Below are 230686 nucleotides of genomic sequence, written 5' to 3' on the forward strand. Positions count from 1 at the left end.
GCACTCTTCTTCATCATCTCAAAGCTCTTCGGGGCAGCAGCGAAGCTCTTCCTCATTACGCTTATCCTGCAGCAGCTCGTCTTTGCTCCGATAGGGGTGCCGTATGTCGTCACGGTCCTCGGGGTCGTCGGTGTCATCTGGCTCTACACGCAGCGCGGTGGTATGGGTACGATCATCTGGACGGATGTCCTGCAGACGGTCTGCCTTGTGCTCACGCTGGGACTCATCGTCTATGTCGTCTCGGGACAGCTGGGCCTCAACCTCTCAGGTATCGTGCGCTTGGTCGGGGAAGATCCTCATAGCCGAGTCTTCTTCTTGGATGACTGGACGAGCCCGCAGTACTTCTGGAAGCAGTTCGTCAGCGGTATCTTCATTGTCATCGTGATGACGGGCTTGGATCAGAACATGATGCAGAAAAACCTCACGTGCCGTACACTCCGTGAGGCCCGTACAAATATGCTTACCTACGGCTTCGGCTTCCTTCCGCTGAACTATCTCTTCCTCGTCTTGGGGATTCTCCTCCTGCACTTCGGCGCAGCGCATGGCTTGACCCTGCCTGAGCGAGGAGATGATATACTGCCCTTCCTCGCTGCAGGGCACTTAGGTCCGTGGGTCCTGATCTTCTTCACGCTGGGTATTACTGCTGCTTCATTCTCCAATGCTGACTCGGCTCTGACCAGCCTCACGACTTCGGTCTGTACCGATCTCCTCGGTATGAAGCTCGAGGATGATGCGGTAGGGGAGCGCCGTCGCTGGTGGATTCATTTAGCGATGTGCGTGGCCTTCGCTCTCATGGTACTCCTCATCAGTCAGATCCAGCAGAGCTCCCTGCTGAAGACGATCTTCACAGCAGTCTCCTATACCTATGGGCCGCTCTTAGGACTCTTCGCTTTCGGGCTCTTCACACGCTGGGCGGTACGTGATCGCTTCACGCCCTATCTCTGTATCCTCTCTCCCTTTGTGAGCTACGGCGTCGCAGTGGCAGCGGAGAGCCTATGGGGCTATAAGGTCGGCTACGAGATCCTCCTATTCAATGGCTTATTTACCTTCCTCGGCTTGTGTCTCCTTCGTGACGGCAAGCGAGGTGAGGTCCACGTCTAATCAATCTTTTGTCTACAGATGAAGCAAACAAACATGCAGACCTCTGTCGCGCTACGCTTCCGGCGTATGACGCGCAAGAGCTACGGTGCCTTCAACACGATGCACCGTATCATCAACATCGGTACGCTTACCAGCCTGGCGCTGGCTTGCGCCTACACCTCCACCGTCAGTGCGCAGAATGTAGCTGCGTCTGAGCCTGAGTATAACCTCGGTGAGCCCGACAACGAGCTTACGGGGGTCACGGTCACGGCCTCTAAGACGGCTACCCCGCTGAATGAAGCTACGCGACTCGTCACCGTCATCTCGGCACGTGAGATCGCCCAGACCCCTGCGCGAAGTATCCAAGAGCTGCTGAACTATGTAGCGGGTATCGACGTCGCACAACGCGGTGCCCAAGGGGTACAGGCTGATGTCTCCATCCGTGGTGGCTCGCACGAGCAGATCGTCATCCTCCTCAATGGGGTCAATGTCAGCAGCAGTAAGTCGGGGCACCTAAGCTTCGATTTCCCTATCAACCTCTCGGATATCGAGCGTATCGAGGTGCTTCGTGGCCCCTCAGCTCTTATCTATGGGACAGGTGCTTTCTCGGGGGCTATCAACATCATCACCAAGCACAGCGCAGAGACCTCCCTCTATGCCAAGGCTACTGCGGGTATGCACCGCCTCGTGGGTGCAGAGCTCCGTGGAGCGATGACGTGGGGCAAGACGGAGAATAGCCTCTCGCTGAGCCGCCGCTCCAGCGCTGGCTACCGCACGAATACCGACTACGAGATCTATAATGCCCTCTGGCAAACACGCCTAAATCTCCCTGCGGAGAACAAGATGGATCTCCAGCTCGGCTACAATGAGAAAAAGTTCGGTGCCAACTCCTTCTATTCGGCTAAGTATCCCAATCAGTACGAGCATACCCAGCGTATGATCGCCTCGCTGCGTGGTGACCTTGGTGGTGAGCGCCTGCGTCTTCTCCCCACTATCTATTGGGATCGTGAGTACGACTGCTTCGAGCTGGTGCGTGGGACGACCTTCGGGCAGAACCACCATATCGTGAATAACTATGGTGCTGGGCTCATCGCCAACTACAGCTCCCTCCTCGGGACGACGACACTCGGTGGTGAGCTTCGCTATGAGGAGGTCATCGGGAATAAGCTCGGTACGCCACGCGCTAAGCCCGAGAGCTACTACACGAAGTTCGGTAGTCGAACGAATGTCAGCCTCAGTCTGGAGCATACAGTCAAGCTGGATAAGTGGCTGATCTCTGCTGGGGCACTTATGAGTCACAATACACTCCTCTCAGGGAAGTATATCTTCCTCCCTTCGGTGAGTGTGAACTATCATCCCCTTGATCGCTGGAGCTTCGTCGCTACTTGGAGTCGCTCGATGCGTCTGCCGACCTTGAACGACCTCTGGTACACCGACCCTGTCCACAAGCATGGAGACAATCTCCAGCCTGAGTATGCCCACTCCTTCGAGGCTATTGCGAAGTACCAGACCTCGCACGTAGAGGCGCACCTCTCTTACTTCTTGATGAAGGGGAGCAACCTCATTGACTGGGTGAAGTTCGACCCCACGGAGACGGCCTTCACCTCGCATAATATCGCTAAGCTTACGAACCAAGGTCTCGAAGCTGGGCTGGCTCTTCGCCTTGGCGAGTACCTGCCCTTCCTTGGTGATGCGGGACGTCTCAGCCTTGACTACCTCTATATGACGCAGCAGCATCGTGCTCCTGGTGTCGCAATGTCTAAGTATGCGCTGAACTATCTCCGCCACAAGTTCACGGCCCAGCTCGCACACAACGTCGGCTCTCGGATAGAAGCCCTTTGGGCGCTGCGCTATCAGGATCGTGTCAATCAAGCCAGTCCCTTTGCGACGCTTGACCTCAAGCTCGACTATCGCCTGACGAATCACCTCCGTGCTGGCCTCGAGCTGAATAATATCACTGACACGCAGTACGCTGATATCGCTGGCGTACCGCAGCCTGGCTTCTGGCTCTCGGGGAGTATCAGCTACAGTCTATAGGTACGCTCCCCCCTTTCTACGTTGATACGTCAAGCCCCCACCGAAGTGCATGAGATGCCTGAGGTTGGGGGCTTGCTTTATATGTCTGTTACATAGATGGATATGTGTGTAGTTATAGAGTGGGGTGCTATGAACCTATATAGATCACTAAAGCGACCAATATAGACCGAGACTGTGACCTATATAGCTCTCCCCACTGACCTATATGAGACTGTTGTCGCGAGTCCTGCCCTCTTTTTATTCTGCTGAGGCATCGCGCGCCCAGCTCCACGACACACCTCTCCGAAGAGATACACAAGCCCTTCGCCTTATCACGCGTATTCCTCTTATCCAGCGGAGGGAAAAGTGTCCTTCTCGTGAAGAAAAAAGCGCTTTCACGTAGTGGGATTTCTCTATCTATGCGCGTAGTCTTAAAGACCAGGCACGTAAATACAAATATCCACGTACGTAGATATTAGATCCACGTACGTAGCCTAAACTTATTTGCCACTCGTCCGCAACTTTTATCCCTACGCGGAGCAACAACCTATATATAGGTCACTTCACAAAGCTATATAGCTTTCTTCGCCATACTATATAGGTTCATAGCATCCACCTCAATGGAATGCTCTTGCTCGGATAATAGGGGAGGGGCTTATTCTTTACGCTTTGACCCGGGAGCTGTGCCGCGCACTCATGTAGCGCTGATCACTCCTCGTGGAGATGTGTGCAGGGGGAAGAGCAAGTGGCTGTGTGAGTCTACGGGTAGGAGCTGTTATCTTTTTGTATCTTTGCTCTATGTGCGCACGTCTGAAACTGCCCCGATTGATCTGGGGTGCATGTGGCACGAACCAAAGAGAATAGACTGATATATATAATAAGGTATAAGGACTGATGGGAAAGAATAACCTGATCTTCGGGATCCACCCACTTATCGAAGCCCTGGAGGCAGGTCGTGAGATTGATAAGATCTTACTCAAGCGCGGACTGCGTAGCAGCGAAGTGAGCCATATCATGGATGTGGCTAAGGAGCGTACGATCCCTGTGCAGATCGTCCCCGAGGAGCGCTTGACGCGTCTGACGCACAAGCAGCATCAGGGGGTCATCGCCTTTATCAGCGAGATCGAGTACACGCAGCTGGATCAGCTCATCCCGATGCTCTACGAAGAAGGACGCTCTCCCTTCGTAGTCCTCTTGGATGGGCTTACCGATGTGCGTAACTTCGGTGCCATCGCCCGTACGGCAGAGTGCGCTGGTGTGGATGCGATCATCATCCCCGAGCGAGGGAGCGTGTCGGTGACTGCCGATGCCGTCAAGACCTCTGCTGGGGCCCTCCACCGTATCCCCGTCTGCCGTGTCAGCTCGATACAGGCCGCTGTGACCCTCCTGCAAGAGAACGGTATCCAGATCGTCGCAGCCTCAGAGAAGGCCGTAGATATCTATACCGAGAGTGAGCTGTCGCTTCCCCTCGGTCTGGTCCTTGGGGCTGAAGATCACGGAGTGTCACAGGATGTCCTGCGCCGTGCTGATAAGATCGTCCGTATCCCCCAGGTCGGTGCTATCGGTTCGCTCAATGTCTCGGTCGCTGGCGGTATCCTCATCTATGAGGTCGTGCGTCAGGCTGGCCTCGGTGCTGAGTGATAGCCCCTTCATAATAGCTACTCTACACTATGCTCACTAAGATCTACGCTGACTCCCCCGACTATCGCTTGCTCACCGAGCTGGTCGATGAGCTCCGTCGTGGTGCGATCTTCATCTATCCCACGGCTTCGGGCTACGCCTACTGCTGTGACGCGCTTCATCAGCGTGCCATCGAGGAGATCTGTCGCCTAAAGAAGATTGACCCGAAGAAGAAGGCGCTCTCTATCGCCTGTGCTTCGCTGAGCCAGGTGTCAGAGTACTGTAAGATGAATGACCGCGCCTTCAAGTTCATCAAGGATCACGAGGTCAACTATACCTTCATCCTCCCAGCATCGGGTGCCCTGCCACGTATCTTCAAGCAGCGTCGTGAGGTGGGTGTCCGCCTTGCCCAGCATCCTATCGGCCGTCTTCTTGCCGAGCATTTAGGCAATCCACTGATCACCTCTTCGCTCCCCATAGAGGATGAGGACGAGCCCGAGTACTGCACCAATCCCGAGCTCATCGACGAGCGCTATGGGAATGCGGTCTACACGATCCTCGATGCTGGCGACATCCCGCTGGCTCCCTCGACGATCGTCGACTGCACAGAGGAGCCCTTCGAGGTACTCCGCTATGGCCATGGGCGCCTGGCCGATGAGGAGCCCTTACTCAAGAAAGATTAGACTACAGCATATCACTTATGTCGAAAGAATCTGAGCTTATAGCTTACTATACAGACGAAGATGTCGAGGAGCCTCGCCTCCGAGAGCGTGTCCTTCGCAACTGGATCCGTGAGGTCGCTTCTGGCTATGACCGTCGTGTCGGCGAGCTCTGCTACCAGTTCTGTGGTGATGAGCGCATCCTGCAGACCAATCAAGACTTTCTCGATCATGACTACTATACTGATATCATCACCTTCGACGAGAGTGAGGGGGATGTGATCTCGGGGGACATGCTCATCAGCCTTGATACGGTGCGTAGCAATGCCGAGCTCCTTGGCAACGAGTACGCCGAAGAGCTGCACCGTGTGATCATCCACGGTGTCCTCCATCTCTGCGGGCTCAAGGATAAGAGCCCCGAGGACGAGGAGCGCATGCGTGAGGCAGAGGATAAGGCCTTGATCCGACTGCATGAGTTGGTTGGTGAAGGGACGCCACTCTTTGACTAAAGTAATGGCTTCATCGTGCCTTGGTGCGGTGATAGGAAGCCGCTCCTCCTATCGTAGTTGCGGTATATTCCAGATAAAAGCCGTTTCTTTGTGGTATCATTGACTATCTGACCACTAAGTGAATTTAATCATCGATCAGGGAAACTCGGTCTGCAAAGTGGCCGTGGCGGATGGAGGTGAGCTCATCGCCCACTACTCCTTCCCTCAAGTTTCCCTACGAGAAGCTGGGGTCATCTTATCCGATCACCCAGCCCTGCAGGCGGCGATCTATAGCTCTGTCGCAGCTGTCGACAAGATGCTACTCGGCCTGCTCGCTGAGCGTATCCCCACCGTGCTGCAGGTCGACGAGCATATAGCCGTACCTGTAAGCGTGGCTTACGACCGCAAGCGCCTCGGTAGTGACCGTATCGCAGCTGTCGTCGGGGCACATGCTCTGGCACCCGAGGGTGTCAGCCTCTTGGTCATAGATCTGGGGACAGCGATCACCTATGAGCAGATCTCTCCTAAGGGAGAATATACCGGGGGGAATATCTCCCCAGGGCTCTATACCCGACTCAAGGCGCTGAATCACTTCACCTCGCGCCTACCGTTGATCCACGAGATCACGCCTCCCGTACGAGACTTCGGGCAGACGACCTCCGAGGCGATTACCTCAGGAGTGCTCCGTGGCGTGATCTATGAGATCAAGGGGTATATAGATGAAGCTAAGGCGGCAGACCCTAATGTCAAGGTCTACGTCACGGGGGGCGATGCTCCCCTCATCGAGCAGTACCTCCCCGAAGAGGTATGCGTGGAGCCCGACCTCGTCCTCTATGGACTGAATAAGATACTGGAGTACAACAGATGATAAAGCAGAAGAAGATCCTCAGCTACCTCCTCTCCGCAGGACTACTCACAGCTGGGACAGCAGGCGCCCTTAGCGCCCAGAGCAACTCAGACCGCTCGCCCTATAGTCGCTTCGGCTATGGGACACTCGGTATGCGCCAGACGGCTACGACACGAGCTCTCGGGGGTATCGGTGTGGGGCTGCGTGACGGCCTCGTCGTCAACCCCGCTAACCCTGCCTCCTATACCGCTGTCGACTCCATGACCTTCATCATGGATCTAGCAGTGTCGCTGCGTGGATCTCACCTCGCTGAAGGCGGGAATCGTGATAGCCGTGTCTTGGGTAACCTCGATTACGCTACGATCCTCTTCCCCGTGAGCCATCATATCGCGGTCAGTGCGGGGATCACTCCCTTCTCGACTGTGGGCTATCGCTTCGGTAGCCTCGAGAAGCTCCAGGGAGATAGCCAGAATAACTATCAACGTACCTATCTGGGACAGGGTGGCTTCAGCGACCTTTACCTCGGTGTAGCTGGTCGCATCGGTGGCTTTTCCCTCGGGGTGAATGGCTCTTATGTCTTCGGCTACACGACGCAGGAGCGTCAGGTATATATCGGGTCGGATGGTGCATCCAACCCCTTCTACCGCACGCAGCTCCAGCTCAAGGGCTTTAAGGCTGATATCGGTGCGCAGTACCAGCTGGATCTGGATCAGAAGAAGGGACGTAGCCTCGTCGTGGGTGCTACGTTCGCCCCTGAGATCAAGCTCCGCTCGACGCTCATCGATCAGCACTTCCTTAGTGCCGAGAATTCCAGCCAGCTTGTGCCTGAGTCCTCAGATACAATCACCTCACGTAGCCTCCACCATGTGCCTATGAGCTACTCGGTCGGTGCTACCTATCGCCATAGCGAGAGCCTCCTCGTCGGAGCAGGCTTCACCTACATGCAGTGGGCTAAGGCTACGGGCCTTGCCCAGGATGGTGCTGCACCTCGCGACCACTATCGTGTAGGCCTTGGTGCCGAGTGGATCCCCGATCCTCGTGGTCGTGGACTCTTCTCTCGCTCCCGCTATCGCTTTGGTCTGAGTGGGGCTAACTCCTATATGCTCGTCCCCACCTCCTCGGGTGAGCAGAAGGGCTACAATGAACTCACCGCATCGGTCGGTATCGGTATGCCGCTCATCGACCGTCGTTCGCTCGTCAATATTACCGTAGACTATAAGTACCTCACTCCTCAGGCCACCGGTATGGTGCGTGAGCACTCACTTGGCCTCACTGTGGGGATTCTCTTCAACGAGAACTGGTTCCGCAAGGCACGTATTAACTAAGTTATATAGCCTTGCTATGGACTATCCGCCGCTCTATATGGTGGAGGTCTACGGCCGACTATGCGCTAATCATTTACACACTAAAGACAAGAGACAATGAAACTGAACAGAATGATCCTGGTAGCAGCTCTCGGACTTCTCTCGACGGCTGCTTATGCCCAGACGGGTAGAGCTACAGGTACTCCTTTTGGCTCAGGTGAAGACAGCATCCGCTGCCGCCAAAGTATCAGCCTGCTGACCAGCTTTGGTAAGACGGCGAACTATGCCGACGCCTATGAGCATTGGCAGAAGGCATACGATAACTGCCCCGCAGCATCTAAGAATATATACATCATCGGTGCTAAGATCCTTCACTGGAAGCTTGGTCAGGCTAAGACTGCTGATGAAAAGAAGAAGATCCTCAATCAGCTGATGAAGCTCTATGACGACCGTATCACTTACTTCGGTGATGATGCTAAGGTCGGTACGCCTCAGATCCTGGCTGATAAGATCGAGGACTACAAGACGATCGCAGGTGCTGATGCAGACTTCACGCAGGTCTATCAGTGGGCTAAGCCTGTCGTAGAGCGCTACAAGGCTGAGTCGCCTATCCAGCTCCTCTACTACTATGTCTTCAGCTCGCGCCTCATCGCTTCTAAGGATCAGTCGAAGATTGATCAGTACATCAACGAGTATACGCAGGCTGCTGAGTACGCAGATGCCATCCTCGCTGCTGCAGAGACGGACGAAGCTAAGAAGGTCATCGAGACGTACAAGAATCAGATGGACACGGAGTTCGCTCAGAGCGGTCTGGCCAGCTGTGACAAGCTCGAGAAGACCTATACGGTAGAGAAGATCGATCAGCATAAGACGGATAAGACCTTCCTGCAGAATGTCCTTGCGCTCTTCCAGCGTGCAGGCTGCGATGGCAATGCTTCTGTACGTGCCGGTCGCTACCTCTTCGATATCGAGCCTTCGGTCACGGCGGCTATGGGTATCGCTGGTGAAGCTATCCGCGACAAGCGCTACGCTGAGGCTACGGAGTTCCTCAACAAAGCTATTGACTTGGCTAAGAACTCTTCTGACCGCCTCAAGTGCTACGAAGCACTCTTCCAGATCGCTCAGGTACAGCGCAACAGTGGCGCAGCTATCTCTTACGGGAACAAGATCCTCGCTGAGAATCCCCGCAATGGTCGCGTACTGCTCTATCTCGCTGAGCTCTCCGCTGGTAATGCTTCTCGCTACTATCCCGATGACAAGATCAAGCAGCGCTGCTACTACTATCTCGTCATCAATAAGCTCCGCCATGCTGCCAGCGTAGACCCCTCGGTCTCTGCTCAGGCTAACCGCGCTATCGCCAACTACTCTCGCTACCTCCCCTCTGCACAGGAGATCTTCATGCACCCCGATATCAAGAAGGGCTCTACGGTTAGCTTCGGTGGCGAAAGTGTCGTCATTCCCTAATTTACATAGCTCGCTCTATGTCTGATCTCCCTTCGCACTTAGGTGCAAGAGAGAGGGAAGAAGCCCTCCGCCGTCTGGATACTCCATCCAGACAGCGGGGGACTTCTCGTTCGTATCCCTTCGCCATGCTCTTTGTATTCTGCACGCTTTTCCTTTCGCTGGGGGCATGCAGCAAGAAGAAGGTCGAGGTGAAGAATCTGGCGGTCAATCCCGACTCGCTCTATACTGCACGTATGGTGGCGCTCAATACGCTCATCTCAGACTCTGGACTCATCCGCTATCGTATGACCGCTCCAGAGCTCCTGATCTATGAGCGTAATGATCGCAATGAGTGGGTCTTCCCACGTGGGCTTGTCCTACGCCCCTATGACCTCAAGAGCGGTAGTCAGGTCTTCATCAAGGCGGACTCCGCTATCCGTCGACCGCTCAAGGAAGAGTGGGAGCTCATCGGTCACGTCCATGTCCAGGGACCTGATGGGCAGCGCCTCAAGACGAAGCGTCTCTTTTGGCTTCGTGCTGAGAAGCGCCTCTATTCGGATGATACGACTTACTTCCTCACCCAAGGCAAGGAGCTTCGTGGCTCCCACTTCAATGCCAAGGACGATCTCAGCTGGTATGAGATCTACGACAACAAGGGCGCCTTTGACTACGACGAGAATAAGGCGACCTCACCTACTGCACCTGCAGCCCCACGGGCCGATACGCTGAAGCAAGCTCCCCATCTCTAAGCTCTTCAGCGCAGTGTGCTCTCACCATCGACGATGATTTACCTCTATATATTCCTCTGCCTAATTGCTTCGGCCTTCTTCTCTGGTATGGAGATCGCCTTCCTCTCTTCGGATAAGCTCCGTCTTGAGCTTGACCGAAGCCGTGGTGGTGTGTCGGCTCGGATCTTAGGTGTCTTCTACTCGCGTCCCGACCACTTCATCACGACGATGCTCCTGGGGAACAATGTTGCCCTCGTCATCTATGGTCTCTTGACCGCTGTGCTGATGGAGCCTTGGCTCAAGAGCCTCTTGGGCGAGAATGATGGGCTCATTCTCTTGGCGCAGTCGGTCCTCAGTACGCTGCTGATCCTTTTCGTCGGGGAGTTCCTCCCGAAGGTGACCTTCCGTGCTAACCCCAACCGCACGATGCGCTTCTTCGCAGGGATCCTCTTTCTCGTCTATCTCCTGCTCTATCCCTTTGCTTGGATCATCGGGCTGATCACGCGTGCGATTCTTTTCCTTGCTGGGCAGCGTACCTCGAGTGTGGCTATTCGCCCCCAGCTCTCTTCACTGGACCTCGAGTACTACCTCACGCATAGCTCGGACGATGGTCAGGCCTCGGGTATTGAGACGGAGGTGAAGATCATCCAAAATGCCATCTCCTTCTCGGGCCTTCAGGTGCGTGATTGCCTTCTGCCTCGTAATGAGATCGTCGGGGCAAGCATTGACTCGACGCGTGCGCATCTTGAGGAACTCTTCATCCGCACGGGACTCTCAAAGCTCATCGTCTATAAGGAGAATATCGACGAAGTCGTCGGCTACATCCATTCGAGTGAAATGTTCCGCGGTGACGACTGGCAGAAGCGCATCGTCTCAGCCCTCTTCGTCCCCGAGAGCATGCAAGCCAGCACGCTGATGCGCCTCTTGATGCAGAAAAAGAAGAGTATCGCAGTCGTCATCGACGAGCTTGGCGGTACGGCAGGTATGGTGACGCTTGAGGATATCGTCGAGGAGCTCTTCGGAGATATCGAGGATGAGCATGACCGTCAGAAGCGTGTAGCCAAGCGCCTTGATGATCGTACCTTCGTCTTCAGCGGACGTATGGAGATCGATGATATCAACGAGAAGTTTGGTCTGACACTCCCCGAGGATGAGGACTTCATGACTATCGCTGGCTACATCTTGTACCACCATCCCAGCATCCCTTCGCAGGGGCAGATCCTTGAGATCGGTGACCTGCGCTTTGAGATTCTCCGCTCCACATCGACGAAGATCGTCTTGGTCAAGATGACCCTCCCCGAGGCATAGTGCCTCCCTCCCTTCGCAAGGGTAAGCCATCACCCTACCGCTCACATGATCCTGTGGCGGTAGGGTGATGGCTTTTATTATTGACTGCTTGAGGGGGGCGATCAATGCATTCTTATTGAGGTCGTATTGTATGGGGTGGTGAAAGCTATATAGCTTCGTGATCATTCCTATATAGCTTTGCATGTATTCTTATATAGCTTTGCATGTATTCCTATATAGCTTTGCATGCGTTCCTATATAGGATTGAGCTGATTCCTATATAGCTTTACATGTATTCCTATATAGCTTTGCGCGCGTTCCTATATAGGATTGAGCTGATTCCTATATCGCTTTATGATCATTCCTATATAGGTCTACTTGCATTCTTATATGAGTCATCATGTGGATCCGTATCAATAAGGCGGCTGTCTATCGGTTGACTTTGTCTGATCCTCGGAGCTCTATGCTCACGGTCTATAGCGAGGAGTAGGGCCTTTCAGCAGAAGGGCCATGCCTCCTTCTAAGCTGGGATAGGACTGTCTTTGCCTGTAACGTGCCCGATATTATACCGTCTGCAGGGTTGCGGTATTGATGGAAATCACTATTTTTGCCCTGTAATCGATTTATTTATAATCAAACTACAATCAAAATGATGGACCTTTTTAAGAAGCTTCAGGGGCTTTTCGGGGGAGATAACTCTGCCGAAGCTATCGAGAAGCAGATGCAGAAGATGCAGGAGCAGATGCAAGCTGCTTTCGGTGGTGAAGAGACCAAGCGCGGCTGGCAGCCCGATGAAGGCGTCTACTATGCCAAGGGGGAGTACGACAATGCCGTCGAGTACAACAACGAGCTCATCTGCCTCTCCAACTATGGTCTCGACCAGATGGCGAAGATGAATGATGCCATGGATGCCAAGGATTACAACCGCGCTGAGTGGGTTCGCCTGGAGTGGATCGAAGATCTCAAGGGCCTGAGAGAGCAGGCTGCTGCACTCGGTGCCTATGATGGTGATGACCGTATGCTCAAGGCTCTCTATCAAGTCTTCGATGGCTGGGAAGCTCTGATGAAGGACGGCTACAAGACCCTCATCAAGATGCGTCTTGATGGCCTTCGTGGTACACCCGAAGAGCAGGCACAGCTCAAGAAGAATAATACCATCTTGGTGCGTCTCATCGATAACCTCAATGACGCGAGCGAGGAGTTCCTCGATGCTCACGGTGTCGGTGACTACGACTATGATGACGACGACGAGGATTAATCGTCGCTGAGCCACACGCTCACTTTCCCGCTTTACTATATAAGAGCAGCCTACTGCACCCCTCACTGAGGACTGTGCAGTAGGCTGCTCTTCTTGTATCAAGGTAGCTTGGCTACCCCTTCACTTGTAGAATCTTGGGCGCTGGCTCATGGAGGTAGCAGAGATAGCCCGAGACTTCAGTGTAGCCCATCTGACGAAGAAGCTCTATGTACTCACGGACTTGGCGGTGGTGACCCTTACGCTCCTCCCCAGACTTATAGTCTACGACCTCGATATGGTCATCGGGGTAGAAGATCACTCGGTCAGGACGGCGGCTGGTCTCCAGCTCTCCACCGATGATCGCACGCTCGTTGAAGATCTTCCCTGTGCCATCGAACCATCGGGCTGCTTCGGGGTGGTCTACGACAGCACGGAGCTGGGAGGAGAGCTCCTCAGCATGCTCGGCCTTGATATATCCATGATGTACGGCCTCGCTGATGGCGGGAGCTACATCGCTTGCGGTCTCGATCTCGGAGAGAATGAGGTGCAGTGTACGCCCATAGGCACGCTGGCTATCCTCAGAGAAGTACTCGAGTCCCTCACGAAGGATGGCTAAGCGCTTGTCAATAGGGTAGGAGCTTAGTGCACCTACCTGCAGAGCCGTAGCGCTATCCTCTTCGGAGTCAGAGTGCTTTTTCTTTGGTGCAGAAGTACTGTCACCTATAGGATCCTCCTTCATCGTCTGATGAGCGGGGAGGATCTCATGGAGAGCCTTGTCTTCTTCTACGGAGGCCAGGAAGAGGTCTTCTATCTTGGAGATCTTCTCCTCAGATGTTTCTTTCTTCTTTGACTTCTTCTTCCCAGACTCCTCTTCCTTGGTCTGCTGTGCTTCCTCCCGGATCCATATATGTAGCTCTTGCTTGGGACGTGTCGTCGCTACGTAGAGGAGGTTGAGTGAGTCCATCATGTTCTTGAGCTTCTCCTCAAAGTAGGGCTCAGCGAAGTAGCTCATCTGCAGCGTGTCAGTGTACTTCAGAGGGACGCTCGTCACCTGCGTTACCGTAAGCTCTTCGGTCTCGCTGATGTGGGGGATGGGGCACCACAGGATGTTCTCCTTGTTGCCGCTCAAGGCTTCATCCAGCTTCCAGCTGACGTCGGGGAGTAGGATGACGGGGAAGCCAAGCCCCTTGGACTTATGGATGGTCATCAGGGTGATGGCATCCTCAGCTGAGTTGTTGACAATGCTCTGCAGATGGCCTTTATCTTGCCAGTACTGGAGGAAGGTCGAGATATCTGCAGCCTCCTCTTGCTCCCAGCTATAGAGCATATCGAGGAGCTTGACGAGATAGGCGCCTTCGCCCTCGGGAAAGAGCTTCCCGTAGCGTGAGTTGATGATCTCGACGACTTCGTAGAGCCCTTGGCGCCCGAAGTCACGTAGCTCTTGTAGCTCGGCTTCGGATAGGTCTTCTTCCGCTTGCCCCGAGAGGGCGAGGACTTGGTGATAGGCTTCTTGGAGGACTGCTAATCGTAGTGGGATACTGGTATCCGCCAGATAGCTGAGTGCTGCGATGATGAAGCGTACGGAGTATGCGCGGTCGACGTGTAGAGCTTCCTCCGAGAGGAAGGGTAGGGAATAGCCCTCCAGTACGTCATCGGGAGCGTTGAGGAGAGTCTCCGCTACATTGGCTGCATGCGCCTTCGTACGAACGAGGATAGCGATGTCGGAGCAGCGATAGCCTCGCTTGAGTAGGTCGACGAGGACAAGCGGGAGTTGATCTAAGGCTCCGCTGGGTACTTCCTCTTCGGTGTCTGAAGTCTCTTCGCTGTCCTCTCCCTCTGTGGTGCTATCATCCTTCTTTTTGGGGGGAGCATAGCGATGGAGTACGACTTGCCCGAGACCTCGCTGTTGCTTTGGCTTAGGAGTATTCTGCTCCACGTCTTCATAGGCCTTGAGGAGGATGTCCAGCTCTGCATCCAGTCGGCTCTTGACTTCCTCTTGTCCTTCGGGGAAGCCGTAGCCCCTGACCTCGCTCCAGAGTGAATCGAAGACATTTCGGATGAGTGAGCAGAGCTGTGGGTAGAGGGCGTTGTTGAAGTCTACGATCTCGGGGACACTACGCCAGTTGTCCTCAAGGTTTTTGCACTCAGCAGAAGACGTGAAGTCCTCGGTGAGCTGTGTGGTCAGTAGGGTGCTGTCGGAGTTTCGGAAGCGGTAGATACTCTGCTTGGCATCACCGACGATGAGGCAGTCTTGGCCTTGGCTCTGAGCATTATCAAGGAGAGGCTTGAAGTTCTCATACTGCATACGACTCGTGTCCTGGAACTCGTCGATCATATGATGCTCGATGCGTGCTCCGATCCTCTCGTAGAGGAAGGGTGCATCATTATTGTCCTTCAGTAGCGCTTGGATGAGCGAAGGTGCATCAGAGATGAGCATAAGCTTGCCCTCTCGCTTGAGCTCTTGGAGGGCGTTGTCGATGTTGATCAGTATGCCATAGAGCCCCGCATATCGGTTGATCTGCTGGGCCGTAACGTAGATGGGGATGTGCTGGAAGTTGTAGTCGCTGAATTCCTTGAGGGCATCATAGATGCTGCTGAGGTGGGGCTTGATCTGCTCACGGATAGCCTGCTTGTTCTTTCCTACTAGCTTAGCCAGCATCGTTTCTGTGTCCGTAGCATCAAGGAACGCACGTAGGCGTGACCTTTCAGCAAAGGCACTTGACTTTTCGATGAGAGCACCTTGATTCCTTCGACAAGCGTAGATTGCTCCGAATACCCCAGTACTACCATTGCTCAAATCTTCTATTGCAACCCCAGACTTCTCCAGTGCATTGAGTGCTCTCTCTGCGAGGGCACTTAGTGCTTGTTTCCTGTCTTTGATGATCTTACGAGCTGCTTCACGAAGTTTCTTGACCTGCGCTTGGGAGGGGAATTCCTTGCCTGCACGTAGCTGCTTGACTGCTTCGTTCTCGAGCTGCTTGGCAAACTTGCTGAGCTGGTCTTCGATATTGTAGCCTTTCCCATCCTCGATCGCCTCGGTGGTTAGCTCACTAAGCCAAGCCTCAATCTCCTTGTCGCTCTTCTCTTGATCCTGTCGGGCTAAGACTTCGAGGACGGCCTGATGAAGGAGTTGGTCCGAGTCAAGCTGTACACGGAGTGCTCCAGCATGGCCCAGCTCGTAGGCGAAGGAGCGGACAACCTCTTGGAAGAATGAGTCGATGGTACGCACACGGAAGCTCGTGTACTCCAGCAGTAGGGCATGCAGCGTCGCATTGGCTCGCTCCTGTAGCTTCGCCTCCGAGATACCCAGCTCCCTGCATAGATCATCTGTGAATAGGGACTCCTCTGGGGTGCGTGCGAGGGTAGAGAGCTCAGCGACGATACGCCCCTTCATCTCAGCGGTGGCCTTCTTAGTGAAGGTCACCGCTTGGATAGTCGTGAAGTATCTGGGGTCGCCATTGCTGAGCATCAGACGCAGGAACTCGCGTGTGAGCGCGTGCGTCTTCCCCGATCCCGCCGAGGCGGTATATATCTTGAGGGACATGAGCTTGGGGTCGAAGCGTTAGTATTCGTCTGGGGTACTGGTCGTGTCGAGCTTCTCGTCGTCTCGCCCACGATTGTGGTAGTGACGGCGGAGAGGATTGCGCGTAGCCTCGTCGTAGCTGCGACGGTGGCGGTAGATGTCCAGTGCGCTGTAGATAGCCTCTCGCATCGAGGTGGGATCAGCGATACCCTTACCAGCGATGTCGTAGCCTGTACCATGGTCGGGGGATGTGCGTACGAAGCTGAGTCCCAGCGTGACGTTTACCCCTTCGTTCATATACAGCGCCTTGAAGGGAGCTAAGCCCTGATCGTGATACATAGCCAGGATGCCGTCGAAGGAATCTACACGCCCGCTGCCCCAGAAGCCGTCCCCAGGGAAGGGCCCAAAGGTGATGATGCCCGAGGTGAAAGCCTCCTCAATAGCGGGACGGATAATCGTATCCTCCTCGTTCCCCATAAGCCCCTTATCTCCTGCGTGGGGGTTAAGGCCAAGTACGGCAAGGCGTGGCTTCGTGATGCCGAAGTCTCGCTGTAGGCCAGCCTCGAGGAGGCGGAGCTTGCGGAGGATTAGTTCGCTCGAGAGTCGTGAGGCAATAGCACTCACTGGGATGTGTGTCGTAGCTAAGGCCACACGGCAGTCGCCCGAGGCGAGCACCATCAGTGATTCGCCAGGTGTGCGTGCTGCGATCGCCTCGAGGTAATCTGTATGCCCATTGAAGGGGAAGAGGTCGCGTGGCATCACGGCCTTATTGATGGGGGCTGTGACGAGGACGTCGCAGAGTCCCATGCGGATATCTGCCGTAGCACGCTCAAGGGCTTCGAAGGCAGCGCGCCCAGCCGCGTCGGTGGGCTGACCGATCTCTACCTGCTCACGTCCCGTGGTGCAGTCGAGGATATTCAGTACGCCGTCCTTGGCTTCGCTTGCCTGACGGATGACCTGCCAGGAGATATGCTCGAGGCCGAGGTGCGCCTTCCAGAAGTTTGCTACGTGCGAAGAGCCGTAGAGAATAGGGGTGAAGAGCTCAAGGATGCGCTCATCCTCAAAGATCTTTAGTACGACTTCATAGCCAATGCCATTGATATCGCCGTGGGTGATAGCTACCCGTATCTTGCGTGTACTCATTGTCAGACTATGGATTAGAAGCCCTTGGTGTAGCGAGCCTTGAGGATGATCCCTGGGTCAAAGGCCTTGACAGCGCTGGGGCGGAAGGAGTAGAGCGAAGACTCCATCATACGGATGAGGTGGAGCTTGTCCTCGTTGGGGCGGTAGACGAAGCCCTCGAAGACGTAGACCTTGCCGGCAGCCTTATCGACGACAGCATGGCTGACGAAGGGGCCACCCATCATCGCACCGCCCTCCATCTTCCATAGACCACGGAGCTCAGCACGTGCCAGCTCCTCATCGGGGAGCTGTACGCGGCGGTAGAGGAGGCCATAGTTCTGCTCGGTGCAGGGGTAGGAGCCTTCGAATTCGCCCGAGATGTTGGCCTTGAGTACGGAGTCACGCTTGGCGACCAGAGCGTCGAGGCTGATATCCTTGGGGCTGTGATAGGGGTAGGTGTAGACGAGGATGTCGTGGCGAGAGCGCATAGAGGAGTTGGACATCCAGAGGAAGTCCTTGCCGACGCGCTTATTGCGAATATCTTCGGGGACATTGACGCGATGAGCGAAGAGGCTATCAACAAGTTCGGTTGCCTTCTGGCTGTAGGTCTTAGCGATAACCTCACCGTAGAGGAAGAGCTCGTGACGAATGAAGAGGTTCATCAGTCCCTCGCCCTGAGTCTTGAGGTAGCTCTGTACCGAGTCAGCGCTGGGTGAGGTCATGCGTGCGACGATCTGCCCCTTCGCCCAGTCGTCATAGCTGTACTTCAGCGAGACCTTCGAGTAGCGCTGAGGGTCGATGTCGAGGAGGAAGATATTGCGAACGAGCTTCAGCGAGCCTTCGAAGGATGGGGTAGGGACACGCGAGATGCGCAGAGAAGGTTCGCTCTGAGGGAGTGCAGGGGCATCTTCTTCGAGTAGGTCATAGAGCTGCATCGCCATGGGGGACTCGAAGTAGTCCTTCTCCATGACGAGCATCAGCTCGCCTGGCTTCCCGATAGCGCTCTGCTGGAGTACAGAGGAGTTCTTGGAGGAGGATTTGCAGGAGCCGAAGGCTAATATGCTTGCGATGAGGGTGGGTAGGGCGAAGCCCATCCGATAGTTGATCTTCATAAGGCGTATGTTGCTTTGTCTATCGTGCTTATTTACAGTAAGACAAAGATAACCAAAGTGGCACAGACTACCGCAGGGAGTAGCTCTGTGCTATGACCATCCTTCTCGCCCTCTAAGAGAGGTGACTGCACGCTGATAATCATAAAAGATGTGAGAAGTGTCTAAGCGTGAGTGTATCTGTGTCTTATGAGAGGCGAAGAAGTGGGTCTCCATAGCTGGGTAAATGAACCTATATAGGTCAGCCTGCCGACCAATATGGGTACGGGGTCGGGCTATATAGGGATGTCGAAGAAAGCTATATAGCTTTGGACTGATCCCTATATAGCTTTGTGAAGTGACCTCTATTAGATTATTGCTCCGCGTAGGGATAAAAGTTGTGGACGAGTGGCAGAAATGTTTGAGCTACGTACGTGGATTTAATATCTACGTACGTGGATGTTTGGACTGACGTACCTGGTCTTTAAGACTACGTGCATAGACAGAAGAAAACCACTACGTGAAGGCGCTTTTTTCTTCGCAAAAACAGCACTTTTTCCTCCGCTGAATAAGAGGAATACTTGCGATAAGGTGAAGGGCTTGTGTATCACTTCGGAGAGGCATATCGGGGAGCTGGGCGTGCGATACCTTAGCAGAATAAATAGAAGTCGGGACTCGTGGCAACAGCCTCAATATGGGTTGCGAAGGGGGACAGTATAGCGGTGGTATGCAATCCCCATTGCGACGAAGTGATTCTCGATAAGGCTGCTTCCCCTCGCGCGCGTACATTTTCTCTCTATATGTGTAGAGGCGGGTAGCAAAGAGCTCTTGTGTGGTAGGGCTTCTACACTACCTATAAATACCGTACCTTTGCGGGACAAATAAAGTATCATATAATAGTAAGCAACAACGACACAATGACCTCTAAAGAGATTCGCGAGTCATATAAGTCTTTCTTCCAAAGTAAGGGCCACACGATCGTACCATCAGCTCCGATGGTGGTCAAGGGCGACCCTACCCTGATGTTTACGAACGCAGGGATGAACCAGTTCAAGGATATCATCCTCGGTAATGCCGAGATCAAGCATAGCCGCGTGGCGGACTCACAGAAGTGCCTTCGCGTAAGCGGTAAGCACAACGACCTTGAGGAGGTGGGCCATGATACGTACCACCACACGATGTTTGAGATGCTTGGGAACTGGTCCTTCGGAGATTACTTCAAGCACGAAGCTATTGACTGGGCTTGGGAATACTTGACGGAGGTACTTCACCTCTCCCCCGAGCGTCTCTATGTGACGGTCTTCGAGGGAGCTCCTGCTGAAGGCCTTGAGCGCGATGACGAGGCTGCCTCTATCTGGGCAAAGCACCTACCCGCCGAGCGTATCATCAACGGGAATAAGCACGACAACTTCTGGGAGATGGGTGACCAAGGTCCTTGCGGCCCTTGCTCCGAGATCCATATCGACATCCGCTCTGATGAAGAGCGTAAGGCCGTCGATGGCCTCACGCTGGTCAACCAGAGCCACCCTCAGGTCATCGAGATCTGGAACCTCGTCTTCATGCAGTACAACCGTAAGGCCGATGGCTCTCTCGAGCCACTGCCTAAGCGCGTCATCGATACGGGGATGGGCTTCGAGCGTCTCTGTATGGCTATGCAGGGGAAGACGTCGAACTATGATACCGATATCTTCACCCCGATGATCCAGGCTATCGCCACGCTCACGGGGATCGAATATGGTGCTGACCAGAAGTCGGATGTCGCTATGCGCGTCATCGCTGACCACATCCGTACGATTGCCTTCGCTATCACCGACGGTCAGCTTCCCTCCAACGCTAAGGCGGGCTATGTCATCCGCCGTATCCTACGCCGTGCTGTCCGCTACGGCTACACCTTCCTCGGTCGTCGTGAGGCCTTCATGTATAGCCTCCTGCCCGTACTCATCGAGACGATGGGCGATGCTTATCCCGAGCTTATCGCTGGTCGCGAGCTCATCGCTAAGGTGATGCGTGAGGAGGAAGAGAGCTTCCTGCGCACGCTGGAGACGGGTATTCGTCTGCTGGATAAGCAGATCGAGGAGGCGAAGAAGGCGGGTAAGACCGTCCTTGATGGGCACGATGCCTTCGTCCTCTATGATACCTACGGCTTCCCCCTCGACTTGACCGCCCTGATCCTCACCGAGCAGGGGCTGAGCGTCGACGAAGCGGGCTTTGATAAGGCTATGCAGGAGCAGAAGGAGCGTGCACGTAATGCCGCTGCTATCGATGCTGGTGACTGGCAGGTCGTCAATGATGGCTCTGCTGTACGCTTCGTCGGCTATGATACCCTCGAGTGCACCACGGAGATCCTGCGCTATCGTGAGGTGAAGCAGAAGAATGCTACCTTCTATCAGGTCGTCCTCTCTGAGACTCCCTTCTATGCAGAGATGGGTGGGCAGGTAGGTGATAAGGGCTTCCTCATCGCTGCCGATGGCACGAAGTACGAAGTCTTTGATACCAAGCGTGAGAACAACCTCGCTATCCACCTGATGAAGAAGCTTCCCGCTACGCTGGAGGGTGACTTCCGTGCCGTGGTTGACGAAGAGCGTCGTCATCGTATCGAGGCCAATCACTCTGCTACGCACCTCCTACACGAGGCCCTACGTGAAGTCCTCGGCTCACACGTCGAGCAGAAGGGGTCATTCGTCTCTGACGAGGTCCTGCGCTTTGACTTCGCTCACTTTGCGAAGGTCGAGCCCGAGCAGCTCCGTGCTGTCGAGCGTATCGTCGCAGCACGTATCCGTGCCTGCATCCCTCTACAGGAATACCGCGAGGTGCCCATTGACGAAGCTCGCGAGATGGGAGCTATGGCTCTCTTTGGTGAGAAGTATGGGGATCACGTTCGTGTCATTCGCTTTGGCTCTTCGACTGAGTTCTGTGGGGGTACGCACGTCGCCTCTACGGGTGTGATCGGTACGCTGCGCATCACGAGTGAGTCCTCCGTCGCCGCAGGTGTACGCCGTATCGAGGCTGTCACGGGTGCAGCTGCTGAGAACTACCTCTATGAGCAGGCTGATATGATCGATGCTATCCGCCAGCTCTTCAATAATAGCCCCCTGCTGATGACGGCTATCCGTAAGACCCTTGAGGAGAACGCCGAGCTCGGTAAGCAGGTAGGGGAGTACGTCCGTGAGCAAATCGCCAAGAAGAAGCGTCAGCTACTGGAGAAGCGTGTCGAGGTGGGCGGTGTACGCCTCTTCCTCGTCGAGAAGGAGGTTCCTGCTGAGATCATCAAGGATATCGCCTTCCAGATCGCAGGTGAGCTGCACGAGCCCTTCGTCTTTATCGCCGCTTGCGTAGAGCCCAGCTCTTCTAAGCCCAGCCTAACGCTGATGATCAGCAAGGATCTGGTAGAGTCAAGAGGCTGGAACGCTTCACAGCTCCTCCGTGCTGCTGCCAAGCATATCCAGGGTGGTGGCGGCGGTCAGCCTCACTTCGCTACGGCTGGTGGTAAGAATGTCGATGGGCTTAATGCCGCTGTCGAAGAGCTCCTCACGGCTATGGAGCTGAAGGCATAAGCCTACCCACTGTACGGATGATCATCGGTACACAGATACTCGATCGCAAGCTCCCCTCAGTCGCTGAGGGGCTGGCTTGCGATCGACTCTTTATCGTCCTGGAGGAGCGTGTCGCAGAGCTCCATCCCGACCTCCTCCCACAGCTGCAGTCCGCACTACCCGAGGCTACATACCGTACGCTGCGTGGTGGCGAGGAGTGCAAGACGACGGAGTCGCTGGGCCTCCTATGGACTTGGCTCAGCGAAGAGGGGGCTACTCGCCGTAGTGCCCTCGTCCTCATCGGTGGAGGAGCCCTACTTGACTTAGGGGGCTTAGCTGCCTCGACCTATATGCGTGGCATCATGACGGTCTATGTGCCGACAACACTGCTGGCGATGGTCGATGCCTCGGTAGGGGGGAAGACGGCGGTTGACTTCCTCGGAGTGAAGAACCTTATTGGCTCCTTCCACCCTGCCCGTGAGGTCATCGTCGATATTGACTTCCTGCGCACTCTCCCCTTGGAGGAACTCCTCTCAGGCTATGGTGAGGTCGTCAAGCATGCCACCCTTATGGGAGGAGAGGCCTGGCGAGAGGTCTGTCATATTGGCGACCCCGTTGGCCTTATGGATGACGAATGGCAGGCCCTCATTGAGAAGAGTATTGCCTACAAGACTTCCGTCGTGGAGGCTGATCCTACGGAGCGAGGGCTTCGTCGTATCCTAAATATCGGTCATACGGTAGGGCACGCACTGGAGGCCTACTCGCATCAGAATGAATTTCGCCGCACGCTCCCACATGGTGAGGCCGTAGTCTTTGGACTACTCATCGAGAGCTATATCACGATGCGCCAGCGTGGGACGAGCAAGGAGTACATCCGTCAGCTGATGACCTTGGCCCGTGAGCTCTACTCGCCCTTCTTCTATACCTGCAAGGATTACCCCGAACTGCTTCGTCTTATGCGGCATGATAAGAAGAACTCTGCGGGCACCATCACACTCATGGGCGTCATCGAGCCTGGAAATATCGAGGCGGTAGAGGTTGCGGATGAGGGAGTTATTAAGGAAGGGCTTGATTTTCTTCGCGAGACATTTGGTAGTTAGCCACCTTCTCCTTATCTTTGCAGCGCAAAAGGGACAAAGCCCAAGTGGTGAGTCTCCAAGAGCACTCGGGATGTAGCTCAGCCCGGTTAGAGTACTCGTCTGGGGGGCGAGTGGTCGCTGGTTCGAATCCAGTCATCCCGACTGAATATAATGCGAGTAGAAGTGGATCCACTTCTACTCGCATTGCTTTTAATAACCCCTGTATTAAGGTATAGCTATAGCGCTTCGCTCTCGGTGGAGGATCATGCGATGGTGCTTTACTCCTCTCTATCTATTACCTGCGCTATAAATCCCCCGTAATCTTTTGTATTTTTGTAGAGAGAACAAGCACTTATCACTCGGTGTGCAGGCCTCTGGCTGGCTACCGATCAAGGAAAAAGAATATATGTATCGCACTACTACCTGTGGCGCCCTGCGCCTCAGTAATGTCGGGGAGCAGGTGACGCTCGCTGGCTGGGTCCAGAAGGCTCGCCGTATGGGCGGGATGACCTTCATCGACCTTCGTGACCGCTATGGTATCACTCAGCTCGTCTTCAATGAAGCTCACGTAGGCGAGGCTCTCGTCTCAGAGGCAGAGAAGCTCGGCCGTGAGTACGTCATCCAGATCACGGGTGAGGTCACTGAGCGTGAGAGTAAGAATCCTAAGCTCCCTACGGGGGATATCGAGATCTCCGTCAAGACGCTGCGTGTACTCAATCCCGCAGAGGTGCCTCCCTTCACTATCGAAGACGATACCGATGGTGGGGACGACCTGCGTATGAAGTACCGCTACCTCGACCTGCGTCGTAGCTGCGTACGCTCCAATCTTGAGCTGCGTCACCGCTTCGCTCTCGCCGTGCGCCGCTATCTTGATGGTCAGGGCTTCCTCGAAGTAGAGACGCCTGTCCTCATTAAGTCTACGCCAGAGGGTGCTCGTGACTTCGTCGTGCCCTCCCGTATGAACCCTAACCAGTTCTACGCTCTGCCCCAGTCTCCTCAGACCTTCAAGCAGCTGCTGATGGTTAGTGGTTTTGACCGCTATTTCCAGATCGTCAAGTGCTTCCGTGACGAAGACCTTCGTGCGGACCGACAGCCTGAGTTCACTCAGATCGACTGTGAGATGAGCTTCGTCGAACAGGAAGATGTGCTGACGATCTTCGAGGGTATGACCCGCTATCTCTTCAAGGAGCTGCTTGATCTCGATATTCAGACGCCCTTCCCTCGTATGAGCTGGCACGATGCGATGAAGCGCTATGGCTCTGATAAGCCGGATACACGCTTCGGCATGGAGTTCGTCGAGCTCAAGGACGTGCTCTCCGGCCATGGCTTCTCCGTCTTCGATGATGCCGCCTATATCGGTGGTATCTGCGCTGAGGGTGCTGCAAGCTATACGCGTAAGCAGCTCGATGCTCTGACTGACTTTGTCAAGCGTCCGCAGATCGGTGCTAAGGGTATGGTCTATGCTCGTGTCGAAGCTGATGGCACGGTCAAGAGTAGTGTCGACAAGTTCTACAGTCAGGAGACGCTGCAGGAGCTGGCACGTGCGATGCAGGCTAAGCCTGGTGATCTGATCCTCATCCTCTCAGGTGATGATGCGATGAAGGTGCGTAAGCAGCTCTGCGAGCTTCGTCTTGAAGTGGGCAATCAGCTTGGTCTCCGCGATAAGACAAAGTTCTCCTGCCTCTGGGTGGTTGACTTCCCCCTCTTCGAGTGGGATGAAGAGACTCAGCGCTTCTACGCTATGCATCACCCCTTCACTTCTCCCAAGCCCGAGGACGTACCTATGCTCGAGACGGATCCAGGGGCTGTGCGCGCGAATGCCTACGATATGGTCATCAATGGTGTAGAAGTCGGTGGCGGCTCGATCCGTATCCACGACAGCAAGCTGCAGGCACGTATGTTCGACCTCTTAGGCTTCACTCCCGAGAAGGCACAGGAGCAGTTCGGCTTCCTCATGAATGCCTTCAAGTATGGTGCACCTCCTCATGGTGGTCTGGCCTATGGCTTGGATCGCTTTGTCTCCCTCTTCGCAGGGCTGGATAGTATCCGTGACTGCATCGCCTTCCCCAAGAATAATGCTGGGCGTGATGTGATGATCGATGCACCTTCGCTGATCGATCAGGAGCAGCTCGACGAGCTTTATCTCAGCCTTGTAACCCCGACGAAGTAGCCTAATCCCTTAGACTTATGGTATATCGCCTATTAATGCTCTCCGATGAGAATGACTTCTTCAAGAGAGAGCTTCAGATCGACTCCGAAGCCACCTTCCTTGAGTTGAATGACTTTATCCTCGACTCGCTGGGCTATGCTCGTGACGAGCTGACGACCTTCCACATCTGTGATGAGGAGTGGCAGAAGGAGCTTGAGATCACGATGATGGATATGGGAGCTTCTTCGGATGAGGATAGCTACCTGATGGCTGATACACGCTTGGAAGATCTGCTGGATCATAAGGGACAGCACCTCTTCTTTGTCTTCGATATGCTGAGCGAGCGTGGCTTCTTTATCGAGTTGGCAGAGCTAATCCCAGGCAAGAGTCTTGATAAGCCTGTCGTCACGAAGGCTGAGGGTAAGGCTCCTAAGCAGCTGGAGAGCATTGAGGTAGCAGCTTCCCGTCTGGCAACGCCTGCTACGGGTGAGCCATGGGATGACGAACTCTTCTCCGATGAATCCGTCGATGAAGGGGATATCGACCTTGAAGGCTTCGACATCGCTGATGCAGAGAGCCTCTACTAAGCAGGAGGATCTCCCTACACTTATCGTGCTTGTTGGCCCCACAGGGGTAGGCAAGACGGCGCTTAGTATTCGCCTCGCGCAATACTTCGATTGCAGCATCCTCTCGGCAGACTCTCGTCAGATCTTCCGTGAGATCCCTATAGGCACAGCAGCCCCCTCCGATGAGGAGCGGGCTGCTGTTCCTCATTATTTTGTCGGGACAAGGTCGGTCACAGAGCCATATAGTGCCGCTACCTTCGAGAGTGAAGTCCTGGAGCTCTTGCCTCAAGTCTTTGCTGAAAGTTCTTCTTCCACGGCACTTCTCTCCGGAGGCTCGATGATGTATGTCGATGCTGTCACGAAGGGAATTGATAGTATGCCAGACGTGCCCGAGGAGGTTCGCTCAGCTGTCTGGGAGCGCTATGCCGCGGAAGGGCTTGACGGAATCCTTGCGGAGCTGCGTCTCTTGGATTCTGTCTATTATAAGGCGGTTGATCCGAAGAACTACAAGCGTGTGCTCCATGGCTATGAGGTGTGTCTTGCTACAGGGCGCCCCTTCTCCTCTTTCCATACGGGGCAGCAGAAAGCTCGTCCCTTCCGTATCGTCAAGGTCGGCCTCACCCGAGATCGTGAGGAGCTCTACGAGCGAATTGATAAGCGCGTCGAGCTGATGATCGAGGCGGGTATGGTGGAGGAAGCCCAGCGAGTCTATCCACTTCGTAGCCTTAATGCGCTCAACACCGTGGGCTACAAGGAACTCTTCTCCTACTTTGATGGTGATATTGACTTTGTCGAGGCGGTGCGACTTATTCAGCGAAACAGCCGGCACTACGCTCGCAAGCAACTCTCTTGGTGGCGACGTGATCCCGAGATACGGTGGTTCCATCCCGATGCCTGGGAGGAGATAATTGCTTACATCCATCAATAGGGACTTTGTTCCAATATTAAGTATGGGGTGCATACCAATAGTGGTATGCACCCCATACTTATATTGCTTTAGTGGTGAGGCTATAGTGGTGAAGATCCCATACCAATAGGAGACTGTTGCCGAGAGTCCTGTCCCCTATTTAGAGTGCCAAGGCATCGCACGCTCAGTCCCCCCGATATGCCTCTCCGAAGTGATACGCACGCCCAGCTCCCCGATATACCTCTCCGAAGTGATACGCAAGCCCTTCGTCTTATAGCCAATATTCCTCTTATCCAGCGGAGGAAAAAGTACCATTCTCGTGAAGAAAAAGCACCTTGCCATAGTGGTTTTCCTGCATCTATGTACGTAGTCTTAAAGACCAGGCACGTCAATCTAAATATCCACGTACGTAGACATTAGATCCACGTACGTAGTCCAAACTTATCTGCCACTCGTCCGCAACTTTTATCCCTACGCGGAGCAACGACTAATATAGGTCTGCGGGGCGACCAGTATTGGTCGACGTGCGGATCACTATAGGTTCATAGTAGTGACCAATAGTGGTTGACTCATGAACCACTATTGGTTTGCACTACGAACAAGTAGTGGTATGTATCCCTCCCCTCGCAAGTATAGTCAGCAAGCCCCCTGATGCATGCAAATAGCCATGCGTCAGGGGGCTCTTTCTTTGCTCCTTTCGTGTGTGCATATCTTTTACTAAGTTTGTGGTAGACAACTGAATCTGAAGACATCGAGTCTACGCCACAAACGTCTTACCATAGCTCATAATACCATTATGAAGAAGCGAGCCCTTCATAGTCTATTCGCCTGTCTCTGTGAGAGCGCTCTCGCCTCATGCGGTAGTCTGCGGGCCCTCCACTTCGATCACGACGGAGCAAGGGAAAGTCCCGCAGTGGATACGAGCGACGTGCATCGGCTATGAGGTATTAAAGTTCCCTGTGGCATTACCATCTCTGAAATTCTAAACTACGTGTAAGTATGAATAAGATTATCCTGTGTATAGCCTTGTTGCTATACCAACTACAAGCTATTGGTCAGTCTCAGTCTCGCTATGACTGCCTATATGAGTACACTGTCAAGGCACCCAATGGTAACCGAGAGGTTTATTCTACAATCCTCCAAATTGGAAGCACTTCGGCACTGTTCTCAGATTACCTTGCATTTCAGCTGGATTCCCTACGACAGACGAAGTCTCCTGATGAACAAATCAAAATGGGTGAAGCACGTCTAAGGAAGTCTGCTTACTTCTTTGACCAAACTGTATTTCAGAACACCCCGAAAGGGAAACTCTCGGTCTATAGCACCATTATCCCAAACCACTATACTTATCAAGAGGATAAAGTCAATATGGTATGGGAGATAGATGACAGCAGTATGGATACAATAAGTGGTTATCCATGTCGTAAAGCTACAGCAGAGTATGGTGGTAGGTCTTGGGTAGCATGGTATGCTCCTGATATCCCTCTACAGTTTGGACCTTGGAAATTTACGAGCTTGCCAGGTCTAATCCTAAAGGTTTACGATAGCGAGCAGGTACATTGCTTCGAAGCTATCCAGCTGAGGAAAGCAAACTTAAACATAGTAGAACCTCAGTATGGGGATGTAATCTCCACTACCCGAACAAAATTCCTCAAAGCAAAGAATAGCTTTGAAGAGAATCCAATGGCTAATCTTCCGCCAGAAAGTATCGCGGACATGGTCGTTATAAAAGGAGAGTCTGGGGGACGTTCTATACTAATCAACGGAATGCAATTACGCCTAAGAGAAAATGGATATATCCCAATAGAAAAGGAGTGATTATGAAGCCTTGGCCTCGTCTATTGCTGTCTTTCACTCTTGCTGTAGTCTGGAGTATCTCAGTATCTGCTCAGACTTTGCTAAGTGGGGTTGTTATGGATGCTAGCAAGAACCCCATAGAGGGTGCTAGCATCCAGCTATCTATTGGGCAAAAAAAAACAGTAGCCATCTCTATTACAGATGAGCGAGGACAATTTAGTCTCTCTACAAAAGGCCAGGCTGACAGTCTCTATATCATTGTTAGTCATATCTCTTTTGAAAAGAAGAGTATAAGACTAGGGGCGGAGGCAAAAGATATCACGATAGTCCTCTCACCCCAACAGACAATCCTCAAGGAAGTGACCGTAAAGACCCCCTCTTTGACTCAAAGAGGAGACACTCTTACATATAGCCTCCGGGCATTCTCAGGGGAGGGAGACTACAGACTGAGGGATGCACTTAAGAAGCTCCCAGGGATAGATGTCGCAGAAAGTGGGAAAATAAAGTATCAGGGAAAGGAGATATCAAACTTCTATATCGAAGGTTTAGACCTATTGGGCGGTAAATATAACCTTGCAACTAATAATATTCCGTCGAGCTATGTGTCATCGGTACAAGTACTAAGCAATCACTCCGATGCCAAGATTGATAAAGGTGTACTGACCGATGACGTGGCACTTAATATAAGTCTAACCCAGAAAGCCAAAATTAAACCTGTCGGGAGCTATAGCCTTGTGGCGGGCATTGGGGAGAATGCTCTCTATCAAGCTTCTGGTTCGGGTATGATATTCAAGCCTCAAGTTCAAGTCATAGGGGTACTTAAGGCAGGGAATATTCAAGAGTTTGCAAACGATAATACTACAGATAATATAGCTAGTGAGAAGGCTTCAACCTTAGCATCAATGATTGTTGGTGACATATCGGGAGCTACCCCTCCCATCAAACGCGAGCGTTATATATTCCCTGGGGATTATTTGACAAGCCTTAGTACTATTGGCAAACTATCCGAAAATGCAACCTTGAGGGCTAATGTCGGCTATGGCTTCTCTCGAACACGCTATGAGTATGGTTACAACTTGGACTTTGTCGATTCTTCTCGCCCCAATATAACTATACAACAACAAACCACACCAACAGAACGAAAGCATACTCCATTCCTTGAGATAGAATACAAGAATAATGGCGATAGACGCTACGTCCAGAATAAGTTTTCGATAAAGGCGAGTTGTCTTAGCTCGGATATAGCAGAGACCTCGCCCTCGGTCCTTGGGAATTCTGGTCTAAAAGGTCGCTACAGGGATATTAGTTTCTCTGATGCTCTCTCTTTACGTTGGCGAAAGGGCAATACTCAGTGGGGGGTATCAAGTTTAGTTGGTTATTCAACTGCCCCGACAGCTCAGATTATGCTCTTATCAAATGGGCTCGAGCAGCTGGCAGCCAGTGAACAGTTTTTATCCAAGATTTCTTTATTTTCGTCCTATGAAGTAAAGAGGTCTCGTATAAGCTTCCCTATATCCATTCAGTACAAGAGAGACGAGCTCTCAACTCAATCTATCCATAGCACTATAGTCTCTAATGCTATCAATAACTTAAAGGGAGATAATCTTCTTCTGTCCTTCATCCCCGAATACGAGTACACGCATCCATTGCAGAAGTATGTATTTCGAGCGAGGTTGGACCTATCAAGTGATTATATTAATTATCGCAATATGGGAACTTGGCAGGCTCAACATAGGAAGACATATTTTAGATTCAACCCCTCGATTTATTTAAGCTATAAGCTTAATGCTCTGTCCGACCTCAGAGTGCAAGGTGCATACACTGAGGGGGTGGGTGCATTAACAGATTTGCTAACATCAGCAGTACAGAATAATATTATCTCGGCAAGTATAGGAAGTGGTATGCTTGCACAAACTAAAACTCTACATCTAAGTACAGACTATCGTTTTCGGTTACCTATAGAGATGTGGTTTTTCAATACGGGGGTCACCTATACCTACCAGCATAGAAATCTGATACCCTCCCAAACGATATCTTCAGGTTTGGTAAACACTTCTTATATCCCTCAGGACAATGGAATCAGTAACCTAAATATATTTGCCTCTCTCACCAAACAGATTCAAAGCCTTCACACGAAACTCTCATTGACGAGTATTTACAACCGTAGTAATCAGTCGATGATGCAGAATGGGGTTATTTATGAGTATGAAGGTGGTAGTTTTAGTCTGATGCCATCTGTTGTCTCAAAGCCACTTAAGTTCATTGAGATTAACTATACATATACGCTCAATAAAGGGTTTAGTCGCATAAAAAATAGGACACAATCATTAAGGGCACATACACACGACCTACGTATTGATTTAAAGCCTATGCCTAAGTGGAGCTTTAAGCTCGCCTCCGAGATGAACTCCAAAGAAATATCCCCAAGTCATTGGGCGAGACTTTGTATATTCGATATTGGATTTACTCACAGCAATAAGTCTCTACGCTATACTCTGGAACTCAATAATATCTTCAATGAACGAAGCTATAATTACTCTGTTTTCAGTGGGATAAATACCTATTCTTACTCTTATTCATTGAGAGGACGCGAGTTACTGTTATCAATTACTCTGACAATTTAAAGTCAAGTCCCGAAAATCGGAGTCTTTAAGCTGAGAAGTTTGAAGGAGGGAAGGGCAAGCTGTGAAGAGATGGCCTTGCGCAATGGGCTCAATAGTGCTTCATACCACGACCCTATATTGGAGCCTGCAGATATGCTCCGAAGGATAGCTATATAATTCGTATCTTTGCCACTACTTGTGGCCATTGTATAGATATGGAAGATCTACAAGTAAATGTTCACTGTACAACAATGATGAGAATCAGCCATTCCGTTATATATCGACTGAGCTTGGCTCTTGCTGCGGTTCTCCTTTTCGGAGGCCTTGAGGCTTTTGCCCAGGTGCTACGCAAGCCAACCTTTATGGATTATATCCGCATCTACGAAGCCGAGGCTAGACGTCAGATGAGTCGCCATGCGATCCCTGCCAGTATTACCTTGGCTCAGGGGCTTATAGAAACGGGTGCTGGGACGAGCACCTTGGCCCGAGATCACAATAACCACTTTGGTATCAAGTGTCACTCGACCTGGTCAGGTAAGCGTACCTACCGCCGAGATGACAACCCCAATGACTGCTTCCGTAGCTACCCTTCGGCGAAGGAGAGCTATGATGACCACTCTCAGTTCCTCAAGGCGCGTCGCTATCAGCGCCTCTTCGCTCTTCGCTACGACGACTATCGCGGTTGGGCTAAGGGCTTGCAGCTCTGCGGATATGCTACGAATAAGGGCTATGCAAATATGCTGATCAAGGTCATCGAGGACTATGAGCTTTATGCCTTTGACCGAGGCGAGTATCCTACGTGGTACTCAGGTCGTCCTGTGCCTGCTCGCCGTCCTGCTGAGGCACAGCGCAGCTATGACAGACCTATGCGCCCCTCCTATATCAGCTATGGCCTCCTCTATGTGCTCGCTGACCAGAATGATACCTATGAGCGTATCGCAGCTGACATGGGGATCTCCGCAAAGAAGCTGGCTAAGTACAATGATACTCCTGAGGACTATCCTCTTAATGAGGGAGACGTCGTCTACCTTGAGCCAAAGAATAAGGAGGCCTCTGCTCGCTACACTACCTATACCGTCCGCGTAGGGGACTCGATGCACGACATCTCCCAGCGCTATGGTATCCGACTTGATCGACTCTACAAACTCAATAATAAGGATGCTGACTACGCCCCCGAGGAAGGGGATGTGCTCCGCCTCCGCTAACCTTCACTCGGCACCAGACCCGACAAACTTATGAACGAGCGCTATATGCAGCGCGGCGTCTCAGCCTCCAAGGAGGATGTGCATGCTGCCATACGCAACGTAGACAAGGGCCTTTATCCTAAGGCTTTCTGTAAGGTCATCCCCGATATCCTCGGGGGAGATGAAGCCTATTGTAACATCATGCATGCAGATGGTGCGGGCACGAAGTCTTCGCTGGCCTACATCTATTGGCGTGAGACGGGTGACCTCTCTGTCTGGAAAGGTATCGCGCAGGATGCGCTGATCATGAACATTGACGACCTGCTGTGTGTAGGGGCCGTCGATGGCATCCTCGTCTCCTCGACGATTGGTCGCAACAAGCATCTCATCCCGGGTGAGGTCATCGCTGCGATCATCAATGGTACAGAGGAGCTCCTTGCTGAGCTTCGTGCTCAAGGTATTGGTGTCTATGCCACGGGTGGTGAGACGGCTGACGTCGGTGACCTCGTACGTACGATCATCGTAGATAGTACGGTCACCTGCCGCATGAAGCGCAGTGATGTCATCGACAACGCTCATATTCAGGCTGGTGATGTCATTGTTGGGCTGGCTTCCTTTGGGCAGTCCTCGTATGAGACCTCCTACAATGGGGGGATGGGGAGCAATGGGCTGACTTCTGCTCGTCATGATGTGCTGGAGCACTCACTCTCAAAGCGCTACCCTGAGAGCTACGACGCTGCTACGCCCGATGAGTTGGTCTACAGTGGCTCGAAGGCTCTTACCGAACCTATCGCTGGTACTCCACTGGATGCGGGTCGCCTGATCCTCTCTCCTACGCGTACCTATGCTCCGATCATCAAGGCAATTCTGGATGAGCTTCGTCCTGAGATCCATGGTATGGTACACTGCTCCGGTGGTGCTCAAACTAAGGTGCTACACTTCGTCGAAGGCAAGCACGTGATCAAGGATAATATGTTCGCTATTCCACCACTCTTCGAGTTGATCCAGAAGGAGAGTGGTACGCCTTGGGCAGAGATGTACAAGGTGTTTAATATGGGCCATCGTATGGAGCTCTACGTCTCCGCCGAGCATGCTGCCCGTATCATCGAGATCTCCGAGAGCTTCGGAGTACCAGCCCAGATCATCGGGCGTGTCGAAGCTGCAGAGAAGAATCACCTCACTATCCACTCCCCATTCGGAGTGCTTAACTATGAATAATAGCTATTCAATAGACCTAAATGGCAACGGAAAACGACCTGCTTAGCCGGATCGAAGGCTTGGAAATACGCTTCCAAGAGATCACTTCGCTTATCACCGCACCAGATATCATCGCCGATCAGAAGCGCTTCATGAAGCTCAGCAAAGAGTATCGTGATCTGGAGCGCATCCTTGATAAGGGTAAGGAATATCGTAACCTCCTCGGGAATATCCAGGAGGGGCGCGATACACTGGAGGCTGAGAGCGATCCAGAGCTCCGTGCGATGGCGCGTGAGATGATGCAGGAGGCTGAGCAGCGTATCCCTTCGCTCGAAGAGGAGATCAAGCTTCTCTTGATCCCTGCAGACCCTGAGGATGCGAAGAACGTCGTCATGGAGATCCGCGGCGGTACGGGCGGTGATGAAGCGGCTCTCTTCGCAGGTGACCTCTATAAGATGTATGTACGCTACTGCGAAGGCCGTGGCTGGACTACTGAGGTCACGAGCATGAGCGAGGGCACTGCTGGTGGCTACAAGGAAATCATCTTCACGGTCACGGGAGATGGCGTCTATGGGATCCTCAAGTATGAGAGCGGTGTGCACCGTGTGCAGCGTGTCCCAGAGACTGAGACTCAGGGACGTGTGCATACCTCCGCTGCTTCGGTAGCTGTGCTCCCAGAAGCTGAAGAAGTAGACGTCGTCCTTAATCCTGCTGATATCGAGATGCAGACTGCTCGCTCAGGTGGTGCTGGTGGGCAGAACGTCAATAAGGTCGAGACTAAGGTTCAGCTGACCCACAAGCCTACGGGTATCGTCGTCGTCTGTCAGCAGGCGCGTACGCAGCTGGCAAACCGAGAGCTCGCTATGCAGATGCTCCGTACGAAGCTCTACGATATCGAGCTTACCAAGCATAATGAAGAGATCGCGGCACGTCGTAAGACGATGGTCTCTACGGGGGACCGCTCAGCCAAGATCCGTACCTATAACTATCCTCAGGGGCGTGTGACCGATCACCGCATCAATCTCACCCTCTACAATCTCTCCGCTATTATGTCGGGAGAGATCCAACCCATCATTGACGAACTTATCATCGCCGAGAATATCGAGCGAATGAAGGAAGCCGCCCTCTAACACATCATCATTAGTACAGGTTAGAAGGGGGCTACCTCCTTATTTCTAACTCCATAGCATACCGAGATTATGACAAGAGACGAACTATTTGAGAACATCAAGAGGAAGAAGTCCTTCCTCTGTGTCGGGCTGGATACGGATGTCCGTAAGATCCCTCAGTTCCTCCTCGACGAGGATGATCCTATCTTCGCCTTCAATAAGCGGATCATCGATGCCACTGCGCACCTGTGCGTAGCCTACAAGCCCAACCTTGCTTTCTACGAAAGTATGGGTTCCTTCGGCTTGCAGGCCTTTGAGAAGACCGTTGCCTATATCCAGTCAGAGTATCCCGATCAGTTCATCATCGCTGATGCTAAGCGTGGTGATATCGGGAATACGAGCGATATGTATGCCCGCAGCTTCTTTGAGCACCTCAAGGTCGATGCCCTGACTGTGGCTCCCTATATGGGAAGTGACAGTGTCTTGCCCTTCCTCAAGTATGCTGGGCGCTGGGTGATCCTTCTTGCTCTTACCTCGAATGCCGGAGCAGCAGACTTCCAGATGCTCCCCGTCGATGGCGGTGAAGAGGCCCTCTTTGAGCGCGTCTTACGTACCAGTACCGAGTGGGGCAATAGCGATCAGCTGATGTATGTCGTCGGTGCGACTAAGGCTGATATGCTGGAGCGTGTACGTGCCATCGTACCCGATGCCTTCCTCCTGGTACCTGGCGTTGGCTCGCAGAACGGGAGCCTTGAGGATGTAGCTCGCTTTGGTCTGAATAGCCAGTGTGGTCTCCTTGTGAATGCCTCACGTAGTATCATCTATGCTGACAATACCGAGGCCTTTGCCAATGCAGCAGCTGCTGAGGCAGAGGCTCTACGTCGCCAGATGGCTGAGATCCTTATTAAGAGCAAGCTTATCGAGGCCTAAGCCTAGTCCGAGACAGACCTTATATGCAGTTTAGTGCCTCACAGATAGCCCCTCTCATCTCAGGCGTCATCGAAGGTGATGCCTCCGTCCTCGTTTCGAACTTCGGAAAGATCGAGTCGGCTCAGCCAGGTGATCTTGCCTTCTTGGCTAACCCTAAGTACGAATCCTTTGCTTATACGACGAAGGCCTCGATCCTGCTGGTGGCAAACACCTTTGCTCCCAAGCAGCCTGTTGCCTCGACACTCATCCGAGTAGAGGATCCCTATGCTGCCTTAGCTCAGCTGATGCAGCTGGTCGAGCAGCAGAGTGCTCCTCGTCTTCAAGGGATTTCGCCCAAGGCTCATATCGCTGATGATGTAGAGCTGGGTGAAGATGTCTATGTAGCTCCCTTTGCTGTCATTGAGCCCGGAGCTAAGATTGGTCGGGGCTGTCAGGTTCACTCCTTCGCCTATATTGGTCGTGGTGTCACGCTTGGTGAGGGGACGGTGATCTATCCTCAGGTTACCCTCTATCATGGCGTGCGAGTAGGTGCGCGCTGTATCATCCATGCAGGTGCTGTACTTGGATCAGATGGCTTTGGTTTTGCTCCCGAATCTGATGGCTATCATAAGATACCACAGCTGGGTAGCGTCTTAGTAGAGGATGATGTCGAGATCGGTGCCAATACGTGTATCGACCGAGCTGTCATGGATAATACGGTCATCCGTCGTGGGGTCAAGCTGGATAATCTCATCCAGATAGCTCACAACTGTGAGGTCGGTGAGCATACTGTGATGGCTTCGCAGGTTGGCTTGGCTGGCTCCTCGGCAGTGGGAAAGTGGTGTCGCTTTGGCGGACAGGTCGGTATCGGTGGACACCTCACTATCGGTGACCGCGTAGAGATGGCGGGGCAGACAGGCGTACTTGGCAATGTAGCTTCGGGTACGGCTCTCATGGGCTCTCCTGGGATGCCACTTCGCGAGGCGATGCGTAGCTTCGTTATCCAACCTAAGCTTCCCGATATGTACCGCCGCCTACAGGCACTTGAGAAAGAACTTGCAGAACTCAAACAACAACTATAAGAGCACGAGTATTATGACTAAGCAAAAGACATTAAAAGCTCCCTTCTCTCTCTCTGGGAAGGGCTTACATACAGGCCTTGATATTCAGATCACTCTCCTCCCTGCTCCTGCTGGGACGGGGCGTGTCATCCGTCGTGTTGACCTCGAAGGCACTCCTGAAATCCCTGCACTCTCTGAGTTCGTCAAGGGGACTGAGCGCGGTACTGTCTTGGTCAAGGGCGATGCCTCGGTAAGTACGGTAGAGCATGCTATGGCTGCTCTCTATGCTAAGGGGGTAGATAACTGCTACATCGAAGTCAATGCGCCTGAGTTTCCTATCCTTGATGGGAGCGCTCGTCTCTATGTTGAGGGTATTGATGCCGCTGGTCTTGAAGAGCAGGATCTCCCAGTAGAGCACTACATCGTCAAGCGTCGCCAGGAGGTCGTATCGGCTGATGGTCGCTCACGTATTGTCCTGCTTCCCGATAGTAAGTTCGGTGTCGACGTACATATCTCCTTTGACTCGCCTGTGCTGAGCAATCAGTTTGCTTCACTTGAAGACCTCGCTGACTTCGACAAAGAGATCGCTTCTTGCCGTACGTTCGTATTCGTCCGTGAAGTAGAGATGCTTCTCGCAAATAATCTGATCAAGGGTGGTGACCTGGACAATGCGCTTGTCATCTATGACGAGCCTATGGCTCAGGAGAACCTCGATAAGATCTGTGACCTTATGAAGGTCACACGTCGTACGGATCTCTCCCTTGGGTATATCAATAATGCTCCTATTATCTTCCCCAATGAGCCTGCTCGTCACAAGCTCCTCGATGTGCTTGGTGACCTCGCACTCATCGGTCGTCCTATCCGTGGTCGTATCTTGGCTTATTGCCCAGGGCATAAGATCAATAATGAGATGGGAGCTAAGATCCGTAAGGATATTAAGCTCAACGAAGCTCAGGCTCCTCTCTACGATCCCAATACGACACCTATTCTCGATGTCAACCGTATTCGTGAACTCCTCCCACACCGCTATCCCTTCCTGATGGTCGATAAGATCATCGAGATCGGTACGGACTATATCGTCGGTGTCAAGAGTGTTTCGGGCAATGAACCCTTCTTCCAGGGACACTTCCCCACGGAGCCTGTGATGCCAGGTGTTCTCCAGGTGGAGGCGATGGCACAGGTCGGTGGTCTCCTGGTACTTAATACGATCGAAGACCCCGAGAAATACTCGACTTACTTCATGAAGATTGACAACGTGAAGTTCCGTCAGAAGGTCGTCCCAGGTGATACTCTTGTCTTCAAGCTCCGTCTGCTCGGTGAGATCCGTCGTGGTGTAGCCAACATGCGCGGTCTTGCTTTCGTCGGCGAGAAGCTCGTCTGTGAGGCTGAGTTTATGGCGCAGGTCGCAAAGAATAAGTAAATACATCCACAAGAGCCTGCCGCCACTCCTTACCTCTAAATGAGAGGATAGGGTGTGCGCGGCTCTTGTCTATATACCTATATGTCTATGTCACATCCTAACATAAGCCCACTGGCAAGCGTCCATCCTGAAGCTAAGCTGGGTGAAGGTGTTATCGTCCATCCCTTCGCCGTCATCGAAGAGAATACCGAGATCGGGGAAGGTTGTATCATCGAGAGTCATGCCGTCATCAAGAGCGGAGCTCGTCTCGGTAAACATTGCCATATCCATTCGGGTGCAGTCATCGCTGGTATCCCTCAGGACCTCAAGTTCGTCGGTGAAGACAGTGTCGCTATCATCGGCGATCACACGATGGTGCGCGAGTGCGTGACGGTCAATCGTGGTACAGCTTCTCGCGGTAAGACGGTCGTCGGGAGCTACTGTCTCCTGATGGCTTACTCGCATGTCGCTCACGACTGTGTCCTTGGTGACCACGTCATCCTCGGTAATGCTACCCAGCTGGCTGGTGAAGTAGAGGTCGATGACTATGCTATCCTCAGTGGTGGTTCACTCGTCCATCAGTTCGTGCGTATCTCTAAGCACGTCATGATCCAAGGGGGATCTCGCGTGAACAAGGATATCCCTCCCTACACGCTCATTGGTCGTGACCCCATCGTCTACTGCGGTATCAATATCGTTGGGCTGCGTCGTCGTGGCTTTACTAATGAGCAGATCTTCCGCATCAACGATATCTACCGTACACTCTACCAGCGTGGGCTCAACAATAGTGAGGCTTTCCGTGTCATCGAGGAAGAGATCCCCGAGAGCTACGAGCGTAGTCTTATCCTCGACTTTGTACGTACCTCAGAGCGTGGTATCGTTCGCGGGACGATGGACTAATTGCTGTCACCACGTCAATAGGATATACTTATAAGCTTCCTCTACTCTCATGCAGAAGATTTATTCGGGCAAGCAGCTGGATATCCTCTATGCTCAGGCTGCTCAGTTGGATAAGCTAAGTGCGCAGGATCATATCGAGCGTGCGGCTGTAGCTTTTGAGCGTGAGCTCCTTCGTCACCATTCTCTCGGTGGTCGCTCGATTTATGTCTTTGCTGGTGCAGGTCGCTGTGGCGCCTATGCCCTGAGTATTGCCCAGATACTTTCACGTAGAGGGCATACGGTCTTTGCTTACCTCTTCTACCGTGGAGGGAAGCTCTCGTCCGAATGTGAAGCTGTTCGTGAGCGCCTCCCAAGGGATACCTTCCGCTTGGAAGAGGTATTTACGGACTTCACACCTCCTAAGATCGCCAGTGGAGACCTGATCATTGACGGGCTCTTCGGTGCAGATCTACAGACCCCTCTTTCGGATGGCTACGTGGCGCTGGTGAAATTCCTCAACGAATCCAGTGCTCCTATCGTGAGTATTGAGATGCCTTCGGGGCTCTTTGCCGAGGATAATTCGGGGAATAAGCTGGATAATGTCATCTGCGCAGAGCGCACGATCGCTTTTGACAGCCCGAAGCTCGCCTTCTTCTTTAGAGAGAATGAGCCTTATGTAGGAGCTTGGTCGTGCCTGTCGCTGGGGATTAGTCCGCAGGCACAGCATGGGATTGATACGGCTTATTACCACGTGCAGGATGCGGCACTCTCTCTGGCTCTGCAGAAGCGTCCTCGCTTCAGCATTGAGCTTCCACGAGAGAAGGCGCTTCTCTTGACTTATGTGAAGGGGCATATTGGGAAGACGCTCCTATCTGCTCGAGCTGCTTTCCGTGCGGGATGCAGTGAGCTTCATGCCTTAGTGCCTGCAGAGGAGGCACTGCCTCTCTCTCTTACCCTGCCCGAACTCTCGGTCTATACGCCGTCTCATGAGGCGAAACTGCTCGCGGGAATCAATGCTTATCGGACGGTCGTCATTGGGGAGGGCTTTGGTACAGATGAAGAAGCGCTCCATCTTTTAGAGAGTCTGCTTACTCCTTCGTATTCGCGGCCTTTCCTCTTGGAGGGAGATGGCATCGCACTACTCTCAAGCGATCGTAAGCTACTGAAGAAGCTCCCGAAGAATAGCATCCTGATCGCTTCGCATCAGGAGATGGATGCTATGTTCGGAGACTTCCGCTCCGATCGTGAGCGTCTGGAGCGTGCTCTCGAACTGGCTCGGGAATGCGATGTCTATGTCATACTTCGCGGCACTTACTCCGCAGTATGTGCTCCGACGGGAACGGCTTTCTTCGACACAACGGGGAATACCGGTCTCCAAACTCAAGGCGTTTCCAACGTCCTCGCTGGTGTGATCGCAGGGCTTCTGGGTCAAGGCTACCAATCGATCACAGCTGCAGTCTTGGGCCTTCACTTGGTGGGGCTGTCGGCAGAGCTTTATGCTGGTCGCTATTCTGAGCGCAGTCTCACGGCGACGAGCTTGATCGACCTCCTGGGAGAAGCTTATCATCAGCTCGAGGCTAAGTAAGCTTTCTCTTCCGAGTCATCGGACTTCAGATCGCGATATAAGAAAGGGCGTGATGCAGATAGCATCACGCCCTTCTCTATTTGCGGGTGAATGGTCAGCCTTTAGTCAAGGGGATGAACCATATCTTCGGGACGAACCCACTTGTCGAAGTCTTCTTCGCTGACATAGCCGAGGCGAAGGGCTTCTTCCTTGAGGGTAGTACCGTTGCGGTGTGCAGCGTTTGCGATCTCAGCAGCCTTGTAGTAGCCGATGTGGGTATTCAGAGCCGTGACGAGCATCAGGGAGTTATTGAGGAGCTCCTTGATACGTGGGTGGTTAGGCTCGATACCAGATACGCAGTGGATATCGAAGGATACTGCAGCATCACCGAGGAGCTGTGCGCTCTGCAGGAAGTTAGCTGCCATGACAGGCTTGAAGACATTCAGCTCGAAGTGGCCCTGCATACCGCCGACAGCGATAGCAGCATCGTTCCCGATGACCTGAGCGCAGACCATCGTCATCGCTTCGCACTGGGTAGGATTGACCTTACCGGGCATGATAGAAGACCCGGGTTCGTTAGCGGGGATGATGATTTCGCCGATACCGCTACGAGGACCTGAAGCGAGAAGACGAATATCATTGGCGATCTTATTGAGCGAAACGGCGATCTGCTTGAGTGCGCCGTGAGCTTCTACGATAGCATCGTGAGAGGCGAGAGCCTCAAACTTGTTCTGAGCCGTGACGAAGGGCAGGCCAGTGAACTCTGCGATGTGGCGAGCTACTACGACATCATAGCCCTTGGGCGTATTCAGACCCGTACCGACGGCAGTACCACCGAGAGCGAGTTCGGAAAGATGAGGCAGGGTATTCTCCAGAGCGCGGATGCCGAAAGCCAGCTGTGCAGCGTAGCCACTGAACTCCTGTCCGAGGGTCAGAGGCGTTGCGTCCATGAGGTGCGTACGGCCGATCTTCACGACGTCTGCCATTTCCTTGGCCTTCTTGTCGAGGGCTTTCTGGAGCTGGCGAAGGCCTGGGAGGGTCACTTCTACTACCTTCTTGTAGCAAGCGATGTGCATGCCGGTGGGGAAGGTGTCGTTGGATGACTGAGACTTATTGACGTCATCGTTGGGGAGGAGCGTCTTTTCGCCTTCGCCGATCTTCTTACCAGCGAGCTGGTGTGCGCGATTAGCGATGACTTCGTTGACGTTCATATTGCTCTGCGTACCTGAGCCCGTCTGCCAAATCACGAGAGGGAACTGATCGTCGAGCTTGCCTGCGAGGATCTCATCACAGACAGCTGCGATGAGGTCACGCTTCTCTACGGGCAGCACGCCAAGCTCATGGTTGGCGAAAGCGGCACCCTTCTTGAGGTAAGCGAAGCCACGGATGATGTCAAGTGGCATAGATGCGGGTTGACCGATCTTGAAGTTGTTGCGAGAGCGTTCGGTCTGCGCTCCCCAGAGCTTGTCTGCAGGCACCTGGACTTCACCCAGGGTGTCTTTTTCGATTCTGTAGTCCATACTATGATTGTATCACTAATGATGCGGGGGTGTCTACAGCGCGGCTATAGACTAAGACAAAAATACAAATAGATTTCTGTATTTCCTGCCCGAGAGCCGAATTTGATGGACCTGCGAAGGCTCCTCTTCGGGCGGGAAGGAATAAGGCTTTGCGTCGGGAGTAAAATGCCTTTCAGCGGGAAGTCATTGGCGCTCGCAGGGCGGGTCATATAACCCTCCGAAGAAAGTAATATAACTTCCGACCAAAAGTAATATAACATTCGTCGAAAAGTAATATAACATTTGACCGAAAGTAATATAACATTCGGCAGGAAGTAGAGGTACTTCTTCCGAGAAGTTAAGGTACTTCCTTTTAGAAGTAGAAGTACTTCCTCTGAAAAGTAGAGGTATTTCTTCCGAAAAGTAGAGGTATTTTCATTGAAAAGTAGAGGTATTTTCTGGAGCACCTCAAGACGCCCTTGGGCAAAGGCTCTTTGTGCCCCGTCCGAATGAGCTTGAACTGCCCCAACAAAATAAAGGTAGCCCCCCAACTCCAAGCGGTGAGTTGGGGGGCTACTTGCGCTGAGTCCCGTCGGGGGCTGCAGCGTCTATTTGCTCTTGAAGGTCTTACTTGTGAAGCCTTCAGCAGGGAATACGCCGTCTAAGACGAAGTACGTCCCGAACTTGAATCGGAAGTTATACTCGCCACGCTTGGAGAAAGACCAGGTGAACTTAGTGGTATCGATGCCGTCCCCCGTGATCCAGGCAGCCGATGAAGTGAGTTCTGTCCCGTATCTCAGGATAAAGAGGTAGTCTGTAGAGGAAGGATCGAACTGAGCTGCCTTGAGAGCCTGCGCCACGTCAGCGTAGGAGAAGTCCTTATTGGTATCAAGTACGACATCGAATGGGGCTTGTCCCTCGAAGACCGCAGGCTTCAGGCTGACCTTACTCTGCTTGATCGAGCGGTCATAGTCTTCTGCGTCCTTCTTGCGTGGCCCCAGAATGGCGTAGGTCCAGATGCAGGCCGCGGGTGTCAGGCTATTATAGCTCAGGTCAAGTGTCTCCAGTGCGGGGTAGCTTTCGCCCTCGACGAAGACGCTCTTGATGCTATTATTGGGCACGCGAAGACTTTCAAGCTGCTTGAGACCTTCGATGCGTAGCGTGGAAAGCTTGCCACGCTGGTCGTGGTCTTGAGCTGTCGCGCCACGCTTCAGCCCGATGATGAGGACGGACTGCAGGGAAGTGTAGGGGCGAAGATCAGCTTCGGCGAGCTCTTCATTCCCGCTGAGGTTGAGCGATTCGATACCAGAGGGGAGCTTGACCGAAGCCAGATTCGTCAGACGGTTGTGCGCCAGGCTGACGGTCTTGACCGAAGTGAAGGCCGAGAGATCGAGCGAAGCGATCTCATTCTCCTCAAGAGTGAGGCGCTTGAGCGAAGGAAGGGCGGAGAGGGTAGGGGCAGTTACCTTCGTGCCTTCGATAGTCAGCGCGCTGAGCTCCGAGCATTCGCTGATCTCAGCCTTAGTGATCCCCTCGGCATGACTGATGTCAAAGAGGCTGAGCTTCGGAAGAGCAGAGAGCTGAACGGATGTAGCTGATGAGGCTTCTACATGATGAAGCGTCAGGTAGCGCAGGTTGGGGTAGTCCTTTGCGGAGAAATTCAGGTTGGCGAACTTCGCATGGCTGGCCTTGAGCAAGTCGAGATTCGTGAGGCCGCTCAAGCTCACACCGCCCTGAAGCGTCGTGTGAAGGGGCTCGATGTAGAGGTCCGTGATGGCGGGAAGGCCTGAAAGCTCGAGCGAAGAAAGCTTCGGCAGGCGTTCAATAGCTTCGCCGGCGGCATTACGCATTTCTACAGGGAGCTTGAAGGAGCCATTATCATCGTTGGTGGTGGCGAGCTTGGGGAAGTCCTTTATGACGACACGCTCGAGCGACTCAAGAAGCTCATAGCTGAGCTGGCTGAGTGTGGCGGCCTGGCTACCTGCTGTACCCGTGAGGCTGAGATCACTGAGCTTCGGCAGGTGCTGCAGCTGTACCTTCTCGAGCTTGGGGGCAATGAGGGTGATATGTGTGAGCTCAGGCAGGAGGTCCGTCGAGAGGAAGTCGAGGGAAGTGATGGGCGAGAAGCCCTGCGTACCAGTCAGAAGCTGGAGGACGTGGTACTTGCCGTCGGTGCCTTTGATGAAGTTCACCGCCAGATGTGTCTGCGTCCACTTCGTCGGGTCATTGGAGGCGATGTCGGCTTCGAGGCCATTTCGCGAGAAGAGCTTACGAAGCGTCTCCAGCTCCGAGGGCACGATCTCATCGGTACTACTGGGCAGGGTGAGCTGATAGCTGATAGTTGGCATCACTTGCTCCTGCTTCTTGGTGTCTGGCTCATTGCCGTTCTCCTGCTTACAGGCGGGGAGTCCGAGGCAAAGTGCTAAGGCCAGACTCGTGAGGTAAGTATTGGTTCGTTTCATCCGTAGGATAGATATGTGTTGAGGAAAAAGAGACCGCCGCGGAGAGTGCCTCCACAGCGGGGCTACAAAGGTAGATGAAGTCCTCCCTCGGTGTCTATATCCGCAGGAAAATACCGATATGTGGTGACCTTAATGCCTCCAAAAGTCGTCCCTTCCTCCCCTCGAATGAGTAGGAAGTACTCTACTCTCGGAGCAAAGTCGAGGTACTTCCGAGAACTTTCTCAGGTACTTCCGGCTGCATTCTTAGGCACTTCTGCTTGCTTCTTTAGCTTCTTCCCACCGAGAGTAATTGGCAAAAGATGGGTGCTCTGCACAAAAAGCGTATCTTTGTGCTATATATCATTAATGGTTATTTAACAGATAAAGGAATCACAACTATGAGCTATAATCTCTTAGCAGGAAAGAAGGGGATCATCTTCGGTGCTCTCAACGAACAGTCCATCGCATGGCGCGTCGCAGAACGTGCTGTAGAAGAAGGCGCAGAAATCATCCTTACCAACACGGCTGTAGCTGTTCGTATGGGGCAGCTGAATGAGCTGGGCCAGAAGCTCAATGCTAAGGTCGTCCCCGCTGACGCTACGAAGGAAGAGGAACTCGAAGTAGTCTTCCAGGAAGCTATGAAGAGCTTCGGCAAGGTTGACTTCGTCCTCCACTCCATCGGTATGAGCCCCAACGTCCGTAAGGGCCGTGCTTACGATGATCTCGACTATAAGATGCTCCAGACGACCTTCGATATCTCAGCTGTATCTTTCCACAAGATGCTGCAAGTAGCTAAGAAGCTCGACGCTATCGCAGAAGGTGGCTCTGTCGTCGCTCTTACTTATATCGCTGCACAGCGTACCTTCGTCGGCTACAACGATATGGCTGATGCTAAGAGCCTCTTAGAGTCTATCGCTCGTAGCTTCGGTTACATCTACGGTCGTGACAAGGGTGTCCGTATCAATACCGTCTCTCAGTCTCCTACGGTCACGACTGCTGGTAGCGGTGTCAAGGGTATGTCTGACCTGCTCGACTTCGCAGAAGACCTCTCTCCTCTGGGTAATGCCGACGCTAACGACTGCGCAGACTACTGTATCACGCTCTTCAGCGACCTGACGCGCAAGATCACGATGCAGAATCTCTTCAACGATGGTGGCTTCAGCTCTATGGGTATGAGCGCTGCTGCTATCGAAGCCTTTGCTACGGGTCGCGCAAACCGCGAGAAGTAGTCCCCACAAACCGAAGAGGCTTTATACAGCTTTAGGCAATGATACTTCGCACAGAGAACCTCGTCAAGCGCTATCGCTCGCGTACGGTCGTCAACCACGTCTCGATACAAGTCGGACAGGGGGAGATCGTCGGGCTACTAGGCCCTAATGGTGCAGGGAAGACGACGACCTTCTACATGACGGTCGGGCTGGTCGTTCCTAACGAAGGGCGTATCTATCTCGATGACCAGGATATCACGAAGTATCCCGTCTACCGCCGAGCACAAGCAGGTATCGGTTATTTGGCTCAGGAAGCTTCGATCTACCGTAAGCTCAGTGTCGAGGATAATATCCTCTCGGTGCTGGAGCTGACGAATCGAACGAAGCAGGAGCAGCAGGCACGTCTTGAGGAGCTCATCGCTGAGTTCCGATTGGAAAAAGTCCGTACGAACGCTGGTAACCGCCTCTCGGGTGGTGAGCGCCGTCGTGCTGAGATCGCTCGCTGTCTGGCCATTGACCCGAAGTTCATCATGCTTGACGAGCCGTTCGCTGGTGTCGACCCTATTGCAGTGCAGGATATTCAGAGCATCGTAGCTCAGCTTCGCCACAAGAATATCGGCATCCTCATCACCGACCACAACGTCTACGAGACGCTCAGTATCACCGACCGTGCGTATCTCCTCTTTGAGGGGAAGGTACTCTTCGAGGGGACTGCTGAGGAGTTGGCCGAGAATGAGATCGTGCGTGAGAAGTACTTGGGTAAGGACTTCCAGCTACGACGTCGTACTTTCGATATCGATACGACGAAGGAATAGCCTTCGGCTTCTTCAAAAGTAGAAAACGATTAGCCCCCGATTCCAAGACTTTGGATCGGGGGCTAACTGCTTTTATATACATGCTATTTTGAGGGTTTTGATTTCCCTCCCATAGGTCTACTTAGCCGACTTCACTATAGGCTGTGAAACGAACCAGTACTGCTCCGCATTGCGACCAGTACTGGTAACTAATATCGACCAGTACTGCTCACGCTTCGGATCAGTACTGGTCGCTTCGCTGACCAGTACTGGTTCCTTTTTACACCTCTCAGTGGCGCAAACAAGTAAGCCCTATGTCACCAGCTTAGATGCTACTGGTGATATAGGGCTTGCTTTATTAGAGAGGGGGAGTCTTATCTCTTGAGAAGCTTCTTTCTTAGAGCGACGAGGGCACCCTTGGGTACTTCGTAGCGGTAGATGATCCCGACGAAAATAAGTAGCAAGAGTGTATTGGCTACCATACGGAGTATGGGAGCATCGGGGAGGGCTTGTGCGATGGCCCATTCAGAAGCGTAGAGTACGCCTGTAAGGAGCGTGTACAGTCCGAGTCGAGGCAGGTCGTAGTCCACGGGGTAGTAGTGCTGGCCGAGGGCGTAAGAGAAGAGCATCACGCCACCATTGGCTACTACTGATGCCCAAGCGCAGGCCATGAAGCCGTAGCGGGGAGCCAGCAGGACGATGAGTAGTACCGTCAGTACACAGCCTACGATCGAGAGGATAGCCCCCCAGTGTGTGCGGTCGGTGACCTTGTACCAGAGTGAGAGGTTGAAGTACACGCCGAACATTAACTGCCCTGCCATGATCCAAGGCACGACAGAGAGCCCAGGGTAATAGGCTGGTGCGATGAGAAGCTTCAAGATATCCATGTAGCTCATCACCGCCAGGAAGATAAAGAGCGTGAAGAGTACATAGTACGTCATCGACGAGGAGTAAGCTCGGCGAGCAGCATCCTCACCCTTCTTCTTCTCGGCGAAGATGAAGGGGTCATAAGCGTAGCGGAAGGCCTGCGTGAAGAGGACCATTACGACAGCCAGCTTGTAGCATGCTCCGTAGATACCCAGCTGTGCATTAGCGTAGTGGGAGTCCTCAAATAGAAGAGGGAAGAGAATCTTGTCGGCTTGGTTGTTGAAGTTGCCCGCTAAGCCTAAGAGGAGCATTGGCAGGGCATAGCGAAGCATGGAGCGAAGGAGCTTGCTGTCGAAGCGTCCCGTAGCCTTACGCAGGGTGGGGAGGAGCAGGAGGAATTGCAGGCCATTGCTCACCAGATTGATCCCGAAGATATAGTGCAGGGCGTGCTCTCTGGGATGGAGTTCTCCGAGGATAGGGATGTACTCACTAAGAGCAGGGACGCCGTAGAAGGCGAAGAGCGTCAGGAGGATGGTCACCCCGACGAAGCTCATACGCACGGTCATAAACCACCAAGGGCGCTGCTCGTAGCGGAGGTAGCCCAGCGGAATGGCCATGAAGGCATCGCTGGCAACGATGATGAGGAGGTAGCTCAGGAGATCCTTGTGCTCTGCGACGTGGAGCACTGTCGCTAAGGGATCGAGGAAGAGCCAGCCGAGTAGTACGAAAAGCGTGGAGGTTACCCCAAGTGACCATAGAGTCGTCGAATAGACGTCAGCAGGCTGCTCATGCTTGTTCGCAAAGCGGAAGAATGCCGTCTCCATCCCATAGGTGAGGATGATCATCAAGATAGCCGTCCAAGCATAGAGGTTAGTCATCTGCCCGAATTCCTCGGTGATGAGTACTCGGACGTAGACGAAGGTAAGGAGCCAATTCAGGAAGCGCCCGAACATGCTGCTCAGGCCATAGACTGCTGTATCCTTGATTAGTGAGGTAAGTGTACTACTCATTGTGGTGGTCGTATGCCCTTAGTAATTGTCGTCATCGAAGAAGCTCCCTGCTTGGCGGATGCGGGGCTTCCTCCCCAGATGACTATAAGCTAAGTCCGTGGCTTCACGGCCACGGGGCGTGCGCTTGATGAAGCCTTCCTTGATGAGGTAGGGTTCGTAGACTTCCTCCACCGTGCCAGGATCTTCGCCCAATGCGGTAGCGATCGTCGTCAGTCCAACGGGGCCACCAGCGAACTTATCGATGATCACTCCGAGAAGCTTATTGTCGATGTAGTCAAGCCCGTAGCGGTCGATATTTAAGGCCTCAAGGGCATAGCAAGCGATCTCCTTGGTGATACGACCGTCACCCTTGACTTGGGCGAAGTCACGCACACGGCGAAGTAGCGCATTAGCGATACGTGGCGTACCGCGACTGCGAGAGGCTACCTCGACGGCAGCACTGGTGACGCAGGGCGTCTGCAGGATATCTGCCGAGCGGTGGACAATGTCTGCGAGCGTCTCGATGTCGTAGTACTCCAGATGCAGATTGATACCGAAGCGAGCGCGCAGGGGGGCGGTCAAGAGCCCACTACGGGTCGTGGCGCCCACAAGCGTGAAGGGATTGAGGTCGATCTGTATGGAGCGTGCGCTGGGACCTTTATCCAGCATGATGTCGATGCGGTAGTCCTCCATAGCCGAGTAGAGGTATTCCTCCACGATGGGACTCAGGCGGTGGATCTCATCGATGAAGAGCACGTCATTGGGCTCAAGTGAGGTAAGAAGCCCAGCTAAGTCTCCAGGCTTGTCCAGCACTGGGCCTGAGGTGATCTTGATACCGACACCGAGTTCGGCTGCGATGATATGGGATAGGGTAGTCTTCCCGAGGCCTGGAGGGCCGTAGAGGAGGACGTGATCCAGTGCATCGGAGCGCATCTTCGCAGCCTGTACGAAGATCTTGAGGTTCTCTACCGCCTTGTCCTGCCCACGGAAGGTGTCGAAGGAGAGAGGGCGGAGTGCACGATCGATATCTTGCTCTTCTGTGGAGAGCGTAGACTGATCACGTATGTCGAAGCTATCGAGATCCGGCATGAGGCTATGGATGTGATGTGGAGTGAAGTGAGTCGAGGAATGTGAAGAGCGTGCGGTAGACCGTGGCGTAAGCGGTGGAGTCACTCGAGAGGAAAAGGTCGTGGAGGCCGTTGGGGATGCGGTGTGCCTCGACTTGAGGGCCAAGCTTCTTCCCGTAGCGCTGTATATCCTCTACGTCCAGCACGAGGTCAGCCTTACCGAAGGCTTCTTGCCATGCACCCTTAGCGCGGATACTCTTATCTGAGCTCATCAGGAGGATAGGCATCGGGAGTTGGAGACCACGTTGCACACGCTTATGCCCACGACGAATAGCACGAAGCCAGCCAAGGCGGATGGGATGTCCGTAGTCCTTCTTGAGATGCGTGTCGTAGTCCCATGGCCCGTGATATCGGGAGAGTAATGACTGAGCATAGAGGTCGGGTGACTTAGATACCCCACTGATGACCTTGCTTGGAGCTATACCCGCTGAAGCGGTCAGTAGGGGAAGGACAATCTTCTCCTCAGCCTTCGAGAAGTTGAAGTCAAAGAAAGGGCTATTGAGGATGAAGGCACGGATGTTATCTTGATTCTTCGTGTCAGCAAGATAAAGGGAGGTGATGAGCCCACCTGTCGAGTGTGCCATCAGATAGACCTCCTCGGCACCTTCCTCACGGATGATCTTCAGTGCTGCCCCCAGCTCCTCGTAGTACTCTCGTAGGTCTCGTACCTCGAAGACATCTTGATGAGGGAGGATAGAGCGCCCATATTTGCGTAGATCGAGAGCATAGAAGTCAATCCCATGCTGAGCGATACTATCTCCCATAGCGGCCTGGAAGAAGTAATCATTGTATCCGTGTACGTAGAGTAGGGCCCGCTTAGAGGGAGTAGTGCGGTCATGTCGTATGAGTGTAGCCGTGACAGCTCCTGCGTAGTCATCTCGCATCTGTAGTGTGCGCTGGCTGTAGCCTGAGATGCTATCAGCACGCCATTGTGCGGAGAGCTCCAGACCAAGTAGACTGCACGTGATGAGAAGGAGGAGGATATAGAGTCGTCGCTTCATACTATCTGTTTGTATTGACTTGAATGCAAAGATAACTTAAATCATGCCATGCCGTGGCGGTAGGCACCGCAGGAGCATAGCCTTTGGGCTAAAATAAAGCGAGCTATCCAGCCTCTGCTGGACAGCTCGCTATGGGAGTGATGTACTTCTTTAGACCGGTGGTTACGCCTTCTTGTTGATGAAGATGTGACCGAGAAAGCCGAGGACGACGAGTGTAAGACCCGTGCCTAGGAAGAGGTTAGCATTCTCTACCTGGTCCGTGAAGTAAGTGAAGAGCTGAAGAAGAGCCCCGATGAGCATCACGATGATACCGATATACTGCTTCATAATGTCTCTATGTACTATGGTTATGTGTATGTTCTCTATATGCAAAGTACGCAATAATTCCGTACATGACGAAACGCTTACAGAAGATAGCCCCGATACCCCATCTCTATGGAGATATCTGGGGGCTACTCTTGTGAAATTGCGACTCTGTGAAGGGGAGGGCGCAAGCCTCCTCTATTAGAAGCTAATTAGCGAGGACGACGCTCACCGCGGTCGGGGCGGGGACGACGCTCGGGCTCCTTATAGCCTTCGGGCTTGGGAAGCAGGGCACGACGGCTGAGCTTGAACTTACCCGTCTTCTGGTCGATGTCGATGAGCTTGACTTCGATCTGCTGACCTTCTTCGAGGCCCGTGTCTTCGATCTTTTCGTAGCGCTTCCAGTCGATCTCAGAGATGTGGAGCAGACCGTCCTTACCGGGGAGGAACTCTACGAAGCAGCCGTAAGGCATGACCGAAGAGATCTTACCCTGATAGACTTCGCCTACCTCAGGCATAGCAACGATACCCTTGATGAGGCCGACAGCCGTGTCGATAGCGTCCTTGTTGGAAGCACTGATTTCGACTACGCCGACGCCATCCACTTCTTCGATGCTGATAGAGGCACCGCTCTTCTCCTGCATACCCTGGATGATCTTACCACCAGGGCCGATGACTGCACCGATGAATTCCTTGCCGATACGCATGGTCACGATGCGAGGAGCATGGGGCTTGAGGTCTTCGCGAGTCTTGGGCTGAGCTTCAAGGATCTTACCGAGGATGTGCAGACGACCTTCGCGAGCCTGTGCCAGAGCACGCTCGAGGATTTCGTAGCTAAGACCATCGACCTTGATATCCATCTGAGTAGCGGTGATACCGTCAGCGGTACCCGTTACCTTGAAGTCCATATCACCGAGGTGGTCTTCGTCACCGAGGATGTCGGAGAGGATAGCGTAGTTTGTACCCTTGTTCTCAGAGATCAGACCCATGGCGATACCCGATACGGGCTTAGCGATGGGCACACCAGCGTCACGCAAAGCGAGCGTACCAGCACATACCGTAGCCATAGAAGAAGAGCCGTTAGACTCGAGGATGTCGGAGACGACACGGACTACGTAGGGGTACTGAGCGGGGAGCATGCGCTTGAGGGCGCGGTGAGCGAGGTTCCCGTGACCGATCTCACGACGGCCGACACCACGCTGTGGGCGAGCGTCACCGGTAGAGAAGGGAGGGAAGTTATAGTGGAGGAGGAAGCGTTCCTTACCGTAGTTGAGTACGTCATCGACGAGCTTCTCATCGCTCTTCGTACCCAGCGTGACCGTCGTCAGAGACTGCGTCTCACCACGGGTGAAGACTGCAGAGCCGTGAGGTCCGGGCAGGTAATCCGTTTCGATCCAGATAGGACGGATCTCGGTGGTCTTACGACCGTCAAGGCGCTTGCCTTCGTCGAGGATAGCACGGCGCATAGCTTCCTTTTCGACATCGTGGTAGTAGCGAGCGATGAGGGGAGCCTTCGTCTCGAGTTCCTCTTCGGTGAACTTAGCCTTGTATTCCTCTACGATAGCATCAAAGGCCTCAGCACGAGCGTGCTTGTCGGTACCCGATACAGCTACGGCGTAGGCCTTAGCATAGCAAGAGTCGTGTACATCCTTGCGCAGGTCTTCGTCGTTCTCTTCGTGGCAGTAGGTGCGCTTGACGAGCTTACCTACAGCTTCGCTGAGCTCGAGCTGAGCCTGGCACTGTACCTTAATGGCTTCGTGGGCTACCTTGATAGCCTCGAGCATTTCAGCTTCCTGGACTTCCTGCATTTCCCCTTCGACCATCATGATGTTATCGAGGGTAGCCCCTACCATGAGCTCGATATCAGCAGACTCAAGCTGCTCGAAGGTGGGGTTGATGATGAATTCGCCATTGACGCGGGCGACGCGTACCTCACTGATAGGACCGTTGAAGGGGATGTCCGATACGGCGAGGGCTGCAGAAGCAGCGAGCCCAGCCAGAGCATCAGGCATATCTACACCATCCGTAGAGAAGAGAATGACATTGACGAAGACTTCGGCATGGTAGTCATCTGGGAAGAGGGGACGCAGGGCACGGTCTACGAGACGGCAAGTAAGGATTTCATAGTCAGAAGCCTTGCCTTCGCGGCGCGTGAAGCCACCAGGGAAGCGACCGAAAGCGGCATACTTCTCCTTGTACTCGACCTGGAGGGGCATGAAGTCAACCCCAGGATTGGCATCCTTGGCTGCGCATACAGTGGCCAGCAGGACGGTATTCCCCATGCGAAGGGTTACGGAACCGTCAGCCTGCTTGGCTAATTTCCCTGTCTCGATGACGATCTCTCTACCATCGGGCAGTGTGATTGTTTTGCTAATTGGCTGTAGCATTATTGTTCTTTATTGATTGATAACACCTTTAATAGTCGGGACAAAGGTAGTCAAATAAACGGTACCAAGCGCCCCAGCTCTGCGATGTAGCCATACTCTTGGAGGGAATTCTTATCTGCTACCTTCCTGCTTACCTTTATTCAGCTCCTCGAGGTCAGGCGATTTTGCCATAACGGAAGGGGATCCAGTATGCCATGAGGCTCTTTATGAGCTTGATCAAAGAAGACTCATCTGCTGCTCAACTTCGGCTGTCGTATAGGCCTATGATACGAACCTATATTGGTCGCTGCTCTGACCTCTATTAGGTTGTTGCTGCGCATAGGGATAAAAGTTATGGACGAGTAGCAGATAAGTTTGGGCTACATACGTGGCTCTAATATCTACGTACGTGGATATTTGGACTGACGTGCCTGGTCTTTAAAACCACGTACGTAGATAGAGAAAAACCACTACAGGCAAACGCTTTTTCCTTCACAAGAAGGACACTTTTCCCTACGCTGAATAAGAGGAATACGCGCGGTAAGGCGAGGGGCTTGTGTATCTCTTCGGAGGGGCATATCGGGGAGCTGGGCGTGCTATGCCTTAGCACTCTAAAATAGAGGACAGCACTCTCCCGCAACAGTCTCATATTGTTTATCCCGCTTGGAGGAAATGGTCGTTGCACCTCTCTCAAACGAAAGCCCCCGCTTAGAGTTCGGCTTCTAAGCGGGGGCTATTCTATGCTAATAGTCGTGGTGAGTGAGAGGACTATTCTTCGTCCTTTCCTGCGAACTCCATCAAGTAGGCCTTGATGAACTCATCGATATCTCCGTCCATGACGGCGGTGACATTCGAGGTCTGGTAGCCTGTGCGGTGGTCCTTCACGCGGCGATCATCGAAGACGTAGCTGCGGATCTGGGCACCCCATTCGATTTTCTTCTTACCAGCCTCGACCTCGGCCTGCGCCTTGCGGCGACGCTCAAGCTCCTTGTCGTAGAGCTGAGAGCGTAGAAGGCGAAGGGCATTCTCTCGGTTGTCAGTCTGCGATCGGGTCTCAGTATTCTCGATGATGATCCCCTCTTCCTCGCCCGTGTCGGGGTCCTTGTACTTATATCGTAGGCGTACCCCAGTCTCGACCTTGTTGACGTTCTGCCCACCGGCACCACTGGAGCGGAAGGTGTCCCAACTCATATTGGCGGGATTGACCTCCACCTCGATGGTATCGTCTACCAGAGGTACGACGAAGACGGAGGCAAAGCTCGTCATGCGCTTCCCCTGCGCATTGTAGGGGGAGATACGCACCAGGCGGTGTACACCCGTCTCGCTTTTGAGGAAGCCATAAGCTTGATCACCCTCGACCTGCATGGTCATGGTCTTGATGCCAGCTTCATCGCCGTCCTGCCAGTTGGTGATTGTGGTCTTATACCCCTGCTTGTCACACCAGCGAGCGTACATACGGGCAAGCATTGAAGCCCAGTCTTGGCTCTCGGTACCGCCAGCTCCAGCGTTGATCTTGAGTACGGCTCCAAGGTTGTCTTCCTCGGCACGGAGCATATTCTTAAGCTCGACCTCTTCGAAGAGATGGATGGCACGCCTGTAGGCATCATCAACTTCCTCTTCGGTGGTGATCTCCTCCTTATAATACTCAAGGGCGAGGGCTACCTCCTCGATGAGACGCTCAGCTTCGTCGTAGTAGGCGATCCACTTGCGAAGGTCCTTGACCTTGCGCATCTGGGCTTCAGCACGGGTGCGATCTTCCCAGAAGGAAGGGTCTGCCGTGCGAAGCTCTTCTTCTTCTAATTGGATACGTCGGCTATCGACGTCAAAGATACCTCCTCAGCGCAGTCTTGCGCTCCAGCAGGGCATTGAGCTGGTCTGTCGTTATCATAGACTTCTATGTGATTGGTGAATAAATAGTCGGGGTGCGTTAGGCCTCCTTCTCCTCCAGCTCGAGCTGGCGCAGGGTGAGCAGGTCCATCTCTTCGATGAGCTCGCCTATACGCTCCGAGGCTTTCATCAGCTCTTCGTGTGAGAGCGTGCCTGTGGAGAGCTTGGCTTCGAGGGATGTCTTCTCCTCATCAAGCTGGGGAATACGCGCTGTGATCTCCTCCAGCTCTCGTCGCTCAGCATAGGTGAGGCGTGTGGGGCGGTTTGCCGTACGACGTGATTCTGCTGGCTGGGGGGCTGCTTTACGGGGCTGTGAAGCCTCCGCCTTTTGGCGCTCTTCCTCCTCGCGCTTTATGCGATAGAGGGTGTAGCTCCCTGGGAAGTCACGTACGACGCCTGCTCCCTCGAAGGTGAAGAGGTGGTTCACGACCTTGTCCATGAAGAAGCGGTCGTGGCTGACAATGAGTACGCAGCCTGCGAAGTCCGCGAGGTACTCCTCGAGTGCTTGTAGCGTGAGGATATCGAGGTCGTTCGTTGGTTCGTCAAGGACGAGGAAGTTCGGGCACGTGACGAGTACGGTGCACAGATAGAGTCTGCGCAGCTCGCCACCGCTGAGCTTCTCGACGGGGGTATATTGGCGCTCGGGAGGGAAGAGGAAGCGCGTAAGTATCTGGGAGGCGGAGAGGCGCTCTACTTGGGTGCTTCCTGCGGGGAGCTCAAAGTTCTCAGCGATTTCCTGCACGATGTCGATGACGCGCTTCTCGGGCGCGAAGGTCGGAGGCTCTTGGCTGTAGTAGCCGAAGCGTATAGTCTCTCCGATGTCAAAGTGCCCCGAGTCTGGCTCGATCTCGCCGAGGAGCATACGGAGGAAGGTGGTCTTACCGACACCGTTCTTACCGATGATACCGACCTTGTCATAGCGGCTGAAGACGTAGTTGAAGTCCTGCAGGAGTACCTTGTCGCCAAAGCGCTTATTGACGTGGTGCGCCTCGAAGATCTTCTTCCCGATGCGGGTCGATGAGGCGCCGAGCTGTACTTCGTCCGTGCGCTGAGCAGGGCGAGTCTTGGCCTCTAACTCATGGAAGGCATCGATGCGGTACTGTGCCTTCGTCCCGCGAGCTTGGGGCTGACGGCGCATCCACTCGAGCTCTCGTCGGTAGAGGTTGAGTGCGCGCTGACGGGACTGCTCCTCCTGCTCGTGACGCTCTTCGCGCTTGGCGAGGTAGTAGTCATAGTTCCCCTTATAGCGGTAGAGATGACCGCCATCAAGCTCGATGATCTGGTTGCAGACCCGGTCGAGGAAGTAGCGGTCATGGGTGATGAGTAAGAGACCCATCGTGGAGCGGGCGAGGTAGCTCTCGAGCCACTCGATGCTCTTGAGGTCAAGGTGGTTCGTCGGCTCATCGAGGAAGAGTAGGTCGGGCTGGCTGATGAGCGTACTCCCGAGGGCGATGCGTTTAGCCTCTCCACCAGAGAGACCCTTGACGGAGCGCTGGTAGTCGTGGATGCCGAGTGCACCCAGGATCTCCTTAGCACGCTGCTCATAGTGCCATGCTCCCTTGGCCTCCATCTCGGGCAGGAGACGCTCCATCGTCTGGTTATCCCCTGCCTCTACGGCTATCTCCCAAGCGAGGGTGAGTTGAGCTACGGGATCGTAGGGGCTGAAGCACGCCTCGAGTACCGTCCCCGTCTCGGGGAGATCGGGGAGCTGTGGTAGGAAGGCTTGCTTGATGTCACGCTCGTAGGTGATGGTTCCTGAGTCCTGAGGCTCTCTGCCGAGCAGGATACGCATGAGAGTGGACTTACCCGTACCATTGGGTGCGATGAGTCCGACCTTCTGCCCACGCTCGATGGAGAAGGAGATATCAGAGAAGAGGACACGGTCCCCGAAGCTCTTGGTGAGTCGCTCGACCTGAAGCATACTTAGTCTAAGGATTCGGGGGCCATGGGGACACCCTTCCAGTGCTCCTTGACTTCGGGTAGACGGCCAGCACCTACATAGCGTGAGGTATAGTAGGCGTTGTTGTTGAAGTTCTCAATGACGATACCGCGGCTACAGCTGCTGTGCATCATCTTGATGTTCCCATCCTCATTGCTGACGACCATAGCCACATGACCTACACGGTTGGCACTGCGGTTACGCCCCTTGAAGAAGAGGAGGTCACCGGGCTGAGGATCCTTGATATTATTCGCATAGACGGCGAGACCACTCGAGGAGCGAGGGATCTTGATGCCTTCGAGAGAATAGATGTAGCTGACGAAGCCTGAGCAGTCGAGGGGCCACTTAGCGACGCCTGAGGTGCGATAGCGTAGACCTAAGAGCTGCTGCCCATGGTCTACGACGGACTTGATGAGAGCGGGGGTGGAGGAGGCTATCTCCATCTTATCATAGGAGAAGCCACTGCCGCCACTGCGACGGCGATAGTGTGAGCCATAGCTGCGACTCCTTCCTGCAGCGTATCGTCTGCTGGAGCGCTTATGTCTTGATTTTCTAGGGGCGGGGGCTGGTGCAGGGGCTTGTAGCTCTGTAGTGAGCTCTAAGAGTGAAGCCTCCGTGTGCTGGGTGTGTGTCTCTGTGGTCAGAGCTCCGTCGTGGGTGGAGCTGAGGTCGGTGGCTCCTGCGGGTAGGGCAAGGAGGGTAGTGAGGGCTGCTACTACGAGTGTAGTGCATGACTTCTTGAATCGAATCATCCTGTCTTAACTTAGGTGAGGCAGGCTATCTCCCCCGTGTGGGAAGGACCTTAAACACCCGAGGTGGAGGGAGTCAGTATTTTACTTTGACTCCCTCCACGTCGGATGGGCTGTAGGCAAAAGATGCCTACAAGCAGAGAACGCTTTCGTTAGCAAAGATAGTATAATCTGCTGAAATAGACTTTGTTCGCTGCTTGAGGTGCGTGGTGCGGTGCCCTATCGGCGCTTGCTGATGATGATGGAGAAGTAGGGGAACTCCCGCTGGAGAATCTCATCCGTAGAGGAGGTGTTGTACTCCTTCGGCATACCTACGAACTCGAAGTAATGCCACTTGCGATCGGGATGCTGGGCGACGGCTGACTTGATCTCTGCTTCGCAGAGTGAGCCCTTCATCACGACGATGGTATGACGGCTCTGCCAAGCACGATCCCACTCCTCACGAGTAGCTTCGCCTGGGATGACTGTGCACTGCTCCTCGAGCTGCACGAGCTGACCTCCGAGACGGCCATTGCAGGCGATGAAGGCAGGTACTCCGCAGATCTGCTCTGTGGTGAAGCCCTCTTGCTCGATATGCTCTCCGATATAGGCGGAGGAGGAGTAGAAGCCACAGTCGCCCTCAGCGACGATGGCGATACGGGCACTGGGCTCAGCCTTCTGCTTCTCACAGGCCTCTCGGGCTACGATCTCGTAGGCCTCGAGGGCACCATCGCGGTCCTTGCTCATCGGGAGGTCGTAGAGCTGGATCTGCTCCTCGCGTATGCCGAGTGAGAGCATCATCTCGGCAGCCTTCGAGGCATGACGGCCCTTGCGTGAGACGGGGACGGGCGTGTAGATATAGTCGGCCTCGCGTAGGGTACGAAGGGCCTTGAGGGTGATGAGCTCTGGATCTCCAGGGCCCAGCGATACGAAGTGAATCATAGTTGAGGTAATGGGATACTATTGTCTGTAAGTAATCCAGCGCCATACCTCACGCATTGATGGCTTCTTGCCATACATGAGGATGCCGGTACGATAAATCTTCCCTGCGAGGGCACTCGTCAGGAAGACGGTGATATATAGTATAGCGAGGCTCAGAAGGGGCTGCCAGAGAGGTACATCGTAAGGCAGTCGTACCATCATCACCACGGGGGACGTTAAGGGGCAGAATGAAGCCCAGAAGGCGAGGGTGCCATCAGGATTGTCTACACTCCCCATACCTGCATACATAGAGAAGATGAGGAGGAGGAAGACAGGCATCATCATCTGTGATGCCTCTTCATCTGAGCTTACCAGCGAACTCAGAGCCGCGAGGATGGATGCATAGAAGAGGTAGCCACCCACGAAGAAGAGGATGAAGAATATCAGAATCTTTGCGAAGTTCACACCCTGCAGTACAGCGAAGAAGGTCGTGGCCTGGCTAAGGAATGAAGTTCCTCCTATGACTTCTGATTGGAAGAATGCCTGGGCGATCTGTGCTCCTACAAAGAACAAGATGGCCCAAATAGCGATCTGTAGGAGCCCCAAGAGACCTATCCCGATGATCTTGCCCAGCATAAGCTCTTGAGGGCGTACTGAGGAGATGATGACCTCGACGATACGATTCTTCTTCTCCTCCAGGACCCCCTGTAGCACCATACCTCCATAGGTCATCATGAAGAGGTAACTGAAGAATGAAAGGCCTATGCCGATGATGCTGGCTACAGTACTGGACGACGCATCGACATCCCCAGATTCGCCCCACTTATATGTGGAGACATGGAGCTTGACTTGGCTCTCCTGTATAGCTTCTTGTAGCTGGGGGATGTTGTACGAGCGGATCTTTTCCTCGGTGAGGTATCGGGAGAGCACCTCATTGATATAAGTTTCCAGCCCTTGTGGTAGCTGCTTGAAAGAGAAGAGGCTGATAGCTTTTGGGTCCTTCAAGAGATCATCTCGGATCTCGAGTATAGCCGTGATTGCCTCTTGGGAGGCTTCGCTGCGTAGACTGTCTAAGGGACGGTCTGAATTGACGAAGCTATAGCTGCCATTGTCTTGGAAGAGGGCTGCATAGCGACCCGTGTGGTCAAGGATAGCTACCTGCTGCTGGTGATCCACCTCGTTGATCGAGGATACAGCAGCTGGGACGAAGCCGAGGCCAATCATCAGGATAGGCATGACGAAGGTTATTACCCAGAAGGACTTCTTGCGGAGGCGCGTGGTGAATTCGCGCTCGATGATGAGGTGTAGCTTATTCATACCAGATACTATTTAGCTTGGACTGTTGCGAGGAAGATCTCATGCATCGAGGGGTATTCCAGCTCGATGCTCTGGAGGTGTATGGCAGAGGGGAGCTGAGCGATGATCGAGCGAAGCTCCTCCTCGGGCTGCAGCTGTACGCGCAGGACGTGGGAGTATTCGCGCTCTTCATGCTCCAGTATATTCAGACGAGATAGGTCAGTAGGGGAGATCTCTCCCTCATAGACGATACGTGCGGTATGAGAGCCGTGTGCTCGGCGTATCTCAGCTGTCTGACCCGAGAGGACGACTTCGGCACGGTTGATGAGCGTGATGTCATCACAAAGCTCTTCGACGCTCTGCATGTTGTGGGTGGAGAGCATAAGGGTCGTTCCCTTGGCCTTGAGGGCAAGGATCTCACGCTTGAGTACCTCGGCATTTACAGGGTCAAAGCCACTGAATGGCTCATCGAAGATCAGCAGGCGGGGCTCATGCACGACGGTCGTGACGAACTGGACCTTCTGCTGCATTCCCTTCGAGAGCTCTTCGACGCGCTTGCCCCACCAGGACGTGATCTCCAGACGCTCAAACCATTCCTTGACTCGCTGCTGGGCATCTGACTTGCTAAGCCCCTTGAGGCGTGCTAAGTAAATGGCCTGCTCACCGACCTTCATCTTGGGGTAGAGACCACGCTCCTCGGGGAGGTATCCGATATGGAAGAGGTCTTCCTCTCGCAGGGGGCGACCTTCGAGACGCACCTCTCCACTGTCGGGGGCTGTGATGCGATTGATGACACGGATGAGCGAACTCTTGCCTGCACCATTCGGCCCTAATAGCCCGAAGATGCGTCCTTCATGGGCACTCAGCGAGACCTCATTGAGGGCGGTATGCTCGCTGTAGCGCTTCGTCACGTGATCTACTTCTAAGTATGCCATAGTATACTGGGTTGTGTGTAAGAGGGGAGGAGCTTTGAATCCTCGAGGCTCCATAGCCCGATAGCAAAGATACGATATATCAATATACGGTATAGACCGAAGGTTGAGACGATCATAGCAGGGGGGCTTATGTTGCGATTCTCACCATACGGTGTAGCTCTTTCGGCGTGTAGTACGCCCGTCCTCCCATAGTAGCATCTCTCACTTGTGGTAGCGTGAGCCCCTCACTCCAATACGAGGATTTTTCTTATCCAACAGAGGGAAAATGGTCTTTCTGTGAATAAAAAAGTAGCCGCCCACAGTGGTTTCCCTTCGTCTACGTACGTAGTCTTAAAGACCACGTACGCAAATCCAAATGTCCACGCACGTAGATATTAGAGCCACGCACGTAGATCGAACTTATTAGCTATTTGTCCGCAACTAATTCTTGTACGTATAGGAGGTCATTCCACTACTGCTTCCAGCTGTTCACTCCGAAGGAATGATCTTCTTACAGCCCCAATAGGGGGCAGGGATTTCGAGGCGGTAGCTTCGTCCGCCTATTCTAATCGGTGATTAGCGCGCTAATAATTCGTATTTTTGTAAGAATAGTTAAGCGTCCTTTGCGAGGGGTAGAAGCCCCTCCTTCGCCCCGTATATTGCCTATTACTCAGCTTCGATGGCCCGTAAACTAAATAAGAAGACTTCGCCCACCACACCCGCCGACCGCCAAGATACGGCCGAGCATATCCTACTGCACCACGTACGTGTCAATAATCTCAAGGATATAGACCTCGAGATCCCCCGCGGGCAGCTTGTCGTCGTCACAGGCGTGAGTGGCTCGGGGAAGAGTTCGCTGGCCTTCGATACGCTCTATGCCGAGGGGCAGCGCCGCTATGTAGAGAGCCTCTCCTCGTATGCGCGTCAGTTCGTCGGGCGTATGGCAAAGCCCGAGGCCGACTGGATACGTGGTCTGCCACCTGCAATCGCTATCGAGCAGCGTGTCGTCAGCCGTAACCCCCGCTCGACCGTAGCTACCTCGACGGAGATCTACGAATATCTCCGTCTGCTCTATGCTCGCGTAGGGCATACAATCTCCCCCACGACAGGAGAAGAGGTGCGCAAGCATACGGTGAAGGATGTGCTGACCTACATCAAGTCGCTTCCCATAGGAAGTCGTGTCTATCTCATCGTCCCTCTGCATATCCCCTCAGGGCGCTCACTCGCGGCTCATCTGGAGATCCAGCTGCAGCAGGGGTATAGTCGTCTCTGGACGGAGGACGGCATCGTAGCTATCGAGGATGCGTTGCTGTGGAAGGATGATCGTGCCGAAGGGCTTTACCTGCTCATCGACCGCTTGGCTCTCAGTGAAGAGCTGGAGGCCGTGGATCGCCTTGGCGAATCCGTAGAGACCGCTTTCTTCGAGGGGCGAGGCATCTGCTCTCTGGCTATCGAGGAGATGAAGGATGGAGCGCGCCAACCCGTGCGCTTGCAGGAGTTCAGCAATATCTTCGAGGCTGATGGGCGAGTCTTCCAAGAGCCCAGCCCCGAGATGTTCAGCTTCAACAATCCTATCGGCGCTTGCCCCGAGTGCGAAGGCTTCGGTAAGGTCGTGGGTATTGACCACCGCTTAGTAATTCCCGACCCTACACTCTCGGTCTATGATGATGCCGTCGCCTGCTGGCGTGGGGTCGTCTCGTCGGAGTGGAAGCAGTTCTTCATCCGCTATGCCGAGAAGCTCCACTTCCCCATTCATCGCCCCTATGAGGAACTGACTGAGGAGCAGAAGGCCCAGCTGTGGGAGGGCGTCCCATCGAAGGAGTATGGTCCTATCGGGATCACGCCCTATTTCGACTACCTGCGTAGCCAGCTCCATAAGATTCAGAATCGCGTGCGTATCGCGCACTTCACGGGGAAGACGGTCTGCCCCTCTTGCCGTGGTGGCCGACTCAAGCCCGATGCCCTCTGCGTCCAAGTCGGAGGGAAGAATATCTCTGAGGTTGTCTCGATGACGCTCTGGGAAGCCCGTGACTTCTTCGATAATCTCCAGCTCCCCGAGGGAGAAGCTTTCATAGCAAAGCGCCTACTTCATGAGATCCGCTCTCGCTTGACCTTCCTCGATGAGGTCGGCTTGGGTTATCTGACCCTTGACCGACTCTCCAGCACCCTCTCTGGTGGGGAGAGCCAGCGAGTGACTCTCGCGACGCAGCTCGGAAGTAGTCTCGTAGGCTCGCTCTACGTCTTGGACGAACCGAGTATCGGCCTCCACCAGCGTGATACCGAGCGCCTCATCCGTGTCGTTCACCGTCTGAGAGACTTGGGCAATACAGTTGTCGTCGTCGAGCATGATGAGGAGATGATGCGTGCTGCCGACTATATCATCGACATCGGACCCGATGCCGGGCGCTATGGCGGTGAGGTCGTCTATGCTGGCCCTGCCTCCGAAATAACGAAGGAAACACCAGGCTATACGGCTGCCTACCTCACGGGGCGTGAGACCATTCCTCTGCCCTCGGTGCGCCGTCCATGGAATAGCTATATCGAGGTCGAGGGTGCGACGATGCACAACCTCAAGGACCTCACTGTGCGCTTCCCCCTACATACACTTACTGTCGTCAGTGGGGTCAGTGGATCGGGGAAGAGTACCCTGATGCGTGAGCTCTTCTACGAAGGTGTCTCTCGCCTGCTGAACAAGGAGCCGATGGACAACCTCGAGCTTCGTGGTATCTCGGGAGACCTGAGTGCCATCAGCCAGATCGAGTACGTCGACCAGAATAATATCGGCCGTAGCTCCCGCTCCAACCCCGTCACTTACGTCGGCGCCTTTGATACGATCCGTGAGCTGTACGCAGGCCTTCCCCTCTCGAAGCAGATGGGCTTCAAGCCCTATTACTTCTCCTTCAATAAGGAAGGCGGGCGATGCGAGACGTGCCAAGGGGCTGGCGTCATCACCATCGAGATGCAGTTCATGGCGGATATCACCTTGCCTTGTGAGGCTTGTCGCGGCTTGCGCTTCCGCAAGGAACTCTTGGAAGCCGAGTACTGCGGTGTAAATATCTCCCAGCTCCTGGATATGAGTGTCGATGAGGCGGTAGAATTCTTCGAGGCGAATAGTGCGTCCTCCAAGCTGACGGCGAAGATCATCGATCAGCTCCGTCCCCTGCAGCGTGTAGGCTTAGGCTATATCAAGCTGGGGCAGTCTGGCTCTACGCTCTCTGGTGGGGAGAATCAGCGTGTCAAGCTCGCTTACTACCTCGGGAAGGGGAAGAAGCTCCCCACGCTCTTCATCTTCGACGAACCGACGACGGGGCTACACTTCCACGATATCCGTACCCTGCTGGATGCTCTGCAAGCCCTCATCGATCAGGGACACTCGGTGATCGTCGTCGAGCATAACCTCGAGGTCATCCAAGCTGCCGACTGGGTCATCGATATGGGGCCAGAGGGTGGTAAGGCGGGTGGCTACATCGTCGCTGAAGGTACACCCGAGGAGGTCGCCTCTTGCGCAGAGTCCGCTACGGGTATGTATCTCAAGGAGCTTCTCAAGCAGAAGGTGAAGCAACACACCCGCAAGAAGTAGCGCTCCGCTTTGTAAAGACAAAGAAAAGGCTCGCCCCCTATCTCAGGTCACCGCATGGGTGCCTCAGATAGGGGGCGAGCCTTTATGGATATGTGATTAGTTAGAGCTTGCCGCCATTATCCTGGAGTGCCTTGTCAAGGAGCTTGTTGATCTCCTCACCACGGAGGTCACGAGCGACGATCTTGCCTGCGGGATTGAAGAGGATGATCTGAGGAATCCCTGCGATACCATAGAGCTCCGTAGCGTCGGTCTTATTGAAGATCTGAGGCCAAGTGATCTCAAGCTCCTTCATAGCCTTGAGGTGGTCTTCCATTTCGTCCCATACGACCGTGCCGAGGATGATGAGCCCCTTGTCGGTGTAAGTATCGCGTACCTTCTTCAGGTGAGCGATCTCACGACGGCAGGGACCGCACCATGAAGCCCAGAAGTCAACGAGGACATAGTGACCCTTGCCCACGTAGTCGCTGAGGCGAACGGCCTTGTTAGCGTCATCTACTCCCTCGAAGTCTACGAACTGTGCACCTGCCTGCGTAGCTTCTACACGGCGAAGGCGTTCGACCATCTTCGTAATGCTTTCTTCTGCACGGAGGCGATCACCGGCTTGCTGCAGGAGTGCTTCTGCCTTAGCGACGTTCACGTCTTCCATCCCAAGGAGGGTCTGAAGAGCAATGAGACCGATAGCATCGTTGGAGTGCTCCTTGAGGTCAGCTTCGGCGAGGGGCTTGATCTTGCCGTAGAACTCGTTGACGATCTTCTCTTGGGCTTCTTCCTTAGCCTTGTCGTCAAGGTTCTTGTCTGCGCGGATAGCCTTGAGTCGTCCTCTGGTCTCTGTCTCGAGGGCTTCGCGTGCCTTGGCCTTCTGTGCGTGCAGGTCATTCAGTGCCGTCCCTGTAGCAGCGATCGCAGCAAGGTCAGCCTTGATGATCCCTTCTTCGGGGATGAAGGAGAGGTTGTAAGATCTGGGGATGACCAGATGTGCGATGAGACCATCTTCAGCTACAGCTCGCTCCAGTGTGAATCGGCCATTGGCGATCTGGACGCTATCCGAAGCACCCTGACCGCTGGGCTTGTAGAGGTAGACCCACTGACCATTTGCGTCTGCGGGAGCTATCCCATCGATGCGGTAGTTGCCAGCCTTAGGCTGTGTGATGACGACCTTAGTGACCTTCCCCTTAGCGGGGCGCTTACGCTGAGCGACGGCTGGTAGGGCGACAGTCGTAGCCAGGGCAAAGAGCCCGAGGCGTATCCATTGATTTGTCTTCATATACTTGAGATTTGTCTTGTGTTAAAGGGAATGATTTTGCTCTTATCCTTAGGCTAAGATAGCGATAATCCTGCTACGTACGAAGGGTGCCTCCACAGGGATGTGTACTGGTTTTGCTATCGGCGGACCTTGACAATGAGCTTACTGATGGGACTTCCGTCCCCGATGAAGGGAGCATGACCATCCTCGGGGAAGAGGATGACGAAGTCTCCTGGGAGCAAGTCGACGTAGCTCGTCGGCTGATCATGGTAGAAGATGATGTCCTTCGACTCATCATAGGGGGCACGGGGGCTAAGGCATTTAGCACGGGGGAGCCAGCCGATGCGCTCGCGGCCCTCAAGGAGGATCTGGATGTCGATGTAGGATTCGTGCGCTTCGATCGGCTGCTCATCTTGGGGATTGGATGGAGCGTCTATTCGGTTGATGAAGAGTTCTTCGCCTCGGAGCTCCAAGCGCTGGGGCTCCATAGCCCGTAGGTCGTGACTCTTGATGTAGTCGAAGACCTCCTTAAAGTGAGGATGAAGGGACTCGTAGCGAGCGGACTCGTCGAGGGTACTGTGGATCATAGGGTGATTAATAATGTATGTGTTGTTGCTTGGCGTGTGGTCTTATCCCGCATGGGGAGTGGGAGCTCGCGTCATCAAGCTCATAACAAAGGTAGAAACTTCCCATTACTTCATCAAGCGTCGTTTGTGTCCGATTTGGGGGAGGACTACTTTCTATTTATTGTGCAGAAGGCTCGTAGAAGGCTGGGCTTGATTCCCTCCGAAAGGAAAGAATGTGAGGGCGCTGGACAGAACGTATACCCTTGCTGAGCGTAACGTATACCTATCGCGAGCAAAACGTATACGTTTCGAGCGTGAAACGTATACGTCTTGGGCATGAAACGTATACGTTTTGATCAGGGAACGTATACGTCCTCTTGGCGCAGGCCTTTCGCTTCGTAACTACATGGTACTTTGAAGGCATAGGGACATTGCCCAAGAGTCTTCGCCAGCCACTACAAGACGAAGCCACCCGACGTGATGCTATCGGCATCGCGTCGGGTGGCTTCATCTTGGGGAGAGGCTAATAGCGCTCGCTGGCGCTGGCCGAGAGGCAGAGGACGGGTAGGCTGATGCGGAAGGCGACGTGTGGTCGTGTCTTCTGCCAGTCATACCCAGCGAAGAGACCAAAGCGCGCCATGTCACCCCAGCCGATGGAGTAGCCGACCTCACTGAAGGCACGACCATCTCCGGTGAGGAGGTTGCGGGCATGGAGCGCATCATCCATACGGAAGAAGCCCCCGAAGCCCTTCGTGCGTGAGAGGAGGAAGCGATTCGAATAGAAGTTGACTTCCTGCGTCGTCCAGCTCTTTCCCCCAGTGAAGAAGGGGGGCAGGGTCGCCCAGTTATCCTTGAACGGCGTGCGGTCGATGACAGGTGCGAGGGCGAAGTACTTCTCATCGCTTGGGGAGAGATACTCCCGAGAGAGGTACGTGCCCGCATTGATCTTCAGGTCGATCTTATTGTCCTCGTCCAATGGGATCGTGCCACGGACGAAGGCTTCGAGCTGCTGGAAGCGGCTGTAAGGGACGGCCGAAGCGGACTGCGTGCTCCCATTTGGGTCGAAGGCCTGCTTATAGATGACCCCCAGCTCACGGCGATGGCCGATGGGAATGGGTATGCCCGACTCGCTACGATTGAGGAAAGAGGGAGCCCAAAGTACTTGCCCGGAAGCAAGCAGGGCACGATGGTGCTCCAAGGGGATCCCTACTTGTGGCTTGCGATCCTCGAAGAGCAGGGAGGTCGAGAGATCGAGGCTTTCGGTGAGCTGGATACGATTGCGCAGCTGGAGATAGTCCTTGACGAACGATGCGACGGGGCTATTTGCCGCAGGGAGTGCTCCGTAGTATCCGCGGTAGATCTCCTCGGGAGTGAGGTGGAAGGTCTCTCGTGAGGTGTGCCCGCCAGAGAGTACCATAAGTCCGTTGAGCTGGGGCGCGTAGTAGAGGAGCAGGTTGTGCTCGTGATACCAGTTGCGGCTCTTGAGTGCATAGTTGATAGAGGAGCGCAGGCGTATCGAGCGACCTTCTCCCAGCTTACGCGCTACGAGAACGCCATAGCCAAACCACTGGCCGTCGATCGAGTTCTTGGCCGTCAGGAGGTCAATGACCCCATCGATGCCAATGCGCCACTTCCCGAAGTCAAAGTCCTTCCCGCCCCCGATCTCAATGAGTGTCTGGAGGGGTCCCCCTGTACTGCTTGAGGGCTTTTGATTGCGAGCCATACTCGCTGCGACGGCATGGAGGAACTGATAGCCACGATTCTGATTATATGGGGCGACAGGCTCGTAGCGGAAGAAGCGGTCTATCATCGGGATGCCATACTTCGGGCGAGCCTCGTTGGCACGAACAAGCTCTCGGCGGAGTCCGTCAAGGGAGTCCAGACGCAAGCTATCCTGAGGAGTGAGTCCCGTCTGAGCTCTTAGAGGAGCCAGCGTGATGAGACTCAGTGCAAGAGCACCAAGCCAAGTGCAGTGTCGGTGGGGTATAGTGGGCGTATCGGGACTATGCTTGGAGGAAGAGCTCACCGAAGAACTGTGGACGATGGAAGGCGGGCTGAGCTTCTTCGATAGGAGCCCAGCTGAGGAAGTGAGGATGTGGGGTCTTGTCGCCGCACTTATATAGGTTGGCACGCAGCGACGTGGGGAGCTTCCCAGCTTCATAGCCCATCGTTGTCCAGGGGATGGCGACGGTGACTTCCCATGCTTGAGCACCCGTCAGCTCCAGCCCGTGCTGCCCGAGATGAGTAGCCCAGCGCTCGATGCTGGCGAACTCTTCCGAGCTGAGAAGCTCAGCTTCGGATGGGGACTGGTGGTGTGCAGCGTAGCATACCCCAGCAGCATTAAACTCGAAGTTAATATAGGCCTCGCCAGCTTCGCGCTGCATGAAGAACTCGACACAGCTGTCTTCGTGGACATAGTTCCCATCTCCAGGGGAGAGCGTGCGGAGGTCTTGGCCATCGACAACGTAGGTGATGTAGAGCGCCTTGGCATCATAGCCAAGATAAGCAGCTACGAGTGGGCGGTGAGGGAAGTCTGCACGCCAGTTCAGCGTATCGATATAGAGCACTTCACCTTGCTCTCGCAGGATGGGAGTGAACTCAGATAGGGTGTGTGCACCACGCTCAATACGGGGGATATAAGCTTGCTTCATAAGTTTTGTACAAGGATAAAAAGAGGGAGGGCTACGCAGGGGCTACTCAAAGAGTGAGGTGTAGATCCCTACGAGAGCTAAGATGATGAGTACGAGGGCTACGATGCGGTTGATCCATTCTAGACTCTTCATGCCAAAGCGGGCAGAGAGCTTCTTGACGATATAGGTCAGGATGACCCACCAGAGGAGGCAACCGATACCGATGCCCGCCATAGCTACAAAGAGCTCAACGAATTGGAGCTTCACAGCCCGAACGAACTCGAGTCGTGCGTACAGCGGGAGGAAGAGTAGGATGATGAAGGGATTGGAGAGCGTAAGAGCAAAGGCTCCAGATACCTTCTTCACGCTGTAGGCAGACTTGAGACGATGTGGGGGAGCGGGCGTATCGTCTTCGCTCGTCGAGACGTGTCGCGTGAGGAGGATGATACAGAAGCCCAAGATGAAGATACTCCCACCGAGTCTGAGTGAGCTACTGTACTGATCGAGGAGATTCAGTACGATCCCTACGCCCCAGTAGGCGATGAGGCCATAGACTAAGTCACTGAGGGTCGCTCCGAGGCCTACCAGCATCCCATCACGACGTCTGCCACGTGTCGTCTCTCTCATGCAGAGGAGACCTGTCGGCCCCATGGGAGCAGACACTAAGAGACCGATAAGTATACCTTTTGCGAATGTAAGGAGTAGCTCTAAGAGAAGCATAGGCAGATGATACTAATGGGATGGGGCACCAGCACGTAGTGTGCTTAGAAGCTCAGCAAGATCACTGTCGCTCTTGGCGGGTGGCAGTGTTGATAGAGCTCCGCAGAGATAATGGAGGAGGAAGTCCAGGGTAGCCTGTTGTTGCTCCTGTAAAGGTGCTGAGAGAAGTAGGGCAGCCGTATGAAGCTGGGGGAATACCTTTATCAATTCAGCTCGACCTTGCGGGGTGATGGTGACGAGGACACTGCGTCGGTCTCGCTCATCAGTGCGCTCTTCAGCCAGGCCCTTAGCTACTAAGCGACGGATGATCTCAGCACCCGAGGTCTTCTCCATTGCGTTGAGTGTATTCAGCTCGGTCTTGGTCTGGGGCTTGCCACTCATGAGGCTTGCCAAATAGGAGTATTCCTCTTCGCTCTGCAGGAGGTCGGAGGCCATGAGCGCACGCTTGATGTAGCCCTTAGAGTAGCGATGGAGAAGGCTTAGGTGGCGGGCGATGGATACCTCACGCTGCTGTCCCATGTTCGCTGGGCGCATCGTAGACGTGGGGCTTGCTTCCGAACCCTCTTGCATGCTCTGCACGAAGATGAGGAAGCTCTTCATGCTGAGCTCCTCATCGTTGGGGAAAGACTGCTCGAAAAGCTCGATGTAGTCCAGCAGTTCCGTTAGTAGTCGCTTACTCTTCATCACGGGCATGGAGGTAAGTCGCAATCTTAGGGATAGAGGTGTTGCGCAGAAGAACGGTCTTCTTCGCATCTAAGAGGTAAAGAGCACTACCGTGGCTTAGGTCATAGCGTCGCTGAGCTGTGATGAGCTTTGCGGAATCATAGCCCAGTGTTGCCCCAGACCAAAGGCTTCTGAGTGCTGAGTCTGGGCGTGTAGCTCCCGTATAGACGACCAACGGGCGTAGGTTCCTCTCCAGCACGAGGCGATAAAGAGCCTTGTGCCCATGGAGTGCTTCTGCCCACTGCTGATTTCTCTTATCTGAGTCGACGGAGAGGACGAGTAGGGTATAGGGGGCACTGAGGTGGGATAGACGTCGGCTCACCGTGCCCGTAGTGTCGCTCGTGTGGTAGAGGAAGTCTTGGGCACTGCGACCTATTGCATTGTGCTGAAGGCGCACTCGCTGAAGGTATGCATCTACCTTTCGTGCCGAGTCTACCTTCATGGAAGACTCTTCCCACGCTAAGACGAGGCTATAGACCCCTTCATTGTAGTGAGGACTCTCGGGATTATATAGCTGCGAGCGGTAGGTGGAGAGGGCTGTTTGTAGAGCTTCGCCAGAGAGGTAGTTCAGAGAGCGGAAGATACTACGGCGAGCAGTCCCGAGGGGTGCTCCGTGTAGGAGACCACAGAAGTCTTCTATTTGGCGTGTAATAAGCGCTTGCGAGGTGTCAGGCTGTGCCTCCATCTTGTCCCAGTAGTGGTCGATGAGGTAGCCGAGACGCTCACGTGGGGAGGTGAGGTGATCGGGTAGGTAGACTTCGCCGAGGGATGAGGTCACTACCTTTGGACGACAAGCGCCCAAGGTAAAAGGTAGGAATAGTACGATCCCATAGGTGCGAATGTAGCTACCCCAGCCCTTACTCATAGAAGTTATCCTTGAAGGCAATGAACTCCTTACTGCGAAGGATATATTTCCCCCACCAAGCACGAAGGAAGCCTGAGCCATAGCCCCAAAGCTGGATGAAGCATGCGGGTACAGCGAGGAGGGCAACTTCCACCGATCGTCCTGCTCGATGATAAGCATCAATAAAGAAGATGACGGCAAGAGCCAATAGCCCCAGTCGCCCAACGCAAAGGAAGAGCGCGATGACGGAGGCAATGGTGAAGAGGGCGGGTAGAAGGTGCACTAATCGTGTGCTCCCAGGATGGCGCGTCTCCAGGTGGATACGTGCGATACCTGAGTTATGGACCTGCTTGAAGAACTTGCAGAAGTCCACTCTGCGCTTGTGGTACACGAAGGCTTCTTGGATGAGTGCCGTGCTATGCCCTCCCTCGATGAGGCGAAGGCTGAAGTCAATATCCTCGCCGAAGCGCATCGCTTCATTGAATCCTCCAAGCTGTAAGTAGACGGAGCGGCGACAACCGAGGTTGAAGCTACGTGGCTTGAACTTCTCCATACCGTCAGCGCTTCCACCACGGATTCCCCCAGTCGTTAGGGGAGAGGTCATCGCATAGTTGATAGCCTTCTGTACCGTGGTAAAGTCGTCCGATGCAGCATCAGGCCCGCCGAAGGCATCCACGGGATGTTTCTCCAGGTAGTCATCTACTGCAGTGAGATAGCCTGGGGGGAGGACGACATCCGAGTCGAGGATAATAAGGTACTCGCCCGTGGCCTCACAAGCTCCGAGGTTACGGGCTCGTGAGGGACCTCCATTGGGTACAGCGATATAGCGTAGAGCTGGGAAGCTCCCACGATAGCTCTCGACGATGGCTTCCGAACTCACGGAGCTGCCGTCCTCGATAATGACTATCTCGAAGTCGAAGAGCTCCTGATGGGTCAGGCTCTCCAGTAGCTCCCGCACCTCATCGGGGCGGTTATATACGGGGATGACGAAGCTATATCGCATAAGGGCTTAGAGGGACCACTCGGTACCTTCCTTGGTGTCCTTAATAGTGAATCCGAGGGCAGCCAGCTCATCACGTATGCGGTCAGAGGTAGCCCAATCCTTCTTGCTCTTGGCCTCAGCTCGGATAGAGAGGAGAAGATTTACTGCGCCCGAGAAGGCTTCGCTCGCGCCTCCTTCGCCTAAGCGCTCGTCACGGAGCCCCAGCAGGTCGAAGAGGAAGAGGCGATATACTCGACGTAGCTCATCAAGATCCTCCGCTGTGATCGTGGCTTGCTTATGATGAATGGAGTTGATAGCACGTGCAGCCTCAAAGAGCTCAGCGATGGCAATCGGTGTATTGAGGTCATCATTGAGAGCCGCATGGCAGCGCTCTGAGAGACCTTGGATTCCTTCGATAGATGTGGTGCTTCCAGCCTGTAGCCCGTCGAGTAAAGCAGCAGCGTCGAGCAGACGAGCCAAGCCCTTCTCTGCAGCCTTCAGAGCTTCGTTGCTGAAGTCTACCGTACCGCGGTAGTGAGCGCTGAGGATGAAGAAGCGGATCGTCATCGGCGAATAGGCTTGCTCCAGCTGGTCGTGTTCGCCAGTGAAGAACTGATCAAGTGTGATGAAGTTCCCAAGGGACTTCCCCATCTTCTGTCCATTGATGGTGATCATGTTGTTGTGCATCCAGTAGCGCACCATGGGTTCACCATCTTGAGAGGCCTTGGCCTGAGCGATCTCGCACTCGTGATGAGGGAAGATCAGGTCCATGCCACCACCGTGGATGTCAAACTGTTCGCCGAGATACTTTCGTCCCATGGCAGTGCACTCTGCATGCCAGCCTGGGAAGCCTTCGCCCCAGGGGCTGGGCCAGCGCATGATATGCTCGGGCTGCGCCTTCTTCCAGAGGGCAAAGTCCAGAGGACCACGCTTCTCATCCTGTCCATCAAGCGTGCGCGTATTGCTCAGCATGTCTTCGATGCGGCGTCCACTCAGCTCTCCATAGTTAAAGCTCTTGTCATACTTCTCTACATCGAAGTAGACCGATCCATTGCTCTCATAGGCAAAGCCTGCGTCAAGGATCTGCTGCGTCAAGGCAATCTGCTCAATGATGTGCCCTGAGGCCATAGGCTCAATGCTTGGAGGGAGTACCCCAAGGCGCTCCATCGCATGATGGTAGCGGATCAGGTAGTACTGCACCACTTCCATAGGCTCGAGTTGCTCAAGGCGAGCCTTCTTAGCGATCTTGTCCTCTCCCTCATCTGCGTCGTGCTCGAGATGCCCTACGTCAGTGATGTTGCGTACATAGCGCACCTTGTAGCCTAAGTGGCTCAGGTAGCGGAAGAGAATATCGAAGGTAATCGCAGGGCGGGCATGCCCGAGGTGGGCATCTCCATAGACTGTAGGCCCACAGACGTAGAGCCCCACGTGAGGAGCCTGTGCTGGGACGAAGGCTTCTTTGCGACGGTGGAGCGTGTTATAGATAGATAGCGGATGCTGCATCTCGTATATGATTATTTACCACAAAGATAATAGTTCTTGCTGGCTTCCCCGCCCTTTGATCGCCTTTATATAGGGCTTCTACGCCCGAATGAAGGTAGACTTTGTTCGGCTGCTTGGTCTTTCTCTACAGAGGGGGAGGGACAAGTGCCTCGGCTGGATAGTGGTATGAACCTATACTGGTCGACGGGTGAACCTATATAGGTCAGCCTCACGACCTATATAGGTTGTCTTCACGACCAATATAGGTCCACCCGTCGACCAATATAGGTTGCTATCAGCCTCCTCTATGAGTATGGAGCTCACCGCAGTGTAGAGATACGGTCAAAGCGTCTCTTGATAAGGAAGCCCAAGAGTAGAAGGCTTACGGGGAAGGCAGACCAAACTGCTGTGAGCTGGATACCTCCACCTTCAAGTCCAAGACCAAAGCCGAAAAGTAGGCAGAGAGCTGGTGCTACGATGAGGTGTACCCCACAGGCATAGAGGGCCATGTGCTTCACGTCCTCCATCCCGCGGAGCGCATTGCTATAGATGACCTGAAGGGCGTCTGCTGGTTGGTAAAGTGCCATAGGAAGTATGGCCAGTGCTGTCATCGCGATGATACTTGGGTCATCACTGAAGATATAGCCGAGGTAATTTCGCCCGAGGATAAGTCCTATGAGAACGAGTAGTGCCACAGCTTCTGCCAAGATGAGGGCTACTCCTACGGTATGTCGCACCTGTTTATGATCCCCCTTGCTGTGGGCACTGCTCACGAGGATAGTCGCTGCAGCCCCAATGCCATAGTAGACCAAGAAGCCCAGTGCAGTGAGTGTACATAGGATCTGATGGACAGCCAATGGATGCTCTCCCAGTGGGGTAACGATAATAATGGCAAAGGTCCAAGCTGCTGTCTCGACCCCCGTCTGTATGCTGATAGGTGTCCCCAGACGGAAGAGGCGGACGAAATAGGCAGGGAAGATGCTGCGCTCAAGGGTGGCTTGGCTGATGACTTTGAATGAGCGGCTATAACGCAGTACGAGTGTGAGCGCCACGAGCATATAGATGCGTGAGAGGAGCGTGGAGAGTCCAGCACCATAAAGCCCAAGCTCAGGGCATCCCCACTTACCGAAGATCAAGAGATAGTTCCCAACGACATTGAGTAGGTTGGAGCTAAGGATAATCCACATGGGTACCTGTGTACGTCCCATGCCATCGAAGAACTGCTTCAGCGCAGCTGATGCCATATACACGCCGAAGGAGATCATCTGCAGGATGAAGTACGGCCGGATGAGTGGCAGTAGGTCGGAGGGTACACGGAAGAGTTTCAGGAAGGTATATACCCCGACAAGTAGCAGGGTAAGAGCGATGGTAATGGATAGATTCAGTAGGGTACTATGGCGAAGAAGTCTTCCGAGTCGAAGCTGATCACCTCGGGTATGTGCCTTTGCCACCAAAGGGGTAAGCCCATAGCTGAAACCCAGTCCAAGGACAAAGAAGAGGGCGAAGATATTGTTGACGAAAGAGGCGGCTGCCAGAGCATCAGTGCTATACTTGCCGACCATGATGGTGTCAGCGAAATTCACCGAGATAATGCCCAATTGCCCAAGGATGATGGGCGTGCCGATATGGAGGAGTTGGCGTAGCGTGTGAGACTGCTCACGTAGGTAGCTACGAAGTCGTTTGATAGGAGTCATCTGCATCTTTTGTGGGGCAAAGATACGATACTCTCTCGTCTTGCTCTCTGCATAGACGGACAAGAGGCCCCCTCCCAGAGCAGGGAGGGGGCCTCTTGACGATGCTTTATAAGCGCTTGTTTATGGAGCGGTACAGGTCTGCGTGGGGGCCGTGCACTGCTCCTTCTCGAGGGCGGTGATGACCTGACGGATCTGGCGACCCAGACCGATGGTATAGCCCTGCGAAACGAAGACCACACGGTTGAAGGTGTCTGCGATGACGAAGACGGGGAGGTTGCCTGCGCGGAGCTTCATATTCGTGACGAGCTCAGAGAGGATCGTGCCCTTGTCGTCGAGACCGAAGACCGTACCCTTAGGAAGACCTGCGAAGTCCTCGGGGCGGTAGCGGCTCTGGCTCGTCTTGTCCTTGAAGAGGAGTACAAGGTTACGGCCCCAGTGTTCGAAGACTTCACGCTCTGCGATGATGTCCTTCAGCGCATGGTTCGTTGGCTCTTCGCCTGCCCCGAGGATACCGAGGATATAGTAGCCACGGCCTGTCGTCGTGAGGATGGACTGCTCCTTGCCTGCGGGAGCTGCGAACTGCTCGGTCTTCGTCAGATCCTTAGCTTCTCCATAGTAGGTATAGAGGTTCTCAGCATTGAAGCTACCGAGGACTGCTACAGCCGTGGTGTCACGACGCATGAGGAGCTCCTCATCGGTCGTCTGACCAGCCTTGATATCAAAGGTGCGCATGTTCACCAGGATGCTGCCGCTCGCTAGACGTGAGCCCGTGACAAGCAGGTAATGCCCTGCATCCATCGGAGCGCCGTCCTTGAAGGTCTTAGCCCACGAGGTCCCTTGCTCCAGCCCGTTGTCTCCTTCGTCATAGGCAAGTAGGCGAGTCTGCCCCTTGTCATCGAACTTGGAGATAGTGAACTGGTAGTAGTACTTCGGATTGTCGATGATACCATTGTCCTTATAGCTCAGGCGAAGTGTACCCTGCTTAGCAGCTGTCTGGGGAAGTCTCTTGTCGAGGATGACATCGTGCCAGCCATCCTTCTCATAGACCTGTACCTTGCCCGTCACCCCGTCGATCTGTGCAGGCCAGCCCATAGCGCGTGCCAGCGAGACGAAGAAGATGTTACGAGAGTGGGTATCAGCTTTCTGACTCTTCCACACCCCGATAGGCTCAATGGGATAGGTCAGCGGGTTGTAGCTATTATCTATCTGGATGGTAGCGACGCACCACTGGCGTAGAGCTTCGAGGGAAGAGCGGAACTTGCTCTGCAGCTCTTGTGGAACTGCTTCGGCGAAGTACTTCTTATAGGCTACTAAGGGCTCGTTGGCTACACGAGGATTGTAGATGTAGCTCATAGCAAGCTCCTTGTTCGCGGCGAACTGGGGGAGGGGCTTCGTGTTATCCAGATGGTCACGCAGCACTTCGAGAGGAATGTCACGGCGGTCCTTAGCGGAGATCACTCGGAGGAGTGCCTTCGCCTGCTCTTGGTCCTTAGAGCCCTCGACGAATTCGTGCAAGGTCTTCCAGTTGCCACGAGCATCGAGACCCTCGAGCTGCTTCCCGACGAAGGAGGCTACATACTGGCCACGGATAGAGTCTTCGACAGCCATACGGCGATTGTTCTCAGCGTGCTGGGCATCGGTGACGTTGGGGTACTTCGCATCCTCACGTGGAGGCGTGATGAGGAGGTCTTCGTTGATGCGGTCTCCTGGGCGGTACTTCAGCTGGAGGCGTACCTGCTTGTCAGTGCCGAAGGTGACCTTCTGCATGCCGAAGCGGTAGCTTGTCCCCTCGGGCTTGCTCGCATAGACAAGCATATCCCCTTGTCCTGCAGTGAGTGAGACGCGACCAGCGGCATCACTGACCTTGGTAGCTACGGTGTAGAACTCCCCGTAGTTGTACACTCGGAAGGAGACGGGTACACCAGCGAGGGGGTGACCCGTAGCATCGGTGACTTGTACACTGACCTTGCCTACGTGAGCATAGTTGTCGATGACATTGATCTCGGTGTAGGTAGGAGTATTCCCGATAACTTCCTCTGGTCCGTCATAGCGACCAAAGGCCTTCGTGTGAACGAGCATGGCACGGGAAACGGGAGCGTTGAACCATGCGAGATTGAGTACAGGCTCGGGTTCGCAGGCTCCGAGGAAGAGCCACTTGCCATCGACCCAAGCTTCTACCCAAGCATGGTTGTCATCGGTGTGCGCCCAGCGAGGGGTATAGACCTGACGTGCGGGGATACCGACTGCACGCAGAGCTGCTACCAAGAGCGTGGACTCTTCGCCACAGCGCCCATAGGCCGATCGGATAGTAGCCAGAGGAGAGGAGGTGCGGGAGTCACTTGGTGTATAGACGACGTGCTCGTGGCACCAGTGGTTGACCTCGAGTACCGCATCATGCAGGGAGAGTCCCTTGACGCGATCCTTCAGGGCATCAAAGAATACCATGCGTGAGGCATCAAGTGCCTCATTATTGACACGGATCGGGAGGACAAAGTGCTTCCACTCACGCTCAGGGATGGACTTCCCCCAAGGGAGTTCCTTGCGAGCGCGTAGTGAGGCGCGGACATTCTCGAGGTAGAAGTCTCCATCTCTATCGATGAGGTCATTCGTAGGCATGTACGCGTAGAGGAAGGTCATAGCGTCACGCTCCTCGGGAGTCATCTGCTGCTTGAAGATTCGGAAGAAGTCACCCTTGGGGAAGGCCTTCTGCTTGGCAAGGAAATCTTGCTGGAGCTTAGAGGCTGCGGGGCGGCTGGTCTGTACCTTGCGGGTCGGCTTCTGAGGGAGAGCACTGAGCTCTGTGATCCCACCGAGGAGACCGAGGGCAAGGGAAAGGGTGATGATTCGTGAATTCATGCGGATGTGTATAGTATCTGTATGTCGTGCGGATGAGTATCGAGTAGGATTACTCGAGTGCTTGTAGTGCCTCTACAGCCTGACGTATCTTCTTCGGGTCAGTGAAGAGGTAGGCATATTCGTCGATGGTCACAGTGCCACCCATCGAGACGCCCTCATGGCGGTAGCGCATCGGGCTGGGCTCGGCGGTTCGGCCTGAGAAGTGGAACTCTCGAGCCCCTGTCTTACGAGCAAGGTCTGCTACATTCTCTGGGGTGACACCAGCTCCAGGCATGATGATGATGCGATCTGCAGCCTGCTTGACGAGTGCTGCGATGGCGTCTGCTCCCTCGGGTGCTGAGGCGGCACCTCCTGAGGTCAGTACGCGATCGCACCCAGCCTCGATGATATCCTCCAGCGCCTGAGCACGATCTTGGCAGACGTCGATGGCACGATGGAAGGTCACGGGTAGTCCTTCCGCGGCCTCTACAAAGCGACGAAGGAGGGGCTTGTCTACAGCTCCGTCAGCTGTGAGACAGCCGACGACGATGCCGTCAGCGCCTAGCTCGCGAGCCATACGAATGTCGGCAAGCATGGCCTCTACCTCAATAGGAGTATAGAGGAAGTCACCGCTGCGTGGGCGGATGATGACGTTGAGCTTGATACTGATAGCTCGGCGTGCGGTGAGGATCTCACCATAGGAGGGGGTCGTACCCCCCTCGGGGAGACCAGCGCAGAGCTCGACTCGATAGGCTCCGCCCAGCTCAGCTCGGCGGGCGCTCTCGGCACTCCCTGCGCAGTTCTCTATCCGATAGGTACTCATTATGGTCTTAGTGGAGGGTGACCTCTACGATATAGTCAATAGCATTGGCTTCTGATGGAGCCTTGTCGAAGGAGAGCGTCAGCCCGAGCTTCGTCTGCTGGAAGGGGATGGGGCGACGGGTATCGTAGGCTACCACGCTCTTCACCTTCTCGGTCAAGGGCAGTGAGAGCATACGGCTCTTCCAGTCGAGGATATGCAGGTAGACGGTCTTACCCTTCTGGGTCGATACCCCCCATTCCTGGGGAGGAATGATGCCTTCGCGCACACCGTCCTTGACGGTCTTGCCGTAGGTCTTCATCCACTTACCGATCTTCTCGAGGCGGTCGATAGCCGTAGCAGGCAGAGCACCCGTAGCTTCGGGGCCGATGTTGAGAAGGAGGTTTGCATTGCGACCTGCGGTCTGGACGAGCAGACGGATAAGGGTCGTGTCAGACTTGTAGGTCTGGTCGATGATCTTGTAGCCCCACATACCATTCATCGTCTGGCAGGTCTCGATGGGGAGCTTACTGATAGCCTGACCAGAGAGCCCAGCGGTGTTGGCACCGGGGACGTCACGCTCAAACATCTGGAAGTCTTCGCCTGGGTGTACTTCACCGTGGTGGTTATTCCCGATAAGGCAGGCGGGGTTGATCTTGTGGATCCCAGCGTACATCTTATCGAAGTTCCACTGGAAGCCTGGGTTGATATCCTGGTCCCATTCACCGTCGAACCAAATAGCTTCGGCATTGTAGTTGCGGACGAGCTCGGCGAGCTGGGCATTCATGAAGGCATCATACGTCTTCCACTGCCCGTGCTTAGTACGACCCGTACCCTGGCCTGTACGCCCGATGGGGTAGTAGTCATCGCGGTGCCAGTCGAGGAGTGAGTAATAGATGTGGAAGCCCAGACCCTGCTTGCGGCACTCGTCACGGAGCTCGGCGAGGATGTCTCGCTTGAAGGGCGTTGACTTGATGATATTGTAGTCGCTCTGCTTGGTATCCCACATGGAGAAGCCTTCGTGGTGACGGGACGTGATCGTCAGATAGCCTGCACCAGAGGCCTTGATAGCAGCGACCCACTTAGCGGCATCGAACTGTGCGGGGTAGAAGGCTCCTGCGACCTTGGAGTACTCATCACGATTGAGGTTGGCATTGGTCATATACCACTCGCCCTGGCCGAAGATGCTATAGAGCCCCCAGTGGAGGAAGATCCCGAAGCCACGATCACGGAATTTCTCGCGCGCAGCGAGATTCTCCTTCGTGGGCTTATAGTTCTTTTGCGCATGGGAGATAAGGGGTGAGGATACGGCTAAGCCAAGGGCCAAAGCGGCCACACGTGTAGTAGTTAATAGGCTCTTCATTCTGATGTTTTAGTTCGTCATATATGTGTATTGTCTACAGACGTACCAAAGATACTCAATTCAGCGCATACTGCCGAGGAAAAGCGCCTGAATTCAAGGGCTTCTTTCAAGGTTGATAAAATAGCCCTTTGAATAGGATCGGTAATGGGATCGTATGGGATCAGTAGGATCTACTGATATGGGCAAGAAAATTGACCTGTGTTGGTCGCAGTAAGTGCCTCATAGAGCTATTTCTAAGGTGAGACCATTGCGCAAGGCCATCTCTTCACAGCTTGCACTCTCCTCCATTGAACTTCTCAGCCTAAAGCCTCCGATTTCCGAGAGAAGAAGGTACGAGTAATGAAGAGGTGGCCTTGCGCAATGCTCTCTTAATAGGTATATGGGTGCGTGGGTAGAGCTATATAGGATGGCGAAGAAAGCTATATAGCTTTGGACTGATTCCTATATAGCTTTGCTTGGATTCCTATATAGCTTTCGGTGCGAAGCTATATAGCTTTGAGAAGTGACCTCTATTAGTTTCTTGCTCCGCGTAGGGATAAAAGTTGCGGACGACTGGCAGAAATGTTTGGGCTACGTACGTGGCTCTAATATCTACGTACGTGGATATTTGGATTTACGTACTTGGTCTTTAAGACTACGCGCATAGACAGAGGAAAATCACTACGTGAAGGCGCTTTTTTCTTCACGAGAACGAAGCTTTTCCCTCCGCTGGATAAGAGGAATACTCGCGATAAGGCGAAGGACTTGTGTATCTCTTCGGAGAGCTATATCAGGGAGCTGGGCGTGCGATACCTTACCACTTTAAATAGCGGGCAGGACTCGCGGCAACAGGCTCATGGTGCTATATATGATCGGCCCCTACAGCAGGTTATTTGATGGACTAACCTGCTGTAGGGGCGCTAATTTAAGTGGATGGTGTGGAGGAGACTACTTCTTCGCTCGCGAGAAAGAGTAGGGGCGAGCGGAGGCGTGTGTACCCCATGAGGAGGCCTTAGCTCCGAGGGTGAAGGTCATCGAGCCTCCACGTCGTAGCGTCTCATAGTCGATATAGGTCTTCTCCCAAGGCTTGCCATTGAGCTGTGCCGACTGGATGTAGGGGGCGCTGGGATCGGAGGCACGGATGACGAAGCTCTTCCCCTCGGGCATGGATAGGCGGACCTCTCGGAAGTAAGGCGTACCGATAGCATACTGCCCGAGTGCTGGTGTCACGGGATAGAAGCCCAGAGCAGAGAAGACATACCATGCCGAGGTCTGCCCATTGTCCTCGTCTCCGCAGTAGCCATCGGGACGGTCGGAGTAGAGTCGGCGCATGACTTCGCGCACCCAGTACTGCGTCTTGGCGGGCTCCCCAACGTAGTCATAGAGGTAGATCATGTGCTGTATGGGCTGATTGCCGTGAGCGTAGTTGCCCATATCCATGATCTGCATCTCACGGATCTCGTGGATGACGAAGCCATAATAGCTGTCGTCGAAGATGGGAGGGAGGGTGAAGATGCTGTCAAGCTTGCGCGTGAAAGCCTGATCCCCGCCCATGAGATCGATGAGCCCCTGCACGTCATGGAAGACGGACCAGCTGTAGTGGAGTGAATTGCCTTCAGTGAAGGCATCTCCCCATTTGAAGACGGAGAAGGGGGACTGGAAGGAGCCATCTTGTCGGCGCCCGCGCATCCAGCCGATGCTGGGATCATAGAGCTTGCGGTAGTTCATCGCTCGCTCAGCATAGAGCTGCCGCTGGTCAGCTGAGGCTCCTGCTTTTTGTAGGACCTGGAGAATGCACCAGTCATCATAGGCATACTCGAGGCTTCGGGCAGCATGCTCGTTGATCCCTACATCGGAGGGGATATAGCCGAGCTTGTTGTAGTACTTATACCCGAGGCGTCCAGTGGAGCGGATATTTGGATGCTCGTTGTTGGCGCCGTGGAGTAGCGCCGTGGACAGCTCCTTCGGATCAATACGTCCCAGCCCCTTGACGAAGGCGTCTGCTATGACCGAAGCAGAGTTATTCCCCACCATACAGTCACGATGTCCGGGGCTCGCCCATTCGGGAAAGAAGCCACTCTCGCGGTAGGCATTCATCATCCCCTCTGCCATCTTCGCTCCCTCCTCGGGGTAGACAAGGTGGATCAGCGGCATGAGGGCTCGGAAGGTATCCCAGTAGCCTGTGTCGGTATAGAGGTAGCCAGGGAGTATCTGCCCATTGTATGGGCTGTAGTGGACGACCTCACCCTTGCCATTAATCTCATAGAAGCGTCGGGGGAAGAGGAGTGAGCGATAGAGGCAGCTGTAGAAGGTGCTCATCCGATCAGGGCTATCGGTGACAGCTATACGGCTCAGCTGCTTCTCCCACTCAGCTTTGCCTTCCGCGCGGACTTGTTGATAGCTACGAGGGGCTACTTCTCTGAGATTGAGCTCGGCTTGCTCACGGCTGATGAACGAGGAGGCAACATAGAAGGTCGTTGGAGAGCTCACCTTCTCGCCTGCAAGATTCACAGCAACGAGGGCGTGTCGTCCGCCCTTACCTTTGCGCTCCTCACGCACGAGACGCTGGATAGGCTCGGTGAAGCGTACGATGAAGTAGTTCGCGAATCCCTTAGGTACTCCGCCACTATTCTTGCGGCTGATGCCAACTATGGTATAGCGGTCCAGCTGCTGAATCTCGGAGCCTGAGTCAAAGGCATCCACCACGATCCAGCGCTCCTCGGGTCGGGCCATACGGGAGAACTCGACCTCAAAGACTGCGGCACGCTCACTTGGAGCCATGCGGATGCGTGTGTCGTAGTCAGCCAGATAGACCTCATAGGAATAGGGGCGAGCCTCCTCCGCCTTATGGCTGAACCATGAGGCGCGCTTCTCTTCGTCAAAGACAGGAGCTTTCCCCGTCATCGGTAGTAGGGAGAACTGCCCGTAGTCGTTGATCCATGGACTGGGCTGGTGCGTCTGCTTGAGCCCGCGTAGCTTGGTAGCCTGGTAGCTGTACTGCCAGCCATCTCCCATCTTCCCTGTTTGGGGCGTCCAGCTATTCATCCCCCAAGGGCGGGAGATGACGGGGTAGGTGTTGCCCGAGCTAAGATCGAAGGTGCTTTGAGTACCGACGAGGGGATTGACCAGGTTGACATAGCTCGTGGGGCTGGTATTGCTCGCCTGGAGGGAGAGGCAACTGCCGAGGAGCAGGCTAAGTGAAAGGAGTCGGAGTGATTTCATAGAGAATAGTGGGATAAAAGAGAAGGGGGCGGGAAGACCAGTGCTTCCCGCCCCCTCAGATGTTGTAGAGGATGACGGAGGATTACTTTGTTCGGCTGAGGTAGCCGTGGTAGCGGGAGATGACCTCGTCAACGTAGCGTGCGACGCCCTTACCTCGGAGATAGCCTGCTCGGCAGACGGGATCGTTGTAGTACTTCGCTTCGCTCTTTAATCGTAGAGCTGTCTCGATACCGCCCTCCCAGCGAGTAGAGGAGTAGCCGTACTTCTCCGCTAGTCGGATAGCATCCTGCAGGTGTGCAGGACCAGCGTTGTAGGCTGCGAGGGTGACCTTGATACGCTCCTCTGGGTCGGTGAGTTGCTTTTGGAAGAGTGCATCAATGGACTTTAGACAGTCCACTGCTACACGTACAGACACCGCTGGATCGAGGAGCTGCTTGACCGAAGCACCATAGATCTTACCCGTTCGGGGCATAATACCCATTAGTCCGCGAGCGCCTGACCAGCCAACGACCTCGGGGCGGAAGTTCGACTCCTGATAGGCGATGGAGGCCAATACCTGCCAGGGCCAGCCGATGCGTCGTGCTTCCTTCTCGAAGAGCTTATCAAAGCGTGAGATCCCGTAGCCACCACTGGGAGCCGGTTCGTGTGTAGCGGTTTCCTTGGGCTGCTTCTCTGTGGTAGAGGGAGGCGATGGGCGAGCTGGCTGAGTCCCATACGCAGGTATATCCTCCTTTTTCGGGGGATTGAGGAGGGGAGCTTCCTCTCCATCGTCAGACTTACTAAGCTCGAAGTAGCGCTTATAGATCTCATGGAAGCCTCGGTCTTCGGGGATATCCTTCGCCCACTTATCCAGGGCATCAGCGAGTCCAATAGCCTTGCGGGAGACGAACCAGCGAAGGCGCTGTGCAAAGCCAACCTCCAGCGAGATGTCCAGCTGAGGGTAGTAGGTCTTGCTGAGCTTAGCCAAGTCTGCATCAGCGATCGTATAGTTGATCTCTCGGCTGGCGACTTGAGCGATGAGGTCTTCCGTACTAATGGTATCGGCTGTAATCTCATGCATAAGGATCTTACCTCCAAGCTGCTCCTCAAGGCGCTTGATACGCTCCTCAGCGCGTGAGCCAGCTATGACAGTCAGCTCCTTACCGAGGAGGGCTGCTACATCTTGGATGTAAGGGATGCTATCTCCGGCTTTGGCCCTACGCTGAACAAGTACTAGTCCCGTCATCGTTTCAGGCCCAGCAAAGCGTAGGCGCTCCTTCGCAGAGTGAGTCATAGCCTGAGGGGTGATACAGAGATCGACACGCCCTTGCTCAACCATTGCTTCAGCCTCCTCCATGCTGTGAGTGACATAGAGCTTCAGCGGGAGCTTGCGACTTTGAGCAAAGAGGCGCACCAGTTCGTACTGGTAACCCATCGGTTCATCGCGGTAGATGAAGAAGGTCGTAGCACCTGAGAGCGTGACGACTCGGAGTGTATCGGGGAGGCGTAGCTGCTCTGCTTGGAGCTCCCTTGCTGTCGCTTGCCTAGTCCTATGCCTCAGGAAGACAGCCGTAGCTATGGCAATAGCGATGCCGACAAGTAGGAAGAGCACTGTCGGGCGACGCAGTGATGCAAGGATCTTCTGGAGCATAGTTTGGGGAATTAGGGGAGAGGGCTAGCGTCGTACAAGCTGTACGACGTTCTCGATATGATGCGTGTGCGGGAACATATCCACTGCACGGGACTTCGTCACACTGTACTGGTCTGTAGCGGTGAGTAGCTGAAGGTCACGAGCCTGCGTGGCGGGATTGCAGCTGACGTACACGATGCGACGGGGAGCTGCACGCAAGATCGTAGCGACGACATCTTCATGCATGCCAGCACGTGGGGGGTCGGTGATGATGACGTCAGGCTCACCATGCTCGCTGATGAAGTCTGTGGTGAGGATATCCTTCATGTCGCCTGCGTAGAAGAGCGTGTTGTCAATGGCATTGACCTCGCTATTGACACGTGCATCTTCAATTGCCTCGGGTACATATTCGATACCTACGACAGAGGCACACTGTCTGGCGACGAAGTTGGCTATCGTCCCCGTCCCCGTATAGAGGTCATAGACGCGCTCCGAGCCAGTGAGCTCCGCGAATTCACGAGCTACTTTATAAAGCTCGTAGGCCTGTCGACTATTGGTTTGGTAGAAGGACTTGGGCCCGATACGGAAGCGGAGCCCCTCCATCTCCTCCTCAATGTACTCGCGTCCGTAGAAGCAATGGATCTCTTGGTCGCCAATGGTGTCATTGCACTTACCATTGATGACATAGAGCAGGGCTGTGATCTGGGGAAAGCGCTCTTGCAAAGCTGTGAGAAGCGCCGTGCGTGCTGCTTCATTCTCTCGGTAGAAGACGACCACAACCATGATCTCTCCCGTAGAGGTCGTACGGAGCATAAGGGTACGCATCAGTCCCTCCTGCTTGCGGAGGTCAAAGTAAGGATACTCCTCGGGACGAGCGGAGCAGTAGTCTCGGACGAAGAGACGGATTTCATCCATAACTTCGGCTCCGAGGTAGCAGGTGTCGATGTTGAGGACCTTGTCAAACATCCCTGGGAGATGGTAGCCGAGGCCGGAGAGCTCATAGGGCTCTGGTGGTGTGGAGCGTGCGTTGAGTACGTCAAGCTCCTCTGGGAAGAGCCAGCGCTTGTGGCTGAAGGTGAACTCGAGCTTATTGCGATAGCGCTCAGTTTCTACCGAGCCTAAGATGGGGAGATATTCGCCTACCTCAATCTTGCCGATTCGCTGGAGGGCGTCGCGGACGACCTGATCCTTGCTCTGTAGCTGGAGGGAGTAGGGGAGGTGCTGCCACTTGCACCCCCCGCAGATGGTGAAGTGTGAGCAGATGGGCTGGGTACGCTCAGGGGAGGGAGTGACGATACGTGCAATCTTCCCTTCCATAAAGCTGCTCTTCTTTTTTGTGATCTGGATATCGCAGACATCGCCAGGAGCAGCGAAGGGAACAAAGAGTACCTTGCCGTCTATATGGGTGAGTGCCTTGCCTTCCCCAGCAAGACCAGTGATCGTGATGCCTTCTAAAAGAGGGAGGTCTTTCTTCTTACGTGCCAATTGTCGTGTAAACCGTGAGTGATATGATAAGTACAAACACCAAGCCTCACGATACGGGGAGTCACAATGGAGCGTCCCTGCATAGTGAGGCTTGGTGTATTGCTTAGTTGAGGTAAGAGAGGAGGACGGCCTTGAATTCGTCTGCGAGACGCTGGGCCTCCTCAGCTGTAGGAGCTTCGGTGTAGATGCGGATGATGGGTTCAGTATTGCTTCGGCGCACATGTACCCACTCTGTCGGGAGGTCAATCTTCACCCCGTCAATGAGGTTGATATCTCCCTTGTCGCTGTATTCCTTTGCTAAGCGCTCCAAGAGAGCACCTGCATCTACGTCCGAGGGGAGGTCTACTCGCTGCTTGCTCATCGCATAGTTGGGGTAGGTGGCTCGGAGTTCGCTGACCTTCTTGCCGCTCTTTGCAAGGAGGGTGAGGAAGAGAGCGATACCTACGAGAGCGTCGCGTCCATAGTGGAGCTCGGGGTAAATCACACCACCGTTCCCTTCTCCACCAATGAGTGCACCCGTCTCCTTCATCTTTGTGACTACGTTGACTTCGCCTACTGCTGCAGCCGTGTAGCTGCCGCCATGACGCTCTGTGACGTCACGCAGAGCACGGGTTGAGCTGAGGTTGGAGACAGTGTTCCCTCCTCCATTTAGCTGGAGTAGGTAGTCAGATACTGCGACCAGCGTATATTCCTCGCCGAAGAAAGTGCCACGCTCATCAATGATGGCTAAGCGGTCTACGTCGGGATCTACTACGAAGCCTACATCGACCTTGCTGGAGCCGATAGCCGAACAGATATCCGTTAGGTGCTCAGGGAGTGGCTCGGGATTATGAGCAAAGTGTCCCGTAGGATCAGCATTGAGGGCAGTGACGTGCTTGATACCAAGAGCTTCGAAGAGTGCTGGTAGAGCAATGCCACCTACAGAGTTGACGCTGTCGAAGGCGACGTGGAAGTCTGCCTGTCGTATAGCCTCGACGTCAACTGATGGGAGCGCGAGGACTGCTTGGATATGTTCATCCAAATAGCTCTCCTCGCTCAGAATACCTCCGATGTTGTCGACATCAGCGAAGTCAAAGCCTTCGCTCTCTGCGATACGTAGGATTTCTTTCCCTTCGGCATCGCTTAGGAATTCGCCACGGCTATTAAGTAGCTTGAGGGCATTCCACTGCTTGGGGTTGTGGCTTGCCGTGAGGATGATCCCTCCGTCAGCCTGCTTCCCTGTGACTGCCATCTCGGTTGTGGGCGTTGTGGCGAGCCCGATGTCGATGACATCACATCCCATTCCGAGGAGCGTCCCCGTGACGATGCGGTTGACCATGATGCCAGAGATGCGGGCATCTCTCCCCACGATAATCAGGGGGCGAGCCTTCTTGGTTTGCTGGCGGATGAAGGAGGCATAGGCAGCTGTGAACTGCGCCGTGCTAACAGGGTTGAGGCCATCGGTGACGTGTCCACCGATAGTCCCTCGTATACCCGAGATGGACTTGATGAGTGCCATAAGGTGGGGAGAAGAAGGTTATTGCTGGGGCTTCGTATAGAAGGTATAGACCGCCTTCTCTACGAAGAGGCTGTTACCAGCGGTATAGTTCTGTGAGGGACCGAGATCGAAGGGGATGATGAGCTGTACGATAGCTCCATCACCGAGCAGCGACATAGGGAAAGCAACCCCTTCGCAGATAAGGTCTTCATAGACCCCACTTTCGTTGAGAGAACTGTAGTGGATCTTCCCTTCGCTGGTCTCCCATGAGGCATATCGGAAGAAGAGAGGACGGACATTGGTCTCTGTGAGGTTGTCGAAGATTGCTCCCTTGGACTGAGATACATTGAAGAAGTAGCCCTTCAGCTGTACCGAGACCGTTGTCTTATTTGCTTCAGGGCGGGTCGTCCCCTTGTCAAGCACGCGTATATATAGTCCATTGGATAGACGATAGAATACATCGGGGTCAATGGTCGAGGGTAGTGTCTCGCTATTGAGCTCCTTCACTGTGAATGATGATTCCTTGATCAGTCGGTCAATCGCTTGGCGCTGCTCTCGCTTGAGTTGGGAGAGAGGCTTAATGGAGCGATTCTTCTTGCAACTTCCCAGTGCCAACACGGGGATGAGAAGCAGTAGGAGCAGGGCGATGCGATGGGTGATAAGTCTATTCATTATTTCTGTCTATGCTTGCTGGACGGTGGTGATGAGCTTAGATGGCTTCTTGAGCTCTCAGTTTCCTTAGTTCACAAAGGTAGATATTTTTAGCCTCTTGGATAGAGCCTTGGTGCTCAGCTCCTGCGGCATTGAGGTGTCCTCCTCCTCCAAAGCCTGTGCTGGCAAGTTGGTTGACGGGAAAGGTACCCGTGGATCGGAAGGAGAGCTTGACTTGAGTCTTATCCTCTCGGATGAAGCAACAGCAGTCAATACCCTCGATAGTCAAGGGGATATTTACCAGCCCCTCCGTATCACCCTTTGTTGCCCCGAAGCGCTGAAGTTCCTCTTGAGTAAGGATGATACAGGCCGCACGGAGTTCGGGATAGAGCTCGAGCTTCTGATCGAGGACGTAGCCCTGGAGACGAACTTGTATCTCGGGATTGTGATAGGTGAGACGATCGATGATATGTAGGTAGTCTGCTCCACGAGCCAAGAGGTCAGAAGTCGTGACGAAGAGCTCTGGTGAGAGGTGGCTATACATGAAGCGTCCCGTATCGGTGATGATCCCAGTAAGCAGGAGGGTTGCAGCCTCAGGTGTGATATACTGCTCCCATCCGAGGGATAGGATAAGGGCATGAATCAGCTCACAAGTTGCAGAGGCCTCGGGATAGCTGAAGTTCAGAGTAAAAGTGGGATCAGGGTCGAGGTGGTGGTCAATGAGGATATGGGGAGTCTTAGACTGCTCTACGGCCTCAATGAGCGGTGCATAGCGCAGGCGGCTTGGCTGGTTGTGATCGAGGTGAAAGAGGAGGTCAGCTTCATGGATTGCTCTAAGGCTCTCTTCTTCAGCGTCAGGATAGATCAGAAGCTCATCAAGGTAGGGAAGCCAGCTGAGGTAGCTCTCAATACGGTCTGGGCTGAGTACACGGATGGTAGCCTCTGGATGTACTGTCTGAAGGACCTTTGCCCAAGCTAAGGTACTGCCCAAAGCATCACCATCGGGAGCTGTGTGGGGGAGGATGATGATATTGCGATGGCTGAGTATGAGTTGGCGCAGCTGCTCTACGCGCTCTACAGACCACTGGTATTTACCCATATTACTGTGTACGAGGATTGTGGTAGCCCCATGCTATGAGTGTTCTTTGCTCATAGCATGGGGCTCTTCTATGAAATGTTGATAGGAAGTCCTTTCTACTATCTGTTGTTGAGGTAGTTTGCTACGTCATTAGCACGTACGCTACGCGCGTTGCTCTGACGACGAGACTGGCTGGATGATCCCGAGTTGCTACTTGCTGGTGCGCTACCCTGGCCCTTGTAATATTGGAGAGCAGTGGGTAGGTAGGCTTCGATTGCCTTGATACGGTTGGCATCACTGGGGTGAGTGCTTAGGAGTTCACTCTGCTGACCGCCACCCTTTGACTGGGCCATCTTCTGCCAGAAGTTCACTGCGTAGCGGGGATCATAGCCTGCAATAGCCATAAGTACAAGCCCCATCTTGTCAGCTTCATATTCCTGCTTACGACCGAAGGGAAGGAGTACGCCGACCTGAGCACCGAGACCATAGGCTTGGTTCAGGATCCCACTCAGCATCCCCGAGCGTGAGCCTACAGTGGCTCCGAGGAGCTGTCCGCCAGCTTGCATGAGCATCTGGTTGCTGATACGTTCGTTGGCGTGCTTAGCCAGTGCATGGCTCAGCTCGTGACCCATAACGGCTGCGAGCTCATCGTCAGAATGGGCACCATTACCGACGAGGTTCAGAAGTCCTGTATAGACGACGATCTTTCCACCTGGCATACAGAAGGCATTGACCTGCTTGCTGTCGACTACATTGAATTCCCAGCTCAGAGTCGAGAGCATAGATTCGTAGCCATTCTGCTTGAGATAGATGTTGGTAGCAGCAGCCAGACGACGGCCCACCTGAGTGACCTTATTGTTGTACGTGCTATTATGGCTGAGCTGAGACTTGTTGATGAACTGGCGATACTGTGTCGCACTGGCGGCGAGGATCTCACCATCGGAGACGAGATTGAGTTGGCGACGGTCCGTGATGGGTACCGTACCGCAGCTGTTGAAGATAAGGAGGCCGATACCGAAGAGGGTAGTCAGAGCCATGCTAAGCTTCTTCATATTCATAAGAGTTGGTGTCGTAATTAAGTGACACAATATATAATGGAGCTATTTGACGAGGGGGATCATCTTATAGTAGCGCTGGAAGGCCCTTAGGTCGCTGGCTTCTTTTGAGACTATGCCTTCGGGGATAGAGTCTAAGTCTACGGGACGAAGACGATAGATCGCCTGTCCGTTGGGTGAGCGCTTCTCGACGAAAACATACTGGTAGTGTGGCTTGGTCGTCCAAGCTGCATTCTTGCTTTGTCGGGTCAGCGTCAAGGAGAGGAGCATCCCACCGCGAGTAGCTGGTGGAGTGATTTGGTTGCTAATGAAGTTCCCCATCGAGTAGATAACGAAGGTCTCTCCACGCTGCGTATCTTGTCCCTGGAGGCGCGTGCTCTCTTGCACGACGTGAGGGTGGCTACCGATGACGGCATCTACGCCTTGGTCTGCGAGCCATTGCGCGAGCTCTCGCTGGGCTCGGTTCGGGGACTTCTCGTACTCGTTACCCCAGTGGATCTGTACGATCTTGTACTCTGCCCCGAGGCTATCTGCACGGCGTAGGTCTGCCGCGATGTGCTCTTTGCTTATCGTGTCTATGACAGTTGGGTGGGGAATTGGAAGCCCATTGGTGCCATAGGTGTAGGCAAGTATAGCAATCTTGATCCCACGTACAGATTGTATGAGGGGAGTGCGTGCTGGGCGCTCACTGAGGTTGCGATAGCTCCCTGTAGTGGCTATCCCAAGGCTGTCGAGTACATCGATGGTATGGGTGATACCATAGCCTCGGCGATCACAGCTGTGATTGTTGGATGTCGTGAGGACGTCAAAGCCTGCTTCGCGGAGGGCTACAGCGAGAGCTTCGGGGGAGGAGAACATAGGATAACCGCTGTAAGGCTTACCCCCAAAGGTCGTCTCCAGATTGCCTATCGCCAGGTCTGCTCGCTCAATGGCGGGGCGTACAAGACCAAAGCTTTGAGCGAAATCATAGCTCCCATCCGCTTGGGCTGCTGCACGTATCTGCGGCCCATGAGTCATGATGTCTCCAGCAAAGATAAGCTCGAGCGTATCGCCACGTAGGGTCGTACTATCGATGTGTGTAGACGTAGCCTGGCTCTGTGTGCTACTCTGCCCATGGCAGGATAGCGTGAGCAGGCAGGCTGAGAGCGCTGTAGTAGATGCGAGTGAGCGACGTAGCCCCCTCAAGAAATGAAGGTGGAGCATATTTACTTGTATTCGGGGCGGTACTTCCCACTCTCCTTGTCCTCGAGGATGCCGAGATAGCTGATGTAGCGGGAAGAAGCTATACGCCCAGCCTCGACGGCTTCGTGTACGGCGCATCCAGGCTCATGGGTGTGTGTACAGTTGCCAAACCGGCAAGCAGTACTCTCCTCGAAGAGTTCCGGGAAGTAATGGGACACCTCGGCATCTTCCATCTCGAGCATACCGAAGCCCTTGATGCCTGGAGTGTCAATGAGATATCCTCCCTCGGAGTAGGGGAGTGGGACCATCTGTGAGAAGGTCGTGGTGTGCATCCCCTTGAAGTGAGCTAATGAGATCGATCCTGTACGTAGCTCTACGCCTGGGATCAGCTGATTGATGAGGGTACTTTTCCCCACACCAGAGTGTCCACTAAAGAGGGTGATCTTTCCCTTGAGGTGGTCAATAAGGGCTTCGACACCTTCTCCCGTCGTCGCTGAGACTCGGTGACAGGGATAGCCAATCCCTTCGTAGAGGGCGATGAGCTCCTCCATATAGTCGATAGCCTCTGGAGTATAGAGGTCTATCTTGTTGAAGATAAGTTCCGTGGGGACTCGGTAGGCCTCTGCTGTGGCGAGGAAGCGATCGATGAAGGTCGTACTGGTCTCAGGTGCTGCGATAGTGCAGACGAGGAAGGACGCATCGATGTTTGCTGCCAGGATGTGGGACTCCTTGGAGAGGTTTGCAGCCCGACGGATGATGTAGTTCTTGCGGGGGAGGATATCCTTGATGTAGAGGGTCTCTTCCTCCGCTTGGTCTGAGGTCTGCTCTACGACGACGTGGTCTCCGACGACGATGGGATTGGTCGAGCGGAAGCCTCGTAGACGAAGGTTGCCCTTGGCAAGACACGGGCGCTCTACACCATCCTCCGTGAGGACGATGTAGTGGCTACCTGTGTTCTTAATGACTAAGCCTGTCAATGCTTTGATAACGTGGATGGCGGTCTCGCGCGGAGCTTAGACCGTCATGATCTCCTTCTCCTTAGCTGCGAAGAGCTCGTCAATCTTCTTGATGAAGCGGTCGTGGAGCTTTTGTACTTCGCCTTCAGCGTCCTTAGCTACGTCCTCAGGAGTGTTGTCTGCCTTGATACTCTTCTTGATAGCTTCGTTGGTGTCACGGCGAGCATTGCGTACGCTTACCTTGGCATTTTCTGCGTCAGCCTTAACCTGCTTGACGAGTTCGCGACGGCGGTCTTCGGTGAGCGGGGGGATGCCGAGGCGGATCAGCTCACCATTGTTCTCTGGGGTGATGCCGAGAGGGGAGTTGATGATAGCACGCTCGATGTCACGGATGATACCCTTTTCCCAAGGAGTGATGACAATGCTCTTAGCATCGGGTACGGTTACGGTGCCCACCTGAGTCAGAGGGACGGGGCTACCATAGTACTCGACCATGATGCCGTCGAGGATCTTGACGTTGGCCTTACCGGCACGTACACGAGCGAGCGCCTCTTCGAGGTGCTCCACAGTCTTCTCCATCTGGCTGGCGGCTTGTGCTATCAGCCCTTTCAGTTCGCTCATAGAGTTTATTTAGTCGTTGTTGATAGGATGGTTGCTTGTTCTTAGAAGCCCACGTAGGTGCCGATAGGCTCGCCACTGAGGACCTTGAGGAGGTTGCCTGGAGTGTCCATATCGAAGACGATGATGGGTAGATTGTTCTCCATACACATGGTGGTAGCTGTGAGGTCCATGACCTTTAGCCCACGCTGGTAGATCTCATCATAGGTGATGCGATCAAACTTCGTAGCCGTAGGATCCTTCTCGGGGTCGGCGGTATAGATGCCGTCGACACGCGTACCCTTGAGCATAACATCAGCCTCGAGTTCGATACCGCGGAGGGACGAACCTGTATCGGTCGTGAAGAAGGGATTCCCCGTTCCACCCGAGAGGATGACGACTTCACCTGCCTCAAGGGCATCGATGGCGCGACGCTTGGAGTAGAATTCGCCGATAGGCTCCATCCGGATTGCAGTGAGTACTCTGTTCTTTACACCACGGGAGGTGAGTGCTGAGCCGAGGGCTAAGCTATTGATGACGGTGGCCAGCATACCCATTTGGTCGCCTTGCACACGGTCGAAGCCTTGGGCGGCACCACTTAATCCGCGGAAGATGTTGCCACCACCGATGACGATGGCCACTTGTATGCCGCGCTTGACTGCAGCTTCGATGTCTTGTGCATAGTCAGCGAGGCGGTCGTTGTCGATGCCGTACTGCTTCGCTCCCATAAGCGATTCACCACTGAGCTTGAGGAGTACTCGTCTGAAGTTATTCATTTCGTTCTCTTTGAATATAGCTACTACTATGGTGCAAAGAAACGACTTTTACGCCTAATCTCCACGCAGGTGCGCTCTGCTCTAAGATTAGTGCTCAGCTTGCGCTGGGGGAGAGCCTTTGCAGAGGGGGATAAATGAACCAGTACTGATCAGCGATTCAACCAGTACTGGTTACCCCTACCTACCAGTACTGGTCACGACGCGAAGCAGTACTGGTCACGATGCCGACCAGTACTGGTTCGTTTTTCTCTCCTTAGAGGAGGTCCTCCCACCCGCATAAGCAGGGGGAAGTTCGTATCTTTGTCCTCCATAAAAAAATAAGTAGATAAGATATGTCTCGACTCTATAGCTGGATGAGCTGCTTTGCGCTGGTGCTTCTCTCCCTCTCTTTCGCTGCTTGCTCGCAGAAAGAAGAGAAAGAGGAGACGCCCCCCGTGCAGCTCCTCCTGATCCAAGCCCAAAGCCTCTCGCGCCTCGAGCTGGCTACGACACAGGTACGTATTGTCCTTAAGATTGATCCCCACCGTGACGGCTTCTTAGGATTCAAGAAGCTCTTCGGCTCTAAGGAGACCCGTGTGGAGCTCCTCAGCCAAGCCTCTGCCTACTGCGATCTCTCGCTACTCACGGAGAAAAGCATCGTACAGCAAGCCGACAGCACGGTAGATCTCTATCTACCGCCAATCGAGGTCAAACGGGAGCTGGATAATCTGAATCACAACGTCCTGCAGGAGCCTACGGGCTTGCGTCGCCGCCTATCGACCAATGAACTTGATGAGATCATTCGCTCTCGCCAGACGATGATCGACGGGCTTGTTACCAAAGCTCTGGAGCAAGAGCGGGGCGCACTCATCCGCACGGCATCGGCTACGCTGACGAATAAACTGCAGCCGATCTTCCGTGACCTCCGCCTTACGGTGCGTGTCCACTTGGATGAAGCCGATGCCTCCCTCATTCAGTCCTCTAAGTCCGCAGCACAATGATCAAGCTCTCTTGGCGGATCCTTCGCCCGATCCTACTCCTTACTATATGTGTAGCTGCGGGGCTCTTCATCTGCCATAAGTTCTTCCGCAAGGCGCCTCAACCTGAGGTGACGACCGAGGAACTGCAGATGAAGGTCAGTCAGCGTCTGCGCCTCATCACCGAAGAGATCAGCTACCGGCAGGATGTCAATCTCTATGAAGCGGGGCAACACGCAGTGGGTACGGCCGACCTCGTCGCCTACGTCAAGTACGACCTCGAGAAGCTCCACTTCACGATGGCAGGCGACACAGTCTACGTGAGCCTTCCTGCGCCCGAGCTTGAGCTAGGGCGACGTCCAGGGGGAAATCACTCCGTACGCTACTATCTGGATCGTGGCGGGCGCCTTGGCGAAGCCAGCGCTGACCGCGTAGCGATACGCCGCTTCGACGAACGCATCCTTCGCGATGCGGAGCTGGATATACGCACCAGCCCTCGCTACCTCCCCGCCGCACAGCAGCGTGCCGAGGAGCAGCTCCAGCGCTTCCTCTCCGCCTTAGCTCCCCAAAGAATTATCCTTGTCGTCCCCGAGATCCGTATACCCCAGGGTGATCTCCCCGCCGCTTTCTCCACCTCTATTCCTCATGATCAGCGTCAATAACGTATCGGTATATTTCGGGGCTAAGCCCCTCTTCGAAGACCTCTCGTTCGTCATCTCCGCCAAGGAGCGTATCGCTCTGGTGGGGAAGAACGGGGTCGGGAAGTCCACCCTCCTCAAGCTCTTGGCTGGAATTGCCGAGCCTACGGAGGGCGTCATCAGCCGTCCCAAGGGGATCAGCATTGGCTACCTGCCGCAGGTGATGCAGACGAGTGACGAGCGTACCGTACTCGGTGAGTGTCAGCAGGTCTTCAGCCACATCACGGAGCTGGAGGCTGAAGTCGAGCGCCTCGCCGAAGAGATGGCGACGCGTACCGACTACGATAGCACGGATTATATGGAGCTTATCGAGCGCCACGCTCAGCGCTCCGACCAACTCCTTATGCACAGCACGGGGAGCATCGAGGCAAATATTGAGAAGACGCTCCTTGGCTTAGGCTTCGAGCGCTCGGACTTCGATCGCCCCACGGCAGAGTTCTCTGGTGGCTGGCGCATGCGTATCGAGCTGGCGAAGATCCTCCTGCAGCGTCCTGACGTCTTACTCCTCGACGAGCCTACGAACCATCTGGATATCGAGTCTATCCGTTGGCTGGAGCGCTTCATCGCTTCGGGATCGGCGGCTCTGGTGCTGATCTCGCACGACCGTGCCTTCATCGACGCTACGACGAATCGCACGCTGGAGATCGAACTCGGGCGCTTGCACGACTACAAGACGAACTACAGCCATTACCTTGTCCTACGTGAGGAGCGTCTCGAGCAGCAGCGCCGTGCCTACGAGAATCAGCAGAAGGAGATCCAGGCGACCGAAGACTTTATCGAGCGCTTCCGCTACAAGGCGACCAAGGCCGTGCAGGTGCAGAGCCGCATCAAGCAGCTCTCTAAGATTGACCGCATCGAGGTGGAGGACATTGATCGCGCGGCGATGCACTTCTCCTTCCTCCCTGCGGTGACATCGGGTGCTTACCCCGTGATCATCGATAGCCTCACGAAGCGCTACGGCGAGCACACCGTCTTCTCGGATGTGAATATGACCATCGAGCGCGGAGAGAAGGTCGCTTTCGTCGGGAAGAATGGCTCGGGGAAGTCCACCCTCATCAAGTGTATCATGGGAGAAGTCAGCGACTACACGGGCACGCTCAAGCTCGGGCACAACGTCGAGATCGGCTACTTCGCCCAGACGCAGAGCCAAGAGCTGGATGGGAACTACACCGTCTACGAGACTATCGACCGCGAAGCGCAGGGGGATATCCGCTTGCGCATCAATGACCTCCTCGGGGCCTTTATGTTCGGTGGTGAGGAGTCGGAGAAGAAGGTCTCCGTCCTCAGTGGGGGCGAGCGTGGTCGTGTAGCCCTTATCAAGCTCCTCCTTCGCCCGGCCAACCTCCTCATCCTCGACGAGCCGACGAATCACCTCGACATCCGCTCGAAGAACGTCCTGAAGGAAGCCATCCTTAACTTCACGGGCACGGTCATCATCGTCTCGCACGACCGCGAGTTCCTCGACGGCTTAGTGTCACGCGTCTACGAGTTCCGCTCGGGGCATGTGACCGAGCACATCGGTGGTATCTACGATTGGTTGGAGAAGCGTGACCGTGAGGACGGCACGTCGGTCAGCAACCCACGAGCCGCCACACCCGTGCCGCGGGAGACGAAGGCCCCCGAGTCTGCGACGGGGGCGCAGGACTACCAACGCCAGAAGGAGGCTGCCAAGGAGCGCCGTGCCCTTGAGCGCGAGCTGAAGGCCCAGGAGGAGCGTAGCGAAGCCATCGATGCCGAGCTGGGTGCTCTGGAGGAGAAGCTCGCCGATCCCGCCCATGCTACGGACGCCAAGCTCTTCGAGCAGTACAGTCAGCTCAAGAAGGAGCAGGAGCAGGTCCTCGCCCGCTGGGAGGAGCTCAGTATGCAGCTCGAAGGATAAGCCGTTTCCCCGAAGAAAAATCCCTTCTTTCTGCACGGTGGGAGAGCTCCGTATATGCGGCGGGAAATTTCCGTATATAGAGAAATAAATTTTCGTATATGCAGAAATATTTTTCCGTATATACACAAATATATTTTCGCATATACGGAAATTTAGCCCCCTCCGCACCTCGGGAAATATCCCTTCGCAAGGCGCTCTATCTGAGTGCGTAATCGTGGGTGCTTTCTGGCCAGTTAGAAGCCGCTTTTTTGCCCTCGTTTTTAAGGTACTTTGGGCTGCGTTTTATCCCCAGATGCGAGCTGCGAAATGGCTTCCTCGTGGTGACGATTTCCCTCGTCGTGCAGTGCCTCGTCCTTGGGAGCGTGCTGAGGCGCTTCTTTTCGCGCTCTTGCTGCACTCGGAGAGGGGATGAAGCTGCAGAAAATAGTACTTTTGCACCTGTATGGAATCAAATGTAAGAGAGGCGGAGAGCCTCTATACGAAAGAGATCTTAGAGTTCGCTGCAGTCGGCGTCCGCTATGCCGCGCTCTTGGAGCAGGCTTCTGAGCGTGACGCTCTCGTCGAGCAACTGGTGACGCTCCTGCCCCAGCTCTACTCGGTGACGCTGCACCTTCCCTCCTATTTCTACAGTCCCGAAGCTGATTATATCGAAGAATATATCACCGAAGGCGCCTATGAGGCCGTGCGCAGCCGCGTCTCGTCGCTCCTCGGTGAGGACGACGCATACCTCTCGGCGCAGTCCGAAGAGATGACCTACAGCGACACGCCGATAGCAGCCTTCATCTCCGAAGGCCTCTCGGATGTCTATCAACAGGTAGGCAACCTCCTCGGGATCCTACGCGACGAGAACGAAGAGGCGCTCCCCGCAGCTGTCGGGCGTTGCCTCCACTACTTCCACGAATATTGGGGGCAGGCACTCCTCGAGTCGCTCACGGCCCTTCATCGTATCTACACCTCCCAGTTACAGACACAGGATGACGACAAAGACGAGCCCGAAGAGTCCTTCGGGGAAGAAGACGGCGAAGAAGCCCTCTTCGACCTCCGCTTCTAAAAAGCGCACCGCTGTCGAGAAGGCAGCGCCCCAAGAGAAGGAGCGCCCTGTACGCCGCTCGAGCGCCAAGCCCTCGCCCTTCGCTCCGGTCTACTCTTATCCCCCTTCGATCACGGACGAGGAGCTACAGTCGCTTGCCTTGGCACGCTGCCCCGCTCCCATCACCATCATAGAGACCCGCGAAGAGGCACGCCGTGTCGCGATGCGCCTACGTCGCGCTGGCATCCTCGGTATCGACACCGAGACGCGCCCAAGCTTTACGGCTGGTGTTCGCTACGAGGTCTCCCTCCTTCAGATAGCTACCGAAGAGGAGTGCTTCCTCTTCCGCCTCAATAAGATGGGCTTGCCCAAGAGCCTTATCTCCCTACTCGAAGACCCAGCGATTATCAAGGTAGGGCTTAGCCTGCGCGATGATATCACCGCCCTCTCGCGTCGTGAAGCCTTCACCCCAGGCTCCTTCGTCGAGCTCCAGAAGCTCTGCGGTGGCTACGGTATCCGCGAGCTGGGCTTGCAGAAGATCTATGCAATACTCTTCGCTGAGCGTATGAGCAAGTCGCAGCGTATGAGCGACTGGGAGGCGAAGCAGCTTAGCCCAGCACAAGCGCACTATGCCGCCCTCGACGCTTGGGCATCCCTGCGGATCTACACGACCCTTATGGCGCTCCCCGCTCCATCACCTACTCAATTTGCCCTGATATAAATGAGCTATCCTACGCTACGCCTACATCCTCGCAAGGAGGAGTCCGTCCTGCGCTTCCACCCCTGGATCTTCTCGGGTGCCATCGCTTCCTTCTCCGCCCCTGTGGAAGATGGTGACTTAGTCTCCGTCGTCGATAGCAAGGGGCGTCCCTTAGGTACGGGACACTTCGGAGGAGGAAGTATCGCAGTGCGCCTGCTGAGCTTCGAAGCTGAGGAAGTCATTGATCGTGCCTTCTACAAGCGTCGCCTGGAGGCTGCGCTTCGTCTGCGCCTCTCGTGCGACCTCGTTCGCCCCGTCGGCTCCAGCGATAGTCCCAATACGACCTACCGCCTCGTGCACGGCGAAGGAGATAGTCTCCCTGGGCTCATCATCGACATCTATGACCGTACGGCCGTAGTCCAAGCGCACAGCCTCGGGATGCATCAGGTACGCCAGACCATCGCCGAAGTGCTGTGGGAGGTCTTCGCTGAGGCAGGCGATCCCGTACTCCCTCTCGAGGGTGTCTATTATAAGTCTGAGACGACGCTGCCCACTCGTGATATGCGCGAACTCGCTTCGGACGGCTTCCTCATCGGACATACCGAGGCAGCGCCTATCTATGAGAATGGCGTGCGCTTCACTCCCGATTGGCTTAAGGGACAGAAGACGGGCTTCTTCATCGACCAGCGTGACAACCGAGCTCTTGTAGCTCACTACGCTAAGGGACGCACTGTCCTCAATGCCTTCTGCTACACGGGGGGCTTCTCAATCTATGCTCTTCACGCAGGAGCAAAGCGTGTTGATTCGTTGGATAGCTCGGCTAAGGCGATGTACCTCACCGAGCAGCACGTAGCTCTGAACTTCGGTGCGGATTGCCCCCGACACCACTCCGTCACGGAGGATGCTTTCGACTACTTAGAGCGTATGCCCGAGAACGAGTATGACCTGATCATCCTCGATCCGCCCGCCTTCGCTAAGCACCGCAAGGTCCTGCGTAATGCCCTTATCGGCTATCGAAAGATCAATAGCATCGCTTTCAAGAAGGTCGCCTCAGGTGGGATTGTCTTTACCTTCAGCTGCTCACAGGCAGTATCGAAGGAAGAATTCCGCTTGGCGGTCTTCACCGCAGCGGCGGCATCAGGGCGTAAGGTGCGCATCCTGCACCAGCTCACTCAGCCCGTTGACCACCCCATCAATATCTACCATCCCGAAGGCGAATACCTCAAAGGCCTCGTTCTCTACGTTGAATAGAATAGGAGAGCCTGAAGGTATATTTCCCCTTCCCAAAGCTTCATCATCAATGAAAGTAAAGCACCTCATCGAGGAGAACTCTCTCCTCTGCCACTTCGTCGCAGAGATGCGCGATATAGAGATACAGAAGGATGCCATGCGCTTCCGTCGCAATGTCGAGCGCGTCGGTGAGATCATGGCCTATGAGCTGAGTAAGAAGCTCCACTATACGGAGCGTGATGTGCAGACGCCTCTCGGCGTCGCCCGCTGTGCTCAGATCTCGGATCAGATCGTCATCGGTACGATCCTGCGTGCAGGCCTTACGCTGCATCAGGGCTTCCTCAACTACTTTGATAAGGCAGAGAATGCCTTCATATCGGCTTATCGTAAGTATAAGGATCGCCTGAACTTCGATATCTTCATCGAGTACATCGCTTCGCCTTCTCTTGAGGGGAAGACGCTACTGCTTGTAGACCCGATGCTCGCTACGGGAAGCTCTATGGATCTCGCCTATCGCGCACTCTTGACTAAGGGTACCCCCAAGGAGGTGCACCTCGTCTCGATTATCTCCAGTCAGCAGGCTGTAGATACGCTCTGCGAGTCTTTCCCAGACGACAATGTGACGCTCTGGGTAGCTGCTATCGATCCCGTCCTCGATGACCACGCCTATATCGTCCCAGGCTTAGGGGACGCTGGAGACCTGGCCTATGGGGAGAAGCTCTAAGTCGCCCGATTACCTCCTTCGCTTTTGGCTACTGGCTCTGGCGGTGACGCTGGGGCTCCTTCTGCTCTACTTCCTGCCGGATAATATCTTCGGTTGGGAGCCGAACAAGGTGGACTTGCTCTCTGACCTACGTCGTGAGCAGGTAGACTCTCTTGCTAATAAGAGCGAAGACGCCGTGGCTCTTAGCCAGCAGGCTCGTAGCACGGATAAGAAGGTGCAGGAGCGTGAGCGCATACATCGTGAGCTGGAAGCTCAAGCAAAGGCGGCCACTCCTGACTCGGCGATGTCTGCTGAGAAGCTGGACTCGACTATCCATCCCACGAGTATCCTCGTCGATATGACACCTGCTCACGATGGCCTGCAGCATTTCTTTGCACAGCTCCGCCGTCGCAGATCGCTGGGGCGTCCTGTACGTATCGCTGTCCTTGGAGACTCCTTTATCGAAGGAGATATCTTCACGAGCAGTATACGTAGCCAGCTGCAGGCTCGCTATGGTGGCTCTGGGGTAGGGTGGCTACCATTGACTTCGGAGACTGCGGGCTTCCGTCGCACGGTTCGCCACGAATTTAAGGGCTGGAAAGAGTATAATCAGCTCCACTCTAAGGGGCGCTATCCACTCCCGAGCCACTACTATACGGGCTCTGTCGGGGACTGGGTGCGCTACACCCTTCCTAAGGGAGCTCGTCCCTGTAATGAAGCGGTCATCTATTATAAGGCTCCATCAGGAGCTACCCTTGAGGTCTCTACGAACTCAGAGGAAGCTACGACGCTTGAGCTCCCAGCTACCGAGGCGCTTAGTGCTTGTCGCCTCGCCACAGGCTCGATCAGCTCTGTGCGCTTCACCCTCACGGGTGGGGCTTCTGGCTTCGTTTGCTATGGGGTTTCGCTGGATGGTACTTCAGGGGTGAGCGTTGATAACTTCTCTATACGCGGGAACTCGGGGCTCATCTTAGCATCGCTTGATGCTGAGCTCAATAAGGCTTTCTTCGCAGAGCGTCCCTATGACCTTATCGTCCTGCAGTACGGCCTCAATACGATCTCTCCGAAGCAACTTGATTACTCGGGCTATACCAAGCAACTGGGTAAGGCTATTGATCACCTTCGTGCAACGACGGGGCGTGCCGACTATCTCTTGCTCGGCGTATCAGACCGCGGTGTCAAGGCCTCGGGGGGAGCAGTAGTCACGATGCCTGCCGCTCTTGCTTTAGAGCGTGCACAGATCCGTCTCTCTGCCGATAAGGGCGTGGTCTTCTGGAGTACGCGTGAAGCTGTCGGTCGCCTTGGTGGTATCGGTAAGCTCGCCAGCAAGGGGTGGGCTGCCAAGGACTACACCCACCTCTCTCATCGCGGGGGTGACGAGCTTGCTCGCCAGTTCCTCGATGCCTTCTTCCTCGAAGAAAAGTACTATGATGCGATCAAGTAAGCGTGCAGCACTTCTCCTCACGGTAGGAGTGCTGGGTATTGCTGGATCTCTATTTGCTGCTGGTCCAGTGCCAAAGAGCGAGCCGAACTTCTATGCTCCCACAGGCTACTTTGCGAGCTTAGCTCAGGAGCTGCGTGTAGCAGCGAAAAATAGTAGCACGGTCTCCATTGTTCAGCTCGGCGATAGTCATATCCAAGCAGGGCATACGACGGCTCCACTGCGTGCCTCGCTGCAAGCTTCCTTTGGTGATGCCGGACGTGGCTGGATAGGTTGGTATTCGCTCTATGGCTCTAATTCTCCACGGGATTACCGAGTCACTTCGTCTGGATTTGGTTGGCAGCGCGAGCTCATTCTTAAGCCCGAAGGCACACGACCCATGGGATTAGGGGGCTATGTGCTCTCTACGCGTCCTAGTAGCCGATTTACCATTGGGGTTACCTCTTCGGATCACCCTTTCCGACAGATGCACCTTGTTCGCACCGCTTCTTCACTCCCCTTGACAGCGTTCCCTCTTGCCGAGCTCCGCACAGGACGCTTCTCTACGGGAGCCTACGTAGTAGATACGCTTTCTTGGCGCTCACCCTATACGAGTGTCACACTCACGGGGGCGGAGGAGAATGATGCGGATGAAGCTGTCTATGCGGGCTGTGTCCTTCTATCCGGGAAGGGTGGTGTCCTTGTCCATGATATTGGTATTAATGGAGCTGCTTACCGACACTATGCGCTCGCTGACTATGTCGAGCAGCTCTCATTGCTGGAGCCTCAACTGCTCATCCTCTCAATGGGAACGAATGACTGCTACAGTACGCGCTTCCAAATGGCGGACTTCACCGAGAGCCTTGAGCAGATGCTTATGCTGGTCAAGGAAATCTTACCCAAGACAAAGATCCTGCTGACAACTCCTCCCCCCAGCTTCTTTCGCCAAGCCTCTACGCACTATGTCGTCACGGGACGTCGGCGTAAGCACCGCAAGAAGGTGACTACTATGACCTATCGATTCAATGAGAATGCAGCGCGTGTCTCAGAGGAGATCATGCGTCGTGCAGAGCTGCATGGTGTAGCTGCCTTCGACCTTTTCTCTGCTATGGGAGGGCAATCAGGGATCAATTCCTGGATCGCCGATGGCCTGATGGCAGGTGATCGTGTGCACTATAGCCGTGATGGCTATGAGCGGCAGGGGCGACTTATCACCTCGGCGCTGGAGCGTGCACTCTCTATTCGCTAACCCTTTTACGACGAATGACCTTCTTCGATACAATCGACTGGGGGAGACTCCCCGATGTACTGCGCTTTGACCGCGAGAGTCCAATGATCTTCTCCTCGGGACTCTTCCTCTTCTGTGCGCTCTTTTTCCTGCCGATCTACATGCTCCTTCGGAAGACGACGACGCTACGCATTATCTACGTCGCTCTCTTCTCGCTTTTCTTCTACTACGAGAGTAGTGGGGAGTATGTCTTGATCCTCCTCTTTGCCGCCACGATGGACTACTTCATTGGGCGGGCTATGGGGCAGAGCGAAGATCCACGTCATCGCAAGCGCCTCTTGATCACGAGCGTTTGCGTGAACCTTGGGATGCTCTCATACTTCAAGTACTTCTATTTCCTCCTTGACCTGGGGCAGACATTGCTTGCAGCGATTGGCATCACGACACCTCCAGCAGTGCCATTGGAGGCTCGCGACTACTTCATCCCTGCGGGTATATCGTTCTATACCTTCCAGACGCTAAGCTACACGGTCGATATCTACCGAAAGGAGATCACCCCACTGCGTCGCTGGATTGATTACCTCTTTTATCTCTCCTTCTTCCCGCAGCTGGTCGCTGGACCTATCGTCCGTGCGAAGGACTTTATACCACAGATCTATCGTCGCCCGCAGCTGCTGAAGGCTGAATATGGGGAAGCCCTTACACTCATCATCAGTGGCTTGATCAAGAAGGCGATTATCGGAGACTTCATCGGGGCCAACCTTGTAGACCTCATCTTTGCTGAGCCAACTCGCTTCACAGGGATAGAGAATCTCTTTGCGGTCTACGGCTATGCGATGCAGATCTACTGTGACTTCTCGGGATACTCAGATATGGCTATTGGGATTGCTTTGCTACTTGGCTTCCGTTTCAATATCAACTTTGATTCGCCCTACCAGTCGGGGAATATTACCGAGTTCTGGCGACGCTGGCATATCTCCCTCTCAAGCTGGTTGCGTGACTATCTGTACATTCCGCTCGGCGGAAATCGAAAGGGACAGATCCGCACCTATATCAACCTCTTCCTGACGATGCTCCTTGGCGGGCTATGGCATGGAGCAGCTTTCCGCTTTGTCCTTTGGGGAGCCATCCATGGTGTGGCTCTTGCTCTGCACAAGCTGTATATGCAGATCTTTGATCACTTCGGATGGCGTCGCCGTAAGCCCCTTCGTTGGCAGCGCTTCGCAGGGCAGATCATTACCTTCCATCTTGTCTGCTTTGCTTGGATCTTCTTCCGTGCAGACTCGATGGAGACAGCTTGTGCGGTGATTACTCAGATCAAGGATCACTTCACCCCTGAGGTCTTCCTGCAGTTTGTCGTAGGCTATAAGAATGTCTTGCTGCTCTTGCTCATAGGTTACCTCCTACACTTCACCTCGCACAAGCAAGAACTGCACTTCCGTGAGTGGATCACAGAGCTTTCTTTCCTCAAGCAAGCATTGCTCTTTATTGGGGTGATCTTCCTGCTGATCCAGATCAGAAGCGCAGACGCTCAGCCCTTCATCTACTTCAACTTCTAAAGGCTTCCTCCACTCAACTATCATATGGCTTGCCCGCACCGCCTTCTTGAAGCGGTGCGGGCAAACTGTATATCACAGAGCTCTCTGTAGAGACCCTGTATCAACCACTATTGGTCAGCGAGCAAACCAATAGTGGTCGGTGCGTGGACCAATATTGCTTCGTTCGTCAACCAATATTGCTTCGCCCGTTGACCTATATAGGTTGCTACTCCTACTTTTATTGCTTTATTCTATCATCTCCTATTTATGATAGGTTACCGATTCACCTATGGGTAGGTTGAGCAGAAGTGCTTATCAACAAGTCTAGTCCTTAATCCTTTAGTTGAGGAGCAATAAAGCTTGTTGTGATATTATCTTGGGAAAGCTTTAAGAGAATAACTCCTATAGCCTTGGAGCATAGACGTGTGATTAGAGGCATATCGAAAAAGGCCTGAGGGATAACGTCAATGATTTAATTCACGCACCCCGGGAGGGGTGCGACAGGGTGCGAGTTTACCGAGGATAGCACAGAGTGGTTTCAATTCACACACCCCGGGAGGGGTGCGACTCTCAGGCTGCAATAAGCTCGAAGAGGTCTCAATGTTTCAATTCACGCACCCCGGGAGGGGTGCGACCCCCATTAACTCCTCTCACAGCCGAGGAGGTGGAGTTTCAATTCACGCACCCCGGGAGGGGTGCGACTACACCGAGCTACTCAGAGAGCTACGGGAGATAGCGTTTCAATTCACGCACCCCGGGAGGGGTGCGACGGTCACCAAGAACAAAGCGAGGAGGGACAAGGGTGTTTCAATTCACGCACCCCGGGAGGGGTGCGACATGGTTGCGCCTCCGTCTGACTTGGGCACATAATTGTTTCAATTCACGCACCCCGGGAGGGGTGCGACATGGTTGCGCCTCCGTCTGACTTGGGCACATAATTGTTTCAATTCACGCACCCCGGGAGGGGTGCGACTTAGGGCGCACTACGTTATTGCGCCAGAAGATGGGTTTCAATTCACGCACCCCGGGAGGGGTGCGACGCGTAAGCTTAGCCTGCACAGCTGGAGCAGAAGTTTCAATTCACGCACCCCGGGAGGGGTGCGACTCTTCCAGCGCGGGGATAGCGTCCTTTCGGAGCGTTTCAATTCACGCACCCCGGGAGGGGTGCGACGCAATCCCAGTAACGTAGTCCGCCAAGTAGCCAGGTTTCAATTCACGCACCCCGGGAGGGGTGCGACGCAGGCTCACCAGCGGGCTGGTAAGCCTTAGAGCGGTTTCAATTCACGCACCCCGGGAGGGGTGCGACTAACAAGTAGGGCAGTGCCGTTAGCGTTATATATGTTTCAATTCACGCACCCCGGGAGGGGTGCGACTTTATTAGGTTACTTAGTTCCGATAGTCTACGCCGTTTCAATTCACGCACCCCGGGAGGGGTGCGACTGGTGGCGAGCCACGTATTTGACTACGTTCCCCTGTTTCAATTCACGCACCCCGGGAGGGGTGCGACTATACTAATGCTGGTACAGAGAGTACTAAGACTAGTTTCAATTCACGCACCCCGGGAGGGGTGCGACCGGCGGGGCGCTTGTGTATATTAGTCCTCTTCGTCGTTTCAATTCACGCACCCCGGGAGGGGTGCGACTTAGTTTCCATACCTTTGTAATGATTTTAAGAAGTTTCAATTCACGCACCCCGGGAGGGGTGCGACGCCGACGCCACCGCTTGTCTATCCTGCATGGATGGTTTCAATTCACGCACCCCGGGAGGGGTGCGACCTCATCGCGGGGATGAGTACGCAAGTCCTCAGCGGTGTTTCAATTCACGCACCCCGGGAGGGGTGCGACACCTAGCTCCTCATTTACAAGACGCATACACTTGAGTTTCAATTCACGCACCCCGGGAGGGGTGCGACTCCGTAATTAACTTAGTAAGAGCGGGTTGAATAGTTTCAATTCACGCACCCCGGGAGGGGTGCGACAGCTCAAATGACGCTTACTGAAATTCAGAAAACAGTTTCAATTCACGCACCCCGGGAGGGGTGCGACGGTGTCGGTTGCTCACTAACTGCTATACCAAGAGCGTTTCAATTCACGCACCCCGGGAGGGGTGCGACTGGAGATAACAAATTGTCGTGGGGGACCTCGTGGTTTCAATTCACGCACCCCGGGAGGGGTGCGACTCATAATAGTCTAATTCTGAGGGTTTTACAAAACGTTTCAATTCACGCACCCCGGGAGGGGTGCGACGATATATCCGAGGTTATTACTACTGCACAGACCGAGTTTCAATTCACGCACCCCGGGAGGGGTGCGACGATCGCACAGCTTAAGTAACCATCAGCGCACTTATGTTTCAATTCACGCACCCCGGGAGGGGTGCGACGGCATCGCCACCGAGGCGCTGATCTACCTTATCGCGTTTCAATTCACGCACCCCGGGAGGGGTGCGACATGTTGTAGGTAAGCTCGTTGTCTGTTCGCTCATGTTTCAATTCACGCACCCCGGGAGGGGTGCGACGATGGGTGCGACCACCGCACCATGAGTTCTTCCAGTTTCAATTCACGCACCCCGGGAGGGGTGCGACGGGCAACGTCGGAAAGGCGATCAAGCTGCTCTTTGTTTCAATTCACGCACCCCGGGAGGGGTGCGACTTCTTCTTCTTCACACGGTCATCTGATAACTTAGTTTCAATTCACGCACCCCGGGAGGGGTGCGACTCGCCCTCGGCGTTCCAGCGTGGCGTGAGGTAGAGGTTTCAATTCACGCACCCCGGGAGGGGTGCGACTTATCATGGCTAACCTTAGTGGTCGTAGCTATAGTAGTTTCAATTCACGCACCCCGGGAGGGGTGCGACTTCTTGAGCTTCTTGTAGTCCACGCCTGCATCTTCGTTTCAATTCACGCACCCCGGGAGGGGTGCGACTTTGCCATTGTCTATCGTTAGTCCTTGCGTTTCAAGTTTCAATTCACGCACCCCGGGAGGGGTGCGACATAAACGTACCATCCTGGCGTTGCAAGCGATTAAGTTTCAATTCACGCACCCCGGGAGGGGTGCGACACCTCTCCCAAAGACTCGACAATGTAACCATTGAGTTTCAATTCACGCACCCCGGGAGGGGTGCGACGACGCAACGGCAGACGCTGGTATCTCCCTCATCGTTTCAATTCACGCACCCCGGGAGGGGTGCGACAATCCTCGTGTCAGGAGAAAAGAGCGGGCGACCAGTTTCAATTCACGCACCCCGGGAGGGGTGCGACTGCATCCGAGAGGAGGATGAGCCTAAGGAGTGCAAGTTTCAATTCACGCACCCCGGGAGGGGTGCGACCCTTTCGGGTATCTAATTCACCACAAGGAGATAGGTTTCAATTCACGCACCCCGGGAGGGGTGCGACAGTTCGGTCTTGGTCGCTCTATCCTGCTGGACAAGTTTCAATTCACGCACCCCGGGAGGGGTGCGACAGTTGAAGGCTGATGACTTTGGAAGACGTGATACAGTTTCAATTCACGCACCCCGGGAGGGGTGCGACGCTCGCTCGGAGGGATCGTCAAGGTCAAGGAGCTCACGTTTCAATTCACGCACCCCGGGAGGGGTGCGACTTTGGTGTCGTTATGGATGCCGTTTATGGTGGTATGTTTCAATTCACGCACCCCGGGAGGGGTGCGACCTTGTCCAGGGCACGCAGGAGCGTCCCATCGCCGTTTCAATTCACGCACCCCGGGAGGGGTGCGACTCAGCACGGCATCCTTGAGTGGCTTACGGAAGAGGTTTCAATTCACGCACCCCGGGAGGGGTGCGACTTATAGGGCGCGCTACGCTACTGCGCCGTTAGAATGGGTTTCAATTCACGCACCCCGGGAGGGGTGCGACTACGCTTCGCCACCGATAGCGCCCTCTAAGGGGTTGTTTCAATTCACGCACCCCGGGAGGGGTGCGACCAGCATCGGCATCAGCAAGGTTCTTCTGAACTTGAGTTTCAATTCACGCACCCCGGGAGGGGTGCGACACGACATTAGCACCAACTGCAGGCGCAGGAGTTGCAGTTTCAATTCACGCACCCCGGGAGGGGTGCGACTGGTCTGTTTTTTCAGAGCCGTCAAAATTAACGGAGTTTCAATTCACGCACCCCGGGAGGGGTGCGACCTTATGAGCGCTCTACGCTTTATCAGATATTGCGTTTCAATTCACGCACCCCGGGAGGGGTGCGACTAGGTATAACCGTATAAGCGGTATTGTCTACACCGAGTTTCAATTCACGCACCCCGGGAGGGGTGCGACTTGATAGTATCTTCTCTGTCCGCTTTGACGGTACTGTTTCAATTCACGCACCCCGGGAGGGGTGCGACGCGAGGGGCATAGCCAAGAAGGACAGATTTGCCGGTTTCAATTCACGCACCCCGGGAGGGGTGCGACGTAAGCGTAGCCATACACGTAAACGAGGCGCGCGTTTCAATTCACGCACCCCGGGAGGGGTGCGACCTCATGTGACATAATAGGCTGCAAGCCTAAATCCTGTTTCAATTCACGCACCCCGGGAGGGGTGCGACTATGCAGACCTGTAGAGCTATGAGACGAGTAAATGTTTCAATTCACGCACCCCGGGAGGGGTGCGACTAGCAGCATCGCCTACGGCATTGGCTGCACCAGAGTTTCAATTCACGCACCCCGGGAGGGGTGCGACCTGGGCAGACCCTGTGGGATGTCGCTGTGTCGATGTTTCAATTCACGCACCCCGGGAGGGGTGCGACTGGTTATAAGTCTCTCGGTAATATCAAGCCTAAGTTTCAATTCACGCACCCCGGGAGGGGTGCGACTGATAACGAAGCTATTCTAAGTAACTTCTTAGTAGTTTCAATTCACGCACCCCGGGAGGGGTGCGACGCAAGGAAGATGATTGTTATCATAAGTTAAAGTTAAGTTTCAATTCACGCACCCCGGGAGGGGTGCGACAGTGTGGTGCAAAGTTGCGTATTATGGGGCGGATAAACAAGCGTAATCTGCGACTGGCGGTGTTGCTCTGAAGGTCGGGGCTATGCTCATGCCTTTATTCTTGCTTATGTGCTTGATAACCAGCGCCTGCGGATGATGCTGGAAATAACTGTTCGCTTGGGGTTCGCTGGAGGCTTGCGTGGATGTGCTTGGGGACTTACGGAGAAGGTGAGTTGGGAGAGGTCAGTAGGATTTTTGGAAGAGGCTTGGGGTAGTGGAGGCTACACGATGAGTTCCCCTTCGATCTCGAAGGAGGTAACCTTGCCATAGACGTGGATCTGCCGTTGGTAGTGCTTGTCTAGCTGGTAGATCCGAAGACTATCCTCTTGATCATCGATCACGGAGAGGAGTTCATGGCGAAGGCTTACGAGCTGTGCTGGATCGACCAAGCATTCGAAGACTGAGGCTTGGACACGCTGCCCGTAGTTCTTGCAGATGCGGGCTACTTGGCGGAGGCGCTTAGCGCCCGAGGGTGTCGCTGTCGCGACATCGTAGGTGACGAGGATATACATCTTTTGCTCAGACCATTAGGAATACAGGGTACTCATCTAAGTCCCCTCGTAGGTGTCTGGCTAAGAGGAGTGCTTGGATATAAGGGAGTAAGCCTAGGGGCATCTTCTCCTTGAGGAATGGATGGGTGATCTCGTCCTTCTTACGTTTTTGCCAGAGACCGATGAGGCGCTTACGAGCATCCTCTTTGAGGAGAAAGCCCTTCTCTCCCTGAGGGATGAAGTCACTCCTTTCGACCTGTCTTTTGTTGATGATCGAAAGAACAAAGCGATCGACTAGGTAGGCACGCATCTCCTCCATGAGATCGAGGGCAAGGCCTGGCCTCCCTGGGCGATCCACGTGAAGGAACCCCACGTAGGCATCCAGCCCCACCGTCTCAAGGGCTGCACGCACATCATGCGCCAGCAGGGTGTAGAAGAACGAGAGTAGGGCATTCACTTCATCCTTGGGGGGATGTTTGCTTCGTCCTGAGAAGGTAAATTCTTTGTTGAGGATTAGGTGTTGGAATAGGCCGAAGTAGATATTCGCAGCATAGCCTTCCACTCCCATGACACCTAGGCGTGAGGTCTGTTCGGTGAGCTTGTGTTGCTGCTGTCTGAGCAGTGCCCGAGCCTCCTCGATCTCGCTCTCTACCTCATGCGGGGGATGGTGGTCTCGACAAAATCGGGCTAAGACACTCCGATGGTTCGCTATCTTCCCTGCGATGAAGATCGAAGCCAGATGCGACGAGAGCACGTCGTCATCTGCCAGACGATATTGCTCCCGTCTCAGGAGCACATTCCCCTTGATCGGCCCTTCGAGCGAACCGATATACTTCCCCGTCGGAGAGAGGAAGGAGAGCTTCACCCCATTGTGTACGCAGAGCGACATGGCTCCAGGTGAAGCTCCTAGGTACGAGAAGCAGAGGATGCTCTCGAGGTTGTGAATCGGTACACGTAGCGTCTCTTCGTCGTCGATGCGGACGACGATATTCTCTCCATCCTTGACTAGATAGGCATTTGGGGTAAGGATATAAAGGGTGTTTAGAAGGTGTCTCATCGCTTAGCAAGGGCTGGGAAATTGATTCGATACTCCTAGGGAAATAGGCTAGCCTTCCAAGTGCCTCATACATGCCTCCCTCAAGTGACCCATGCATGGGTCGGTCGAGGACCCCATTCATGGGTCGGAGGAGGGACCTATGTATGGGTGCCTAGTGAGGAGGATGATCTAATGGGAGAAGAACAGGAGGAGGTGTACGCCTTTGGTTGGCTGAAGTTATGCCCTCTAGAGGCTAATGGGCGCTTCGTGATGCGTGCTCATGAAGGCCTTAGCCTAAGGGCTAGTCAAGGAGATGATAGCGACCGAGGTAATCCGAAGCTCGCTCTCCTTGATTCATCTGAGGCATGCAGAGGTCTAGTAGGGAGCAGGAGCGACAGCATGCAGCGTAGCGTGGAGGGATGCTCGCTCCGTCTTTGTATAAACGGTGCATCTCGACAGCCATCTGTAGGGCCTCGGTGCGAAGCTCAGTGTCGAAGGCAACTTCCTCCCGATGCTTCGTCTCTCCATAGAAGAGGTATCCTCGAGGAATGTGTATGCCATAGGATTCCTCGAGGCAGATAGCTTCAGCGCAGAGCTGTAGCTTGTCGGCATTCGTTCGCTTGGGTTGTCCTCGCTTATACTCGATCGGTATAGCCTCCCAGTCTCCTGGGTACTTGGGATGATGGAAGTGAGCCCCTTGGGACTCCGATGCTGGGTGTAGCTCCACAGCATCGGAGTATCCATAGAGGCCAAGTGAGGGGGAGGCTAAGGGGACGGAGCGAAGGGTGATGACATCGCCTCGTCGACCACTCTCCTCGGGCTGATGCACCTTCTCATGGAGTAGATGCCCTTCGGCCGTTAGGTGATTTTCCTCCCAGAGTTGCTCCACATGGATGAGGTACCACTGTCTTGGGCAGAAAGCATAGTGCTGGATGCCCGAGAGGGGGAGCATCTCGTCCTCGGTGTACATGATGCGCTAGATGAGGTCGAGTAGCTGGACTCCCTTGGGAAGCTTGCTCTCATCGACAGTGATCTCGTAGTCGCTGAAGGAGCGGGCAGGACGGCTGGGATCCTTAGCCTCTACCTTCACCAGCTCAAAGAGCTTGTGGGCGGGAGCATTGCCCAGGTCATCATCGTGCTTGAAGACGATGAGTCGACGGGCAGCCATCAGTCCACGGGCGGCAGAGCGGTCGAGGTCGAACATGTTCTTCAGCGCCTCCCACAGCAGGTCTAGATCGTCTTCGCTGAATGTCGTCTCACGAGCCAGCGCCGCAGAGATGAACCCGTGAGCACGATACAGCCCGTAGGGTACGGTAGCCTTGCGACCCATGGTGCGCTCCTTTTCCTTATCCTTTTCATCGGTGACTGCCATGCGGGTGACCGTATGTTCGGAGGCGACAATCGGATCAATGGATCGGGCAAAGGTTAGCTGGACTGCTCCACGCACTTGGCCTGCATTCTTCCCCGTAGTCATCACTGCTCCGAAGGTGCGGATGTCGTAGTAGTGCTCGCACATATACTGACGTGCCTTGTCCTTATTATCGGCTTCCTTCCCTTTCTCTTTGGGTTTGAGGTCAAGAGCCTCATAAGCTTTGTCAATCTCGCTGTTGAGGACTGCAGCCTCCTTGACGAAGATCTGGCTGAGAGGATCACTGCCTACCTTGGTCTGCACGTAGTTGCGAACCTTGCGCTTGAGACAGACATCGGTAACGAGACCTTGTCCCGTCTCGAAGTCGATGCGTGGTAGGTTCCCTGCATCGGGATCCCCATTGGGGTTACCGTCCTGTACGTCGAATAGATAGATGAAGTCGTACCTGTTCTGGATAGGTTGCTTACTCATGATTGTATGGATATTTAGTTGGGTTAATTTTCTGTTTCTTGTTCTTCTTCGATTGCTGCACTCTCTGCCTTCTGATCACGGTAGGCCTTCTGATGATAGTAGCCCACGGCGAAGATGCTCTGCTGGTCAGGGGTGAAGAACTTATCGAACGTCGCCTGTCCTCCAGGGAGGAGCTCTAGTACCTCTTGTATCTGCCGGTCAAAGTAGAAGCCGAGACCTCCGTGCTCTTTCTTAATCTTCGATAGGTGGAAGGCAGAGAGCTGGAGGAGACGACCGAAGATAATCCCTGGTGTCGCTGAGGCTGTACGGAAGTAGCGATCGGTGATGTTCGCCTTGATGCCGGGTATAGCTTTCTCTTGGATGCGCTCCAGAAGCGCAAAGAGTCGCCCGGCTAAGTAGGCTGGGTTGGAGTTGGACTTGTCTAGTGCCATAGTTAGCTGTTTTATTTGAGGATTCTTTCTGTGTTTGCGGTTGATGTATGCCTTGAGTAGGGCTGCTCGGAGCTCTGTGACGGGATACTTGCTGGTGTGGTCATGATGGATCCGCTCGAGGCATGCCATCTGGAGGACTGGTGCATAGGGGAGCCCCTTGATGATGCTCTCAAGGAGCTCTTGCACCACCTGTCTCGGCCATTTAGTGCTATCTGTCGCTGTGTAGATAGCCTTCATGATCCTGTAGACGGGGCGAAGGGGAGGAGTATCTTCGTCTAGGAGACCATCGAAGCGGACGATATTCATATCATCGAGGTGTGCGAGGGTATTACCGACGATCTCGCTGATTGTACCTTCCATCCAGAGCTTGACACTGACACGCTTGGCATTTGGCGCAAGTGCTAAGATGTAGAAGCGATCGGAGTGATCCCGATCTATATTTGCATTCTTACCTCCTAGTGCTGACCGAAGAGCCTGGATCACCACCTTCGTCTCTTGCTCGGGGTTCTTCTTCTTGGCTACTTTCTTCTTGGATGTCGAAGTGGCTTCCTCCTCCTCATCAAAGTCGCTATCGAAGGGGAGCCCTGTGAAGGTGGCTTCTTGATAGTTCTTGAGCAGTTCGTCGTCCTGTAGGGTATTCCAGAATACGAATGTAGTCTCTCCTATGCGGTAGTTTGTGTTCTTATCCTTCTCAAGGAGCATGTTGAGCCCCGAGATGATGGCATCGGATGCTGGCTGAGAGATTGGGGCATTGAGCCCCTGCTCCTTACCATAGGAATCATAGCCTGAGAATTTTTGGAAGCTGATGAGCGTAGCATTGGCCTGAGCTCCGAAGAGACTGATCCCACCATGTAGTCTAGCTATGGTGCCCTTCTCTCCAGTGACCAAGCATCGTCCCATTTCTTTTCCTTCCTCCTCAGTACTCCCTGCTAAGTAAGACCGAATATCTCTGTGCGAGGAGATCAGCTTATTAGGATTACTCTCTGTACTCAGTAGGAATGAGATATTTGCCCCGACCTTTTTCTTGATCTCCAGCAAGATGTCTTCAGGGATGATGTTCGAAAGGTCTTTTACCTCCTCTGCAAATAGATCTGAAGGCTCTTCCTCCTTTTTCTCTTCATACTTCTTGTAGAAGAGTTCTATAGCCTTGAAGCCTTTGTTCTCTGGGAAGAGCTCTCGGAACTTAGCGAGCTCTTGCTTGAAGGCATCATGCTGTTTAGGAGCCATGACCTGCTTCTCTTCACTATCATCCGTGGGGATCCCCAGCACATAGCCAGAGTGATCCCAGAGGATTTGGGAGATTGCATAGCTCTTAGATCCCGAGCGACCTTTAGCTTTGGCTACGAGGTACTCACGGCCTTGCTTATTCTCTTTGTCTCGGGTATCAATCACCCGTCTGAATGTGCCGTCTTCATCAATGACGATGACGAAGGGAATGGCTTTCCATTCCATGCCAGAGGGAGCTACCTTCCCCAGCTTGGCCATCGCTTGGTAGTAGTCGTAGAGTGCTTTGAGTATCATCTGAGTATCTCCTTACTTGATTTGTGGGGAACTTCGATTACGCCATTTATCATCTGGGCATGGAAGAAGAGGGGAGGAGGACACTGGAGATTCTTCTCGAAGTCCATGTCGAAGAGCATGATCCCTAGGTCCCGAGATTCGTCGATGGGTAAGTCTTGCTCCTGACCTCGTGGAATGTACTCAAAGGAGCAGGTGAACTCACGACAACCTAGATAGGGCTGTGTGAAGCACTGCCCCTTGGTAGCTCGCTCTAAGAAGATCGCATCATACTTCTCTGGAGTCTCCGCCTTAGGATCTTTGCACTCCTCTTGCTGTTTCTTGGTACGCTTCTCCAAGGGAATGAATTCCATCTCGGCATAGATGCGGTAGGCTACATCACGGAGGATATAGGATGTACGCTGCTGACGATTCTCCTCGATGAAGAGAGGCTTTGTAGCCTTGTGGCTCATCGTAGATCCTACCTCATTGCGGCGGATGGAGGTGCGTCGGATGGGCTTGAGAACCTCGATCCTACGGACGTGCCATTGGATGGCTGGCTTCCAGAAGATGCACTGGAAGATGTTGCGTGCTGCCGAGGGAGTGATGACATCGTAGCTGACACGCTCGACCTTGAGTTCGGGCCTTGTGAAGCAGGCAAAGTCACCACGTATCTCTAAGCAATAGAGTTTAGGGTTTGTCTTATCCATAGTTGCTGATTGTATTTGTTGCTTGTTCGTTTAGCCGAAGAGAGGCTCGTCGAGGAGGGGATTCGTCGTGCAGACACCGAGAGCCTCATCGTAGCCTTGGGGCGCAAGTACTAGGATGCTCTTTCCCGTCTCTCTATCAACTACGATCTCGGAAAGAAGACGAGCCTCCTCGAGCTCCTCATATCTCCACTTAGAGATCGCTACATAGTACTGCTGGAGCTCCCTCATCGCCCTGTGGTTGAGGTAGAGGGTATGCTTCTGAAGCCCCTCTATGAGCTCCTTCCCCTTGCCATAAGGGACGAAGAGGTCACGATCTACATTATCTATGAGCTGGAAGTCTTTGGAGGCCTGCTCAAAGTCAAATCGCCAGCGCTTAGCCTCTTCTACATCATAAAGGCTCTCCGCAATAGCTTTGGTGTCAAAGCTCCCTATAGAGGAGTAGTAGCGCAGGTAGTACGCTTCGATGAGCTCCAGAGGTATGCTGGATCGGGTATGCTCCTTGTCGTTGTCTAGCAGGAAGCGTGTCGCATTCTGCCCTTGGGCTATAGCACCGAAGGCTTTACCACCGTCACTTAGGGAGAAGACGTAGACTTTCCCAGGAGCAGGTTGCTCCCCTTCTCTATTGCAGCGCCCGCCTGCCTGGACGATCGAGTCAAGACCACTTATAGCACGATAGACGATGGGGAGGTCAATGTCTACCCCGGCCTCTATCAGCTGGGTGCTGATGACGATCGTGGGGATCTTTGCCTTCAGGCGATGGCGTATCTCTGCGATGCGCTCCTTTAGATGAGCTGAGCACATATTGCGAGACAGATGGATGATATCTTGTGCCTCCTTCCCCTCCTCAAGCAAAGCTTGGTAGAGCTGTGAGGCATCTCGGCGGGAATTGACAATACAGAGGGCAGAGTCGTGCTGAGATAGCTCTTCGGCCAGCTCCTTCGTCGTGTACTCCTTCTCCTCAAGGTGGTAGATGACTCGGTCGAATACCTTGAAGAGCTCGGGATCTTCGGGGACGATTGGCTGAATAGCATCGCTGAGCTGGTGGAAGTCATTTACTTTCTTGAAGGAGCTAGTATGATCCTTGTCGAAGGGAGGAAGTGTAGCCGAGCAGAAGAGGAGCTGCGTCCCGTAGATCCGCCTTAGATCCTCAAGGAGGCGAAGCATAGGATGGAGGAATTCGGTCGGGAACATCTGTACCTCATCGAAGACCACAACAGAGTTCGCTATGCTGTGCACCTTTCTACTCCGTGATACCTTGTGAGAGAAGAGGCTCTCGAAGAACTGTACGTTTGTCGTCACGATGATAGGAGCGTCCCAGTTCTCGGCTAGTAGGCGAGTGCGCTCGTAGCGCTCTGCCTCTTGGGCGGCTTCATCTCTGGAGAAGGAGATATCGGAGTGATGCTCCAGTACATTCTCTTCCCCGAAGATCTCTCGGAAGATACCTGCGGTCTGGGTGATGATCGAGGTATAGGGGATGACGTAGATGATGCGCTGAGCCTTGTGATTAAGAGCTGTCTCCAGTGCCCAAGCCATTGAGGAAAGCGTCTTCCCGCCGCCTGTGGGGAGGAAGAGCGAATAATAGCCTTTCGGACAGGTGCGCCCATGTGCTCGGCATCGGTTGAGGAAGAGTCTACGAGCCTGGTTGATCTTACCCTCAGTTGAGAAGCCCTCTATGTGCTTCGTCAGCCGACCCCTCAAGATCTTAAGGGGGGCATATCCGCTGGTAGCCTTATGACGGCGCTCTTTTCGCTCTTCATCCATAAAGGCTTCGGTATCGAGGAAGTCAGCATCTACGAGGCAGGAGAAGAGCAGTCGGATCAAGGCTTGAGCTTGCTCTGTCGCACCTACTTGCTTAGCAAGTTCTTTAAGAAAAGTCTCAGTGGACTCAGCATACTCTGAGAACCAGGTTTGGACCTCGGATCTAAGACCAGAGAGGACTTTTGCAGTCTTCTCACAGCGGCCCTTGCAGTCTATTTCCTCAAGTTTATTCCGTAGCTCTGCATAGTCATATAATCCTCGGTGGTGTCCGCTGATGGCATAGGCTAGGAGCTGGGAGGTACGGGGTAGCTTCTTGAGCTGAAGCTTCTTAGAGAGCTCGTACATCAGACTGGTGGCTAGAAGTGCTCCCGCTGCACTATGTGGAGCTTTGGCTGTAGTCTCTCCACGGATGTAGCTCTGGAAGGCCGGCTGAGCCTTCCCCACATCGTGCAATCTGCCGAGGAGGTCACCTATAGGGATGAGTTGCTTCAGCCCAGCTTCAGTCAGATTACGGCGGATCTGAAGAGCAACACCTTCTACGTGATCATATAAAGATTGTTCTTCTCCCCCTTCTGTGCGGTGGGCTATGATGGTGGTGGTGTGTAGCATGGTTTTGCTGTGCCTATTAGAAGTTTTATAGGTGTAGGCTTGTTCTTTATGTCAAAGGTAACAATAAATAGCTTTAGATATTGTGCTTTCCCTCTCTTCCCGGTAACTTTCAAGGTGTGAGTGGTTAATGCTTAATATAGCTTCTTAATCATATTCTTCCTTTTGAGTATTATCAAAAGAGAACTGCTTAGCTACCTGGGGACTGAAGCTGTAGGCGGATAGTGTCAAAGTAATAGTCGTTGGCCCGCAAACTAGTAGCTATTCCGTGTATGAACGAATAGTTGTTCGTACGCGATACGAACAGTCATTTGAGTCCGAAACCTATAATTATTCGTGTGCAGATCTGTAGTTATTTACGAATTCATCAAAGAATTTTGTGTCGTGCTGGTAGATGTTGTCTCAGTATGCCCTTAGTTTTTTTGATGATGAGGTCCTACATCTCTATCATCCTATCTCTCCTTAGGAGTATGCCTCGTTTTACTTTCCAATAGATTTGCTCTCTATCTATACGGCTAGTGCTGACTGATGGCTGAGTGGCTCTTACTCAACACCACTCGCCGCTACCGCTTCCCCTTAGATCAGCAATGCTTACATATCCTTACGGGAAGGCTAAGTTGCGTGGAGAGTTTGGTATTATCCCCTGCCAGAAAAGATAGACAATAAGATGTTTAGTTATTTTAAAGTAATTTTGCCCGCATACTATATGTATTCATCAGGGGAGAGCTTGAGTGGTGTATACACAGGCCTCTCTCTGAAACCATATTGAGAGAAGGAATAAGATCAGTGGATTATCTGCACCGCACGCATAGTGCGCTACTAAGGCAAGGCAAGCCCACGCTACAGCGGGCTCTAATGAATGAGATCAATTGGGAGGATCGGATCATCGGTATCCGTGGCTCCCGTGGTGTGGGGAAGACAACCTTCCTCCTTGACTATGCCCGTCGTCACTATGCACCCGATAGTCCTGATTGCCTCTACATCAATCTCAATCAGTTCAGCTTCACTACCATCCGCCTGGTGGACTTTGTTGGTGACTTCATCAGACAAGGCGGTCGTCGGCTTTTACTTGATCAAGTCTTCAAGTATCCGAGCTGGATGGAGGAGTTCAAGGAATGCTATCATCGGTATCCCGAACTACATATTGTCTTCACAGCCTCTGCTGTAATGAACCTCGAGGAGGAAGATCCTGAGTTGGCTTCGATCGCTTCGATCTATCACCTCGCAGGATTCTCTCTGCGTGAATTCATTCAGCTGGATAACGGGATTAGTCTCCCCACACTGGAGCTGCAAGATATCATGGAGCATACGAGTGAGGTCGTAGGAGACATCTTCTCCTCGGTTAATCCCGGGCTATGGATGGATCGTTACCTTGAGTATGGCTATTATCCCTTCCACTTGGAGCCGCGACTGTACTCGGAGAACCTGCTGAAGACGCTGAATATGACGCTTGAGGTTGACCTCCTCTTCATTAAGCAACTCGAGCAGCGCCTCCTGCACAAGCTCCGTAAGCTGATCTATATCTTGGCGCAGCGTCCTCCCCTGCAGATGCTCAATATCTCCCAGCTGGCTCTCGAGATCGAGACCTCAAGAAGTACGATCGTGAACTACCTACGCTATCTCTCTGATGCACGTGTCGCACGACCGATCTACCGAGCAGAAGATACCGAGATGGGTAAGCCTGCCATCGTCTATCTGGGTAATCCTAACCTCTATCACGTCTTGGGTCAAGAGGCTTGCGATCGCTCAGAACTCCTGCGTACCTTTGTCTTCAATCAGCTGAGCAAGGGGCATCAGGCGCGTATCTCTTCACGCTCCTCACTAGCTCTCTTTGAGGTTGATGGGCACTATCCCCTCCAGATCGAGGAGGAGCTTGCGGGTCGCTATCGTAGTGACCGCTACTATGTCCTTGAGCGTGGTGACCTCTCCCGAGAGAAGGCGATCCCCGTCTGGCTCTTCGGCTTCCTCTACTAATAGTCTATAGAATATCCCAACTATAAATACAGACAACAATGAAACTCTTTAAGAATCTCCTCCTCGGCACAGGCCTCGCCCTCGCTGCCGGTACGGCTCTCTCTGCTCAGGAGCTCGGACAGCTCCACTATCGTGCTGAAGCAGGTCTTGCGATCTCGCGTATCTCAGCCCTCGGCGTCCACCACAATGGTGACACGGGTAAGCATCTCACCAGCTTCCGTGCTGGGGGGAGCCTCGTGATGCCTTTCGACAACACGATCTTCTCCTTCACTCCTGGGCTCTATGTCGTAGGTCGTGGTGAGAAGCAGGGGACGATCCTTGATGATGGTCTGAATCAGAAGAAGCTTTCTTCCATCCAGACCTATTCACTCCAGCTCCCGCTGGATCTCTCCTTCCGTCTGGCTACGATTGCAGAGAAGCACCGCATCTTCCTCAACGCAGGCCCTTACTTCGCTTACGGTCTGTCGGCTAAGCTTTCGGGAGAGAACATCGATAAGGATCTCTATAAGGAGAATGCCTTCAAGCGCTTTGAGTTCGGTGTAGGTGCTAACCTCATGTATCAGTACAACCGCGTCTACCTTCGTGGTGGCATCGATGCAAGCCTTACGGGCATTACGAAGAAGAGCCTGGGTGCACCTTACTACGTGAGCCTCAAGACCCCTCGCTATGTCACCAGCTACATTACCCTCGGGTACGAGTTCTAAGACTCACTGGAGATAACAAAAACTAAGTGACACGCCCCATGAGCAGAGCTGCTCATGGGGCGTGTCATTTTATCTAGTTGGGAAATGTAGGCGTGCTACTTATGCTCAGCGATACGCTTCTTGATGGCATCAATGAGGCTCTGCAGATCCATGCCACTACGCTCACTCATCATGCCGACCGTTGCCTTAGGGATCATGATGCGTGCCAAGGGGGAGGAGAGCATCTTGAAGGCTGGGTTGATCTCGGCAAGAGCACCCTTCAGCCAAGGGTGATGCTCGAGGAGGTCCTTGAGGCGGGTAGAGGCTGTGATCTCTACATCAGCACTATGACCCGAGCAGCCACAGCTCTCTGTCTTTTCCTCGGCAGCTGCTGAGGCTACTTCGGGTGCTGCAGGAGCGTGACTGCTTCCCTTCATGCAGGAGCAGGATACATATTCGCTCTCTTCCTCTACTGCAGGGGCGGGAGCCGTAGGAGTAGCTTCTGCGGGCTTGTCATCCCCATGCTTGGAGGCAGCCTTGTTGCTCTTGTCCCATGAGAGGAGCGTACGTGAGCCTTCGAGGCTACGGATACGTGTGCAGTCCTGCATCATCTCGAGGACGCCACGGAAGCGCCCTTCCTCATCGCGTACGGCGACGTAGTAGATATAGATGAAGAGGCCAGGCTTGTTGATCCAGAAGTCTACTTCATTCTGCTCTCCACGGCGGAACTTCTCGATGATCTCCTCGACGAGGTGTACGCTGGTGCGTGGGTGGCAGTTCTTTACATCACGACCGATGACGTTCTTACTACGGGGGAAGACGCGGTGATCGGTGTCGGTGTAGAAGCGCACGATCTCGTTCTCATCTACATAGGAGAAGTCTACAGGCATATGCTTATAGACGAGGTTGATCTGCTCAAGGGTCATCTGACCCGTAGCTACCTCGAGAAGCGCACCAGGTGTGCTCCCTCCGCCGAAGCCATATTTACCGAGTAGGCCGGCAAGTTCGTTGGCAAAGCCTGCAGCAGCTGTAGCGGGTACGGCTTCCTTCGGAGTATCAGCCTTAGGTGCTTCTTTGCCGACACGTATCCATGCGAAGCCAATCTCACGGTCACCTGACTTCATCTCCTCAAACTCTGCAGGGCGGATCATCGCCAGCGAAGTGGGGTAGAGTACTGTCTCTTCCTTCTGCATCAGGTCAAGTACGTCAGCTACGACTGTGGGCTGCATAGCGATGAACTCATCGTCCTTATCCTCCTCGAGGAGACGGCGGGCATCGCGGATCTCATCGCGGATGAAGTCGTCGAGGAGCCACATCGTCGTCGTGGGGCGGTCGAAGCCCTTGCGCTCAAGGATCGAATAGAGCTGATTCTGCTTGCGCGAGAGGTGAAGGCGGAACTTATGTAGCTCATCATATAGCTCGAGCCACTGATTTTTGATGACAGGGTACTGGGCAAGCTCTTCGACCTGCTTCAGCAGACGGCGCATCTCATCATTCTCACGCAGATAGCACATGATGGGATGGTCATCGGGCAGATCGGGGCGACTGCGGTCGAGTACATCTTGGAAGAGCTCCATCATCTGCTGGATATCTTCCTTGCGACATTCGTCTTCGTCGAAGGTCTTCAGCTCCTGCTCTGCCAAGGCGATCTCGTAGGGACGCAGTGTCTTGACGCGCTCACGGAGTATGGCTCGCGCTTCGTCGAGCGTGAGCTTACCATCGAGATATCGCTCCTTGGTATCGAGCACGATCTGGAGCTTCTCCATATCGATCTCGGGCAGGTTATTGCGCATATTCTCCATACGGCGAGGGAAGCTTAGAGGTTGATGAGGTAGACGAAGAATTCGCTGTCGACGAGGGCTTCGATGCCGATGAAGGCTTCACCGTCGAAGTGCAGCAGGGTGCCTGGGCTTAGCGTATGCTCTTCGCTATTGTTGAGGGTTGCCTTGACTTGGCCCTTAACGACGCTGAAGAAGATATCTTGCCCCTGGTGATCGTGTGGTGCGATCTTCTTGCCTTGGGGAAGGTTGACGTGTACGACCATGAGCTTGTCATTGTTGATGACTTGGCCAAACTCCTTGATTTCCGTTCCGATCATAATGCTACTATGTGGTGATATGTGTGATGATCTATCGGGCAGGATGAAGGGTAATCATCATTTTCACCCTGCTTCCATAGAGAAAGTATCCTGCTTTATCTTTCATTCGCAAAGAAAACAAATATATCTGGCTTTTCGTTCATCCATTGATAATTAGTCTGTACTCGGGCACCTAGATATAGCAAGGGCTACTCCATATACTGGTGATATGGGGTAGCCCTTGGCTATATAGGATGTTGTAGGCTATGCCTTAGAAGCTGTAGGCAAGACCGAGCCCGAGTACTTCACGGAACTGGACCTTGGCCCCGCGCTGGTTGCCAGCAGCATCGACCGTCTTGATATCGTCGTCGTAGACGAGGTTCGTGGTCAGTGTCGTGGTGAGGAACTTATTGATCTTGAAGGCGATCATCATATCCCAGTTCACGTCGATGTTACCGAAGTTCTCGTTGTAAGGCGTGAAGAGTGTGAGCTTCGTGACCAGGTTGATGTTCTCAGCGAGCTTACGCTTGTAGTTAGCTACAGCAAGAGCACCGACTTCTGCGAGCGTCTTCTTCCCGGGCTTAACTCCGAAGGCACCCGCTGCAGAGAGACGGTTGTCAAGGACGAAGGTCATCTTCCCCGTGATAGGAGAGAGCAGGAGGGAGAAGTCTTCGTTGGGCTTGTAGTCAGCACCGATAGCGAGCGTCAGATAGCCAGGGGCGAGGAGGGTAGAGATGTACTTATCCTTGTTCCCTGGGATATTGGGGTTCGTGTCAGAGTCGTACCCACGAGCGAACTGCGTGAGGAAGTCTCCGAGAGCAGAAATGCTCCAGTGCTTGGAGATGTTGTGACCGACCTTGGTGCTGAAGTTCAGCTTATCGACGCTCTTGAGCCACTTATTGGAGGTCGTGAAGGTCTTACCGAAGTCCGTGATCAGGGCATTGTCCCAGCTCCAGTTTCCCTTCTTGTAGTTAGCCGAAGCATTGAGGTAAAGGTTCCAAGCTACGGAGTTCTCACCACCTGCAGCCCAGTTGGTGAGTGATGTCTGAGCAAGGTTAAGACCCGATACACCAGAGAACTTCCAAGCTGGTGCTGGAGCTGGTACTTCGGGGGCTTCAGTGGGGATAGAGTCCGTCTGCGCTGCGACCTGCCCCACGGAGAGGGCGATGAGCGAGAAGGCGATAAAGAGTTTCTTCATTGTCTGTATTTATAACTATGCTTGTGTGGAATTACCTTAGTCTAAAGGCCTGCAAAATTACACATTTTTATATAAAGTGTGCTTGTGATCCAGAGAAGGTGCGGATCTACCCTGTCAAAATCAAGGGAAATATTGGAGCTATATTGAGGTCGTATCTACCAGTGCCAAGCGGATCCTTCGATAAAATTGCCCTGTGGAGACTATTGCCGAGACTCCTGTCCCCTATTTAGAGTGCTAAGGCATCGCAACGCCCTGCTCCCCGATATGCTCCTCCGAAGAGATACACAAGCCCTTCGCCTTATCGCGAGTATTCCTCTTATCCTGCAGAGGGAAAAGCATCGTTCTCGTGAAGAAAAAAGCGTCTTCACGTAGTGGTTTTCCTCTGTCTATGTACGTAGTCTTAAAGACCAGGCACGCAAATCCAAATATCCACGTACGTAGATATTAGAGCCACGTACGTAGCCCAAATTTACCTGCCACTCGTCCACAACTTTTATCCATACGCGGAGCAACAACCTAATAGAGGTCACTTCACAAAGCTATATAGGAATCAGTCCATAGCTATATAGCTTCCTTCGCCATCCTATATAGCTCTACCCACGCACCCATATACCTATATGTGGGACCATTGAGCAAGTCCATCTCTTCATTACTCGTACCTTCTTGAAGTTACTCTTGCTGTATGCCACTCTACTGCATAGCGGTTCTCAGATGATGTTATGGAAGCCTATTCGTAAACTACTATTGGTCTGAGGGCGAATGACTAGTGCTGTATCCTTGTCCCCCTCTCACTACTCTCCACCGCTTCTGGGGAAATGCTTTGTATCTCTTTGAGATGTTAGGGGAGAAGTGAGAGATCAATCACAGTTCCCTCGGCACTTTGTATTTGCTTTCTTCTCCTGCTGGAGCTCTTTCCTATCCTAATTGAGACGAGGAAGCTCACCTTAGTCTCTCGTTCCCGATGTGCCGAAAATTAGGTGCTTCATATCGCTACTACAAGCATTCGGTTACCCTGCTATTATACGGCTGGTTAACAGAGATAAAAAGTATCTGTGCGTTGGGGCTGTTTTTGAACCAGTACAGGTTGCTTTCCCCTCCTCTATCGGAAGGATTATCTTGCCTCAAGAGACTGTGCTACACTTTCAGTACCTTTACAAGAAGAGTGCCCCACACAAGCACCCTAATATCACCACCATGAGCGCAATGAATCCTCATGTCATAACCCCCTTTATAAGGAGTAGTGTAGCCCTGCTCCTCTTGGGGTTAAGTGCACTACTCAGCTCACTCCAAGCTCAGACGCCTACGGATAGCCTCCGCTCGGATGGGGGCTGGGAGGCTTTTATCGAGAGTCAGCTGCAGGTGGGCTTGCTTACCGAAGAAGAGGCGCACGAAGCGGCAGCTCTCTATGACGAGCTGAGGCGAGCCCCGCTGGACATTAATTCCGTCCGAGAGGAGGAGCTACGTCGGCTCCCGATGCTCTCGGACTATCAGATCTATCAGTTCGTCCGCTATCGTACCGATCATCAGGCTTTTCATGAACTCTCAGAGCTGAAGTTGGTGCCAGGCTGGAGTCTCTCGCTCATCGCCCTGCTACGCCCCGTCATGGTCTGTCGCCCCATAGCCGAGGAGCGCCCCTTGCTGGGAAATACGTTAGAAGCCACCCACGAGGCTCGTATCTTTTATGGTAAGCGTAGTAGCACTGACTTTGCTTCGAAGAAGCCACTTCTCGGTTCGGAGGATGCATTACGGCTAAGCTATAGCTATGCTACGCCCCATAGCCTGAGTCTCTTCATCGCGGGGGAGAAGGACTATGGCGAGCCTTGGCGACGGGGGGCGCACCGAGGATTTGATGCCTATAGCCTACATGCCCAGCTGGAGCATCGCGCGCTGATCCTTGTCTTGGGTGACTACCGCGTGGCACGTGGTAGTGGGTTGATCCTCTCGCAAGGAGCTTTCCCGCTGAGCTTCCTCTCACTGACCCCACGCCAGGGTACGGGTGTGCGTCCTGTGCGGAGTATGACTGAGAGCGACTTCTCCCGCGGGGCAGCTGGTATGCTTCGCGTGGGAAGCTACCGCTTGGGACTCTTCGCCTCTCATCGTCGTATAGACGCACACCGCTCTGACGAGGGCTTTCTTACTGCGCTCTCGGAGACGGGACTGCATACGACAGAGGTGGCTTGGGCGGCACGTCGGCAAGCCTTGACCCGTCTCTATGGAGGATGGATCGAATATCGTGTACCCGATCTTGAGCTATCACTACAGGGTGTGTATCAAGATTGGCAAGGAGATCGACTAAGACACCCACCAGGGAGCCAAGGTGATGCGACGCTGGAAGGCTTGCAGAGCTATGCTGCCTGGAGCTTCTCCTACCGCTATCTGGCACTCCGAGGGCACCTGCGCCTTAGTGGTGAGGCGGCCTATACCTCTCGCTCAGCGTGGGCTTTCATCCAGCATCTCTCTTATCTCCAAGGACGTTGGGCGGATCTTCGCCTCTCCCTCTGGCATATCGGGGCGCATTACTGGACCTATTATGGGCGGGCTGGCACGCATGCACTCCGTCCGCATAGTGAGGATGGAGGGCGCCTACAGATACAGCTTACTCCCTTCAGTAGCTTAGGATCTACCCTCCTTTATCTCGATGCCTACCGATCTGACTCGCAGAGGTCGGGAGATAATGTAGCACGTTCGACTGTGAGCTATGGCCTGATGACCAGTTTCCAGATAGAGCGTGAGGCAAGTCTAAGGCTACACTATCGGGGGCGAAAGGATAGCCATCGCTTCAAGCTCGAGGGGGCGTATGATCTTGGCGCTTGGCAACCTCGTCTTGCCCTCCTCTATGCCCGTGGAGCCGCATCTTCGGGCTGGGCTGTGCAGGGACGCTTACGATGGGCTCCTTCCGAACGGCTACAGCTGGATCTTTTAGCAGATGCCTTCAATGCTTCCAGCTGGGATAGCCGGCTCTATACGCTGACGCCGATGCTACGAGGTGAGTATGGTGCGACTTTATTATATGGTAAGGGGGCTGTGCTCGGAGGGCGGGTGCGCTATCGTCTGAGTTCGCATTGGCAGATTGAGGGGCGTGTACAGCATGAGCATCAGCAGCGTGATGTGCGCCCGACGAAGATACTCTTCGCCCTCTCCCTGCGCTATCGAGGATGGTAAAGGGCGCTGTAGATACGCGTCTCTTGGGTGGTTTGATTTGGCTAATAGGGCGATTATCTCTACCTTTGCAGGGCAAAAGTACATAGTACTCAGCCGAGTAAGATGAGAGTTTTCTCTCACTGGTCCTATAGCTCAGTCGGTTAGAGCACCTGACTCATAATCAGGGAGTCCTTGGTTCAAGCCCAAGTGGGACCACACGGTATAAGTTAGTAAAATACAGCGGGTTCGAAGCTCTTTCGTAGGGCAGATAGCCCGCTGATTTTCATTCTCTCCCTCCTTATTATGAAATCTAAGATAGGCTGCAATCCTGCTGTTGCCGAACGCTTCCAAGAACTTTTTAACTACCTGCGAAGTAAGGCTCTTGTGCATAAACAAAAAGATCTTGCGAAGCTCATTGGTGCTACTGAGGCTAATGTATCAAGGTTATTGAGTGGTGATGATAGATATACAACGAAATCTATGATTACTCGAATCAACCATGCTTCTGGGTATCCCTTCAATGAGGATTATCTACTTCGTGGTGAGGGGACATTGCTTCAAGGCGGAGTTTCCACCTCAAAGAACTTTAATGGTATGGATGATATAGGGCGAAGAATCTCCACTCTCATGGATTATATTGTTGGTGATGAACACGGTCGAAATAAGCGTTTCGCTGATAAAGTAGGTGTTACGGAATTTGTCGTGTCTAACTGGATTAGGCGTAATCCGGGGATTAACGTTATACGGAGAATTAAGGAAGCAATCCCAGAAGTTAGTATGCCGTGGCTTCTCTCGGGGGAGGGAGATATGTTGGTTGAAACCGGCTCGATATCTCCATTGCGTGAGGCGTATGAGTTTCTGCGGAGTATGGGGATTGTACGCACTCAAACGGATGTCGCTGTAAAGACGGGGTATAATAAATCGGCTGTTTCCCATGCTCTTCATGGGACAGAGGGCTATGTGACAAATCGCTTTGTCGCCACCTTCAATCAAGCTTTTGGTGGGCTATTTAATGAGGCATATCTACTCCGTGGTGAGGGGACTCTATTAAGTAATCCTGAGTCAAGTGTTTCTGAGAGGGAGTTGAGAGAAGCCTGTGAAGAGGAGCCGAGTGCCTTGGGATCACGCACTCTTCTACATCTTCCAGTTATCCCTACTACGCTGGAGGCTGGCATTGGGAGAGGTATTCTCTATGAGAGGGACGATACGCAGGATTTGGAGGATGTATATGCAGCTTATGCATCAATGCCCGTATCCCTTGATCGGGAGACCTCGCATCGCTATCAGCTATTCTGTGTACGTGACGATAGCATGATGGATGGTACACGCCACTCGCTCTGTATCGGTGATATCCTGCTTTGTCGTGAGGTCCTCCGCGAAGATTGGACGCACGGTCTGATTGGTCGCTATCCGAATGTGGTGGTAGTCACAGAGGAGGGGGTCCTACTTAGACGGCTTACTAAGCATGATCGGAAGCAGGAGACGATCTCTTTGCATTCCCTTAATCGCGGGGATGAAGATCGCATCATAGCACTTCAGGATGTCAAGGCTTTCTTCTATGTAGAGCGTCTTATTGAGCGGCACCTGTCGACGTGGTAGTTGTAACTCCCTGCCGACTTATAAGGATGGAGATACTATATATTATATCAGGTAGAGCGGGCTAAGTCGATGCATAATCGCTTGGCTCGCTTTGCCTATATGAGGACCCCTGCATCGGTGTGCGTGCGCTACGTCTGATATAATAATGCTAACTTTGTGGCTTCTTAATAAGCAAACCGTAGAGTTAAGTAACATCCGTCAATGAGAGAAATAGTACTCAAGGGGCTTACCTTCGTGCCCTATATTGATGCCAAGACCATAGGCCAGGCAGTCAAGAAGCTCGGGGAACGCCTGAAAGCTGACTTTAAAGATCGTGACCCGCTCTTTGTCTGCATCATGAATGGCTCATTTATGTTTGCCTCCGAGCTTATGTACGCTATCGACGAAGACTTCGAGGTTGCCTTTGCTCGCTATAGCAGCTACCAGGGGACCAAGAGTACCTTTGAGCTCAAGGAAGTGATGCCTGTGACGCAGTCCCTCGAGGGGCGTGTCGTCGTCATCGTCGAGGACCTCATCGACACGGTCTTCACTATGTACAATCTACAGAAGCACTTCTATAGCCTGGGCGCTAAGGAAGTCCACATCGCTGCGATGCTCTCCAAGCCCGAGGCCTTGAAGTGTGACGTCCACACGGACTACGTAGCGATGGAGATCGAGAATAAGTTCATCCTCGGTCATGGGCTCGACTACGATGACTACGGCCGCATGTTCAGAGATATTTATCAACTAAAAGACTAATCATACTTTAGAGACAACGATGCTTAATTTAGTGATCTTCGGAGCACCAGGCTCTGGCAAGGGAACACAGAGTGAAGTCCTTATCGAACAGTTCGGGTTCGATCACATTTCCACCGGCGACCTCCTGCGCGCAGAGATCAAGCAGGGTAGTGAGCTGGGGAAGTCTGCCAAGAGCTATATCGACGCCGGTCAGCTTGTCCCCGACAGCCTGATCATCGGCATGATCGAGAAGGTACTCCAGGAGCGCCAGCCCAAGAAGGGGCTTATCCTCGACGGGTTCCCCCGCACTGTAGCTCAGGCCGAAGCGCTGGATGCGCTCTACGCCAAGCACGGGACTGCTGTACATGCTGTCCTGGATCTTCAGGTCGCCGAAGACGAACTCATCCAGCGCCTGCTGAAGCGCGGTGAAGAGAGCGGCCGTAGCGATGACAACCTCGAGACCATCCAGAAGCGTCTCGGTGTCTATCATGCTCAGACGGCTCCTATCGCTGAGCACTACGCTAAGAAGGGAGTGCACCACGCCATCGAAGGTAGCGGCGCTATCGCTGATATCACGGCACGCATCGCTAAGGTCGTCAACGCCTTGAACTAAGGACAAGACCACCAGCATGTAGCCCAGCCTCATTGGTTGGAGGACAAGGCATAGTGCCTGGAGCGTGGCGCTTCTCACCCACGGGTGAATCGGCTGACCAGACTTCAGACACGTGCCTTTCCTTATTTTTGTACCACATTAATCCTAGAAGATGAGAGCCACTATGGCAGAATCAAACTTTGTAGACTACGTCAAGATCTACTGTCGCTCAGGTAAGGGCGGCCGAGGCTCTACGCACTTCCGTAGAGAGAAGTACATCCCCAAGGGCGGCCCTGACGGTGGGGATGGCGGTCGTGGTGGTGACATCTATATCCGCGCCAATGAGAACTATTGGACCCTCCTCCACCTACGCTATCAGCGCCACGTCATCGCAACAAGCGGGGGCGGTGGTGGTAGAAACCGCTCCACGGGCTGTGATGGTGAGGACCAGATCATCGAGGTACCCGTAGGTACCGCCGTCTACGATGCCCTCACAGGGGAATTCATCATGGACCTCAACCGCCACGGGCAGCAGGAGCTTCTCGTCAAGGGCGGTCGTGGCGGTAAGGGGAACACCTTCTTCAAGACACCGACCAACCAAGCTCCACGCTATGCCCAGCCTGGTGAGCCTGCTCAGGAGCGCACCGTCATCCTCCAGCTCAAGATGCTCGCCGATGTCGGCCTCGTTGGCCTTCCTAATGCAGGGAAGTCCACGCTCCTCTCCGTCATCACCGCTGCTAAGCCGAAGATCGCGAACTATCCCTTCACGACGCTGGAGCCTAACCTCGGTATGGTGCGCTATCGTGATGACCGCTCCTTCGTCATGGCGGATATCCCTGGTATCATCGAGGGTGCTGCAGAAGGGCGTGGCTTAGGCTTGCGCTTCCTTCGTCACATTGAGCGCAACGCTCTGCTTCTCTTCATGATCCCAGCCGATACGGAGAATATCGCCGCCGAGTATCGTCTCCTCCTCAGCGAGCTGGTCAAGTACAATGCTGAGCTCACGGAGAAGCGCAAGGTACTCTGCATCACCAAGTGCGACTTGATCGATGAAGAGATCCAAGGCTGGATCGTTGATGAGCTACACAAGGAGCTACCCGCAGAGCTTCCTATCTGCTTCATCTCTGCGGCTGCTCACCAAGGACTCACCGAGCTGAAGGACCTCCTATGGCAGGAGCTTAATCGTGAGACGAAGCACCGCACCGAGTCCATCATCCAGCAGTCTATCGACGTCACAAGCCTCACCTTCGATGATGATGACGATCTCCCCAGCTTCGATGAAGAAGACGAAGACTTCGATGAAGAATGGGATGACGAAGATGGCGACCTGGAGTTCGATTGGGACGATGTAGAGATCGAAGCTGACGATGCTACCGAGGAATAGATAGCCGTCGTCGACACCTAATTACATGCTATGATGGGCGTCTCTGGGGGCATTCCCAGAGGCGCCCTCTTGCATTTTCGGATATTTATACTACTTTTGCACTGGGTAAGTCCTATACGACCAGCTCCCTTTGACTCCCCCAGGGCTTGATCGCAGCAAGGGTATTAGGTTGTAGCGGTGCGATATAGATCGCTTACCCACCTGCCTCTTTAGCTCAGTTGGCCAGAGCACGTGATTTGTAATCTCGGGGTCGTTGGTTCGAATCCGACAAGAGGCTCAAAGAAAGAAAAGGGGATGTGCCAATCGACACATCCCCTTTTCTATTGCCTTTTAATATGAGATGATGATATCTCTATCTGCATAGAATTAATCCGCCTATGACAAGCAAGCATTACATACTATTATTAAGTGGCTGCCTACTCCTCAGTGCAAGTGCCGAGGCGTCGGTAGACAAGCTCCTTCCTCGCCCCCAGCACCTGGAGATGCACGCAGGGAAGTGCAATACGAGCCGTCTTAAGCCCGAGGGGCTGTATCAACAGGACGAGCTGAAGGAAATACTTCAGCGGAACGGCTGTACCATCGATTCGCGTAGCCCCATCGTGGTGCGCACCTCGATCGTGCCCTCGCTTCCCAAGGTTTATTTCAATAAGGAGGAAGCCTATCGCCTTCGCATCGGATCGGATGGTATCTACGTGGATGCACTCGAGCGTATCGGCTTGTATCGTGGCTTACAGACCTTAGAGCAGCTCCTCATTTCGGCAGAGAAGAAGGGCGAGCTGGAGGCGTGCGATATCATCGACTGGCCTTCCTTCCGCATGCGAGGCCTTATGCACGATCTCGGCCGCGCCTTTATCCCTATGGAAGAGCTGAAGAAGCAGGTACGTCTCTTGGCGCAATACAAGGTCAATACGCTGCACCTGCACCTCACCGAGCATCAAGCGTGGCGACTGCAGAGCAAGCGCTATCCTCAGCTGACGGAGGCACGCCACACGACACGTATGCCAGGGAAGTTCTACACCCTCTCGGAGCTACAGGATCTGGCACGCCTGTGCAAGGAGCTACGTATCACACTCATCCCCGAGATCGATATGCCGGGGCACAGCTCCGCTTTCTCGCGAGCCATGGGCTTTGATATGCAGACGCCCGAAGGTAAGCGCGCCCTCAAGGACATCCTTACGGAGCTGGCCGAGAGTCTTGATGTGCCTTACATTCACTTGGGTACGGATGAGACGGACTTCACGGATAAGCTCTTCGTCCCCGAGATGGTCGAGCACGTTCGTTCGCTTGGAAAGAAGGCTATCGCGTGGAATCCCGGCTGGTCCTTCAAGAGTAAGGAAGTCGACCTCCTCCACCTATGGAGCTCAAAGGGACGTATCGTGTACGGTACGCCTGCTATCGATAGTCGCTACCATTACCTCAATCACTACGATCTCTTCGCCGATATCCAAATGCTCTATAGCAGCAAGATCCTCGGCGTCACGGCGAGCAATACGAACGTGATGGGGGCGATACTCGCTGTATGGAATGACCGCTATGTGGAGTCTCCCCGCACTATCATGCTGGAGAGTGCCGTCTACCCCAATATGCTTGCTCTGGCTGAGCGCGCTTGGCTTGGGGGCGGTGCGGGCTACTTCAATGCTCCGACCGCAGCGCTTTCTCCCGAAGCGAGCCCCGAGACGCGAGAGGCGTTCGTAGACTTCGAGCGCAGACTCCTGTGGCATAAGGATCGCGTCTTCGCTAGCGAGCCCTTCCCCTACGTGGCGCAGAGCCATGCCCAGTGGTATATCAGCCCCGTCTATCCCAACGGTGGTGACCTGGCTGCCTCGTACCTACCCGAAGAGCAGTACCTCAAGCAGATGAAGGCGCACCAGTATGCACCGCCTACCGAGGTGGGTGGAGAAGCCTATCCCTACCAGCGTACCAGCGGTGGCTCGGGAGTCTATCTCCGTCACGTGTGGGGGGATATTTGCTACGGCCTCGTCCCCAATGCATCGGAGAATAGCACCGTCTACGCTACGGCTTGGGTGCACAGCGATGCCGCCACGACGGCAGGCCTGATCTTCGAGACGCAGAATTATAGCCGTTCGGAGGCGGACGTAGCTCCCCAGCAAGGCACGTGGGACTATAAGGGCAGCCGTCTGTGGGTCAATGGAGAAGCTATCGCGCCTCCCCGCTGGCAGAATGCTGTCGGGCAGCGCAACATTGATCTTCCCCTTGCCAACGAGAACGCGGCTTCGCGCCTGCCCCTACAGATCCAGCTGCAGAAGGGCTGGAATCAAATTCTGATTAAGCTACCGATTGGGCGCTTCACGCTCTCCGAGATTAGGCTGAATAAGTGGATGTTCGCCGCGGCGATCACCACGCCCGACGGCGGCAAGGCTTTGCCGAACCTACAATACGCCAAGCCCAGCCTCAAGTAGGCGCTTCGGCTTCGGCTCATTTAGCACAAGAGGGTGCAAGGGAAGGATACTTCCTTTGCACCCTCTTTTCTTTTGATAATCAAGGGGATGAGATCTCCGTATATATGGCTGGAAACTTCCGTATATACGCAGGAGAATTTTCGTATATACAAAAATAAATTTCCGCATATGCGAAAAAATATTTCTGCATATACGGAAATTTATCGCTGTGCGCACAGCGCTTTTTCGCCTTGTCTTCGGAGGAAAAGGGCGGGGGCTTGGGCGCCTTAGCGAGGGGGGAAGAGTGAGGGATGATCCTTCCTCCTCTTACCTCCCAGCGAGGCTATACGGGGAGCGTCCAGTGAGCGCGTAGGATGGGCAGCGCTTCGGAGAGCTCTTGCATCGAGTCGAAGACAAGGTGAGCGCCTTCGTCTGTAAGAGCGCTGTCAGGGAGCAAGCCGGTATTCACCGCGATGGTGAAGATGCCAGCAGCGACGGCCGCCCGCACCCCCATGGGGGCGTTCTCCACGACGAAGGCTTCGGCAGCGCTTACTCCAGCCTTCTCCAAGCCCATGAGGTAGGGTTCGGGGTCGGGCTTACCACGGCGCACGTCCTTGCCCGTGACCATAAGCTCTTCGGAGAAGACCTTGGGGAAGGCTTCATCCAGCCGCCCTAAGAGCGAGGCTTGCGAAGAGCCTGTGACGACAAGGCGCTCCACGTCGGAGAGCTGGGCGAGTACTAGCTCGACACCAGGGAGTGTCTTACCCGAATTGTACTCGTTGAAGAGCTGTGTCTTGCGCTCATACAGCCACTTCGTCTCCTCGGGGGAGGCGTCGCGGCCGAGAGTACGCTGGTAGAGTAGCTTGATCGTGTAGCCACCCGTCTGGCCTTCGAACCAATAGACATCCTCTTGGCTCATCTGCAGGCCTACCTCGTGAGCGGCTTGCACCCACGAACGGCAGTGCGCGGGCATCGAGTCGAAGAGCACGCCATCCATGTCGAAGAGCGCAGCGGAGAGAGTAGGGAAGGGCGCGCTGAGGCCTTGCTCGGTGCGGTAGGTGCGGAGTGCCTTGAGGACTCCTTCGGTGCATGTAGCCTTATCCTCTGTCACGTACTTCACCTCCTTCCTGAGCTGGTCTGGTCTTATGCCCTAAGAGCTTATCGACGACGAGGGCTATGGCGCCATCGCCGGTAACATTACATGCGGTGCCGAAGCTATCCATTGTGATATAAAGTGAGATCATCAGCGCCTGCTCCTCGACCGTGAAGCCTAAGATGGACTGGAGGATGGCCAGCGCCGCCATGATAGCGCCGCCAGGCACGCCAGGAGCTGCTACCATCGTCACCCCAAGCAGGAGGATGAAGTGTGTGAACATACCTAAGTCATACGTCCCGCCGCGCATCAGGATAAGGGCAAGAGCGCAGGAGACGATCTTCAGCGTACTGCCCGCGAGGTGGATCGTAGCGCAGAGAGGTATGGTGAAGGAAGCCACCCCGTCGCTGACGCCATTCTTCTTCGCTTGGGCAAGCGTCACGGGGATCGTCGCTGCCGACGAAGCCGTACCCAGTGCCGTGAAGTAAGCGGGAAGCATATTGATGAGCAGACGGATAGGGTTCTTCCCCTGCACCAGCCCTGTGATAGTGAACTGTAGGAGCAGTAGGAAGATGTGGAGCACGAAGATCACTCCGATGATCTTGATGAAGACCATGAGTACGCCGACGACCTTGCCACTGCTGGCCATCTCCATGAATATCCCGAGGATATAGAGTGGGAGGAGCGGGATGATGACCTTTTCGATGACGCCCGAGACGATATCCTTGACATCGATGATCACGTTCTTGAGCGCCGTAGACTCCAGATGTGCCACGCCAAGGCCAAGGACGAAGGCCAAGATAAGCGCCGTCATGACGCCCATTACGGGAGGCATTGCGATGGTGAAGTAGGGCGTAAGAGCTTCGGGACCCGCTTGTAGCTGGTCTACCTGCCCCGCATCGATGAGCTGCGGGAAGATGGCATTCCCCGTGAAGTAAGCCAGATAGCCCGAGAAGACCGTAGAGCCATAAGCGATCGCTACGGTCAGCAGGAGCATCTTCCCCGCGCTATGGCCGATGCTCCCGATCGCTTCGGCTACGAGAGCGACGATGATAAGCGGGATGGCGAAGTCGAGGAACTGCGAGAAGATCGCATTGAAGGTCAGGAAGAGTCGCGTCACCCCATCAGGCACGATGAGCCCGAGGCCGATACCGAGGGCGATCGCTATGATGATGCGAGGGAGCAAACTGAGGCGTAGAGCTTTCATTCGCTGAAAAGAGATAAGGGTTAGTGTAGTTAGTTAGCTTATAGTGAAAGACCCTACTAAGATAAGCGATAAAGCAATACGACTGGCATACATCCTCTCGCAGGGGAGGGGGTATACCAGTCGTCTTGTCTTAGGAGGTCATGATCACTCCGTGTGTAGTATTACTGTCTATTCTGTCGCTTGCGCTCGGTCTCATCAAGGATGATCTTACGCATACGCATCGAGACGGGCGTCACCTCGACATATTCGTCAGGGCGGATATACTCCAGCGCGTCCTCAAGGCTGAAGACTACGGGAGGAGCCAGCGATACCTTGTCGTCGCTACCCGAAGCACGCATATTCGTCAGCTTCTTGCTCTTGCAGACATTGACGGCGAGGTCACCTTCCTTCGTGTGCTCACCGACGACCTGCCCGGCGTAGACTTCTTCCTGTGGAGCGATGAAGAAGCGACCACGGCTCTGGAGGTTGTTGAGGGCATAGGCGTAGGCCGTCCCCGTCTCGAGGGCAATGATCGAGCCGTTGCTACGACGCTCGATATCGCCCTTCCATGGCTGATACTCGAGGAAGCGGTGGGCAAGGACAGCTTCACCAGCCGAAGCGGTGAGGACGTAGTTGTTGAGCCCGATGATACCGCGCGAGGGGATGTGGAATTCGAGGAATGTACGATCGCCCTTCGTCTCCATCATCGTCATCTCACCCTTGCGGCGCGTGACGACATCGATGATCTTGCTCGCAGACTCCTCGGGGAGGTTCACCGTGAGCAGCTCTATGGGCTCGTGGGGTACGCCGTCGATCTCGTGGATGATGACCTGAGGCTGACCTACCTGTAGCTCATAGCCTTCGCGGCGCATGGTCTCGATAAGTACGGAGAGATGGAGGACGCCACGGCCGTAGACGATCCAGCTGTCTGCGGTCTCCGCAGGCTCGATGCGCAGGGCGAGGTTCTTATCCAGCTCCTTCATCAGGCGGTCGTGGATGTGGCGGGAAGTGACGAACTTCCCTTCGCGCCCATAGAAGGGCGAGTTGTTGATGGTGAAGAGCATGCTCATCGTAGGCTCATCGACCGCGATGGTCTCAAGCGCTTCGGGCGTAGCTACATCCGTGAGCGTCTCACCGATCTCAAAGCCTTCGATACCGACCAGCGCGCAGATATCGCCTGAGGAGACGCTTTCGACCTTCGTGCGGCCAAGACCTTCGAAGATATTGACCTCCTTGATACGCATCTTTGCGATCGAGCCATCGCGCTTGCAGAGGGCTACTTCCTGCCCTTCTCTGAAGGTACCGCGGTGTACGCGACCTACAGCGATACGGCCGACATAGGAGGAGTAGTCCAGCGAGGTGATGAGCATCTGTGCTGGGCCTTCGATCTGCGTAGGAGCGGGGATTTGCTCGAGGATGGTATCCAGTAGAGTGGTGATATCTTCGGTAGGCTGCTTGTAGTCTTTGCTCATCCAGCCCTGCTTGGCCGAGCCATAGATGGTCTCGAAGTCAAGCTGCTCTTCGCTGGCGTTGAGGCTAAACATCAGGTCGAAGACCATATCCTGTACCTCTTCGGGGCGGCAGTTGGGCTTGTCGACCTTGTTGATGACTACGATGGGCTTCAGCCCCATCTCAATGGCCTTCTGCAGGACGAAGCGCGTCTGAGGCATAGGGCCTTCGAAGGCATCGACGAGAAGCAGGCAGCCGTCAGCGAGGTTGAGCACGCGCTCAACTTCGCCACCGAAGTCGGCATGGCCTGGGGTGTCGATGATGTTGATCTTGACGTCCTTATAGCGGATGCTGACATTCTTGGAGAGGATGGTGATCCCACGCTCACGCTCGAGGTCATTGTTATCGAGGTACGTATCTACTTCGGCAGCCTTATCATCTCTGAAGAGCTTACCGGCTAAAAGCATCTTATCTACCAGCGTCGTCTTACCATGGTCGACGTGAGCGATAATCGCTATGTTGCGAATGTCTTGCATCTGTTTCTTATAAGTTCATCTATTACGGGCACAAAGGTAGTCAATAATGCGCACTTATGGGGGGATTTTCGCTTCTCGGCACATAGTTTTTTGCGGGTGAAGCACTCATCTCTTCTTACGACAGACCATGCTTTCTCTCCTGGTAAATCGGCTATATACATTGCTCTGCAAAGTGACTTCGTGCTGTGGCTATGAGGCGATAGTATTGAGGGGGCTTTGCGACCAGTACTGCTCGGTGAATGGACCAGTACTGGTCACATATATAAACCAGTACTACTTTGCGCTTCAACCAGTACTGGTCACTTCGCTGACCAGTACTACTTTGATTTTCCTTTCCGAAAGGAGGCGACTAACACGCACTACTGTAGGTAGATAAAATGGTATAAGGCTGACTCCCCGAAATCGGGAGTCAGCCTTATAGCATGATGTAGGAGATGAAGGTCTCTATAGGAGGGGGGCAAAGAGGCGCATGAAAGATTCTGCAAAGCGGACCATTCGCCCACGTTGCTCCCACTCCTCGTAGGTTAGGAGATGGCAGGAGGTCTTGTCTTGGTCGAAGAGCGTACGCAGGCGCTTAGCTGTCCCCGAGTCGTAGATGATCCCCGAGATCTCAAAGTTATGCTCCAGGCTACGGAAGTCCATGTTGGCTGAGCCGATAGTCGCTATCTGATCGTCAACGAGAAGGAGCTTGGAGTGGAGGAAGCCGTCGGTGTATTGGTAGATCTTTACCCCTGCCTCGAGGAGCTGTGTGAGGTAAGAGTTAGCAGCAAAGGTCGTCAAGCGCGAGTCCGTCTTGAGAGGGAGCATCAGCTCGACCTTTACACCCGCAAGAGCTGCCGTGATAAGAGCGTTGTTGAGATTCTCCGTCGGGAGGAAGTAGGGCGTCTGGATGCAGATGCTATGGTTGGCTCGCGAGATCATATAGATGATCGCTTGCTCGATGGTGCGCCAGTGGCTAATTGGGCCACCCTGGACGAACTGTACCGAAGGAGAATACTCGTTCGGCTCAGTCGCGGGATCAAAGTAGCGGTCTACGTTGATGACCTTGCGTGAGACGGCGTACCAGTCGATGAGGAAGGAGCTTTGGAGACCAGCTACGGCTACCCCCGTGATGCGGAAGTGTGTATCACGCCAGCGACCAAGTTCAGAGCCCGTGAGGTAACGCTGGGCAAAGTTCATCCCGCCGACATAGCCGATGGAGCCGTCGATGACGACGATCTTGCGGTGGTTACGATAGTTCACCGTGGTAGAGAGGAGTGGGAAGGCCACACGCATGAAGGCGTAGACCTGGATCCCCGCACGTCGCAGGCGCTTCCAGTAGGAGGAAGGGACGTTGTATGAGCCGAGGTGGTCGTAGATGATGCGGATGGTGACGCCTTCTTCGGCCTTGCGAAGGAGGATGTCCGTCAGGCGGTTGAGTACGTCGTCTGCTCCGAAGATATAGGCTTGCAGGTGGATGTATTCCTCGGCTCGCTCCAGGTCTACGAAGAGAGCTTCGTACATATCCGCTCCCCAGGCATAGATATCGAGGGACTGGAGCTGGAGGAGGGGGCTGTCGGAGTTGCGCTCGACGAGCTCAATGAGTCGCTGGTGTTCTTCAGTGGCTTGCCGCTTCTTCAGCAGATGCTTAGGGAGAGAGAGTCGCTGCGGCTTGAGCATGAGCCTCCGGTAGAAGCGGCGGTTGATGCTATTCAGACGCTTCTGGTCTTGGCCGAAGACGATATATACCATGATCCCAAAGACGGGGATGAGCCCGACGATGAGGATCCATGCAGAGGCCTTGAGTGGATTGCGGTTCTCACTGAGTACCGTCCCGATGACCCCTAATACCGTCAGTGTATAGGCAATGATAAGCCAAGAGGAGAGCTCCATAGCGAGGTGTGGAGTTAGTTGGTGACGAGGAGTTTGTCCTGTCGAGAGAGCTGCTGTACGCGGTAGCTACGAAGAGGGCTTCTTGCTGGGCCTGAGAGTGGGCGACCCGTCCCTGAGAGCAGGTCAAAGTGACTCTCACACTTGGGACAGCGTAGCTCAAGCCCCGAGAGCTGGAGTTGAGTCCATGGTGCTGGCTCGACGGGACAGGCCAAGTCGAAGGCATAGAACTCTTCGCGGTCTATGGCATGGACGATGGCCAGGCCTGCAAGCCCAGCACGCATCGATGCGATGGTAGAGTGTGGGATGAGGGCTATTCCCCCAGGGGAGAGTAGCGTGCGATACTGCGAGAGTTGCAGTGGTACCTCATAGTATACCGAAGTCTTGGGGAGCGGTGTCTCGGTGGTGGAGGTACAGGAAAAAAAGAGTAGCCCCACACAGAGCGATAGCAGGTACTTGCTCATATCGGTGGGGCTACGAGGGAACTAATAGTTGTAAGGGATCATGGTGAGCATCTCCGCGAGCTTCTCTACCCCGTCATTGAGCTTGCTCCCAATCATCTTGCGCATAAAGAAATTGAGGTCAGCACGGAGGGTGAGGCGTAGACGTGTATCCCCTGGAGTAGGCTCGAGGAGCTGGATCCAGAGGGTCAGGTCGATGGGAGACTGCTCGGTCGCCAGCTTGATCGTACCCTCGGGCTCTCGCTCGATGATACGGAGTACGAGACGCGCAGCCCCAGGGACGACGAAGGCACAGCTATCACTATCGATAGGCTCGATGGTGATCTTCTCACGTGCTTCTTCAGGGAGACGGTCTTGGATATTAGCCAGGCCACTCAGATCTGAGAGACGCTGGTATACTCGGGTACGAGGTGCGGCGATAGCCTTGATAGAACTTACGTAGTCGGACATGAATTAGTCGGATGATGGGATAATGGTGCGGGGCTTACTTCTTTCCGGTCCAAGCGGCAGGATCCTTGCGCCACTCCTTGAGGAGCGCTTCGTCGTCAGCTGAGATGTAGCCCGTAGCGAGTGCTTGGCGGATGACGGCGTCATAGCAACTGAGGGTCACGAGGCGGACGTTAGCCTCAGCGAAGGCCTGCTCTGCCTGAGGGAAGCCATGCGTGTAGACTGCGACCATACCGAGGATAGAGCATCCTGCACGACGAATAGCATCCACAGCCTTTAGGCTACTACCACCAGTGGAGATGAGGTCTTCGACGACGAGTACACGGCTTCCTGCGGGTAGTTCACCTTCGATCTGATTACCCATACCGTGGTCCTTAGCTACGGGGCGGATGTAGACGAAGGGGAGACCCAGCAGGTCGGCAACGAGAGCACCCTGAGCGATAGCCCCAGTAGCAACCCCAGCGACGACGTCGGGAGCATCGAACTCTCGGCGGATAGCTTCGGCAAGCTCCGTCTTGATCAGCGTGCGTACCTCAGGATAGGAGAGGGTGACGCGGTTGTCACAGTAGATGGGAGACTTCCAGCCAGAGGCCCAGGTGAAGGGAGAGTCGGGCTGAAGCTTTACGGCCTTTACCTGAAGGAGAGCTTCGGCGATACGTTCTTGGGTGGTGATAGCGCTCATGGGGATTGTTCTTTTATAGGAGTGAGTTAGATCTGTAGGAGGAAGGGATCGGCATCAGCCCAGACGGGGAATTTCTGCCGAAGGTCCTGAAGGGGGCCGTAGTCGAGTGTCGCTGTGATGACAGTACCTGCTCCTTCTTCAGCCTCGACGAAAGCCTTGCCACGTGGGTCAATGATGACAGAGTCGCCCGAATAGACGAGGCGGTTAGGATCTTCGCCTACACGGTTGACGCCGATGACGTAGCTGAGATTCTCCATAGCACGGGCACGAAGGAGGGTCCGGAAGACCTCACGGCGTGGGCGTGGCCAGTTGGCTACAGCGATGATGAGGTCATATTCGTTCGACACATTGCGACACCACACGGGGAAGCGTAGGTCGTAGCAGATGATGGGGAGGATGTGCCAGCCCTTGAATGTGAAGATGGATCGGCTGGTAGCAGAGCTGACGAATCCCTTCTCTCCTCCAGGGGCGAAGAGGTGACGCTTTGCCTGAAGCTGTACCTTCCCATCGGGCTCAATGAGGAAGAAGAGATTATGTATGACTCCCTTGACCTCACTGAGGTAGCTCCCAGCGAGAGCGACATTGTACTCGTGAGAGAGTCGGAGGAGGGTCTGGTAGACTTTGCCTTGCTCTCGGTCTGCAAGCTTCGCTGCTTCGCTTGAGAAGCCCGTAGTAATCGTCTCGGGGAAGACGATGAGATCGCTCATCGCAGCATGATCTCGGACAAGGCTCTTGATGAGCTGGAGGTTAGCCGAGACATCATTCCAGTGGATACTGCACTGTACTGCGCTGACTCGTAGGGGAGCAGGGAAGCTACTTGCCATAAGACTTAGGGAGTGAATTGCTCGGGATACTTTGCCTGGGACTTATCGTATCGACTACGTATCGTCGCCAGATCTTGCTCTATATCGCCTGTGGGATAGAAGACCTCGAAGATACCGAGCTCCTTCTTGCCGTAGTCAATGACAGCGAGCTCGATGGGAAGGCCTGCTGCAACGGCAATATGGTAGAAGCCACTCTTCCACTTCTCTCCTCGAGAGCGTGTACCCTCGGGGGTGATAGCAAGGTGAATCTGCCCCTTCTGTCGGAGCTGCTCTTGCAGGCGCTCTACGGTCTGGGTGCGCTCCTTGCGATTGACGGGAATACCACCTAAGGCTCGGAAGATAGGGCCTAAGGGGAAGAAGAACCAGTCGCTCTTCATCAGGAAGCCGGAGTCGAAGCCAGCGGCCCAAGAGTAAAGAAGCCCGAGGGGAAAGTCGTAGTTGCTGGTATGTGGAGCGACACAGATGATGCTCCCTTCAGGCTGCTTGCCAGGGTGGGGGATAACCTTCCATCCAAAGAGACGAAGCAAGCTCTGAGCTATTTTCTTACGCAATTGTATAGGGATACTATGGGATGAAGTCGAGCGCTATAGACCTTCGACGAAGTCGTCCAGGCGCTCTGAGAAGCTCGTGAGGTTCGTGATGACGTAGTGACGAAGGTCTCTGTAGTAGGCCTTCACGAGCTGAGGATTATGCTTACCACTGGGGTGGGTGACGCGGCGGAGACTGTCGTCGGTGAAGACCATGATGTCGTCCATCAGGTCTTCGATCTCAGCCTGCATCGCTTCGCTCCCAGAGACGGCACGGATGATAAGAGCCTCGTCGAAGAGGCGCATGACCTCTGCGATGATCTCTTTCTTAAGGGTTCTTTGACTTGCCATAATGGTAGAGTATGTGAGGAGAGATACTCCTCATATAGGGCAAAGATATGGATTATGGGCTTAGCTTACTCCCTTCTCCTGCTCACTCTTCTCTGTGAGCTTAGGATTGAAGGTCGGCAGCTGAATATGCAGGACCACCGCAAGTACTCGGAAGATGAATACCGAGATGGCGGATATGAACTGCACCCACTCGATGGGTAGGCTTGAGTAGCGCCCCATGAGGACATAAATGATCGAGCCAAGGACGCAGGCCGAGGCATAGAAATCTGTGCGGAAGATCAGGGGCGTTTCGTTGATCAGTACGTCGCGCAGAAGCCCTCCGAAAGAGCCGGTGACTGTACCCATGATGACAGCAACCCACCAGGGGAAGCCTGCGGCATAGGACTTAGCGACACCTACGACTACGAAGAGCCCGAGGCCGATGGCGTCAAAGACGAAGAGGGAGTGATTGAGGCGGACGACTTGGCGTCGGAAGATGATCGTGAAGATAAGCCCGAGGGCCGTGATGATCAGATAGGATGGCTGGACTAGCCAGAACGGCTTGATGTCTAAGAGAATGTCACGTATCGTACCACCTCCGACAGCAGTCACGAAGCCCACAACGTAGGCTCCGAACCAGTCTAGCCCCTTCCCCGCTGCGAGACGGATACCACTGATGGCAAAGGCCAGTGTGCCGAGGTAATCACACCAATTGACAAAGTCATTGACATCAACAAGATGAGCAAACTTCATAGCCCGTGATCTCCTTGCTTGTTAGTAGGACTCTGCATCAGAGGGGAAGCTACGCTCCTTGACTGCGGTGATATAAGCCCCTGCTGCCTGCTTGATTTCCTCACCAAGTGCAGCGAAGCGACGGAGGAACTTCGGCGTGAAGCGGTCTTCCATACCGAGCATGTCCTGTGAGACGAGGACTTGCCCATCGACACCGCTACCAGCCCCGATACCGATGACGGGTATCTGCAGGGACTGAGCTACACGTGCCGCAACAGAGGCGGGGACCTTCTCAAGTACTACAGCGCAGCAACCAGCACGCTCCAGCCCGAGAGCTTCTTCGAAGAGCTTGTCTGCGGCTGCTCCTTCTTTGCCTTGAAGTCCATAGCCTCCGAGCTGATGTACAGATTGAGGCGTGAGACCAAGGTGACCAACGACGGGAATACCTGCCGCTGTGAACTGGCTGATTGTGCTGAAGAGGTGCGTACCTCCCTCAAGCTTGACTGCATCTGCACCCGTCTCCTTCATGATGCGGATAGCCGAAGCGAGAGCGGTCTCAGGACTGATCTGATAGCTCCCGAAGGGCATGTCTACGACGACAAAGGCACGCTGCACACCACGGACTACACAGGCACCGTGGTAGATCATCTGATCGAGAGTAATAGGTAGGGTCGTGGTATGGCCTGCCATCACATTGGCAGCAGAGTCTCCGACGAGGAGGATATCTATGCCAGCAGCGTCGAGGAGACGTGCCATCGTATAGTCGTATGCCGTGAGCATCGAGATGGGCTCACCCTGAGCCTTCATAGCTGCCAGACGGAGGGTCGTCACCTTCTTCGTCTCGGCTTGGTGTTGAGACACTTCTTTATTGATATAAATTGAGGGGTAAGCCACCACCCTAATCCCTGGGACGGGATAGGGTGGTGGCCTCTGTGATTATACTTCTGTGGATATAGAGAGTCCGAGAGTAGTGTGATGCTCTACTCCCATTCGATGGTGCTGGGTGGCTTGGAGGAGATGTCGTAGACGACACGGTTCACCCCACGTACCTTGTTGATGATCTCATTGGAGACCTTAGCCAGGAACTCATAGGGGAGGTGTGCCCAGTCTGCGCTCATCGCATCCGTGCTGGTCACAGCGCGTAGTGCGATGGTGTACTCATAGGTACGTTCATCACCCATGACACCGACAGAACGGATGGGGAGGAGGATCGCACCAGCCTGCCATACATTGTCGTACAGCCCCCACTCGCGCATCATCGACATATAGATGTCGTCAGCATTCTGGAGGATCTCGATCTTCTCAGCCGTGATCTCGCCGAGGATACGGATACCTAAGCCGGGGCCAGGGAAGGGCTGGCGCTTGATGAGGTGAGGCTGCATACCCATCTCAAGACCTACGCGACGCACCTCATCCTTGAAGAGGAGGCGAAGTGGCTCAACAAGACGGAGCTTCATGCGCTCGGGGAGCCCACCGACATTGTGATGGCTCTTGATGACCGTACCTGTGATGCTGAGGGACTCGATGACGTCGGGATAAATCGTCCCTTGACCAAGCCACTTAATGTCCTTGAGCTTGTGAGCTTCTTCGTCGAAGACCTCGATGAAGCCACGGCCGATGATCTTACGCTTCTCTTCGGGATCAGTGACACCTTGGAGAGCTGAGAGGAACTTATCTCGTGCGTTGACGCCGATGACATTGAGGCCTAAGTGCTCATAGTCACGCAGGACATTATCGTATTCGTTCTTACGTAGGAGCCCATGGTCGACGAAGATACACGTGAGGTTCTTACCGATAGCCTTGTGAAGGAGAACTGCCGTGACAGAGGAGTCAACCCCGCCAGAGAGAGCCAAGATGACCTTGTCATCACCCAGCTGAGCACGAAGCTCTGCCACAGTACTCTCGACGAAGGAGGCTGGAGACCAGTTGCCGCGGATACCCGTTACCTTGAGGAAGTTATCAAGGATCTTGAGACCTTCTTCAGAGTGGAATGCTTCGGGATGGAACTGAACCCCCCACGTACGCTCGCCATCAATACGGAAGGCTGCTGCCTCTACGTCCTCGGTGCTGGCGATGATACGGAAGCCCTTAGGGAGCGTGGTGATGGTGTCACCGTGGGACATCCAGACGATACCGCCAGGGGTGATACCCTCGAGGAGCTTATCATTCTCGTGACGTAGCGTGAGGTGCGCACGACCATACTCACGGCTATCGCAGGGCTCTACCTTACCACCAGCTTGGTGAACGAGGCTCTGTGCTCCATAGCAAATACCGAGTATGGGGAGACGCCCACGCAGGGCGGATAGGTCGGTGCGGAAGGCTGCTTCGTCGTAGACCGAGTAGGGACTTCCTGAGAGGATGATCCCTGCGATGCCCGTAAGATCTTCGGGTACCTTATTGTAGGGTACGATCTCGCAATAGGTGTTCAGTTCGCGGAGTCTACGGCCGATGAGCTGTGTTGTCTGCGAGCCAAAGTCGAGGATGAGTATCTTCTCCTGCATAGTTACTGATGGCTTTCTTATTTATAAGTGGTAAGACCAATTCAAGACAAAGATACGAATTGTGGGAGACTCTGCTGATAGCACTCGTATACTCGTTGTTTTATCTTATGAGACCATTGCACAAGGCCGTCTCTTCACAGCTTGCACTTTTCCCCTTCGAACTTCTTAGCCTAAAGACTCCGATTTTCGGGGGAAGAAGGTACGAGTAATGAAGAGGTGGTCTTGCACAATGGTTTCATAGCAGGTATATGGGTGCGTGGGTAGAGCTATATAGGATGGCAAAGAAAGCTATATAGCTTTGTGAAGCGACCTCTATTAGGTTGTTGCTCAGCGTAGGGATAAAAGTTGTGGACGAGTAGCAGATAAGTTTGGACTACGTACGTAGCTCTAATATCTACGTACGTGGATATTTGGATTTACGTGCCTGGCCTTTAAGACTACGTGCATAGACAGAGGAAAAGCACTATGTGAAGGCGCTTTTTCCTTCAAGAGAAGGACACTTTTCCCTCCGCTGGATAAGAAGAATACTCGCGATAAGGCGAAGGATTTTCCGATCTCTTCGGAGAGCTATATTGGGATGCTGGTCGTGCGATGCCTTAGCACTGAAAAGAGACATTCCCATAGGATGCCGAAGTCGGAATTCTATGGGAATGTCTTGTATGAAGGATAGGACTAAGGCTGTCTATCCAAGCGATAGCTACCATCAGCCTGCGGTACAGCGCGGACGAGCCACTTGTGTCGCTCACCTCTGCCATCGGAGTAGCTGACCTCGAAGACTCCAGAGGCGGAGCTGGGGCGTACGCTTAGGCTACTACACCAGCTGGGGTCAAAGTCTACATTATCAACGAGAGTGTCGAAGAATCCACTCTCGACCTCGCCCACCGAAGCCAAGCCCTCATAATATTGCTGTATGGTGGCCTTAGTGCAGTAGCGGTCACGCAGAGCCTTGAGTTCTGCTTCGAGCTCGGGCTTCATCGCAAGATACTGAGAGATGTAGCACTCGTAGAAGGAGCGAATGAAGTTGATCGGGCTCGTCATATCTACGCTTTTAGTCACTGCAAAGGGATTGCTGCGGAGCTTATCCCCGTACTCGGCGTGATGCCACTCGGGGGTGATGAAGTCAATGAGATACTTATCCCCAGACTTCTGCAGGTGGAGAGGAATGGCACGATAGCCCTCTCCACTGCCAAAGCTTACCTGATACCAGTCTTGCCCGAGAGCACGTACTTGCAGGCTTCCTTCGCTACCAGAAGCAAGGTCTTGAGCGCGGATAAATGGATCCGAGTCGGTGAGTGCTCTTACGCGCTCCAGCTTAGCCTTAGCCTCTGGTGTGGCATTAGCTAAGATGAGCGAATCCATCTGAGCAGGCTCATACATGCGGTCAAAGGAGCGAATGTACTCGGTGTAGAAGCGCTTGAGCATAGCTTCGGGGCTCTCGGTACGCTGCTTCTGGGCTGTGGTGGTTTGCTTTTGTTTGGTGCGCTTTTGTGCGCGGCTTGTGGTGGGAGTAGCGAGCCCTAAAAAGATGAGCAGGCTCCATGTGAGTAATGACTTAGACATAGTGATGTGGTGATATGGTTAGATGGAGGGGAGAAACAAAGCTCCTCTCATAGTGACAACGTATAGGCTGCTACGCGCGGTATGCTTTGTCCTTGCCTATGGATTGCCAGGGACAAAGTATGGCCTCGAGGAGGTCAATCAGAATGAAGAGCCCGACACCCATGAGACTCAGTAGCGCTATCCCAGCGTACATGTCGAGGTAGTCAATGCGCATCCAGGCATCGGATATATAGTAGCCAAGTCCCTCTGTCGTGCCATACGTCTCGGTGACGAAGAGCACGGAGATAGCTGTGCCGATAGCTATGCGTAGTGCTGATAGTGCTGCGGGGAGGACTGCGGGGAGGAGGAGGTGACGAAGGAGCCCCCAAGTGCTCGCACCGAGCGAGCGCGTTACAGCGAAGTGCTCCTCGGGAATCGCAAGCAGGGCATCTCGCATTGATACGGCTAGCTGGAAGAGTATGATTAGTACGATCATCACCACCTTCGTTGCTTCGCCAAGGCCACCAAGGAGCATGACTACGGGGAGGAGGGCCAGCTTAGGTATGGGGTAGGTAAAGTAGATGAAGGTCGATAGGATGCGCCCCACTCGAGGATAGAGGATCATCGAGAGGGAGAGGATGGCTGAGAGTATGGTTGCGATGAGGATACCCCAGCCGATGCGCTGCAGGCTCGTCAAGGTGTGAGCAAGAAGGTCCGACCCATTGAGGTGAGCCATGTGGGTATAGACCGCCCATGGCGCAGGTAAGACTTCGCTACGGATAAGTAGGTAGCCTGCCAGCCAGAGAGCATGCAAGATGGTGGCTCCAAGTAGGAGCTGCAGGAGGTGACGGCTAAAGGACTTCATCTAAGTGGCGTAGTTCGTCCTCCAGCATACTTGCAGTAGCTCCTCGGTGGTCAGCAAGGAGAGTTCCTGGCTTCCCTCCGATGAGTAGGGTGCGCTCCGATAAAGTCGTTGCCTCTACGGGGCTATGGGTGACGCAAAGGGTGGGGGTAGGATAGCGTTGCCACAGCTCGAGGAAGAGCTGACGAGAGCGACTTGCCGTCGCTACATCGAGGGCTGAAAATGCTTCGTCGAGAAGAAGCAAGTCCGGCTTCATGATGAAGGCACGAGCAAGGGCTACACGCTGGCACTGACCTCCACTTAGTTCGCTGGGATAGCGGTCTAAGAGATCGGTGAGCGATAGAGTCGTGAGAATCTCCTCCTGCAGGTCGGATGAGACGATACGCTTGCCGAGTGCAGCTGGCAGGTGGATGCTCTCTCTTACTGTCTTCCAGGGGAAGAGCCCGTATTGCTGGGGGACAAGTGCGATCTGATGGGTACGGGGGCTAAGTGGTACGCCCGAGAGTTGCAGCGTTCCCTTGCTCGGGCGGATAATCCCCGCTAAGGTGTGTAAGAGGCTGGATTTCCCGCTACCCGATGGCCCGATGATCGTCACGATCTCTTTCCCCAAACTGAAGCTCACATCCCTGAGCGCAATCGTCTCTTCACGGCGCTTGCTATAGCGTACGCTTAGGTCGGAGACGTATAGTAGAGGCTCGGACATAGGGGGGGGATGTGATAGAGGAGTGGTGAGCTACTCCGCGATGATTGGGCGAATCAGCCCCTCTGCCGTGTAGCTCTCAGGTACGAGCTTTTTAGCCTTCATCCAGCTAAGGATGGGCTGAAGGTCCTCTGACTTAGGTGCGGTGACCTCAGCATAGGTGGGGAGGGGAATCTGCGAGGCAAGGTCCTTGGACACACCGAGGAGTTGCTCCACGGCGGCAGACCAGTCCTTTCGGGGATGCTGGGCCATGTAGGCGACGGCCTTGTTGTACCCCTCGATGAAAGCCTTCACTGCGGCTGACTTCTTCGTGAGTGCTTCGTCTTGGAAGAGAAGCCCCGTGATGCCCACCGTGAGTCCGTTAGGTACGTCAATAGCTACCAGCCCCTTGGATGCTCCAATCGTAGCGAAGGGCTCTGGGAGAATAGCGGCATCCAACTCACCCGAGCTGAGCATCTCTAAGCGAATGGGGATCTTCTGCACCTCTACACGAGTGTAGGGTAGCGACTTGCCCTTAGCATCCACGAGGGCACGCTCGGTAGCATAGTCGATGAGGGTATTGGAGGATAGACCGATGTGCTTGTCACGCAGGTCGGCAATCTCGTCGAGCTCCTTATTGCGCCCGAAGACCAAGCGGAATCCTCCTTGGCAAGCGATGGGAAGAGATACCTTCAGCCCCTTAGAATGTAGGAGCATGGCTCCCATATAGTCCGTGACTGAGGCATCTACGGAGCCCGTTTGCAGTGCTGCATCACGCTCCATGGGGGAGGCGAAGCGCACGATCTCTATGGGATGAGTGAAGAAGCCCTGCTGCTCAGCTACTGCTATCGGTAGGTAGTCTATAGAGGGCATCACCCCGATACATAGGTGAGTGCTATCTGTGGGGTTGCTCTTCCCCTTTTGAGAACAAGCGCCAGAGAGGAACATAGCCCCTGTGATAAGCGCCATACCGAGCGCGAGGAAAAGCCCCGTGCGCAGTGATCGTTTCATATCTATTCCTTCGAATTGAGTTTCTTGCGCTCCAGTGCTGCGAAGTAGCGGCAGTAGGGAGCTAATCCACAGGTCGCACACTGAGGCTTGCGGGCTGTACATACATAGCGTCCATGCAAGATAAGCCAGTGGTGTGCCTTGGGGATGAGGTGCTCGGGGATATACTTGATGAGGGTGAGCTCTGTCTCGAGAGGTGTCTTGGAATTGGTCGTCAGCCCGATGCGGTTAGATACACGGAAGACGTGTGTATCGACTGCCATCGTAGGGCGGTTATAGATGACCGAAGCGATGACGTTGGCCGTCTTGCGCCCGACACCAGGGAGCTTCATCAGCTCCTCGCGCTCCTCAGGGACTTCGCCCTGATAGTCTGCGACGAGGCGCTGAGCCATAGCCACAAGATAACCCGCCTTAGCGCGGGGATAGCTAACGCTCCGCACGAGCTCAAAGATGTCGTCCACCTCAGCTCGTGCCATGATTTCGGCTGTCGGATACTGTCGGAAGAGGCGTGGAGTGATCATGTTCACTCGCTTGTCCGTGCACTGGGCTGAGAGAATCACGGCCACCAGCAGCTCAAAGGGAGTGGTGTAGTGTAGCTCAGTCTCAGCCACAGGCATATGCTCTTCAAACCATCCGATGACGGCTTCGTATCGCTCTTTACGCGTCACAGCTCGCAGTTACCCTTTGTGTAGCTCGTATTAATGAGCAGCCTTGAACTGCTCGAGGAAGCGCACGTCATTCTCTGAGAAGAGACGCAGGTCGCTGACTCGATACTTGAGGTTCGTGATACGCTCTACCCCCATACCGAGGGCATAGCCACTGTACTTACGGCTGTCGATGCCACAGTTCTCCAGTACGTTAGGGTCGACCATACCGCATCCTAGGATCTCAACCCAGCCTGTGTGCTTACAGAAGTTACAGCCCTTACCGCCACAGATGTTGCAGGAGATATCCATCTCTGCCGATGGCTCCGTGAAGGGGAAGTAAGAGGGGCGGAGGCGAATCTTCGTGTCGGTACCGAACATTTCCTGAGCGAAGTACAGCAGTACCTGCTTGAGGTCAGCGAACGATACGTTCTGGTCTACATAGAGAGCCTCCAGCTGATGGAAGAAGCAGTGTGCGCGGTAGGAGATAGCCTCATTGCGATACACGCGACCTGGGCAGATGACACGGATGGGAGGCTCTGACTCCAGCATCGTGCGAGTCTGTACCGAGGAGGTATGGGTACGTAGGAGCGTACCGGGGACATTGCGCACGAAGAAGGTGTCCTGCATATCACGTGCAGGATGGTCTTCGGCGAAGTTGAGGGCAGAGAATACATGCCAGTCATCTTCGATCTCAGGTCCTTCGGCAATAGAGAAGCCGAGGCGGGCGAAGATGGCGCAGATCTCCTGCTGGACGATCGTCAGCGGGTGGCGTGAGCCTAATGGAGTGGGGTAGGCTGTACGTGACCAGTCGATGCCCAGCCCTTCGTCGTCACCCCCAGCGCTCAGTGAGGCGCGTAGCTGGTTGATCTTGTCCGTCGCCAGCGTCTTGAGGGCGTTGAGGAGTTGTCCGACCTGTCGCTTTTCTTCGTTAGGGACGGTCTTGAATTCGTCGAAGAGCTGAGAGACGAGCCCCTTCTTACTGATATATTTGATGCGAAGGTCTTCGACTTCCTGCTCAGAGTGTGCCGTCAGTGCTTGTAGCTCGGCAGTGAGTTGTTGTATTCTTTCTTGCATGAACTAATACCCTTTATTTTGAGGTGTAAAGGTAGTGAATTCCACGGAGGTGGCTTGTGGGCTCAGAGCATCCGCATCAAAATCTCCTCCTCACCTGCAAGGCGTATTGAGGCTGGTCTGATTTACAGACGACTATTGCTCTGCAGGCGAATAACTATTGGTTTGGGGGGCAAACGACTACTCGTTTCATATCCGAGGGCAAACGACTATTGCTGTCGCTTTGACCCTCTACCGTTTCGCACATGCTCTCTGGTGGCTCTTCTTGCCCATAGCGTAGGTGATATTCTCCTATCCAGCGGAGGGAAAAGTGTCCTTATCGTGAAGAAAAAAGCGCCCTCCCGTAGTCGTTTTTCTCTATCTACGCACGTAGTCTTAAAGACCAGGCACGTCAGTCCAAATATCCACGTACATAGATATTAGAGCTACGTACGTAGTCCAAACTTATCTGCCACTCGTCCGCAACTTTTATCCCTACGCGGAGCAACAACCTAACTATAGGTCACTTCACAAAGCTATATAGCTTTCTTCGCCATCCTATATAGCTCTACCCACGTACCTATACCAATATATGAGACCATTGTGCAAGCCCACCTCTTCATTACTCACCTTCTTCCCTCGAAAATCGGAGTCTTTAGGTTGAGACGTTCGAAAGAGGAGAGTACAAGCTGTGAAGAGATGGCCTTGCGCAATGGTCTCAAGTAGATGCTTGCCTAAGATCTGGGGATAAAATTAACGGGGCAGGGAGGATGCGTCCTCTCTGCCCCGTTGGCTTATTGATTAGCTCTCCAGTAGACTATGGTGATGCTGGCGAGCTGGAGAAGTGATATCGGGTACCTCTCTTAGTGGGTGGGGTTCTGAGTCAGCTTACCTGGGTAGGCATCGATAGCATTCTGTGGGATGAAGTACACCACACGATAGTCTGTGGGGGCAATGTCCTCACGCTGGTGATGAGCTCCAGGGTAGCGACGTACGAGTGAGCCTCCGTTGCGGAATACATCATAGCTACGCTCAGCTTGGAAGGCGAGTTCCAATTGGCGCTCCTTGTCGATGCGCTCGGATGCGTTCGTAGCATCGAGGCTGGCATAGGCAGCACCAGGGATGGATCGTGTGCGTATGATATTGAGGTCGGTGAGTGCTGCGCTATAGTTCCCGAGCTTAGCTTCTGCTTCAGCTCGGTTGAGGTACACTTCGCCGAGACGAGAGATGACAGGCGAGTGCAGGTGGCTATTCTCACCCTCACGGGAGCACTTCGTGATGTAGAACATCGGGTAGGCTCTGTTGAGCTTGATATATAGGTCGATCACACCTCGGTAAGTCTTCCCCTTATAGGTGATGCTGTAGATCTCTTGATTTGCATCTATCGCAGTCAAGGTGTAAGACTCCGCTTGCCCCGAATCCTTAGCTTCCTTGGCTATGATCTGACCATTGGAGCGAGTGATGGGGAGCTGCACGTAGTTGAGGTCTCCTGACTCTTCGCTCTTGATGAAGCGGAATACCTCCGTCTTCTCAGGTGCGTACACAGGCTCAATGAAGGCGGCACGAGCATCTACGATACGAGTTCTGTTAGGGCGGAAGTCATTTCGCCCCGTCTCATCAAGTAGGGCAAGGTACTTAGCGCTGGCATACATCTCACCCCAGCCCATACCTCCGATATTGGCATACATGCCACCGACTCCATAGTAGTGGTCGTAACCAGAGTATTCAGAGGCCAGACGGCGGACGACGAAGATAGACTCCTTGTTGCTCTCTGGCAGAAGCTGATTGTACTTCATGAAGTCTTCTCGATTGAGGAGCGAATACTTCCCACTAGAGATGACCTTCGTGGCATACTCGGAGGCCAGCTGAGCATACTGCCTATTGGGCTGCTCATAGGTGCCACTCATATAGAGGTAGAGGCGGGAGAGTAAAGCCTGAGCTGCACCCTTGGCCGCATAGAAGGGCGTACCTGAGCGCTCGGGAAGGAGCGTCTCAGCCTGCTTGAGGTCCTCGATAGCCTGTGCGTAGGTCTCCGCTACGGTAGCACGGTCGGGGAGAGTGAACTTATCGAAGACGTCCTTTGGGGCACTCTTGATGATAGGTACACCGAGGTTCTTCTCTGGATCCTGGTAGTAGGGACGGCCGTAGGCTCTCACGAGGTAGAAGTAGAGGAAGCCACGCACGAAGTAGGCTTCTCCCACATGAGCCTTGACCTCTTCATCAGTGGAAGTGCCATAGAGCTCGATAATATTTGAGGCCTGGATGATAGCCTTGTAGCTATTATCCCAGAAGGCCTGTAGACGGTAGTTCTGTGGGGTGCGGTTGAAGGAGATGAACTCGAAGAAGGCATCTGTCGAGGCACCACGTATCATGATGTTGTCCCCCGCATACTCGCCGCAGCGGTGCATGACGTCGCTCCAGGTCTTGAGCTGGGCATACATCCCGTGGGTCATGCCATCGATAGCCTCTTCTGGATGCTCGAGGATACGCTGGCTGGACATGCTCCCTTTGGGCTCTCTGTCAATATTGCAGGCTACCAGTAGGCAGGAGGACACCAGTAGCATTAGTATCTTATTCATATCTGTATCGTGTAGCTATAGTGAGAGGTTGAGCCCGAGGACGAAGCGACGGACAGGTGGATAGACGCTGATACCCGTCGTCCCCATGACAGAGCCATCAGAGGCGGGAAGCTCGGGGTCTACTCCTGAGTACTTCGTCAGGGTAAAGAGGTTCTCAGCATTGAGGTAGATGCGGAGGTTCTGTACCTTCAGCTGAGGAAGGGAGAGGTTGTAGCCGAGGCTGAGAGTACGTAGCTTGAAGAAGGAGTTGTCCTCCAGGTAGCGAGAAGAGGCCTTGTTGCCGTTGTCCTTGTTGTTGTACAGGGCGCGTGGGTGAGTGGCGACGTCGCCCTTCTTCTGCCAGCGTGACCAACCCTTCTGCAGTGACATCTGATTGCGGTCGGTGTAGGTGAGGTCAGAGTCGAGCTCTTGGCGAGAGTAGTTGTAGATCTGTCCACCGAGAGCATAGCCGAACGTAGCCGAGAGGTCGAACTCCTTCCAGCGGAGGTTCGTCGTGATCCCCCCGAAGACCTTAGGAGCAGCAGAGCCCAGCTTGTAGTACTTGGCTTCGGCGTAGTTGCTGGTCGTGACGCGCTCTCCGTTAGTTCCTTCCTTATACCACATGGGGCGCCCGTCATCAGGATTTACTCCAGCCCACTCAGGCATGTAGTAGGTGTCGATAGGAGAGCCGATCTCGAGGATGCGGGAGGCAGAGCCTGCTATACCGCTACCGTCACCGATGATGACAGGCTTGGCGATGTACTGGCCTGAGGGATCATATTGGCGGAAGATGTCGGTGAGCTTATTGGTGTTGTGTCCGACGTTGAGGTCAAGGCTCCAGGTGAGGTCCTTGCTGCGGATGATATCACCACCGATAGCTACCTCGATACCCTTATTAGCCATCTTGCCGATGTTACGGTAGATGTGAGTCACACCTGTGAGGCTGGTGACGGGTACATTATAGAGGATGTTGTCGGTCTTCTTGGAGTAGAGATCAAGGGTGAAGTGCAGGCGGTTTGACCAGAGCGAAGCATCAAGCCCGATGCCTGCAGTATAGGTACGCTCCCAGGTAAGGTCATTGTTCCCGATCTGAGAGATGAGCATACCAGGCTGAGCGTTGTAGCTGGATGCTATCGAGTAGAGGTCATACTGGGGGTAGAGGGCGGATGGACGGTTACCAGCCGAGCCATAGGAGGCGCGGAGCTTCAGCTGGTCGAATGCCTTGATCCCAAACCATGATTCGCGGTGGATGCTCCACCCGCCACTGATGGAGAAGAGGGTACCATACTTGGCTCTTGAACCGAGGTTGGAGGCACCGTCACGGCGGATAGATCCTTCGAGGAGATAGCGGTTGTCGTAGCTATAGCGAGCATTAGCGAAGACGGACTGTACCGCCCATTCCGCGATCCCACCCTTAGCCTTCTCTGGCTTAGCCGTGATGTCCAGTACCTCAAAGCCTGGGACAAAGCCCGTCCCGTTGGCGCTGGTTGACTTACCCCAGTAGTCGTTGAACTCATAAGCAAGCAACCCATTGAGGTTATGCAGGCCCCAGCTATTATTCGTTAGGAGCTTCTGGTTCGAGTAGCGACGAGCTACTTGTCCGTGATACTCGGTGATACGTCCTTGGACGCTCTCTCCACCATTGGAGCGAGGATCTTCGTAGCCGTGACCCGTGCTGTGGACATACTTATAGTTATTGACCGAGGAGAAGGTGAGCCAAGGTGCGATGCGAATATCGAAGTCAAGGTTCCCCATGAATTCGTAGTAGCTCCCATCATAGTGGTTCCACTGCAGATCACGGAGGTAATTCGTGCTGTTGCTATTTACCCATCCCGAGTATTGGTGGGGGACGAGCTTCCCCTCAGCATCGTATGGGCTATCCCAAGGGAGCATCGAGTACATCGCAGAGATGGAGTACTGTCTGTCCTCGGAGGTTTGCATCGCCCCGCTGATCATAGGGCGAATAGTGAGCCAGCTGAGTGGCTTGTAGCTGGTCTTCAGGCGGAAGTTATAGCGCTTGTAGTCAAAGCCCTTGACAGCACCCTTCTCATCATAGTAGCCTAAGGAGAAGAGGGAGTTCATCGTTTCGCTCCCCCCTTGTAGGGTGAGGTTATAGTCCTGAGAGACGCCGGTGCGTGTAGCCAGCTTCCACCAGTCAAAGTTGTCATTGCGTAGGGTTGGCTTCCATCTAGGGAAGGGGATGGTGCTGGCATTGCCTGTGGAGGCAAAGTAGTCGTAGAGTTCGGCACCATTCATCATATGCAGGTTGCCATTGGTTAGCTGGCTGATACCTGTGCGCATAGAGACAGAGGTGCGGAGCTTGCCTGAGCGGCTACTCTTGGTCGTGACTACGACGACACCGTTTGCTCCAGCAGAGCCATAGATCGCGGTGGAGGCTGCGTCCTTGAGGATCGTGAGGCTCTCAATGTCCTGAGGGCTGAGCTGACCAGGGTCATCACCCACGATCACACCATCAATGACCCAGAGGGGGCGTGTGTTCCCGTTGAGGGTGGCTTGTCCACGTATCACCACGGCTGCGCTTGAGCCAGGGCGTCCTGATCCAGGTGCGACATATACGCCAGGAGCCTTGCCATTGAGGAGGTTAGAAACGGAGGGAGTAGTGATATCCTTGAGTTTGCTGGCTTTAAGGTTAATCATAGCCCCCGTGAGGCTCTCCTTGCGCTGTGTAGTATAGCCGACGACGACGAGCTCGCCGAGGGTCTTGGAGTTCTCTTTTAGCTGGATGACTTGATCCTTCTCTATCGCCTGGGTCTCTAAGGTTTCGTACCCGACGCAGGAGATGATCAGTGTCACCCCTGGGGAAGCAGACAAGGTATATCCACCTTGCTTGTCGGAGATGCTCCCGATACGTTTGTTGCCTTTGACGCGGATACTTGCCCCGACGATGGGCTCTCCAGTCGTAGCATCCACGATGTGCCCGCGTATCTTACCTGCTACTTGGGCGAGTGTGACAGGACTTGACGACGGCTCTTGCTCTATGGCTGCATTTGCCGCAAGGGGCATGGAGCAGAGGGTGAGCAGGGAGACAACGAGTGTACTCCGTAGCCGAGCCTGACGAGAAAGTGGTCTTTCGTTCTTCATTCTTCAGCGTTTTTATGGTTGGTGTAATGCTTTCTGGAGGGTAAATATAGGTCATTTCTATAGGATAGACGAGGTCTCTAAGGTGATTTGATTTAATAAAATAATGAAGGAAATCATTGGCTTATCTTCCAGCTTCTTACCTTGTATAGATGAAGCCATATATAGGGGTAGATTCTATCCATAAATGGACCTTCCTCTCTTCTTGAGCCTGCAAGAAGGAGGTATAATATTGTATTAGGAAGAGCTGACTACCACTGAGTGGTCGGAGGCTTTTTCTTCTGAGGTGGAGAGCACTATTTTAGAAGGGGAATATTGACCAGTACTGGTCACTGAGGTGACTACTACTGGTCGCGACGCTGAGCAGTACTGGTTGCTTAGGGTGACCAGTACTGGTTCGATCATCGACCAGTACTGCTTCAAAAAGGATCCCTCGGAAGGCCGCTTAGGAATAGGGGAGAAGCCCACCTTATTATTAGTACCTTTGCGACCTATAATAGATAAGCTTGATACTACTCTTGGACGAAAAGAATCTTACAACCCAAGGGCTTCGCTTCACCGTCGTAGGAATGAACGATGAGCAATGCCCCCTCTTCTCCCCCGAAGTACAGCAACTCATCGCTCAGCATCGAGTCTTCTCGGGGGGGCGTCGCCACCGCGAACTCGTCGCCGATATACTTCCCGCAGGTGCCGTATGGATCGATATTATTGTTCCCCTCAGTGCGGTCTATCAGGAGTATCGTGCCTTAGACGAGCCCGTGCTGGTCTTTGCTTCAGGTGATCCGCTTTTCTTTGGCTTCACTACGACACTCATGCGCGAGTTCCCTGGACAGGTCGCACAGACCTTCCCCTCCTTTAGCTCTCTGCAGATGCTCGCACATAGCTTGCGCTTGCCCTACCATGATATGCGTGTCGTATCACTGACGGGACGTCCTTGGCTGGAGCTGGATCGTGCTCTCATCGAGCGTGCCGCAAAGGTGGGAGTCTTGACGGATAAGAAGAATACCCCAGCACTCATCGCTCAGCGGATGATCGACTATGGCTATACGGGCTATCAGATGCATATCGGGGTGCGACTCGGAGGGAGCCGAGAGGAAGTCTATAGCTTCCCGCTACATGAAGTCGTCGGACGAGAGTTCGGTCACCCCAACTGCCTGATCATTGAAGACCCACAGCCCACGGCATACGATGCCCCGATTGGCCTGCAAGAGCTGGATTTCTTCCCCCTCAATGGTCGTGTGAATATGATCACGAAGATGCCGGTGCGTCTGGTGAGCCTAAGTCTGCTCGAGCTTGAGCGCCGTCGTAGCTTCTGGGATGTAGGCTTCTGTACAGGCTCGGTGTCTATTGAGGCTAAGCTCCGCTATCCTCATCTCTTGGTGACCTCCTTCGAGGTGCGTCCCGAGGGGAAGGAGCTCATGGAGGTCAATAGCCGTCGCTTCCATGCTCCAGGTATTGACTATCATATTGGAGACTTCCTTAGCCAAGATCTTGAGTCGCTTCCCCGCCCCGAGGCCGCCTTCATCGGTGGGCACGGGGGGAGGCTCATTGAGTTTGTTGAGCGCCTAACTGCACTCATGGGAGCTGATGGCGTGCTCGTCTTCAACTCGGTCTCAGAGGAGACACTGGCGCTCTTCCGCGAGGCCATTGAGCGAGTCGGTTGGCATATCTCCTATGAGACGCTCCTTACGGTCGATGCCCACAATCCTATCACTATCCTCCAGGCTAAGGGGAAATAGATATCAGCAGAGTAGATGCCGATACGTTGTAGCTATGGGCTCATAGGTCGCCCCCTTGGGCACTCATTCTCACCTCGATACTTCTCGGAGCTCTTTGATCGCCTTGGGATAGATGCTTCGTATGATAGCTACGAGCTTCAGCGGATAGAGGAGTTGCCCGAACTATTGGCTACTCATCCTTCGCTCCGAGGGCTGAACGTCACGCTCCCTTATAAGCGAGAGGTGCTTCACTATGTGGATGCTTACTCTCCCGAAGTGAAGTGTCTGCAGGCCGCCAACGTACTGCATATTGAGCATACTCCTTCAGGAAAGCTCCATATTACCGCACATAATACGGATGTCTGGGGCTTCTACCACTCACTGCTCCCTCTTCTTGGAGAGGAGCGACCTCATGCATGGGTCTTCGGTACGGGAGGAGCAGCCTCTGCCGTGCTCTATGCGCTCGAGCAACTTGGTATCAGCTATGAGCAGGTGAGCCGTACTCCTCAGAGCGGACAGCGCTCTTACGAAAGCTTGACAAGAGAAGAGGGGGAAGCGACCCCTCTATGGATTAATGCCACGCCCATAGGTCTTCGCGAAGGAGAGTGCCTCCCCTTGCCCTACGAGGCTCTTGGGGAGTCTCACCTTTGCTATGACCTCATCTATAATCCCTCACCGACGACCTTCCTCCGTCGAGCCCTGCAGAGCGGAGCACGAGCGAAGGATGGTCTCGAGATGCTACACCTCCAGGCCGATAAGGCTTGGCAGCTATGGACAGCGAATGAAGAAGAATAGATATGCCTTGGCCCTTGCGCTGGGGTTAGCCTTGGCCTCCTGCTCGACGACGAAGTACGTCGGGGACGAGAGCTACCTACTTACGAAGGTCACTATCCAAGTGGACTCTCTCGACCAGACAGAGCGGGAGCAGCTCGGTGACCTTGAGTCCTTCCTTCCACAACGCCCCAATACAAAGCTCTTGGGGCTCTTTGACTGGACACTTGGGCTCTATAGCTTGAGTAATCCGAAGAGTAATAGTTTCCTCAATCGTCAGCTGCGTAAGTGGGGAGATCCTCCTGTGCTCTATAGCGCAGAAGAAGCTGAGTTTGGTCGAGCCAATCTCACCGCAGCTATGTACAATATGGGCTACCTCAAGGCTCAGACGACTCTCCGTGTGGATACGACCAAGGCTAAGCGAGCTCGCCTGGCATACACCATCATACCTGGCCGTCGTCTACGTGTAGGTCGCTTCTCGGAGTCTATCCAAGATAGCAGTATTACTCAGCATCTTTACCCCCAAGATACACTCATCGAGAAGCGCCGCTTCCGTGGTGAGCGCTATCGCTCCTATCTGCACTCAGGGGCTATCCTCTCCCCTCAGAATATGCAGGCCGAGCAGGAGCGTATCACTCAGATTCTTCGTAATAGAGGCTACTATACTTTCTCTGGTGATAGTGTCCGCTTCGAGGTCGATACGCTGGTTGCCTCCGATGTATGGGTACGTAGCGTAGTTCACTCGCCCGAGAAGACCTATCGGATCGGACGCGTGCGGATGCGTCAGATCGCTCGATATGAGACGGGAGAGTCCCTGAAGCAGACGCGTGATGGTATTAGCTTCGACCTTGATCCGAAGCACTATATCCGCCCCTCAGAGCTCACTCGACGTATCTGGATCCGTCCAGGTGCACTCTACTCGATGCAGCATACCTCATCTACCTATACTGCACTGAGCGAACTGCCAACCTTGCAGAGCGTCTCGATCCAGTATCACCCCGACACGCTCGCTACGGACTCCGCTGTCTTGGACTGCGACATTACCGCTGCCTCCACCCAGACGAAGAGTATCGGTGGGGATATCGTCGGGACGAACTCCTCGGGGAACTTTGGGGTGAGCTCTTCGCTGAACTTCCAAAATAGCAATCTCTTCCATGGTGGGGAGCAGCTTCACCTCCAGCTGCGTGGTGGCTACGAGAGCCTCGGTGAGCGCCGTAATGACCACTTGAACTATGGGGCAGAGGCTTCACTTACCTTCCCTCGTCTGCTCGTGCCCTTCCGACATTCGAAGGGGCCATCAACGATCCTATCCTCGACGAGCTTACAGGTGAGCTATGACCACCACCGCCGTCCAGAGTTCAGCCGTGATATCTTCTCCTTCAAGTGGGGATATAGCTGGCACAGCCACTACACGCCCGCCTATCGCCATCAGCTGAAGGTCATCGACTTGGACTTCCTTCACTTCGGCTATATCAATGAGGAATTCCGCCGCTCGATGCCACTCATCACGCAGATCCTGAACTACCGAGATCAGTTTGTGCTCGGGGCTTCGTACCTCTTTCGCTACAACTCGCTCAATGACTACCGCCTCTCGACTTCGCCTTGGGTACATAACCTGCGTCTCTTCGTCCAGTCATCGGGGAGTCTGCTCTATGGGGTATCGGCACTGCTGAATAGGGAGCGTGATGCCTACGGGTCGTATCGCTTCTTCGAGACGAACTTTGCGCAGTTCGTCAAGGGGGAGATTGACTATAGTGGGCTTCGTAAGCTGAGCGAAGGCAATGCCTTCGCCTATCATTTGGGGCTGGCCGTAGCTTATCCCTATGGCAATAGTCAGTACGTGCCCGTTGACCTCCGCTACTTCGCTGGTGGCGCTAATAGCCTGCGTGGCTGGTCTGCGCGTAGCCTCGGCCCTGGTAGTATGCCTCGCTCAGCAAGCCAATCCATCTTCGATCAGGTCGGGGATATCAAGCTTGAGATGAATGCCGAGTACCGTATGAAGATCCTTGGCCCTCTCCAGCTCGCCCTCTTCGCTGACGCAGGGAATATCTGGACGATACGCGCCTATCAGAATCAGCCGCAGGGAGACTTCCAGTGGAACCGCTTCTACAAGGAGATCGCCCTGTCGAGTGGGCTGGGGCTACGCTGGGACTTTGACTACTTCGTCCTTCGCTTTGATGTGGGGGCTAAGCTCCATGATCCACAGGTGGAGAATGGCCGTCCTTGGGTCATTACCTACCAAGAGCCTAAGCAGCTACTTGCCTTTAATATTGCCATTGGCTACCCCTTCTAATTCGTAGCACCTTGTGCTACGTACGAGATAAAAGGAGAGCGTCGCATAGTCCACTGTGGTGGAGCTATGCGACGCTCTCTTATTTGGTACGGAGTAAGCTCCCTTGAGCTACTTCAGCGCAGCGAGTGCAGCTTCGTAGTTAGGCTCCTGCGTGATCTCGGGGACGAGCTCGGTGTAGAGGATCTTGCCTGCCTCATCGATGACGATGACGGCACGCGCCAAGAGACCAGCCAGAGGACCATCCTGCTGCTCGAGGCCATAGTGCTTCGTGAAGCAGTTGTGGCGGAAGACTGATACGGGTACTACCTTATCGAGGCCTTCAGCACCGCAGAAGCGAGACTGAGCGAAAGGCAGGTCCTTAGATACACAGAGGACGACGGTGTTGTCGAGCTTAGAAGCTTCGGCATTGAAGCGGCGTACGCTGGTAGCGCAGACGCCTGTGTCGACGCTGGGGAAGATGTTGAGCACGACACGCTGACCACGCAGATCTTCGAGGTGGATCTCGCTGAGGTTCGTCTTCGTAGCCCCGAAGTTAGGAGCGGTAGTGCCTACGGCAGGCATTTCACCAGAGAGGTGTACGGTGAGATCTTTTTTGAAAGTGACTGTTGCCATTGCTTGTTGTATTGTTTTTGTCTCCTAGCCAGAAAGGTAGGAGGGGGTTAGCTTATTCGCTCTTATAACTATAAGGCTGCCGTCTATGTTCACTCGAGCATGCGACTACAGCGTACGAAGCCAGCCATCTTCTAGACGTAGGACAAGGTTGAAGAGGCTTAGGCTCATGCAGTAGGTCACACAGTCTGCGAAGCCTGCTTGCTCTAGTCGTACGTAGTGGTCGCTACTCTTGATGTACTCTGTACGAGCATCGAGAGTCGCTGCATGGTCCTGCCATAGGTCGCATACCATACGGGTGGTATCGTCACCTGCGATTGCTCCCGCTTCTACGGTGAAGGCGCCTGCATAGAGCATATCCTCCATAGAGGCCTGTCCCTTCCAGCCTGCAGCGAGTACGACGACATCACGGTCGGAGCGCTGGCAGTAGTCGATGGTCGCACGTAGGTTGGTCAGTGCCCCGACGAGGACCTCCTCTGCACCATGCTCTCGAGCTATCGTGAGGGCTCGCGTACCATTGGTCGTCGTGAAGACGATCTCACGCCCGCTGACTAAGTCTGTCGTGTACTCTGCGGGATCATTGCCGAGCTGGGCGAAGTCACAACGTACGACATTGCGCTCGGCCGCGATGAGTGCACCCAGACGCTTACCCGTCTCCTCGGCCTCTTCGGTTGAAGCTACTGGGAGGATCCCCTTAGCACCATGGGCAAAGGCTGCGACCATCGTGGTCGAGGCTCGGAAGATATCCACGATGATGACGATACTATTAGGACGGAGGTAGAGTGGATAGAGCTCAGGGGAGGGACAGAGATAGACTTGCATAGAGGATGATAAATAGAGGATGATAAAATGAAGCTACCTCCCGCGGATGGTTTACCCACGGGAGGTAGCGATGTATATAGAAGGAGGAGAGGGGTTAGATACCGAGCTCCTGACGGATGACCTGGATCTTCTCGAGGCAGGCAGCTTCAGCGGCGGGGAGGTCTTCCTTAGAAGTCACCTTGCCACGTACGCCGATGTAGAACTTGATCTTGGGCTCCGTGCCAGAGGGACGGATAGATACCTTCGTCCCGTCAGCTGTCTTGTACTGGAGTACATTGCTGGTCGTAGGCATATCGAGCGTGAAGACCTCACCCTTGTCGAGCCAGAGACCCTGGAGCTTGGCGTAGTCGAGGACCTCGACGACGGGGCTTCCTGCCAGAGTCTTGAGAGGATTCTCACGGAAGTTCTTCATCATCGCTTCGATCTCCTCAGCACCGCTCTTACCCTTGCGGACGACGCTGACACCCTGTTCCTTGTAGAGGCCATACTCTACGAAGATCTGCTGGAGGAGCTGGTAGATAGACATGCCACGGTCGGCTGCCCATGCAGCGAGCTCGGCGAACATACAGCAGGCTGATACGGAGCTCTTATCGCGGATGAAGTCTTCACGGAGGAAGCCGTAGCTCTCTTCACCACCACCGATGTAGTTCAGCTTGCCTTCGTTCTTGCGGATGACGTCGGCGATCCACTTAAAGCCCGTGTAGCAGTCGAAGAGCGTGACGTTCGACTTCTCTGCGATAGCACGGATGAGCTCCGTGGTTACGATGGTCTTGACCACATAGTCGGTAGGCTGGAGGAGGCCAGCATCGCGACGATTGGCGATGGCGTAGTAGATCAGAAGGGCGCAAATCTCATTCCCGTTGATGAGTATGATCTTACCCTCCTCGTTGCGTACTGCTACCCCGATGCGGTCTGCATCAGGGTCAGAGGCTAAGACAATGTCAGCACCAGTCTCTTCAGCACGACGGATCGCGAGCTCGAGGGCTGCAGGCTCCTCGGGGTTGGGAGAGTGAACGGTAGGGAAGTTCCCGCTGACGACATCCTGCTCAGGGACGTTGATGATATTCGTGAAGCCAATAGCGCGCAGCGCTTCGGGGATGATACGTACGCCAGTACCATGGATAGGGGTGTAGACGATCTTCAGGTCGTGGTGACGTGCGATAGACTCCTTCTGGGGAGCCGAGAGTGAAGCGACACGCTCAATGAAGCGCTTGTCAAACTCTTCGCCGAGGAAGTGGATGAGCTCGGGGCGAGCTTCGAAGCGGATATCTTCAGCGCGCGTGATCTTATTGACCTCGATGATCGTGTTGCGGTCATGGGGAGCGAGCATCTGTGCCCCGTCAGACCAATAAGCCTTATAGCCGTTGTATTCCTTTGGGTTGTGCGAGGCGGTGATCATTACGCCGCTCTGGCAGCCAAGTTCACGAATAGCAAAGGATACCTCGGGCGTAGGACGAAGGCTCTCGAAGAGATAGACCTTGATGCCGTTAGCAGAGAAGACCTCAGCGGTGATACGTGCGAAGACGTCACTATTATTACGGCAGTCGTGGCCGATAGCTACCGAGATCTCGGGGAGGGAAGCGAAAGCCTGCTTGAGGTAGTTCGCCAGGCCCTGAGTAGCAGCCCCGACGGTGTAGCGGTTCATACGGTTGGAGCCTACGCCCATGATCCCGCGCAGACCACCCGTACCGAATTCTAAGTCCTTGTAAAAGGCTTCGATGAGTTCTGTGGTATCTTCTGCATCGAGGAGGCGCTGCACTTCGGCGCGCGTCTGTTCATCGTATCCAGGTGTCAGCCAGCCTTGGGCCTTGGCACGTACCTGGGCTAAGAAGGTGTCTTGTTCCATGTGTCCGTTGGATGTATGATGAGAGTTGTATTCTCTAATTGTGAATAACTACTAACAAAGATAAGACATTTCTAAGGGAAACACTACGCCCCCACCTGGCGGATAGTCATCCGTAGGTGGGGGCGTAGTGATATGGTGTTAGCCTCTTGGGCTATGGCTTAGAGGGCAGCACCCGTCCAGCCCTTAGCTGAGAGAGCAACATTGACAGCCGTGGTAAGCAGATCAGCCTTAACCTTGAGGGTGCCATTCGTTGCACCGAGGCCGGAGATGAGGTCAAGGATCTGAGCTTCCGTGAGCGACATGTTCTTCAGCGTGATGCTTTTGGTGGTCGTACCAGCCGTACGCTTGATGTAAGATATAGCCTGCGCTGGATCAATGTTATCAAGCTCTACGACTTCAGCTGGAGCGCTTGAGTCTTTCAGTAGATTTGCTGCTGTTGTGTTGCTTACAGCAAGCTTGGATAGGGTTGCATTATAGAGCGTGATATCCTGGAGCTTGGGCTTGTTCCCCAAGTCAACGTTGAGCTTTACTCCTCCTGAAGGTGCGTTTGCAAAGAGAATTTCAAGGTTTTGGCTCTTAGCAAACGTGAGGTTTGCAAAGGCAGGAGACTGCCAGAAGAACTTCTTCAGCCTGGGTAGGTTGTCGATATCAAACTTGCCATTCTGGAAAGGGGTACGACCGGCAACGTATTCGATGACGTTGTTTGCAGGTAGCTTCACCTCCTCGATATCGGTACTCATTTCATTGGGCGAGCCGAGGAACTTGGTCATCTCAACGAAATTGTAGTTCTTCCAGTTAAAACCACCAAGTGCGAGGTATCTAAGTTTTGTTTGCTTCGTAAGATCCAGAATATCTGTGGTGTAGCCTGAGATCAAGAGGCCTTCAAGTTCGGTAGCACCGGAGAGGTTGAATGTCGTCTTAGTTGCAGATGCGCTTCTTGATTTAGATAGAATACGGAGGCGCTTCAGCATAGGGGATGATTTTGTGAGGGCAATCTCGGTGGCATCATCACTTTGGACGGTGAGTATGTCTACATTTCCGTTGATGCCGAGAAGGCCATTAGAACCAACCGTGAACTTCGTACTATCGGATTTATCCATAGTAGCACCGAGGATGTTGAGTCCTTTCTTAGGCGAAATGTAAACGATTGAACCTGCTGGTACTGTGAAGACAGCCTGAGAGTTCTTGATGGTAGTGGCATCCGCAGTATTATCAGTCGTGTTAGGCAGAACGGGTACTACGGGCTTGGGTTCATCCTTCTTGCGGCAGGATGTCGTCCCGATGAAGAGGCTGGCAAGTGCCAGAAGTACAAGGGATTTCTTCATTTCTGTTAATGTTTACGTTTGTAAAGCGCTATGCGCTTGATGTTATCTTTTATCAAAGGCAAAGATAAATAAAATACTGACTTCGCAATAGCGTTATCGCAAATGTACCGCTCTATAGCCCCTGGGGGGCTCAATGAAGCGCCGACTTCGACTTGTGTAAGCTCCTACCTATACCTATATAAATTATGTGAGTACTTGTGTAGAGCTATAAGTCGGATGACGAAGAAAGCTATATAGCTTTGGATCGATTCCGTATAGCTTTGAGAAGTGACCTGTATTTAGGTTGTTACTTCGCCTAGGAATAAAAGTTGTGGACGAGTGGCAGATAAGTTTGGGCTACGTACGTGGATCTAATATCTACGTACGTGGATATTTGGATTTACGTGCCTGATCTTTAAGACTACGTACATAGATGCGGAAATACCACTACGTGAAGGCGCTTTTTCCTTCACGAGAACGATGCTTATCCCTCCGCTGAATAAGAGGAATACTCGTGATAAAGCAAAGGGCTTGCTTGGTCACTTCGGAGAGGTATATCGGGGAGCTGGGCGTGCGATACCTTAGTACTCTAAATAGAGGACAGGACTCTTGGCGACAGTCTCTTTAGAGTGATGAAGATGAAGCCTATAAGTCCCTACTATTTAGTACTTCTTAGAAGGAGGATTACCTGCCGGAGGGTGGCGCAAGTCGCTCCGTAAGGAAGAGGGAGAGGAGTCGTGGATGATACGATGCGTCTCCATCGGGTAATATCGCATTCTGCCAGCCTTTTGCACGTCTCGGGAAAACCTTTGGCGAGCCTAGGTCGTTTCACTGATTTACGTTACCTTTGCGGATATAAGTAATCAATTCACTAAATTGAACTATTATGGCAACTGACAAAGAACGGTTACTGAGCGAATTCCCTGCCATTAGCACACAGGAATGGAAGGACAAGATCGTGACCGACCTGAAGGGAGCTGACTTCGAGCGTAAGCTCGTCTGGCGTACCAACGAAGGATTCAACGTCAACCCCTTCTATCGTCGCGAAGACCTCGAAGGTCTCTCTACCCCCAAAGTGATGCCTGCAGAGTACCCCTATGTCCGCTCCACGCGCATGGACAATGAGTGGCTCATCCGTCAGGACATCAATGTAAATGACCCCAAGGAAGCCAATGAAAAGGCACTGGATATCCTCAATAAGGGGATTACCTCGCTGGGCTTCAAGCTTCGTCGCGATCAGGTCAATAAGGAAACTCTGGCCATCCTGCTCAAGGGCATTATGCCCGAGGCTATCGAGCTGAACTTCTCTTGCTGCATCTCTGTAGCAGCTCGGCTCGCAGGCGAACTGGCCGCTTATCTCACCGAAGTAGGAGCCGATGTAGCACAGTGCAAGGGCTCGATCAACTTCGACCCCTTCAAGAAGCAGCTCGTCAAGGGTATCTCTAACCCCCAGTGGGTGGCTATGTGCGCACAGCTCCTCGATGCTGTCCGCCCCCTGCCTCAGTACCGCGTCCTCACGGTCAACGCCCTCAATATCAATAACGCCGGTGCCTACATCTACCAGGAGCTGGGCTATGCACTCTCTTGGGGTGCTGAGCTCATCGACAAGCTCTCGGAAGCAGGCTACTCCATCGAAGAACTGACGAGCCGTATCAAGTTCGTCTTCGGCGTAGGGTCCAACTACTTCATGGAGCTGGCTAAGTTCCGTGCTGCACGCTGGCTCTGGGCTGAAATCATCGGTGCCTACGGCGACCAGTATAAGGGTGACGCAGCTAAGATCCATATGCACGCTGTTACCTCTACCTGGAACAAGACGATCTACGATGCTCACGTTAACCTCCTTCGTACACAGACCGAAGCGATGTCAGCGACCCTGGGCGGTGTAGACTCTCTGACGGTACAGCCCTTCGACGTTACCTACCAGGAATCAGACAACTTCTCCGAACGTATCGCACGCAACCAGCAGCTCCTCCTCAAGGAAGAGTCTCACTTCGACAAGGTCATCGACCCCGCTGCTGGCTCCTACTATATCGAGCATCTGACGAACGCCCTCGCAGAGCAGGCTTGGAAGCTCTTCCTCGCTGTAGAAGAAGAGGGTGGCTTCGCTGCTGCTGTCGAAGCTGGTAGCGTACAGAAGGCGGTCAACGCCAGCAACGCTAAGCGTCACGCTGCTGTCGCTGCTCGTAAGGAAATCTTCCTCGGTACGAACCAGTTCCCCAACTTCACCGAAACGGCTGCACAGAAGGTCGCTCAGGTAGAAGCAGGTGGTCACAGCTGTGGCTGCGGTGCTCCTTCGATCGAAGCTCTGAACTTCGACCGTGGTGCTTCCGAATTCGAAGCTCTTCGTCTGGCTACTGAGCGTAGTGGCAAGGAGGTCAAGGTCTTCATGCTTACGATCGGTAACCTCGCGATGCGTCTGGCTCGCTCTCAGTTCTCCAGTAACTTCTTCGCTTGCGCTGGCTACAAGGTCCTCGACAACCTTGGCTTCGCTACGGTGCAGGAAGGTGTTGACGCTGGTCTCGCAGCTGGTGCCTCGATCATCGTCCTCTGCTCGAGTGATGATGAGTATGCAGAGTTCGCTCCTGAAGCGTACAAGTATCTCGCAGGTCGCGCTGAGTTCGTCGTAGCAGGTGCTCCTGCTTGTACAGACGACCTCAAGGCTGTCGGCATCGAGAACTTCATCAACGTGAAGAGCAACGTCCTCGAAACGCTCCGCCAGTTCAACCAGAAGCTTGGTATTAACTAATCGGTAAGGAGACAGAAGAAATGAAACCACAATTCAAGAACATAGATATTAAGTCTGCAGGCTTTGCCCAGACTTGCCCCGTCGAATGGGCTTCGAAGCAGGATAACAGCTCCGTATGGCGTACCGCCGAGCAGATCCTCGTCAAGCCCGTCTACACGGCGCACGACCTCGAAGGGATGGAACACCTCGACTATGCTTCCGGTATTCCTCCTTACCTGCGCGGTCCTTATAGCGGTATGTACGCTATGCGTCCTTGGACGATCCGTCAGTATGCAGGCTTCTCTACGGCTGAAGAGTCTAACGCCTTCTATCGCCGTAACCTCGCCTCTGGTCAGAAGGGGCTTTCCGTAGCCTTCGACCTTGCTACCCACCGTGGGTACGACGCTGACCACCCTCGTGTAGTCGGTGACGTCGGTAAGGCTGGGGTATCGATCTGCTCGCTGGAGGATATGAAGGTGCTCTTCGATGGTATCCCCCTCAACAAGATGTCCGTCTCGATGACGATGAATGGTGCCGTACTTCCTGTCATGGCATTCTATATCAACGCAGGTCTCGAGCAGGGTGCTAAGCTTGATGAGATGGCTGGTACGATCCAGAACGACATCCTCAAGGAGTTCATGGTGCGTAACACCTATATCTACCCACCCGAATTCTCGATGCGTATCATCGCTGACATCTTCGAGTACACGTCGCAGAACATGCCTAAGTTTAACTCGATCTCTATCTCCGGCTACCACATGCAGGAAGCTGGTGCTACGGCAGACATCGAGATGGCTTACACGCTTGCTGACGGTCTCGAATACCTCAAGGCTGGTATCGCTGCTGGTATCCCCGTAGATAAGTTCGCTCCTCGTCTGTCCTTCTTCTGGGCTATCGGGATGAACCACTTCATGGAGATCGCTAAGATGCGTGCTGCACGCTGCCTCTGGGCTAAGATCGTCGGTCAGTTCAACCCTGAGAACCCCAAGAGCCTTGCGCTTCGTACGCACAGCCAGACGTCTGGTTGGTCGCTCACCGAGCAGGATCCCTTCAACAACGTAGGTCGTACCTGTATCGAAGCTATGGGTGCAGCACTCGGTCACACGCAGTCGCTCCACACCAACGCTCTTGACGAAGCTATCGCACTGCCTACGGACTTCTCAGCTCGTATCGCTCGTAATACGCAGATCTACATCCAGGAAGAGACCCTTATCTGTAAGGAGATCGACCCATGGGCAGGTTCGTACTACGTCGAAAGCCTTACGAACGAACTCATGCACAAGGCATGGGAGCACATCAAGGAAGTCGAAAGCATGGGCGGTATGGCTAAGGCTATCGAAACGGGTCTGCCAAAGATGCGTATCGAAGAAGCTGCAGCTCGTACGCAGGCTCGTATCGACTCTCGTCAGCAGGTCATCGTCGGTATCAACAAGTATCGCCTCGAGAAGGAAGATCCTATCGATATCCTCGAGATCGACAACACTGCTGTACGTGAGCAGCAGATCGCTCGTCTGAATGATCTGCGTAAGGGGCGTGACGAAGCTGCTGTCAAGGCTGCTCTCGAAGCTATCACCCGCTGCGTAGAGACGAAGGAAGGTAACCTCCTCGACCTCGCTGTGAAGGCTGCTGCTCTGCGTGCGTCTCTCGGTGAGATCTCCGACGCCTGCGAAAAGATCGTAGGTCGCTATAAGGCTATTATTCGTACTATCTCAGGCGTGTATTCTTCAGAATCCGGCGAAGATCAGGACTTCATCAAGGCGAAGGCTCTTGCTAAGAAGTTCGCTGAAAAGGAAGGTCGTCAGCCCCGTATCATGATCGCTAAGATGGGTCAGGACGGTCACGACCGCGGTGCAAAGGTTGTCGCTACGGGCTACGCTGACTGTGGCTTCGACGTGGATATGGGTCCTCTCTTCCAGACTCCAGAAGAGTCCGCTCGTCAGGCTGTCGAAAACGACGTCCACGTGATGGGTGTATCTTCACTGGCTGCAGGTCACAAGACGCTGATCCCTCAGGTCATCGAAGAGCTGAAGAAACTTGGCCGTCCCGATATCCTCGTCACGGCTGGTGGTGTCATCCCTGCGCAGGACTATGAGTTCCTCTACAACGCAGGTGTTGCCGCTATCTTCGGTCCTGGTACCCCAGTAGCTTACTCTGCTGCTAAGGTCCTCGAGATCCTCCTTGGTGAAGAAGCCTAAGCAACTCCAATAAGGTAGCCCCCGAGGCTACACTACTAAACGGCAGAGAGCCCCATCCACCGAAGTGGATGGGGCTCTCTTTTTGGCCTTTATCGAAGGAGGATCGCTTACTTCTTCAGTCGTGCGAGGATCTTACCTGCAGATTCTGAGAGGAGGACCACAGCGCCGGCGAGGATCGCAGTATCCTTGATGACGAGGCGACCAGCACCAGAAAGGAAGGGGAAGCCATTGGCCCATTCGCCAGCAGCTAAGGCTTCGGGCGAAGCGTGTACCCATGTTTCGGGCGTGGTGATGAGGAAGCTCAGCGTCCCAAGGGTCATGATGATGCAGAGGACCTCACCGATGATACCGAGATAGGGAGAGAAGAGCCCGAGGAAGACGAGGATACCGATCGTCATGATCAGGATACCGAGGCCGTGAGAGAAGAGGTAGGTACGGTTCTCTACATGCCAATCGTGCTTGGCCTGATTGTACTGACCTTCGGGCACCTTGTTGAGGGTGTATTCCTTTACGGTCTTGCCTTCGTCGTTGGTCACCTTGTTATTGGCGTCCTTGAGGAAGAAGCTCATCAGCGGGCTATTTGCCACGAAGGGGATGATCCCATTGGCTTCGTAGTTAGCGAACTTCAAGCCACCGATCCATACGAAGATGATGAGGATGGCCACACGGATCAGCTTGCGTCCGAGGCCCCCGAGGTTGCTCGCACACTCGAGGAAGGAAATGAATGCCTTTTGCATTTTGTTAGAGTTGTTTGTTAGGTTGAAACTAAACGGATTGTCTGACTTACAAACCTGATGCATCTTGGGAAAGTTCATACAGTGCAAGTTTATGACAGGGGAAGTGGAGTATATTAGGATAGGAAATACCTCCTATTTCAAGGGTAAGGTATATTCCTTTGCTTCCTATGGGGAGTCGCTTGGTTGGGGAGTGGGAGTCGATGAACTACTGCAGGGCGTAGGGTGTTCTAAGAGTGCATGATGAAGATTATTCGCACGATTTATCATAAGACACGGCGCCTCATCGCCAATACGCCTCCACTGCCGACGGAGCTATTCACCTTCCCTTTGGGCTTGACACTGGTCCTGCTCTTCCCGCCGGCTGTGGCGTGGATAGCAGTAGCCGCCTTGCTCACACTCTCTATGCTCCTCCTGTGGTGTATGGGGGCGCTGTGGGTCAATCGCTCTGTCGTCGGCCGTTCGCTCTTTGTGCTCCTCCTGTGGGGGGGGCTTTTCCTACTCTCTCCCGAGGACATCATGGAGCATCCCTTAGGTGCTCAGGCGCTCCTCTTGATCAGCTATCTCATCAGTAGTATCGTCGTCGCGGCCTATCGCTGGACAAAAGAGCACCGAATGGAAGGGCAAGGGCTCTGCATCCGTGGGCGAATCCTGCGTGTCGAGCGACTACGCTTCGAGCGCATCTTAGTCCTTTCGTCTCTGGCGGGACTGCTCTTCCAAGGGCTTTGTGCTCAGCTTTGCCCCGTAGAGCATCGTGATCTCCTGCATATCGCCTCTACCTTCATCGTCCTCTTCACGTGGGCGGTCTACACGATCGAGTGCATTCACCTCGTCTGGGTGCAACGTCGCCTCGAGAATGAAGAATGGATCCCCGTGCTCAGCGATGACCAGCGCCCCATCGGTCGGGTGTCTAAGACGACTCCTGAGTATGAAGGTGGCCGCCTGCCAGTAGTTCGCCTCATCGCCTTATCGCGAGATATGATCTATCTGGAGCAGTCTGAGGCGCCATCACTCCCCGCTGCCTCTGGCTACGACACGCCATTCATCTCGTGGCTCACTGAGGGTAGCCGCCCCGACCAAGTAGCTCAGCGCCTCATCGACCTGCGCTTCTGTGGCATCCGTCGTGTGCGTCCCCGCTTTCTGCTGCATTATCACGAAGAGATCAATGGTCAGGCGCTCAGCGTCTATCTCTTCGCAGTGGACATCGCAGAGCCAGGACAGCTGCTCATCGACTGTCTTCCGACGCGCGGTAGATGGTGGCCCATCGACCATCTGGCTCCAGAGATCGAGACGGGTGACTTCACTCGCTACCTGCGCTCCGAATACCCTTACTTAGAGCAGACGCTACTCTTGGCGCATCGTCTTCGCTCTTCATCTTCCCATTCCTAAGACTTCCATGGCTCACTCCAATCTTGGCAAGCTCTATCTGATCCCAGTGCCCATCGCCGAAGTAGATCATCGCACTTGCCTGCCCGAATATAATCGGGAGCTGCTGCCTACGATCCGCCACTACATCGTAGAGAATATCCGCTCGGCACGGCGCTTCCTCAAGGCCGCTGATCGGAATATTGACATCGATAGTATCACCTTCTACGAGCTGAATAAGCATACTCCCGAAGGTGCTATCGGGGAATATCTCCGCCCCGCACAAGCTGGTGAGCCCGTGGGCGTCATCTCAGAGGCGGGCTGTCCTGCTGTAGCTGACCCAGGAGCTGATGTCGTAGCGCTGGCACAGCGCCTCGGTATTGAGGTCATCCCGCTTGTAGGTCCCAGCTCGATCCTGATGGCTCTGATGGGCTCTGGCTTCAATGGTCAGGGCTTTGCCTTTGTAGGTTACCTGCCTATCGAAGATGCTCGCCGCGTGCAGACACTCAAGGAGCTGGAGCATCGTGTGCGTACCAAGGGTGAGACGCAAATCTTTATCGAGACGCCCTACCGCAATGTGCAGCTCGTCGAGCAACTCATTCGCCACTGCTCTCCAGATCTTAAGCTCTGTATCGCATCGGGTATTAGCTCTGAAGGGGCGATACTTCGTACGCGAAAGCTCTCTGCTTGGCGTGGCAACATCCCCCAGATCCATAAGGTCCCCACGATCTTCCTCATCGGTCAGTAAGCTTCTTTGCGATGGCACTTCAGACACCTATCCCCGCTTTATTCTCCGATCAGCTTCGGGAGTTACTTCCCACCGAGGCCGAAGCCCTGCTTGCTTCCTTAGACGAAGAAGCATCTGTCTCGGTGCGCCTCAATCGGCGTAAGACGGACACACCTCCTGCTTCTCTACCTATTGGAGAAGCTGTCCCTTGGGCTAAGCCTGTGGGCTTCTACCTGGATGGGCGTCCTGCCTTTGCTGCTGACCCACTTTGGCACGCAGGTGTCTACTATGTACAGGAGGCTTCATCGATGCTGCTGCGCCTTGTAGCTCCACTCTTGGGCGAAGAACCCTTGCGTGCGCTTGATCTCTGCGCTGCTCCTGGCGGGAAGAGTACGCTTCTCTTGGACCTTCTCCCCGAAGGTAGTACGCTGGTGAGCAATGAACTCGTTCGCTCACGTGCACAGATCCTCGCGGAGAACATTCAGAAGTGGGGTGGGGTACACTCTGTAGTGACCTCGACTGAACCGCAACGCCTGGGGCGTCTCAGAGAGCAATTCGACTTTATCTTAGTTGATGCGCCTTGCTCGGGCGAAGGGATGTTCCGCAAAGAAGAGGAAGCCCGCCGCCAATGGACCCCTGGCTTAGTCGAAAGTTGCGCTCGTCAGCAGCGGGAGATCCTTGACGATATCTGGCCAGCACTTGCACCTGGTGGGCTGATGGTCTATAGTACTTGCACCTTCAATCGTCAGGAGGACGAGGATATGCTCGCCTATCTCGTCGAGGAATTAGGTGCCGAGCCCGTGGCCTTGCCAGAGCTTCCCGAGCCAATCACTCCATCGCCCCTCAGCTCTTACCCCTGCTACCGCATGATGCCGCATCGCTTGCGTGGCGAAGGTCTATTTATGGCCGTTGTCCGTAAGCCAGATGTCGAGTTAGGTAGCGCTCGTACCAAGTCCGCTCGCTCAAAAATCAAGCCCAATCCGAAACTCCCTCAAGAGGTGCTTCGTTGGCTTCGTGAGGATCTTCGTCGAGATGTCACGCTACAGTCCTTGCCTGACGGCACACTCACGGCTATTCCCTCGGCATTGTATCCCATCGTCGAAGCCCTCCAAGGGGCGAAGATCCCCATTCTTACTTCGGGAATTCCTTTGGCTGAAGTTAAGGGGCGTGACTTCTTACCGCTTCCAGCTCTCGCTCTAAGCGTGGGGCTGGACGAAGAAGCCTTCCCCCGAGCCGAACTGACGCAAGAAGAGGCCATCCGTTACTTGGCTCGTGAAGCCATCACGCTTTCAGCCGATATGCCTCGTGGGCTTGTCCTTGTCACCTACGAAGGCTACCCCTTAGGCTTCGCGAAGCACTTGGGCAACCGAACAAACAATCTCTATCCGCAGGCATGGCGTATTCGCCATCCTGAGCTCCTGCTCTCAGGGCTGGACGCGAAGGAGTAATACCTTCGCTCATCTATGGATAAGCCCTTTTATCTAAAGCAATTCGCCCTCCATCAGGAGAATACGGTGCAGCGTGTGGGGACAGACGCCCTGCTCTTAGGAGCATGGCCCTTCGTCCACACATTGCCCGAGAAGGCGCATATCCTCGATGTTGGAGCTGGGACAGGCATTGTCTCGCTGATGATGGCACAGCGCTTCTCGGACGCAGTGGTCGCAGCGTGGGAAGTGGAAGACGGTGCTCTCAAGGACGCTGCGACGAACTTCGCCTCCTCTCCCTTCGCTGATCGTCTTCGTATTCATTCACAAGACTACCTGCATGCCAAGCTGGAGGACTGGCATCCCTTTGATCTAATTATCTCCAATCCTCCCTATTATACCGAGGGTATTCTGCCCGATGATGCGCGTCTGCGCTTAGCGCGGCACGTAGCCGAAGGCCTATCGCCTGAGAATCTCCTTCGCACGGCAGTGCGACTCTTAGCTCCTCGTGGTGCCTTAGCCTTCATCTCGCCTGCTGGCTCGCTTCCTTCTCTTCGCCGAATAGCCGTCGAGTCGGGCTGGCGACTTAGTGAGTTGGTTACGATCTATTCGAAGCCTGGAGAGGTCAAGCGTACGCTTACGCTTTGGTGTCGCCTCACCGATACTGCGGAATACACACCGACCTACAGTCTTGATCTCACGCTTCAAGATGCTACGGGAGCATCCTCAGCCGAATATAAAGCGTGGCTCAGGGACTTCCTTCTCTGATTCTCCTCATCTTTTCACATAGTATCCTTGGTAGTGGAGCTGAATAGACTTCACTATCTCTGCATATAGGTATGTGGTAGTGACCAGTACTGGTCAGCAGTCGAAGTAGTACTGGTCACTATATGTTACCAGTACTGGTTGCAAATTGGACCAGTACTGCTTCACTCGTCGACCAGTACTGGTTCATATTTCCCCTCTTTACTACTGGTTCGGAGTACTTCTTTGACGGCTTGGTATGGTCAGCTATATGTCTGGGCTTTGTTCGATAGAGATAGCTGATGTATCGTGCTTGACTTGAAAGGTGGCTCCCTCAAGCAGAAATCATGAATATATACTGCTGAAGAATTGGGGCAAAAGGAAAAAAATGTTTAGCTTTGTAGTGAGCAAGATTTTCAGTCCTTATTATACCTCTTCGAAGGCTTTTGCATACAGTCTCTCCAGGGGGTAGAGTAGGGATGGGATAGCACTACAATATAGAAGAGAATGACTATGGAACTCCAGACACCAGACCAAGCACAGCTTGACCACACTGCCCCCGCAGCACAAGACGCGGCTACACCACTCGATCAGACTCCCTCCTACCAGTCTATGAGCCCTCAGGAGCTCGTCGATCATTTGGCTGTACTCCTCCAACAAGAAGAACTTCCTGAGCGTAAGCTCGTCGAGAATATCCGTGGTCAATTCATTCGTCGTCGTGAACGCCTTGATCCTAATGACAAGGAGCAACGTGAATCCTTCGAAGTGCAGGAGCTCCGCCTCGAAGGCCTACTCTCGACCTTCCGTGAGCACGACAAGAAGCGTCAGGAGGCCTTAGAGCAGCTCTATGCTGAAAACAAGGTCAAGAAGGAAGCCCTCCTTCAGCGCTTCGAGGATCTCTTCAAGAGTAATGAGGAAGGCGCTGAATTTGGGAGCCTTTACTCGACTTTCACTGCTATCCGTGATGAGTGGAATGCCCTGGGGCAACTGGATCCCAAGGATGCCACTGTACTCAACCGCCGTTTCTATGAGCTACGTGATCAGTTCTATGATCTCAAGGCTATCAACGATGACCTGCGCCAGATCGACTTCAAGAAGAATCTGGAGGCAAAGCAGGCTATCCTTGCAGAGCTCCGTGAGCTCGATAGCGTGAAGGATACGATCGCGGCCTATCGCCGTCTGCAGGAGCTCACCGCGCAGTGGCACGAACTTGGCCCTGTATCAAAGGAGCATCGTCAGGAGATCAACACCGAATTCAAGCAGCTGGCTACGGCTCAGCATAAGCGTCATCAGGAGTTCCACGACCAGCGTAAGGCCACTGAGGAAGAGAACCTCCAAGGTAAGGAGCGCCTCTGTCTGCAGGTGGAAGAATTGCTTTCTTCCGCTCCGCTCTCCTCGCACTCTGCCTTCAACAAGGCTGTCGAGCAGATCAAGGCTATGCAGGAAGAGTGGCGTAAGATCGGCCGTGCTCCCCGTAAGGACAACGAATCCATCTACCAGCGCTTCCGTGCCGGTATCGATGCTTTCTTCCGCCGTCGCAATGACTTCTTCAAGGCTAATCACGAGCATACCGAAGAGATCCTGCAGAAGAAGCGTGCGCTCATCGAGCGTGCTGCTGCTCTGAAGGATAGCACCGCTTGGGAGGAAACGACCAACGCACTCAAGGCTCTCCAAAAGGAATGGCAGGAGCTCGGTGCCGTATCTCCTAAGTACAGCCAGAAGATCTGGGAAGAGTTCCGTGCCAGCTTCGACTATTTCTTCGATCGTAAGAAGAAGGAAGCTCCCCGCCGAGACAAGGCTTACAGCGAAGCTCGCAAGAGCCTGGCTGTAAAGCGTGAGATCATCAAGGAACTTACCGCTATCAACGAAGGCGAAGTATCTGAAAACCTCCGCGACCTGCTCAATAGCTACAACGAACGCTGGAAGCAGGCTGGCTTCGTCCCCAACAAGGATCGTGAGGCTATCAATGCAGCTTATCGTGAGCTGCTCGATGCTCTGCATGGCAAGCTACGCCGTCATCGTGAGGAGCGTCGTCTCTCGGGCTATAGCGCTTCGCTGAGTAATCTCGAGGGTAAAGGGGCCACGCTGCAGAGCGAGCACAGCCGTATGCAGCGTCATCTGGACCGTCTGCGTAGCGAGCTCCAGACCTATGAGAGTAACCTGACTCGCCTCAACATCAGTAGTAAGTCGGGCTCTTCGCTCCTCTCCGAGATAGAGCGTAAGCGCGATGCTCTCGTAGCAGACATCCATCTGACGGAGCAGAAGATTGCCCTCCTCGTAGAAAAGGAAAAGGCAGGCGAAGAGGCTTAGTCCCTTCCTCCTCTCGCTTCATAGCGACTCCCCAGGGACCCCATGATGGCGTGCCTGGGGAGTCTTTTATCTCCCACTCCTATGCTCGCTCGCACACTCGTGCACTATGGTCTGCACTTCGTCTTTCCGCTGGTGATAGCGCTGCTCTGGCCGCGTCGTCGCTGGACGGTGGTGTATCTCCTGCTTCTATCGACGATGCTGATCGACGTAGACCACCTCTTGGCACGCCCGATCTTTGACCCGAATCGCTGTAGTGTCGGGACACATCTCCTGCACTCCTATCCGATGGTAGGGCTCTATGTGGTGATGCTCTTCCTGCCCTATGAGCGCTGGGGATGGCCTTGGTGGCTACGTGTCCTGGCAGTCGGCTTGACCTTGCATATCCTCACTGACTGGCAGGACTTTTACCTGTGGTTGCACTGAGGTATTGATATAAAGAGAGCGCCCCGATAAGCCTATCGCTTATCGGGGCGCTCTGTCTTTAGGGGAAAGTATTCGAAGGACTACTTAGCGAAGTGCAGCTGAAGGCCCTTGATACGCTTCCAAGCTCCACGAGTGAAGTCGGGGAAGGCAACAGGTGCAGACTGGTGCTCCAGAGAGAGACGAGTCAGGTCACCGATGACAGACCATTCAGCGAGGTCATAGACGTCCATATCGAGGGGCAGACCATTGCGCATGCAGTAGATCAGACGATAGTCCATGATGAAGTCCATACCGCCGTGACCACCGACCTTCTTAGCCTTCTCAGCGATCTCCTTCTGGATGGGGTGCTGGTACTTCTTCATCAGCTCATCTCTGGTAGCATCGCTGACGTAGTCGTGGCTCTTGAGGTCTTCGTGGTTAGGTACAGCCTTGAGGTTCTGCTCCGTGGGACGGAGAGCATAGCCTTCGTTGGGGTACTTGTTAGCGAAGCCGTCGGTACCGATGACTTGATACATACGGTCGTATGGGCGGTAAGAAGCTACGTTGTGCTCGAGGTAGATCGTCTTGCCAAGAGCAGTCTTGATGAGCGTCTGAGTCATCTCACCATTCTTGACTACGGGATTCTCTACTCCGAGTTCCTTCTTCATGAAGCGGGGGATAGAGGTGGCAGGTACGTCCATAGAGGTTAGGTACTCCATGCGGTCGCCACGGTGGATATTGAGTACCCAGCAAGATGGGCCAAGGCCGTGTGTCGCATAGACATCACCGCGATTCTCCTGATTGAACTTCAGGCGCCAGTTGCCTTCGTAGTACTTCCAGAAGGGCTCGAGGTTGTGGATGTAGGCACCCTTGGTGCTGAGGACATCACCGAAGAGGCCCTGCTGAGCCATGTTGAGTGTGGTGAGCTCGAAGAAGTCATAGACGCAGTTCTCGAGCATCATGCAGTGACGCTGCGTGCGCTCAGCCGTGTTGATGACGTCCCAAGCTTCCTTGAGGGTCGTCACAGCTGGTACTTCACAAGCGACGTGCTTGCCCTTTTGCATGGCATAGATCATCATAGGGGCATGACGTGCCCAGTCGGTAGCGATGTAGACCAGGTCAATGTCGGGGCGGTCGCAGAGCTGCTTCCATGCGTCTTCGCTACCGCTGTAAGTAGCTGCTTCGGGGAAGCCTGCCTTCTTGAGGATGGCTTGGCTCTTCTCGACACGGTCGGGATGAAGGTCACAGAGCGCCTTGATCTCTACGCCCTCGATCTGGGTGAAGCGCTCGACGGCACCAGGGCCACGCATACCAAGCCCGATGAAGCCGACGCGAACGACGGGCATCGGAGCATGACGGAGTCCGAGTACATCTCGCTGCCCAGCGGGGCGCTTAGGGATAGCGGTCTCGAGTAGGTAGCTCTTGGCGGGCTGCTTACTCTTTGCCTTTCCCTGGGCGCTTGCGGCACCCACCGAGAGGATCGTAGCCAGGAGTAGGGAGGCTACTTGCTTGATTGCTTTCATGTAATTGTGTAGAATTAAAATATGGTATTATTTACCGAATTCGGAGGTGAAGTGGAAGCGTATCTTGGGAAAGTCCTGCTGCGCCATCGTCAGTACATAGCCCGAGTCGGCCAGATAGACATCACGTCCGACGAGATCCTTCGCCATGAACTGTGACTTACGCTTCTTGAAGTTCTCGAGCTCTGCGGAATCATCGCTTTCGATCCAGCATGCCTTGTAGAGGCTAATAGGCTCCCAGCGACAGGCTGCACCATACTCGTGGAGTAGGCGGTACTGGATGACTTCGAACTGAAGCTGGCCGACCGTGCCGATGATCTTACGACCGTTAAACTGATTGACGAAGAGCTGTGCTACACCCTCGCCCATGAGCTGGTCGATACCCTTGGCGAGCTGCTTGGTCTTCATCGGATCTTGGTTCTCGATGTACTTGAAGAGCTCAGGTGAGAAGCTGGGGAGGCCCTTGAAGTGAAGCTCCTCGCCAGCCGTGATGGTATCACCGATGCGGAAGTTTCCCGTGTCAGGTAGACCGATGATGTCGCCTGCGAAGGCCTCTTCTACCGTCTCCTTACGCTGGGCCATGAAGGCCGTTGGGCTGCTGAATTTCATACTCTTGCCGAGGCGCACGTGCTTGTAGCTCGCATTACGCTCGAAGCGACCGGAGCAGATCTTGATGAAGGCGATACAGCTACGGTGGTTGGGGTCCATGTTCGCGTGGATCTTGAAGACAAAGCCTGTGAAGGCGGGTTCGTAGGGCGATACCTCACGTTCCTCTGCCTTGACGGGACGGGGAGATGGCGCGATCTCTACGAAGCAGTTGAGGAGCTCTTGCACACCGAAGTTGTTGAGTGCCGAGCCGAAGAACACGGGGGCGATATCGCCTGACAGATATTCCTCACGGTCAAACTCGGGGTATACGCCGTCGACGAGCTCCAGATCCATACGGAGCTTCTCTGCCTGCTCGGGTGTGATGTGCTGCTCGAGCTCGGAGGAGTTGAGGTCTGTGATCGTGACGCTCTCGGTGATGCGCTGCTTGTCAGGCGTGAAGAGATTGAGTGCCCCCTCGTGGATGTTGTAGACGCCACGGAAGCGCTGACCCATGTCGATGGGCCAAGAGAGAGGGCGTACACGTATCTGCAGCTCCTTCTCGATCTCGTCAAGCAGGTCAAAAGGATCCTGCCCCTCACGGTCCATCTTATTGATGAAGACCATCACTGGGGTCTTGCGCATACGGCACACCTCCATGAGACGGCGGGTCTGGGTCTCTACGCCCTTAGCCCCGTCGATGACGATGATGACGCTATCGACAGCGGTGAGGGTACGGAAGGTATCTTCAGCGAAGTCCTGGTGACCAGGGGTATCCAAGATATTGATCTTGTAGCCAGCGTACTCGAATCCCATGACGGAGGTCGCCACGGAGATACCACGCTGCTTCTCGATCTCCATCCAGTCACTCGTCGCGGTCTTCTTGATCTTGTTGCTCTTGACGGCACCTGCTACGTGGATAGCCCCCCCGAAGAGGAGGAGCTTCTCTGTGAGGGTAGTCTTACCGGCGTCAGGGTGACTGATGATAGCGAAGGTACGTCGCTGGTCGATCTCTTTCTTATATTCGTTCATGTAGGGGGATCTAATTGTGGGTGTTGTCTTCGGCCTCGATGCCCTCTTGCTCCATCTTGTAGCGGTGGGCAAGCATAGCGAGGAAGGCGCTGATCTGCTTCATTGACTTCTTGGTCTCCTCGCTGACCTCCTTATGCTGGAGGCTGAGGGTGATATAGCCATAGAGGGCGTTGAAGCAAGTCTCAAGGTCGCTCTCCGTAGCTCCGTTATTCTTACCTCGGAGCTGGATGAGAGCTGGGAGTATCTGCAGGTGCAGTCCCGAGTAGACGATGTCATTGGGATTGCTGATGAGGCGGCGGTGAAGCTCCTCGAGCTGCATCAGTACGATGCGGTTGACATCAAGATGCCCCGACTGTACCTTGCCCTCGGTGCGCATCATCTCGATAAGCTCGAGATACCATGAGCGGATCTCGGCACGCTTCTCTTCGTCGACGTCGTAGCGGGGGAGGAGGAGCTGCTCGACACCCTCAGGGGAGACGCCTGCAGCACGGATGAGATCCTCTACCTGCCACATGTAGAGCAGGTATTCAGCGATATTCTCTTTGTGCTTCTTCTGTGCAATGATCATAGGAGCAGCGACTACTTCTTCTTGAGGAGTGAAGAGGCGAGAGCTTCGTCCGCATCATGTGCGCCAGGCTGGAGGCCGAGGATACGGCAGACGAGGGGGTAGAGGGTGATATTGGGGATGGGCTTAGAGACCTTGCGACCAGGCTGGAAGTCTGGACCGACAGCCTTGAAGATGGCGTACATCTCAGGATTCTTATTGTCGAAGCCATGTCCAGCATGGAGGAAGTCCTTGGGGATGCCTTGAGGACGGAAGAAGATCTGCGTGCCGAGGTCTGCAATGAGTACCAGCTCACCAATGCGGGGGCTGCTACCGAAGTGTAGGCGAGTGGGTAGCTCACTCTTACGGTATACCGATATGTGGGGCACCTTCTTCAGGATCTTATATGCCGTCTCGGTATAGCCCTTCTTAGGATAGAGGTGTGTGAAGGGCCCCGTAGCGACATGCTCAAAGCTATCGATAGGGAGGTACTCTGCGAGGTTGACCGCCTTGCTGCGGTCGAAGGACTGCATCCCATGGTCTGAGACGAGGATGAAGTCTACCTGCTGATGAATGGGGAGCTTGGCAAGTCCCTTGCGGAAGTAGCCGATGACTGAGTCCATCTTCTCTACCATGCGAAGGGTCTTAGGTGACTCAGGGCCGTTGTGGTGGCCTGTATGGTCGGGCTCTTCGATATACCACATGACCAGATGTGGACGCTCTGCCGCAGGGAGATTCAGCCAGCTAAGTACGGAGTCAGCACGATCCGTGTAGGGTACCTTATCGTTGAATTTCTTCCAGCGGTCGGGGTGGTGTCCCCCGACGGGAGTCTCACTACCGACCCAGAAGAAGCTGGCGGACTTCACGCCATGACGACGCGCTACATTCCACAGTGGCTCGCCCTTGTAGAAGGCGGGATCTGCTACAGCCTTGCGGTCACCGAGGCGATAGCGTTCTCCACGCTCGTCCCAGAACTCATTGCCGACGAGTCCGTGGTTGTTAGGATAAAGCCCCGTAGCCATCGAGTAGTGGTTGGGGAAGGTCAGTGTGGGATAGGAGGGGCGGAAGCGACCTGCAAGCCCTTCACGATCCATAGCATCGAGGTTGGGGGTAGCACAACGCCCCTGGTAGTCGGGGCGGAAGCCATCAAGCGAGAGGATGACCACATAGCGGTCTTGGCGTGGGGTGCGTTGACTAAGAGTAGCGGTATGTTGTCTGGTCGTACCGCAGCCAGTGATGGCAGTAGCGGTAAGGGCCGTAGCGCAGAGGAGCGCACAGAGACTCGACTTCATCGGAGTGGGTAGATCTATTTCGTAAGCGTGAAAAATGCTCCCTGTCGACCGAGGTGGAGGGCAAGGAGACCTATCGTTGTCTTTACTACAAAGTTAATGAAAAAGCCCCTTTGTGCGATGCCTCTTGTTACGTGAGTGTTGAGCTTAAATATCAGGAATAGTCTCTTCCTATTTCTCTTGGTGATAGGGTCGTGATCCCCTTGGGCGGAGCAGTCGCTTAGTGCGACTTTGGCGGGGCTGTATAGGGTCCTGGAATATAGTCTATTAGAGTGGGGGAATGTGAAGAAGTACTGGTTGATATTCCCCTTTCAGAGACTGTTGCCGCGAGTCCTGTCCTCTATTTAGAGTTTAGAGTGCTAAGGTATCGCACACCCAGCTCCCCGATATGCCTCTCCGAAGTGATACACAAGCCCTTCGCCTTATCGCGAGTATTCCTCTTATCCAACGGAGGGAAAAGTGCCCTTCTCGTGAAGGAAGAAGCGCCTTCAAATAGTGGTTTTTCCGCATCTACGCACGTAGTCTTAAAGCCCAGGCACGTCAATCCAAATATCCACGTACGTAGATATTAGAGCCACGTACGTAGTCTACACTTATCTGCCACTCGTCCACAACTTTTATCTCTACGCGGAGCAACAACTCTAATATAGGTCACTTCACAAAGCTATATAGCTTCGCACCGAAAGCTATATAGGAATCAGTCCAAAGCTATATAGTTTTCTTCGCCATCCTATATAGCTCTGCCCACGCACCCATATACCTCTTATGAGACCATTGCACAAGCCCATCTCTTCATTACTCGTACCTTCTTGCCTCGAAAATCAGAGTCTTTAGGCTGAGAAGTTCGAAGGAGGAAAGTGCAAGCTGTGAAGAGATGGTCTTGCACAATGGTCTCCTTTCAATCGTTTTTCTCTCAGTGTAGGTTAGGATCCATAAAGTATAGCCCCTTCCCCGAAGGCTGATGGCACTTCGGAGAAGGGGCTACACGTGTGGTAAAGAGACGGGTGTCGGACTATGGACGTGAGTAGAGGAGTGGAGCTACCGATGGGCGTACTTCGCTGAGTGCTCCTGCGCGATAGGCACAGTCCCCATTGATATAGGTAGCCTCGACACGGTGACCGAAGGTATGCCCTTCGAAGGGTGACCAACCGCAGAGGGAGATGATGCTCTCGGTCTTGACGGGTGTCTTGCCCTCGGGATCGATGAGGACGAGGTCGGCATAGTAGCCTTCGCGCAGGTAGCCGCGCTTCTCTACGGCAAAGAGATCGGCAGGGCGGTGGGCCATCTTCTCCACGACCAGTTCCTTTGTAAATACGCCTTCGCGGGCCATGTCAAGCATGGAGATGAGTGCATACTGCGTGAGCGGACCACCACTGGCTGCGGTGAGGCTGTTGCCTTCCTTCTCAGAGAGGAGGTGTGGGGCGTGGTCGGTGGCTACGATGTCAACGAGTCCCGAGCGAACGGCTGCACGAAGCGCCTCACGATCTCGGAGGGTCTTGACAGCTGGATTCCACTTGATGCGGTTGCCTAAGCGGTCGTAGTCGGCATCGGTGAAGATGAGGTGGTGCACACAGACCTCGGCTGTGATCTTCTTCTCAGCAAGTGGGATGTCATTGCGGAAGAGGGAGAGCTCACGCTCCGTCGAGACGTGGAGGATGTGCAGGCGGCTGTCAAGTCGTGTCGCCAGCTCGACGGCTTCACTCGAGGAGCGATAGCATGCCTCTTCGCTGCGGATGAGAGGGTGGTAGTGTACATCGAGCTTCTCTTCGCCTACGGTGGCGAGGTAGTGCTCGCGGTTAGCACGGATGATCTCTTCCTTCTCACAGTGAGTGGCGATGATGAGGTCGGTCTCAGAGAAGATACGCTCAAGGGTCTTCTTGTCATCGACAAGCATATTACCTGTCGATGAGCCGAGGAAAAGCTTGAGTCCAGGGGTACGACGGGCGTCGATTCGCTGGATCTCATCGGCATTGTCATTACTTCCCCCGAAGAAGAAGGAGTAGTTGGCCCACGAGGTCTCAGCGGCACGCTGCATCTTCCACTCCCAGGCCTCGAGGCTGGTCGTAGGGGGCTTGGTATTGGGCATCTCCATAAAGGAGGTCGTGCCACCAGCGACAGCGGCACGGCTCTCACTCTCTATCGTAGCCTTGTGTGTGAGCCCAGGCTCGCGGAAGTGTACCTGATCATCGATGCAGCCTGGTAGGAGCCAGAGGCCTTCTGCTGGGATTACTTCGTCGACTTCACTGAGGAGGGCTTCGGGGAAGCTGTTCTCTCCCTCGTATATGCGCTCAATGAGAGTACCCGAGGTCAAGAGAGAAGCGGTGAAGGAGCGGCCTTCGTTGATGAGAGTTGCGTTGCGGAAGAGTCGTTTCATTGTAGTATTCCGTGAGATTAAAGGATGGAGAGGAGAGCTAATGTATTGTTGAGAAAGTGGAGGAGTATCGGGAGACGAAGGTTGCGTGAGTCCACTGCGAGGTAGCCGAGCATCAGCCCTAAGAGCATGCGGCTGGGGAAGCCCACGATAGCTCCATGGAAGAGGGCGAAGATCCCTGCTGAGAGGATGATTGGGAGCCAACGCTTGTGCGGGAGGACACGCTGTAGTGTGCCCTGGAGAAGGCCTCGGAAGAAGAACTCTTCGGTGATAGCAGGCACAACTGCCATCGTGAGGAAGAGTAGGGGGCGAGATCCCTCTCCACTGCTGAGAAGTTGTAGTAGCCGAGCCTCGACAGCATCCTGTACAGGATAGCCAAGCTTCTGAGCAAGGACTATAATCCCCATATAGAGGAGCTGAGCAAGAAGAAGGACGAGGAGAGAGAGCCCGAGGATGGAGAAGCTATGCTTAGGCTTTCGGTACTTGGCTGGTAGCGGTTGGGAGATCCTGCTCCAACCAGCTTTCCCCGAGGGAAGGAAGAAGGTAGGAAGCAAAAAGATGCACAGCGAGATCACAGTATTCGTGATCAGTTGTGCATCTACTGATGGGGTCGGGAGGAGTGTCCCCCCGAGAAGCATGAGTCCAGGAGTGAAGAGACCTAATGAGATGAGTATCCATGCAGCGAGTGCTGCAAGCTCAGTCTGTGGCTTCATTCCTCGAGGTCTTCGGCTGTATCGTCTTGCTGTAAACCTTGCCCTCGGCGAATCTTCAGCGGGGAGAGGCCGAACATACGGCGGCAGAACGCTGATAGGTAGCCAGGTGAGGAGAAGTAATAGCGCTCAGAGATCTCCGTCAGTGATAGGTTGCTATCGACCAGATCCTTGTACACATGGCGGGCGCGCTGCTGGAGAAGCCACTTCAGTGGAGAGACACCGAATTCATCGTCGAACATACGCGTCAGCGTCGCTGGAGGTACGCCGAGCTTGCTGGCGAGATCCTCTACATTGCGACACGAGAGGTGATGCTTGAAGACCTGACAGCTGAAGCCTGAGCGCTTGCAGTGGAAGCCTCGAAGGAATTCCTCTTGGACGCGGCGAGCATAGTTCATGCGTAGCAGGAGGAAGAGTTCTTGAAGCTTTACGTCAAAGAGGCGCAGGTCAGAGAGGGAGTATTGTAAGTACTCTATGATGGCACATGTCCAGAGGTCAATACCATGGGACATAGGGAGCACCGTGAGATCCTTCCCCTTATGCAAATCTGGGAGCTGGAAGCTTTTCTTCTTTGGACGCTCTGGGCACTGACGAGCACAGAGATGTACGCTGGGGAGGAAGTGGAAGGTAATGCATGAAGTCTCTCCCTCGGCCACTATATTGAGGAGGGTACCCATCGGGACGAAGATTATGCTCTTCGCTGCGAAGTGCTGAGACTCTTGCTCTCCATTCATGTAGGTAGTGATCTTCCCTGAGAGGAGGAAGATAAGATAATAGTCACCCTGACTCTTTAGATAGAGGTGCTCTCCATCGGCTAATTGCTTGTGCTGCGGGATGGAGATGAGGGCTGCTGACTGGTGCTTGAAGACCGAGTTGCCAGTAAATAAAGGCTCTTCGTCAAACCGAGGAGAGGCTACTTTCGGACGCATAAAATAATGGGGTGCAAAGGGTGCAAGGTAATGGATGCAGGGCTGATATTATAGCTCAAGTAGTCCTGCGGGGATATGTAGGTAGAGGCGGTGCCCCTGGAGGTCAAGGCGCTCAATGAGCTCCTCGGAGATAGGGAGGATAAGCTCCTCGCCAGCAGTCGTCTCGACTCGCAGTAGAGTATTGATCGTCGATTCGTCGATCTCTACAGCACGCCCTACACAGCTTTGTGTAGAGGCATCGTAGAGGTCAAAGCCGACAAAGTGCTGGAGGTCAAAGAAGTCCTCGACATCTTCCTCACCAGAGAGGTAGTCACGATCCAGCCAAATGGGACGTCCTGTGAGGGCATCTGCTTCGTCCTTCGTCGTGATACCAGAGAAGGTGATGAGGTCGATGTCCTCCCCTTTGGTGCGACGCTTTAGCACATGGTAGGGGATGAGCAGACCTTGCTCCTCCAGCATTAAAAAGAGTGAGGTGTCAGCTCCCTCCCATAGACCTGAGAGGTCTACGGAGAGCTTGGCTGACACTTCACCTTGCGTACCATGGGCACGACCCAAGGTACCTACATGCTCGAAGTCTTCCTTACGCAGCATCGTTTAGAGGCGGGAGATACGGGCTCCAAGAGCATTCAGGCGGGCTGCGATGTCTTGATAGCCACGGTCGATCTGCTCGATGTTATTGATCGTGCTGGTACCCTCTGCACTCATCGCTGCGATGAGCAGGGCGATACCTGCGCGGATGTCGGGAGAGGTCATCTTCGTAGCGCGCAGCTGGTGCGACTGACCGAGACCGATGACGACGGCGCGGTGGGGGTCACAGAGCATAATCTGAGCGCCCATATCGATGAGCTTATCTACGAAGAAGAGGCGGCTCTCAAACATCTTCTGATGGATGAGTACGCTACCCTTGGCCTGGGTGGCTGTGACGAGGAAGACGCTCAGGAGGTCTGGCGTCAGCCCAGGCCATGGAGCATCTGCTATGGTCAGGATAGAGCCGTCCATGAAGGTGTCGATCTCGTAGCCGTTGGGGTGGCGGGGGACGAAGAGGTCATCGCCCTGCTCCTCGATCGTGATACCCAGACGGCGGAAGGACTGTGGGATAATGCCGAGGTCAGGGATGCTGACGTTGGTGATGCGCAGCTCCGAGTTCGTCATAGCTGCCATACCGATGAAGCTACCGATCTCGATCATGTCGGGGAGCATAGTATGCTCTGCGCCATGGAGCTCCTTCACGCCCTGGATGGTGAGGCGGTTGGAGCCGATACCTTCGATCTGTGCACCCATACGTACCAGGAGCTTGGAGAGCTGCTGGAGGTAAGGCTCGCAAGCTGCGTTGTAGATCGTCGTCGTCCCTTCGGCAAGAGCTGCTGCCATGAGGATGTTCGCCGTACCCGTGACGGAGGCTTCATCGAGGAGCATATACTTCCCCTGAAGCTTCTTAGCCTCGAGGATGTAGCTCTTCTTGTCGGAGTCATAGACACAGCTAGCACCGAGCTCCTGGAAGCCGATGAGATGCGTATCTAGACGGCGACGGCCGATCTTGTCGCCCCCAGGCTTGGGGAAGATAGCGTAGCCAAAGCGCCCAAGCAGAGCCCCAGCCATGAGGATGGATCCGCGCAGTGCTCGTGAGCGACTGAGGAACTCCTCACTGTGTAGATAGTCGATGTTGACTTCGTCAGCCTGGAAGGTATAGCTACCCTCGTCATTGAGGCGCGTCACCTTCACGCCGATGTGGCGCAGCAGGTCGATGAGGTTGTTTACATCGAGGATGTTGGGGGTGTTGTGGATCGTCACGACCTCAGGGGTGAGGAGGACAGCGGAGATGATCTGGAGCGCTTCGTTCTTTGCGCCTTGGGGACGGATGCTACCCTGCAGGGAATAGCCGCCTTCAATTACGTAGGATGCCATGTAGTAGTGAGTGGTATCGGAGCTTGAATTATTTCTTCTTGGCCTTCTTGCTGTTGAGAGGCTTCTGGAGCTTACCTGGTTTGTCTATTGTGTTGGGGTTGATGTTGAGCTTGCAGTTCTCTGGAGTGAGGAGGATCTGACCATCGGAGAGCTCGAAGAGGTCCTTGAAGATTTTGATATCCTCGACGTTCCCTTGGTTCCATGTCATGTAGTCGCGCTTCATCTGCAGTGCGATGAAGTACTCAGCTGCAGCACGCTCGGGACCCATCTCCATAGCGCATACGCGCTGGATCATTCCTTCGATGAAGTGACCATAGTAGCGGTACTTGATGAAGTGGCCCGGATACTCGGGCTTCTGAGCTTCGTGCTGGATCGCCTCCTTGGTGATGGTCCCCTCGGGGTAGTCGACGTCGAGCTCGAAGTCGGCCATGATAGCGAGGTGATCCCAGTAGATGGTCTCCTTATCGATGCCTGCACCCTTCTCGGGTACGATGGCCTCCATGGAGCGTATGATACTGCGGGCACAAGCATTCCGCTCCTCACGCTCCTTGATCGTCTTACAGTGGGCTACCATATTTTGGATATGGCGGCCGTATTCGGGCAGAATGATGGTGGGCAGTTGATTGTTATATTCCATGTAGTGTGGAGTGTTACTTCAGACGAGCCTTGATAGCCTCGGTCTCTGCCTCGAAGCCAGGCTTCTCAAGTAGAGCGAACATATTCTTCTTGTAGGCTTCGACACCGGGTTGGTTGAAGGGATTGACCTCAAGCATGTAGCCACTGATACCGACGGCCTTCTCGAAGAAGTAGAAGAGCTGCCCGATGTAGTAGGCATCCAGCTTGGGGAGTACGATGCGGATGTTGGGGACACCACCATCGATATGTGCTACGCGTACACCGAGCTCAGCCATCTTATTGACCTCATCGACACGCTTGCCGGCGAGGTAGTTCAGGCCATCAAGGTTGGCTTCGTCTGACTCGATGCGTAGGGTAGTGTTGGGCTCAGCGATGCTGACGATCGTCTCGAAGATAGAGCGCTCGCCCTCCTGGATCCACTGCCCCATGGAGTGCAGGTCAGCAGAGAAGTCTACCGAGGCATTGAATATACCCTTATGGTCCTTCCCTTCGCTCTCACCATAGAGCTGCTTCCACCATTCTCCGATGTAGTGAAGGCGGGGATGGAAGTTACCGAGGATCTCGATCTTCTTACCAGCCTGATAGAGGCTGTTGCGAGCTGCAGCGTAGAGTGCGGAGGGGTTCTCTGCAAAGGGGACGGACTCATCGACAAGTGCCTTCATCTCGCGAGCACCGCGGACGAGCTCACGGATATCGAAGCCAGCTACGGCGATGGGAAGCAGACCGACGGGGGTCAGTACAGAGAAGCGACCACCGATGTCGTCGGGGATGATGAAGGTCTTATAGCCCTCCTTGTCTGCGAGAGTGCGCAGGGCGCCACGCGCCTTATCGGTGACGGCGATGATGCGCTCGCGAGCTTCTTCGCGTCCTACCTGCTCTTCGAGAAGCGCCTTGAGGATGCGGAAGGCGATAGCGGGCTCGGTCGTCGTACCGCTCTTGGAGATATTGATCAGACCGAAGCGCTTGTCACGGAGGAAGGCCACGAGCTCACTGAGGTAGTCCTCACCGATGTTGTGCCCAGCGAAGATCACCTGAGGAGCGGTGTGCTTCGTCTGATAGGCTTCGAAGGATGGGGTGAGTGCTTCGATGACAGCGCGTGCACCGAGGTAGCTCCCACCAATGCCGATGCTCACGACATAGTCGCAGCGCTCTTGCAGTCCACGGGCGGCCTCTTCGATGGATGAGAGTTGCTCTTCACTGATCTCACAGGGGAGGTTGATCCACCCTAAGAAGTCATTACCCAGCCCTGTGCCAGCGTGGAGCTGCTGTTGGTACTGGTTACTCTTTTCTTCCCATGCTTGGATACTCTGGGGTGTGACAGCGGTGTAGATCCCTGAGAGATCTAATGTAAGCGTCTTCATTTTCTCTATGCTTAATTCTATGTATTCACAATTTTGTGTATCGCCGAGACCTACTTGACGTAAGCCCGCGATGTCTCCTTCTCGTTGTGCCCATGACCTAAGTGGCGGAGACAACATGGATTTATGCAAAGATATGAAAAAGCCACTAAATTATACAGTTGCGTGGTCTATTTCTTGCATAAAAGAAGCACCTCCCATGCTCAGTCCTTAGACCAAGTATGGGAGGTGCGATTATCTCGCCTCCGAGGCGGGAGAGATGGACGTCGCTCCTACTTATATAGGTAGCGGCGAATGCTCTGCTTGGGAGTCTTCTCGAAGGGCTCGGTACGCAGCTCGAAGCGCTGGATCTTCTCGTAGCTACCGACCTGCTCGTTGAGAGCAGCGCGCTGGCTCTGGATAGCCTCCCATGCTTCGTCCAGCGTGATGCCTGCCTGCTCGATGAGCTGCATGTTGGGGACGATGAGTGCCTCCAGCTTCCCCTCGCGCATCAGTACGAGACTTTCCTGCACGTAGGGGAGGATACCGATCTTAGCCTCCAGCTCTTCGGGATAGATGTTCTGCCCGTTGCTACCGAGGAGCATAGCCTTGGAGCGACCACGGATGTAGAGGAAGTGGTCGCTATCCATCGTCCCGAGGTCCCCCGTGCGCATCCAGCCGTCTTCTGTGAAGAGTGCTGCCGTCTGCTCGGGGTTCTTGTAGTAGCCCATGCAGACATTCTCCCCACGCACCTGGATCTCACCGATCTCGGAGGCGGTGGTAGAGGGTGTCTGCTCGTCATTGAGAGGGGCGATACGCGCCTCCATATAGGGCTCGAGCACACGACCGCAGGAGCGTAGACGCCATTCCTCTGCTTCGATGAAGGAGATGAGTGGTGCACACTCCGTCATACCATAGCCCACGGTGATGGGGAAGCCAATGCGCTTGAGGAATTCGCCGACCTCGGGGTTGAGGGCTGCACCCCCGACGATCACCTGGCGGAATGCTCCGCCAAGGCCTTCGGAGAGCTGCTCGCGGATCTTGCGATAGACCACATTGCGCAGGATGGGTAGGGAGAGCATGAAGCGTACCTTGCGGCTCTTGAGTATGGGCTGAAGCGTATTTTGATAGATCTTTTCCAGGACGAGCGGTACAGATATGATGACCGTGGGGCGCACCTTCTTGAAGGCTACACCGAGGATCTTGGGCGAAGGGATCTTACCCAGCACGACGACATGGGTACCCGAAGCCATCGCGAGGAAGAGGTTGATCATGCAGCTGTAGACGTGTGCTATCGGGAGGAAGCACAGCAGGGTCTCCTTAGCGCGGATGATATTTCGCTCGATGCAGAAGGCGAGGTTCCCTGCGAAGTTATTTCCCGAGAGCATGACCCCCTTGCTGAATCCCGTCGTACCGGAGGTGTAGTTCAGTACGAGAAGCTCTTCATTCGGGGTGTGGTAGTAGCTGACATCCTCGGGGCGCATACCTGTGGGGTACTGCGCCTTGTGGTTAGCCTTGGCATCGGCGAACTGCTGTATAGCTTCGGGCGTGCCGTGGAGGATATGCCCCTCTTGGAAGTCCAGGATCGTAGATACTAAGGGGATGCCCTCTGGGCGCATGTTGCTCCACAGATTGCTATTGATCGCTAAGAGCTTCGACTCGGAGTGGTCGATGATCTGCATCGCATCAGCAGGAGGGAAGTCCTGTAGGATGGGTACGATCACCGCTCCATAGGTGATGACGGCTATGAAGAAGATCGCCCATTCGGCAGAGTCCTTGCCCATGAGAGCGACCTTGTCGCCACGCTGTAGCCCTTGGAGTCGGAAGAATTGGTGCCACTCGTCTATGGCTTCGGTCATCTGTCCGTAGGTATAGGTCTGTCCTTCGTAGTTGGACATCGCGGGCAGATCCCAGTGTTTCTTAAAGCTATCTTCGAAGAAGGATACTAAGTTCTTTGCTATCATTTCTTGAGTGGGGTGAGTCCCCCTGTTCTGGTAAACCTTTGGGCAAAGGTACGGCTTTTTGCTTAGACCTGCACACTTCTTCTGATTGTGAGCATGTGTAAGAGAGTAGCTCTCCCCATCACTGCTAAGCAAGCTGATGGGGAGGGCTACTTGGTATGGTGTGGAGGACGTCTTGTGGAGGACTCCAGCTCAGAGACGGTAGTTGAAGCCGAAGCTCAGGAGCTCATTGTACTGGAGGTGCTTATTCCATCCTGATGCGGGACGCACGGCATCGTCGTATCGGAGGTTGAGATTGAGGCGCGTGGAGAAGAAGCGCGTCAGCGCCATATCAAGCGTGTTCTCCCACTCGGCTTCGACCTGTTGGTACGAGGTATTGAAGTAGAGTCGAGAGGTCCAGGTGAGGTTCATGTTCACACGCCACTGCCAGTTCGCACGGATCGTGGAGCCGATACGTTGGTACCAGAGCTTGTCGGGGCTAAGGCCGTGACGTCCTAAGTCGATGTGGCTATCCTTTGTCGCACGGAAGGTGTAGGAGAGTGGAGCGACGTTGATCGAGAGGTCGAAGGAGCGGCCATAGACTCTTGTGGACTTCATCGAGTAGTCATACTTCATCCCGAGCCCTACGTTGATCGTGTACGGAGCGAGGAAGTCGGACTGCAGGCTGCGCTTATTCTCCAGATAGGAGTGGAGGAGCTGCGTGCGGAGCTCAGCGTCGATGGTATAGTACATCTTGTTCCAAGCCTTCAGACCGTAGTTGGATCGCAGGCGCAAGAGGTCATCTGCGATGCGGTAGCGATGCACGCTATCCTTCTCGGCATTGTAGACGTTCAGCTTGCTCTCTATCTCGTTGGTCCACTGGACACGTTCGGTGACGTAGCGTAGCCCGAAGTACGTCCTCATAAAGAGGTTGAGGTTGGAGGCACCGCCCTTGTACCAGTTGTCCGAGACATGATTCTGTGAGAACTGTATGCTACTCTCCAGTGCGGGGATCCAGTGGCGCTGCTGTAGGACCGACAGGTTGCGATCCTGGGGCAGCTGCAGCCCCAGCGTGGGCGTTTCCTTGGTGTATTCGGAGAGGGCACGCTCAGCGGATTCGAAGCTGGGACGTGTCAGCACGAGGGTCTTGGGCTTGGAGCTGAACTCTCGGCCACCGATACCACCTCTCAAGGGCAGGATGTGTGCAAGCATACGCTGGCGGAGTCCGTAGCTGTAGCTATTGAGTCCCGAGAGGTCGATAGGAAGGTGGTCTAAGGTCGGACCAGATGTCGGGGGGAGGAAGCTCAGCTCGGGGGCGGAAAGCTCAAGGCCGGTGCCCGAAACGGGTGAGAAGTCGAGCAGGCTCTTTGTCTTCTTCTTCCTCAGAGCGGGGCTGATGAAGGGGAGGGTAGACTGGTAGGGATTGGTCCCTCCCGCCTGATAGTACTGCAGGAGCTGCTGAGAGAGACTGGGGGCTACGGCGAGAAGCTCCAGGAGGAGAGGCGAAGAGACGGGAGTAGGGGTATAGTAGTCCGTCCCTTGAGCCACGAGGCTATCTAGGGCGAAGGCTTGGAGGGCGACCTCGTCGGTCGTAGGCTGTACCTGCTGTGCTGCCAGTCGGGGAGCCGCGAGGCTCATACTACTGAGGGTGAGGAGGAGTACGTGTCGTCGTATAAGCATTGTCTTCGTAGCATTGGCGCTCTTCATCGAGCGCTACAAAGGTAGTATAATAAGATGGGGTTATATTGCAGTGAGGGCATATCTCCTATGAGGGCCTCGCTATTACCCTTGACGGAGCGTTACTTCTCTCCTTGTGTAAAGCTTTATCTCTTCTTGCGGGAAGTTCGCAAGCTATAGTTCAAGAGCTTTGTCTATGTACGAAGTCTTAAGAACTACGTGCATGGATAATAGGCATCTCGTGCGTAGACTTTAAGACTACGTACATGGATTGAAGTATTTCCTAGTACCTCCTATAGGATATCTCCCAGGGAGGGAGAGAGCACGCTGCGCAGTTGATACTCTCCCTTGCGGTGATAGTTAAAGGAATCCTGCTCTGTAATTACGTTGTGGCGGGTAGGGGATAGGGAGCCCTGTGTGAGCTTTGTGAGATCTATCCTTTGCCCCAGGGATTCATTATCTTTGCGTAGCTAAGCAATAAAATAAGCATCATGGCATTCATACAGACTGTACGAGGCATCGCGCCTCAGATCGGTGAGGACTGCTTCCTCGCTGTCAACGCTACCATCGTCGGAGATGTCGTCCTCGGGAAGGGCTGCAGCATCTGGTTCAACTCCGTCCTCCGCGGTGACGTCAATTCCATCCGCATCGGCAACAACGTCAATATCCAGGACGGCTCTGTCCTACATACCCTCTATCAGAAGTCGACCATCGAGATCGGCGACAATGTCTCCGTGGGGCACAATGTCACGCTTCATGGCTGCCATATCCGTGACTACGCCCTCATCGGCATGGGATCGGTGGTGATGGATGATGTCGTCGTCGGCGAAGGGGCTATCGTAGCCGCAGGCTCGGTCGTCTTGTCCAAGACCATCATCGAGCCTTATACCCTGTGGGCAGGCGTGCCAGCTAAGCTCGTCAAGAAGGTCTCCCCCGAGCAGGGGCGTGAGCTGAATGAGCGCATCGCCAATAATTACCAGATGTACGCCTCGTGGTTTGACAAGGAAGAGAACCCCTAACCTCGCATACTTCAATAATTATCATAAGACCTATGAAATCAGTCCTAACGACTTCATTAGCCCTTCTTCTCTGCCTCGGCAGCTCTGCGACGGCACTGCACGCCCAGGCTTCGAAGGATGGTGCTATCACCCCCAAGCTCCTGGAGGAGCTTCGTCAGAGTGAGCCTAAGTCCTCTACCGAGAAGGCACTCCACAATGCCATCGCCGTACAAGGGATGCAGGACTTCTTCATCAACAATCAGCGCCCACGCTCGATCGAAGATAAGTTCTCCATCGAGGTGCAGAGCTCTGGTATTGCTGACCAGAAGCAGAGTGGACGCTGCTGGCTCTTCACGGGACTCAATGTCCTGCGCGCTCAGCTGATGACTCGCGAGAAGTCCGGCACGTTCTTTTTCTCGCAGAACTACTCCTTCTTCTGGGACCAGCTGGAGAAGTCCAATCTCTTCCTCGAAGGTATCATCGAGACACGCAAGCTCCCTGTCAACGATGCTAAGGTAGAGTGGCTCTTCAAGAACCCCATCAATGACGGTGGTCAGTTCACAGGTATCTCCGACAACCTCTATAAGTATGGTGTCGTGCCTGCTGAGGTCATGCCCGAGACTGCCTCGAGTAACAATACCAAGCTGCTGGGTAAGATGCTCGCACGTACGCTCCGTCAGACGGGGATCCAGCTGCGTAAGGCTTCTGAGAAGGGCGAATCACTCGCTCAGCTTCGCAAGCGTAAGGAAGATGGTCTGAAGAAGGTTTACCGCCTCCTGAGTCTCAACCTCGGCGTGCCACCGACTTCCTTCTCTTACACGCTCAAGGATAAGGACGGCAAGGCAATTTCTACCGAGACCTATACGCCTCAGTCCTTCTATGAGCGCTTCGTCGGTGCTGACCTCCGTGGCCAATTCGTCATGCTGATGAATGACCCCTCTCGTCCTTACTACAAGGTCTACGAGATCGAGTACGACCGTCACGCTTACGATGGGAAGAACTGGACGTATGTCAACCTCCCCATGGACGAGATCAAGCAGATGGCTATCGCTTCGCTCAAGGACAATACGATGATGTACTACTCCTGCGACGTCAGCCGTGAGCTGGATCGCTCTCAGGGTATCGCTGCTCTTGATAACTACGATTACGCTTCGCTCCTCGGCTATCCCTTCGATATGGACAAGGCTGAGCGCATCCAGACCTTCGATAGTGGCTCGACGCACGCCATGACCCTCAAGGCTGTTGACCTCGATGCTTCGGGTAAGCCCGTGAAGTGGAAGGTCGAGAATAGCTGGGGTGAGAAGTCTGGTGTCAAGGGCCATATCATCATGACTGATGCGTGGTTCGATGCCTATACCTTCCGTCTCGTAGTGAACAAGAAGTACGCTACGCAGAAGGTGCTTGACCTCTTGAAGACGAGGCCCGTACAGCTCCCCGCTTGGGACCCCATGTTCGCTCCTGATGCTCCCTAAGCTCTCGCACGGACATAATGTATAAAGCAGCGCCCCCTTAGCCACGTGCTAAGGGGGCGCTGCTTTGTTTGTCCTTGCCTACCACCTCTATTCGGTCTGCTGTATGATGCAGGTGGCGACTTCCTGCCAAAAGCCTGGGAAGCTCTTGGCTACCACCTCGGGCTCTTGCATCCGAAGCTTGGGAACACGAAGCGCAAGTAGCGCGAGTGCCATGGCTATGCGATGGTCTCCATGTGGTGAGAGTGTCGGTGCTGAGCCGTGAGCGGTGAGCGGTGTCTTGCCGTCCCAGCTGAGGCTATCGGGGCCAAGGGTGAGCTTGACTCCGAGCTTCGCCAGCTCGTCAGCAAGCGCTTGGAGGCGGTCAGACTCCTTGATACGAAGATGAGCTACTCCCGAGAGCATGAATGATTCACCTCGACCGACGAATGCTGCGACGACAGCAGGGACGAGATCGGGGCAGTCACTCATGTGCGCTGTGAAGTGCACGTGCTTGGCTTCCTCTGAGGTATGGCTGATGCATATCCCTGCTTCGGTCTTCTCGGTATGAACACCCAGCTGCTCAAAGAGCTGCACAAGATAGGCCGCATCCCCTTGCAGGGAGGGGAGCGTGAGTCCCGAGAGCTCAATGGTAGAGCCTACGGGCAAGAGGCTGAGGAGTGCATAGGCATAGGATGCTGCACTCCAGTCCGCCTCGTAGCCTCGATCAAGAGGCGATGTACTGCGGCTATCCTCTTCCTTCTTCCCTCGATAGCGGAAGAGCCCGCTGGACGCTTCCTCCCAGATGAAGCCTTGCTCTCGGAGCTGGGCTATGGTCATCAGCACATAGGGGCGAGAGGCAAGGCCATAGCGCCGTGTGTCGACCTCAAAGCCTGTGGGAAGCATTGGCGCAAGAAGTAGGAGGGCACTCAGATACTGAGAGCTGGAAGAAGCATCCAGCTCACAGCCCTGCCAGGTGAAGGTGCTGGGCTCGATGAGTAGCGGGGGATAGCCTTCATAGTTTAGGTAGCTGATCTTCGCACCTTGGCTGCGTAGCGCCTCTACGAGCGGAGCGATCGGTCGCTCATGCTGGCGCCCCGTCCCGAAGAGCCTCACGGGGCGCTGGGTGGTGACAGCAAGGTAAGCGCAGACGAAGCGCATCGCCGTGCCTGACTCCGATACACAGACCTCCTCCGCTCCCTCTTGGCAAGCACGGAGCGCAGCGTGAAGAGCTAAGATATCTTGTGGAGTACCTTCGGCAAAGTCGAAGTGGGGGAGCTTGCCACGAAGCGCGTCAAGAAGGAGGGCTCTCGCCCAAAGGCTCTTCGATGGTGGTAGTGTCCAGCGAAGGTGTAGGGGAGCTGCTGGATCTTGGTAGGAGCGTGTGAGGGATGAAGTGGACTTCACTGCTTCACCTTGGGGAATAGTGGAGCGAGGAGCAGAGTGATCCGCTCAAGCGCAGGGCTATCTACTTCCTCCGAGAAGTCCGAGAGCTGATCACTATCGATATCCAAGACGCCCACGATCTCTCCTGCGGTATCTCTCAGTGGTACGACGATCTCGGAGCGTGATGCGGAGGAGCAGGCGATATGCCCAGGGAAGGCATCTACATCGGGGACGACAAGCGTCTTTCCCGTGAGCCAACTTGTGCCGCAGACGCCTCGACCTCGTGCGATACGTGTGCAAGCAATATCCCCTTGGAACGGCCCAAGCACCAGCTCATCTCCCTCCACCAAGTAGAAGCCTACCCAGAAGAAGCCAAAGGCCCAGCGCAGTGCAGCGGCTGTATTGGCAAGATTTGCGATGAGATTAGTCTCCCGACAAGTGAGGCTTTGTAGCTGGGGATAGAGCTCTCGGTAGCGCTCTTCTCGAGAGGTCGCTTGGAGGTGGAGTTGCTCTGCCATCGTTGCTTCGTAATAATGGTGTCAGGGGTAGTGGTTACTCCATCTCGCGACGGAGCTCGATACGGAAGGTCGTGCCTACTCCCAGCTCAGAGTGCTTGACATAGATGTGCCCGCGGTGATAATCCTCGACGATACGGCGTGCCAGAGAGAGACCGAGCCCCCACCCACGCTGACGAGTCGTCACCCCAGGGCGGAAGATATTGCGATGCATCCCTCTGGGGATACCTCTACCCGTGTCGGTGACATCAATGTAGACCCACTGATCTTTGAGGATGTACTGGAGCGTGATCTTCCCCTTACCCTCCATAGCATCGACGGCGTTCTTGATGAGATTCTCGAAGACCCATGCCATGAGCGGCTCACTAAGCTTCACAACGATAGCTTCGTCCTGTGATGTAGGAGGGATGAGCTCTACCTGAGGAGAGATACGTGGCTGCATGTAGTGGATGGCACGCAAGACGACCTCTTGTAGGTCAGCCGACTTGAGGTTGGGAGACGAACCGATCTTCTGAAAGCGGTCAGCGATGATACCGAGGCGCTCGATATCCTTCTCCATTTCGTTGGTGACCATCTCTTCGGTCCCCGTGCTCTCAAGGTACTGCTTCCATGCCATGAGCGACGAGGTAGGAGTACCCAGCTGATGCGCTGTCTCACGAGCCAGTCCCTCCCAGATGCGGTTCTGGTCTGACTTCTTCAAGCTAACGAGAGCCACGATAGCGACACCAAGGAAGAGGAAGAAGACAGCGAGCTGAATGTAGGGGAAGATGTGTAGCTGCTGGAGGACCTTACTATCGGAATAGTAGAGGTAGAGCGGATCGGTAAGGCCCTCCATAATGATGGGAGGGTAGCCTGTGCGGAAGGCTGCTAGCTTCTGATAGAGGAATTTCTCCGTATCCTCCTTCGGTAGCTCAATATTATTGTAGCTGATGATGCGCCCCTCCTTGTCCGTGATGATGGTCGGGATAGAAGGGTTGGACTGGAGGATACGCGAGAGGTAGATGAGGGTGGTGTTGATATCGTTCGTCGTGGTGGCCTGAGTTGCATTAGCCCAGATCTCCATATTCAGACGCTCAGCCTCTGCCATACGAGTGACCAAGCGGTCTGATGCCCAGAGGGAGACGATGATGAAGATGATCGATGCGATGATCATCCCCGTGCGGACGTTGCTGTGTCTATTGAGCCATGCGCCTCCGCCGTGGGCCCACTGCTCTCCTATCTTACTGATGCGCATAGGTAGGGCGTATCCTTGAGCTTAGTGCTTGATCTTATTGGCCTTCATCACCTCCTCTGCGTAGCGGGCAAAAGTCGCCAGCCAGTGGTCACCACCATAGTCAGAGCGGAAGATCTGATCCATCCCGTGGGCATACATCTGAGCTGATGTACGAGCGAAGCGTGCCTTGAGAGGATGCCCCTGGGGCAGGTAGCCAGAGATGCGAGCCATCGTCCAAGCACGAGTATATGCAAGACCCACCAGATGCACGATGGTGTAGTCGGTGAGGTCGCTGACGACGGGCTTCTCGCAGAGGCGGTTGATGCCCTGTGGCGTGAAGTAAGTCGAGAGCCAGCGTACATACTCTCGCTGGGGGAGTACACGCGTCATCAGGTCTGCTACCATCAGCGTAGGGGAGAAGAAGTCAGTAGCATTAGGCTCCCATTCGGCTGGTGCCTTCTTGTCGCCGAGGTGGAGCTGACGCGCTTTGCCGATGAGGGCCTGCTCGAACTCCTTGTCGCCACGAGCACGGGCAAAGTCAATAGCAAAGGCGAGTGCGAAGGCGGAGTTGGAGTGTGTGCCGATGCGGTTGGGGTAGGTCATCTTAGGCAGGTAGGCCTTCCACTTTGCGACGATCTTGTCCGAGAGGATATCGACATGAGTAGCCCAGCTCTTAGCCTTCTCTTGCAGAGCCTTATCTGCACTATGCTCAGCGAGGTGATGTAGCTGTTCGCTGAGCTTTATAAGCCATGCCCAGCCATAGGTACGCTCATAGTTGCCCGAGAGCTTACGGTCAAAGTAAGCCGCTTCTCCACGCATCTTCTCCTCAGAGAAGTGCTCATCAAAGGCTGCGATGATCTCGCCTCGCGCAGAGATATCGGGGTAAGTCGATAGGATCTCGGCGAGCATCCAATGGCTATGTACGGAGCTGTGCCAGTCGAAGGAGCCGTAGAAAGCTGGGTGCAGGTCACGTGGAGTGAGGCGAGCATCGAGGCTGTCGAGGATATTGTGACTCGTCTTATTGGGATACTCCACGAAGATATTCTTCAGGGGCATCTTTATGAGGCGGAGTAGCTGATCCTCGGGAGCCTGCTGTGCCATGCTGAGGTCGGGAAGGACACAAGCCGTCAGGAGTACAAGCAGAGATCGCTTGCAAGCCTTGTGGAGCTGCATAGTGTATGGGGGGTTAGGCGTTGGTGCTGTGAGTATTCTTGTTGGGGAAGCCCTTGAAGCAGTGCCAGTAGCGGAGCTTGAAGACCCCGAGGAAAGCCTCCTTGAAGATCGAGGTATTCATCTTCGAAGTCCCCAGCACGCGATCCTCGAAGGTAATGGGTACCTCCTTGATCTTGAAGCCAAGACAGTAGGCGGTGTACTTCATCTCGATCTGGAAGGCATAGCCCTTGAAGTGTACTTCGGGAAGGACCATCGTCTCGAGTACTCGGCGACGATAGCAGACGAAGCCAGCCGTCGAGTCCTTGACAGGCATGAAGGTGATGAGGCGCACGTAGAGCGAAGCCCCATAGCTCATGAGGATGCGATCCAGCGGCCAGTTCTTCACGCGACCACCACGGGTATAGCGTGAACCAACGGCTACATCTGCTCCACCTTCGGCACATGCCTTATAGAGCTCTAGTAGCTTCATCGGGGGATGACTGAAGTCACAGTCCATCTCGAAGATATACTCGTAGTCGTGCTGTAGAGACCACTGGAATCCGGCGATGTAGGCTGTGCCGAGTCCGAGCTTGCCCGAGCGCTCCAGGAGATGTACCCGCCCAGGATATTCTGCTTGCTTCTCTCGTACGATGGCTGCGGTGCCGTCGGGTGATCCATCATCGACGATGAGCAGGTGGAAGGGCTGGGGGAGTGCTAGTACGGTGTCGATCATCTGGGCGATGTTCTCCCGCTCGTTGTAGGTGGGTATAATGACTATGCTATCGCTATTCATATTAGTATATGGGGATCGACTTCCTGCTGAGGTGGAGTCCAATTCCAAGCCTTTTTGGTCGATGTCCAAGGCAAAGATACCAAGATTTGGTTAGTCTTGGACTGAAAAAGTACGATGGACTTGGGGTGATCCTGTGATGAAGGCCGCTGTATTTGCTGAGGTCGTTTGATGCGTCGCTATTGAGTGGTGCTTCAAACCAATAGTGGTCTACGATCAAAGCAGTATTGGTGCAAGGGGCAAACCAATAGTGGTATGAGGGGTAAACCCGTATGAGACTGTTGCCGAGAGTACTGCCCTCTATTGTGTGTGCTACGACATCGCACGCCCAGCTCCCCGACATATCTCTCTGAAGTGCTACACAAGCCCTTCGCCTTATCGCGCGTATTCCTCTTATTCAGCGGAGGGAAAAGTGTCCTTCTCGTGAAGGAAAAAGCGCCATCACGTAGTGGTTTTCCTCTGTCTATGTACGTAGCCTTAAAGACCAGGCACGTAAATCTAAATATCCACGTACGTAGATATTAGAGCCACGTACGTAGCCCAAACTTATCTGCCACTCGTCCGCAATTTTTTATCCCTACGCAGAGCAACAACCTAATATAGCTCTACCCACGTACTCATATAGGTTCGCCCGCTGACCACTATTGGTTAGAAACAGCCCCCAGTAATAGGGGAGGGTATCCCTTATGAATTGGGGCTTAGAGCCTGAAGGAAGGAGGGGCTTAATGAGCCAATGTATAATGAGCTGTCGCTAATTTAATGATCTCTTTTCCTCACTTACAGTCCCTGCTTTAAGGTGTTTAAGAACTATTGGAGGCTGCTCTCTAATAGGGATACCCGAAGCTCTCTGCTGGCTAGTCAGTCTGTAGCTGCTATCGCCTTGTGAAGGAGGGGATGCATCTCCTATGCTTATGAAAGTAATTAATTAAGTAGGGGTTTGGTGGGGTGTACTTTATTCGTTAGCTTTGCTTTGCATTTGCAGAACAAAATAAGCAATGGTAGCGCGGCATGTCCTCTATCACTAACGGTACTATTCCTCACCAGAAGACACAACCTCCCATGGGTGGCTTTGGCCGTGCTAACATACGTATTATATAATTTGTAGTAGTAAAGCTATGGACGAACAGAAAGCGGTCAAAACCCTTAAAGACATCGTGATCCGCTTCTCCGGTGACTCGGGGGACGGTATGCAGCTCACAGGGACGATCTTCTCTGACCTCTCCGCCATGACGGGGAACACCATCTCGACACTCCCCGACTTCCCCGCTGAGATCCGCGCCCCACAGGGTACCCTGAGTGGTGTATCTGGATATCAAGTCCAGATCGGCTCTCGCTCGGTACGTACTCCAGGTGAGAATGCGGATATTCTTGTGGCGATGAATCCTGCCGCTCTTAAGGTTAGTGTTAAATACCTTAAGAAGGACTCGATCATCATCATCGACACAGACTCCTTCTCCGCCAACGACCTGCGTAAGGCTGAGTTCCTGACTGAAGATCCCTTCGAAGAACTCGGACTGAAGACTCAGCAGGTCATCCCTGCTCCGATCTCTTCGATCGTGAAGGAAGGTCTTAAGGACTTTGGCCTCGACGCTAAGTCTGCCCTCCGATGCAAGAACATGTTTGCTCTTGGGCTCATCTGCTGGATCTGTGATCGTCCTCTTGGCCCCGCAGAGCAGTTCCTTGACCGTAAGTTCGGTAAGAAGCCTCAGCTCCGTGATGCTAACATCGCATCGCTGAACCACGGCTTTGACTTCGGTGCTAATACCCACGCTTCTGCCAGCATCTTCCGCATCGAAACGCAGAAGCCTGTACCAGGCCGCTACCTTGATATCAATGGTAACAAGGCTACAGCTTACGGGCTTATCGCTGCTTCTGAGCAAGCTGGTCTCGAACTCTTCCTCGGTAGCTATCCTATCACTCCTGCTACGGATATCCTCCATGAGCTCGCTAAGCACAAGGCTCTTGGTGTGAAGACCGTCCAGGCAGAAGACGAAATCGCTGGTATCTGTACTGCTATCGGTGCTTCGTTTGCTGGTGACCTCGCTGTGACGACTACCTCTGGTCCTGGTCTTGCCCTGAAGAGTGAAGCTATTGGTCTCGCTGTGATGGCTGAGCTTCCTCTGGTCATCATTGACGTACAGCGTGGTGGTCCTTCGACAGGTCTTCCTACGAAGAGTGAGCAGACCGACTTAATGCAGGCACTCTATGGCCGCAACGGTGAAGCTCCTATCCCCGTCCTCGCTGCGACGACACCTGATACTTGCTTCCTCTATGCCTACTGGGCTGCTAAGATCGCCGTTGAGCATATGACCCCAGTTATCCTACTTACGGATACCTTCGTCGCTAACGGCTCTTCTGCTTGGCGAATCCCCGACCTCCACGAGTTGCCTACTATCGAGCCTAACTACGTATCTAAGCTCCCCGAAGGTGCTGCTGAAGGCTGGCGTCCTTACTTCCGCAACCCCGAAACAAAGGTTCGCTACTGGGCTGTACCTGGTACCCCAGGCTTTGAGCACCGTCTCGGTGGTCTTGAAAAGAACTTCACAACTAGTGCTATCAGCACGGACGCTGCTAACCATGCCCTCATGGTCAAGACTCGTCAGGAGAAGATTGACTACATCTCTAATGAGCTCCCTCTCCTTGAGGTCGAAGGCGATCAGGATGCCGATACACTGATTGTCGGTTGGGGAGGTACCTACGGGCACCTCTACGAAGCTTCCCATAAGGTACGTGAGCAGGGCTACAAGATCGCTCATGCCCACTTCGCTTTCATCAACCCTCTGCCTAAGAATACGGAGGAGGTACTGCGCCGTTACAAGAAGGTCATCGTCGCTGAACAGAATACGGGTATGTTCGCTCGTCACCTGCGCGGTCTGATTGACAACTTCGTGCCACGTCAGTACAACGAGGTGACCGGCCAGCCCTTTAGCCTCTCTCACTTAGTCGAAGAATTCATCAAACTTATCGAAGAATAGCCCTATGGAAACGAATGCAAACCCAGTGAAGTTAGACGCTAAGAGCTTCAAGAGCGACCAGTACGTACGCTGGTGTCCTGGCTGTGGTGACCATGGTGTCTTGGCTACTCTCCAGAAGTCTATGGCCGAGGTGGGTATCTCGACCGAGCAGACAGCAGTCATCTCGGGTATCGGGTGCTCCTCACGTCTGCCCTACTATGTGAACGCCTACGGCTTCCACACGATCCACGGGCGTGCTGCTGCTATCGCTACTGGTCTTAAGACCGCTCGCCCCGACCTCTGTGTATGGATTGCTACCGGTGACGGTGATAGCCTCGCTATCGGTGGTAACCACTTCATCCACGCTATCCGTCGTAATGTAGACCTCAACTTCATCCTCTTCAACAACCGTATCTATGGTCTGACGAAGGGGCAGTATTCACCTACCTCTGAGCGTGGCTTCGTATCAAAGAGCTCGCCCTTCGGTACGGTCGAGGATCCCTTCATCCCGGCGGAGCTTTGCTTCGGTGCACGCGGTCGCTTCTTCGCTCGCTCATTGGATATCGATATGAAGCTCCTCGGGCAGTGTATGGTAGCAAGTGCTCAGCACAAGGGTGCCGCTGTCGTCGAAGTCCTGGTGAACTGTGTGATCTTCAATGACGGTGTACATAAGGGCGTAGCTCAGCGTGATACGCGTGAAGACCGCTCCATCGTACTCCGCCATGGCGAGAAGATGATCTTCGGTAAGGAGAAGAATAAGGGTCTCGTCCTTGATGGCCTTCGCCTGAAGGCCGTGACCATCGGCGAAGATGGCTACACGCTGGATGATGTCCTGACGCACGATGCTCACGAAGTCGATCCTACCCTCCACACGATGCTGGCGATGATGGGTACGAGCGATGATATGCCTGTAGCCTTCGGTGTCATCCGTGACGTCGAGGATATTTGCTATGATCAGGCTGTCACGCAGCAGATCGAGGAGGTCCGTGCTCAGAAGCCCGGTATCCGTAAGCTTGAAGATGTCCTGATGAAGGATGCCTATTGGGAAGTAAAGGAATAAGCTACTAAGGCTTATCCTCCGCTATAAGACAGCGCCCCCTCTCCACGATGGAGAGGGGGCGCTGTCGCTTTTTGTGTGGGGTCGGCTTAGTAGCCTCTACCTCGCGCTGAGCGAGTGATAGGTGTCGAGGATGACTTACTGGTAGAGCTGGCACTGCTATCTGAGGTAGGCTGGCTCTTGGACTTAGGCTTGTTTCCCTTCTTGGGAGACTGCTTCGGCTGATGTAGCGTGCTGTCGGGGAGATAGAGCTGCTCCTGGAAGTCTGATAGCTCTCGCTCGATATGCTCTTGCGCTTTCTTCTGGGCTTCAGAGCTCTGGTACTCTTGGGATAGCGTACGTCCACGTAGGTTCTCCGTCTTGACTATCTCCCCCTTGTAGAGTCCCAAGCGGAAGAAATCAAATAGCGTACCTCGATAGGCGCTGTTTCCCTCACTTAGTGGGATGAGTCCACTCTGTAGGTAAGGAGCCAGGTCACTGTACTTAACCCAGAAGAGAGGGAGGCGTAGCTCCCCATAGTCGCCTATACCAGAGAGGATGGGGCATAGGGCTTCTACTTGCGTCGAGTAGGTAGAGGTCCCTTCATCGAAGATATGTGCTTCCTTGATGTAGTATCCCTTGATTTCGCTGGATGGGATGCTTTGAGGATCTCCTTCGATATAGCTGATGTGGAAGCGCTCTACAAAATCGTTGAAGCTTAGGTGATGGGCCTCATCGAAGCGCTCGGGACCATCAAGGTATTCATATACGGGGAGTCTACCAGCTGCATAGAGCTGGAAGACCTGTGCGAAGAGGTTTGCCTCTCGCTCAGTAGCTATTTCGGGGCTATAAAGCGGAGCATTAGCAGGCTGCATAAGGTCGAGAGCTCGGTAGATCCCTCGGCGCCAAGCGACCTGATCTGTCGTGATGGTGTCGGAGGATAGGAAGGCCTTAGCGCGCTCAGTGAGTCCTTGATTAGTGGCTTGCTCTACTGCTTTCTTTTTCTCTCGTCGCTCCGTCTGCTGAGTGCCCTTGCGTACGATAGGGGTACGAGGTGTATCTTGAGCAGAGAGCCCAAGTGAGGAGAGAAGAAGGGATGAGAGGAATATAGTGGTTGTTCGCTTCATTGCTTTCGTAGGATAGGTGGGCTTGTCTATGCGATGATAAGCTCAAGAGAGGGAAGACGACGCTCGACGCCATCAGGGCCTCGAGCGATGATGTCTGTGATGAAGAGGCGACGTCCGTGGGGGGTATTTTGGATGAGGCGTATCTGCCGGTCGGAGAAGTTTGCCCCTTGAGAGGATTCGGGGAGCGCATTGCCCAGAGCATCGAAGGCTAAGAGCTGGAAGCGCAGTACGCTGTAGTTGATATCAAGGAAGGAGTCATCAAGGGCTGCGCGGACACCACCTGAGGCAAGTAGAGAGTTCTTTGCTATGCGCCCTCCCTTGAATCGGGTGCTTCCGCTCCCCATGCTGATACTGAGATAGGGCATCGGGTCGGGGAGGCTACGTACTCGGAGCTTCGTCTGAGCTACGGGCTGGCTCTTTCCTCCGACGTTGGCTGTCACGGATATGATGACTTCGCTCCCCGCCTTTGTCGGATGAGCGATCCATAGATCTCCCTTTCGGATGAGCCTGCCTGAGGAGCTGGTCGCTGTGATATCCTGGAGTGGAATGCCTGGGACGGCTATTTGAATGGGGTTGTCAATCCCTGCATAGAGTACATTCATCATCGTGGGAGCGATGGTGGCTGTTGGCTCGATCACCGTGTAGCTACTCTCAAAGGGGCTGCGTACGATCGTCCCATCATTCAGCTCAGCCTCTATATGTCCTTTGATCGGGAAGGTGCCGGTCGATGGTGTCGCTAAGCTAACCCTTCCAGCCGAAGAGGAGGGCAAGGCATTCCCTTGGAGGTAGATTTTGGGGTGCTTCGTCGTGTCAATGCTGCTGAGTACGATGGCGGCTTGGTAAGGGACTCCGCGTAGGATAATACGGCTGTCTGGGATGACTTGGGCAGTGAGTTTATTGGAGCGATAGTCCGAGGCTCCTATGCTGCGTAGCAGTTTGCTGAGTGTCTCGCCCTCGACATAGCGTAGACTATTCTGCAGCTGGGTGAGCTGAGTGATAGCGGCTATGGCTGGCATGCTCTCAAAGCACTCTTCTTCCCAAGTCTTCCCTTCTCGCCCCTCAGGAGTGCTAAGGCGAGAGAGTATCTTGCCCTCAGAGTTGGCTGATTTCAGTAGGCTCCCTACCCAGGAGGTATAGCTATTGAGATGCTTGCGTAGCTCCTTCCCCTTGGGGTGAATGGGGGCAAGTAATACGACAGAGGCTGCTGATAGATTGTCTCGATGCTGTAGAGAATCGGGGGATGCACCGCGCCCATCAGCTTCGGTGGCAATGGCTTCCTTCAGCTGCTGGAGGTACTGATAGAGTGAGTCCGTGCGTCGCTGTAGCTCTTGGCTCTGCTTGTAGTACATGCTTGCCTTCGCAGGATTGGTGCTGAAGGCAGCTTGCATGTCCGAGGCTAAGCGCCCATTCTGAGCCTCACTGGCCGCTGTCGCTTGGCGCAGCTCTCCCTCCACTTTGCTGAAGCCATCGAGTACCTCAGGTGATACATTGAGTGCCATCATTGCGATGAAGACAATGTACATGAGGTTGATCATGCGCTGTCTATTGGGATTGCTACCAGTACCTACTGCCATGCTGAGGTGGATTACTTCGTGTGAGTCGGTTCGTCAGCCCCTGAGGAGAGTGAGCTGTTGGGGGTATTCATATTCACCGTCAGGGCCTGTAGCATGCGCGCATAGGCTGCATTGAGCTGCTCCAGCTGGCTGATGAGACGCTCATTCTGCTGGCGAAAGGTCGAGCTATCCTTAGCACCAGCCTCGTACATGGTATGCATGTGCTGTAGGTCTGCGCTGATGCGTTCGATGTTCTCCAGCTGAGCTTTGAGCTCCTTGACTTGGCGCGCATAGATGGCATTGAGCTCCGTGATATTGCTTGTCAAGGTATCGGTATCTCCCTGCCCTCGCTGTGAAAGGTCTGTGGACGTGACTAGCAGTTGGTGCTGCTGATATGGGATAGCTGAAGGTGGATATGCTTTTTCTGAGTACTCCGATCCCTTGCTACCTATCTCAGGGCGTTCAAAGCCCGAGATGAAGAAGACGGCAAACTCAGTGAGCATGCTCACAAGGAGGATCTCATCGCCATAGCGTATGTGAAGGAGCTTGAAGAGTGCGCCTAAGATGACGAAGGCTGCTCCCCAAGAGTAGAAATAGTTGAGTATACGCTTCCCTCGCTGGCTGGCGAGGAAGTGCTCGAGACGACGTATAGGGCTAAGGCGCTTGGACATAGGTGGGTGACTTAACACAAGATAGGAGCTAACTACTTACTGAACTCGACAGCCGAGCGTACACAGCGGAAGCCTATGTAGGAGTGTGCTGAATTTTGTGGAGCCTTCGTGCGATTGTTGGCGCGTATATAGCGGGCTATATCCTTCCAAGATCCGCCCTTGATGACCTTGAGCGTGCGGTCGATACTGTCCTTATAGTCTGCCTGATAGGATAGCTCGGGGTTTACATCATTGATGAGCTTGAAGCCAGCAGGAGTCCAAGTCGTGCTGGTCCATTCAGCCACATTACCAGCCATGTCAAAGAGCCCAAAGTCATTGGGTGGGTAGGAGGATACGCGTGCCGTGATCAGATGCTTGTCAGCTGTATAGTCACCGTCGCCAGGCTTGAAGTTGCCCACGAAGCATCCGTCACATGAGCGCACCTCGGCATTGCCCCAGGGGTAGCTGATGCTTGAGTTACCCATTCGTGCAGCATATTCCCATTCGGCTTCGGTCGGGAGGCGGAATTCCTCTACGATCTGACCCTCGGGGAGCTTGAGGCCCTTCTTGTAGGAGATGGTGCGCCAAGCGCAGTAGGCCTGCGCTTGCTCCCAAGTGACTCCCACGACAGGGTAGTCATTATATCCAGGATGGTTGAAGTACTTGGTGGTATAAATGGCATTAGTTGACTGAGGAAAATCATTGACCCAGACGGTCTCGTCGGGAAGGACGGGTACGATATAGGTACTGAGGAAGTCATACTCGCTACGCAGCGGACGGGTGAGCGTCTCGCGGACGATCTTGCCAGAGGTGTCTATGTAAGCCGTGTCCTTGGATATGAGGACGGTCTCGGGTCGCTTCTTCTCCCATTGTGGATTGCCCTGTGCTTGGCGTAGCTGGTTGCGCCATAGGGCCGCCGCACGATGGTCATAGCGCTCGTAGCGGTAGTAGAGCTGCGTAGGATCCAGCTTCTTCTCTCCTGTGACAGGATTGGTGTAGTAGATACTTTGCAGGGCGCGTAGCTCTTCCTCTGTAGCTCGCTTCTCCGAGGGAATGGGGCGGCTCCAGTCCAGATGAGGTGTGGTGGGCTCTCCATCTTTGTCTTCTGTGATCTTGTAGCTCTCGTCACCACCATAGGCGGGGTCTGCTAAGCGCTCACGTAGTATCGAGTCTCGTACGTAATATACGAATTGGCGATACTGCGCATTCGTCACCTCGGTACGATCCATCCAAAAGGCTTCGACTGATATGCCTCGGCTCACGGCAGGCGTTCCCCAGAGACTGTCAGCCTTAGCTTCTCCAAGAAGTACATGCCCGCGGGGAATGTGCACCATCCCATGCGGAGCTGGCTCATTCCACGATGCTAAGCGAGCGGTAGCTACTCCTCCCATGGATGTGGGATGTGAGGAGCCACAGGAGCAGACTGCAGAGCATAGGATGAAGGCGGTACTAAATTGGGTAAGTCGAAGTAGTAAGGGTTGGGTCATGAGCATTGTATCATTTCTCAGAGCAGCCGAATACTCTTGTATCGGGGCTCTGTGTGCTTAGTTCTCCCATGAGGGAGTGTATAGCCGAGGAGTAGCTCGTGGTAAAAGCTACTTGATCGGGTGGAGCGCTCGACTTGATAGCCGAGGGATAGCTCTCCGAGGCGAAGGCGGGTGTGAAGACCAAGAGCTTCGCCTTGGCGATAGGAGCTACCGAGGGCAATGCGAGCGTGGTACCATAGCGTACCTCGTACCTCCGATCGCCACTTCTCATCTTGGCTATAAGAGCCCCAGATGGCAGGGACAAAGGCCCAGGCTACAGCCGAGCCTATGTGGTAGCTAAGTGTGGCACTGTAGCGCGGAGGCAGCTGCGCTATATAGCGCTCACCGATGCGAGTGTGCACTCCGAAGAGGTCAGTCACAGCAATACCCGCAGAGAGGCGCTCTCCATAATACTGTAGGCCTAAGCTAAGACCGAGTGCCTTACCCTCGCTCTTTGTCGTAGGGAGCTCACTATTGGTGATACCTTCTTCAAGGGCTTTCTTCCCATCGAAGGTAAGACGGTGCAGCGCACCTTCCACACCTAATTGTAGGCGCTTCCCCTCGGATAAGGGTAGGCAAGCGCTCCCTCGTAGGGAGAAGGTCGAATGCTCCCACAGGTCTTGCTGGTGGTGTAGGAGCTGAGCTCCCACTACATGGCGCCCACCGAGGAGCTCCAGAGGTAGGTCTGTAAGGAGTAGGTAGTAGCTGTGTCGATGGTCTTCTCTTCCCCACAGGCCTGCGATTTGTCCTGTACCCAGAGGGGCTAAGGCTGCAGGATTGTAGTAGCCTAAAGCTTCATCCCACTGGCGAACTAAAGGGCGTGACTGGGATGCGACTGGCTGCGCTGAGAATAAAAGAAGGGCAAGACAACCCACGAGACCGAGGTCTCTACGCCTACGACCATAGGTGAAGGTTGTCTTGCCCATCGGATTTATAGCCTCCGAAGTGAGGCTGACTAATATTCTTCTTCGTCGAAGAAGAAGTCTTCCTTACTTGGGTAGTCGGGCCAGATATCTTCGATGGATTCGTATAGCTCGCCCTCATCCTCCATTTCCTGGAGGTTCTCAATGACTTCGATGGGGGCGCCAGAGCGCTGGGCGTAGTCGATGAGTTCGTCACGGCTTGCGGGCCATGGTGCATCTTCGAGCTTGGATGCCAGTTCTAATGTCCAGTACATAGCTGATTGGTTTGTGTATAAGTCGTTATGTGCTTAGCGAATATCAGCCGCAAAAATACGAATTATTCATTAGGTAGCCTATGGATTAGGCTACGATACCAAAATACTAACTATTCCGCTGCTTCCCACCGTGATTTTACTCTTCCTCCCCTCACATTATCAGGTGTTTCGACGTCAGAGAGCACACGCTTGGGGATCCCTCTATTTGTGGTAAGTGAAGCTCGTCGGGAGTGGCCCTATGAAGGGGGAAATCAACCAGTACTGGTCAGCGAGCGAACCAGTACTGGTCACCTATGCCTACCAGTACTGGTCGAAGTCGTGACCAGTACTGCTCCGCGCAGTGATCAGTACTACTTCGTTTTTATAGGTATAGAGCTTCGGAGTAGCTCTCTCTCTATGAGACTACTCTGATGGCTTGAGAGGAATGGCGGTAAAAGTTCGTGAGGGTGGAGGAGGTGCTGGAGCTACCGCTGCCCCCAAGAGGCGCGGTCAAGACTGCGGTAGTGAATGGCCTCGGCGATGTGCTCCTTGCGGATCTCTTCGGAGCCAGCAAGGTCAGCGATAGTACGAGCTACCTTGAGGATGCGGTCGTAGGCACGTGCCGACAGATCCAATCGCTCCATAGCGAGACGGAGCTTCTCCAGCCCTTCGGCATCGGGGCGAGCAAAGAGCTGCATAAGCCGTGGCGTCATCTGCGCATTGCAGTGTACCTCGGGATAGGGGGCGAAGCGGCGAGTCTGTATCTCACGTGCGGCTAAGACACGCTCTCGGATGCACTCACTACTCTCTGAGGGGCGGGCATCGGAGAGCTTCTCAAAGTCCACGGGGACGATCTCTACCTGCAGGTCGATACGGTCAAGCAGAGGGCCTGATACCTTCCCCAGATAGCGTTGCACTTGCTGTGGGGTGCATTCGCAGGCGTGGGTCGGGTGGTTGTAGTAGCCGCAAGGGCACGGATTCATCGCTGCTACCAGCATGAAGCTGGCGGGGTAGTCTACGGTATAGCGAGCTCGAGCTACTGTCACGACACGCTCCTCCAGTGGCTGACGCATGACCTCTAAGACATTGCGACTGAACTCAGGAAGCTCGTCTAAGAAAAGCACCCCATTGTGTGCCAAGCTAATCTCTCCAGGCTGGGGATTACTTCCACCACCGACCAGTGCAACAGGCGAAATGGAGTGGTGTGGGGCACGGAAGGGGCGTGTCGTCATCAAGGTGACGTCCTTGCCCAGCTTCCCAGCTACCGAATAAATCTTCGTTGTCTCAAGGCTTTCACCGAGCGTGAAGGGCGGGAGAATGCTCGGTAGTCGCTTCGCCATCATAGACTTCCCACTCCCTGGGGCACCGATCATTAAGAGGTTGTGCCCTCCAGCTGCTGCCACTTCGAGCGCTCGCTTCACGGTCTCTTGTCCCTTGACCTCAGAGAAGTCAAAGGTCTCGCTCTCTATCCCTCGATAGAATTCTCCACGTGTGTCGACCTCGACGATGGGTAGAGGTGCCTCTCCTGTCAGCATACCGATGACTTCGCGCAGGGTGCGGGCAGCATGCACCTCAAGCTTATTGACGACGGCAGCTTCCCGAGCATTGGCTTCGGGAAGAATGAAGCCTCGGTAGCCTTCACTACGGGCTTGGATGGCTATGGGTAGGGCTCCATGGATAGGGCGAACCGCTCCATCGAGGGAGAGTTCGCCCATGATCATATAGTGCTCAAGTAGGTCGGAGGGGATCTGTCCGTCAGCAGCTAAGAGTCCGATCGCAAGAGGTAGGTCATAGGCTGCCCCCTCTTTGCGTAGGTCAGCAGGGCTCATATTGATGACAATGCGCTTCCCAGGGAACTTGTATCCGCTACTCTCGATGGCCGAGATGATGCGGTCTTGACTCTCCTTGATAGCCGTGTCGGGGAGGCCGACAAGCTGGAAGTAAGAGCCACGAGTACAGCTTACCTCTATCGTCACCGTACGAGCTTGGATGCTCTGTAGGGCTGCAGCGTAGGTCTTGACAAGCATGGTGGTATAGATGTTGGGTCGGTGGATGGTGTTTGTGTTGTGGTCTGGTCAGCGCTGCTTGACTCGCCCTAAGGTATCGATCTGGAAGCGCACGGGCTGGACATTTCCTTGTACGCCGTACTCCCTTCGCAGTCGAGAGACTAGGCCTAAGCTATCAGAGAAAGCGATACCTCGTAGACTGTCACGGCGGAACTGACCTCGGGCTGCGCTATCAGACGGCGTAGGGTAGAGGATGACGAACTGTAGGCTGTCGGGGCGAGCCTTGGCTTGCAGCCCCTCCTGCTCTCGGCGGGTGAGGCTTTGCAACCCCTCAGGTGAAGCAAATACAAGCTCAACGCTGTGATGCGCATAGAGCTCGGAGATTGTGTGGGACTTTCCCTGCAGGTCAACCCCTTCAAAGGGAAGAGCGCTCGTGAGCTTCGTCGTGTCAGCCGGCATCGTCGTCACTTCCTTCCATTCCTTCCCCTGGAGCATATAGTAATGTACGCGCGCAGCACCATCATGTGAGAAGATGACCGAGTGGAAGCGTGCGGTGTCGGGCGAGAGGTGGATCGTCGGCTCGAAGTGAAGTAGAGTGTCGGTCTGCTGTCCCTCCAGCCCTAAGTAGGTTACCCAAGCGATGGTGTCGCTGGGGGCTAACTTATCCAGCTTGATTGTGAGCTCAGGATTGGACGAAGAGCAGGAGTATAGACCTGCTAAGAGGCTGGTAGCCGTGAGGGCAAGTAGAGAGCGTAGCTTATTGAGCGTCATGAGCATTGGTCTTGAGGTCAATGGTGAAGGTGCTTACGGGGAGGCCCGTAGCGCCCGTGAGGTTAGCATCCGTGTAAGGACGCCATGCGTAGCGTAGACGCCAGAGGTCTTTCCCTCGGAGTGTAGGTGGAAGCTGGAGCGTGACTGTCGCACCCCGCATAGAGCCCGTGAGTGGATGAGTCTTCCCATCGTAGGTGAGGACTTCGAAGCCTCTCAGCTCTTTCGCATCGGATGTGCGTAGCTCTGAGGTGCCTGCAAACGTGAGTTCGAGTACTTGTGCCTGTTGCCAGCTTACACTGAGTAGCTCGGGGCTACGTGCTTCGAGGGAGCGGTAGCCGTATTGTCCAGAGAGAGCGAGGAGTGCTAAGCGATGCCCGATAGGATACTTAATGGTAGGGTGGACATCCGCCTTGTCTCCGTGGTCCATTGAGACAACCATATCTATTCCTTGGCTTGGCCGAGCAAGGCGTCGCTGGCTATCGCGGAAGGCGGGCCAAGAAGGGCGGTTGATCGAGGAGAGCTGGACATAATAGAAGGGGAGGGTAGCACCGAAGGTCTTACGCCAACTCTTGACAAGCAGAGGGAAGAGTTGCTGATGTGCCTCGATGTTATGGGCGTTGGACTCTCCTTGATACCAGATAGCCCCTCGGAATGTGTAGCTGGAGAGTGGACGGATCCCCGTATCGTAGAGATAAGTCGGAGCGTAGGGGTGGCGAGCAAGAGGTGTGTCTTGAGCTTGGAGGTTCTGCCCAGCGCGCTCACGTACCCATGGCATGATGAAGTCATTCTTCCTCCATTGGCGCAGGATCGCAGGGAACTCCTGCTCAAGCGTGGCGCGGTCAATCCACGCCTCCGTGGGAGAGCCACCGATGGCATTGATTACGATACCGACGGGGATCTGGAGGCTATCTCTCAGCTCACGGGCGAAGTGATAGGCGATCGCTGAGATGTTGGTCTTAGAGGGACGAGCTCCTTCCCAGGTAGCAGGGCGGTAGTAGCGGAGCTGATCCAGTGAGTCTAAGAAGCTCACCGGCCAAGCTGAGGCAGTCGTCTCGTGGGCGGGCTGCATATTGTAGATGCGCAGCATGCTGTCAGGCTGTATGGGACGATGCTCCTGATCCGTGCTTTGGCTGAGCATGAAAGCCATATTGGACTGCCCAGAGCATAGCCATACTTCCCCGACATAGACATTATTAAGCTTGATCTTACGCTTGCTCTGCGGTGTACTTACCTCAAGGCTATAGGGACCGCCAGCTGACTGTGCTGGGAGGGTGATCGCCCATTCCCCGAGGCGATTAGTCTTAGTATTACCACTCCAGCCGTGGAAGGAGAGTGTGACAAGTTCCCCTGCATTGGCTTTCCCTCGGATGGTCAGTGGACGCTGGCGCTGCAGGACCATCCCATCAGAATAGATGGCTGGGAGCTGTAGTCCTCCGAAGTCGCCCGAGATAGCTTGGTAGGCAGTCTCTGCGAGGAAGTGCATACCAGCTGCTATGGGGTGCACTGCATCGGGAAAGTAATGGGGGTAGGGATAGAGTGGGGTGTGGAAGTCAATAAGCTCAACATCTGCACTCTTAGCCACCTGCTCAATGGCCTGCTGTATCTGCAGCTGCCAGTCTCGCGTACCCGACTCAAAGCGAGGATGCTCCACCCCAATAGGCGTCGTACGAGCGATGAGGATGCGTACCTGAGGATTGACAGCGCGTAAGGTATCGATGAGGTGATGATAATCGGGAATGAACTCATCCTGATAGTTCGGCCAATTGCGGGGATCCGTATCATTGACGCCGAGATGAATCACGGCGATATCTGGGCGGAAAGCTAGAGCCTTCTTGTACTCCTCCTGCTGGAAGTAGGGACGATGCCCCCGAGAGAGCAGTGTAGCTCCAGACTTCCCGAAGTTCTCTACTTGGTACTTCGCTCCCAGCTTCTGCTGCAGGAGGACGGGGTAGGCTTCGTGCTCACGGTCTGCGAGTCCATAGCCGTAGGTGATGCTATTGCCGATGCATGCTACGCGAATAGGGCCTTTGGACTTCGCAGAAGTGGTGAAGCTGAGGCCTAAGAAGAGGGATAGGTAAAGGCCGTATTTAATTCTCATGGTGAATTGCTTGTCGTCAGAGTATGCGCTGATCATAGAGGCGGACGATACGCTCGGTGAGTGCATCGTCGGGATCCGTCTGGGGACGGTAAGTAGCCTTCAGGCTGGCACCTGTGATACGGGCAAAGACCTGCCAAGTCCAAGCCTTGAAGCCCCCGAGGAAGGCTTGGACGAGCTCATAGCCCGTCATGCCGCACTGTCGGTTGATCAGCTTGATGAGGAGCTTCCCTTGGTTGAGGGTCAGGTCTTTCATCTTAGGTTCCATATCTTCCTTGAGTTCCTTCTCGACTCGCTTGAGGTGGGGCTCTTGCTCCTTCTCGGGGAGGGTCTGCATATATTCGTAGGTCTCGATGATCGTGGCCGCTACGTATTTGGCGTAGGGATAGACCTTCTTGACGTCACGTATGCGCCGCCAGAGCTGTCGTCGCTCCTCGATAGTGAGGGGACGGACAGTACGATTGGCGGAGATATATACCTCGGCAAACTGGATCACCAGAAGGCTGTCATTGACAGCCCGACTCACAGAGTCTGTGCGAGGAGCTTGCGCATAAAGCTCCATACTCACTCCACTGAGAGCGAGGAGAAGTGAGGTCGAGAGACTGAGGATGACAGAGTGAGGCGACATAGTGAACTCTTTAGGTAGTGGTTATTACCAAGGGCGAGGAGGCTTCTTGGCAGAATACTCGGTAGCGAGACCGCCTGCAGAAGTCTCTCTGTAGAGGCTGGGAAGGTCATGCCCCGTCTTGCGCATCACCTCGACGACCTGGTCGAAGCTCACGCGATGACGCCCATCGCTGAAGGTCCCATAGGTGTTGGCATCTAAGGCACGAGCAGCAGCGAAGGCATTACGCTCAATGCAGGGGATCTGGACGAGTCCGCAGACCGGGTCACAGGTGAGGCCTAAGTGATGCTCCAGCGCCATCTCTGCAGAGTACTCGATCTGGAGGTTGGAGCCACCGAAGAGCTGGCTGGCGGCAGCGGCTCCCATAGCACAGGCTACGCCGATCTCACCCTGGCATCCGACTTCTGCGCCCGAGATGGAGGCATTGGTGCGTACTACATTTGCGAAGAGGCCTGCGGTAGCTAAGGCACGCAGGATACTTTGCTCGGGGAAGTTGCGGCTCGTCTTGAGGTGATAGAGTACCGCGGGGACTACACCACAGCTCCCACAAGTCGGCGCCGTAGCGACACGTCCGCCCGAAGCATTATGCTCACTGACAGCGAGCGCATAGGCATAGACGAGGCCTCTATTCTTGATACTGGCAGAGCCGTAGCCCTCAGCCTTGACCTTGTAGAGAGCAGCTTTGCGTCGTAGACCCAAGCCTCCAGGGAGGACACCTTCTGCATTTAGTCCCGAATGGATGGCTTGCTGCATGACGTCCCAAATCTTTGCCAGATAGTCCCAGATCTCAGGGCCCTCATAGTGCTCTACATACTCCCAGTAGGTCGTATCCTCCTCATGCAGGCGGTGCATGATATCTACGATACGGCTATCAGGATAGATGGTCGCAGAGCGCTGCTCGTTGAAGTCTTCGTTGGCGAGCGTCCCACCACCGATGCTGAAGACCGTATAGGTGTCAAGGAGCTTGCCTGCATCATCAAAGCCTTCGAACTTCATCCCATTAGGGTGGAAGGGGAGGATGATATCAGGTTTCCACAGAATCTCCGTGGGGGCTACAGGCGTCAGTGTCTCGAGGATAGCAGCATCAGTCATGTGCCCCTTGCCTGTAGCCGCCAGGCTCCCATAGAGCGTGACGTCATAGCGCTTGGCTTGAGGACAACGGTCTCTGAACTGCTCGGCGGCACGTCGTGGCCCCATGGTGTGGCTACTGCTGGGGCCACTCCCGATACGGAATATCTGCTTGATTGTCTCCATTAAAATTATAATCGGGCTCCACTGTGGAGCAGGGAGCTGGTGACGAGTGCTTAGTACGCACGCTATCCCAAAGATACAAAATCTTATACCTCGGACGGCTTCACTCACCAGCCTCTTAGCATAACGCTCTAAATCGTCTGCAGAGTCTACCCTGATTTGCTCCTAAGAGTAGGCTCCTTCCTAACCAACTTATAGTGGACTTCTCTAAGTTTTGAGATGTGTGTAAGTGCTTGTTAACAAGTAATGTATGTGGATACTGGGTGTGAAGCACTATTGGTTTGTACTCAAACGAATATTGGTTCGGCATACAAACCAATACTGCTTTGCACTTATTCCTATACTGGAGACTGTTGCCGAGAGTCCTATCCTCTATTTATTCTGCAAAGACAACGCACGCCAAGCTCACCGACATACCTCTCCGAAGAGATATACAAGCCCTTCGACTTATCGCGAGAATTCCTCTTATCCAGCGGAGAGAAAAGTGTCCTTCTTGTGAAGAAAAAAGCGCCTTCACGTAGTGGTTTATCTCTGTCTACACACGTAGTCTTAAAGACCAGGCACGTCAATTCAAATATCCACGTACGTAGATATTAGATCCACGTACGTAGTCCACACTTTTCTGCCACTTGTCCATAACTTTTATTCCCTACGTGGAGCAACAACCTAATAGAGGTCACTTCACGAAGCTATACGGAATCAGTCCAAAGCTATATAGCTTTCTTCGCCATCCTAATATAGCTATACCCACGTACCCATATTGGATCATGCTATGCGCATATCACAGAATGACCCTTACACATGATTTGCATACCAATTCATTTGTGAGGGAGAGCCTGCCATATTGGCGTAGAGTAGAGGCGTGGCATTCTCTTTGAATAAGGAAAGGCGATAACACGTATATCCATCATACAAGATAAACTATAGACTCTATGAGTAAACAAGGTAAGATAGGGGTGACGAGTGAAAACATCTTCCCCGTCATCAAGAAGTTCCTCTACAGTGAACATGATATTTTCCTTCGTGAGCTGGTATCCAATGCTGTAGATGCTTCGCAGAAGCTGCGTGCACTGGCCTCGGCAGGCGAGTTCAAGGGTGAGCTGGGTGACCTGAAGGTCTCCATTAGCTTCGACGCTGATGCTAAGACGATCACGGTCAGTGACCGTGGTATCGGTATGACTGCTGAGGAGGTCGAGAAGTACATCAATCAGATAGCCTTCTCTGGAGCAGAGGAGTTCCTCGATAAGTATAAGGACGACAAGGTGGCTATCATTGGTCACTTCGGTCTGGGCTTCTACTCGTCCTTCATGGTGTCTTCGCGCGTCGAGATACAGTCGCTCTCTTATCGTGAGGGTGCAGAGCCCATCCACTGGAGCTGCGATGGTAACCCAGAGTACATCCTGGAGAAGGGGAGTCGTACGGAGCGAGGAACGGATATCATCCTGCATATTGACAGCGAGAGTGAAGAATTCCTCAGCAAGGATCGCCTCTCAGCGCTCCTCAATAAGTACTGCAAATTCCTCCCTGTGCCCATCGTCTTTGGGAAGAAGCAGGAGTGGAAGGATGGTGCCTATGTCGATACCGACGAGGATAACCAGATCAATGATGTGCATCCCGCTTGGACCAAGAAGCCATCGGAGCTGAAGGATGAGGACTACATTGCCTTCTACCACCAGCTCTATCCTCAGACCTTTGAGGAGCCTCTTTTCTGGATCCACCTCAATGTAGACTATCCCTTCAATCTTACGGGGATCCTCTACTTCCCCAAGGTGAAGAATCAGATGGAGCTGCAGCGCAATAAGATCCAGCTCTATGCCAACCAGGTCTTCGTCACAGAAGACGTCGAAGGGATCGTCCCAGAGTACTTGACTCTGCTACATGGGGTCATTGACTCTCCAGATATCCCGCTGAACGTCTCTCGCTCTTATCTGCAGAGTGACGCTCAGGTCAAGAAGATCTCCAATCATATCTCCAAGAAAGTCGCTGACCGACTTGATGAACTCTTCCGTAATGAGCGTAGCCTCTTCGAGGAGAAGTGGGAGAGCCTGAAGGTCTTCGTACAGTATGGGATGCTCTCTGATGAGAAGTTCTATGATCGAGCTGTGAAGTTTGACCTCGTCACTGATATTGAGGGGAAGCACTTCACCCTTGACGAATACCGCACCCTTACCGAAGGCGAGCAAACCGATAAGGAAGGCCAACTCGTATGGCTCTATACGAATGACCGCAACAGCCAATATACAGCTATCGAGCGTGCTAAGGCTAAGGGCTACTCTGTCCTCCTCTTAGATGGCCCTCTGGATGTCCATGCGGTGTCTCAGCTGGAGCAGAAGCTCGAGAAGACCCGCTTCGTACGCGTCGACTCTGACTCTATCGATAAGCTTATCGCTAAGGATGAGCAGCGTGCTGTCAGTCTCTCCGATGTAGAGCAGAAGGCCTTGAAGGCCCTCTTTGAAGGGCGCCTGCCTCGTGAGGAGAAGCGCAACTATAGCGTAAGCCTCGAAGCACTTGGCGCTGATGCTGATGCCGTGCTGATCACGCAAGGGGAGTTTATGCGCCGTATGCAGGAGATGGCTCGTCTGCAGCCTGGTATGAACTTCTATGGTGAGCTTCCCGAAGGCTACAACGTGGTACTCAATACAGAGCATCCATTGATCCTGCGTCTCCTTGCTTCGGAGAAGGAGGTTGTAGAGCCTAAGCTTTCGACTCTGCGCGCTGAGCTTCAGGAGCAAAGTGAGCTTGTCGAAGCTGCTCGCACAGTGCAGTCAGCTAAGAAGCCCGAAGAGGTGAGTGTGGCCGAACGTGAGGAGCTTGATGCTCAGACGAGTAAGCAAGCCGAACTCGAAGGGAAGATTTCTGAGGAGATCAAGAAGTTTGGTTCAGAAGAGCTCCTCGTTGGGCAGCTCGTTGATCTCGCACTCCTTGGTAATGGCCTACTCTCAGGGGAGGCACTTGCTGCCTTCATCCGCCGTAGTCAGCAGCTCCTGTAGTAGACGAAGGTATATCACAAGGTAATTAAGAGGCTGTGCCTCCGGTATTCAGACCACATTGAGGTCGGATGCTGGAGGCACAGCCTTCTTCATTATAGTAGTCGTATCTTTGCGCTCACACATTACTATTTACATAATATGCGCTACCTCTATACATCACTCCGCCGCTGGAGTCTCTCTTTATTGACTTGCTCACTGCTGGCCAGCTCTCTCTCGGCACAGACGGATAATGACGTGCAACCCGACCGTCCTGACCATAGTGAAGGAACAAGTGTACTACGCCCACGAAGCTTGCAGATAGAGTGGGGGATAGGGGCTTCTTCTGGGCATCATAATATGGGGCTAATGCTTCGCTATGGACTTGTGCCTGATCTTGAACTTCGCTTAGAAGGTCTATTACAGCGGCCCCATCGCGGGGCAGTGCAGGTCTCTGATCTCACGCTCAGCTCAAAGCTCGCTCTCTTCTCTGGTGATGGCTGGATCCCAGCCATGACGCTTGTCGGCTATCTGAACTACGCACCGCATGAGGAGACCCGTAGAGTAACGGGAGATCTAACACTCGCTCTTGAGCAAGAACTGATATCAGGCCTTTCCCTTACCTGTAATATCGGCTCAGCTGAGGGGATGCGTCGCCTCTCTCTGACCGTAGAGTTAGGCTATAACTTCACAGATCGCCTAAGCTCCTTCGTGGAGTACTATGGAGTCTTTGGCCCTACAGAGCATGGCTGTGACTTAGGGCTAAGCTATGCCGTGACGAAGGATTTCCTTGTAGACCTCTCTTGTGGTAGGACTTTTTTCGCCAGCGGAGCGGTGAACTATGCTTCCCTCGGAGCCACCTACAGACTATAGTTTGGAGCTGGTGAAAATGGGGTGAGTGAAAACTTTTCGGCACGTTTCGTAAGCTCCGATATGTTGATTATCTTTGCTCCATAAAGCAAATAAGCTATTTCGTATCAACTAACTTTATAACCCCCAAGAAAGAACATGAACATTCCACAGGAACTGCGGTACACCAAGGACCACGAATGGGCACGCCTCGAAGGTGATGTTGTCTACGTAGGTATCACGGACTACGCTCAGGGTGAGCTCGGCGAAATCGTCTATGTAGACGTCACGACCGAAGGTGAAAGCCTCAGCGCAGAAGAAGTCTTTGGCTCTATCGAAGCTGTAAAGACGGTATCTGACCTCCTCCTCCCTATCGAAGGGGAAATCCTCGAAGTCAACAGCGAGCTCGAAGACAGCCCTGAGCTGGTCAACAGCGATCCCTATGGTAAGGGGTGGCTCGTCAAGATCAAGCCCGCTAACGCTGACGACGTAGAAGGTCTGCTCAGCGCTGACGACTATAAGGCTCTCATCGCAGGATAAAGATGCAAGCATCTCCACTGGTCAGCATCATCATGGGCAGTACCTCCGATCTGCCCATCATGGAGAAAGCTGCCGCTCGTCTCGATGCCCTCGGCATTCCCTTTGAGATGCTCGCACTCTCTGCTCACCGTACACCTCGTGAGGTAGAGGAGTTCGCCACTACGGCTAAGGAGCGTGGCATCAAGGTAATCATCGGTGCTGCTGGTATGGCTGCCCATCTCTGTGGTGTCATCGCTTCGATGACTTCCATTCCAGTGATCGGTGTGCCTATCAAGGCTTCCCTGGAGGGCGTCGATGCTCTCTACTCTATGGTGCAGATGCCTCCAGGTATCCCCGTAGCGACCGTGGGAATTAATGCAGCAGAGAATGCTGCACTCCTGGCCGTCCAGATGATGGCTACCTCTGATGAAGAGCTCTATCGTAGACTCGAAGCCTACAAGGAGTCTCTCAAGGAGAAGGTCGTCAAGGCTAATCGAGAGCTTGCAGAGGTCAAGTTCGTGCACAAGACGAACTAACCCCCGCATATATATGTTGTAAACCCAGGAGGTGGAAGCACTTCCTGGGTTTACTTTTGCACTATTGTAAGACTTATTCATGGCAGAGAATCATCCCTCTCATCCTACATCCGCTGAGCCTTGTCTCTATCACAGACGCCGTGCGGCGTTGGTTCATATTGGCGATACGCCTCTTGGCGGTGACTATCCTTTACGCGTCCAGTCAATGGCGACGGCTTCGACTCTGGATACAGAGGCTGCAGTCGCTCAGGCAGAGCGCATCATCTCCGCTGGTGCGGAGTATCTGCGCTATACAGCACAGGACAAGCGTGTAGCTACTAACCTCGGTGTGATCCATAAAGAGCTCCGTGCTCGTGGTATCACGACTCCCTTGGTAGCTGATATTCACTTCAACCCAACGGCAGCTGATACGGCACTGGAGTATGTAGAGAAGGTGCGTGTCAATCCTGGTAACTACGTCGATAGTAAGGGTACGACCGAGTGGAATGATGAGGTCTATCGTGCCATGCATGAGAAGGTACGCGAGCGATTCGGCGCTTTTGTTGAGCGCGCCAAGACGCTGAAGCGTGCGATACGTATTGGTGTCAATCATGGCTCGCTCTCAGAGCGCATGGTGATGCTCTATGGCGATACGCCCGAGGGAATGGTGCAGAGTTGCTTGGAATATCTGGATGTCTGCCGCGAGCATGACTTCCATGATATCGTCATCTCGATGAAGTCCTCCAATACCGTAGTGATGACTGCGGCAGTTCGCCTGCTTGTCGCTCGTCTTGATGAATTAGGTTACCCCGCCTATCCCCTGCACCTCGGCGTGACAGAGGCTGGTGAAGGTGAAGACGGTCGTATCAAAAGTGCTGTCGGTATCGGTTCGCTCCTGGCTGATGGTATTGGTGATACGATCCGTGTCTCCCTCAGCGAAGAGCCCGAGTGTGAGATCCCCGTGGCGCGTGCTCTTGTGGACTACATCACACCTCGTGAGCATGTCGTGCTTTCGGTAGACAGATCGCTTCTTCCCTCATGGAAGGAATACCGCGAGTTAGCTCAATATGCTCGCAAGAATACGACTTCTCTCGGAGCCCTCGCAGGTGGGAGCAACCTTCCCTTGGTACTCTATCCGACGAAGAGGGCTTTAGATCTCTCCTCATTTACTCAGCGTCCCGATGCCATTCTCTCACCCGAAGGACAGCTTCAGCTCGCTGGTGGTACGCCTATCGTAGGAGTCTCCGTGAAGAGCATTGCTACGGACGAGCTTACGGCTGAGTGTCTTGCTGAGCTTGCTGCCGCGCCTCAGACACTGCTTCTTCTTGAGAGCCGTGGTGATAATCCCGTCGCTGACTGGCGCTGGGGCTTCACGCAGCTTCGCCGTGCAGGTGTCAATTGCCCCATTCTACTTCGTCGTCGCTACGAGACCACCGATCTGGAGCTCTTCCGCCTCTATGCAGCTGCCGACTGCGGTAGCATCTTCCTCGATGGCTGGGGTAATGGCCTTTGCCTCGAAGCTCCTCACCTCCCTGCCGAAGAGATCATCAAGACCGAGCTGGGCATCCTACAGGCAGCTCGACTTCGTATGAGCAAGACGGAGTTCATTAGCTGTCCTGGCTGTGGCCGCACGCTCTACAATCTGCAGAATACCATCGCTGAGATCAAGGCCGCTACCTCACATCTCAAGGGACTCAAGGTCGGCATTATGGGCTGTATCGTCAATGGCCCTGGCGAAATGGCTGATGCGGACTACGGCTATGTAGGTGCTGCGCCTGGCAAGATAGATCTCTACAAGGGACAAGAATGTATCAAGAAGGGCGTACCTCAAGCTCAAGCCGTCGAGCATCTCATCGACCTCATCAAGGAAGGTGGCGACTGGAAGGACCCCGAATAAGCTTGTCTCCTTCGCCTTCGTCTCTCATCCCCATCATTTATATCTCTCCTATGCGTGTCAAGCTGATCAATAAGTCTAAGCATCCTGCTCCTCACTACGCCACATCTGGGGCTGCTGGTATGGACATCCGTGCTAATCTCTCGGAGCCAATGATATTGGAGCCTCTCGGGCGCTGCCTTATTCCCACGGGCCTCTTCCTTGAGATCCCCGAAGGCTACGAAGCGCAGATCCGCCCTCGTAGTGGACTTGCTCTGAAGCATGGTATTACCCTGCCCAATAGCCCTGGGACTATCGACTCGGATTATCGAGGGGAGCTGAAGATCCTTATGATCAATCTCTCCAAGGAGCCCTTTACGTTCAACGACGGCGAGCGCATTGCTCAGATGGTCATAGCCCGCCATGAGGTCGTGGAGTGGGAGTTGGTCACGGAGCTTAATGAGAATACCGATCGCGGCACTGGTGGTTTTGGCCACACGGGCCGCGATTAGTTTGCCCATCCTCATACTAAAGATCAAGCCCCGGCTTCCTAATGGAGGTCGGGGCTTTCTCGTACCAATTCAAAGAGGGTGGAGCTTATTGCTTCCACCACAAGCGTCTCGAAGCTGCGGAATGTGGGTCTGTCGTCTCCACAGCTTGCTCAATGTCATCCGGCAGGTGATAGAAGAAGTCCAGGCCAGTGAACTGCTCCAGCTCGCGGATTGAGAGCGTCAGCTCGTCGATGTGCTCACCCTTGCCGTAGTTTCTGTGTTCGGTGAGGAAGGCAATGCCTTCGTACGTCTTGCCCTTCTTCATCAGAAGCGCCATCCAGTAGTAGCGGGGGACGACCATCTTACCCTTGATACGCTCGGCCTCGACTTGATCATCGCGGATCGTCCCACCCTTGGCGACGTAGAGCCGATCGCAGAAGGCGCGGTCGCGTGCCCATTCTTGGACGCGATTCTCCAGGCGGTGCCAGATGCCAGCATTATGAGTCTGGAGCTGTGGGCTCATATTCGTGTAGTAGAAGGTCTGTTCGTTGGCGGCCTGCGAGAAGGTGCGGTCTTCCGAGGCTACCAGATGTCCACGGCTGTAGCCACTTCGGCGGAAGAAGTTGGATGTGTCATACGCCGCAGGGATCTTAGGGTCCCAGCTCCATGCGTCACTGCGGCGCACGTTGTCTTCTGCTGTCGCAGCGTCGAAAGAGAATGCAACCCAGCGCGAATGGAGCTTTGTGATGTCGTACTCGAGCGAGTAGTTTACCTTCCCCGAAGCTCGGTGCGTGACGAAGTAGTTATTGTTGCCCCCAGCCAATCTTGGTAGCTCAAGCAAGGTCGTATCCCCATTGATGATCTCGTCCTCAATAGCGCCCTGAGGCGAATAGCTTGGGAGGGCTTGGGCTGAAGCCTGCTCTGCGGGCGCCGCTTCCTTGGCCATCTGCTTGTAGACCAAGATGCCTAAGGCGGCGACAGCGATGAGTAGGGTTAGTTTCTTCATTGAAGGGAGAGGTCTTGCTTTAAATCCGCTGCAAAGGTAGTGACTTCGTTCCTTTCCTCCCAAGCTTTCCCTGCTTCGGATCGGGGAGAAAGTCGTGGAGCGCCCGAGGGGAGAAATAAAAGAAGCCTAACCGCAAGGGACTGTCGTCCACTTGATGTTAGGCTTCGACCGTTTAAGAGCTCGTCTGCTTCGCAGCTTCGTGTCCCGTTAGCCTTCTCTCGAAGGTGCTCAGGCTATAGCCTGCGATGTGGACGAGAAATAGTACTCTCTCTCCGAAGGTGGAGAGGTTGTTTGTCTGTAATGCAAAGGTACAAAAACGGCCTATATATACTATATACCTAATAGAGGGGAGAATTCCGTTGCTTTAGCTACCTACTTATTCCGATGCGGGAGCCTTATTGGGTAGAATTGCTGGCGAAGTAGAGGAAGATACCGTCTTGAGGAATATACCTCACTGCCGCGAGGAATATACCTTTCTGCCGTGAGGAATATACCTTTCTGTCTTGAGGAATATACCTCATCGTCGTAAGGTATATACCTTTTGCTCGAAAGGTATATACTATTCGTCCGAAGGGTATATACTATTTGCTCGAAGGGTATATACCCTTCTGCAGGATGGTATATTCCTTTTTCGCGGAGACTTCCTCCAAGCCTAGATCAAGAGAGGGGAGAAGACGCAGAAAGGGCTCTCCCTTTCCTTTCGGAGGAGGGAGAGCCCTTGGTGTAAAGTGTAGTGAATGTGTGGCAGAAGCCTATTCGATGGCAGCTTGAGCTGCGGAGAGACGGGCGATGGGGACACGGAAGGGCGAACAGCTGACGTAGTTGAGGCCGATGTGATGACAGAACTTCACCGAGTGAGGATCGCCACCATGTTCGCCGCAGATACCGCAGGGCAGGCCGGGGCGTGTGCTACGTCCACGTTCGACGGCCATACGGATGAGCTGGCCCACACCTTCTTGGTCGAGCTCCTGGAAGGGGTCTACG

Annotated in this window: 175 protein-coding genes, 3 tRNA genes and 1 CRISPR repeat array (2 of these 179 running past the window's edge); of the genes, 71 read left to right on the plus strand and 107 right to left on the minus strand. The window is 54.1% G+C overall.

Features of this window, described 5'->3' with window-relative positions; translation table 11 throughout:
- From HMPREF1121_RS00705 to HMPREF1121_RS00755, 11 genes are all read left to right on the plus strand, one after another.
- Nucleotides 1-1101, plus strand: partial view of a sodium:solute symporter gene (locus tag HMPREF1121_RS00705; RefSeq protein ID WP_044114237.1) — the 3' portion only. 354 nt of this gene lie to the left of the window's left edge; the window shows 1101 of its 1455 coding nt (coding positions 355-1455); the start codon falls outside the window, past its left edge; its stop codon occupies nucleotides 1099-1101.
- 18 nt (nucleotides 1102-1119) lie between these two features.
- Nucleotides 1120-3117, plus strand: coding sequence for a TonB-dependent receptor (locus HMPREF1121_RS00710; protein WP_044114238.1), 1998 nt, complete (start codon nucleotides 1120-1122; stop codon nucleotides 3115-3117).
- Between the two features lie 873 nt (nucleotides 3118-3990).
- Nucleotides 3991-4737 (plus strand): 23S rRNA (guanosine(2251)-2'-O)-methyltransferase RlmB, encoded by a 747-nt coding sequence (gene rlmB / locus HMPREF1121_RS00715; RefSeq protein WP_044114239.1) that lies wholly within the window; start codon nucleotides 3991-3993, stop codon nucleotides 4735-4737.
- A gap of 29 nt (nucleotides 4738-4766) precedes the next feature.
- Nucleotides 4767-5399, plus strand: coding sequence for an L-threonylcarbamoyladenylate synthase (locus HMPREF1121_RS00720; protein WP_009433493.1), 633 nt, complete (start codon nucleotides 4767-4769; stop codon nucleotides 5397-5399).
- A gap of 17 nt (nucleotides 5400-5416) precedes the next feature.
- Nucleotides 5417-5884: an rRNA maturation RNase YbeY gene (gene ybeY / locus HMPREF1121_RS00725; protein WP_044114240.1), complete on the plus strand. Its 468-nt coding sequence runs from the start codon at nucleotides 5417-5419 to the stop codon at nucleotides 5882-5884.
- Nucleotides 5885-6002: 118 nt separating this feature from the next.
- Complete coding sequence (locus HMPREF1121_RS00730; RefSeq protein ID WP_044114241.1) at nucleotides 6003-6731, plus strand: type III pantothenate kinase; 729 nt, start codon at nucleotides 6003-6005, stop codon at nucleotides 6729-6731.
- Complete coding sequence (locus HMPREF1121_RS00735) at nucleotides 6728-8035, plus strand: hypothetical protein (RefSeq protein WP_052353529.1); 1308 nt, start codon at nucleotides 6728-6730, stop codon at nucleotides 8033-8035. Before HMPREF1121_RS00730 ends, HMPREF1121_RS00735 begins: the two co-directional genes overlap by 4 nt.
- Nucleotides 8036-8131: 96 nt before the next feature.
- Nucleotides 8132-9478, plus strand: a complete 1347-nt coding sequence (locus HMPREF1121_RS00740) for a tetratricopeptide repeat protein (RefSeq protein WP_044114242.1) — start codon at nucleotides 8132-8134, stop codon at nucleotides 9476-9478.
- Between the two features lie 125 nt (nucleotides 9479-9603).
- The gene (gene lptC, locus HMPREF1121_RS00745) at nucleotides 9604-10206 is read left to right on the plus strand and encodes an LPS export ABC transporter periplasmic protein LptC (protein ID WP_232223704.1); all 603 of its coding nucleotides are present in this window, start codon (nucleotides 9604-9606) and stop codon (nucleotides 10204-10206) included.
- 33 nt (nucleotides 10207-10239) lie between these two features.
- On the plus strand, nucleotides 10240-11493 hold the full coding sequence (locus tag HMPREF1121_RS00750; RefSeq protein ID WP_044114243.1) for a hemolysin family protein: 1254 nt from the start codon (nucleotides 10240-10242) through the stop codon (nucleotides 11491-11493).
- Nucleotides 11494-12121: 628 nt separating this feature from the next.
- Nucleotides 12122-12730: an LIC11966 family surface protein gene (locus HMPREF1121_RS00755; RefSeq protein ID WP_232223705.1), complete on the plus strand. Its 609-nt coding sequence runs from the start codon at nucleotides 12122-12124 to the stop codon at nucleotides 12728-12730.
- Nucleotides 12731-12842: 112 nt separating this feature from the next.
- Here HMPREF1121_RS00755 and HMPREF1121_RS00760 read toward each other — a convergent pair whose 3' ends face one another.
- The 3 genes from HMPREF1121_RS00760 to HMPREF1121_RS00770 are packed head-to-tail and all read right to left on the minus strand — an operon-like array spanning nucleotide 12843 to nucleotide 18466.
- Entirely contained in the window at nucleotides 12843-16253 is a 3411-nt protein-coding gene (locus HMPREF1121_RS00760; RefSeq protein ID WP_044114244.1) for a UvrD-helicase domain-containing protein, read from the minus strand.
- An 18-nt stretch (nucleotides 16254-16271) separates the two neighbouring features.
- Nucleotides 16272-17375 carry a 4-hydroxythreonine-4-phosphate dehydrogenase PdxA gene (gene pdxA / locus HMPREF1121_RS00765; RefSeq protein ID WP_044114245.1) on the minus strand — a complete coding sequence of 368 codons (1104 nt, stop codon included), beginning with the start codon at nucleotides 17373-17375 and terminating at the stop codon, nucleotides 16272-16274.
- Between the two features lie 14 nt (nucleotides 17376-17389).
- A complete protein-coding gene (locus HMPREF1121_RS00770) occupies nucleotides 17390-18466 on the minus strand; it encodes a DUF4837 family protein (protein WP_052353531.1) in 1077 nt (358 codons plus the stop codon).
- A gap of 893 nt (nucleotides 18467-19359) precedes the next feature.
- On the opposite strand from HMPREF1121_RS00770, the gene alaS reads away from it, so the two are divergent.
- From alaS to HMPREF1121_RS00855, 16 genes are all read left to right on the plus strand, one after another.
- Nucleotides 19360-21996 (plus strand): alanine--tRNA ligase, encoded by a 2637-nt coding sequence (gene alaS / locus HMPREF1121_RS00775; RefSeq protein ID WP_044114246.1) that lies wholly within the window; start codon nucleotides 19360-19362, stop codon nucleotides 21994-21996.
- A 17-nt stretch (nucleotides 21997-22013) separates the two neighbouring features.
- Entirely contained in the window at nucleotides 22014-23075 is a 1062-nt protein-coding gene (aroB, locus tag HMPREF1121_RS00780) for a 3-dehydroquinate synthase (RefSeq protein WP_052353532.1), read from the plus strand.
- A 66-nt stretch (nucleotides 23076-23141) separates the two neighbouring features.
- Nucleotides 23142-23216: transfer RNA gene (locus HMPREF1121_RS00785), tRNA-Pro, on the plus strand.
- Nucleotides 23217-23460: 244 nt separating this feature from the next.
- Entirely contained in the window at nucleotides 23461-25224 is a 1764-nt protein-coding gene (aspS, locus tag HMPREF1121_RS00790) for an aspartate--tRNA ligase (RefSeq protein ID WP_044114247.1), read from the plus strand.
- A 17-nt stretch (nucleotides 25225-25241) separates the two neighbouring features.
- The gene (locus tag HMPREF1121_RS00795; protein ID WP_044114248.1) at nucleotides 25242-25790 is read left to right on the plus strand and encodes an IS1096 element passenger TnpR family protein; all 549 of its coding nucleotides are present in this window, start codon (nucleotides 25242-25244) and stop codon (nucleotides 25788-25790) included.
- Nucleotides 25771-26697, plus strand: a complete 927-nt coding sequence (miaA, locus tag HMPREF1121_RS00800; RefSeq protein ID WP_044114249.1) for a tRNA (adenosine(37)-N6)-dimethylallyltransferase MiaA — start codon at nucleotides 25771-25773, stop codon at nucleotides 26695-26697. The genes HMPREF1121_RS00795 and miaA overlap by 20 nt, the downstream gene beginning before the upstream one ends.
- A gap of 978 nt (nucleotides 26698-27675) precedes the next feature.
- Nucleotides 27676-28494: a GLPGLI family protein gene (locus HMPREF1121_RS00810; RefSeq protein ID WP_044114251.1), complete on the plus strand. Its 819-nt coding sequence runs from the start codon at nucleotides 27676-27678 to the stop codon at nucleotides 28492-28494.
- 2 nt (nucleotides 28495-28496) lie between these two features.
- A complete protein-coding gene (locus tag HMPREF1121_RS00815) occupies nucleotides 28497-31097 on the plus strand; it encodes a carboxypeptidase-like regulatory domain-containing protein (protein WP_052353534.1) in 2601 nt (866 codons plus the stop codon).
- Nucleotides 31098-31330: 233 nt separating this feature from the next.
- Entirely contained in the window at nucleotides 31331-32281 is a 951-nt protein-coding gene (locus HMPREF1121_RS00820; RefSeq protein ID WP_044114687.1) for a glucosaminidase domain-containing protein, read from the plus strand.
- 45 nt (nucleotides 32282-32326) lie between these two features.
- Nucleotides 32327-33478, plus strand: coding sequence for an AIR synthase related protein (locus tag HMPREF1121_RS00825; protein ID WP_044114688.1), 1152 nt, complete (start codon nucleotides 32327-32329; stop codon nucleotides 33476-33478).
- A 20-nt stretch (nucleotides 33479-33498) separates the two neighbouring features.
- The gene (gene prfA / locus HMPREF1121_RS00830) at nucleotides 33499-34587 is read left to right on the plus strand and encodes a peptide chain release factor 1 (protein ID WP_009432978.1); all 1089 of its coding nucleotides are present in this window, start codon (nucleotides 33499-33501) and stop codon (nucleotides 34585-34587) included.
- Between the two features lie 69 nt (nucleotides 34588-34656).
- Complete coding sequence (gene pyrF / locus HMPREF1121_RS00835) at nucleotides 34657-35496, plus strand: orotidine-5'-phosphate decarboxylase (protein WP_044114252.1); 840 nt, start codon at nucleotides 34657-34659, stop codon at nucleotides 35494-35496.
- A 23-nt stretch (nucleotides 35497-35519) separates the two neighbouring features.
- Nucleotides 35520-36557 (plus strand): UDP-3-O-(3-hydroxymyristoyl)glucosamine N-acyltransferase, encoded by a 1038-nt coding sequence (lpxD, locus tag HMPREF1121_RS00840; RefSeq protein ID WP_044114253.1) that lies wholly within the window; start codon nucleotides 35520-35522, stop codon nucleotides 36555-36557.
- A 13-nt stretch (nucleotides 36558-36570) separates the two neighbouring features.
- Nucleotides 36571-37956, plus strand: coding sequence for a bifunctional UDP-3-O-[3-hydroxymyristoyl] N-acetylglucosamine deacetylase/3-hydroxyacyl-ACP dehydratase (locus HMPREF1121_RS00845; protein WP_044114254.1), 1386 nt, complete (start codon nucleotides 36571-36573; stop codon nucleotides 37954-37956).
- Between the two features lie 87 nt (nucleotides 37957-38043).
- A complete protein-coding gene (gene lpxA, locus HMPREF1121_RS00850; protein WP_009432919.1) occupies nucleotides 38044-38835 on the plus strand; it encodes an acyl-ACP--UDP-N-acetylglucosamine O-acyltransferase in 792 nt (263 codons plus the stop codon).
- A 49-nt stretch (nucleotides 38836-38884) separates the two neighbouring features.
- Nucleotides 38885-40399: an NAD(P)H-hydrate epimerase gene (locus HMPREF1121_RS00855; RefSeq protein ID WP_044114255.1), complete on the plus strand. Its 1515-nt coding sequence runs from the start codon at nucleotides 38885-38887 to the stop codon at nucleotides 40397-40399.
- A 101-nt stretch (nucleotides 40400-40500) separates the two neighbouring features.
- On the opposite strand, the gene fumC is transcribed toward HMPREF1121_RS00855, so the two are convergent.
- Together fumC and HMPREF1121_RS00870 are read right to left on the minus strand one after the other, a co-directional pair.
- Nucleotides 40501-41898 carry a class II fumarate hydratase gene (gene fumC / locus HMPREF1121_RS00860; protein WP_009433143.1) on the minus strand — a complete coding sequence of 466 codons (1398 nt, stop codon included), beginning with the start codon at nucleotides 41896-41898 and terminating at the stop codon, nucleotides 40501-40503.
- 587 nt (nucleotides 41899-42485) lie between these two features.
- Nucleotides 42486-44339, minus strand: a complete 1854-nt coding sequence (locus HMPREF1121_RS00870) for a leucine-rich repeat domain-containing protein (RefSeq protein WP_044114257.1) — start codon at nucleotides 44337-44339, stop codon at nucleotides 42486-42488.
- A gap of 377 nt (nucleotides 44340-44716) precedes the next feature.
- Here HMPREF1121_RS00870 and HMPREF1121_RS00875 point away from each other — a divergent pair, with 377 nt between their 5' ends.
- Together HMPREF1121_RS00875 and lptB are read left to right on the plus strand one after the other, a co-directional pair.
- The gene (locus HMPREF1121_RS00875) at nucleotides 44717-45547 is read left to right on the plus strand and encodes an enoyl-ACP reductase FabI (RefSeq protein WP_044114258.1); all 831 of its coding nucleotides are present in this window, start codon (nucleotides 44717-44719) and stop codon (nucleotides 45545-45547) included.
- Nucleotides 45548-45585: 38 nt separating this feature from the next.
- On the plus strand, nucleotides 45586-46341 hold the full coding sequence (gene lptB, locus HMPREF1121_RS00880; protein ID WP_009433088.1) for an LPS export ABC transporter ATP-binding protein: 756 nt from the start codon (nucleotides 45586-45588) through the stop codon (nucleotides 46339-46341).
- 353 nt (nucleotides 46342-46694) lie between these two features.
- Here lptB and HMPREF1121_RS00885 read toward each other — a convergent pair whose 3' ends face one another.
- The 11 genes from HMPREF1121_RS00885 to HMPREF1121_RS00930 all read right to left on the minus strand — a co-directional run bounded on the left by HMPREF1121_RS00885 (nucleotide 46695) and on the right by HMPREF1121_RS00930 (nucleotide 60679).
- Entirely contained in the window at nucleotides 46695-48197 is a 1503-nt protein-coding gene (locus HMPREF1121_RS00885; RefSeq protein WP_044114259.1) for a lipopolysaccharide biosynthesis protein, read from the minus strand.
- A gap of 18 nt (nucleotides 48198-48215) precedes the next feature.
- Nucleotides 48216-49265: a Holliday junction branch migration DNA helicase RuvB gene (gene ruvB / locus HMPREF1121_RS00890; protein WP_044114260.1), complete on the minus strand. Its 1050-nt coding sequence runs from the start codon at nucleotides 49263-49265 to the stop codon at nucleotides 48216-48218.
- Nucleotides 49266-49269: 4 nt separating this feature from the next.
- Nucleotides 49270-50304, minus strand: coding sequence for an alpha/beta hydrolase (locus HMPREF1121_RS00895; protein WP_044114261.1), 1035 nt, complete (start codon nucleotides 50302-50304; stop codon nucleotides 49270-49272).
- A 162-nt stretch (nucleotides 50305-50466) separates the two neighbouring features.
- Nucleotides 50467-50631, minus strand: coding sequence for a hypothetical protein (locus tag HMPREF1121_RS08835; protein WP_009751898.1), 165 nt, complete (start codon nucleotides 50629-50631; stop codon nucleotides 50467-50469).
- Between the two features lie 188 nt (nucleotides 50632-50819).
- Nucleotides 50820-52994 carry a polyribonucleotide nucleotidyltransferase gene (locus tag HMPREF1121_RS00900; protein WP_044114262.1) on the minus strand — a complete coding sequence of 725 codons (2175 nt, stop codon included), beginning with the start codon at nucleotides 52992-52994 and terminating at the stop codon, nucleotides 50820-50822.
- 747 nt (nucleotides 52995-53741) lie between these two features.
- Nucleotides 53742-54861 (minus strand): peptide chain release factor 2 gene (gene prfB / locus HMPREF1121_RS00905; RefSeq protein ID WP_156946024.1). Its coding sequence is split into 2 segments (ribosomal slippage): nucleotides 53742-54797 and nucleotides 54799-54861, totalling 1119 coding nucleotides; the frame shifts between segments, so codons are not numbered across the junction.
- A gap of 39 nt (nucleotides 54862-54900) precedes the next feature.
- Nucleotides 54901-56781, minus strand: coding sequence for an ABC-F family ATP-binding cassette domain-containing protein (locus tag HMPREF1121_RS00910; RefSeq protein WP_044114264.1), 1881 nt, complete (start codon nucleotides 56779-56781; stop codon nucleotides 54901-54903).
- Nucleotides 56782-56783: 2 nt separating this feature from the next.
- Nucleotides 56784-57551 carry a C40 family peptidase gene (locus HMPREF1121_RS00915; RefSeq protein WP_044114265.1) on the minus strand — a complete coding sequence of 256 codons (768 nt, stop codon included), beginning with the start codon at nucleotides 57549-57551 and terminating at the stop codon, nucleotides 56784-56786.
- A 216-nt stretch (nucleotides 57552-57767) separates the two neighbouring features.
- Nucleotides 57768-58469: a precorrin-2 C(20)-methyltransferase gene (locus tag HMPREF1121_RS00920; protein ID WP_044114266.1), complete on the minus strand. Its 702-nt coding sequence runs from the start codon at nucleotides 58467-58469 to the stop codon at nucleotides 57768-57770.
- 18 nt (nucleotides 58470-58487) lie between these two features.
- On the minus strand, nucleotides 58488-59765 hold the full coding sequence (locus HMPREF1121_RS00925) for an ABC transporter permease (protein WP_044114267.1): 1278 nt from the start codon (nucleotides 59763-59765) through the stop codon (nucleotides 58488-58490).
- Between the two features lie 8 nt (nucleotides 59766-59773).
- A complete protein-coding gene (locus HMPREF1121_RS00930) occupies nucleotides 59774-60679 on the minus strand; it encodes an ABC transporter ATP-binding protein (RefSeq protein ID WP_044114268.1) in 906 nt (301 codons plus the stop codon).
- A 658-nt stretch (nucleotides 60680-61337) separates the two neighbouring features.
- Here HMPREF1121_RS00930 and uvrA point away from each other — a divergent pair.
- Nucleotides 61338-64238: an excinuclease ABC subunit UvrA gene (gene uvrA, locus HMPREF1121_RS00935; protein WP_255327142.1), complete on the plus strand. Its 2901-nt coding sequence runs from the start codon at nucleotides 61338-61340 to the stop codon at nucleotides 64236-64238.
- A gap of 100 nt (nucleotides 64239-64338) precedes the next feature.
- On the opposite strand, the gene HMPREF1121_RS00940 is transcribed toward uvrA, so the two are convergent.
- The 24 genes from HMPREF1121_RS00940 to pyrH form a co-directional block, all read right to left on the minus strand.
- Nucleotides 64339-65502: a TlpA disulfide reductase family protein gene (locus HMPREF1121_RS00940; RefSeq protein ID WP_044114269.1), complete on the minus strand. Its 1164-nt coding sequence runs from the start codon at nucleotides 65500-65502 to the stop codon at nucleotides 64339-64341.
- Nucleotides 65503-65618: 116 nt separating this feature from the next.
- Nucleotides 65619-66068 (minus strand): NanQ anomerase/TabA/YiaL family protein, encoded by a 450-nt coding sequence (locus HMPREF1121_RS00945; protein WP_044114270.1) that lies wholly within the window; start codon nucleotides 66066-66068, stop codon nucleotides 65619-65621.
- Nucleotides 66069-66570: 502 nt separating this feature from the next.
- The gene (locus tag HMPREF1121_RS00950; protein WP_232223707.1) at nucleotides 66571-68073 is read right to left on the minus strand and encodes a DUF5686 family protein; all 1503 of its coding nucleotides are present in this window, start codon (nucleotides 68071-68073) and stop codon (nucleotides 66571-66573) included.
- Nucleotides 68051-68698: a carbohydrate-binding family 9-like protein gene (locus tag HMPREF1121_RS00955; protein ID WP_052353535.1), complete on the minus strand. Its 648-nt coding sequence runs from the start codon at nucleotides 68696-68698 to the stop codon at nucleotides 68051-68053. Before HMPREF1121_RS00955 ends, HMPREF1121_RS00950 begins: the two co-directional genes overlap by 23 nt.
- 42 nt (nucleotides 68699-68740) lie before the next feature.
- Nucleotides 68741-69397, minus strand: a complete 657-nt coding sequence (locus HMPREF1121_RS00960) for a LysE family translocator (RefSeq protein WP_009433158.1) — start codon at nucleotides 69395-69397, stop codon at nucleotides 68741-68743.
- A 12-nt stretch (nucleotides 69398-69409) separates the two neighbouring features.
- Nucleotides 69410-70081: a MarR family winged helix-turn-helix transcriptional regulator gene (locus HMPREF1121_RS00965; protein ID WP_044114271.1), complete on the minus strand. Its 672-nt coding sequence runs from the start codon at nucleotides 70079-70081 to the stop codon at nucleotides 69410-69412.
- Nucleotides 70071-70985, minus strand: coding sequence for a DUF5106 domain-containing protein (locus tag HMPREF1121_RS00970; protein ID WP_044114272.1), 915 nt, complete (start codon nucleotides 70983-70985; stop codon nucleotides 70071-70073). The genes HMPREF1121_RS00965 and HMPREF1121_RS00970 overlap by 11 nt, the downstream gene beginning before the upstream one ends.
- A complete protein-coding gene (locus HMPREF1121_RS00975; protein WP_044114273.1) occupies nucleotides 70978-71967 on the minus strand; it encodes a glycosyltransferase in 990 nt (329 codons plus the stop codon). The genes HMPREF1121_RS00970 and HMPREF1121_RS00975 overlap by 8 nt, the downstream gene beginning before the upstream one ends.
- Nucleotides 71968-71973: 6 nt before the next feature.
- Entirely contained in the window at nucleotides 71974-73449 is a 1476-nt protein-coding gene (gene cysS / locus HMPREF1121_RS00980) for a cysteine--tRNA ligase (protein WP_044114274.1), read from the minus strand.
- A gap of 299 nt (nucleotides 73450-73748) precedes the next feature.
- Nucleotides 73749-75122: an MATE family efflux transporter gene (locus tag HMPREF1121_RS00985; protein WP_044114695.1), complete on the minus strand. Its 1374-nt coding sequence runs from the start codon at nucleotides 75120-75122 to the stop codon at nucleotides 73749-73751.
- Nucleotides 75123-75242: 120 nt separating this feature from the next.
- Nucleotides 75243-77978, minus strand: coding sequence for a transglutaminase domain-containing protein (locus tag HMPREF1121_RS00990; RefSeq protein WP_044114275.1), 2736 nt, complete (start codon nucleotides 77976-77978; stop codon nucleotides 75243-75245).
- Between the two features lie 49 nt (nucleotides 77979-78027).
- Entirely contained in the window at nucleotides 78028-78780 is a 753-nt protein-coding gene (locus HMPREF1121_RS00995; RefSeq protein WP_044114276.1) for a copper homeostasis protein CutC, read from the minus strand.
- Nucleotides 78781-78787: 7 nt separating this feature from the next.
- Entirely contained in the window at nucleotides 78788-80119 is a 1332-nt protein-coding gene (locus tag HMPREF1121_RS01000; protein ID WP_044114277.1) for an alpha-L-fucosidase, read from the minus strand.
- Between the two features lie 927 nt (nucleotides 80120-81046).
- Nucleotides 81047-83320, minus strand: coding sequence for a GH92 family glycosyl hydrolase (locus tag HMPREF1121_RS01010; protein WP_044114279.1), 2274 nt, complete (start codon nucleotides 83318-83320; stop codon nucleotides 81047-81049).
- Nucleotides 83321-83402: 82 nt separating this feature from the next.
- Nucleotides 83403-84950 (minus strand): MltF family protein, encoded by a 1548-nt coding sequence (locus HMPREF1121_RS01015; RefSeq protein WP_052353537.1) that lies wholly within the window; start codon nucleotides 84948-84950, stop codon nucleotides 83403-83405.
- 24 nt (nucleotides 84951-84974) lie between these two features.
- The gene (gene rlmD, locus HMPREF1121_RS01020; RefSeq protein ID WP_044114280.1) at nucleotides 84975-86414 is read right to left on the minus strand and encodes a 23S rRNA (uracil(1939)-C(5))-methyltransferase RlmD; all 1440 of its coding nucleotides are present in this window, start codon (nucleotides 86412-86414) and stop codon (nucleotides 84975-84977) included.
- Between the two features lie 103 nt (nucleotides 86415-86517).
- Complete coding sequence (glmM, locus tag HMPREF1121_RS01025) at nucleotides 86518-87912, minus strand: phosphoglucosamine mutase (RefSeq protein WP_044114281.1); 1395 nt, start codon at nucleotides 87910-87912, stop codon at nucleotides 86518-86520.
- 18 nt (nucleotides 87913-87930) lie between these two features.
- Nucleotides 87931-88563 carry a DUF4827 family protein gene (locus tag HMPREF1121_RS01030; protein ID WP_044114282.1) on the minus strand — a complete coding sequence of 211 codons (633 nt, stop codon included), beginning with the start codon at nucleotides 88561-88563 and terminating at the stop codon, nucleotides 87931-87933.
- A gap of 37 nt (nucleotides 88564-88600) precedes the next feature.
- Entirely contained in the window at nucleotides 88601-89641 is a 1041-nt protein-coding gene (locus tag HMPREF1121_RS01035) for a DHH family phosphoesterase (protein ID WP_044114283.1), read from the minus strand.
- Nucleotides 89642-89739: 98 nt separating this feature from the next.
- Nucleotides 89740-90672, minus strand: coding sequence for a M48 family metallopeptidase (locus HMPREF1121_RS01040; RefSeq protein ID WP_044114697.1), 933 nt, complete (start codon nucleotides 90670-90672; stop codon nucleotides 89740-89742).
- A 48-nt stretch (nucleotides 90673-90720) separates the two neighbouring features.
- Entirely contained in the window at nucleotides 90721-91878 is a 1158-nt protein-coding gene (locus HMPREF1121_RS01045) for a CapA family protein (protein WP_052353538.1), read from the minus strand.
- A gap of 2 nt (nucleotides 91879-91880) precedes the next feature.
- Entirely contained in the window at nucleotides 91881-92834 is a 954-nt protein-coding gene (rsgA, locus tag HMPREF1121_RS01050; protein WP_044114284.1) for a ribosome small subunit-dependent GTPase A, read from the minus strand.
- Nucleotides 92835-92870: 36 nt separating this feature from the next.
- Nucleotides 92871-93434 carry a ribosome recycling factor gene (frr, locus tag HMPREF1121_RS01055; RefSeq protein ID WP_044114285.1) on the minus strand — a complete coding sequence of 188 codons (564 nt, stop codon included), beginning with the start codon at nucleotides 93432-93434 and terminating at the stop codon, nucleotides 92871-92873.
- 41 nt (nucleotides 93435-93475) lie between these two features.
- The gene (gene pyrH, locus HMPREF1121_RS01060) at nucleotides 93476-94186 is read right to left on the minus strand and encodes a UMP kinase (protein ID WP_009433175.1); all 711 of its coding nucleotides are present in this window, start codon (nucleotides 94184-94186) and stop codon (nucleotides 93476-93478) included.
- Between the two features lie 332 nt (nucleotides 94187-94518).
- On the opposite strand from pyrH, the gene HMPREF1121_RS08585 reads away from it, so the two are divergent.
- From HMPREF1121_RS08585 to HMPREF1121_RS01110, 10 genes are all read left to right on the plus strand, one after another.
- Nucleotides 94519-95166 (plus strand): DUF4230 domain-containing protein, encoded by a 648-nt coding sequence (locus HMPREF1121_RS08585; protein ID WP_052353539.1) that lies wholly within the window; start codon nucleotides 94519-94521, stop codon nucleotides 95164-95166.
- The gene (locus HMPREF1121_RS01070; RefSeq protein WP_044114287.1) at nucleotides 95163-95804 is read left to right on the plus strand and encodes a DUF4230 domain-containing protein; all 642 of its coding nucleotides are present in this window, start codon (nucleotides 95163-95165) and stop codon (nucleotides 95802-95804) included. The genes HMPREF1121_RS08585 and HMPREF1121_RS01070 overlap by 4 nt, the downstream gene beginning before the upstream one ends.
- Nucleotides 95788-97719 carry an ABC-F family ATP-binding cassette domain-containing protein gene (locus HMPREF1121_RS01075; protein WP_044114288.1) on the plus strand — a complete coding sequence of 644 codons (1932 nt, stop codon included), beginning with the start codon at nucleotides 95788-95790 and terminating at the stop codon, nucleotides 97717-97719. Before HMPREF1121_RS01070 ends, HMPREF1121_RS01075 begins: the two co-directional genes overlap by 17 nt.
- Nucleotides 97720-98161: 442 nt before the next feature.
- Entirely contained in the window at nucleotides 98162-98770 is a 609-nt protein-coding gene (locus tag HMPREF1121_RS01080) for a DUF5063 domain-containing protein (protein ID WP_044114289.1), read from the plus strand.
- The gene (locus tag HMPREF1121_RS01085) at nucleotides 98694-99470 is read left to right on the plus strand and encodes a 3'-5' exonuclease (RefSeq protein WP_232223708.1); all 777 of its coding nucleotides are present in this window, start codon (nucleotides 98694-98696) and stop codon (nucleotides 99468-99470) included. The genes HMPREF1121_RS01080 and HMPREF1121_RS01085 overlap by 77 nt, the downstream gene beginning before the upstream one ends.
- Entirely contained in the window at nucleotides 99471-100700 is a 1230-nt protein-coding gene (locus HMPREF1121_RS01090; protein WP_044114290.1) for a class I SAM-dependent rRNA methyltransferase, read from the plus strand.
- Between the two features lie 49 nt (nucleotides 100701-100749).
- Nucleotides 100750-101403 carry a uracil phosphoribosyltransferase gene (gene upp, locus HMPREF1121_RS01095; protein ID WP_044114291.1) on the plus strand — a complete coding sequence of 218 codons (654 nt, stop codon included), beginning with the start codon at nucleotides 100750-100752 and terminating at the stop codon, nucleotides 101401-101403.
- Nucleotides 101387-102826 carry an SGNH/GDSL hydrolase family protein gene (locus HMPREF1121_RS01100; RefSeq protein WP_044114292.1) on the plus strand — a complete coding sequence of 480 codons (1440 nt, stop codon included), beginning with the start codon at nucleotides 101387-101389 and terminating at the stop codon, nucleotides 102824-102826. Before upp ends, HMPREF1121_RS01100 begins: the two co-directional genes overlap by 17 nt.
- Nucleotides 102810-104051 carry a GDSL-type esterase/lipase family protein gene (locus HMPREF1121_RS01105; protein WP_232223709.1) on the plus strand — a complete coding sequence of 414 codons (1242 nt, stop codon included), beginning with the start codon at nucleotides 102810-102812 and terminating at the stop codon, nucleotides 104049-104051. The genes HMPREF1121_RS01100 and HMPREF1121_RS01105 overlap by 17 nt, the downstream gene beginning before the upstream one ends.
- Nucleotides 104052-104065: 14 nt before the next feature.
- Nucleotides 104066-105589 carry an MBOAT family O-acyltransferase gene (locus tag HMPREF1121_RS01110; RefSeq protein WP_044114293.1) on the plus strand — a complete coding sequence of 508 codons (1524 nt, stop codon included), beginning with the start codon at nucleotides 104066-104068 and terminating at the stop codon, nucleotides 105587-105589.
- Nucleotides 105590-106037: 448 nt separating this feature from the next.
- Nucleotides 106038-110516: direct repeats of the CRISPR family, unit length 33 nt; unit sequence GTTTCAATTCACGCACCCCGGGAGGGGTGCGAC.
- A 260-nt stretch (nucleotides 110517-110776) separates the two neighbouring features.
- Here the strand turns inward: HMPREF1121_RS01110 and cas2 are convergent.
- The 7 genes from cas2 to HMPREF1121_RS01145 all read right to left on the minus strand — a co-directional run bounded on the left by cas2 (nucleotide 110777) and on the right by HMPREF1121_RS01145 (nucleotide 118927).
- Nucleotides 110777-111067, minus strand: coding sequence for a CRISPR-associated endonuclease Cas2 (cas2, locus tag HMPREF1121_RS01115; protein WP_044114294.1), 291 nt, complete (start codon nucleotides 111065-111067; stop codon nucleotides 110777-110779).
- 7 nt (nucleotides 111068-111074) lie between these two features.
- Nucleotides 111075-112103 carry a type I-C CRISPR-associated endonuclease Cas1c gene (cas1c, locus tag HMPREF1121_RS01120; protein ID WP_044114295.1) on the minus strand — a complete coding sequence of 343 codons (1029 nt, stop codon included), beginning with the start codon at nucleotides 112101-112103 and terminating at the stop codon, nucleotides 111075-111077.
- A gap of 280 nt (nucleotides 112104-112383) precedes the next feature.
- The gene (cas4, locus tag HMPREF1121_RS01125) at nucleotides 112384-113052 is read right to left on the minus strand and encodes a CRISPR-associated protein Cas4 (RefSeq protein WP_044114296.1); all 669 of its coding nucleotides are present in this window, start codon (nucleotides 113050-113052) and stop codon (nucleotides 112384-112386) included.
- A 6-nt stretch (nucleotides 113053-113058) separates the two neighbouring features.
- Entirely contained in the window at nucleotides 113059-113922 is an 864-nt protein-coding gene (cas7c, locus tag HMPREF1121_RS01130; protein WP_044114297.1) for a type I-C CRISPR-associated protein Cas7/Csd2, read from the minus strand.
- A 23-nt stretch (nucleotides 113923-113945) separates the two neighbouring features.
- Nucleotides 113946-115874, minus strand: a complete 1929-nt coding sequence (gene cas8c, locus HMPREF1121_RS01135; RefSeq protein ID WP_044114298.1) for a type I-C CRISPR-associated protein Cas8c/Csd1 — start codon at nucleotides 115872-115874, stop codon at nucleotides 113946-113948.
- The gene (gene cas5c, locus HMPREF1121_RS01140) at nucleotides 115871-116560 is read right to left on the minus strand and encodes a type I-C CRISPR-associated protein Cas5c (protein ID WP_044114299.1); all 690 of its coding nucleotides are present in this window, start codon (nucleotides 116558-116560) and stop codon (nucleotides 115871-115873) included. Before cas5c ends, cas8c begins: the two co-directional genes overlap by 4 nt.
- A gap of 30 nt (nucleotides 116561-116590) precedes the next feature.
- Entirely contained in the window at nucleotides 116591-118927 is a 2337-nt protein-coding gene (locus HMPREF1121_RS01145) for a CRISPR-associated helicase/endonuclease Cas3 (RefSeq protein WP_052353540.1), read from the minus strand.
- Between the two features lie 852 nt (nucleotides 118928-119779).
- Between HMPREF1121_RS01145 and HMPREF1121_RS01150 the strand changes: the two genes are divergently transcribed.
- Together HMPREF1121_RS01150 and HMPREF1121_RS01155 are read left to right on the plus strand one after the other, a co-directional pair.
- Entirely contained in the window at nucleotides 119780-120898 is a 1119-nt protein-coding gene (locus HMPREF1121_RS01150) for an AAA family ATPase (RefSeq protein WP_044114300.1), read from the plus strand.
- Nucleotides 120899-120936: 38 nt separating this feature from the next.
- Nucleotides 120937-121602, plus strand: coding sequence for an outer membrane beta-barrel protein (locus HMPREF1121_RS01155; RefSeq protein WP_044114301.1), 666 nt, complete (start codon nucleotides 120937-120939; stop codon nucleotides 121600-121602).
- A 95-nt stretch (nucleotides 121603-121697) separates the two neighbouring features.
- On the opposite strand, the gene HMPREF1121_RS01160 is transcribed toward HMPREF1121_RS01155, so the two are convergent.
- From HMPREF1121_RS01160 to HMPREF1121_RS01170, 3 genes are all read right to left on the minus strand, one after another.
- Nucleotides 121698-123383 (minus strand): PAS domain-containing protein, encoded by a 1686-nt coding sequence (locus HMPREF1121_RS01160; protein WP_044114302.1) that lies wholly within the window; start codon nucleotides 123381-123383, stop codon nucleotides 121698-121700.
- Between the two features lie 14 nt (nucleotides 123384-123397).
- Complete coding sequence (locus tag HMPREF1121_RS01165; protein WP_009751902.1) at nucleotides 123398-123679, minus strand: cupin domain-containing protein; 282 nt, start codon at nucleotides 123677-123679, stop codon at nucleotides 123398-123400.
- A gap of 250 nt (nucleotides 123680-123929) precedes the next feature.
- The gene (locus HMPREF1121_RS01170) at nucleotides 123930-124856 is read right to left on the minus strand and encodes a DUF3078 domain-containing protein (RefSeq protein ID WP_044114303.1); all 927 of its coding nucleotides are present in this window, start codon (nucleotides 124854-124856) and stop codon (nucleotides 123930-123932) included.
- A 1203-nt stretch (nucleotides 124857-126059) separates the two neighbouring features.
- Here HMPREF1121_RS01170 and HMPREF1121_RS01175 point away from each other — a divergent pair.
- The 8 genes from HMPREF1121_RS01175 (at nucleotide 126060) to HMPREF1121_RS01210 (ending at nucleotide 134709) form a co-directional block, all read left to right on the plus strand.
- Nucleotides 126060-128018, plus strand: a complete 1959-nt coding sequence (locus tag HMPREF1121_RS01175) for a helix-hairpin-helix domain-containing protein (RefSeq protein ID WP_198019150.1) — start codon at nucleotides 126060-126062, stop codon at nucleotides 128016-128018.
- Nucleotides 128019-128139: 121 nt separating this feature from the next.
- A tRNA-Ile gene (locus HMPREF1121_RS01180) sits at nucleotides 128140-128213 on the plus strand.
- An 87-nt stretch (nucleotides 128214-128300) separates the two neighbouring features.
- Nucleotides 128301-129596 carry a S24 family peptidase gene (locus tag HMPREF1121_RS08590; RefSeq protein ID WP_052353542.1) on the plus strand — a complete coding sequence of 432 codons (1296 nt, stop codon included), beginning with the start codon at nucleotides 128301-128303 and terminating at the stop codon, nucleotides 129594-129596.
- Nucleotides 129597-129797: 201 nt separating this feature from the next.
- Complete coding sequence (locus HMPREF1121_RS01190) at nucleotides 129798-130334, plus strand: phosphoribosyltransferase (RefSeq protein WP_044114305.1); 537 nt, start codon at nucleotides 129798-129800, stop codon at nucleotides 130332-130334.
- A 19-nt stretch (nucleotides 130335-130353) separates the two neighbouring features.
- Nucleotides 130354-130926 carry an adenylate kinase gene (locus HMPREF1121_RS01195; RefSeq protein ID WP_044114306.1) on the plus strand — a complete coding sequence of 191 codons (573 nt, stop codon included), beginning with the start codon at nucleotides 130354-130356 and terminating at the stop codon, nucleotides 130924-130926.
- A gap of 163 nt (nucleotides 130927-131089) precedes the next feature.
- Nucleotides 131090-132289 (plus strand): GTPase ObgE, encoded by a 1200-nt coding sequence (obgE, locus tag HMPREF1121_RS01200; RefSeq protein ID WP_044114307.1) that lies wholly within the window; start codon nucleotides 131090-131092, stop codon nucleotides 132287-132289.
- A 203-nt stretch (nucleotides 132290-132492) separates the two neighbouring features.
- Nucleotides 132493-132566, plus strand: a tRNA-Thr gene (locus tag HMPREF1121_RS01205).
- Nucleotides 132567-132666: 100 nt separating this feature from the next.
- On the plus strand, nucleotides 132667-134709 hold the full coding sequence (locus tag HMPREF1121_RS01210) for a family 20 glycosylhydrolase (RefSeq protein ID WP_044114308.1): 2043 nt from the start codon (nucleotides 132667-132669) through the stop codon (nucleotides 134707-134709).
- Between the two features lie 322 nt (nucleotides 134710-135031).
- Here the strand turns inward: HMPREF1121_RS01210 and HMPREF1121_RS01215 are convergent, their stop codons facing one another.
- The 21 genes from HMPREF1121_RS01215 to HMPREF1121_RS01320 form a co-directional block, all read right to left on the minus strand.
- Complete coding sequence (locus HMPREF1121_RS01215; RefSeq protein ID WP_044114705.1) at nucleotides 135032-135799, minus strand: HAD family hydrolase; 768 nt, start codon at nucleotides 135797-135799, stop codon at nucleotides 135032-135034.
- Entirely contained in the window at nucleotides 135786-136988 is a 1203-nt protein-coding gene (locus HMPREF1121_RS01220) for a dicarboxylate/amino acid:cation symporter (protein ID WP_044114309.1), read from the minus strand. Before HMPREF1121_RS01220 ends, HMPREF1121_RS01215 begins: the two co-directional genes overlap by 14 nt.
- Before the next feature lie 161 nt (nucleotides 136989-137149).
- Nucleotides 137150-138952 (minus strand): translational GTPase TypA, encoded by a 1803-nt coding sequence (gene typA / locus HMPREF1121_RS01225; protein ID WP_044114310.1) that lies wholly within the window; start codon nucleotides 138950-138952, stop codon nucleotides 137150-137152.
- A 444-nt stretch (nucleotides 138953-139396) separates the two neighbouring features.
- A complete protein-coding gene (gene cls / locus HMPREF1121_RS01230) occupies nucleotides 139397-140824 on the minus strand; it encodes a cardiolipin synthase (RefSeq protein WP_044114311.1) in 1428 nt (475 codons plus the stop codon).
- Between the two features lie 14 nt (nucleotides 140825-140838).
- Nucleotides 140839-141285, minus strand: a complete 447-nt coding sequence (locus HMPREF1121_RS08595; protein WP_052353543.1) for a Rieske (2Fe-2S) protein — start codon at nucleotides 141283-141285, stop codon at nucleotides 140839-140841.
- Between the two features lie 21 nt (nucleotides 141286-141306).
- Nucleotides 141307-141732, minus strand: coding sequence for an SRPBCC family protein (locus HMPREF1121_RS01240; protein WP_044114312.1), 426 nt, complete (start codon nucleotides 141730-141732; stop codon nucleotides 141307-141309).
- Between the two features lie 34 nt (nucleotides 141733-141766).
- Nucleotides 141767-142411: an orotate phosphoribosyltransferase gene (gene pyrE, locus HMPREF1121_RS01245; RefSeq protein ID WP_044114313.1), complete on the minus strand. Its 645-nt coding sequence runs from the start codon at nucleotides 142409-142411 to the stop codon at nucleotides 141767-141769.
- A 26-nt stretch (nucleotides 142412-142437) separates the two neighbouring features.
- Nucleotides 142438-143235 carry a nitrilase-related carbon-nitrogen hydrolase gene (locus HMPREF1121_RS01250; RefSeq protein WP_044114314.1) on the minus strand — a complete coding sequence of 266 codons (798 nt, stop codon included), beginning with the start codon at nucleotides 143233-143235 and terminating at the stop codon, nucleotides 142438-142440.
- A 5-nt stretch (nucleotides 143236-143240) separates the two neighbouring features.
- The gene (locus tag HMPREF1121_RS01255; RefSeq protein WP_009432926.1) at nucleotides 143241-143786 is read right to left on the minus strand and encodes a lysophospholipid acyltransferase family protein; all 546 of its coding nucleotides are present in this window, start codon (nucleotides 143784-143786) and stop codon (nucleotides 143241-143243) included.
- Nucleotides 143787-143819: 33 nt separating this feature from the next.
- The gene (locus tag HMPREF1121_RS01260) at nucleotides 143820-144113 is read right to left on the minus strand and encodes a hypothetical protein (protein ID WP_009432917.1); all 294 of its coding nucleotides are present in this window, start codon (nucleotides 144111-144113) and stop codon (nucleotides 143820-143822) included.
- Between the two features lie 60 nt (nucleotides 144114-144173).
- On the minus strand, nucleotides 144174-144845 hold the full coding sequence (locus tag HMPREF1121_RS01265; protein WP_009433005.1) for a trimeric intracellular cation channel family protein: 672 nt from the start codon (nucleotides 144843-144845) through the stop codon (nucleotides 144174-144176).
- A gap of 21 nt (nucleotides 144846-144866) precedes the next feature.
- Entirely contained in the window at nucleotides 144867-145685 is an 819-nt protein-coding gene (gene panB / locus HMPREF1121_RS01270; protein WP_044114315.1) for a 3-methyl-2-oxobutanoate hydroxymethyltransferase, read from the minus strand.
- A gap of 119 nt (nucleotides 145686-145804) precedes the next feature.
- Nucleotides 145805-147325 carry a glutamine-hydrolyzing GMP synthase gene (gene guaA, locus HMPREF1121_RS01275; protein WP_044114316.1) on the minus strand — a complete coding sequence of 507 codons (1521 nt, stop codon included), beginning with the start codon at nucleotides 147323-147325 and terminating at the stop codon, nucleotides 145805-145807.
- A 672-nt stretch (nucleotides 147326-147997) separates the two neighbouring features.
- The gene (locus HMPREF1121_RS08600; RefSeq protein ID WP_052353544.1) at nucleotides 147998-148885 is read right to left on the minus strand and encodes a YqhG/Tai3 family protein; all 888 of its coding nucleotides are present in this window, start codon (nucleotides 148883-148885) and stop codon (nucleotides 147998-148000) included.
- 70 nt (nucleotides 148886-148955) lie between these two features.
- Nucleotides 148956-149729, minus strand: coding sequence for an ABC transporter permease (locus HMPREF1121_RS01290; protein WP_044114318.1), 774 nt, complete (start codon nucleotides 149727-149729; stop codon nucleotides 148956-148958).
- Entirely contained in the window at nucleotides 149716-150429 is a 714-nt protein-coding gene (locus HMPREF1121_RS01295) for an ABC transporter ATP-binding protein (protein ID WP_044114319.1), read from the minus strand. The genes HMPREF1121_RS01290 and HMPREF1121_RS01295 overlap by 14 nt, the downstream gene beginning before the upstream one ends.
- A 30-nt stretch (nucleotides 150430-150459) precedes the next feature.
- Complete coding sequence (locus HMPREF1121_RS01300; RefSeq protein WP_044114320.1) at nucleotides 150460-151416, minus strand: ABC transporter substrate-binding protein; 957 nt, start codon at nucleotides 151414-151416, stop codon at nucleotides 150460-150462.
- A gap of 2 nt (nucleotides 151417-151418) precedes the next feature.
- Nucleotides 151419-152081, minus strand: coding sequence for an endonuclease III (nth, locus tag HMPREF1121_RS01305; protein WP_044114321.1), 663 nt, complete (start codon nucleotides 152079-152081; stop codon nucleotides 151419-151421).
- A gap of 30 nt (nucleotides 152082-152111) precedes the next feature.
- Nucleotides 152112-153134 carry a phenylalanine--tRNA ligase subunit alpha gene (gene pheS / locus HMPREF1121_RS01310; RefSeq protein WP_009433117.1) on the minus strand — a complete coding sequence of 341 codons (1023 nt, stop codon included), beginning with the start codon at nucleotides 153132-153134 and terminating at the stop codon, nucleotides 152112-152114.
- A gap of 839 nt (nucleotides 153135-153973) precedes the next feature.
- The gene (locus HMPREF1121_RS01315) at nucleotides 153974-155689 is read right to left on the minus strand and encodes a RagB/SusD family nutrient uptake outer membrane protein (RefSeq protein ID WP_044114322.1); all 1716 of its coding nucleotides are present in this window, start codon (nucleotides 155687-155689) and stop codon (nucleotides 153974-153976) included.
- Nucleotides 155690-155704: 15 nt separating this feature from the next.
- A complete protein-coding gene (locus HMPREF1121_RS01320; protein ID WP_044114323.1) occupies nucleotides 155705-158770 on the minus strand; it encodes a SusC/RagA family TonB-linked outer membrane protein in 3066 nt (1021 codons plus the stop codon).
- A 566-nt stretch (nucleotides 158771-159336) separates the two neighbouring features.
- On the opposite strand from HMPREF1121_RS01320, the gene HMPREF1121_RS01325 reads away from it, so the two are divergent.
- From HMPREF1121_RS01325 to HMPREF1121_RS01335, 3 genes are read left to right on the plus strand one after another with little or no spacing between them, the layout of a single operon-like run.
- Nucleotides 159337-160506: a bifunctional cobalt-precorrin-7 (C(5))-methyltransferase/cobalt-precorrin-6B (C(15))-methyltransferase gene (locus HMPREF1121_RS01325; protein ID WP_044114709.1), complete on the plus strand. Its 1170-nt coding sequence runs from the start codon at nucleotides 159337-159339 to the stop codon at nucleotides 160504-160506.
- A gap of 15 nt (nucleotides 160507-160521) precedes the next feature.
- Entirely contained in the window at nucleotides 160522-161280 is a 759-nt protein-coding gene (locus HMPREF1121_RS01330; protein ID WP_044114324.1) for a shikimate dehydrogenase family protein, read from the plus strand.
- Nucleotides 161267-163549, plus strand: a complete 2283-nt coding sequence (locus HMPREF1121_RS01335) for a translocation and assembly module lipoprotein TamL (RefSeq protein ID WP_232223710.1) — start codon at nucleotides 161267-161269, stop codon at nucleotides 163547-163549. The genes HMPREF1121_RS01330 and HMPREF1121_RS01335 overlap by 14 nt, the downstream gene beginning before the upstream one ends.
- Before the next feature lie 108 nt (nucleotides 163550-163657).
- On the opposite strand, the gene tpx is transcribed toward HMPREF1121_RS01335, so the two are convergent.
- The 4 genes from tpx to HMPREF1121_RS01355 all read right to left on the minus strand — a co-directional run bounded on the left by tpx (nucleotide 163658) and on the right by HMPREF1121_RS01355 (nucleotide 168151).
- Complete coding sequence (tpx, locus tag HMPREF1121_RS01340; RefSeq protein WP_044114325.1) at nucleotides 163658-164161, minus strand: thiol peroxidase; 504 nt, start codon at nucleotides 164159-164161, stop codon at nucleotides 163658-163660.
- Between the two features lie 105 nt (nucleotides 164162-164266).
- On the minus strand, nucleotides 164267-164980 hold the full coding sequence (locus HMPREF1121_RS01345) for a 2-phosphosulfolactate phosphatase (protein ID WP_044114326.1): 714 nt from the start codon (nucleotides 164978-164980) through the stop codon (nucleotides 164267-164269).
- A gap of 94 nt (nucleotides 164981-165074) precedes the next feature.
- Nucleotides 165075-166826, minus strand: coding sequence for a phospho-sugar mutase (locus HMPREF1121_RS01350; RefSeq protein ID WP_044114327.1), 1752 nt, complete (start codon nucleotides 166824-166826; stop codon nucleotides 165075-165077).
- A 158-nt stretch (nucleotides 166827-166984) separates the two neighbouring features.
- Nucleotides 166985-168151, minus strand: a complete 1167-nt coding sequence (locus tag HMPREF1121_RS01355) for a hypothetical protein (RefSeq protein WP_044114328.1) — start codon at nucleotides 168149-168151, stop codon at nucleotides 166985-166987.
- Nucleotides 168152-169016: 865 nt separating this feature from the next.
- On the opposite strand from HMPREF1121_RS01355, the gene mutA reads away from it, so the two are divergent.
- Nucleotides 169017-170876, plus strand: a complete 1860-nt coding sequence (gene mutA / locus HMPREF1121_RS01360) for a methylmalonyl-CoA mutase small subunit (RefSeq protein WP_044114329.1) — start codon at nucleotides 169017-169019, stop codon at nucleotides 170874-170876.
- A 20-nt stretch (nucleotides 170877-170896) separates the two neighbouring features.
- On the plus strand, nucleotides 170897-173050 hold the full coding sequence (gene scpA / locus HMPREF1121_RS01365) for a methylmalonyl-CoA mutase (RefSeq protein ID WP_044114330.1): 2154 nt from the start codon (nucleotides 170897-170899) through the stop codon (nucleotides 173048-173050).
- 107 nt (nucleotides 173051-173157) lie between these two features.
- On the opposite strand, the gene HMPREF1121_RS01370 is transcribed toward scpA, so the two are convergent.
- The gene (locus HMPREF1121_RS01370) at nucleotides 173158-173787 is read right to left on the minus strand and encodes a DUF417 family protein (protein ID WP_044114331.1); all 630 of its coding nucleotides are present in this window, start codon (nucleotides 173785-173787) and stop codon (nucleotides 173158-173160) included.
- A 237-nt stretch (nucleotides 173788-174024) separates the two neighbouring features.
- Here HMPREF1121_RS01370 and HMPREF1121_RS01375 point away from each other — a divergent pair, with 237 nt between their 5' ends.
- From HMPREF1121_RS01375 to HMPREF1121_RS01400, 6 genes are all read left to right on the plus strand, one after another.
- Nucleotides 174025-175173: a hypothetical protein gene (locus tag HMPREF1121_RS01375; RefSeq protein ID WP_044114332.1), complete on the plus strand. Its 1149-nt coding sequence runs from the start codon at nucleotides 174025-174027 to the stop codon at nucleotides 175171-175173.
- Nucleotides 175174-175180: 7 nt separating this feature from the next.
- Nucleotides 175181-175897, plus strand: a complete 717-nt coding sequence (locus HMPREF1121_RS01380; protein WP_044114333.1) for an SAM-dependent methyltransferase — start codon at nucleotides 175181-175183, stop codon at nucleotides 175895-175897.
- A gap of 11 nt (nucleotides 175898-175908) precedes the next feature.
- The gene (locus HMPREF1121_RS01385; protein WP_044114334.1) at nucleotides 175909-177324 is read left to right on the plus strand and encodes a methyltransferase RsmF C-terminal domain-like protein; all 1416 of its coding nucleotides are present in this window, start codon (nucleotides 175909-175911) and stop codon (nucleotides 177322-177324) included.
- A 15-nt stretch (nucleotides 177325-177339) separates the two neighbouring features.
- The gene (locus tag HMPREF1121_RS01390; RefSeq protein WP_044114335.1) at nucleotides 177340-178068 is read left to right on the plus strand and encodes a tRNA1(Val) (adenine(37)-N6)-methyltransferase; all 729 of its coding nucleotides are present in this window, start codon (nucleotides 177340-177342) and stop codon (nucleotides 178066-178068) included.
- 489 nt (nucleotides 178069-178557) lie between these two features.
- Nucleotides 178558-180354 (plus strand): DUF349 domain-containing protein, encoded by a 1797-nt coding sequence (locus HMPREF1121_RS01395; protein WP_044114336.1) that lies wholly within the window; start codon nucleotides 178558-178560, stop codon nucleotides 180352-180354.
- An 81-nt stretch (nucleotides 180355-180435) separates the two neighbouring features.
- Nucleotides 180436-180777 carry a DUF6122 family protein gene (locus HMPREF1121_RS01400; RefSeq protein ID WP_009432976.1) on the plus strand — a complete coding sequence of 114 codons (342 nt, stop codon included), beginning with the start codon at nucleotides 180436-180438 and terminating at the stop codon, nucleotides 180775-180777.
- Between the two features lie 80 nt (nucleotides 180778-180857).
- On the opposite strand, the gene HMPREF1121_RS01405 is transcribed toward HMPREF1121_RS01400, so the two are convergent.
- From HMPREF1121_RS01405 to HMPREF1121_RS01465, 13 genes are all read right to left on the minus strand, one after another.
- Complete coding sequence (locus tag HMPREF1121_RS01405) at nucleotides 180858-182279, minus strand: Gfo/Idh/MocA family protein (RefSeq protein WP_044114338.1); 1422 nt, start codon at nucleotides 182277-182279, stop codon at nucleotides 180858-180860.
- 27 nt (nucleotides 182280-182306) lie between these two features.
- On the minus strand, nucleotides 182307-183893 hold the full coding sequence (locus HMPREF1121_RS01410; RefSeq protein WP_044114339.1) for a peptide chain release factor 3: 1587 nt from the start codon (nucleotides 183891-183893) through the stop codon (nucleotides 182307-182309).
- Nucleotides 183894-183903: 10 nt separating this feature from the next.
- Nucleotides 183904-184461, minus strand: a complete 558-nt coding sequence (locus HMPREF1121_RS01415; protein WP_044114340.1) for a DUF4924 family protein — start codon at nucleotides 184459-184461, stop codon at nucleotides 183904-183906.
- Between the two features lie 11 nt (nucleotides 184462-184472).
- The gene (locus tag HMPREF1121_RS01420; protein ID WP_044114341.1) at nucleotides 184473-185729 is read right to left on the minus strand and encodes an alkaline phosphatase family protein; all 1257 of its coding nucleotides are present in this window, start codon (nucleotides 185727-185729) and stop codon (nucleotides 184473-184475) included.
- A gap of 1009 nt (nucleotides 185730-186738) precedes the next feature.
- Entirely contained in the window at nucleotides 186739-188100 is a 1362-nt protein-coding gene (locus HMPREF1121_RS01425) for a dihydroorotase (RefSeq protein WP_044114342.1), read from the minus strand.
- A 17-nt stretch (nucleotides 188101-188117) separates the two neighbouring features.
- Nucleotides 188118-188810, minus strand: coding sequence for a CPBP family intramembrane glutamic endopeptidase (locus HMPREF1121_RS08605; protein WP_052353545.1), 693 nt, complete (start codon nucleotides 188808-188810; stop codon nucleotides 188118-188120).
- Nucleotides 188807-189736: a helix-turn-helix transcriptional regulator gene (locus HMPREF1121_RS01435; RefSeq protein WP_044114343.1), complete on the minus strand. Its 930-nt coding sequence runs from the start codon at nucleotides 189734-189736 to the stop codon at nucleotides 188807-188809. Before HMPREF1121_RS01435 ends, HMPREF1121_RS08605 begins: the two co-directional genes overlap by 4 nt.
- Nucleotides 189737-189784: 48 nt before the next feature.
- A complete protein-coding gene (locus HMPREF1121_RS01440) occupies nucleotides 189785-190327 on the minus strand; it encodes a ribosome maturation factor RimM (RefSeq protein WP_044114344.1) in 543 nt (180 codons plus the stop codon).
- Nucleotides 190328-190330: 3 nt separating this feature from the next.
- Nucleotides 190331-191641 (minus strand): UDP-N-acetylglucosamine 1-carboxyvinyltransferase, encoded by a 1311-nt coding sequence (gene murA / locus HMPREF1121_RS01445; RefSeq protein WP_044114345.1) that lies wholly within the window; start codon nucleotides 191639-191641, stop codon nucleotides 190331-190333.
- Nucleotides 191642-191669: 28 nt separating this feature from the next.
- A complete protein-coding gene (locus tag HMPREF1121_RS01450) occupies nucleotides 191670-192278 on the minus strand; it encodes a DUF4290 domain-containing protein (RefSeq protein ID WP_044114346.1) in 609 nt (202 codons plus the stop codon).
- A 13-nt stretch (nucleotides 192279-192291) separates the two neighbouring features.
- The gene (locus HMPREF1121_RS01455; protein WP_044114347.1) at nucleotides 192292-193638 is read right to left on the minus strand and encodes a glucose-6-phosphate isomerase; all 1347 of its coding nucleotides are present in this window, start codon (nucleotides 193636-193638) and stop codon (nucleotides 192292-192294) included.
- Between the two features lie 269 nt (nucleotides 193639-193907).
- Nucleotides 193908-195578 (minus strand): AMP-binding protein, encoded by a 1671-nt coding sequence (locus HMPREF1121_RS01460; protein WP_044114348.1) that lies wholly within the window; start codon nucleotides 195576-195578, stop codon nucleotides 193908-193910.
- A 189-nt stretch (nucleotides 195579-195767) separates the two neighbouring features.
- Nucleotides 195768-197234 carry a DUF3078 domain-containing protein gene (locus HMPREF1121_RS01465; RefSeq protein ID WP_232223711.1) on the minus strand — a complete coding sequence of 489 codons (1467 nt, stop codon included), beginning with the start codon at nucleotides 197232-197234 and terminating at the stop codon, nucleotides 195768-195770.
- A 488-nt stretch (nucleotides 197235-197722) separates the two neighbouring features.
- Here HMPREF1121_RS01465 and HMPREF1121_RS01470 point away from each other — a divergent pair, with 488 nt between their 5' ends.
- The gene (locus tag HMPREF1121_RS01470) at nucleotides 197723-198250 is read left to right on the plus strand and encodes a gamma carbonic anhydrase family protein (RefSeq protein WP_009433152.1); all 528 of its coding nucleotides are present in this window, start codon (nucleotides 197723-197725) and stop codon (nucleotides 198248-198250) included.
- Between the two features lie 32 nt (nucleotides 198251-198282).
- The gene (locus HMPREF1121_RS01475) at nucleotides 198283-199701 is read left to right on the plus strand and encodes a C1 family peptidase (RefSeq protein ID WP_044114350.1); all 1419 of its coding nucleotides are present in this window, start codon (nucleotides 198283-198285) and stop codon (nucleotides 199699-199701) included.
- A gap of 87 nt (nucleotides 199702-199788) precedes the next feature.
- Here the strand turns inward: HMPREF1121_RS01475 and HMPREF1121_RS01480 are convergent, their stop codons facing one another.
- From HMPREF1121_RS01480 to HMPREF1121_RS01500, 5 genes are read right to left on the minus strand one after another with little or no spacing between them, the layout of a single operon-like run.
- Entirely contained in the window at nucleotides 199789-201084 is a 1296-nt protein-coding gene (locus HMPREF1121_RS01480) for a 3-phosphoshikimate 1-carboxyvinyltransferase (RefSeq protein WP_044114351.1), read from the minus strand.
- Nucleotides 201081-201581: a GAF domain-containing protein gene (locus HMPREF1121_RS01485; protein WP_044114352.1), complete on the minus strand. Its 501-nt coding sequence runs from the start codon at nucleotides 201579-201581 to the stop codon at nucleotides 201081-201083. Before HMPREF1121_RS01485 ends, HMPREF1121_RS01480 begins: the two co-directional genes overlap by 4 nt.
- A gap of 34 nt (nucleotides 201582-201615) precedes the next feature.
- A complete protein-coding gene (locus HMPREF1121_RS01490; RefSeq protein ID WP_084151889.1) occupies nucleotides 201616-202812 on the minus strand; it encodes a sensor histidine kinase in 1197 nt (398 codons plus the stop codon).
- Nucleotides 202813-202833: 21 nt separating this feature from the next.
- Nucleotides 202834-203964, minus strand: a complete 1131-nt coding sequence (locus tag HMPREF1121_RS01495; RefSeq protein ID WP_084151891.1) for a DUF2891 domain-containing protein — start codon at nucleotides 203962-203964, stop codon at nucleotides 202834-202836.
- Nucleotides 203965-203977: 13 nt separating this feature from the next.
- Nucleotides 203978-204736: a polyprenol monophosphomannose synthase gene (locus HMPREF1121_RS01500; protein ID WP_044114353.1), complete on the minus strand. Its 759-nt coding sequence runs from the start codon at nucleotides 204734-204736 to the stop codon at nucleotides 203978-203980.
- 1112 nt (nucleotides 204737-205848) lie between these two features.
- Between HMPREF1121_RS01500 and HMPREF1121_RS01505 the strand changes: the two genes are divergently transcribed.
- Both HMPREF1121_RS01505 and HMPREF1121_RS01510 read left to right on the plus strand, forming a co-directional pair.
- A complete protein-coding gene (locus HMPREF1121_RS01505; protein WP_044114354.1) occupies nucleotides 205849-207708 on the plus strand; it encodes a 2-oxoacid:acceptor oxidoreductase subunit alpha in 1860 nt (619 codons plus the stop codon).
- 4 nt (nucleotides 207709-207712) lie between these two features.
- Nucleotides 207713-208747: a 2-oxoacid:ferredoxin oxidoreductase subunit beta gene (locus HMPREF1121_RS01510; RefSeq protein WP_044114355.1), complete on the plus strand. Its 1035-nt coding sequence runs from the start codon at nucleotides 207713-207715 to the stop codon at nucleotides 208745-208747.
- 86 nt (nucleotides 208748-208833) lie between these two features.
- Here HMPREF1121_RS01510 and gldN read toward each other — a convergent pair whose 3' ends face one another.
- The 11 genes from gldN to HMPREF1121_RS01565 form a co-directional block, all read right to left on the minus strand.
- Complete coding sequence (gene gldN, locus HMPREF1121_RS01515) at nucleotides 208834-209850, minus strand: type IX secretion system ring subunit PorN/GldN (RefSeq protein WP_044114356.1); 1017 nt, start codon at nucleotides 209848-209850, stop codon at nucleotides 208834-208836.
- A 26-nt stretch (nucleotides 209851-209876) separates the two neighbouring features.
- Nucleotides 209877-211424 carry a type IX secretion system motor protein PorM/GldM gene (gene gldM / locus HMPREF1121_RS01520; protein ID WP_044114357.1) on the minus strand — a complete coding sequence of 516 codons (1548 nt, stop codon included), beginning with the start codon at nucleotides 211422-211424 and terminating at the stop codon, nucleotides 209877-209879.
- A gap of 11 nt (nucleotides 211425-211435) precedes the next feature.
- A complete protein-coding gene (gldL, locus tag HMPREF1121_RS01525; RefSeq protein WP_044114358.1) occupies nucleotides 211436-212074 on the minus strand; it encodes a type IX secretion system motor protein PorL/GldL in 639 nt (212 codons plus the stop codon).
- 32 nt (nucleotides 212075-212106) lie between these two features.
- Nucleotides 212107-213540 carry a T9SS ring complex lipoprotein PorK/GldK gene (locus HMPREF1121_RS01530; RefSeq protein WP_044114717.1) on the minus strand — a complete coding sequence of 478 codons (1434 nt, stop codon included), beginning with the start codon at nucleotides 213538-213540 and terminating at the stop codon, nucleotides 212107-212109.
- A gap of 17 nt (nucleotides 213541-213557) precedes the next feature.
- Entirely contained in the window at nucleotides 213558-214505 is a 948-nt protein-coding gene (locus HMPREF1121_RS08710) for a type IX secretion system membrane protein PorP/SprF (RefSeq protein ID WP_084151893.1), read from the minus strand.
- 29 nt (nucleotides 214506-214534) lie between these two features.
- Nucleotides 214535-214756 (minus strand): DUF2795 domain-containing protein, encoded by a 222-nt coding sequence (locus tag HMPREF1121_RS01540; RefSeq protein WP_005467333.1) that lies wholly within the window; start codon nucleotides 214754-214756, stop codon nucleotides 214535-214537.
- A 464-nt stretch (nucleotides 214757-215220) separates the two neighbouring features.
- A complete protein-coding gene (locus tag HMPREF1121_RS01545; protein ID WP_044114360.1) occupies nucleotides 215221-216762 on the minus strand; it encodes a YifB family Mg chelatase-like AAA ATPase in 1542 nt (513 codons plus the stop codon).
- 48 nt (nucleotides 216763-216810) lie between these two features.
- Nucleotides 216811-217512, minus strand: a complete 702-nt coding sequence (locus HMPREF1121_RS01550; protein ID WP_156946026.1) for a hypothetical protein — start codon at nucleotides 217510-217512, stop codon at nucleotides 216811-216813.
- Entirely contained in the window at nucleotides 217499-219610 is a 2112-nt protein-coding gene (locus HMPREF1121_RS01555; RefSeq protein WP_084151941.1) for a GDSL-type esterase/lipase family protein, read from the minus strand. Before HMPREF1121_RS01555 ends, HMPREF1121_RS01550 begins: the two co-directional genes overlap by 14 nt.
- 16 nt (nucleotides 219611-219626) lie before the next feature.
- Nucleotides 219627-220235, minus strand: coding sequence for a DUF4294 domain-containing protein (locus HMPREF1121_RS01560; protein ID WP_044114362.1), 609 nt, complete (start codon nucleotides 220233-220235; stop codon nucleotides 219627-219629).
- 24 nt (nucleotides 220236-220259) lie between these two features.
- Nucleotides 220260-221486: an L-serine ammonia-lyase, iron-sulfur-dependent, subunit alpha gene (locus HMPREF1121_RS01565; protein WP_009432927.1), complete on the minus strand. Its 1227-nt coding sequence runs from the start codon at nucleotides 221484-221486 to the stop codon at nucleotides 220260-220262.
- Between the two features lie 929 nt (nucleotides 221487-222415).
- On the opposite strand from HMPREF1121_RS01565, the gene htpG reads away from it, so the two are divergent.
- From htpG to dut, 6 genes are all read left to right on the plus strand, one after another.
- Nucleotides 222416-224473, plus strand: coding sequence for a molecular chaperone HtpG (gene htpG, locus HMPREF1121_RS01570; RefSeq protein ID WP_044114363.1), 2058 nt, complete (start codon nucleotides 222416-222418; stop codon nucleotides 224471-224473).
- Nucleotides 224474-224611: 138 nt separating this feature from the next.
- Nucleotides 224612-225322, plus strand: a complete 711-nt coding sequence (locus HMPREF1121_RS08780; RefSeq protein WP_156946027.1) for a transporter — start codon at nucleotides 224612-224614, stop codon at nucleotides 225320-225322.
- Nucleotides 225323-225457: 135 nt separating this feature from the next.
- Complete coding sequence (gene gcvH, locus HMPREF1121_RS01580) at nucleotides 225458-225838, plus strand: glycine cleavage system protein GcvH (protein ID WP_009433119.1); 381 nt, start codon at nucleotides 225458-225460, stop codon at nucleotides 225836-225838.
- A gap of 2 nt (nucleotides 225839-225840) precedes the next feature.
- A complete protein-coding gene (gene purE / locus HMPREF1121_RS01585) occupies nucleotides 225841-226353 on the plus strand; it encodes a 5-(carboxyamino)imidazole ribonucleotide mutase (protein WP_044114365.1) in 513 nt (170 codons plus the stop codon).
- Nucleotides 226354-226432: 79 nt separating this feature from the next.
- Nucleotides 226433-228229, plus strand: coding sequence for a (E)-4-hydroxy-3-methylbut-2-enyl-diphosphate synthase (gene ispG, locus HMPREF1121_RS01590; protein ID WP_044114366.1), 1797 nt, complete (start codon nucleotides 226433-226435; stop codon nucleotides 228227-228229).
- A 50-nt stretch (nucleotides 228230-228279) separates the two neighbouring features.
- On the plus strand, nucleotides 228280-228717 hold the full coding sequence (dut, locus tag HMPREF1121_RS01595) for a dUTP diphosphatase (RefSeq protein WP_044114367.1): 438 nt from the start codon (nucleotides 228280-228282) through the stop codon (nucleotides 228715-228717).
- Between the two features lie 85 nt (nucleotides 228718-228802).
- Here dut and HMPREF1121_RS01600 read toward each other — a convergent pair whose 3' ends face one another.
- Entirely contained in the window at nucleotides 228803-229702 is a 900-nt protein-coding gene (locus HMPREF1121_RS01600; RefSeq protein WP_052353546.1) for a DNA/RNA non-specific endonuclease, read from the minus strand.
- 752 nt (nucleotides 229703-230454) lie between these two features.
- Nucleotides 230455-230686, minus strand: partial view of a pyruvate, phosphate dikinase gene (ppdK, locus tag HMPREF1121_RS01605; protein WP_044114368.1) — the 3' end only. Its footprint extends 2489 nt past the window's final position; only the last 232 of its 2721 coding nucleotides appear in the window; its start codon lies off the right edge, out of view — the gene reads right to left on this strand; the stop codon is at nucleotides 230455-230457.

Source organism: Porphyromonas sp. KLE 1280 (assembly GCF_000700805.1).
GTDB lineage: Bacteria > Bacteroidota > Bacteroidia > Bacteroidales > Porphyromonadaceae > Porphyromonas > Porphyromonas pasteri.

Excerpts from the sequence above, each read along its gene's own strand:
- HMPREF1121_RS00710 (WP_044114238.1), top strand. The coding sequence starts at position 1,120 with ATGAAGCAAACAAACATGCAGACCTCTGTCGCGCTACGCTTCCGGCGT.
- rlmB (WP_044114239.1), top strand. The coding sequence starts at position 3,991 with ATGGGAAAGAATAACCTGATCTTCGGGATCCACCCACTTATCGAAGCC.
- HMPREF1121_RS00720 (WP_009433493.1), top strand. The coding sequence starts at position 4,767 with ATGCTCACTAAGATCTACGCTGACTCCCCCGACTATCGCTTGCTCACC.
- ybeY (WP_044114240.1), top strand. The coding sequence starts at position 5,417 with ATGTCGAAAGAATCTGAGCTTATAGCTTACTATACAGACGAAGATGTC.
- HMPREF1121_RS00735 (WP_052353529.1), top strand. The coding sequence starts at position 6,728 with ATGATAAAGCAGAAGAAGATCCTCAGCTACCTCCTCTCCGCAGGACTA.
- HMPREF1121_RS00740 (WP_044114242.1), top strand. The coding sequence starts at position 8,132 with ATGAAACTGAACAGAATGATCCTGGTAGCAGCTCTCGGACTTCTCTCG.
- lptC (WP_232223704.1), top strand. The coding sequence starts at position 9,604 with ATGCTCTTTGTATTCTGCACGCTTTTCCTTTCGCTGGGGGCATGCAGC.
- HMPREF1121_RS00750 (WP_044114243.1), top strand. The coding sequence starts at position 10,240 with ATGATTTACCTCTATATATTCCTCTGCCTAATTGCTTCGGCCTTCTTC.
- HMPREF1121_RS00755 (WP_232223705.1), top strand. The coding sequence starts at position 12,122 with ATGATGGACCTTTTTAAGAAGCTTCAGGGGCTTTTCGGGGGAGATAAC.
- HMPREF1121_RS00760 (WP_044114244.1), bottom strand. The coding sequence starts at position 16,253 with ATGTCCCTCAAGATATATACCGCCTCGGCGGGATCGGGGAAGACGCAC.
- pdxA (WP_044114245.1), bottom strand. The coding sequence starts at position 17,375 with ATGAGTACACGCAAGATACGGGTAGCTATCACCCACGGCGATATCAAT.
- HMPREF1121_RS00770 (WP_052353531.1), bottom strand. The coding sequence starts at position 18,466 with ATGAAGATCAACTATCGGATGGGCTTCGCCCTACCCACCCTCATCGCA.
- alaS (WP_044114246.1), top strand. The coding sequence starts at position 19,360 with ATGACCTCTAAAGAGATTCGCGAGTCATATAAGTCTTTCTTCCAAAGT.
- aroB (WP_052353532.1), top strand. The coding sequence starts at position 22,014 with ATGATCATCGGTACACAGATACTCGATCGCAAGCTCCCCTCAGTCGCT.
- aspS (WP_044114247.1), top strand. The coding sequence starts at position 23,461 with ATGTATCGCACTACTACCTGTGGCGCCCTGCGCCTCAGTAATGTCGGG.
- HMPREF1121_RS00795 (WP_044114248.1), top strand. The coding sequence starts at position 25,242 with ATGGTATATCGCCTATTAATGCTCTCCGATGAGAATGACTTCTTCAAG.
- miaA (WP_044114249.1), top strand. The coding sequence starts at position 25,771 with ATGCAGAGAGCCTCTACTAAGCAGGAGGATCTCCCTACACTTATCGTG.
- HMPREF1121_RS00810 (WP_044114251.1), top strand. The coding sequence starts at position 27,676 with ATGAATAAGATTATCCTGTGTATAGCCTTGTTGCTATACCAACTACAA.
- HMPREF1121_RS00815 (WP_052353534.1), top strand. The coding sequence starts at position 28,497 with ATGAAGCCTTGGCCTCGTCTATTGCTGTCTTTCACTCTTGCTGTAGTC.
- HMPREF1121_RS00820 (WP_044114687.1), top strand. The coding sequence starts at position 31,331 with ATGAGAATCAGCCATTCCGTTATATATCGACTGAGCTTGGCTCTTGCT.
- HMPREF1121_RS00825 (WP_044114688.1), top strand. The coding sequence starts at position 32,327 with ATGCAGCGCGGCGTCTCAGCCTCCAAGGAGGATGTGCATGCTGCCATA.
- prfA (WP_009432978.1), top strand. The coding sequence starts at position 33,499 with ATGGCAACGGAAAACGACCTGCTTAGCCGGATCGAAGGCTTGGAAATA.
- pyrF (WP_044114252.1), top strand. The coding sequence starts at position 34,657 with ATGACAAGAGACGAACTATTTGAGAACATCAAGAGGAAGAAGTCCTTC.
- lpxD (WP_044114253.1), top strand. The coding sequence starts at position 35,520 with ATGCAGTTTAGTGCCTCACAGATAGCCCCTCTCATCTCAGGCGTCATC.
- HMPREF1121_RS00845 (WP_044114254.1), top strand. The coding sequence starts at position 36,571 with ATGACTAAGCAAAAGACATTAAAAGCTCCCTTCTCTCTCTCTGGGAAG.
- lpxA (WP_009432919.1), top strand. The coding sequence starts at position 38,044 with ATGTCACATCCTAACATAAGCCCACTGGCAAGCGTCCATCCTGAAGCT.
- HMPREF1121_RS00855 (WP_044114255.1), top strand. The coding sequence starts at position 38,885 with ATGCAGAAGATTTATTCGGGCAAGCAGCTGGATATCCTCTATGCTCAG.
- fumC (WP_009433143.1), bottom strand. The coding sequence starts at position 41,898 with ATGGACTACAGAATCGAAAAAGACACCCTGGGTGAAGTCCAGGTGCCT.
- HMPREF1121_RS00870 (WP_044114257.1), bottom strand. The coding sequence starts at position 44,339 with ATGAAACGAACCAATACTTACCTCACGAGTCTGGCCTTAGCACTTTGC.
- HMPREF1121_RS00875 (WP_044114258.1), top strand. The coding sequence starts at position 44,717 with ATGAGCTATAATCTCTTAGCAGGAAAGAAGGGGATCATCTTCGGTGCT.
- lptB (WP_009433088.1), top strand. The coding sequence starts at position 45,586 with ATGATACTTCGCACAGAGAACCTCGTCAAGCGCTATCGCTCGCGTACG.
- HMPREF1121_RS00885 (WP_044114259.1), bottom strand. The coding sequence starts at position 48,197 with ATGAGTAGTACACTTACCTCACTAATCAAGGATACAGCAGTCTATGGC.
- ruvB (WP_044114260.1), bottom strand. The coding sequence starts at position 49,265 with ATGCCGGATCTCGATAGCTTCGACATACGTGATCAGTCTACGCTCTCC.
- HMPREF1121_RS00895 (WP_044114261.1), bottom strand. The coding sequence starts at position 50,304 with ATGAAGCGACGACTCTATATCCTCCTCCTTCTCATCACGTGCAGTCTA.
- HMPREF1121_RS08835 (WP_009751898.1), bottom strand. The coding sequence starts at position 50,631 with ATGAAGCAGTATATCGGTATCATCGTGATGCTCATCGGGGCTCTTCTT.
- HMPREF1121_RS00900 (WP_044114262.1), bottom strand. The coding sequence starts at position 52,994 with ATGCTACAGCCAATTAGCAAAACAATCACACTGCCCGATGGTAGAGAG.
- HMPREF1121_RS00910 (WP_044114264.1), bottom strand. The coding sequence starts at position 56,781 with ATGCTTCAGGTCGAGCGACTCACCAAGAGCTTCGGGGACCGTGTCCTC.
- HMPREF1121_RS00915 (WP_044114265.1), bottom strand. The coding sequence starts at position 57,551 with ATGATTCGATTCAAGAAGTCATGCACTACACTCGTAGTAGCAGCCCTC.
- HMPREF1121_RS00920 (WP_044114266.1), bottom strand. The coding sequence starts at position 58,469 with ATGATTCACTTCGTATCGCTGGGCCCTGGAGATCCAGAGCTCATCACC.
- HMPREF1121_RS00925 (WP_044114267.1), bottom strand. The coding sequence starts at position 59,765 with ATGAATAAGCTACACCTCATCATCGAGCGCGAATTCACCACGCGCCTC.
- HMPREF1121_RS00930 (WP_044114268.1), bottom strand. The coding sequence starts at position 60,679 with ATGGCATACTTAGAAGTAGATCACGTGACGAAGCGCTACAGCGAGCAT.
- uvrA (WP_255327142.1), top strand. The coding sequence starts at position 61,338 with ATGGCCCGTAAACTAAATAAGAAGACTTCGCCCACCACACCCGCCGAC.
- HMPREF1121_RS00940 (WP_044114269.1), bottom strand. The coding sequence starts at position 65,502 with ATGAAGACAAATCAATGGATACGCCTCGGGCTCTTTGCCCTGGCTACG.
- HMPREF1121_RS00945 (WP_044114270.1), bottom strand. The coding sequence starts at position 66,068 with ATGATCCACAGTACCCTCGACGAGTCCGCTCGCTACGAGTCCCTTCAT.
- HMPREF1121_RS00955 (WP_052353535.1), bottom strand. The coding sequence starts at position 68,698 with ATGAAGCAAGCTTATATCCCCCGTATTGAGCGTGGTGCACACACCCTA.
- HMPREF1121_RS00960 (WP_009433158.1), bottom strand. The coding sequence starts at position 69,397 with ATGCTTCTCTTAGAGCTACTCCTTACATTCGCAAAAGGTATACTTATC.
- HMPREF1121_RS00965 (WP_044114271.1), bottom strand. The coding sequence starts at position 70,081 with ATGAAGAGTAAGCGACTACTAACGGAACTGCTGGACTACATCGAGCTT.
- HMPREF1121_RS00970 (WP_044114272.1), bottom strand. The coding sequence starts at position 70,985 with ATGAGTAAGGGCTGGGGTAGCTACATTCGCACCTATGGGATCGTACTA.
- HMPREF1121_RS00975 (WP_044114273.1), bottom strand. The coding sequence starts at position 71,967 with ATGCGATATAGCTTCGTCATCCCCGTATATAACCGCCCCGATGAGGTG.
- cysS (WP_044114274.1), bottom strand. The coding sequence starts at position 73,449 with ATGCAGCATCCGCTATCTATCTATAACACGCTCCACCGTCGCAAAGAA.
- HMPREF1121_RS00985 (WP_044114695.1), bottom strand. The coding sequence starts at position 75,122 with ATGACTCCTATCAAACGACTTCGTAGCTACCTACGTGAGCAGTCTCAC.
- HMPREF1121_RS00990 (WP_044114275.1), bottom strand. The coding sequence starts at position 77,978 with ATGAATTCACGAATCATCACCCTTTCCCTTGCCCTCGGTCTCCTCGGT.
- HMPREF1121_RS00995 (WP_044114276.1), bottom strand. The coding sequence starts at position 78,780 with ATGAGTACCTATCGGATAGAGAACTGCGCAGGGAGTGCCGAGAGCGCC.
- HMPREF1121_RS01000 (WP_044114277.1), bottom strand. The coding sequence starts at position 80,119 with ATGAAGAGCCTATTAACTACTACACGTGTGGCCGCTTTGGCCCTTGGC.
- HMPREF1121_RS01010 (WP_044114279.1), bottom strand. The coding sequence starts at position 83,320 with ATGAAATCACTCCGACTCCTTTCACTTAGCCTGCTCCTCGGCAGTTGC.
- HMPREF1121_RS01015 (WP_052353537.1), bottom strand. The coding sequence starts at position 84,950 with ATGCTCCAGAAGATCCTTGCATCACTGCGTCGCCCGACAGTGCTCTTC.
- glmM (WP_044114281.1), bottom strand. The coding sequence starts at position 87,912 with ATGGCACTCATCAAGTCCATCTCGGGTATACGAGGGACTATCGGTGGA.
- HMPREF1121_RS01030 (WP_044114282.1), bottom strand. The coding sequence starts at position 88,563 with ATGAATAGACTTATCACCCATCGCATCGCCCTGCTCCTACTGCTTCTC.
- HMPREF1121_RS01035 (WP_044114283.1), bottom strand. The coding sequence starts at position 89,641 with ATGGGTAAATACCAGTGGTCTGTAGAGCGCGTAGAGCAGCTGCGCCAA.
- HMPREF1121_RS01040 (WP_044114697.1), bottom strand. The coding sequence starts at position 90,672 with ATGAAGAAGCTTAGCATGGCTCTGACTACCCTCTTCGGTATCGGCCTC.
- HMPREF1121_RS01045 (WP_052353538.1), bottom strand. The coding sequence starts at position 91,878 with ATGCTCCACCTTCATTTCTTGAGGGGGCTACGTCGCTCACTCGCATCT.
- frr (WP_044114285.1), bottom strand. The coding sequence starts at position 93,434 with ATGAGCGAACTGAAAGGGCTGATAGCACAAGCCGCCAGCCAGATGGAG.
- pyrH (WP_009433175.1), bottom strand. The coding sequence starts at position 94,186 with ATGAATAACTTCAGACGAGTACTCCTCAAGCTCAGTGGTGAATCGCTT.
- HMPREF1121_RS08585 (WP_052353539.1), top strand. The coding sequence starts at position 94,519 with ATGTCTCGACTCTATAGCTGGATGAGCTGCTTTGCGCTGGTGCTTCTC.
- HMPREF1121_RS01070 (WP_044114287.1), top strand. The coding sequence starts at position 95,163 with ATGATCAAGCTCTCTTGGCGGATCCTTCGCCCGATCCTACTCCTTACT.
- HMPREF1121_RS01075 (WP_044114288.1), top strand. The coding sequence starts at position 95,788 with ATGATCAGCGTCAATAACGTATCGGTATATTTCGGGGCTAAGCCCCTC.
- HMPREF1121_RS01080 (WP_044114289.1), top strand. The coding sequence starts at position 98,162 with ATGGAATCAAATGTAAGAGAGGCGGAGAGCCTCTATACGAAAGAGATC.
- HMPREF1121_RS01085 (WP_232223708.1), top strand. The coding sequence starts at position 98,694 with ATGACGACAAAGACGAGCCCGAAGAGTCCTTCGGGGAAGAAGACGGCG.
- HMPREF1121_RS01090 (WP_044114290.1), top strand. The coding sequence starts at position 99,471 with ATGAGCTATCCTACGCTACGCCTACATCCTCGCAAGGAGGAGTCCGTC.
- upp (WP_044114291.1), top strand. The coding sequence starts at position 100,750 with ATGAAAGTAAAGCACCTCATCGAGGAGAACTCTCTCCTCTGCCACTTC.
- HMPREF1121_RS01100 (WP_044114292.1), top strand. The coding sequence starts at position 101,387 with ATGGGGAGAAGCTCTAAGTCGCCCGATTACCTCCTTCGCTTTTGGCTA.
- HMPREF1121_RS01105 (WP_232223709.1), top strand. The coding sequence starts at position 102,810 with ATGATGCGATCAAGTAAGCGTGCAGCACTTCTCCTCACGGTAGGAGTG.
- HMPREF1121_RS01110 (WP_044114293.1), top strand. The coding sequence starts at position 104,066 with ATGACCTTCTTCGATACAATCGACTGGGGGAGACTCCCCGATGTACTG.
- cas2 (WP_044114294.1), bottom strand. The coding sequence starts at position 111,067 with ATGTATATCCTCGTCACCTACGATGTCGCGACAGCGACACCCTCGGGC.
- cas1c (WP_044114295.1), bottom strand. The coding sequence starts at position 112,103 with ATGAGACACCTTCTAAACACCCTTTATATCCTTACCCCAAATGCCTAT.
- cas4 (WP_044114296.1), bottom strand. The coding sequence starts at position 113,052 with ATGTACACCGAGGACGAGATGCTCCCCCTCTCGGGCATCCAGCACTAT.
- cas7c (WP_044114297.1), bottom strand. The coding sequence starts at position 113,922 with ATGAGTAAGCAACCTATCCAGAACAGGTACGACTTCATCTATCTATTC.
- cas8c (WP_044114298.1), bottom strand. The coding sequence starts at position 115,874 with ATGATACTCAAAGCACTCTACGACTACTACCAAGCGATGGCCAAGCTG.
- cas5c (WP_044114299.1), bottom strand. The coding sequence starts at position 116,560 with ATGGATAAGACAAACCCTAAACTCTATTGCTTAGAGATACGTGGTGAC.
- HMPREF1121_RS01145 (WP_052353540.1), bottom strand. The coding sequence starts at position 118,927 with ATGCTACACACCACCACCATCATAGCCCACCGCACAGAAGGGGGAGAA.
- HMPREF1121_RS01150 (WP_044114300.1), top strand. The coding sequence starts at position 119,780 with ATGAATGAGATCAATTGGGAGGATCGGATCATCGGTATCCGTGGCTCC.
- HMPREF1121_RS01155 (WP_044114301.1), top strand. The coding sequence starts at position 120,937 with ATGAAACTCTTTAAGAATCTCCTCCTCGGCACAGGCCTCGCCCTCGCT.
- HMPREF1121_RS01160 (WP_044114302.1), bottom strand. The coding sequence starts at position 123,383 with ATGGAGAATATGCGCAATAACCTGCCCGAGATCGATATGGAGAAGCTC.
- HMPREF1121_RS01165 (WP_009751902.1), bottom strand. The coding sequence starts at position 123,679 with ATGATCGGAACGGAAATCAAGGAGTTTGGCCAAGTCATCAACAATGAC.
- HMPREF1121_RS01170 (WP_044114303.1), bottom strand. The coding sequence starts at position 124,856 with ATGAAGAAACTCTTTATCGCCTTCTCGCTCATCGCCCTCTCCGTGGGG.
- HMPREF1121_RS01175 (WP_198019150.1), top strand. The coding sequence starts at position 126,060 with ATGAATCCTCATGTCATAACCCCCTTTATAAGGAGTAGTGTAGCCCTG.
- HMPREF1121_RS08590 (WP_052353542.1), top strand. The coding sequence starts at position 128,301 with ATGAAATCTAAGATAGGCTGCAATCCTGCTGTTGCCGAACGCTTCCAA.
- HMPREF1121_RS01190 (WP_044114305.1), top strand. The coding sequence starts at position 129,798 with ATGAGAGAAATAGTACTCAAGGGGCTTACCTTCGTGCCCTATATTGAT.
- HMPREF1121_RS01195 (WP_044114306.1), top strand. The coding sequence starts at position 130,354 with ATGCTTAATTTAGTGATCTTCGGAGCACCAGGCTCTGGCAAGGGAACA.
- obgE (WP_044114307.1), top strand. The coding sequence starts at position 131,090 with ATGGCAGAATCAAACTTTGTAGACTACGTCAAGATCTACTGTCGCTCA.
- HMPREF1121_RS01210 (WP_044114308.1), top strand. The coding sequence starts at position 132,667 with ATGACAAGCAAGCATTACATACTATTATTAAGTGGCTGCCTACTCCTC.
- HMPREF1121_RS01220 (WP_044114309.1), bottom strand. The coding sequence starts at position 136,988 with ATGAAAGCTCTACGCCTCAGTTTGCTCCCTCGCATCATCATAGCGATC.
- typA (WP_044114310.1), bottom strand. The coding sequence starts at position 138,952 with ATGCAAGACATTCGCAACATAGCGATTATCGCTCACGTCGACCATGGT.
- cls (WP_044114311.1), bottom strand. The coding sequence starts at position 140,824 with ATGGAGCTCTCCTCTTGGCTTATCATTGCCTATACACTGACGGTATTA.
- HMPREF1121_RS08595 (WP_052353543.1), bottom strand. The coding sequence starts at position 141,285 with ATGAGCAAGTACCTGCTATCGCTCTGTGTGGGGCTACTCTTTTTTTCC.
- HMPREF1121_RS01240 (WP_044114312.1), bottom strand. The coding sequence starts at position 141,732 with ATGTCCGACTACGTAAGTTCTATCAAGGCTATCGCCGCACCTCGTACC.
- pyrE (WP_044114313.1), bottom strand. The coding sequence starts at position 142,411 with ATGAGCGCTATCACCACCCAAGAACGTATCGCCGAAGCTCTCCTTCAG.
- HMPREF1121_RS01250 (WP_044114314.1), bottom strand. The coding sequence starts at position 143,235 with ATGGCAAGTAGCTTCCCTGCTCCCCTACGAGTCAGCGCAGTACAGTGC.
- HMPREF1121_RS01260 (WP_009432917.1), bottom strand. The coding sequence starts at position 144,113 with ATGGCAAGTCAAAGAACCCTTAAGAAAGAGATCATCGCAGAGGTCATG.
- HMPREF1121_RS01265 (WP_009433005.1), bottom strand. The coding sequence starts at position 144,845 with ATGAAGTTTGCTCATCTTGTTGATGTCAATGACTTTGTCAATTGGTGT.
- guaA (WP_044114316.1), bottom strand. The coding sequence starts at position 147,325 with ATGCAGGAGAAGATACTCATCCTCGACTTTGGCTCGCAGACAACACAG.
- HMPREF1121_RS08600 (WP_052353544.1), bottom strand. The coding sequence starts at position 148,885 with ATGTCTAAGTCATTACTCACATGGAGCCTGCTCATCTTTTTAGGGCTC.
- HMPREF1121_RS01290 (WP_044114318.1), bottom strand. The coding sequence starts at position 149,729 with ATGAAGTCCTTTAGCCGTCACCTCCTGCAGCTCCTACTTGGAGCCACC.
- HMPREF1121_RS01295 (WP_044114319.1), bottom strand. The coding sequence starts at position 150,429 with ATGTCCGAGCCTCTACTATACGTCTCCGACCTAAGCGTACGCTATAGC.
- HMPREF1121_RS01300 (WP_044114320.1), bottom strand. The coding sequence starts at position 151,416 with ATGAAACGATCACTGCGCACGGGGCTTTTCCTCGCGCTCGGTATGGCG.
- pheS (WP_009433117.1), bottom strand. The coding sequence starts at position 153,134 with ATGCAAGAAAGAATACAACAACTCACTGCCGAGCTACAAGCACTGACG.
- HMPREF1121_RS01315 (WP_044114322.1), bottom strand. The coding sequence starts at position 155,689 with ATGAATAAGATACTAATGCTACTGGTGTCCTCCTGCCTACTGGTAGCC.
- HMPREF1121_RS01320 (WP_044114323.1), bottom strand. The coding sequence starts at position 158,770 with ATGAAGAACGAAAGACCACTTTCTCGTCAGGCTCGGCTACGGAGTACA.
- HMPREF1121_RS01325 (WP_044114709.1), top strand. The coding sequence starts at position 159,337 with ATGAACGATGAGCAATGCCCCCTCTTCTCCCCCGAAGTACAGCAACTC.
- HMPREF1121_RS01330 (WP_044114324.1), top strand. The coding sequence starts at position 160,522 with ATGCCGATACGTTGTAGCTATGGGCTCATAGGTCGCCCCCTTGGGCAC.
- HMPREF1121_RS01335 (WP_232223710.1), top strand. The coding sequence starts at position 161,267 with ATGAAGAAGAATAGATATGCCTTGGCCCTTGCGCTGGGGTTAGCCTTG.
- tpx (WP_044114325.1), bottom strand. The coding sequence starts at position 164,161 with ATGGCAACAGTCACTTTCAAAAAAGATCTCACCGTACACCTCTCTGGT.
- HMPREF1121_RS01345 (WP_044114326.1), bottom strand. The coding sequence starts at position 164,980 with ATGCAAGTCTATCTCTGTCCCTCCCCTGAGCTCTATCCACTCTACCTC.
- HMPREF1121_RS01350 (WP_044114327.1), bottom strand. The coding sequence starts at position 166,826 with ATGGAACAAGACACCTTCTTAGCCCAGGTACGTGCCAAGGCCCAAGGC.
- HMPREF1121_RS01355 (WP_044114328.1), bottom strand. The coding sequence starts at position 168,151 with ATGAAGAAATCCCTTGTACTTCTGGCACTTGCCAGCCTCTTCATCGGG.
- mutA (WP_044114329.1), top strand. The coding sequence starts at position 169,017 with ATGGCAACTGACAAAGAACGGTTACTGAGCGAATTCCCTGCCATTAGC.
- scpA (WP_044114330.1), top strand. The coding sequence starts at position 170,897 with ATGAAACCACAATTCAAGAACATAGATATTAAGTCTGCAGGCTTTGCC.
- HMPREF1121_RS01370 (WP_044114331.1), bottom strand. The coding sequence starts at position 173,787 with ATGCAAAAGGCATTCATTTCCTTCCTCGAGTGTGCGAGCAACCTCGGG.
- HMPREF1121_RS01375 (WP_044114332.1), top strand. The coding sequence starts at position 174,025 with ATGATGAAGATTATTCGCACGATTTATCATAAGACACGGCGCCTCATC.
- HMPREF1121_RS01380 (WP_044114333.1), top strand. The coding sequence starts at position 175,181 with ATGGCTCACTCCAATCTTGGCAAGCTCTATCTGATCCCAGTGCCCATC.
- HMPREF1121_RS01385 (WP_044114334.1), top strand. The coding sequence starts at position 175,909 with ATGGCACTTCAGACACCTATCCCCGCTTTATTCTCCGATCAGCTTCGG.
- HMPREF1121_RS01390 (WP_044114335.1), top strand. The coding sequence starts at position 177,340 with ATGGATAAGCCCTTTTATCTAAAGCAATTCGCCCTCCATCAGGAGAAT.
- HMPREF1121_RS01395 (WP_044114336.1), top strand. The coding sequence starts at position 178,558 with ATGGAACTCCAGACACCAGACCAAGCACAGCTTGACCACACTGCCCCC.
- HMPREF1121_RS01400 (WP_009432976.1), top strand. The coding sequence starts at position 180,436 with ATGCTCGCTCGCACACTCGTGCACTATGGTCTGCACTTCGTCTTTCCG.
- HMPREF1121_RS01405 (WP_044114338.1), bottom strand. The coding sequence starts at position 182,279 with ATGAAAGCAATCAAGCAAGTAGCCTCCCTACTCCTGGCTACGATCCTC.
- HMPREF1121_RS01410 (WP_044114339.1), bottom strand. The coding sequence starts at position 183,893 with ATGAACGAATATAAGAAAGAGATCGACCAGCGACGTACCTTCGCTATC.
- HMPREF1121_RS01415 (WP_044114340.1), bottom strand. The coding sequence starts at position 184,461 with ATGATCATTGCACAGAAGAAGCACAAAGAGAATATCGCTGAATACCTG.
- HMPREF1121_RS01420 (WP_044114341.1), bottom strand. The coding sequence starts at position 185,729 with ATGAAGTCGAGTCTCTGTGCGCTCCTCTGCGCTACGGCCCTTACCGCT.
- HMPREF1121_RS01425 (WP_044114342.1), bottom strand. The coding sequence starts at position 188,100 with ATGAAACGACTCTTCCGCAACGCAACTCTCATCAACGAAGGCCGCTCC.
- HMPREF1121_RS08605 (WP_052353545.1), bottom strand. The coding sequence starts at position 188,810 with ATGAAGCCACAGACTGAGCTTGCAGCACTCGCTGCATGGATACTCATC.
- HMPREF1121_RS01435 (WP_044114343.1), bottom strand. The coding sequence starts at position 189,736 with ATGCGTCCGAAAGTAGCCTCTCCTCGGTTTGACGAAGAGCCTTTATTT.
- HMPREF1121_RS01440 (WP_044114344.1), bottom strand. The coding sequence starts at position 190,327 with ATGCTGCGTAAGGAAGACTTCGAGCATGTAGGTACCTTGGGTCGTGCC.
- murA (WP_044114345.1), bottom strand. The coding sequence starts at position 191,641 with ATGGCATCCTACGTAATTGAAGGCGGCTATTCCCTGCAGGGTAGCATC.
- HMPREF1121_RS01450 (WP_044114346.1), bottom strand. The coding sequence starts at position 192,278 with ATGGAATATAACAATCAACTGCCCACCATCATTCTGCCCGAATACGGC.
- HMPREF1121_RS01455 (WP_044114347.1), bottom strand. The coding sequence starts at position 193,638 with ATGAAGACGCTTACATTAGATCTCTCAGGGATCTACACCGCTGTCACA.
- HMPREF1121_RS01460 (WP_044114348.1), bottom strand. The coding sequence starts at position 195,578 with ATGATAGCAAAGAACTTAGTATCCTTCTTCGAAGATAGCTTTAAGAAA.
- HMPREF1121_RS01465 (WP_232223711.1), bottom strand. The coding sequence starts at position 197,234 with ATGCTTATACGACGACACGTACTCCTCCTCACCCTCAGTAGTATGAGC.
- HMPREF1121_RS01470 (WP_009433152.1), top strand. The coding sequence starts at position 197,723 with ATGGCATTCATACAGACTGTACGAGGCATCGCGCCTCAGATCGGTGAG.
- HMPREF1121_RS01475 (WP_044114350.1), top strand. The coding sequence starts at position 198,283 with ATGAAATCAGTCCTAACGACTTCATTAGCCCTTCTTCTCTGCCTCGGC.
- HMPREF1121_RS01485 (WP_044114352.1), bottom strand. The coding sequence starts at position 201,581 with ATGGCAGAGCAACTCCACCTCCAAGCGACCTCTCGAGAAGAGCGCTAC.
- HMPREF1121_RS01490 (WP_084151889.1), bottom strand. The coding sequence starts at position 202,812 with ATGCGCATCAGTAAGATAGGAGAGCAGTGGGCCCACGGCGGAGGCGCA.
- HMPREF1121_RS01495 (WP_084151891.1), bottom strand. The coding sequence starts at position 203,964 with ATGCAGCTCCACAAGGCTTGCAAGCGATCTCTGCTTGTACTCCTGACG.
- HMPREF1121_RS01500 (WP_044114353.1), bottom strand. The coding sequence starts at position 204,736 with ATGAATAGCGATAGCATAGTCATTATACCCACCTACAACGAGCGGGAG.
- HMPREF1121_RS01505 (WP_044114354.1), top strand. The coding sequence starts at position 205,849 with ATGGACGAACAGAAAGCGGTCAAAACCCTTAAAGACATCGTGATCCGC.
- HMPREF1121_RS01510 (WP_044114355.1), top strand. The coding sequence starts at position 207,713 with ATGGAAACGAATGCAAACCCAGTGAAGTTAGACGCTAAGAGCTTCAAG.
- gldN (WP_044114356.1), bottom strand. The coding sequence starts at position 209,850 with ATGAAGCGAACAACCACTATATTCCTCTCATCCCTTCTTCTCTCCTCA.
- gldM (WP_044114357.1), bottom strand. The coding sequence starts at position 211,424 with ATGGCAGTAGGTACTGGTAGCAATCCCAATAGACAGCGCATGATCAAC.
- gldL (WP_044114358.1), bottom strand. The coding sequence starts at position 212,074 with ATGTCCAAGCGCCTTAGCCCTATACGTCGTCTCGAGCACTTCCTCGCC.
- HMPREF1121_RS01530 (WP_044114717.1), bottom strand. The coding sequence starts at position 213,540 with ATGACCCAACCCTTACTACTTCGACTTACCCAATTTAGTACCGCCTTC.
- HMPREF1121_RS08710 (WP_084151893.1), bottom strand. The coding sequence starts at position 214,505 with ATGGGCAAGACAACCTTCACCTATGGTCGTAGGCGTAGAGACCTCGGT.
- HMPREF1121_RS01540 (WP_005467333.1), bottom strand. The coding sequence starts at position 214,756 with ATGTACTGGACATTAGAACTGGCATCCAAGCTCGAAGATGCACCATGG.
- HMPREF1121_RS01545 (WP_044114360.1), bottom strand. The coding sequence starts at position 216,762 with ATGCTTGTCAAGACCTACGCTGCAGCCCTACAGAGCATCCAAGCTCGT.
- HMPREF1121_RS01550 (WP_156946026.1), bottom strand. The coding sequence starts at position 217,512 with ATGACGCTCAATAAGCTACGCTCTCTACTTGCCCTCACGGCTACCAGC.
- HMPREF1121_RS01555 (WP_084151941.1), bottom strand. The coding sequence starts at position 219,610 with ATGAGAATTAAATACGGCCTTTACCTATCCCTCTTCTTAGGCCTCAGC.
- HMPREF1121_RS01560 (WP_044114362.1), bottom strand. The coding sequence starts at position 220,235 with ATGTCGCCTCACTCTGTCATCCTCAGTCTCTCGACCTCACTTCTCCTC.
- HMPREF1121_RS01565 (WP_009432927.1), bottom strand. The coding sequence starts at position 221,486 with ATGGAGACAATCAAGCAGATATTCCGTATCGGGAGTGGCCCCAGCAGT.
- htpG (WP_044114363.1), top strand. The coding sequence starts at position 222,416 with ATGAGTAAACAAGGTAAGATAGGGGTGACGAGTGAAAACATCTTCCCC.
- HMPREF1121_RS08780 (WP_156946027.1), top strand. The coding sequence starts at position 224,612 with ATGCGCTACCTCTATACATCACTCCGCCGCTGGAGTCTCTCTTTATTG.
- gcvH (WP_009433119.1), top strand. The coding sequence starts at position 225,458 with ATGAACATTCCACAGGAACTGCGGTACACCAAGGACCACGAATGGGCA.
- purE (WP_044114365.1), top strand. The coding sequence starts at position 225,841 with ATGCAAGCATCTCCACTGGTCAGCATCATCATGGGCAGTACCTCCGAT.
- ispG (WP_044114366.1), top strand. The coding sequence starts at position 226,433 with ATGGCAGAGAATCATCCCTCTCATCCTACATCCGCTGAGCCTTGTCTC.
- dut (WP_044114367.1), top strand. The coding sequence starts at position 228,280 with ATGCGTGTCAAGCTGATCAATAAGTCTAAGCATCCTGCTCCTCACTAC.
- HMPREF1121_RS01600 (WP_052353546.1), bottom strand. The coding sequence starts at position 229,702 with ATGAAGAAACTAACCCTACTCATCGCTGTCGCCGCCTTAGGCATCTTG.